The following is a 226524-nucleotide window of genomic DNA, read 5'->3' on the forward strand; positions in this document are numbered from 1 at the left end:
GGGTCGGCGCTGGCCGTGCAGAACCAGCTCAATTTCTCGCGCGCCATGGAAAGCGAAGCCGACCGCATGGGCTACAGCCTGATGGCGCCGGCCGGCTTTTCGCCCCAGGGCTTTGTGAGCATGTTCGGCAAGCTCGAGCAGGCCAGCCGCCTCAACGACAACGGCAGCTGGCCCTATCTGCGCAGCCACCCGCTGACCACCCAGCGGATTGCCGACATGGATTCCCGCATCCCGCCCGGCAGGCGCGCGGCAGGGCCGGCCCCCACGCTGGAGCACATGATGATGGCTGCGCGGGCGCGCGTGCTGTCCAACTATGGCGTGGAAGTGCTGCGCCAATGGGAGACGCTGCCGCGCTCGGGCAGTTTTGCCACGCTGCCGCTGGCCGACCAGGTGGGCCAGCTATACGCCGCCACGCTGAGCGCCATACAGCTGCAGGACTGGAAGATTGCGCGCGAGACCCTGCAACACCTGCTCAGTGCCACGGCCGGCAATGCCGAGGCCCGGCTGCAGGCCCAATGGCTGCACGCGGAGCTGGAATTCAAGGCCGGCAATGCCCAGGCTGCGCTGGCAGCGCTGCCCCAGGCCCAGGCGCCGGCTGCGCAGAAGCCGCCCAGAGCCACGGCTGGCGGCAATCTGGCCGGGCCGCGTGAGGCCGGGGCGCGCGAGGCCGGGCCCAGCCTGTCCACCGTCAACGTGGTCGAGCATGTGGCGCCGCGCCGGCCCGAGATGCTGTTGCGCAGCGAGATCCTGCTCAGGCTCAATCAGGCCGACTCCATGGCCGGCACGCTGCAGACCTGGGTGACCGACCATCCGCAGGACGCCACGAGCTGGCAGACGCTGGCACGCGTGTGGCGGGCACAGGGGCAGGAAGTGCGCGCCCTGCGCGCCGAGGCCGAAGCGCAGGTGGCGCACTACGACTATGCGGCCGCCGTGGACCGCTTCAAGGCGGCGCAGGACCTGACGCGGCGCAGCGGCGCCAAGGCCGACTACTTCGAGGCCTCCATCATCGACACGCGCCTGCGTGCCGTGCAGGAGCTGCTACGGGAACAGACGCGAGACAAGAGCATCAACAAATAGGCCCAGCACCGAATAGATCAGCGCGCCCAGCATGGCCGCGCCAAAGCCGGTGACGTGAAAGCCCCCCAGGATGCCCGAGGCCAGCCAGAACATCAGCCCGTTGACCACGAACAGAAACAGGCCCACCGTGATGATGGTCACCGGCAGGGTGAGCACCACCAGCACCGGCCGCAGCACCGCGTTGAGCAGCCCGATGACCAGGGCCGCGATCATGGCCGAGCCGAAGCTATGAACCTGCACGCCGCTATAGAGATAGGCCACCAGCAGCAGGGCGACGGCGCTGAGCAGCCATTTGATGATGATCTTCATGGGGCCAGCATAGCAGCGTCCGGCCTGCACGGCATGTCCCCGCGCAGCCTCGTCGGATGCAGCAACTGCCTGCATACGTAGGGCGGACTGCCGATTCCCAGGGGCGGCCCGGCAGCAATAAAAAGGCCTTGTGCGGCATGCCGCACAAGGCCCGAGACAAGGCGCCAGCGCGCAGGCTTCAGAACGAGAGCGAGTCGTCGATCACAAAGCCCATGAGCGCGCCCAGCGCGGCCAGCGTGCCGGGCAGGTTCCAGCGGCGGCCCATGGAAGCGCCCTGGGCGGCCGGCTTGGCGGGAGCAGCCTGCGGCGCTTCCTGCTTGGGCCGGCGTGCATCGATGATCTGCGCCGCGCCATGCTGCTGCTGCAGCTCGGCCACCAGTTCGGCCAGCGGGCCCTTGGCCAGCACGGGCGTGACCTTGGCACCGCATTCCTGCATCACGGGCAGCACGGAGGCGAACAGCTTGTCGGCCCACTTGCCGCGCCAGTTCTCGCGTGCACGGTGGCTCACCCACTTGCTCACCCGGTGCGTCATGCGCGGAGCGCAAGCCACCAGCAGCCAATGAGAAGAAGCCGCCTGGCTTGATCCCGCAAGGGCTTGAAGCATGGGCATGGCGTATGCGGCGTCATCCACGTAAACAATGATGGGGTTCAAAATCTGTCCTTGTTGGAGCCTGGTTGAAGGAGATGGTCCCCGGGGACCATCGCCCCTATTGTGAGGCGTGTGAAGCGGGTGCCCGGCCGGCACCCCTTCACATGTCTCAGGTTTTGCCGCGGATCAGCTCTGCTCGCTGGGCGCAGGCACGGCGCGGCGGTTGGCCACGAGCTTGCCGATGCCCAGCACCAGCAGCGCGCCGGCGATATGGGCAGCCCAGTACAGCGTGGTGGAGATTTCCGCTAGGCCCTGTGCGTCGGTCGTGCCCAGCTTGGGCACCCACAGCCACTTGTCGGTGTTCACGAAGACCGGGTCGGTCACCAGCATGCCGCCGGCAATCCAGCCCAGCAGCATGCCGCCGGCCACGATGATGACGGGGAAGCGCTCCATGAGCTTGATCACCAGCTGCGAGCCCCAGACGATGATGGGAATCGAGATAAGCAGGCCCAGCACCACCAGCAGCAGCTGGTGCTCGCCCGAGCTCTGGGCGGCACCGGCAATGGCGATCACGTTGTCCACCGACATCACCAGATCGGCCACGATGATGGTCTTGATCGCGGCCAGCAGCTTGTCGCTGCCCTGGATGTTGTCGTGTCCGTCCTCGTCGGGGGCAATCAGCTTGATGCCGATCCAGACCAGCAGCAGCGCACCCACCACCTTCAGCAGCGGCAGCTGCAGCAGCGTCATCGCAAAGACGATCAGGACCACGCGCAGCACGATGGCGCCGGCAGTGCCGTAGATGATGCCTTTTCTGCGCTGCTCCGCGGGCAGCTTGCGGCAGGCCAGCGCGATCACGACCGCGTTGTCGCCGCCGAGCAGGATGTCGATGATGATGATTTGTCCCAGCGCTATCCAGAACGGGGCATGGGTGAGAAAGTCCAGATCCATTGATGTTTCCTCGTTGTCGAATGCCGCCAAAAAGCAAGCACATCCTGGACAGTTGCCGGCATTTGCTTGTTCTTGGCACCAAAAGACCGATGCGACCAAGCCGAAGCGTCTGCCCGAGCGAGGAAAACCTGGCTGGAGGGAAGCCACCTTGATCGACCGTCATCGGGTCCATCAAAGGTCTTGCTCGATTGCAGCGCGACTGCAACCCGAATGGCCGGAAGCCGAGGCTTCGTATTGACGACCGATTCGCCGCCGGTGCCCGCACCGCTGTGCAGCGGCAGTGACCGGAAAAGAGCTACTCCCCTTCGAAGCTGCGGATTTCAACACAGCCCCCGCAGCATGACAAGCCGCAAAACCCGGCTTGCTCACAGGTTTTATATAGCGAAAAACGCATGCAACGACCGCTCACATTGCGTTAGGCGCTCCGCATTCAATAGCAACCTTGCCGGTTTCGGCACTGCTTTTCATGGTGGGGCAAGGCCCGGCACGAGGACTTATGATCCCAGTCCCGAATTGCCGTGCATCCATGACCGCCCTCCACATCACCGATATCGAAGCTGCCATCAATTACTGGCGTGACCGTGCACCATCGCCCGATGGCGTGCTGCTGTCCGCCGAGGTGCGGGCGCTGGCCGAGGTGTATGCGCTGATGATCCATGCCCGGGCCCAGGAAGTGAGCACCCAGGGCTTTCCCGCGCATGCCATGGCGGCCTGGCTGGCCTGGTACGACACCACGCCCGACACGCCCTGCATTGCCATCTGCTCCACCAGCCAGGGGGACGAGAAATGCAAGGGCTGTGGCCGCAGCTTCGATGAGGTCCAGCTGTGGACAGCCATGGAGCCGGCGGAAAAGCGTGCCGTTTGGCGCAGGATCACGGCAGAAGGAGACTCCTGGCGCTTTACCCGCTATGCCGAGCGGGCCATGGAAAAGCGCAGCGGCACCTAGCTCGCCATTTCGCACTGCGGCAGTGCGATGTTGTGTTGCGCCTAAGATGGCCCGGTTGTCCACTGCCTTCGGGCCATCGCCTGCCGCCTTCCATGCCCGCCTCCCTCTCGCAAGCCTGCCCTTTCTGGCCCGCCACGGCGGCCCGGCTGCGCGAGCGTGACGCCGCCAGGCTCAATATCGGCCCCCGCCAGGCAGCACGGCCCTGAGGCGTCGCCCTGAGCGGAACCGGGCGGCGCAGCATTCCAGGCAGACGCACAGCAGCCTTGCACAGGGCTCTCCACCGCTGACCGCCAGGCCTTACCGCATCCTCGCAGCCCGCCGCCGGCGGGCCGTCCCACGGAGCCGCCCCGGCTCATCAGGGCAGAGCCGCGCCTTGGCCGCTCTGCGACGGAGCACATGCATGACAACAATGGCCGTCCCGGGCGCGATGCCGGGCAGTCCCCTGAATGCGAGCTTGAGCACCGCCCTGGATTGGCTCAAATCCGGCTGGCGCAGCCGCATCGACAGTCGCCGGCCGCTGGCCGATCCCGTGACCGAGCTGCGCATCGACGTGATGCAGCCCCTGGTCGATGGCGAGCTGGAAGCCATCTACGACTGCATCTACCAGCCGGGCAGCAAGCTCCACGGCCTGCAGCGGCGGCCGCTGCACGATCCGCAGTTCTGCCTGCACTGGCGCGAAGCCGACGGCGAGTGGTATGCCTATGTGGAGGATCTGGACCGGCGCAGGCTGGCCGGCTACACCGTGTTCAACCGCCTCGTCGAGGTGGACAGGCGCACGGACCGGCATGTGCGCTCGCCCCACTCGCGCTTTGCGCCGCATTACCAGCGCCGCGGGCTGGCCAGCGCGGTCTACCGCAGCGTGCTGGATGCGGGCACCTGCCTGCTCAGCGGCGCGCGCCAGTCGCCCGGCGCACACGGGCTTTGGAACCATCTGGCGCGCGGCTACGAAAGCCACTATGTCGGCATTGCCGAAACCAAGCGCCTGCAATACCTGGGCCGTGAGGCGCCGCCGGCCTGCGTGCTCGACCGGCTGGCCACGCGCCGCCTGCTGCTGGGACGGGACCGGCCGCTGCAGGACTTTGCCAGCGGGGTGAAGATGGAACTTGCGCCAGGGCAGGCCTGAAGCTCACTTCCAGCGCACAGGCTCCACGAACACCGTGCCCAGCGGGCTGGACAGCGTGAGCTGGCCTTCCTGGATCGTGGCCTGCAGCTGCATGCTGCGCTCGGCCAGGCCACCCAGTTGCTGGGCAATCCCTGAATCGATGTAAAGCACTTCCAGCTTGTCCTGGCGGTTGACCTTGCCCTCGATGCCTTTCCACCAGACGTGGGCCGCATGGTTGAAGGGGTAGACCAGCACATGGTCGGACTTGTTGCAGGCCTTGGTGATGGGCTTTTCCTCGGGCTGGCCGACTTCGATCCACAGGCGCTTGGCACCGGTGAAGTCGGTGATGTGCACGTCCGGATCGTCGGGGTCGGACAGGCCCACGCCAAAGCCCAGCGTGCCGTCGCCGTTGCACAGGTCCTGCAACTGGTGGGCATTGAGCGCCAGGGCCACGAGCCGCACCATCATGCGCTCATCGGTCTCGCTGGGGTGGCGCGCCAGGGTCAGGTTGTGGTCGGCGTAGTAGTTGTGGTCGATGTCGGCGATCGACAGATTGGCTTTGAAGATGGTGGACTTGATGGCCATGGGGGTGCTGCCCGCAGGCAGTCCAGAAGAAGGATTCAAAAACAAGAGCTGCCAGCACCAATCAGCATTGGCTTTGGCAGCTCTTGAATACTGAAACGCTTGAATATCAAGCGCAAACAGCTATCGTTTTATACGCGCTTGGCCAATTGGGCGGCCTTGCCGATGTACGAAGCCGGCGTCATGGCCAGCAGGCGTTCCTTGTCGGCCTGGGGAATTTCCAGGCCGTCGATCAGGCGGTGCAGGTCTTCGGCCAGCACGGTCTTGCCGCGCGTGACTTCCTTGAGTTTTTCGTAGGCGCCCTGCACGCCATAGCGGCGCATCACGGTCTGGATGGGCTCGGCCAGCACTTCCCAGGCGTTGTCCAGGTCCTCGGCCAGGCGCTCTTCGTTGAGTTCCAGCTTGTTCAGGCCGGTCATCAGCGAGGAATAGGCCAGCACGGCATAGCCCATGGCCACGCCGATGTTGCGCAGCACGGTGGAGTCGGTCAGGTCGCGCTGCCAGCGGCTGATGGGCAGCTTCTCGGCCAGGTGCTTGAGCAGGGCGTTGGCCAGGCCCAGATTGCCTTCGGCGTTCTCGAAGTCGATGGGGTTGACCTTGTGCGGCATGGTGGAGGAGCCGATCTCGCCGGCCTTCAGGCGCTGCTTGAAGTAGCCCAGCGACACATAGCCCCAGATATCGCGCGACAGGTCGATCAGGATGGTGTTGGCGCGGGCGATGGCATCGAACAGCTCGGCCATGTAGTCGTGCGGCTCGATCTGGATGGAGTACGGCTGGAAGGTGATGCCCAGGCCCTTGGGCTCGGCGGACTCCACCACATTTTGGCTGAAGGCTTCCCAGTCGAATCCGGGCCAGGCCGACAGGTGGGCGTTGTAGTTGCCCACGGCGCCGTTCATCTTGCCCAGGATCTTCACGCCGGAGATGTTGGCGGCTGCCTTTTGCAGGCGCACCACCACGTTGGCGATTTCCTTGCCCACGGTGGTGGGCGAAGCCGTCTGGCCGTGCGTGCGGCTGAGCATGGGCACGTCGGCGTACTGGTGGGCCATCTCGCGCAGCTTGGCGATGATGCCCTGCACGGCCGGCAGCAGCACGGTGTCGCGGCCCGCGCGCAGTTGCAGGGCATGGCTGGTGTTGTTGATGTCCTCGCTCGTGCAGGCAAAGTGCACGAATTCGGCGGCCTTCTGCAGCTCGACGCGGCCGTCGAACTTGGACTTGATCCAGTACTCCACGGCCTTCACGTCGTGGTTGGTGGTCTTTTCGATGGCCTTGATGGCGTCGGCATCGGCTTCGGAGAAATTGGCCACCAAAGCGTGCAGATAGTCGCGCGATTCGGCGGACAAGGCAGGGAATTCGGCAAAGCCGGCATCCGACAGGGCGATGAACCAGGTCACCTCCACCTGGACACGGCGGTGCATGTAGCCGTATTCGCTCATGATGGGGCGCAGGGCAGACAACTTGGCGGCGTAGCGGCCGTCCAGCGGGGAGATGGCGGTGAGGGAGGACAGGTTCATGGTGGCGCAATTGTAGGTGCGCCGCATCAGCTGCGTGGGCCGCCGGGTTGCTTGCAGCCGTTGCAAGTCATTTACCTGACGTTCCTGCACAATCCCGGGGTACAGGCGCCAGCTGTACCAGCATTGATGACAAATGCCGCCGCGGGCGGTGCCGGCGAACCCCATGTCCAACGCATAGAATCGGTGCGCCGGCCCCTGCCGGTGACCTGTGTCACGGAACAGCATCTATGAAACTGATCGGCTCCACCTCCAGCGCCTATGTACGCAAAGTCCGCGTCGTGCTGGCAGAAAAGAAGCTGGACTATCAATTCATCGAGGAGAACCCCTGGGAGGCCGATCGCGCCCCCGGCACCGGCAATCCGCTGGGCAAGGTACCGCGCCTGATCATGGAAGGCACGGAAGCCATCTTTGATTCACGCGTCATCGTCGAATACCTGGACACGCTGTCGCCAGTCGGCAAGCTGATTCCCGGCACGGGCCGCGAGCGTGCCGAGGTCAAGACCTGGGAAGCGCTGGCCGACGGCCTGCTGGATGCCGGCGCCCTGGCTCGCCTGGAAGCCACCTGGCCCGGCCGCGAGGACGGGCAGCGCTCGCAGGCCTGGATAGACCGGCAGATGGGCAAGATCCGGGCCGCGCTCAAGGTGATGTCCCAAGGCCTGGGCGACAAGCCCTTCTGCTGCGGCGGCACCCATCTCACGCTGGCCGACATCAGCGTCTGCTGCGCCCTGGCCTGGCTGGATTTCCGCTTCCCCGAGCTGGACTGGCGTGCCGAGCACCCCAATCTGGCGGCCCTGCTGGCCAAGATCGGCGCACGCCCCAGCTTTACCGCCACCGAGCCCCGCTAGGCCACCGCAGGCCATTGCCCAAAGAAAAAGGCCACTGGCAGATCAGTGGCCTTTTTGCTGCGTAATAAAAAAGTTGCGAAGCATCCCGAAACGAATTAAGAGAGGGAGGGAGGAGAAGCGCTCCGGGCGGTTCATTGGGCAGACCCAAAGGCTTCGCAACATGAAATCGACTGAGGTGGCCTCCCTGATTCACACCTGATGTTTCGATAGATGCGTCACTTTTGCAGAAGTTCCATAGCCTGGGGGTATCGAATTTGTAACATTTTGAGGAAGCCCTGTTTCTGCCTGTAGGCCAAATCCGATCATTGCTGCCGGAGCCGCTTGCGGCGGTCCGGCAGGGCTCACTTTTTCATCGCCGGGCCGCCCAAGGATGGAAAGTGGGGCAGCCCGTACGCCACACACGGTGGAGAGTGCGGGCTGTCAGTTTTCCGCTGCAAACACGGCATTCCATAGCGCCAGCACCGCATCGCGCTGCGCCGCGGCCTGCTCGGGCGGCAACTGGCCCGAACGCTCGTCCAGCCGCGCCACATGCTGCAGGCGGCGCAGCTCGCGGTAGGCCCTGGCCGCCGCGTGGCCCACGCCCGCAGGCAGCAGGCCCGCATCCTCGGCGCGCTGCAGCAGCGCGATGTTGCCCACATTGGCGATCAGCTCGGCATGCGCGGCCGACTGCGACAGCACCAGGAACTGCACCGCGAACTCCACGTCCACCATGCCGCCCGGGCTGTGCTTGACGTCGAACAGGCCGCCGCGCACGGGGTGGGCGCTGCGCACGCGCTCGCGCATGGCCACGATCTCGGCACGCAGGGCGGCCGCATCGCGGGGCGCGGTGATCACGGCCTCGCGCACGGCATCGAAGCGCTCGCGCAGCTTCATGTCCGTGGGCAGCTGGCCCGGCGGCGGCGGGAAGTCGGGGCTGCCAAGCACGAAGCGGGCACGTGTCATGGCCTGGTGCTCCCACGTCCAGGCGGTATTGCTGCCGCGCCGCTGCTGGTAGTTCGCATAGGACTCGAAGCTGGTCACCAGCAGGCCGGAGTTGCCGTTGGGGCGCAGCGCGGTGTCGATCTCGAACAGGTCGCCCTCGCCGGTCTTCACGGTCAGCCAGTTGATGAGCTTGCGCACGAATGCCGCGTAGACCTCGGGCGCGCGCTCGTCCTCGTCGTCGAACACGAAGACGATGTCCAGGTCGCTGCCGTAGCCCAGCTCCTTGCCCCCGAGCTTGCCGTAGCCGATGATGCCGAACTGCGGCGAATCGCGGTGGCGGTTCTTGAGCCGGGCCCAGCACCACTGGGCCGTGACGCGCAGGATGCTGTCGGCCAGCGCGCTCAGGTCGTCGGCCACCTGCTCCACGGTGATGCGGCCTTCCACGTCCCGCGCCAGCGTGCGGAAGACTTCGGCATGGTGGGCGCGGCGCAGCAGGTTGAGCAGGGTCTCGTCGTCGTCCTCGCCCGTGGACTGCAGCGCCGCCAGGCGCAGCGCGAGCTCGTGCTCGAAGTCGGCAGCGACGAAGCGCTCCTTGAGGATGGCGTCGCTGGCCAGCTCGTCGATCACGCCCGGATGCTGCTGCAGATAGCGCGCGGGCCAGCGGGCCGCGCCCAGCAGGTGCAGCAGCCGCTCGTGCACGGCCGGGCGCTCCAGCAGCAGCGCCAGATAGCTTTCGCGGCGCAGCAGCGGCTCCAGCCACTGCAGAAAACGCTTGGCCGCTTCTTCGGACACCTGGCCGCCTTCCACCCATTGGGAGGTGCGCTCCACCAGGCGGAACAGGCGTGTGCGCGCCTCGTCGCGCAGCCCGGCAATGCGCGCATTGCCGCGCCAGTCGGCCACCTGGCCGGCCAGCGCGGGCGGCAGCAGCTCGATCAGGTCTTCGATCTCGCGCGGCGTGGGCGCGCTGCCGGCGGCCGTCCTGGCCGTGCCGCAACGGCCATTGCCACATTGCGGCGCATCGCCGCCGAGCAGGGTGTCGAATTCCTGGGCCACCAGTTCGCGGTGCTCGTCGAGCTGGTGCAGAAAGGCACAGGCATCGGCATAGCCCATGGTCTTCGCGATCCACAGCAGGTCGTCGTCGCGCGTGGGCAGCACATGGGTCTGCTGGTCGTCCAGGTACTGGATACGGTGCTCCACCCGGCGCAGGAAGGTGTAGGCCTCGCCCAGGGCCCGGGCGATGTCCTGGCTCATGAGGTCGGCGCGGGCCAGGCGCTGCAGGGCTTCCAGCGTGGGGCGGCAGCGCAGCTCGGGGAACTGGCCGCCGCGCACTACCTGCAGCAGTTGCACGATGAATTCGATCTCGCGTATGCCGCCGCGCGACAGCTTCACGTCGTTGGCGCGCTCCGGATGGCCGGCGCTGCGCTTGGCCGCATGCTCGCGGATCTGGCGGTGCAGCACGCGCAGCGCGTCGAACACCGCGTAATCGAGATAGCGGCGGAACACAAAGGGCAGCACCACGCCGCGCAAGGCCTGGACATTGGGCGACTGTATGCAGGCCAAGGGAGCCACGACGCGGCTCTTGAGCCAGGCAAAGCGCTCCCACTCGCGGCCGTGGATCTGCAGGTATTCCTCCAGCGAGGCCAGCGACACCGCGGCCGCGCCGGAATTGCCGTTGGGCCGCAAGGCCAGGTCCACGCGAAAGACGAAGCCGTGCTCCGTGGTGTCGCCGATCAGGCTGTAGATGCCCTTGACGACGCGCGCGAAGTACTCGTGGTTGGAGATGACGCCGCGGCCGTCGCTCTGGCCTGCCGTCTCGCCGTCATGCTCGTAAACATAGATCAGGTCGATGTCGCTGGAGACATTGAGCTCGCGCGCGCCGAGCTTGCCCATGCCGATCACCCACAGCTGCACGGGCTGGCCGTCCGGACCCCGGGGAGCCCCATGGCGGGCATCCAGGTCGGCGCGCGCCTGGGCGCAGGCCCGGTCCAGCGCCAGCTCGGCCAGCTCGGTCACGGCGCGGGTCACCACGTCCAGCGGCGCCTGCTGCTCGCAGTCGAGCACCATGGCGCGTTCCACCACCAGCTGGCGCAGCACGCGCAGGCTGGCCGACAGATCCATTCCGCGCTGCCGCAGGCCGGCCAGGGCCTGCTCCATCAGCGCCTTGTCAGGCGCGCCGGGCGGCAGCACATCGAACCAGCTGTCATACCGGCGATGCAGGCGCTGGTAAAAGCGTGAATACCGGGCCGAGGAAGAAACATTCACGGCGTTATCTGCCATTGCTTACTTTTGTGGATTGCATACCGACCGCAAAAACATGACCGCAGCTTGCATCGGCGGGGCGGCAACCGATGGTTACCACTTGTGCCTTCGGGGGGAAGGTCATAATTCCAGCCATTGCTTGAGCCACAGATGATCGAACCGAAACCGCACCCGACTCGCCTGATCCACAGGCTGGCCAGCTTGGCACGGTGGTCTTTGGGACTGGTCCTGGCCTTGTGGCTGGCCGCCGCCACCGTGTGGGCAGGGCTCCATCTCTGGATTGTGCCGCGAATCAGCGAATGGCGCCCCGAGCTGCAGTCCCTGGCCTCACGCGCTCTGGGTATACCTGTGACCATCGAAGCCCTGGCGGCCCGCCGCGACGGGCTGGTGCCCACCTTCGAGCTCACCGACGTGGTGCTGCACGACCCGGCCAACGGCGGCAAGGCCTTGCACCTGGCCAGGGTGGTGGTGGCCGTCTCGGCCCGCTCGCTGCTCACGCTGGGCGTGGAGCAGATCTATGTGGAAGCCCCCGAGCTGACCGTGCGGCGCGCGCCGGACGGTCAGATTTTCGTGGCAGGCATTGCGGTCACCGCCAGCGGTTCCGACAAGAACAACCATGCGGACTGGTTTCTGTCCCAGCCCGAGATTGCGCTGCGCCGCGGTTCGGTGCAATGGATCGACGAAAAGCTCCAGGCCCCGCCGCTTGCGCTGCACGATGTGGATCTGGTGCTGCGCAACAAGGGCTGGAGCCACTCGCTGCGCCTGGATGCCACGCCGCCCGAAGCCTGGGGCCACCGCTTCAGCCTGATGGGGCGCTTCAGGGAACCCCTGCTTTCCGTGCACGAGGGGCGGATCGAGCGCTGGAGCGGCCAGGCCTTCATGGACTTTGCGCAGGTAGACCTGTCCCAGCTCGGGCAGTACCTGGAGCCCCAGGACTGGAAGCTGCAGCAGGGCAAGGGCTCGGTGCGCGCCTGGGTGGAAGTCAGCCGCGGCCAGCCGGTGGGCACGGTGGCCGACCTGGCCATCGAGGCGCTGCAGCTGCAGTGGAAGGACAAGCCCCAGCCGCTGCAGCTGCAATCGCTGCATGGCCGCCTTAGCGCCAGAAGCCAGGACGGCTACCAGCTGGCCGTCCAGGGCCTGAGCTTCACCACGGGCGACGGCCTGCACTGGCCACGCGGCGACTTCAATCTCCGCTACCAGCCCACGGGGGCTTCCGAGCAAGGGCCGCAGGGCGAGCGCGGCGAATTGCGCGCCGACGGCCTGGACCTGGCCATTGCCTCCCAGGTGCTGCGCCGGCTGCCCGTTCCCCAGGCCCTGCAGACGCAGCTGCAGGCCCTGGCACCCTCGGGCCGGCTGCACCAGCTGCAGCTGTCCTGGCGCGGCCCCGTCGATACACCCACCCATTACAAGGCCTCGGGCCAATTCGAGCAGCTGGAGCTGCGCGGCCAGCCGTCGGACCAGGGCCCCGGGCACACCGGCGTTCCGGGCTTCCAGGGCGTTTCGGGCCAGTTCGCCTTCGACCAGGACAGCGGCCGTGCCCGGATCGGGCGGGCAAGCCAGGGTCCGCAGGCCGTGCTGAGCTTTCCCGGTGTCTTCGAAGATCCCGACATCCCCCTGGACGAGCTCGATGCCACCGTGCAGTGGCAGCTGCAGGGACAGGGCAAGGACCGGACGATCAAGGTACAGGTGCCGCAGCTGCGCTTTGCCAACGACGATACGGCGGGCCAGCTCCAGGCCCGATGGCAGACCGGCGCCGGCACCGCGGCCGAGCCCCGCTTCCCCGGCCTGCTGGAGCTGCAGGGCCAGCTCGGCCGGGCCAATGGCGCGCGCATCCATCGCTACCTGCCTCTGGAAGTGGGCGACGATGCGCGCCGCTATGTGCGCGAGGCCGTCACGGCCGGCCAGGCCAGTGCGGTGAACTTCAGGGTCAGAGGCGACCTCGAGCATTTCCCGTTCGACAAGGCACACCAGGGCAGCCCAAAAGGCAGCGCCAGAGGCGACTTCCATGTCGAGGCCCGGGTGCACGACGTGCACTACCAGTATGTGCCAGCCTATCTGCTGTCGCCGGGCGAAAAGCCCTGGCCTGCCCTGACCCAGCTCACAGGGGAGCTGGTCTTCGACAAGAATTCCATGCATGTGCGCAAGGCCAGGGGCATGCTGGGCGGCAGCGCCGTGGCGCTGGACGATGCGCAGGCCGCCGTGGACGACTGGAACCAGACCGAGGTCGAAGTCCAGGCCCGGGCCCACGGCCCGCTGGGCGACATGCTGGCCATCGTCCAGGCTTCCGCGCTGTCGGCCCTTACCGAACACGCACTCGATGAAAGCCGTGGCGACGGACCGGCGAAACTGGCGCTCAAGCTGCATCTGCCGACGGCGCACATGCAGCGCAGCAAGATCAGCGGCGCGGTGGAGCTGAACGGCAACTCCATCCAGCTCATGCCCGAGGTCCCCCTGCTGAGCCAGGCGCGCGGCACCGTGCAGTTTTCCGAGACGGGCTTCAATCTGACCGGCGTGCAGGCCAGGGCGCTGGGCGGCGCCGTGAGGATCGAAGGCGGCATGAAGCCCGCAGCCAACGCTGCCGCCGGCAGCTCCACACCCATTCAGATCCAGGTACAGGGCCTGGCTACGGCCAAGGGCCTTCAGGAAGCCAGGGAGCTGGGGCCCTTCGCCCGCATGGCGAAGCATCTGCAGGGCCAGGCCCGCTACAGCCTGCAGCTGAACATCCACAAGGCCACGGAATTCACGTTCCAGAGCGATCTGCAGGGCATGGGCCTGCAATTGCCGGCGCCGCTGGGCAAGCCGGTCCAGGAAACGCTGCCGGTGCGCATCAGCCGCCGCCTGCTGTCTGCCGAAGCGGACCAGCTCAGCGTGCAATGGGGCAACGCAGGTGCCGCAATGATCGACAGGAAACTGCAGGACGGCGGTGCCCAGGTGCAGCGCGGCAGCTATGTGCTCGCCCCGGGAGCCCAGGCCGACGCCGGCAAGCTGCCCCCGCAGGGCTTGGCGGCGCGCATGGAGCAACCCCGGCTGGACGTGGACGCCTGGACCGATCTGCTGCAGGACCTGGCCGGCGAAAGCCCCACCGCCGCCGACAGCGGCAAGCCCGGCAGCGCGATGGACGACATGCGCCAGTACCTGCCGCAGCAGCTGGAGCTCAAGGCCGGCGAACTCCGGCTGCACGGCCGCCAGCTGCACGATGTCGCCGTGCTGACCAGCCATGCCGGCAAGGCCTGGAGCAGCCAGATCACCGCGCGCGAACTGGCAGGTACCATCGAATACCGCGAGGGCTCGCCGCAGGAGCCCGCGGGCCAGCTCATCGCCAGGCTCTCGCGCCTGACCATTCCCGATGCGGAAAGCGGCCTCGACCTCGTCAACGAGCAGGATGCCGCGGTACGCGAGCTGCCGGCGCTGCAGATCTCCGTGGACGATTTCCGCCTGGGCGCCCGCTCGCTCGGTCACCTGGAAGTGCAGGCACGCAACCAGTTGCTGCCCGGTAGCACAGGCCAGAGCTCGGGGGTCCGCCAGTGGCAGCTGTCGCGCTTCGACATCAGCACGGCCGAGGCGAGCCTGACGGCCAACGGCCAATGGTCGATACGCTATGGCGACAAGGCCCATCCCGGCGATACCCAGCTGCACTTCCGGCTGGCGCTGCGCGACGTCGGGCAGCTGCTGAGGCGCTTCGACATGCCCGGCGTGGTCGCCAACGGCCAGGGCAGCCTGCAGGGCGACATCGCCTGGTCGGGCTCACCCATCACGCCCGACTTCAGGACCATGTCCGGCACCGTCCATGTGGATGTGCAGAAGGGCCAGTTCCTCAAGGCGGATCCCGGCCTGGCCAAGCTGCTGGGCGTGCTGAGCCTGCAGGCCCTGCCGCGGCGCCTCACGCTGGACTTCCGCGACGTCTTCCGCAACGGTTTTTCGTTCGACTTCATGCGCGGCGACGTGCAGATCCAGAAAGGCATGGCCCGCACCAACAACATGCAGATGAAGGGCGTCAATGCCGCCGTGCTGATGGAAGGCTCGGCCGACATCGACAAGGAAACCCAGGACCTGCATGTCGTGGTGGTGCCCGAAATCAATGCCATGACCGCCTCGCTGGTGGCAACCGCCATCAACCCCGTGGTGGGCCTGAGCAGCTTCCTGGCCCAGATGATCCTGCGCGGCCCGCTGATCGCGGCCAATACCAAGGAATTCCAGATCCGCGGCAGCTGGGACGACCCGCAGGTGGTGGAACTGCCGCGCCGTGCCTTGAAGAAGGGAGCGGCCAACGGTTCCCCTCTGGACGAATCGGGCAGCAATGCGAAGATGCCCGAGCCGGGACGGCCCGCCGCCGAAACCCCGGCCAGCCCCGCCGGTACCGAAGCCAAGGAGAACCCATGAAGATTGCAGCCCTACAAATGGTGTCCGGCCTGGATGTCCAGCGCAACCTGGCGCAGGCCAGGCTGTTGATACAGCAGGCGGCCGCGCTGGGGGCCGAACTCGTGGCCCTGCCCGAATATTTCTGTGCCATGGGGCGACGGGACACGGACAAGCTTGCCGTGCGCGAGAGCTTCGGCCAGGGCCCGATCCAGGATTTTCTGGCCCAGGCCGCACGCGAACTGCAGCTGTGGGTGCTGGGAGGCACCGTGCCGCTGGCTGCCGATGACGACGGCCATGCGCTCAACAGCAGCCTGCTGTTTTCGCCGCAGGGCGAGTGCGCGGCGCGCTACGACAAGATCCACCTGTTCCATTTCGAGAACGGCAAGGAGCGCTACGAGGAGGCTGCTACCGTGCAGGCCGGCAGCCGGCCCGTGGTCTGCGACGTACGGGCGCGCAGCGGCGAAGTCTGGCGCCTGGGGCTGAGCGTCTGCTACGACCTGCGCTTTCCGGAGCTCTACCGCGCGCTCAGCGCCCAGGGGGCCGATGTGCTGCTGGTGCCCAGCGCCTTCACCCACACCACGGGCCAGGCCCACTGGGAAACGCTGCTGCGCGCCCGCGCCGTGGAGAACCTCGCCTATGTGCTGGCGCCCGGACAGGGCGGCGTGCACGAGAACGGCCGGCGCACCTGGGGCCACAGCATGCTGGTCGACCCCTGGGGCGAGGTGCAGGCACTGCAGGCCTGCGGCCCCGGCATTGCCCTGGGCGAGCTGAGCCATGAACGCCTGCGGCAATTGCGGCAACAATTGCCGGCTTTGACCCATCGCGTGCTGTGAGCCTCTCCTCCCCTTTCTCCTCCGGACAGGAAACCGAGCCCTTCTCCCGCTGGCCGTGGCGCCGCTGGCGCCAGGCCTGGCGCCGCTGGTCGCTGTGGAGCCTGCTGGTGATGCTGGTCGCCAGCATGCTGGTGACCATGGTCTGGCTGGCCGGGCGCTACGAAGCCTCCCAGGTGCAGGACAAGCTCGAGCGCGACACCATCAATGCCACTGGCGACATCCGCGTGGCGCTCAACCGCAATCTGCAGGACCTGCAGGCGCTCAACGCGGCCGACGACGATATCGCGGCCTGGAAAATCCGCGCCGCCGAGATCCTGCAGGTGCGGCGCGAACTCATGCGCATCGAGTGGCGCAGCACCGATCTGCGCCTGCGCGCCCACGCGGAAACGCCTTACCGTTCCATCAACTGGGACGACCATGGCCACGGCGACGGCATGCTGCCCGAGTCCTCGCTGACCTGCACCCATGCGCGCCGGCTCAACGGCCCCTCTTATTCTCCCAGCCACTTCCAGCTGCTGGGCGAAGGCCTGGGCACCGAAACCATGGACGTCTGCCTGCCGCAGACGCAGAACGGCCATCTGGTGGGCTATGTGATCGGCACCTACAGCCTGCAGGGCATTCTGATGGCCCAGGTGGGCAAGACCCTGCCGCGCACGCAGGAGGTTTCCTTCACCGAGCCGGACGGCACGCGCCTGGCCCTGGTGGGCGCGGCCTGGCGCGGCTCGCGCATGTTCACGTCCCAGCAGCTGCTGGACCTGCCCGGCAACACGCTGGTGCTGCGCATGGACAGCTGGCACCGCGCGCCCAGCGTCTTCCCCAATGTGATGACGGCCCTGGTCACGCTGATGTCGATCGCGCTGGTCTCCGTGGTCGTGGTGCTGGTGCGCGACAACCGGCGGCGCCTGCGCGCCGAGCGCGACCTGGGCGATGCGCTGGCCTTTCGCAAGGCCATGGAGGACTCCCTGGTCACCGGCATGCGCGCACGCGACCTGCAGGGCTACATCACCTATGTCAACCCGGCCTTCTGCAACATGGTGGGCTTCACGGCCGAGGAGCTGCTGGGCCTGAACGTCGCGCCCTACTGGCCGCCGGAGCTGGCCGAGGAATATGCCCAGCGCCGCGACAACCGCCTCTCGGGCGCCTCGCCGCCGCCGCGCGAAGGCCATGAAAGCGTCTTCATGCGCAAGGACGGCTCGCGCTTCCCGGTGCTGATCTTCGAAGCTCCGCTGATCAATGCCCAGGGCATGCACACAGGCTGGATGAGCGCCTTCATCGACATCAGCGAGCAGCGCCGCATGGAAGAGCTCTCGCGCGCCTCGCAGGAACGCCTGCAGGCCACCGCGCGACTGGCCACGGTGGGCGAAATGGCTTCGCTGCTCAGCCATGAGCTCACCCAGCCGCTGGCCGCGATCTCCAGCTATGCCACGGGCTCGCTCAACATGCTCTCGCACACCCTGCCCGATCCTGCCCATGCGCTGCAGCAGCTGCAGGTCCAGCAGCAGGACCTGCGCATGGCCCTGGAGCAGATCGGCATCCAGGCCGAGCGCGCGGGCCGCGTGATCAAGAGCGTGCGCGACTTCGTGCGCCGGCGCGACCAGTCGCGCGAAGTCATCTCCGCGGCCGAGCTGTTCGAGGCCGTCCAGCCCCTGGTGAACCTGCAGGCCCACAAGCTCGGGGTGCAGGTGCGCACCGAGATCGAGCCGCGGCTGCCGCCCGTGCTGTGCGATCCCACCATGGTCGAGCAGGTATTGCTCAACCTGGCGCGCAACGGCATGCAGGCCATGGATTCGCTGCAGACTCCGGCCCGCGTGCTGACACTGCAGGCACGCGGCCTGGAGAGCTACGGCCAGCGTTGGGTAGAATTTTCCGTGGCGGACTGCGGCGTCGGCATCTCTCCCGAGGTGGCCAGCCAGCTGTTCACGCCCTTTTTCACCACGCGGGCGGAAGGCATGGGGCTGGGCCTGAGCCTGTGCCGCACTGTCGTGGAACAGCATGGCGGACGCCTGGTCCACCGCCCCAACCACCCGCAGGGCACGGAGTTCGTGTTCACGCTGCCGGCGCACTGCGAGTAGAAACGAGTTAGGACTCGCGCAGACGAGAACGCACAAGCGCCATGCCTTGAGCAGGCGCCTTGCCCCATCGAATTTGCGCCAGCCCGTGGAGTCTTCATGGAACCTGTACCCGACGCTACCGTCTATATCGTGGACGACGATGCCAGCGTGCGCGACGCGCTGGCCTGGCTGCTGCGCTCGCGCCGCCTGCTCAGCGAATGCTATGACAGCGCCGAAGCCTTCGAAGCCATGCTGCAGTCCCGGCCGCAGGTCACGCGCCCGAGCTGCCTGCTGCTGGACATGCGCATGGGCGGCATGAGCGGGCTGGCCCTGTTCAACCTCATGCTCGAGCGCGGCCAGACGGACACCATGCCGGTGATCTTCCTGACCGGCCATGCCGACGTGCCGACCGCGGTGGATACCGTCAAGCGCGGCGCCTTCGATTTCTGCGAGAAGCCGTTTTCCGACAATGCCCTGGTCGACCGCATCGAGCAGGCGCTGGCCGTCTCGGCCAGGCACCTGGAAGCGCGCCATGCGAGCGAAGCCGTGCGCAAGCGCCTGGGCGAACTCACCGAGCGCGAGCAGGACGTGATGCGCCTGGTCGTCGAAGGCGTGCCCAACAAGCTGATTGCCGACCAGCTCGACATCAGCGTGCGCACCGTGGAAGTGCATCGCGCGCGCGTCTTCGACAAGATGCAGGTCAAGTCGGCCGTGGAACTGGCCAACCTGCTGAGAAATGCCCACTGAGGTGCCGTACGTGCGCCGGCGCCTGGCGGGCGCTCCAGGACCTTGAGGGTCCGCAGAGCCGGGAAATAATGCAGAGGAAGGGCGGCGGGCGCGGCTGGATGCCTCACAACGCAACGAAAATACGCGCTGTCTACTGCAACTGAATATTCCCCGACCATGTCCATCGCCCACTGGCTTGTTTTCTGCGGCGTCTCGCTGCTGATGTGCTTCACTCCCGGCCCGGCCGTGCTGCTGGCCATCTCGAACTCGGTGGACGTGGGGGCAAGGCGGACCGCATTCAGCTCGCTGGGCAGTTCGGCGGGCATCTTCGTTGTTTCCGCGCTGGCGATGATCGGCATGGGGACCATACTGCGCATGTCGGCAAATGCGTTCCTGGCGATGAAAGTGGCCGGCGCGATGTACCTCATCTGGCTGGGCATCATACGCTGGCGCAGCAAGGAGGGCCTGCTCGGCAGCGCTGCGGGCCTGGCGCCTGCGCAGCGGCGCGAGCGCAGGAACCGGGAGTTGGTTTGGCAGGGTCTGGGCGTGTCGCTGACAAACCCCAAATCGATCCTGTTCTTCTCGGCCCTGTTCCCGCAGTTCATCGTGCCCGAAGCATCCCTGTTCACGCAGTACCTGCTGCTGACCACGACATTTGCGGTCTGCGCGTTGATCGCGCATGCTTTCTACGTGGTGCTTATTTCGCTGGTCAAGGACCATGTGGCCGCGCGTGCCAAGCTATTCAACCGCATCGTGGGCGGCACCTTCATTGCACTGGGCCTGAGCCTGCTGAAGACACGGCACAGGCTGGCGTGACCGGCAAGGCCCGCCGGGGCGGCTGAATACGACACGGCTGGAATCCCCCTGCAAAGCAAAAAAGCCCCGCCTGAAGCGGGGCTTGTCGTATCGGCACGCTTGGCGCTTACTGGGCACGTTCGCCCACGTAGATTTCCACGCGGCGGTTGCGGGCGCGGCCTTCGGCCGTGTTGTTGGAGGCGATTGGCTGGCGCGAGCCCATGCCCTGCACCTGGATGCGGGTGCCGCCGACGCCGCGCGAAGTCAGGTAGTTGCGCGTGCTCTCGGCGCGCTGCAGCGACAGGGGGTCGTTGATCGCATCGGAGCCGGTGCTGTCGGTGTGGCCGATGATGCGCACCTCGGCATTCGGATTGTTGCGCAGGCCGTCGGCGAAGCGGTCCAGGATGGGGGCGAAGTTGCTCTTGATGTCGGCACGGCCCGTGTCGAACGAGATGTCGCTGGGGATGTCCAGCTTGAGCTGGTTGTCCGCCGTCTGGGACACGCCCACGCCCGTGCCCTGGGTCGCGGCTTCCATTTCGCGCTTTTGCTTTTCGAGGTTCTGCGACCAGATGTAGGAGCCCAGGGCACCCACGCCCGCGCCGATCAGCGCGCCCTTGCCGGCATGGCCGCCCGCGATGGCGCCGATAGCCGCGCCGCCCAGCGCGCCCACGCCCGCGCCGGTGGCCGTGCGGCGCGTGGTGTCGGACATGCCGTCCATGTTCGCGCAGCCCGAGATGAACAATGCGGAGGCCAGAGCGGCCGTCAGAGCCAGTTGCTTGCGCATAGAAAACTCCTTTTTCGTAAACATTCCCGGAAACCGGGTTCGGGAAACGGCTTTCATTGTTGAAGTTCAGCCGCAGCAAGCGTATCAGCGGTCACAAGGCAAGTTCGTAGGACTGCACCCGCCGGCCCCGCCGCGGGTTGCAAAACATTGTCACTGCCGCCAGAGGCAAGCGGGCGGCCGGCCCTGGCCGTTCAGGGGCGCGGCCGGGGCGGCTGCCCGCCCTCCGGCTTCTGCTCGGCGGCATCGCGCGCAGCGGCCGGCAACTCCCCCTTGTGCCGACCGGAAAACATGGTCCACCACACAATAGCGACCAGAATCGCCAACGCCAGCAGCGCTTCAAGCAAAATCAGAACCATGAATTTCCATCTCCTGCGCCATGCCTTGATGGCGCTGATTGTAGGGACCCTGGTGGCCTGCACCACCACCAAGCAACAGCACGATCCTTCGCCGGTTCCCGAGCTGCAGCCGCACGGCGGCGGCGCGGCCGCCCGCCCGCCGCTGGCCACGAACACGCCCACCAAGAGCCGCTGGGTGGCCGTGGACTGGAGCGAGCTGCCGGGCGTGCAGCAGGACTCGTTCAGCGAGGCCTGGAATGCCTGGATCAAGAACTGCGAGCGGCCCAATACCGTGTTCGCCGGACTGTGCCGCGAGGTGCGCCAGCTCAGCATCGCCGACGAGGATGCGCAGCGCAGCTGGCTGATGGAAAAGCTGCAGCCCTACCGCCTCGAGGCCGTGGGCGGCGGCCCCGACGGCCTGCTGACCTCCTACTACGAGCCCATGTTCGATGCCCAGCGCATACCCGGCAACGGCTACAACGTGCCGCTGTACCAGACGCCGCTGGGCCTGGGCAAGCGCAAGCCCTGGTACACGCGCCAGCAGATCGAGACCCTGCCCGAGGCCCAGGCCGCGCTGGCCGGCCGCGCCATTGCCTGGCTGCGCGATCCCGTGGACGCGCTGATCCTGCACATCCAGGGCTCGGGCCGGCTCAACATCACCGAGCCGGACGGGCGCCAGCACCTGATCCGCGTGGCCTTTGCGGGCACCAACGACCAGCCCTACAAGAGCGTGGGCCGCTGGCTGCTGGACCAGGGCCTGGTGCGCGACGCGACCTGGCCCGGCATCAGCGCCTGGATCGCCGCCAATCCCGGGCGCGTGAACGAAATGCTGTGGAGCAATCCACGCTATGTATTTTTCCGCGAGGAGCCGCTGGAGGGCCTGGATGCGGCCTTCGGCCCCAAGGGCGCGCAGGGCGTGGCGCTGACGCCCGGCCGCTCGATCGCCGTGGACCGCAACAGCATTCCCTACGGCACGCCGGTGTGGCTGTCCTCGCCCGGCCCCACGGTGGCGCTGAATCGCCTGGTGTTCGCCCAGGACACGGGCAGCGCCATCCTGGGCGCCGTGCGCGCCGACTTCTTCATGGGCTGGGGCCAGGAAGCCGGCGACCTGGCAGGCCGCGTGAAGCAGAACCTGCGCCTGTGGGCGCTGTGGCCGCGCAGCCAGGTGGGGCAGGCTCCGCATCTGAAGTGAAGCCCTGGTGCGCTGCCGGCCGCAGCGCAGCAAAAAAGAGAGCTGCCATCGCTTCCTGCGTATTGCTTCCAGACAGCTATATGTCTGAAGTCTTTATGCAGACTGCGATGGCAGCTCTTTTTTTGAGAGTCCTTGGACCCCTGCCGCCTGCTACTGCGTATCCGCGAAATAGCGCTGCACCAGCGGCGGCTCCTTGCCCTGGTGGAAGGCCAGCTTGCGGTCGCGCAGCGCCACGTCGGCGGCCGTCACGCGGTCGAAGCGGCGCAGATGCTCGGTCCAGGATTCGTCGGTGATCTGCTCCACATAGCGCTCCGGATGGCTCATGCTGTGCAGCAGGTGCCAGGACAGCGCGCCCTGGCGCATGCGGCTGCGCCGGCTCTCCTGCATCAGCGCGCGGAATTCCGCGGCACGCGCGGGGTCTATGTGGTATTCGATGGTCACCACCACGCGGCCGGCCTCGGGCGGCACGTCGACCACGGGACGCTTGATGGCCTTGGACGGGCTCAGGTCCTCCTCGATCTGGCGGTCGCGGATCAGCCGCTGCACCGCCAGCATGGACAGCAGACCGCAGGCCGCCGCCAGCATCAGACTGGCCTGCACGCTCAGCAGGCTGGCCACCTGTCCCCAGAGCGCCGCCCCCGCGGCCGTGCCGCCCATGATGGACATCTGGTAGATGGACATGCCGCGCGCCCGCACCCAGTTGGGCAGCGCCATCTGGGCCGAGACGCCCAGCGTGTTGGCCGTGGAGATCAGCGCCATGCCGGCCAGCATCATGGCGGGCACGGCCACATAAACATTGGGCGCCAGCGCCACGATCAGCGTGGCCAGGCCCTGCACGGCCGCGCCCAGCAGCACCAGCCGCTCCTTGGCAAAGGCCTGGCGCAGCCGCGGCAGGAACAGCGCGCCGACGATGGCGCCCGCGCCCATGGAGGCCAGCAGCAGCGTGAAGGTGTTGGCGCCCCCGCCGTCGGCCGCCGGGCCGTGCAGGCGCTGGGCCGTCAGCGGCAGCAGGGCCATGACGGCCGTGGACTGCAGGAAGAAGGCCACGGTGCGCGCCAGCACCGCGTGCATGCGCGGCGACTCCTTGACGAACTGCAGGCCCACGCGCATGGCCGAGGGCAGGCGCTCGCGGCCCAGCGGGTTCTCGTGGTGCTTGCGCTTCCAGCGGATCAGCACGAAGCCCGAGACAATCGACAGCGCCGCGTTGAGCACGAACACCCAGGCACTGCCCAGGCTGGCGATGAGGGCGCCGGCCACCAGCGGGCCGATGATGCGCGAGGCGTTCATGGCCACGGCGTTGAGCGCCATGGCCGAGGGCAGGTGGTGCTTGGGCACCAGCTCGGGAATCAGCGCCGAGAACACCGGCCAGCGCATGGCCAGGCCGATGCCGTTGGCAAAGGTCAGCGCCAGCAGGATGTGGGCCGTCATGCGGCCCGAAAGCACGGCCAGGCACAGCACCAGCGCCACGGCGGCCACCCAGAACTGGGTGACGATGAAGTAGCGGCGCCGGTCCAGAATGTCGGCCAGCGCGCCGCTGGGCAGGCCCAGCAGGAACACCGGCAGCGTGGAGGCCGACTGCACCAGCGCCACCAGCACGGGCGAGGTGGTCAGCGAGGTCATCAGCCAGGCCGCCGCCACGTCGTTCATCCACATGCAGGTATTGGCCGCCATCCAGATCAGCCACAGCATGCGGAAAGTGGGCGTGGACAGCGGCGCCCAGACCGCGCTGGCCGCCTTCTGCGCCTGCTGGCTCTTGTGGCTTTCGGCCGCGGCCTGCGCGGCCCCGGCCACATCGCCCGGGGTCATGCCCGAAGGGTCTTCCAGCAGCGTGCCCGGCGCGCCGATGCCGGCCTCTTCGGCGGCGCCGGCACCGGGCGCGGCAGGCGGCGGGTGGCTGGGGCCGGCGGCATCGTCAGCCTGCGGCGCTAGGGGTGGGGAAAGATGATCGTCGGCCATTCAGCCACATTTTGCGGGCAAAAGTTCCGATGTGAACCAACGGGTGACCGCATTTGCAAAAACAGGCATGCAGCCCTCTTGCAACAAGCGCCTTTCGCTATTTTTTCAATAGCAAACCTCAGCCGCCCGGCTTGCCCCGCGGCCCCGCCGCGTCGGGCGCCTGCCCGGCCATGAGCCCCAGATGGGCCAGCGGCAGCGCCGCGCTGGACTTGATCTCGCCCAGCGAGAAGCTGGTCTGCATGTCCTTCACATTGGGCAGGTTCAGCAGGGTGTTGCGCGCGAACTGGGCAAAGCTGTCCAGGTCGCGGGCCACCACCTGCAGCTCGAAGGTGCCGGTGCCGCTGATGTAGTGGCAGGACACGACCTCGGGCAGCTTGCGGATGGCCTCCTCCATTTCCTGCGTCAGCGCCCCGGCGGTCTGCACGGCGTCCAGCCGCACGAAGGCCAGCACGCCCAGGCCGATCTTGTGGCGGTCGATGTCGGCGTGGTAGCCGCGGATGTAGCCGGCCTCCTCCAGCGCGCGCACGCGGCGCCAGCAGGGTGCGGCCGACAGGCCTACGCGCTGGGCCAGTTCGGCGTTGGTCAGGCGCGCATCGGCCTGCAGATGCGCGAGGATGGCGATGTCGAATTTATCCAGATCATTCACAAAATGGCACCTGAGAGAAAGAATCTTTCTCAGAATAGCCGAAATCAAGCAAAGAAAGAAAAGACCTATCCGGCAAGACTGAATACACTGGAAATCGGCGATTCATTACCAATGACAAACGAGTCTTGCGCGTATCGCGGCCGGGATCTCCGGCCCTGCGACGCACGGCCACACACCATGGAGACAAGCCATGAATGCCCCACTGCCCCACGAAGTGCGCAAAGCACTCGAATCCGTCACGCTCGACGACAAATACACGCTGGAACACGGCCGCGCCTTCATGAGCGGCGTGCAGGCGCTGGTCCGGCTGCCCATGCTGCAGCGCCACCGCGATGCGGCCGCGGGCCTGAACACCGCGGGCTTCATCAGCGGCTACCGCGGCTCGCCCCTGGGCAGCTATGACCAGGCCCTGTGGGCCGCCAGGAAGCACATGGAGGCGAACCACATCGTCTTCCAGCCCGGCGTGAACGAGGAGCTGGGCGCCACGGCCGTCTGGGGCTCGCAGCAGCTGGACCTCTACCCCGAGAGCAAGAAGTTCGACGGCGTCTTCGGCATCTGGTACGGCAAGGGCCCGGGCGTGGACCGCTGCTCCGACGTGTTCAAGCACGCCAACATGGCCGGCACCTCCAAGCATGGCGGCGTCATCGCCATCGCCGGCGACGACCACATCAGCAAGAGCAGCACGGCCGCGCACCAGAGCGACCACATCTTCAAGGCCTGCGGCACGCCGGTGTTCTTCCCCAGCAACGTGCAGGACATCCTGGACATGGGCCTGCACGCCTTCGCCATGAGCCGGTTCTCGGGCCTGTGGTCGGGCATGAAGACCATCCAGGAGGTGGTGGAGTCCTCGGCCAGCATCTCGGTCGACCCGGACCGCGTGAACATCGTGCTGCCCGAGGATTTCCAGATGCCGCCCGGCGGCCTGCACATCCGCTGGCCCGATCCGCCGCTGGAGCAGGAGCAGCGGCTGATGAACTACAAGTGGTATGCGGCCCTGGCGTATGTGCGCGCCAACAAGCTCAACCACAACGTGATCGCCACGCCGAATGACCGCTTCGGCATCATCGCCAGCGGCAAGGCCTACAACGACATGCGCCAGGCCCTGGCCGACCTGGGGCTGGACGACGATACCTGCCGCCAGCTCGGCATCCGCGTGCACAAGGTCAACGTGGTCTGGCCGCTGGAGGCCACGATCACGCGCGATTTCGCGCGCGGCCTGCAGGAGATCCTGGTGGTCGAGGAAAAGCGCCAGGTCATCGAATACCAGATCAAGGAAGAGCTCTACAACTGGCGCGACGACGTGCGCCCCAACGTGGTCGGCAAGTTCAGCGACGAGCACGGCGGCGAATGGTCGCTGCCCAACCCCAGCACCGACTGGCTGCTGCGCCCCAATGCCGACCTGACGCCGGCGCTGATCGCGCGTGCCATCGCCGCGCGGCTGCACAAGCTGGGCGTGCCCCAGCACATCGAGGCACGCATGCACGAGCGCATTGCCGTGCTCGACGCGCGCGAGGCCGCGCTCAAGGCGGCGCACGAGGTCGCCACGGGCGACCGCACGCCCTGGTTCTGCAGCGGCTGCCCGCACAACACCTCCACGCGCGTGCCCGAGGGCAGCCGCGCCGTGGCCGGCATCGGCTGCCACTACATGGCCACATGGATGCCCGACCGCAAGACCAGCACCTTCACGCAGATGGGCGGCGAAGGCGTGACCTGGAGCGGCCAGGCGCACTTCAGCAAGGAAGAACACATCTTCGCCAACCTGGGCGACGGCACCTATTTCCACAGCGGCCTGCTGGCGATACGCCAGAGCATTGCCTCGGGCGTGAACATCACCTACAAGGTGCTGTACAACGACGCCGTGGCCATGACCGGCGGCCAGCGCGTGGGCGAGCGGCCCGAGGGCCACTCGGTGCTGCAGATCATGAACAGCCTGGTCTCCGAAGGCGTGGCCAGGCTGGTCATCGTCACCGACGAGCCCGAAAAGTACGACGGCGTCAAGCTGGCCGAGGGCGTGACCGTGCACCACCGCGACGAGCTGGACCGCATCCAGCGCGAATTCCGCGAGATCAAGGGCACCTCGATCATCATCTACGACCAGACCTGCGCGACCGAGAAGCGCCGCCGCCGCAAGCGCGGCACGCTGGCCAATCCGGCCAAGACCGTGGTCATCAACGAGCTGGTCTGCGAAGGCTGCGGCGACTGCTCGGTGCAGTCCAACTGCCTGTCGGTGGAGCCCGTGGAGACGGAGTTCGGCCGCAAGCGCCGCATCAACCAGAGCAGCTGCAACAAGGACTTTTCCTGCGTCAAGGGCTTCTGCCCGAGCTTCGTCACCATCGAGGGCGGCACGCTCAAGAAGCCCAAGAAGGAGAAAAAGGGCGACCTGGGCCTGCTGCCGGCGATCCCCGAGCCCGCGCTGCCCGTGGCCGAGCAGGCCTGGGGCATCGTGGTGGCCGGCGTGGGCGGCACGGGCGTGATCACCATCGGCTCGCTGCTGGGCATGGCCGCCCACCTCGAGGGCAAGGGCGTGATCACCCAGGACGCCGCGGGCCTGGCGCAGAAAGGCGGCTCCACCTGGAGCCACATCCAGATCGCCAACCGCGCCGAGGCCATCTACACCACCAAGGTGGACATGGCCAAGGCCGACCTGGTGATCGGCTGCGACCCCATCGTCGCGGCCACGCCCGCCACGCTGTCCGTCATGCAGCCCGGCCGCACCTTCATCGCGCTCAACAGCCATGCGGCGCCCACGGCGGCCTTTGTCGGCAACCCCGACTGGCAGTCGCCCGAGGACCGCTGCGCCAGCCTGCTGGCCCAGACCGTGGGCCAGGACCATGTGGGCAGCTTCAACGCCGAGCAGGCCTCGGTGGCCCTGCTGGGCGACAGCATCTATGCCAACCCCATGATGCTGGGCTACGCCTGGCAGAAGGGCCGCGTGCCGCTGACGCATGCCTCCATCATGCGCGCCATGGAACTCAACGGCGTGCAGGTGGCCAACAACCAGGCGGCCTTCGAATGGGGGCGGCGCTGCGCGCATGACCTGGCCTCGGTGAGCGCGCTGTACCAGGCCACGCAGGTGATCCAGTTCGTCAAGAAGCCCTCGCTGGACGAAATGGTGGCCAGGCGCGTGGAGTTCCTGACCGGCTACCAGAACGCCGCCTATGCCCGCGAGTACCAGGACTTCGTGGCCCGCGTGCGCGCCCGGGAGGAAAGCCTGGGCCGGGGCACGCGCCTGTCGCAGGCCGTGGCCCGCTATCTGTTCAAGCTCATGGCGTACAAGGACGAGTACGAGGTGGCCCGCCTGCACACCGACGCGGCCTTCACGCAGAAGATCGGCGACATGTTCGAAGGCGACTACAAGGTCGTCCACCACCTGGCGCCGCCGGCCTCGGCACGCAAGGATGCGCAGGGCCATCTGGTCAAGAAGGCCTACGGCCCCTGGATGCACAAGGCCATGGGCGTGCTGGCCAGGATGAAGGGCCTGCGCGGCACGGCGCTGGATCCGTTCGGCAGGACCGCGGAGCGCCGCACCGAGCGCGCGCTGATCGCCGAATACCGCGCGTGCATCGAGACGCTGCTGGCCGGCCTCACCGCCGACAGGCTGGCGCTGGCCGTGGAGATCGCCTCCATTCCCGAGGACATCCGCGGCTACGGCCACGTGAAGGAAAACCACCTGGCCGCCGCGCGCACCAAGTGGCAGGCGCTGATGGCACGCTGGAATGCCCCTGCCCAAGTTGCGGCAGCGGTGAACTAATCCGGCGCAGCCGCATCACAACAGGGCCAGGGCAACCCGGCCTTTGCTTTCCCCAGGTCTTTGTCCTGGCTGTGCTGCCCGATGCCGGCCATGCCTGACAATGGCCGCGGAACATGTTTCCGTGCGTCGGACACTCTTGTTTTAATAGCTGCAAGCGCTTGATACTGCTCAATCTCAAAACACAACACACCCGAATCCGAGCAGATTCGCGCGCCAGCAGCTAGCGTTTCAGAAGCATCCCGACGGCAGACGGACTGTCCCCCGGCAAAGGCCCGGGCAGCGCCCTGCCCTGCCGGCTCGGGGAACAACGCAGCCGAATACAATGTTCCGTTACTCTGCGACACCGGCCCTGCCGGTTCGCGACGCCCTTGTTGTGATTGGAGTTTGATCCGTGTTTATTTCTTCCGCTTTCGCCCAGACCGCCCCCGCTGCTGCCGCCGAGGGCGGCTTCATGGGTTCCCTGACCGGCATGCTGCCGCTGGTGCTGATGTTCGTGGTGCTGTACTTCGTCATGATCCGCCCCCAGATGAAGCGCCAGAAGGAACACCGCGCCATGGTCGACGCGCTGGCCAAGGGCGACGAAGTGGCGACCGCCGGCGGCATCATCGGCAAGGTCACGCGCCTGGCCGAGCAGTTCATCTACATCGAAGTGGCCGCTGGCGTGGAAGTCCAGATCCAGCGCTCCGCCGTGGTGCAGGTGCTGCCCAAGGGCACGTCCAAGTAAGCCTGGCCTGTCTTTTGAAGAGAGGGTACGGCGCCGGCGGCGGTGCACGTACCCGTTGTGCGTTGCTGTAATTCAAAGAGCGCGATCATGAACCGATATCCGGTCTGGAAGTACGCGATCATCGTGATCGCGCTGCTGGTGGGGGTGCTCTACACCCTGCCCAATTTCTTCGGCGAAGCGCCTGCCGTGCAGGTGTCTTCGGGCAAAGCCACCGTCAAGGTGGACAACGCCGTGCTGCAAAAAGTGCAGGCGGCGCTGGATGCCGCGGGCGTCAAGCCCGATGCGCTGTCGCTGGAAGGCACTTCGGTGCGGGCCCGTTTCAACACGCCCGACGAGCAGCTCAAGGCCAAGGACGTGATCCAGAAGTCGCTGATCACCGATCCCGCCGATCCTGCCTACATCGTGGCGCTGAACCTGGTGTCGCGCTCGCCCGACTGGCTCACGGCCATCGGCGCCAAGCCCATGTACCTGGGCCTGGACCTGCGCGGCGGCGTGCACTTCATGCTGCAGGTGGACATGGCCGCGGCCCTGACCAAGAAGGCCGACAGCTACGCCGGCGACCTGCGCACCACCATGCGCGACAAGAACATCCGCCACGGCGGCATCAGCCGCGACGGCAACAACGTCAACATCCGCGTGCGCGACGAAGCCACGCTGACGGCCGCGCGCAACCTGATCTCCGACCAGTTCCCCGACCTGACGACCACGTCCGCGCCCGACGGCACGGGCTTCACGCTGCAGGCCACGATCAAGCCCGAGGCCCTGCGCAAGGTGCAGGAACAGGCGCTCAAGCAGAACATCATCACGCTGCACAACCGCATCAACGAACTCGGCGTGGCCGAGCCGGTGATCCAGCAGCAGGGCCTGGACCGCATCGTCGTGCAGCTGCCCGGCGTGCAGGACACGGCCAAGGCCAAGGACATCCTGGGCCGCACGGCCACGCTGGAGGTGCGCATGGTGGACGAGTCCGCCGAGGCGCGCGCCGCCGAGATGGGTACGGGCCCCGTGCCCTTCGGCTCCGAGAAGTACCTGGACCGCAACGGCCAGTCCATCATCGTGCAAAAGCAGGTGACGCTGACCGGCGAGAACCTGACCGACGCCCAGCCCGGCTTCGACAGCCAGACCCAGGAGCCCACCGTCAACCTGACGCTGGATGCCAAGGGCTCGCGCATCTTCAAGGACGTGACGCGCGAGAACGTGGGCAAGCGCATGGCCATCATCCTGTTCGAGAAGGGCAAGGGCGAGGTCGTCACGGCTCCCGTGATCCGCTCCGAAATCGGCGGCGGCCGCGTGCAGATCTCGGGCCGCATGACCACCATGGAAGCCAACGACACGGCCCTGCTGCTGCGCGCCGGCTCGCTGGCGGCGCCCATGGAGATCATCGAGGAATACACCATCGGCCCCAGCCTGGGCGCCGACAACATCAGCCGCGGCATCCACTCCGTGGTCTGGGGCATGGTGGCGATCGCCGTCTTCATGTGCGTGTACTATCTGCTGTTCGGCGTGATCTCCACGATCGCGCTGTCGGTCAACGTGCTGCTGCTGCTGGCCATCCTGTCCATGCTGCAGGCCACGCTGACCCTGCCCGGCATCGCCGCCATGGCGCTGGCGCTGGGCGTGGCCATCGACTCCAACGTGCTGATCAACGAGCGCATCCGCGAGGAGCTGCGCGGCGGGGCCTCGCCGCAGGCCGCCATCCACGCGGGCTACGAGCACGCCTGGCACACCATCCTGGACTCCAACGTGACCACGCTGATCGCGGGCCTGGCCCTGCTGGCCTTCGGCTCGGGCGTGGTGCGCGGCTTTGCCGTGGTGCACTGCATCGGCATCCTGACCAGCATGTTCTCGGCCGTGTTCTTCTCGCGCGGTCTGGTCAACCTCTGGTATGGCGGCCGCAAGAAGCTCAAGAGCGTGTCCATCGGCCAGGTCTGGAAGCCTGAAGGCTCCGACCTGCGTTCCGTGGCCAGCCGCCGCGTCGGCGACTAAGGAGAAAGACCATGGAATTTTTCCGCATCAAAAAAGACATTCCGTTCATGAAGTACGCGTTGGTCTTCAACGCGATCTCCTTCATCACCTTTGCGCTGGCCGTGTTCTTCCTGTTCTCGCGCGGCCTGCACCTGTCGGTGGAGTTCACGGGCGGCACGGTCATGGAAGTGGCCTACACCCAGCCGGCCGACATCGGCAAGGTGCGCGAGAGCATCTCCAAGCTCGGCTATGCCGACGTGATCGTGCAGAACTTCGGCACCTCGCGGGACGTCATGATCCGCCTGCCCGTGCAAAAGGGCGTGACCTCGGCCCAGCAGAGCGAGCAGGTGCTCACTGCGCTGAAGGCCGAGGATGCCGAGGTGACGCTGCGCCGCACCGAGTTCGTGGGTCCGCAGGTGGGCGACGAGCTCATGCACAACGGCCTCATGGCCCTGGGCTTCGTGGTGCTGGGCATCGTGATCTACCTGGCGTTCCGCTTCGAATGGAAGTTCGGCGTCGCGGCCATCATCGCCAACCTGCACGACGTGATCATCATCCTGGGCTTCTTCGCGTTCTTCCAGTGGGAGTTCTCGCTGTCCGTGCTGGCCGGCGTGCTGGCCGTGCTCGGCTACTCGGTCAACGAGTCGGTGGTGATCTTCGACCGTATCCGCGAGGCCTTCCGCAAGTTCCGCAAGCTCAACACGCACGAGGTGATCGACCACGCCATCACCTCCACCATGAGCCGCACCATCATCACCCACGCCTCCACCGAGGCCATGGTGCTGTCGATGTTCTTCTTCGGCGGCCCCAGCCTGCACTACTTCGCGCTGGCGCTGACCATCGGCATTCTGTTCGGCATCTATTCGTCGGTGTTCGTGGCGGCGGCCATCGCCATGTGGCTGGGCGTCAAGCGCGAAGATCTGGTCAAGTCCACCAAGGCTGCGCAGGACCCCAACGACCCCAATGCCGGAGCCGTGGTCTAGCGCCCAGCCGGCTTACACTTTGGGAATGACTCCCACGCAGTCTTCCTCCATCGCGCCTGCCGCCCGGCAACAGCTGGGCTGGCAGGCGCGCCTGCGTTGGGTACATGGCATCTGCAGGGGGCTGCCCGCCATCGTCCAGCAGCTGGACTTCTTCCTGGACCAGCAAAGCGGCAGCACCGGCACGCAAAAACAGCTGCAGGAGCAGCGCGATGCCTGGCTCGACTTCCAGGAGCACAAGGCCGCATGGGTGCAGGGCTGCAGCCAGGCCCTGCAGCAGGCCGCACGCCAGCTGCCCGCGGCCCCTGCCCCCACGGCCCGCAGCTCGGGGCCGCTGACGTTCGAGCTGCTCAGCGACGACGTGGTGGAAAACAAGATCCTGGCCTCGCGCATGGCCCTGACCATGGGCGAGGCCACGCAGCCGGGCTTCGATGCCATGCGCGCCCGCATGCAGGCCCTGGAAGGCCGCGAACTGGCCGCCCAGGACATCTTCCGCGTGGAAGCCGTCTGCCTGCACCTGGTCGAGCAGTGGACGGCCAGCGGCATGCGCCGCGAGCACTTGCAGCGCTGCGCGGAGCCGCTGCAGCATGCCCTGGCCAGCCTGCTGGCCGCCGAATACGGCATTCTCCATCAGTTGCTCGACGCCAAGGGCGTGACGCGCGGCCAGGATGGCGCAATGAAGGTCAAGCGCACCGAAGGCGCCCCGACCACCCGCGCCATGCACCTGGCGTCCGGCATGGCGCCGGCGGCTGCCGGCCCGGCCAGCGCGTTTGCCCCATCCTCCGGCATGCCGGCAGGCACCGCCTGGCAGACCGCCTCCATGGGCGGCCTGCCCGGGGAGCCCGCCGGCCCGAATGTGCTGGCGCGTGCCCGCCACCGCGCCCAGGATGCCGTGAACCAGCTGCGCCGGCTGCTGAGCCAGCCCGCCATCGGCATGCCGGGGCTGGTACCGGGCATTGCGGCCGCCGCTCCGGCGCCGGCTTCGGCCGCGCTGGCCCAGGCCTTGCGCGAGCAGCACATGGCGGCCCTCACGCAGTACCAGCACCTGGCCGGCCGCGGCCCGGATGCCGCCATGGCCATGGACTACAGCCCCGCGGCACTGGACCAGCTGGCCCATCTGGTGCGGGAGCGCTCGGCCGACTGGAAGAAGAAGGCCACGACGAACAGCGAAAAGGCCACCATCGAAGTCGTGGCCCTGATGTTCCAGAGCATTCTGTCGGAGGACCGCATTCCGCCGTCCATCCGCGTGTGGTTCGCGCGTTTGCAGGTGCCCGTGCTGCGCGTGGCCCTGGCCGAGCCCGAGTTCTTCAGCAATCTGGCCCATCCGGCGCGCAAGCTCATCGACCGCATGGGCTCCTGCGTGATGGGCTTCGATGCCAGCAGCATTTCGGGCAGCGCGCTGGAGGCCGAGATCCGCCGCGTGGTGCAGGTCATAGAGCAGTACCCGGAAACCGGCCAGAAGGTGTTTGCGCTGGTGCTGCGCGAGTTCGAGGAGTTCCTGTCCCGCCACCTGACGCAGCCCCGGGCCACGGCCCGCATCGCCAGCGTGGCTCAGCAGGTGGAGCAGAAGGAAACCCTGGCCATCCAGTACACCATAGAGCTGCGCAACCTGCTCGCCGACATGCCGGTGCGCGAGGAGGTGCGAGACTTTCTGTTCAAGTCCTGGGCCGACGTGCTGGCCATGGCCACCGTGCGCTACGGTGCCCGCGATGCACGCGCCATGCGCTTCAAGCAGGCGGCCAGCGAGCTGGTCTGGTCGGCCAGTGCCAAGCCCTCGCGCCAGGAGCGCGCGCGCGTCATCCAGGCGCTGCCAGCCCTGCTGCAGACACTGCGCGAAGGCCTGGCCCTGGTGAATGTGACGGGCAGCGAGCAGTCGGCCAGGATCAAGAAGCTCACCGACACGCTGGCCGAAGCCTTCGTCGCCAAAGCGGCCGCCATTCCCGCCGAGCGCATCGATGCCATGGCCCGGCGCCTGGCCGAACTGGAGCAGTTCATCGGCGAGGACGGCAAGATCGAGGACACGCCGCTGTCGCCCGAGAACATCGAAATGCTGCTGGGCCTGGACACGGCCAGCCTCCAGGTGATCGCCAATACCAATGCGCCGGTGGATGCCGCGATGCTGCAATGGGCGCGCTCGCTGGAAACCGGCCGCTGGTTCACGCTGGACCATAACGGCACGCGGGTCCATGTGCAGTACGCCTGGCGCAGCCGCCGCCGTCAGCTGCATCTGTTCGCGGCGCTGGACGGCAGGTGCTATCTGCTGCAGCTGCAGCGCATGGCCGCCTACCTGCAGGCCGGCCTGCTGGCGGCGCACGACGAGGAGGCTCTGACCGTGCGTGCCACGCGCGAGGCCGTGCAGAAGATCCAGGCCAACCCGGAACGGCTGGTTTGACCGCCGGGCGGCTGCGGCGCATCCCCGGCAGAGGCAGCGGCGCCGTCGCGAGGCCGCCCATGCGACAAGGCGGTGAGACCGGACAGGCGGCCTCTTGGGTCCAACCCGCGGGGATTCCAGGGCGGCAGCCCGGATGACAGGTTCAGCCGCGCACCAGCCGCTGGTACATGCCGCCCGGCAGGCGCGCCACGCAGCCGTCCAGTTCCAGCTCCATCAACTGGGCCTGCAGCTGGGCCGCATTCCAGCCGGTGCGGTCCACCAGCTCGTCCAGCGGCACGGGGTCATGGCCCATGGCGGCCAGCAGGGGATGCTCGGGAGCATCTTGGATCTCGCGGACCGCTACCGTTTTGGTAGCACCTGACGCCTCTCCAGCAACCGCCTCCAGCCCCTGCAGTTCTTCAAGAATATCCTCCACCGTTTCCACGAGCTTGGCGCCCTGGCGCAGCAATGCGTGGCAGCCCCTGGACTGGGGGGCGTGGATGGAGCCCGGGATGGCAAACACCTCGCGGCCCTGTTCGCTGGCCAGGCGCGCCGTGATCAGCGAACCCGATTTCAGCGCCGCCTCCACCACCAGCGTACCCTGGCTCAGGCCCGAGATGATGCGGTTGCGCTGCGGAAAGTGGGGCGCCAGCGGGCCGGTGCCCAGCGGATATTCGCTCACGACCAGTCCATGCTGCGCCACCTCCCGGGCCAGGCCGGCATGGCGGCGCGGGTAGACCTGGTCCAGCCCTGTGCCCACCACGGCAATCGTGACAGGCGCCGGCGCCTGCGCCGCAGCCTTCAGCGCACCCTCATGCGCGGCGGCGTCTATGCCCTGGGCCAGCCCCGAGACAATGCACAGGCCGCGGCTTGCAAGCGCTTCGGCCATCTGCCTGGCATTGACCAGCCCCTGGGCCGACGGGCTGCGGCTGCCCACCACGGCCAGTGCATGCGGGAAGGGAAACCAGGGCGCTTGCGCGGCCAGCAGCTGCGCCGGCCCCTGTACATAGAGCAGCAGGGGCGGGTCCTGGGTCTGCAGCAGCGCATCCGGATATTGCACATGGCCCAGCGGCACCATGGCATGCACAATGCCTTGCGCCGGCTGCGCCAGCCACTGCGCCGTGGCCTCGAGCTGCTGCTGCCAGCGATCGGGCAGGACCGCGAGGGCGCGAACCTGGGCCTCGGTCGCGCATTCGCGCCAGGCACCGGGCCCCAGCTCCCAGATGCCCTGCGCACTGCCCGCCCGGGCCAGCAGCTTGCGGGCCGTGGTGCGGCCCACGCCGGGCGTGAGCAGCAGGCGCAGCCAGGCGGCCGCTTCGTCGTCGAGCCGGCCGTCATGGCGGGGAAAGTCGGTGGTTTCCTGGGCCATGGCAGCTGCGGTTTTCGCTAATCGGCCTGCGGCGCCTGCAGGCGGTCGCCCACCTGCACGCCACGGCGTGCCGTGGTGATCAGCGCATAGGAGACGCGGTCGAAGACCTTGAACACCATGGCGTAGCCGTTGCGCTCGTCGGGCAGCTGGATGGCTTCGGGGCGTTCGCCGGTCTTGTCCACGATGCGCGCGCCCGCGCTGATCACGCGCAGCACCGTGCCGACCTCCATGCCGTCCCGCTGGCCCCTGTTGATGGCCACCACCTGGTTCTGCGTGGCATACAGCACCGATGCATCGCCGTAGATGGACACCACGGCGGCCTGCACCGGCCCCTGCGGCGCATGCGGCACATAGTTCAGGTATTGCTGGGCCGGCGCCGGCAGCAGGCGGTCGCCGGCGCGGATCTCGTTCTTGGCCTTGGTCAGGTCCACCGTCGCCGGGGTGGCCTGGCGGCGCTGCCCGCCGTTGCCGTCGGGCAGCTCCACCACGGTCTCGCCTTCGACCAGCGAGGCATTGCCCAGGTACTTGGCCTCGTAGCCCAGGATCTCCCCGGTCACCGGGTCCTTGAGCGGGATGGCGTCGCGGAAGATGCGAAAGCGCCGCGGCAGGTCGCCGCCGGCGAGCAGGGGTGCCTCGGCGCTGCCGCGCACATAGGCGCGGTCGCCGCTGGCCATGAGCACGCGGCGGTCGGTGGTCGCGACGATGCGCGGCGCGCGCTGCAGCGTATCGGCGTCCACGATCAGCGGTTCGGCCAGGAAGGGCTCGACCAGATGGGGCGGCAGCGTGGGCAGCGCCATCTCCGACAGCGACTTCTCGCGCGTCTGCGGCGACAGCCGCACCACGCCGGCCTCGCCGTCGGGCGCCGTGGTCGAGAGCCTCGCATAGCCGTTGCTGCGCACCAAATACAGCACCTGGCCCGGGTAGATCAGGTGCGGGTTGGCAATGCTGGACAGGTTCATGCCCCACAGCTCGGGCCAGCGCCAGGGCTGGCGCAGATACAGGCCCGAGATCCCCCACAGGGTGTCGCCGCGCTTGACGGTGTAGCGCTCGGGCGCAGCGGCGGCCAGCTCGCTTTCGGGAATGCCCTGCTGGGCGACCTGCTGTGCGGTGGAACGCTGGACCGCTGTCACGGGATAGGTCTGTGCGCAGGCCGCAGACAGGGCGGCAAGCAGTGCGGCTCCGGCACTCCAGGCCCGAGCGGTGGCAAATGCGGTCATGAAAATCCTTCTTGATGGGGAATTTGTCAGCAGCGTCCCTCCCAGGCGCTGCAATAGGGCCATCTTGGCACAAGCGGCCGCACAGGTCTTACAAAATATCGCAAATTCTCGATGCAAGGCCTTGATAGATCAACGCTTATTGGCGTGCAGCCATGCGTTGCAGGGCAAAAGTTGGGACAATAACGACACATTCATCTCGCTGCCATGGCCATTCTTTCGATTCTTCGCTATCCCGATCCCCGCCTGCACACCGTCGCCAAGCCGGTGGCGCAAGTGGATGAACGCATTCAGACATTGGTCAAGAACATGCTCGAGACCATGTATGACGCACAGGGCATCGGCCTGGCCGCCACGCAGATCGACGTGCACGAGCGCGTCATCGTGATCGACGTGTCCGAAGAGCGCAACGAGCCGCTGACGCTGATCAACCCGGAAATCGTCTGGGCCAGCGAGGAAAAGCAGCTCGGCGAGGAAGGCTGCCTGTCCGTGCCCGGCATCTACGACGGCGTGGAGCGCTCCACGGCGGTCAAGGTGCGTGCCCTCGACGAGAACGGCCAGAGCCGCGACATCGAGGCCGAAGGCCTGCTGGCCATCTGCATGCAGCACGAGATGGACCACCTGATGGGCAAGGTGTTCGTGGAATACCTGTCCCCGCTCAAGCGCAACCGCATCAAGACCAAGCTGCTCAAGCAACAGAAGCAGGCTGAAAAGGGCTGACGCCATGCTCACCACCCGCTTGACGACAACGCTTGCCGCCCTTGCGCTGGCGGCTGGACTGGCGGGATGCATGGTGCCCCAGTGGCAAAAGCCCGGCATGCCCCAGGCCGAGATCGAAAAAGGCATGGGCAAGCCCACGCTGGTCGTGCCCCTGCCGGACGGCGGCACGCGCCTGCTCTACAGCCAGCAGCCCGCAGGCCAGCAGGTCTACCACATGGACTTCGACGCCCAGCACCGGCTGGTGCGCGTGACGCAGGTGCTGGACACCACGCACTTCTTTGCCTTGCGCAACGGCGTGGACACGCGCGACGACGTCTACCGGGAATTCGGCCCGCCAGCCAAGGTCGAGAAGGTCTACAGCTTCAAAGGCGACATCTGGACCTACCGCTTCATGGACAATGGCAATCCCAGACGCGCCCATGTGCATATCGATCCGCAGGGCGTGGTGCAGAAGGTCATGTTCACCGACGAGAGCATGTACCTGCGAGAACCCAGGAGATGACTCCCCGGAAATGGCTCCCCCTGAGGCGCTGCGCGCCTTCCCCCAGGGGACGACGCCATCGCTGCGAGGCGGCTCTTGCTCGGCGTCCCTAGCTTGGACTGCGCCAGTTTTTTGCTTTGCGCCAAGTCATTGAGATAGAAAGCATGAAAGTCATTTTTGCCGGCACGCCCGAATTCGCGCGCGTGGCCCTTGAGCGCCTGCTGACAGCAGGCTTTGAAGTCCCGCTGGTGCTGACCCAGCCCGACCGCCCCGCAGGCCGCGGCATGAAGCTGCAGGCCACGCCCGTCAAGCAGTGCGCGCTGGAGCACGGCATTGCCGTCGCCCAGCCCATGAGCCTGCGCCTGGACGGCAAGTACCCCGAGGAGGCAGCGGCCGCCCGGGCCGCCATCGAGGCCGCCCGGGCCGATGTGATGGTGGTGGCCGCCTACGGCCTGATCCTGCCGCAATGGGTGCTGGATATGCCACGCCTGGGCTGCCTGAACATCCACGCCAGCCTGCTGCCGCGCTGGCGCGGCGCCGCACCCATCCACCGCGCCATCGAAGCCGGCGATGCCGAGACCGGCGTGACCATCATGCAGATGGATGCCGGCCTGGACACGGGCGACATGTGCGTGATGGAGCGCCTGCCCATTGCCGCCGACGACACCACGGCCAGCCTGCACGACAAGCTGGCCGCGCTGGGCGGACGCCTCATCGTGGAGGCGCTGGAGATGAGCGCCTGCGGCGGCCTGCCGCGCACGCCCCAGCCGGCCGAAGGCGTGACCTACGCCCACAAGATCGAAAAGGCCGAGAGCCAGATCGACTGGAATGAAAGCGCTGAAACCATCGCCCGGCGCCTGCGCGCCTTCAACCCTTTTCCGGGCGGCGCCACCGAACTGAACGGCGAAGCCATCAAGGTCTGGGAAGCCCAGGCACAGCAAGGCTCCGGAACCCCGGGCAGCGTGCTGTCGGCCGACGCCGGCGGCGTGCGCGTGGCCTGCGGCCAGGGCGTGCTCAACATGACGCTGCTGCAGCGCGCGGGGGGCAAGCGCCTGACGGCCGGCGACTTCCTGCGCGGCTTCGACCTGCCTGCGGGCAGCCTGCTGGGCGCGCAAGCCCCCCGGCAGGCTCCGCAGCCATGAGCGGCGCCCGTCCGGCGCCATCGGCGCTGCTGCAACGCGCGCGCACCATTGTGCGCGATCCGTTCTTCCGGACCGGCTCGCGCGAAATGATGGGCACGGGCCTGGGCATCGCGGCCTGGGGCCTGGTCACGGGCGTGGCCATGATCAAGAGCGGGCTGTCCCTGCCCCTGGCCCTGTTCATGGGCCTGACCGTCTACGCGGGCAGCGCCCAGCTGGCCGTGCTGCCGCTGATGACCGTGGGCGCGCCGCTGTGGGTGGTCTGGTTCACGGCGCTGTGCGTGAACCTGCGCTTCGTGATCCTGTCGAGCATGTGGCGCAGCTACTTCGCCCATCTGAGCCTGCGCCATCGCCTGGCGATCGGCTACTTCAGCGGCGACGTGATCTTCGTGAACTTCATGGGCCGCTATCCCGAGGCCCGGCCGCAGGCCGAGCAGCTGCCCTACTTCTGGGGCGCGGCGCTGACCAACTGGCTGGCCTGGCAGATCCCGTCCACGCTGGGCATCTTCCTGGCCGACCGGATTCCGCTGTCCTGGGGCCTGGGCTTTGCCGGCGTGCTGGCGCTCATGGGCGTGCTGCTGTCCATGCTCAACGACCGCGCCACCTGGGTGGCGTCCGTCGTGGCCTGCACGGCCGCCGTGGCCGCATTCGCGCTGCCGCTCAAGCTCAACATCCTGGTGGCGATCGCGGCCGCCGTCGCGGCGGGCCTGGTGGCCGAGCGGCTGCAGAAACAGGCTCGACAGCTTCCCGGCAAAGCCGGAAAGGAGGCCCGGCCATGAGCGGTTTCCTGGGCTTCGTCGCCTGCGTCGGGCTGATCGCCATCACCGTGCTCACGCGCGCCTTCTTCATGATCCCCAGGAAGGAGGTCCCGCTGCCGCAGTGGCTCAAGCGCGGCCTCAAGTACGCGCCGCTGGCCGCACTGGCCGCCGTGATCGCGCCCGAGATCGTGATGAGCAACGGCCACTTCATCCATACGCTGGCCGATGCGCGCCTGCCCGCGGCGGCCGTGGCCCTGGTGTACTTTTTTTACAAGCGCAATATCCTGGGCACGATTGCGCTGGGCATGCTGGTCTATCTGCCACTGCACATCGGCCTGGGCTGGTAGACCCCCGCGCCAGCCAGGACAGGAGCCGCCTGCTCCTGTTTTACATGCGCTAGCATTCGATACGCTTGAAACCTAGTTACAACGCGCATCGAATGCTCCTCTTTTTGAGTCGAGTAAGCGTCTGCAGCCGTGCTTTTTGCGAAAGCCGCGCCCTACAATGGCCGCGATTTTTCGCCTTTACGTCCTCCTTCACATCCTTTATTCCCGCAGCGCTTCCGGTCGCTGCCCGCTGTTATGAACATCATCCGCTTCTCCGATCTGTGCGCCCAGGGCAAGGCGCAAGGCCAGCGCGTCTTCATCCGCTCCGACCTCAACGTGCCGCTCAACGACGCGGGCGAGATCACCGAGGACACGCGCGTGCGCGCCTCCGTGCCGGCGATTGAAATGGCGCTCAAGGCCGGCGCCGCCGTGATGGTGACCAGCCACCTGGGCCGCCCCACGGAGGGCGAATTCAGGCCCGAGGATTCGCTGGCCCCCGTGGCCAGGCGCCTGTCGGAGCTGCTGGGCCGCGACGTGCCCCTGGTCGCCAACTGGGTGGACGGCGTCCAGGTCGAACCCGGCCAGGTCGTGCTGCTGGAAAACTGCCGAGTGAACGTGGGCGAAAAGAAGAACAAGGAAGAGCTGGCCCGCAAGCTGGCTGCCCTGTGCGACATCTATGTGAACGACGCCTTCGGCACGGCACACCGCGCCGAGGGCACGACCTACGGCATCGCCCAGTTCGCGCCCGTGGCCTGCGCCGGCCCGCTGCTGTCTGCCGAGATTGACGCCATCACCAAGGCCCTGGCGGCGCCCGCACGCCCGCTGGCCGCCATCGTGGCCGGCTCCAAGGTCTCGACCAAGCTGACCATTCTGCAATCGCTGTCCAGGAACGTGGACCAGCTCATCGTGGGCGGCGGCATTGCCAACACCTTCATGCTGGCCGCGGGCCTGAAGATCGGCAAGTCCCTGGCCGAACCCGACCTGGTCGGCGAAGCCAAGGCCGTGATCGAAGCCATGGCCGCGCGCGGCGCCGATGTGCCCGTGCCCACCGACGTGGTCACCGCCAAGGCCTTTGCCGCCGATGCCCCCGCCACCGTGAAGAAGGCCACCGAAATCGAGGACGACGACATGATCCTCGACATCGGCCCCGAGACCGCCGCCAGGCTGGCCGAGCAGCTCCGCAAGGCCGGCACCATCGTCTGGAACGGCCCCGTGGGCGTGTTCGAGTTCGACCAGTTCGCCAACGGCACCCGGGTGATCGCCCAGGCGATTGCCGAATCGCCCGCCTTCAGCATCGCCGGCGGCGGCGACACGCTGGCGGCCATCGCCAAATACGGCATCGAGGACAAGGTGGGCTATATCTCCACCGGCGGCGGCGCCTTCCTGGAAGTGCTGGAAGGCAAGACCCTGCCGGCTTTCGAGATCCTCGAGAAGCGCGCCAGCGCTTGATGGTTAAACGCTGACAGCTATCAAAACAAAAGCTCGCACGAAGCATCTTGCGGGCTTTTTGCTGGGTCGCGTTCAGAGCAAACGCATCTAAATCTCAAGAACAACAAGGCAGTGCCTGGGCATGCTTGTGTGTGCGCCACCAGCGGCAGAGGCCGGGTCTCGCCCCGGCAGGCGAGATCCTTTCTTGCTGCACGGCAAGAAAGGATCCAAAGAAACGTGCCCCGTTGCCTGCGTCCCTGCGCTTCGCTCCGGGCAAACCTGCGTCACCCGCTTCCGTCTGCGGTGCGCCCCAACTCACTGCGCGCTGCGCGCTTCGTTCAGACACACGGGCGCAAGTCAGTGGACGATGCAACGCTGTCCTGCGGCAGCGTTGCCCGCAGCCTGAAGCGGGTGCCGCAGGCGCAGACACAAGGGGGAATGCGGACGGCCGGCCAGCGTCGTGGCGAAAGGCGATCCGCGCAGCGGCAAAGCGCAGGCCAGGCCGAGCGCAGCGATGGCCCGCATGGCTGTTCCCCCTTGTGCCCGCGTCTGCGCCGCAATGCTTGCGGGGTGGCGGCTGCACCGCAGAGTGCAGCCGCTTCGTGATCTGACTCGCCGCCGTTTGCCCGAGTAGAGCGCGCAGCGCGGCGCGAGTTGGGCGGCGCACCCCGCAAGCGTTGTGGCGCAGCTTGCCCCGTAGCGCAGCGAAGGGGTCGCGGGCAGTTGGGGGCGTGTTCTTGGCCTACCTTATTGCACGAGCAAGAAGGTAGGTCGCCCGCCGGGGCGAGTCCCGGCCTCTGTCTCTAAAACCGGCAAAAAGGGCTGATTGAGATGCGACTGTCCTGGTCCTACGGGCTTTTTGCTACCTGCCCTTCGGCCACAACACCGAGGCAATGGCCCCCACCATCAGCACCACGGCCGTCCAGTCCTGCCAGTGCAGCACCTCGCCCAGCCACCAGGCGCCCACGAACACGCCCAGCACGGGAATCATCATCACGCTCAGCGTGGAGGCCACGGGCGGCAGGCTGCGCGCCAGGAAGAACCACACGGCCTGGGCAAAGCCCAGCACCAGCACGCCGTTGAAGGCGATGGCGGCCATGGCGCTGCGGTCGGGCGCATGCCACTGGTCGCGCTCGAACACCACGGCCAGCACGGTCAGCACCAGCGTGGTCAGCGCAATCATCCACAGCGACAGCGTCATCAGCGGCACGGGCGACTCGGCACGGCGCAGCAGCTGCGTGCCCCAGGCCCAGCCGGCCGCGGCGATCAGCATCAGCAGCACGCCCATCGGCTTGCTGCCCAGCGCGCCCACTTCGTGCCACAGCAGCAGCAGCACGCCCAGGAAGGCCGCGCCCACGCCCGCCCAGGCGCGCGCACCCAGCCTGTCATGGAAGAACAGGCTGCCGAAGACCGCCGAGAAGATGGGCATGGTGTAGCCCAGGATGGCCGCGCGGCCGCTGGACAGCGTGGGAATGGCCACGATGATCAGGCTGTGCCACAGCACCATGTTGAACAGCGTGAGCTTGAGCAGCTGGCCCCAGTAGGAGCGCGGAACGGTCAGCGGCAGGCGCCGGCTGGCCACGAACACCGCCAGGATGGGCAGGCCTATCCACATGGAGACCATGCGGAAGGTCAGCGGCGGAAAGTGCTGCACGCCCAGCTTCATCACGGGCCAGTTCAGGCCCCAGACCAGGGTGAGCAATACGAGGAGAACAAGCTGTTTGGGCGTAAATGAAGGCATGGCGCCACGATTCTGCCTGCGAGCCGGGAATGTTGCAGGGACTCCGCGCCGCGCCCGGCCGCTTTGGAGGCAGGCCAATTAAAATCGCGCCTCATGACTTTTCTCGACATGCTGCGCGACGCGTCCACGCGCAATGACTCCATGCTGTGCGTGGGTCTGGACCCCGAACCCAGCCGCTTTCCCGGCGCGATGAAGGGCGATGCGTCCAAAATCTACGATTTCTGCGCCGCCATCGTCGAGGCCACGGCCGATCTGGTGAACTCCTTCAAGCCCCAGATCGCCTATTTCGCGGCCCACCGCGCCGAGGACCAGCTCGAAAAGCTGATGGCCCACATGCGCGCCGTGGCCCCCCATGTGCCGGTGATCCTGGATGCCAAGCGCGGCGACATCGGCTCCACCGCCGAGCAGTACGCCAAGGAGGCCTTCGAGCGCTACGGCGCCGATGCGGTGACGCTGTCGCCCTTCATGGGCTTCGACTCCATCACCCCCTACCTCCGGTACGAGGGCAAAGGCGCCTTCCTGCTGTGCCGCACCTCCAACCCCGGCGGCGACGACCTGCAGGCACAGACGCTGGCCGACGTGCCGGGCAACCCGCACATGTTCGAGCATGTGGCCCGGCTGGCCCAGGGCCCGTGGAACACCAACGGCCAGCTGGGCCTGGTGGTGGGCGCCACCCGCCCGCAGGAGATCGAGCGCGTGCGCGCCGTGGCGCCTTCGCTGCCGCTGCTGATCCCCGGCGTGGGCGCCCAGGGCGGCGATGCCGTGGCCACCGTGAAGGCCGCACGCATCGGCGGCGGCCCCATCATCATCAATTCCTCGCGCGCCATTCTCTACGCCTCCCAGGGCGAGGACTTCGCCGAGGCAGCGCGCCATGCGGCCGTGGCCACGCGCGCCACGCTGCAGCAGGCTGCGGCCCAGGGCTGAGCGCGGCGCTGCAGCCGCGCAGGCGCATGCCGAAACCACGGTCATGAAGGCTCCGTCATGAAGGCCCAGTGGCTGGAGGACTTTCTGCTGCTGGCCCAGGAGCGCAGCTTCACGCGCGCGGCCGAGCTGCGCCACGTCACCCATCCGGCCTTCGGCCGCCGCATCCGCGCGCTGGAAGCCTGGGCCGGCACGCCGCTGGTCGAGCCCGGCGGCGGCCCGGTGCGCCTCACGCCGGCCGGCGAGGCCTTCCGCGACACGGCCGAGCAGCTCGTGCACACGCTGGCCCAGTCGCATGACGAGCTGCAGGCCGTGGCCGGGCGCCAGGCGCGCATCATCACGCTGGCCACGGGCCGCACGCTGGCGCGCACCATCGTGGCCGACTGGCTGGCCCGCCACAGCAGCGTGCTGCAAAGCGCCGAGATACGCGTGGTCACGCGCACGCTGGAAGAGACCGTGGTCATGCTGCAGCGCGGGGAAGTGAGCTTTGCGCTGCTCTACCACCATGCGGCCATTGCCGTGCGCCTGGACGGCCGCCAGTTCAGCCACCTGACCGTGATGCACGACCGGCTGGTGCCCGTCTCGCGCGCCGATGCCGACGGCAAGCCGCTGTTCGACCTGTCCCGCGCCCTGGACGCCGACGCCAGTCCCGTGCCCTATCTGGCCTTCTCGCACAGCATGGCCCTGGGCCGGCTCGTGGAGGACCATCTGGCCAGCCATCCGCTGCTGCCGCGCCTGCGCCGCTGCGTGGAGTGCGATTCGGCCGACGCCAATTACGAATACGTGCTCAAGGGCCTGGGCGTGGCCTGGATGCCGTGGTCCATGGTGCGCGGCGATTGCCGGGCCGGGCGCCTGGCCGTGGCGGGCGACAGCAGCCTGGAGGCGCATTTCGACGTGCGCCTGTACCGTCCCAAGCGCCACCTGGGCACGGCCGCCGAGCAGTTCTGGGCGGACATCACCCAGCCCTGAGACGCAGCCCCCTGCAGCCAGGGCCCATCCTGTGCAGAAACGGCACAAATACGTGCCATATAGGCACCAAATGTCATGCCGGCTGTTCGCACAATCGAGCCCATAAAGATTCGGAATACCCTTATGCAAAAGACAAAAATCCTCCGCCGCACCGCCGTGGCCGCCGGCCTGCTGATGGCTGCCGCAGCCAGCCTGCCGGCCATTGCCGCCGACAACTACCCCAGCCGCGCCATCACCATGGTGGTGGGCTACCCCGCGGGCGGCAGCACCGACCTGGTGGGCCGCCTGGTGGCCGACGGCCTGGCCTCGCGCCTGGGCCAGCCCGTGGTGGTGGAAAACCTGGGCGGCGCCGGCGGCGCCATCGGCGCGCAGAAGGTCGCCAAGGCACCGGCCGACGGCTACACCATCATGGTGGGCGCCAACAACGAGCTGGCCATCGCCAAGCTGATCAACAAGGCCGTGAAGTACAACATCGGCGACTTCACGCCCATCGGCATCGTCTGCACCCAGCCCATGGTGCTGGTGGCCTCGCCCAAGGCCGGCGTGAAGAACGCCGCCGAGTTCACCAGCCTGGTCGCCCAGAACCCCGGCAAGTTCAGCTACGGCAGCTCCGGCGTGGGCACGGCGCTGCACCTGGCCGGCGAGATGATCAAGGAGCAGGGCCACCTGCAGATGACCCACATCCCCTACAAGGGCGTGGCGCCGCTGACCACCGACCTGGTGGGCAACAACATCGAATTCGGCATGTTCGTGCTCTCCAGCGGCCTGCCCCAGATCAAGGCCGGCAAGGTCGTGGCCCTGGGCACGACCGAAGCCAAGCGCTCGTCCATCACGCCCGACATCCCGGCCCTGTCCGAGCTGCCCCAGTACAAGCACGTGGACATCAATTCCTGGTTTGCGATGATGGCGCCCAAGGGCCTGCCCGCGCCGATCGCCGCCAAGCTCAAGAAGGCGCTGGACGAGACCATGGCCTCGCCCGAGTTCCGCAAGAAGATGGAAGAGACCGGCAACGTGGTGGCCGATCCCAAGCTGGATGCCGGCAAGTACATCAACGCCGAGATCGCCAAGTACAGCAAGATCGTCCAGTTCGCCAAGATCGAGAACTGACGCCTGCAGGCCGGGCCATGCGGCTCGGCTACCAAAAACAAAGCGGCTTGCGCAGCATGCACGGGGATTTCAGATGGTTTTCCATCTGAAACCCACGCGAGGCTGGCGCAAGCCGCTCTTTTTTTGAGAATGCCCGGCCTCCGTCAGGAACGCCTCTGGCACCGCGCGGGCGACAGCGCCCCCGCATCGACCTGCTGCGCCGCCAGCGCCGCGTCCAGCGGCTCGCCCAGCAGCAGATTGCGCGCCAGCAGGCTGTAGCCGTAGGCGCTCTGGATGCCGTAGCCGCCCTGGGCCGCGGCCCAGAAGAAGCCCGGCACGGGCGTGGGCGAGGCGTCCCAGCCGATCACCATCTCGCCGTCGTCCACGAAGGAGCGCAGGCCCGCCCAGGTATGCGACGGGCGGCGGATGCGCAGCGTGGTGCACTCCTCGATGCGCCAGATGCCGGTGGCGATGTCCAGCTCCTCGGGCACCACGTCGTGCGGCGGCACGGGATCGGCATTGGCCGGCGAGCCCAGCAGCTGCCCCGCGTCGGGCTTGATGTACCAGCCCTCGTCGACGCTGATGATGGCCGGCCAGTGCGTGGCATCCATGCCCTCGGGCACGGCAAAGGTGAAGGCGCTGCGGCGCTTGGGCGTGATGCCGATGGGCGTGGCGCCGGCCAGGGCGGCCAGCGTGTCGGCCCAGGCGCCTGCGGCATTGACCACCGTGCGGGCACGGGCCTGCCGGCCGTCGGCCAGCGTCAGCCGCCATGCATCGCCCTCGCGCTGCAGGGCCGTGACCTCGGCCTGGCACCAGAGCTCGCCGCCGCGCTGGCGCAGGCCGCGCAGAAAGCCCTGGTGCAGGCCGTGCACGTCGATGTCGCGCGCGCCGTCGTCCAGGAAGCCGTCCACCAGCACTCCGGTGTCCAGGCAGGGCACCAGCGCCTTGAGCCGGGCGGCATCCAGGCGCACGGCCGCGGGCGAATGCACCAGCGCCTCGGCATGGGCCGCGTCCAGCAGGTCCTTCTGCCCGGCCGTGCCCACATAGAGCACGCCGCGCGGCGCAAGCAGGGGCGCTTCGGCAAAGCCCTGCGGCGGCTGCTCGTAGAACGCGCGGCTGGCGCGCGTCAGCGCCTGCACCTGGGCCGGGCCGTAATGCTCCTCGTACAACGCGGCCGAACGGCCCGTGGTGTGGTAGCCGGGCTGGGATTCGCGCTCCAGCACCAGCACGGCGGGCGGACCGCCGCTGCCATTCTTGCCACCCGACTGCGCCAGCTGCCAGGCCACCGAAGCGCCGGCCATGCCTGCGCCCACCACCGCGAAATCCCACACTCCAGAACCCATCGTCATCCCCTGTTTCCACAACCGGACCTGCCCGCGCAGGCCGCCAATGCTTGATCTATCTCAAGCCCGATTCTCGCCACGCCCTGCGGGCAGCAAACTTGACTTCAGGCAAGGCCGCCGTGACCGATGAGCCATGCAGACGCCCCCATTCCATCCATTGTCGGGAAAGGCTACCGCATGATTCGCTGGCTACAGGAGCTCAGGCTCGCGCACAAATTCCTCATTCTGGGCAGCATTGCCCTGGTCATGGCGGCCTTGCCGTCATACCTCTACCTGCACAGCGTGCTGCGCGACCTGCACCAGGCACGCCGGGCATCGCAAGCCATGCCGCCACTGATTGCCATCATGCAGACCGTGCAGGACCTGCAGGTGCACCGCGGCACCACGGCCAGCATGCTCGGCGGCGACAGTGCCATGCAGGCGCGCCGGCCTGCGGCGCGCGATGCCGTCCACAAGGCCTTTGCCCTGGCCGAAGAACGCCTGCGGGCGGCCCAGGCCCTGCCCCGGGACCTGCAGGTGCTGCAGCAGGCGCACCGGAGCTGGCAGACGCTGGAAGCCGGCATCGCGGCCGGAGAAGTCCATGCCGCCCAAAGCATGGTCCGGCACACGGAGCTGATCGCCACACTGCAGCAATTCAACGAGGAACTGCTCGGTGCCTATGGATTGAACACCCATCCGCATGCGGACAGCTAGGCCATGATCCAGGCCGCCCTGCTGCAGGCGCCGCTGCTGGGCGAGGCGCTGGGCCTGCTGCGCGGCCAGGGCGCGGGAGTCCTGGCACGCAAGAGCCTGGATCCCGAACACCGTGGCTCCCTGCGCGCGCTGCACCGGCGTGTGGCCGAGCTGCAAAGCGCGAGCCACCGCAGCATGGCGCGCGCCATGGCGCTCAACGCGCAGTACCGCGCCACCCTGGCCGAATTGCTGACCAGCCAGAACGCGCAGACCACGGCAGCCCTGCAACTGGCGGGCGAACAGCTGCTGGACGCCCGGGAACTGGCCTTGCCTGCGGCGCAGTACTTCGACACGCTGACAAAGGCCATCCAGGCCGTCAACACGCTGAGCCTGCAAGGCTTGCACCAGCTGGATCTGCAGCTGCAAACGCAAGCCGCAGCGCAAAACCGCAGCCTGCTTGCCGCCTGCGGCCTGCTGGCCCTGTGCCTGGCGGCAGCCGTGCTGCTGGCTTTGCTGTTCATGCGCTCCATCACCGGCCCCATACGCCAGGCAGTTCAGCTGGCGCAGGCCGTGGCCCAAGGCAACCTGGGAGGCCAGGACGTCGCGGCAGGCCGCAACGAAGTAGGCGAACTCATCGCCGCCCAGCAGCAGATGCGCGCCCACTTGCGCCCCATCGTGGAGCAGGTGCGCAGCGGCGCCCACAGCCTGGCGCTGGCCAGCGCCGAGATCGCCCAGGGCAACCAGGATCTTTCGGCCCGCACCGAAAGCCAGGCCTCGGCCCTGGAAGAGACTGCGGCCTCGATGGAAGAGCTGAGCGCCACCGTGCGCCACAACGCCGACAACGCCGCGCAGGCCAGCAGCCTGGCCGCATCGGCCAGCGAGGTGGCCAGGCAGGGCGGCATCGCCGTGGCCCAGGTGGTGAGCACCATGCAGACCATCCACGACAGCAGCCGCCGGATTGCCGACATCACCGGCGTGATCGACGGCATTGCCTTCCAGACCAATATCCTGGCCCTGAATGCCGCCGTGGAAGCCGCGCGCGCCGGCGAGCAGGGACGCGGCTTTGCCGTGGTGGCGGCCGAGGTGCGCACGCTGGCCCAGCGCAGCGCAGAAGCGGCCAAGGCCATCAAGGCCTTGATCGGAACCAGCGTGGCCCGCGTCGGCGAAGGCAATATCCAGGTCCGGCAGGCCGGCGACACCATGGGCGAAGTGGTGGCCGCCATCCAGAAGGTCAGCCACATCGTGGCGGCCATCAGCAGTGCCAGCCAGGAACAGGCGGCCGGCGTGGTCCAGGTGGGCGAAGCCGTCACCCAGATGGATCAGGCCACGCAGCAAAATGCCGCCCTGGTGGAGGAGATGGCCGCCGCGGCCACCCACCTGCATTCGCAAGGCCAGGAACTCGTGCGGGCGGTGTCGGTGTTCCATTGGGAAGAAGAGGACCGCGCCCGACGGCCTGCCCGGGCCTGAACCCGGAGCATCCGGCCGCAGGTGCAGCGGTTGCCGGTGCCAAAAAGGGGCGACCGCCCGGCGGCACGGCGGCGGCCCCTCCTCCTTATCGGGAAGTCGTTGCCGCAGGCTTGGGTGCCGTACCCGCCTCGCTCATCAGCATCAGCAGGCTGCGGTTGAAATCTTCCACCACCAGCAGCCGGCCCGCATGGTCCACGGCCATGCCCGTGGGGCGGCCGCGCGGGCGCAGGCCTTTTTTCTCGTCCCAGCCGCTGAGCCAGTTGACGGGCTGGCCCGAGGGCTGGCCCTTGGCGTCGCGCGCGAAGCCCACGATGCGCTGGCCGCCCGCGCCCGGCCCGTGCCAGGCCACCAGCAGCTGGCCGCCGAAGGCGCTGCCCGCCGGCGTGGCCAGCATGTGCAGCGGCGCGACATGGGCAGGCCAGAGCATGAAAGGCGCCTCGGTCCTTGCGCAGTCGAAGCGCTTTTCGTAGCCCTGGGCGCTCTGCCTGGCGCCCACGCAGTAGGGCCAGCCATAGTCGCGGCCCTCGCGCAGCAGGTTCAGTTCCTCGGGCGGATGCCGGGGCTCGCGGTAGTCGATGTTGTTTTCGCCCTGCCAGACCGTTCCGGCCGCGGGCCCGTCGGGCATGACGGCCAGCGCCATGGAATTGCGCAGCCCCGTGGCAAAGGGCTTGAAGTCCCTGACCGGCTGGGCGCCCGGCTGCAGCGTCATGCGCCAGACCGCGGCGCGCGGCATGGCGCCGGCGCGCTCGGGGCAGGGCACGGGCAGCTTCTGGTCGTCGCTGCGGCAGGCGTCGGTGAAGGAGCCCATGTTGACGTAGAGGCTGCCGTCGGGGGCGAACGTCAGTTCCTTGAGCAGATGGGCGCCGTCGGCGGGCAACTGGCCGGCCAGCTCTTCCTGCCGGGGCGGCTGGCTCAGGGCCGGGATCGCCGCGCGCCAGATGCGGTCGGCTTCGCCGACGTACACCTTGCCGTCCGGTCCGCGCACCATGCCCGAGGGGTAGTTGAGCTTGTCCAGCAGCACCTGCGACTGCACGGCCTTGTCCGTGGTCGCGGCATTGGCTGGCGTGGCGGCGTCGGGCGGCAGGCGCAGCTCGATCAGCTTGCCCTGGCGCGGCATCCAGCCGCCCATGTCCAGCACCCAGATGCGACCCGGCGCTATTTCCAGCACGCGGCGCGGAAAATGCAGGCCATGGGCCTCGTCGGCCACCAGCCCCACGCAGGTGCCTGCGGGCGTGGCGATGGCCAGGCGCGGATAGATGCCGCATTTGCCGGTCGACGCATAGCCGCGCGCCTGCGCGCTCTGGCTGGCGGCCAAGCCGACGAGCAGGAAGGCCGCCAGCAGGCCCAGGGTCTTCAGCGGTTGGGACATCATTCACGGCTCCGCGGCAAATGGCAAAGCGGCCATCTTGCCATGGCCCGGGCGCCTGTGGGGCTAGGCCTTCAGGTGCGGCGCGAGATAGCGCCCCGTCACGCTGTCCGGGTTGGCCGCCACCTGCTCGGGCGTGCCCGTGGCCACGACGCGGCCGCCGCCCGAGCCGCCCTCGGGGCCCATGTCGATGATCCAGTCGGCCGTCTTGATCACATCGAGGTTGTGCTCGATGACGACGATGGTGTTGCCCGCATCGCGCAGCTGGTGCAGCACCTTGAGCAGCAGGTCGATGTCGGCGAAGTGCAGGCCCGTGGTGGGCTCGTCGAGGATGTAGAGCGTGCGCCCCGTGTCGCGCTTGGACAGTTCCTGCGCGAGCTTGACGCGCTGGGCCTCGCCGCCCGACAGCGTGGTCGCGCTCTGGCCCAGGCGGATATAGGACAGGCCCACCTGCAGCAGGGTCTGCAGCTTGCGCGCGATCGTTGGCACGTCCTTGAAGAAGGCGTGGGCGTCCTCCACCGTCATCTCCAGGATCTGGGAGATGTTGCGCCCCTTCCACTGCACCTCCAGCGTCTCGCGGTTGTAGCGCTGGCCGTGGCAGACGTCGCAGGGCACGTAGACGTCGGGCAGGAAGTGCATCTCGACCTTGACCACGCCGTCGCCCTGGCAGGCCTCGCAGCGCCCGCCGGCCACGTTGAACGAGAAGCGCCCGGGACCGTAGCCGCGCTCCTTCGCGGTGGTGGTCTCGGCCATCAGCTCGCGGATGGGCGTGAACAGGCCGGTGTAGGTGGCCGGGTTGCTGCGCGGCGTGCGGCCGATCGGCGACTGGTCCACGTTGATGACCTTGTCGAAATACTCCATGCCCACGATCTCGTCGTGCGGCGCGGGCTCGGTGCCCGCACGGTGGATCTGGCGCGCGGCCTCGGCGTACAGCGTGTCGTTGACCAGGGTGCTCTTGCCCGAGCCCGAGACGCCGGTCACGCAGGTGAACAGGCCCACGGGGAAATCCACCGTCACGCTCTTGAGATTGTTGCCGCGCGCGCCCACCACGCGCAGCGCCTGCAGGTCTGCCGGCGCCGCGCTTCTGGCCGCGCGCTTGCGGCCTGCCGTCGTGGGGAAGTGCGAAGCGCTTTTTTCCGGCTCGGCCTCGTCGTTCTTCGACACCACCGGCAGCCAGGGCGTGCGCCGCGCAGGCACGGGGATGCTCTGTACGCCGCTCAGATAGCGGCCCGTGGGCGATTCGGGGTTGGCCTTGACCTCGTCGTAGGTGCCCTGGGCCATGATGCGCCCGCCGTGCACGCCGGCGCCCGGCCCCAGGTCGATGATCTGGTCGGCCGCGCGCATCATGTCTTCGTCGTGCTCGACCACGATCACGCTGTTGCCGATGTCGCGCAGATGCTCGAGCGTGGCGATGAGCTTGTCGTTGTCGCGCTGGTGCAGGCCGATGGAGGGCTCGTCGAGCACATACATCACGCCCGTGAGGCCGGAGCCGATCTGGCTGGCCAGCCGGATGCGCTGGGCCTCGCCGCCCGAGAGCGTGTCGGCGCTGCGGTCCAGGCTCAGATAGGACAGGCCCACGTCGTTGAGGAACAGCAGGCGTGAAGCGATCTCGCGCAGGATCTTGCTGGCGATCTCGGCCTTGGCGCCGGCCAGCGGCAGGTCCTTGCACCAGGCCAGCGCCTCGGCCAGCGTGGCATGGCCGACCTCGTAGATGGCGCGCGCACGATCGCCTTCGCCCACGCGCACGAAGCGCGCCTCGCGGCGCAGGCGCGTGCCGTGGCATTCGGGACACTGGCGCACGCTGCGCAGCCGGGCCAGGTCGTCGCGCACCACGGTGGATTCGGTCTCGCGCCAGCGGCGCTGGATGTTGGGGATGATGCCTTCGAACGGATGCTGCTTGACGAAGGCCTCGCCCTTGCGCTGGCCGCTCTCGAAAACATAGTTGAACGCGATGGCCTCCTCGCCCGAGCCCCAGAGAACCACCTGGCGCACGTTCTCCGGCAGTTCCTCGAACGGCGTGTCTATGCTCACGCCGTAATGCCGGGCCACGCTTTCGAGCATGGAGAAGTAGTAGCCGTTGCGCTTGTCCCAGCCCTTGACGGCGCCGCTGGCCAAGCTCAGCGAGGGAAAGGCCACCACGCGCTCGGCATCGAAGGCCTCGCTGCAGCCCAGGCCGTCGCAGGCCGGGCAGGCGCCCATGGGCGAGTTGAACGAGAACAGGCGCGGCTCCAGCTCGGGCAGCGAGTAGTCGCACAGGGGGCAGGCGAACCTGGCGCTGAACAGGTGTTCCTTGCCGCTGTCCATCTCCAGCGCGATCACGCGGCCGCCGGCATCGGCCCCGCCGGCGCGCAGCGCGGCCTCGAAGCTTTCGGCCAGGCGCTGCTTCACGTCCTCGCGCACCTTGAGGCGGTCGATCACCACGTCGATGTTGTGGCGCTCGTTCTTCTCCAGCGGCAGCAGCGACTGCGCATCGTAGATCTGCCCGTCGACGCGAAAGCGCACATAGCCCTGGGCCTGCAGCTGGGCGAACAGCTCGGCGAACTCGCCCTTCTTCTCGCGCGCCAGCGGGCCCAGCACCATGAGCTTGGTGTCTTCGGGCAGGGCCAGCACGCTGTCCACCATCTGGCTGATGGTCTGGGCCTGCAGCGGCAGGTCGTGGTCGGGGCAGAACGGCGTGCCCGCGCGGGCGTACAGCAGGCGCAGGTAGTCGTTGATCTCGGTCACCGTGCCCACGGTGGAGCGCGGGTTGTGGCTGGTGGCCTTCTGCTCGATGGAGATGGCGGGCGACAGGCCCTCGATCAGATCCACGTCGGGCTTGTCCAGGCGCCCCAGGAACTGGCGCGCATAGGCCGACAGGCTTTCCACGTAGCGGCGCTGGCCTTCGGCGTACAGCGTATCGAAGGCCAGGCTGGACTTGCCCGAGCCTGACAGCCCGGTGATCACCACCAGCTGGTTGCGCGGAATGTCCAGGTCGATGTTCTTGAGGTTGTGCGTGCGCGCGCCGCGGATGGCGATGCGTGTCTGCGCCAGCGAACGGCCCAGGTACAGGCCTTCGTCGGCGGAACCGATTGCAGCGGCTTGATCAACAGAGAGTGAACCAGGCTTTACGGACACTTGCACTCCAAACGGGGGAAACTCTCCATGATAGTCAGCCTGGCCCTGCCGTGATCAAGGATTGAGGGATCACGGACAATCCACGGCGTTATTCGTGTTGCTCCGCCCGGCTTGCGGGCGGCGGAGTTTTTTGATGATGCCCCTTGTCGGGCATTCACTCTTGGCAGAATCTGCGCGTGAAGAATATCCATACACCCCCGAATCCGGGCACGCTGGGTGGCGACAGGACCGCCACCACCATGACGCCGCAGGAGCGGCGCTCCAGCATCTCGCTGGCACTGATCTTTGCACTGCGCATGCTGGGCCTGTTTCTGGTGCTCCCCGTGTTTGCGCTCGAAGCGCGCAAATACCCGGGCGGCGACGATCCGGCCATGATCGGCCTGGCCATGGGCCTGTACGGCCTGACCCAGGCGGTCTTCCAGCTGCCGCTGGGCCTGGCGTCCGACCGCTTCGGGCGCAAGCGCGTCATCGTGGCCGGCCTGCTGGTGTTTGCGCTGGGCAGCCTGGTCGCGGCCATGGCGGGCTCGCTCACCACGCTGATGGCGGGCCGCGGCCTGCAGGGCGCGGGGGCGGTGTCCGCCGCCGTCACGGCCCTGCTGGCCGACCTGACGCGCGACGGCGTGCGCACCAAGGCCATGGCCCTGGTGGGCGGCAGCATCGGCCTGATGTTCGCGCTGGCCCTGGTGCTCAGCCCTCTGCTCAACGCATGGATCGGCCTGTCGGGCATCTTCGGCCTGACCTGCGCGCTGGCGCTGGCCGGCATTGCCGTGGTGCTGTGGGTGGTGCCGGCCGAGCCGGTGCAGCATGCCGATGCGCCCAGGGGACGGTTTGGCGACCTGCTGCGCCACGGCGACCTGCTGCGCCTGAACTTCGGCGTCTTCATCCTGCACACGGTGCAGATGTCCATGTGGGTGGCCGTGCCGGCCATGCTGGTGCAGGCCGGGCTGGCCAAGGAGCAGCATTGGCACATCTACCTGCCTGCCGTGGTGCTGTCCTTCCTGGCCATGGGCGGCCTGTTCGCCATGGAGCGCAAGGGCCGGCTGCGCGCCGCGCTGCTGGGCGCCATCGCCCTGGTCGTGGTCGTGCAGGCCGGCCTGGGCATGCTGGCGGCCAGCGGCACGATTCCCACCGTCTGGTGCATGGCCTTGCTGATGTTCCTGTTCTTCTGCGGCTTCAACGCGCTGGAGGCCACGCAGCCCAGCCTGGTCTCGCGCATGGCGCCGGCGCCCCTGCGCGGCGCGGCGCTCGGTGCCTACAACACGCTGCAGTCCCTGGGCCTGTTCGCGGGCGGCGCCATCGGCGGCGGCGTGGCCAAATGGGCCGGCGCCCCGGGCCTGTTTGCCGTGACGGCCGTGCTGGCCGCGCTGTGGCTGATCGTGACCTGGCCGCTGCGCCCCGTGGGCCGGCATGGATAACCGGGGAAATCTCACACCCTGCCTTGCCCGCTTGGGGCAAAATGCGCATTCCATTGGTCCGGGACCTTTCCATAGAACGTGAGCACGTTCTAATTTCCCGGCCCACTTTCAGTAAAGGCACATATTTATGGCATCCGTCAACAAAGTCATCATCGTCGGCAACCTGGGGCGCGACCCCGAAATGCGTACCTTTCCCAGCGGCGACCAGGTGGCCAACGTGACCATCGCCACGACCGACCGCTGGCGCGACAAGAACACCGGCGAAAACCGCGAAGCCACCGAGTGGCACCGCGTGGTGTTCAATGGCAAGCTGGCCGAGATCGTGGGCCAGTACCTGCGCAAGGGCAGCCAGGTCTACGTGGAAGGCAGCCTGCGCACCCGCAAGTGGACCGACCAGGCCACGGGCCAGGAGCGCTACGCCACCGAAATCCGCGCCGACACCATGCAGATGCTGGGCAGCCGCCAGGGCGGCGGCCAGCAGCAAGGCGGCTATGGCGACGAAGGCTACGGCGAAAGCAGCTACGAAGCGCCGCGCCGCGCCCCTGCGCCTGCAGCAGCACGCCCCGCCGCGCCTGCCGCCCGTCCGGCTCCGGCTCCCATGGCCCCGCCGCCCCAGCGCGCGGCTTCGGGCTTCGACGATATGGACGACGATATTCCGTTCTGATCCCCGGGGCTGCCAGCCATCGAAAAAAAGCGAAGCAGATGCTTCGCTTTTTCTTTTCTGCGGCGGCTTCGTCAGGAAACGCCCCGCTCCTGCGGGTCCACCTGCGCGATGATGCCGCCGCCCAGGCAGACATCGCCGTCGTAGAGCACGGCCGACTGGCCCGGCGTCACGGCCCACTGGGCTTCGGGGAAGTCCAGGCGAAACCCGTCGGCCGTCGCCCCGGAGATCAGCGCCGGCGAATCGGGCTGGCGATAGCGGGTCTTGGAACCATAGGTCTTGCCTTCGGCCGGCGCATGGCCGGCCACCCAGCTGATCTGGTCGGCCCGCAGCGCATGCGACAGCAGCCAGGGGTGGTCGTGGCCCTGCACCACGCGCAGCACGTTGCGGTCCAGCTCCTTGCGCGCCACGAACCAGGGTGCATGGTCGCCGGCGCCGCGTGCCGCGCCTTTTTCCTTTACCCCGCCTATGCCCAGGCCCGAGCGCTGGCCCAGGGTGTAGAAACTCAGGCCCACGTGGCGGCCCAGCTTGCGGTTGCGGTCGTCGAGGATGGGGCCGGGCTCCTTGCTGATGTAGCGGTTGAGGAACTCCCGGAAGGGCCGCTCGCCGATGAAGCAGATTCCGGTCGAATCCTTTTTCCTGGCGTTGGGCAGGCCGATTTCCTCGGCGATGCGGCGCACCTCGGTCTTGTGCAGCTCGCCCACGGGGAACATGGCCCTGGACAGCTGGGCCTGGTTCAGGCGGTGCAGGAAGTAACTCTGGTCCTTGGACGGGTCCAGGCCCTTGAGCAGCTCGAACAGCCGGGTTTCGGGGTTCTGGCGCACGCGCGCGTAATGGCCGGTGGCGATCTTCTCGGCGCCCAGGCGCATGGCGTGGTCCAGGAAGGCCTTGAACTTGATTTCGGCATTGCACAGCACGTCGGGGTTGGGCGTGCGGCCGGCCTGGTATTCGCGCAGGAATTCGGCAAACACCCGGTCCTTGTACTCGGCCGCGAAGTTGACGTGCTCGATCTCGATGCCGATCACGTCGGCCACGGCGGCCGCGTCCACGAAGTCGATGTTGGACGAGCAGTACTCGCTGTCGTCGTCATCCTCCCAGTTTTTCATGAAGATGCCGACCACTTCATGGCCTTGCTGCTTGAGAAGATAGGCGGTGACGGCGGAGTCCACACCGCCGGACAGGCCCACCACGACACGGTGCTTGTTCATAGGTGTGCGATTATCCCAGCGCCCGCAAACAGCTGCGGGCGTGAGGATTTCGCGAGGTTTTCAGATGGAACTGCGCCAGCTGCGCTACTTTGTACGGATTGTCGAACTGGGCTCCATGAGCCGTGCCGCGCTGGACCTGGACATGGTCCAGTCGGCGCTGAGCCAGCAGATCAGCCGCCTGGAATCCGAACTGTCCACACGCCTGCTGCAGCGCACGCCGCGCGGCGTCATCCCGACCGAAGCCGGGCAGGCCTTCTTCCACGAGGCCCAGCTCACGCTGCGCCATGCCGAGCAGGCCGTGCACGCGGCCCAGCAGGCGCGGCTGTCGGGCGCCGTGAGCATGGGGCTGTCGCCCACCATCGCCTCGGTGCTGGGCCTGCCGCTGATGCGGGCCATGCGCGAGCGCTACCCCGAGGTGCGGCTGCACATGGTGTCCGCGCTGTCCGGCCATCTGACGGGCCTGCTCAACGCCCGCCAGCTGGATCTGGCCATCCTGTTCGACAGCCACAACGCGCGCCGCTGGAGCGTGATGCCGCTGCTGGAGGAGCGGCTGTTCCTGATCCAGTCCCGCCAGCAGCCCGTGGCGCCGCAGATCCGCCATGCCCAACCCGCCGGCCTGGAGCAGCTGCAGCAGGTGCCGCTGATCCTGCCCTCGGGCAGCCACGGCCTGCGCAGCTCCATCATGGCCTCGTTCACCCATGCGGGCTTCCAGCCCCGGCTGGCCATGGAGATCGATTCCCTGCCGCTGCTGATGGAAGCCGTGGATGCGGGCCTGGGCGCCACGGTCCAGCCCTGGTCGGCCGTCGCCATGTACAAGGATGCGGCACAGCGCTTCCAATGGTCCGAGATCGCCGACGACCAGGTGCGGCGCAATGCCGCGCTGTGCAGCCTGTCGGACGACGAGCTGTCGCCCGCCGCGCTGGCCGCGCGCGTGGTGCTGCTCGATTGCACCCGGCGGCTGGTGCAGTCCGGCGCCTGGATGGGCGCCACGCTGACGGACTGACTCCGTTTCTCGATCAAAGGAGTACGCGCAGGCGAAGCGCAGGCAGTGCAGACGCACGACAAGCGAAGCCGACAAAGTAATCGTTTGATTAAGAAATGGAATGAGCCATCACTTGGCGTGATACCCCCATGCCCGGCAACCGCTGCACAGCGGCGGCGGCGCTTTCTACAGTTCAACGCCAATCCCCCACGTTGAACCGCCACGGTCCCCATGCCGCCGGCAACCCATCATGAAAACAGAAACCTACGACACCGATGTGCTGGTCATCGGTGGCGGCAATGCCGCGCTGTGCGCCGCGCTGATGGCGCGCGAGGCAGGCAGCAGCGTGCTGCTGCTGGAATCCGCGCCGCGCGCCTGGCGCGGCGGCAATTCGGCCCACACCCGCAACCTGCGCTGCATGCACGACGCGCCGCAGGACGTGCTGGTCGAGGCCTATCCCGAGGAGGAGTTCTGGCAGGACCTGCTCAAGGTGACCGGCGGCATCACCAACGAGCACCTGGCGCGCCTGGTGATCCGCGCCTCGTCCACCTGCCGCAACTGGATGCGCCGCCATGGCGTGCACTTCCAGCCGCCGCTGTCGGGCGCGCTGCACGTGGCGCGCACCAATGCCTTCTTCATGGGCGGCGGCAAGGCCCTGGTCAACGCCTACTACCGCAGCGCCGAGGCGCTGGGCGTGCAGGTGCGCTACGACTCGCCCGTTCAGCGCCTGGAGATCGAGAACGGCCGCTTCCAGGCCGCCTGGGTGGGCGAACAGCGCATCACCGCCAGAAGCTGCGTGCTGGCCGCGGGCGGCTTCGAATCCAACCGCGAATGGCTGCGCGAAGCCTGGGGACAGAACGAGCGCGGCGAATGGCCCTCGGACAACTTCCTGATCCGCGGCACGGCCTACAACCAGGGAACGTTGCTCCGCCACATGCTGCAGGAGCAGCAGGCCGACGGCATCGGCGACCCGACCCAGGCGCACATGGTGGCCATCGATGCGCGCGCGCCGCTGTACGACGGCGGAATCTGCACGCGCATCGACTGCGTCTCGCTGGGCGTGGTGGTCAACCGCGAAGCCGAGCGTTTCTACGACGAGGGCGAGGATTTCTGGCCCAAGCGCTACGCCATCTGGGGCCGCCTGGTGGCCCAGCAGCCGGGGCAGATCGCCTACTCCATCATCGACAGCAAGGCCATCGGCCGCTTCATGCCGCCGGTGTTTCCGGGCGTCAAGGCCGATTCGCTGCCCGAACTTGCGCAGAAGCTCGGCCTGGACGTGGATCGCTTCATGCAGACCCTCGATGCCTACAACGGCGGCTGCAGGGTCGGCCACTTCGACCATACGGCGCTGGACGACTGCCATACCGAGGGCGTGGCGCCCGCCAAGACGCATTGGGCGCGCCCCATCGACACCGCACCCTATTACGGCTATGCGCTGCGCCCCGGCGTGACCTTCACCTACCTGGGCCTGGAGACCGACGACACGGCCGCCGTGCGCTTTGCCGGCCGGCCTAGCGCCAACCTGTTCGTGGCCGGCGAAATGATGGCCGGCAACGTGCTGGGCAAGGGCTATACGGCCGGCGTGGGCATGTCGATCGGCACAGCCTTCGGCCGCATCGCCGGACGCAACGCGGCCCTGGCCGCCACCGGCAAGCCCGCCGCGCGCGGCGCCGTCAACGACGAGGTCTGATACCCATGAGCATCCCATCCCTGCAAGCCCTGGGCCAGGAGGCCCAGTCCCTGGCGACCGGCAAGATCATCCCCATCCTCCCCGCGGCCACCGAAACGGCAGCCGAGACCGAGGTGGCGCGCACCCTGCAGATCTGCAACGCCTGCCGCTACTGCGAAGGCTTTTGCGCCGTGTTCCCGGCCATGACGCGCCGGCTGGAATTCGGCAAGGCCGACGTGCACTACCTGGCCAACCTGTGCCACAACTGCGGCGCCTGCCTGCACGCCTGCCAGTACGCGCCGCCGCACGAATTCGGCATCAACATCCCCCAGGCCATGGCCACGGTGCGCGGCCAGACCTATGCCGACTACGCCTGGCCCCCGGCACTGGGCAGGCTCTACCAGAAGAACGGCCTGACGCTGTCGCTGGCCCTGGCGGCCGGCCTGTTCCTGTTCCTCGCGCTGGCCGTGGCCCTGCGCGGCGGCGAGGCACGCCTGTGGAGCGGCGAGCTGGGCAACAACTTCTACCACCTGTTCCCGCACAACCTGCTGGTGGGCATCTTCGCGCCGGTGTTCCTGTTCGTGGTGTTTGCGCTCTTCATGGGCGTGCGCCGCTTCTGGAAGGACGTGAAGCCCGCCACCAGCGGCGTGGACGTGAGCGCGCCCGCGGCGGCCGAGGCCACGCAGGACGTGCTGCGCCTGAAGTACCTGGACGGCGGCCACGGCGAGGGCTGCCACAACGAGGATGACGAATACACGCTCAAGCGCCGCCGTTTCCACCACCTGACCTTCTACGGCTTCCTGCTGTGCTTTGCCGCCACGGCGCTGGGTACGGTCTACCACTATGCGTTCGGCTGGGCCGCGCCCTACGAGCTGCCCAGCCTGCCCAAGGTCCTCGGCGCGCTGGGCGGCCTGGGCCTGATGGCGGGCACGGCCGGCCTGTGGCATCTGAACCGCAGCCGCCACCCGCTGCACGGCGACGCGCGGCAAAAGCCCATGGACCTGGGCTTCATCGCGCTGCTGTTCCTGGTCGCGGCCAGCGGCATGGCGCTGTGGCTGGGCCGCGCCACGCCCGCCCTGGCCCTGCTGCTGTGCCTGCACCTGGGCGCGGTGATCGCGCTGTTCGCCACCCTGCCCTACGGCAAGTTCGCCCACGGCGTGTTCCGCACCGCGGCGCTTTTGCGCCACAACACCGAAAAGCGCCAGCCCAGCCCCATCGGCCTGGGCGCGGATTGATTGCGCATCCAAAAAGAGAGCTGGCAGCGCTTGCACCACAAGGGCTCCAGCTCAATTTCTCTAACCAGGAGACTTGTCATGAAAAAACGCACCCTGCTCCAGGCCACCCTGCTGGCCGCCACTTCGCTGGCTCTTGCCGCTCCCGCGCAGGCCCAGGACTTTCCGCCCAACAAACCGGTGACCCTGGTGGTGGGCTTCGCGGCCGGCGGCGCCGCCGATGCGGCCGCGCGCCTGATCGCCAAGAAGCTGGGCGAGAACATCGGCCAGACCGTGGTGGTGGACAACCGCGGCGGTGCGGGCGGCAACATCGCCCACCAGTACGTGGCCAAGGCGCCGGCCGACGGCTCGGTGCTGCTGTTCGGCTCGGTCGGTCCGCTGACGATTGCGCCCCACATCATGAAGGTGGGCTACAACCCCTTCACCGATCTGGCGCCCATCTCGGGCGGCGTGAACTTTCCCAACGTGCTGGTGGTGCACAAGGGCGCGGGCGTGAAGACGCTGGCCGAATTCGTGGCCAAGGCCAAGAAGGCGCCCGGCAGCGTGGACTATGCCTCCACGGGCGCGGGCTCGGCCTCGCACCTGGCCGGCGAGCTGTTCAACCAGCGCGCCGGCGTGGAGATGGTGCACGTGCCCTACAAGGGCGGTGCGCCGGCGCTGCAGGACCTGCTGGGCGAGCGCGTGACCTCCTACTTCGCCGCCCCGCCTACGGCCCTGCCGCACATCGAGACCGGCAAGCTGATTCCGCTGGCCACCACGGGCCTGACCCGGCCCGCCTACATGCCCAATATTCCCACGGTGGCCGAGGCCGGCTATCCGGGCTTCGAGGCGCTGAACTGGTATGCCTTCGTCGCGCCCGGCAAGACGCCCGCGCCCATGCTGGATCGCTGGAACAAGGAGATCGTCAAGGTGCTCCAGGATCCCGCGGTGGCCGATGCGCTGAAGATCCACGGCCTCACGCCCCAGCCCACCACGCGCGCCGAGTTCGCAGCATTCATGAAGAAGGAATACGAGCAGTGGGGCAAGGTGGTGAAGGAACGCAAGATCACCCAGAACTGAGGCTCAAAGCCACTCGCGCCGATAGCGCAACGCAAGGATCTTCAGCGATCCAGGTCAGGGACGGCGAGCAAGGGCCTCGCCGGCCGCACCGCCCCGCAGCGAAGCCGTCGTCCCCCCGCCCGCGAAGCGAGAGAGGGCGCCGTGCCACGGGGGAAGCCGCGCAGCGGCTCAGGGGGTGATGGATTTTTTCTCCACCGGCGCGGCAAAGCCCACGCACAGGCGGTTCCAGACATTGATGCAGCCGATGGCGTAGCTCAGCTCCACGATCTCACGTTCGCTGAAGTGCGGGCGCAGCACGTCGAAGTCCTGCTGACCGGGATGGGCCTGACTCAGCCGCGTGCAGCGCTCGGCCCAGTTCAGCGCGGCGCGCTCGCGCATGTCGAAGAAGTCCACCTCGCGCCAGGTCACCACGCTGTTGATGCGCTGCAGGTCCTCGCCGCGCGACAGCAGCTCGCGCACGTGCATGTCCACGCAGAAGGCGCAGCCGTTGATCTGCGAGACGCGCAGGTAGACCAGCTCGAGCAGCTGCACGCCCAGGCTGGAGCGCGCCAGCAGCGCGTTGATGCCGCCCTGGGCCTTGTAGAGTTCGGGCGCCAGCGCGCGGAAGTCCAGGCGCGGTGCGGGAATGGCAATGGGGTTGGCGATATCGGACATGCGGATACTCCTGGGTTGATGCAGGCCCGCCCCGATGGCCGGCCCTTGCCTCTTAGACGCAGGAGGCCGCAGTTCTGTGACACACTCAAAAAAACATAGCTGCCTGCGCCGACTTCATGCGGCATTCATGGAGAAATACTCCCGAAATGACCGCCCGGCAAGCGGCAGAAGCTATCGTTACTGAAGACCGATGGGCTGGGCAGCCGGCACCGCCACGCCGGCCAGCTTGTCGGGGTTGCGCAGCGTGTAGACCCGCTGGACGAGCCCGTTCTCGACCAGCAGGGTCTGCACCGACTCCACCTGGCCGTCCACGCAGCGCAGCAGGCCCGGCAGGCCGTTGACGCGCACCAGGTGCAGGGTCTGGACCTGGCCGTCGCGGCGCAGGCGGCGGGCCGTGGCGAAGTACAGCAGCGCCAGGCGGCGCCCGGTCTCGAGCACGCGGCCAAAGGACGGGACCTTGCCGCCGCCGTCGCTGATCAGCGCGGCATCGGGGGCGAACAGCGCCTGGATCTGCGCCAGATCGCCGCCCTGCACGGCCTGGGCAAAGCGGCGCAGCAGCTCGGCATGCGCCTCGGCAGGCGCGTCGAAGCGCGGGCGCCCGGCCTTCACATGGGCCCGCGCGCGGTGCACGAGCTGGCGGCAGGCGGCCTCGCTGCGGCCCAGGGCCTGGGCCACTTCGGCGTAGTCGGCATCGAAGACCTCGCGCAGCAAAAAGGCCGCGCGCTCCTCGGGCGTGAGCTGCTCAAGCACGAACAGCAGCGCGGTGGAGACATCGTGGGCCCGCTCCAGCAATTCCTCGGACGACGGCGCCGCCTCGGTCCAGGGCTGGACCAGCGGCTCGGGCAGCCAGAAGCCCGCGTAATGCTCGCGCTCCACGCGCAGGCGCCGCAGCCGGTCGATGGCCAGCCGCGTGGCCGTGGTCACCAGCCAGGCCTCGGGCTGGACGATGGCGGCGCGCCCGCTGTCCTGCCAGCGCAGCCAGACGTCCTGCACCACGTCCTCGGCCTCGGCCCGCTGGCCCAGCATGCGATAGGCCAGCCCGAACAGGCGCGGGCGATGGCGCTGGAATTCCTGCAGTCCCGCATCGGCGGACGGCGCAGCGTGGGAAGTGGGGCTCACGTGATGTCTCCTGCAAATAGGCCAGGGGCCTGCCACCCAGTGTGACAGGCCTCAAGCCTTAGACGCAGAACGCGCAGCTTTTGTGACAACGCAGCCAAAACAGGCAGAGCCCAAGCCAGGGACGGCAAGCAAGGGCCTCGCCGGCCGCGCCGCCCCGCAGCGAGGCCGTCGTCCCCCTCTGGGGGAAGCCGCGCAGCGGCTCAGGGGGGATCAATACCCCACTGCGCAGCCGTCCTTGCGCGGATCGGAGCCCGCGATGTAATGGTCGCCGTCGCGCAGCACCAGCTGGGCGCCGCCAAAGGCGAACACGCCATGGCCGGCCTCGACGGTGACTTCGTGGCCGCGCGCGCGCAGCTGCTCGACCACGGCGGCATCGAAGGCCGGCTCCACGGCCACGCCCTTGCCGCCGGTCACGCGCCAGCGCGGCGCATCGGCCGCGGCCTGCGGGTTCTGGCCGTAGCGCAGCACGCGCAGGGCCATCTGCAGGTGGCCCTGGCTTTGCATGGGGCCGCCCATCACGCCGAAGGCCATTTGCGGCGTGCCGTCGGCGTTCATCGCAAAGGCCGGGATGATGGTGTGCGAGGGGCGCTTGCGCGGACCGACCTGGTTGGCATGGCCGGCCTCGACGGTGAAGCCGTGGCCGCGGTTCTGCAGGCTGATGCCCGTGCCCGGCACGACCACGCCCGAGCCGAAGCCCATGTAGTTGGACTGGATGAACGAGACCATCATGCCGCTGGCATCGGCCGCCGCCAGGTAGACCGTGCCGCCGGGCCGGGGCGCGCCGCAGCCGGGTGTGCCCGCCTTCTCGGGGTCTATGAGCCGGGCGCGCTCGCGTAGATAGCCGCGGTCCAGCAGCTGCGCCGGGACGACGCGCATGTGGTCGATGTCGGCGTTGTACTGGTGCAGGTCGGCAAAGGCCAGCTTCATGGCCTCGATCTGCAGGTGCACGCAGTCCACGCCATCGAGCGGCTGCGCGCCGACGTCCAGCTCGTCAAGCATGCCCAGCGCCATCAGCGCGGCAATGCCCTGGCCGTTGGGCGGGATCTCGTGGATCACCGAGTCGCCGAACTTCTGCGATACCGTGCCCACCCAGTCGGCCTGGTGCGCGGCCAGGTCTTCCTCGGTCATCACGCCGCCGCAGGCGCGCGAATGCGCGGCGATCTTCTGCGCCAGCGCGCCGCGGTAGAAGGACTCGCCCATGGTGGCGGCGATCTCTTCCAGCGTGCGCGCGTGGGCTTCGCTCCTGAACACTTCGCCGGCCCGGGGCGCGCGGCCGCCGGGCAGGAAGCACTCGGCAAAGCCGGGCTGGTCGCCGAGCTTCTTGCCGCCCAGCTCCCACAGCGTGGCGATGGTGGGCGAGACCGCGAAACCGTGGCGCGCATAGTCGATCGCAGGCTGGGCCACCTGCGCGAAGGGCAGCTTGCCGAAGCGCTGGGACAGCGCCACCCAGGCCGATACGGCGCCGGGCACGGTCACGGCGTTCCAGCCCTTCTCCGGGATGCCGCCCAGTTGGGCGAAGTATTCGGGCGTCCAGCCCGCGGGCGAGCGGCCCGAGGCGTTGAGGCCGTGCAGCTCCTGGCCGTCCCAGACGATGGCGAAGCCGTCGCTGCCGATGCCGCAGCCCGTGGGCTCGACCACGGTGAGCGTCATCGCCGCGGCCAGCGCCGCGTCCACGGCGTTGCCGCCGGCCTGCAGCATGGAGAGGCCGGCCTGCGCGGCCAGCGGCTGCGAGGTGCTGACCACGTTGCGGCCCAGCACCGGCGAGCGGTGCGAGGCATAGGGAAGCGTCCAGTCCTTGATGAGGTTTGTCATATCTAAGTCCGATCAGTGATTCATGAGCGCCGCGCTTAAAACTGGCGCGCCCCATCGACGCACGCCGAGCAAGGGCCTACGCCGGCCGCGCCGCCCCGCAGCGAGGGCGTGGTCCCCCTCCCGCGCAGCGAGAGAGGGGCGCCCGGCCAGGGGGAAGACGCGAAGCGGCTCAGGGGTGCTTTATTCCAATGTGATGTGGTTGTCCTTGATGACCTTGGCCCAGCGCGCGCTGTCGGCCTTCACCATCGCCGCGAATTCCTTCGGCGTCTGCGCCTTGGCCGGCTCCACGCCCTGCTTGGCCAGGCTGGCGATCACCTCCGGGTTCCGGACGGCCTGGTTGAAGGCCTGGTTGATCCGCTCCACCAGCTCGGGCTTCATGCCGGCCGGGCCGTAGACGCCGAACCAGGTGACCGAGGAATAGCCGGGCAGCCCCGACTCGGCCACCGTGGGCAGGTTGGGCGCGAGCGCGCTGCGCTTGTCGCCCGTGACGGCCAGGGCGCGCAGGCGGCCGCTGGCCACATGAGGCATGCCGGTGGGAATGGAGTCGAACAGCAGGTGCACCTGGCCCGCGGCCAGGTCGGTGATGGACTGGGCCGTGCCCTTGTAGGGCACATGGGTGAGCCGGATGCCCGCCTGCGCAGCAAAGGCGGCGGTGTTCAGGTGCACGATGGTGCCGTTGCCGCTGCTGGCGTAGTTGAGCTGGCCCGGGTGGGCCTTGGCGTAGGCGATCAGCTCGGCCACGCTCCGGACCGGCAGCGACGGCGTGACCAGCAGCACGCTGGCGGCGTCGGCCATGTGGGCGATGGGGGTGAAGTCCTTGTCGGCCTTGTAGCTCAGCCGGGGCATCAGGTGCGGCGAGATGGCGTGCGTGCTGCTGGTGGTGAACAGCAGCGTGTAGCCGTCGGGCGCGGCCTTGGCGGCCTCGGCCGCGCCGATGGTGCCGCCGGCGCCGGGCTTGTTGTCGATGACCAGCTGCTGGCCCAGCTCCTGCGACACGCGCTGCGCGATCACGCGCGCCACCAGGTCGGTCGCGCCGCTGGGCGGAAAGGGCACGACCACCCGCACCGGGCGGCTGGGCCAGGGGGCTTCGCCCTGGGCCTGGGCCGGTACCGACGCCTGGGCCAGCAGGCCACCGGCCAGGACCGCGGCGGCCTGAATCCACTGGCGACGCGAAGATGAAATAGCAGACCGTGCCGTCATGGCAACACTCCTGGTGAGATGGCGGGTTGGCGAATCGGATGGCCGCAGCCGGGCGGCACTGGAACAGGCCATCTTAGAAAACGGACGCGTTTGCCGCCATCGGCAAATTTGCAAGCCATCCTTGCCGCAACGGCAAACCGAGCACAATGGGAGCCTCTTCCATTCGCTGCCATGCCCGATCCGCGCCACCTGCTGCTGCAAGACACCGCATTGCGCTACTTCCATGAAGTCGCGCAATGCGGCTCGCTGACCGAAGCCTCGGCCCGGCTGCATGTGGCGGCCTCGGCCATCAGCCGCCAGATCGCGGCGCTGGAGGCGCGGCTGGGCACGCCGCTTTTCGAGCGCCATCCGCGCGGCATGGTGCTCAATGCCGCCGGAGAGATCCTGGCCGACCACGCGCGCCGCGCAGGCCTGGATGCCGAGCGTGCCCTGGGCGAAATCCAGGCCCTGCAGGGCCTGCGCAGCGGCAAGGTGCGCATTGCCAGCTCCGACGCCTTTGCCAGCGAATTCCTGCCGCGCCTGTGCGCGGCCTTCCAGCGCGAGCATGCGGGCATCGTTTTCGAGGTGACCGTGCTGCCCACGCCCGAGGTTTCCGATGCCGTGCGTGCCGGCACGGCCGACATCGGCCTGTGCTTCAGCCGGGTGCCAGAGCCCGGCATTGCCGTCGCCTGCCGCGTGGCGGCGCCCGTGCTGGCCCTGGTGGCGCCCGGCCATGCGCTGGCCCAGGAACGCAGCGTGGCGCTGGCCAGGCTGGTACGCCATCCCCTGGCCCTGCCGCCGCCGAGCACGGCGGTGCGCCAGTTGCTGGACGCAGCCTGCAGCCGCCAGGGGCTGATGCTGGTGCCGGCGCTGGAGAGCAATCACGGCAAGACGCTGCTGAACTTCGCGGCCCAGGGCGCAGCGGTGGCCGTGGCCAGCGAGATCGCCGCACGCGACATGGTGGCCACGGGTGCCCTCGCGGCCGTGCCGCTCAGCGACCGCGGCATGGACCTGCGCGACATCGAGGTGCAGACCCTGGCCGGCCGCACGCTGCCGCATGCGGCGCAGTCGTTTCTGGAACTGCTGCAGCGGCGCCTGCCCGCCGCGTGGTGAATGCGGTTCAATGCGCCTTGGGCCGCAGCACGATCCACAGCGACAGCGCAATCAGCCCGCCGCCGATGGCATGCGCGGCGCTCAGCGGCTCGTCCAGCAGCGCCCAGCCCCAGAGCACGGCAAACACCGGCACGATGAAGGTCACGGTCAGCGCCTTGTGCGGGCCTTCGTCGGCGATCAGGCGGAAATACAGCACATAGGCCAGCGCCGTGCTCAGCAGGCCCAGCAGCGCCACGTTGCCCCAGGCCAGCCAGGGTGCCTGCGCAACCTTCGCGGCCAGGCCGGGGTCCAGCAGCCAGGCCACCGCGAGGCCCGGAACCAGGACCATGAGCGCTCCCAGCTGGCTGATGAAGACGGCCGCGCGCATGTCCACGGCGGCCTTGGCGCCGGCCAGCCTCAAGGTCAGGAAGCTGGAGAACGCATAGCAGACCGTCGCGGCAAAGCATGCCGCCATGCCGCCCAGCACGGCCGGCGTCAGCTCCAGCGGTCCGGCCTGCGCCAGCACGGCGACGCCGCCCATGCCCAGCACCACGCCGGCTATCCGCGCCGCCGTGATGCCTTCCCCGAATACCAGCGCGCCCACGATGACGGCCATGAGCGGCGTGGTGGCGTTGAAGATGGCGCTATAGCCCGAAGGCAGCACCTGCGCCGCCAGCGCATACATGAGGAAGGGGATGCCCGAATTGATCACTCCCAGCAGCAGCAAAGGCCACAGGTAGCGTCCCCAGCGCGGCCGGTAGCCCATGCAGCCCAGCGCCACCGCCAGCCCCAGCGAGGAAAACAGCCCGCGTCCCACGGCCGCCGGAACGGCTCCCAGGTGCGGCACGGCCACACGCATGAACAAAAAGCTGCCGCCCCACAGGGCGGCCAGGGAGATCAGTCGGAGGAGGCTGGCAATGGACATTGCAGCGATTGTGCCCGGGCGTCGGCGCCGGCCGCAATCAAAACTGCAGCATCAGGCCGTCATGAGGCATGGGCCAGCACTTCGTCGAGCGTGGCCGGCGCGCCGGCGGGCACGGGCGCCGTAGGCGCTGGCGCGTGGTAGATGCTGGCATCGGCATGGATCAGGCCGAGGTCGAAGCGCTGGCCGGCCAGGTAGTCGCCCACGGACTGCAGCACGATGGGGCTGCGGTGCAGATGGGCACTGGCCTGGAGCTCCTCCAACGTCAGCCAGACGCTGCGCACCACGCCGTCGTCGAGCTTGCGGCCGGCCTCGTGCGCGCCCAGCTCGCCCGTGAAGGCAAAGCGCATATAGGTGATGTCCGAACCCGTGCGCGTGCGCACGAAGCGGTTCATGTAGATGCCCACCAGCGCCGTGGGCTTGAAGTGGTAGGCGGTTTCCTCCATCACCTCGCGCACGCAGGCCTCGATCGGCGTCTCGGCCGGGTCCAGGTGGCCTGCCGGCATGTTCAGGCGCAGCCCATCCGCCGTGTTCTCTTCCACCAACAAAAACCGGCCATCACGTTCGATGATGGCCGAGACGGTCACATTGGGTTTCCAGCGATTGGGCATGGCCGGCATTATCCCTATCTCGTTCGGACGCTCCGTCAGACTTGTCCTACCATGTAGACGGCATCGTCCCCATAAGAGGCCAGGTGTTGCTGCTGCGCAGCATCGGCCACGGCCGCCACCGCATAGCCCTGGCGCTCCCAGTAAGGTTGCGAGCCTTGCACCGAGACCAGTGCCGTATGGCGTATGCCGCGTTGCCGGGCCAGGGACCGGGCAGCCTGAAGCAAAGCACCGGCCACGCCCTGGCCCGCCACCGCCGGAGAAACCGCCATATCGTGCAAATAAAGCACGTTGGCATCTTCATAACTGGAAAAGCCACCATGAAGCGGAGTGATGACGCCGGGCAGTGACCAATAGGCGGCCAGGTAGGCGACCACGGCGTCCGCCTGCACGGCCGCCCAGGAACAATGGACCGGCGATTGCAGCCGCTGCACGAAGACCTGGCGCGGCTCGCCGAAATCCGCGCCATAGCACTGCGCCTGGATACGCAGCACGGCATCCACATCCCCGAGCCGCAAAGGCCGCAGTTGAAAACCCGAAATCGGCAGGCCTTGCGGCCGGCTTGGCAACATTGCTTTCTCCGCAATCAATTCAATAGCTGCTTGCGCTTGATGCACAAGCGCTCAAGGCCATTTTCTTCGGAAACGCATAAAACCTGCAGCCATGCCCTTTCCGGCTGCGGCGACTATTGCAATGGTAATGATTCTCAATTGGATGTTTCGACATCCTGTCCCTACCATGGAGTCATCGCATCAGGAGAACACCATGAGCCGAATGCTTCAGACATTGCGCAAGCACCAGACCACGCTGGCCAAGACCGGCAGCTACTACTGCATCCACATCACCGTTGCGGCCTGCGTGGCGTATGCGGTCACCGGCAATCTGTGGGCATCGCTGACCTTGAGCCTGCTGGAGCCCACCGTCCAGGCCGTGGCCTTCTTCTTCCACGAAAAGGCCTGGGAGCGCAGCCTGCGCAAGCGTGCGGGCCGCCAGGCCGCGGCGGTCGGCATGGCCTGAGCAGGAGAGCCCCATGCCCACGCCCGACAACATTCCGTCCACCCGGGACTTCGGCTCCTGGCTTGTGCAAACCCTGGCGGCGCTGGCTGCCCAGGGAACATGAAAGCATGTAGAAATTCTGTGGATAAGCCTGTTTGCTTCCTCTTCGCAAGCCTGGGCACAAGCCGTTGCAAACCTGGAAATCCTGCAGCGCCAAGAGATATTGCTGCAGGCATCTCCCAGCAAGCCAAGGCCCGAGATTGACAGTCTGCAGGCGCAGATCGCCCAAAAACAAGGCAGCCCTGCATTTCGCGCCCTCTTCCGTCCAAAGCGGCCGGCCGGCAAGCCATGGGTTTGCGGCTATTTCCCAAATGCAGGCCGGGGCCAACAATGCCTGTTCACGCCCCCTCGGGGACGATCTTTCCCGGATCTGCCAGGAGCTTTCATGCACATTGCCGATAACCGCGATATCCGCACCCAAGCCGTTGCCGCCGATCGCCAGCCGGACGCCCGGTGGCTGGACGCCCACTGGATGCCGTTCACCGGCAACCGCAATTTCAAGGCCAGGCCGCGCATGATCACCGGCGCCCAGGGCGCCTATTACACCGACGCGGACGGCCGCAGGATCTTCGACGGCCTCTCGGGCCTGTGGTGCACGGGCCTGGGCCACGGCCGGCGCGAAATCGCCGAGGCCATCGGCAAGGCAGCCCAGCAGCTGGACTATGCCCCGGCCTTCCAGTTCGGCCATCCGGCCTCGTTCGCGCTGGCCAACAGGATCAAAAGCCTGATGCCCGAAGGGCTGTCGCATGTGTTCTTCACGGGCTCGGGCTCGGAGGCGGCGGACACCTCGCTCAAGATGGCGCGCGCCTACTGGCGCACCAAGGGCCTGGGCACGAAGACGCGGCTGATCGGCCGCGAGAAAGGCTATCACGGCGTGAACTTCGGCGGCATCTCCGTGGGCGGCATGGGCGGCAACCGCAAGATGTTCGGCCAGGGCGTGGAGGCCGACCACCTGCCCCATACGCAGCCGCCCATGGGCTCGTTCTGCCGGGGCATGCCCCAGGCGGACGGCCGCGCGCTGGCCGACCGGCTGCTGGACATCATCGCCCTGCATGACGCGAGCAACATCGCCGCCGTCATCGTCGAACCCATGTCGGGCTCGGGCGGCGTGGTGATCCCGCCGGCAGGCTATCTGCAGCGCCTGCGCGAGATTTGCACCCAGCACGACATCCTGCTGATCTTCGACGAGGTCATCACGGGGTTCGGCCGCCTGGGCGCCATGACGGCTGCCGAGGCCTTCGGCGTGGCGCCCGACATCATGAACATCGCCAAGCAGGTGACCAACGGCGCCCAGCCGCTGGGCGCCTGCGTGGTGCGTGGCGAGATCTACGACAGCTTCATGGCGGCAGGCGGCCCCGAATACATGCTGGAGTTCGCCCACGGCTATACCTACTCGGCCCACCCCGTGGCCTGCGCTGCGGGCATTGCGGCGCTCGACCTGCTCGAGAAGGAAGACGGCCCGGGCCGCGTGCAGGCGCTGGCGCCGTTCTTCGAGCAGGCCGTGCACAGCCTCCGGGGCGCGCGCCATGTGCTGGACATCCGCAATATCGGCCTGGCCGCAGGCTTGACCATCGCATCCGTGCCGGGCGAGCCCGCCAGGCGTCCCTACGAGATCGCCATGAAATGCTGGGACATGGGCTTTTATGTGCGTTACGGCGGCGACACCATCCAGCTGGCACCACCGTTCATCAGCGAGAAGGCCGAGATCGAGCGCCTGGTCGGCGCACTGGGCGATGCGCTGCATGCCACGGATTGAGGCGGACTGGCACCTCGCCCGATGCATTGCACATCGTTTTCCATAGCTGCCGGCGCTGGCTGGGCGGACGCCAAAGCCGTTTTTGATGACGGCTTTCCCGCCGCGACCCGCAGCCTTGCGGCGGCCAACGCCAGGCTGCTCTCCGGGGCAGGTCATAAAATTGTAAAAAATTTGACACAAAACCCGGAATGCACTTTGGCCGACGCGCGCACCTTGGATATTTTCTGGTCTGGGTGCTGCTCTTTTCCCCGCCGTTTCTCATCCACCCCAGCCTGAAGGAGGCCGGCTATACGCTGCTGTCGGCCTTCGTGTTCTTCCCCCTGGCCATGAAGCGGACCTGGCTGGGTGCGGCCTGCGCCGTGCTCCTGCCCGTGGGCGCGGCCAACATGCTGCACGCCAGCTTTCTGCACAGCCTGATCGACGAGTTCACGCTGGCCACGCTGCTGCGCACGGAAGCGCAGGAGACGCAGGAGTTCTTCGAGAACCTGGATGCCGCCCAGATCCTGCAATGCCTGGCCTGGCTGGCGGCCGCGCTGGCCGCCGCCGCCTACCTCTGGCGCCATTGCCTGGGACTGCGCTGGACGATGACGCGCAAGGCGCAGGCCGCCTGGGCGCTTCCCGCCGTGCTGTGGCTGGGCCTGGGCTTGACCGGCATGGTCCAGCATTACAACGCCTATGCCTATGCCCACAAGCTGCGCCATTTCTATCCCATGCAGATGGGCGTGGCCGCGCTGCGCTTTGGCGAGCTGTCGCAGTCCGTCTTCTACACACCGAAGCTGCCTTCGCCGGCAACGGGCAAGCCCATGGCCCACACGCTGGTGGTGGTCATCGGCGAGAGCGCCAGCAGCCACCGCTGGTCCCTGCTCGGCTACACGAAGGAAGACACCAACAGCGCACTGCGCTCCGTACCCCATCTGGGCGTGCATGCGCTCCTGGCCAACGGACAGACCACGGCCAAGGCCCTGCCTTTCATCCTCACCGGCCAGTCCGCAGCCACCAGCCTGCAGACGCTGGCGCCCTCCTTCGTGGACCTGGCCCGGCATGCAGGCTTCAAGACTTTTGTCTTCTCCAATTCGCGCTTCTTCGAAAAGTCCGAAGACCTGTATACGCAGATGCTGCGCCGCTCGGCCGACGTGTACCAGAAGGTGGGCAACGGCGCCTATGACGAAGTGCTCACGGCCCCGCTCGCCCGGGCGCTGGCGGACCCCGCCGAGTACAAGCTCATCGTGCTGCACACCTATGGCAGCCATCCGGATGTGCACAAGCGCTACCCCAAGGCCCGCTACCGGGGCGAGGACCCGTACGACGCCTCGATACGCTATACATCGGATCTGCTGGCGCAGTGGATAGCCATGCTCGACGGCGCCTCGCGCCTGCCCGGCCTGCTGTTCTACGTGTCGGACCATGGGCTCAGCACGCCGCCCTGCGTGGAAGGTTTCCACCACAGCGTGACCCGCAGCACCTACGAGGTGCCCATGCTTTCCTGGGCCAACGCAGCTTTCCGCGCGCAGCATCCGGGCTGGCTCGAGCCCGGCTACCAGGGCCAGGTGCGCCACAGCACCACCTTGCTGCCCTTTCTGGTCGCACAGCTGCAAGGCTATGAGCCGTCCCGGGCCCTGCCGCAATGGCAGGACAGCCGGCTGCTGCAGGTCAACGGCCGGCCCTACGAGCAGCTGTTCCGCCAGGATGCATGCACACCCTGAGGCCATCTGCACGGCGCCCCGGCATCACTCTTGCCCCTGAGTCACAGCTGTTTGACCCGGCGCACGAGCTTGCCATGCCTCTTTTTTTGATAGCGCTCGGCCTACAATGGCCGATTCGATACCTATCATCCGCGCGCGCCTGAGGCGCTGGGGCCTGGTTGCTGCCATGCAAGACCCCGCTGCGGATGGCCTACTTTGCGAGCTGGAGACCGCTGATGTCCGACACCAAGGCAACCACTTTGACCGATAAACGCGAACTGCTACGCCAGTCGGCCCTCGAATACCACCAGTTCCCCAAGCCCGGCAAGGTCGCCATCGCGGCCACCAAGCCCATGGGCAACCAGCACGACCTGGCCCTGGCCTACTCCCCCGGCGTGGCCGCGCCCTGCGAGGAAATCGTCAAGGACCCCGCAGCGGCCTTCAAGTACACCAGCCGCGGCAACCTCGTGGCCGTGATCTCCAACGGCACGGCGGTGCTGGGCCTGGGCGACATCGGCGCGCTGGCCTCCAAGCCGGTGATGGAAGGCAAGGGCGTGCTGTTCAAGAAGTTCGCCGGCGTCGACGTGTTCGACATCGAGATCAACGAGAAGGACCCGCAGAAGCTGGTCGACGTGATTGCCGCGCTGGAGCCCACCTTCGGCGCCATCAACCTCGAGGACATCAAGGCTCCCGAGTGCTTCTTCGTGGAGCGCGAGCTGCGCAAGCGCATGAACATTCCCGTGTTCCACGACGACCAGCACGGCACGGCCATCACCGTGGCGGCCGCCATGGTCAATGCGCTGAAGGTCGCCGGCAAGAAGATCGAGGAGATCAAGCTGGTCGCCTCGGGCGCCGGCGCCGCGGCCCTGGCCTGCCTGAACCTGCTGCTGGAAATCGGCCTCAGGCGCGAGAACGTGTTCGTGACCGACATCGCCGGCGTGGTCTACGAAGGCCGCACCGAGCTGATGGACCCCGACAAGGCGCTGTTCGCCCAGAAGACCGAGCTGCGCACGCTGGGCCAGGTGATCGAGGACGCCGACGCCTTCCTGGGCCTGTCCGCCGGCAATGTGCTCAAGCAGGACATGGTCCGGAAGATGGCGGCCAAGCCCATCATCTTCGCCCTGGCCAACCCCAACCCCGAAATCACGCCCGAAGACGTGAAGGCCGTGCGCGACGATGCCATCATCGCCACGGGCCGCACGGACTACCCGAACCAGGTCAACAACGTCCTGTGCTTCCCCTACATCTTCCGCGGCGCGCTGGACTGCGGTGCCACCACCATCACCACCTCGATGGAAATCGCCTGCGTGCATGCCATCGCCGCGCTGGCCCAGGCCGAGCAGTCGGAAGAAGTGGCCGCCGCCTATGTGGGCCAGCAGCTGTCCTTCGGCCCCGAATACCTGATTCCCAAGCCCTTCGATCCGCGCCTGATGCTCATCGTGGCGCCCGCCGTGGCCCAGGCCGCCGCCGAGGCCGGCGTGGCCCAGCGCCCCATCCAGGACATGGATGCCTACCGCGAGCACCTGAAGACCTTCGTCTACGCCTCGGGCACGATGATGAAGCCCATCGTCATGGCGGCCAAGAAGGCCGCCAAGAAGCGCGTGGCCTATGCCGAGGGCGAGGAAGAGCGCATCCTGCGCGCCGTGCAGATCGTGGTGGACGAGCGCATCGCGCGCCCCACGCTGATCGGCCGCCCCGCCGTGATCGCTCAGCGCGTCGAGAAGTTCGGCCTGCGCCTGAAGGAAGGCGTGGACTACGACGTGGTCAACGTGGAGCATGACGAGCGCTACCGCGACTTCTGGCAGACCTACCACCGCATGACCGAGCGCAAGGGCATCACCGAGCCCATCGCCAAGATCGAGATGCGCCGCCGCCTGACGCTGATCGGCTCCATGCTGCTGCACAAGGGCGAGGTGGATGGCCTGATCACCGGTACCTGGGGCCATACGGCCCACCACCTGCAGTACATCGACCAGGTGATCGGCAAGCGCGCCGGCGTGGCCACCTATGCGTGCATGAACGGGCTGCTGTTGCCCGATCGCCAGGTCTTCCTCGTGGACACGCATGTGAACTACGACCCCACGGCCGAGCAGCTGGCCGAGATCACCATCATGGCCGCCGAGGAAATGATGCGCTTCGGCATCAAGCCCAAGGCCGCGCTGCTGTCGCACAGCAACTTCGGCTCCAGCAACCAGCCCAGCGCCGTCAAGATGCGCCAGACGTTGGAGCTGCTGCGCACGCAGGCGCCGTGGCTGGAAGTGGACGGCGAAATGCACGGCGACGTAGCCCTGGACGGCAAGTCCCGCGCCAAGCTGATGCCCAACAGCACGCTGCTGGGCGACGCCAACCTGCTGGTGCTGCCCAATATCGATGCCGCCAACATCAGCTACAACCTGCTCAAGCAGGCCGCCGGCGGCGGCATTGCCATCGGCCCCGTGCTGCTGGGCGCCGCCAAGCCCGTACATGTGCTGACCCCCAGCACCACGGTGCGCCGCATCGTCAACATGACGGCACTGACCGTGGCCGACGCCAACGTGAGCCGCTGACCGGCCGCCAGGCCCTGCCCCCAAAGGCCCGCCAGCGCCCGGCGCTGCGGGCCTTTTTCGCATCCTGCGCCCCGTCAGCGGCGCTTGCGGGCCACCGGCGGACGATTCCAACTGTCAAGAATCCTGTGCAAACTGCACAAAATTTAAGCATACCTTGCAATTTCAGGGCCTATCCGTCAAACTTACGGGTCGAAATTTCAGGCCTTACCTGAGATTCTGAAAGGTGTAGTGAATGCTCAAGGCCGCCGCCGCCAAGGCGTACCAGACAGGTTTGGCGCTCTTTCTGGGCGCAGCTTTCGTGTTGGCAGCGCCTGCCGTGCAGGCGCGCGGCACGCCCGAGCCGACGGCGTTCTCCTCGGGTCTGGAAACCATTGCCCTGTCCGATCTGCCGCGCGAGGGGCGCACCACCTATGCACGCATCCTGCAGGGCGGCCCGTTCAGCAGCGACAAGGACGGTACCGCCTTCGGCAACCGCGAGCGCATACTGCCGCGCCAGCCGCGCGGCTATTACCGCGAATATACGGTGCGCACGCCCGGCTCCCGCAACCGCGGCGCGCGGCGCATCGTCTGCGGCGGCCAGCAGCCGCAGCAACCCGACGCCTGCTACTACACCAGCGACCACTACAGCAGCTTCAAGCAGATCGTCGAATGAGCCGCAGCGCCGCCATTGAAGCCTTGCTCGAAAAAACGCCCCCAGCGCCGTATATGTATGCAGATGCGATTTGCGCCGGCTGCCTACACGTCCATCAGCGCTGCCCGAGCCCGATTTTTTGATGTTTTTAGAAAGAATCACGGAGATGGACACGCCACTTCGTAAGAACTCCGACACTCCTTTGCGCAATGTTCGCCCGAACATCGTGCAGTCCATCCGCGCCTATCGCATTCCCGATCTGCAAGCCGCCGCCGAGACCCTGGGTGCGCACTTCCTGTATGCCAACCTGGCCCATGCCCAGACCAAGGCCGACATTCTCGAGCTGCTGGCCACGCAGTTCCACCTTCCCGCCCATTTCGGCAAGAACTGGGATGCGCTCTACGACTGCCTGACCGATCCCATCCACAAGGCCGGCCAGCAGCCGGGCTTCGTCGTGGTGCTGGACCAGATTCCCACCACGCCCAAGTTCGACAAGGAAGTGCGCGAGCAGCTGCTGGATGCCTTCCGCGATGCGGCCGACTACTGGGCCGAGCGCAAGGTGCCCTTCCGCTGCTTCTATTCCTTTCTCTGAACTATCGCTTCAATAGCAATGCCCGCCTGACAGGCGGGCATTTTTCTATTCAACAATATTGAAATGCTTGCCCGGCAAGCGCCAGCAGCTCCTAGTTTTGCGATAGCTGCGCGGCCAGGGCCTCGTATTCGGCCACCGGCACTTCCTCGGCCCGGCGCTGCAGGTCGAATTCGCCGGCAAAGCCTTTTTCGTCCAGCCATTTGCCCAGCGTGTTGCGCAGGATCTTGCGGCGCTGGCTGAAAGCCACCTGCACCATGGCCTCGAGCAACCCCGCATCGAGCTGCACCGGCTGCGCGCGCGGCACCATGCGTACCACGGCGCTGTCCACCTTGGGCGGGGGATTGAAGCTCTCCGGCGGCACGAACAGCACGTTCTCCATCGCATAGCGCCACTGCAGCATCACCGACAGGCGGCCGTAGGCGGATGTGCCGGCATCGGCCACCATGCGGTCGATCACCTCTTTCTGCAGCATGAAATGCTGGTCCTGCACCACGTCGACCTGCTCCAGCAGGTGGAACAGGATGGGGCTGGAGATGTTGTAGGGCAGGTTGCCCACCACACGCAGCTTGGGCACGCCCAGGCGTGCCGCGAGGGCGCGGAAGTCCACCTTGAGCACGTCGGACTCCACCACGTCGAGGTCGGGCCGCAGGCGCAGGCGCAGGGCCAGGTCGCGGTCCAGCTCGATCACGGTCAGCCTGCCCAGGCGCTCGACCAGCGGCTGGGACAAGGCCATGAGGCCGGGCCCGATCTCCACCATGGGCTGGCCGGGCTGCGGCGCAATGGCCTGAACGATGTTGTCGATGATGGCACCGTCGGTCAGGAAGTTCTGGCCGAAGCGCTTGCGGGGAATATGTTTCATGGTTTCTGCTGTAGGCCGTCCCTGAATAAAGCGGGCTCCCTTGATGGGCCAGGGTTTTGCCGCCGGGCCGCTCCCAAGGCAAAACGCGGTCCCCTCGGGGGGCAGGGAGCCACACGCAGTGGGCGACCGTGGGGGCAATATCTTTATTGCGGAGGCTCGCGGTATTCGACGTAGGCACGGCCGCGCAGCTCCTTGAGCCAGGCGTTGTAGTCGGTTTCCGTCTTGCGTTCACGCACGACGTTGCGGACCATCTCGCGCTGCTCGCGCGGTGTCAGCCGGGCCTCGCGCCGCTCCTCCAGCTTGATCAGGTGCACGCCAAAGCGCGACACCACGGGCTCGCTGATCTCGCCGGGCTGCAGGGCATTGAGCACGCGCTCGAATTCGGGCACGAACTGGCCCGGCGAGGACCAGCCCAGATCGCCTCCGTCGCGCGCGCTGCCGTCCTGGGAGTACTCGCGTGCCAGCGATTCGAAGGTGGCCTGGCCGCTGAGCACGCGGCGGCGGTAGTCTTCCAGCCGCTTGGCGGCCTGGGCCTCGGACATGCCGTCACCGATGCGCAGCAGGATGTGGCGCGCATGGTTCTGCGTGATGAAGGCCGGCATGCCGGACTGGGACTTTTCCAGCACCTTGAGCACGTGAAAGCCCGCCCCCGAGCGCAGCGGCCCGAGAATGGCGCCCGTGGAGGCCGAGGCCGCCGCCTTGGCAAACAGCTCGGGATAATCGCCCAGCGGCCGCATGCCCATGGCGCCGCCGCCCTGGCCGTTGGGTACGTCGGAATATTCCCTGACCACGGCCGTGAAGTCCGCATGGGTGCGCGCGGCCTCGGCAGCCTGCTTGGCGCGCGCCTCGCGCTCGGCCACCTGGGCCGGGCCGGCATTCTCCGGCACGGCGATCAGGATGTGGCCCAGATTCATGGCCATGGACGAGGCCGTATCGCCGGGACGCTTCTGCTCCTTGAGATAACGGTCGATATCGGCATCGGTGACCTTGACGCGATTGTCCACGTCGCGCTCGCGCACGCGCTGCATGATCATCTGGTTGCGGATCTCGTCGCGCAGCTGTTTCTCGGAAACGCCTTCCTTCTGCAGGCGGACGAGAAACGCGCTCTTGTCCAGGCTGTTTTGCAGGGCCAGATTGTTCACGGCCTGGTCCACGGCAAAGTCATCGACCTTGATGCCCGAATCCCGGGCTTCCTGCAGCTGCACTTTCTCGACAATCAGGCGCTCCAGCACCTGGCTGGCGAGCAGCTCCCGGGGCGGCAGCTGTCCGCCCTGCTCGCCGATGTTCTGCAGCACGCGCGCCATGCGGGCCCGCACTTCGTTGTTGGTGATGGGTTCGGAGTCCACCACCGCCACGATGAAGTCGGCCTGGCGTATGCCGGCCGGCGCCGTTTCCCGGCCCGTGGGACGCGCGGTGGCATCCAGCGCCCGCGATACGGAAGCGTCCCCTTTTTTGGCCTGGCCGGGCGCCTTCAGGCTTTGTGCATGGGCACCCGCGGCCAGCAGGGCCAGGGCAACCGCTGCCGCACACGATGTCTTGGAGAAAAAACGCATGGAAAACCTTGCTTAGAGCGTTTAGAACGTATTTACGATCTCTACGATGCCGCGTTGGGACGCAATCGGGTTGAGTTCGAAGCGATGGCTCGCAGCTTGCACCGGGGCGCAAGCAAGAGACAGCGCAAAGAAATCGCCCGATTTCGTCCCAACCCCTTGGGGCCAGTGCCTTTGCGGGCGGTCTGCGGCGTTGCACATCCTCGCCGGGCCACCAGCCCGGCTGCGGTGTTGCGCCTTGCATTCCATCCCGCACTGGCGCGGCGTCGAGGAGATCGTAAACACGTTCTTAGTCGTAATTGGTGAAGCGGCTGGGCGGAGTGACGGCTTCACGCAGATATTGGTAGCGGGGCACATTCTGCTTGAGGCTGCGCTCCGGATCGGCGCCGAAGCTCAGGCGCGAGAAGCCCACGAACTCCAGCTGGAACAGCAGCCGCAGGTTGGACTGGGTGATGGAGCTTTGCAGGCGCTCCAGCACCACGCGGCCGATCCAGCAGCAGCCGTCGTATTCGAAGCCGACCACCGTGTCCACCAGCTGCTTGTCCTTGATGCTGTAGTTCAGGCGCCCCACCGCATACCAGCGCCCGCCGCCCTGCCCGCGGCCGGGCCCCAGGTCCTTGCCCTTGTCGCCCCACAGATCGTTGATAGGCCATTGCCAGCCCACATCGACCAGCTTGCTGGCATCGGTCTGGGCCGTGGTGTCGTACTGCGTACGGTAGCCGATGTTGAAGGTGCGGTAGTTGCTGGGGCTGTAGCGCGCCGTGGCCGTGGTGCGCACGGTGCGCTTCAAATCCTGGTTGTATTGGGTTGTGCCCTCGAACGACCATTTGTCGGTCCAGTTCACGGCCGCGCCCAGCAGGATGTCGGAGAAACGGCTGGTGGCCGGCACTTCGCCGGGCAGCAGCACGCGCTGGTCCGAAAAGCGCACGCGCTGGGCAATGGCCAGCTTGAATTTTTCTGCTCCAGTATCAGGATCAAAGAAGCGCGAAGTCGCACCCAGTGTCAGCAGGTGATTGTCCGCAATGCGGTCCTGGCCAACATAATCATTTTCGGAAAAGATGCTGGCAAAGTTGAAATCACTGCGTCCCGTGTCGTACAGCGGCAGCATGCTCTGGTCGCGATACGGCGTATAGGTATAGAAAGCGCGCGGCTCGAAGGTCTGCGTGAGCTTCTTGCCGAACAGCGAGGTATCACGCTCGAAGATCAGGCCGCTGTCGAGGCTGAAGGTCGGCAGGGTCCGCTGGGCGCTCTTGCTGCCGTTGCTCATGAACTGGTCGGTCTGGTACATGGCCGAATGCAGCATCAGCTTGGGCGTGATGAAGGCGCCCGGCGACAGAAAAGGCCGGCTCAGTTGCGCCTGGACATAGCTGCGCTGGCCGTTGTTGCCGATCTGGCCGGCCAGCGGGCGGATCAGTTCGAAGCGTGTGGTGTCGGCCACCATTGTGAAATCCAGGCCATGGGGCAACTCCAATGGCGTATAGCGGTACTGCAGCTGGGGCACCATGCTGTAGGGCGGCGCAATCGGCGATGCCGGATCCTGCAGCGTCTGGTAGCGCACCACATTCAGGCTCAGCACGCCATCTCCCTTGGCCCAGCTCAAGTTGGCTGTGCTAGGCAGCAGGCGCTGGCGCAGCGCTATCGGCGCCCAGCGAAAATCGCGCCAGTAGTTGTCGTCGCTGACACGGTTCAAGTTCAGATTCAGCCCCAGGCCGCCGATGGGCGAGTCGATGGTTCCGCGATGCTGCCATGAGTAGCCCCAGCGATCCCTGTCGCGCAGGCTGTCGCCGGGCATGTAGTTGGCATAGGCCTCGCCCGAATAGCTGGGCTCCAGATAGCGGAACTGAGCCCCCAGGTTCACGCCGCGCCGGGTCATGACCGAGGGAAAAAGGGTCAGGTCACGGTTGGGTGCAATATTCCAGTAATAGGGCTGTGTATATTCAAAGCCCCCTTGGCTGTCCATGCCCTGAGTGGGAGGCAGAAAGCCGCTCTTGCGCTTGTCCGACAGCGGAAAGCTCATCCTGGGTACAGGCAGTATGGTCACACCCTTGAACTTGAGCTTGGCGTTCTCGGCCACGCCCACTTCCTCGGCCATGTCCACGTGGATGGTTTCGGCCTGGAGCTGCCATGCCGGCTGCCAGCTGGCCTCGTCGTCGCGCTGGCAGGTGGTGTAGGTAGCGTGATGGACCACGGCATGGTCGCGGTCCAGGAAATCCACGCGCGAGGATTCGCCATGGGCGCTGTTGACCAGGAAACGGTAGCTCGCGTCCTCGAAGCTGCCCTTGAAGGCATCGACTTCCAGATCCAGCTTGCTGCCGTCGAAGACATTGCCGGCCTTGTTGATATGCACCGAACCCACGGCATTGACCTTGTCGTCGGGCACCGCGTAATCGAGCTTGTCGGCGCGGATCATGGTGTCGCCGCGGCGCAGCTCGGCCTCGCCATGCACGGAGGCCTTGATATCGGGCTGGCCGCTGAGCGAATCGCCCTTGATATAGATGGGCTGCTGGCTGCGGACTTCGGGCGTATAGGTCTCCTGCAGCAGCGTGCTGGGTTTGAGCTGCAGGTCCTGTGCCTGGTCACCGGGCGCCGGGGCAGTCACCTCGGGCACGGTCCCCGCAGCTTCGGCCAATTGCGCATGGGCCTGCATGCCTGCGCCAGCCCAGGCCAGCGCCACTGCCAGGGCCAGCGGCCGGGCAACAGGCTGGACGGCGGAACGCGCCGGTCCCGCCCGGCGCAAGCGGAGGACGGAGGCTGGCGGAATATCTCGCGTAAAGGGTTGAGCAGGCACGTGATTCAGAGGCGCAGATGCGCGGCACAAGACAGAAACAATGGGAAAACGCTAAAGCCTAGCACCATCCCTTCCGGGGACGACCGCATCGGTTTGTAAAATCCGATTATCCATGACCGCTCCAATCCCCCCCACCGCCGACGTCGTCTGGTCCGATGCCGGCCGCCACGCTGCTTTCGACGCCTGGCTCGCCCCGCTGGCTACCAAGCTGCAGCTGCGCCCCGAAACCCTGCGCCCAGCCTCGGCCGACGCGAGCTTTCGCCGCTATCTGCGCCTGGACGGCGCGGGCGGCAGCAGCTTCATCATCATGGACGCCCCCCCCGACAAGGAGAACTGCGCCCCCTTCGTTCAGGTGCAGACGCTGATGGCCCGGGCCGGGCTGTGCGTGCCAGCCATCCTGGACTGGGATGCAGCACATGGCTTCATGCTGCTGTCCGACCTGGGCAGCGCCACGGTCATCGAAGCACTGAATCCCGAAAAGCCCCGGGACGCTGAAGCCTGGTACCGCTCCGCAGTGGAAGTGCTGCTGGACTGGCAGCTGGCTTCGCGCGAAGGCAACATCGGTGGGCTGCCGGCCTATGACGAGGCGTTGCTGCGCCGCGAGCTGCAGTTGTTTCCCGACTGGTACATTGCCAAGCACCGCAACCTGGTGCTGGACGACAAGCAGCAGGCCGTGCTGGCCAAGGCCTTCGACCTGATCGTGGCCCACAACCTGCAGTCGCCCAGCGTCTACGTGCACCGCGACTTCATGATGCGCAACCTGATGCAGCCGGTATCCGTGGGCGCACCATTGGGCGTGCTGGACTTCCAGGATGCCGTCTACGGCCCCATCACCTACGACATCGCCAGCCTGCTGCGCGATGCCTTCATCAGCTGGGAAGAGGACTTCGTCATCGACATCACCGTGCGCTACTGGGAAAAGGCCCGCAAGGCGGGCCTGCTGGGCGCCAACAGCGCCAGCGGCTGGGGCGACGACTTCGGCGAGTTCTATCGCGGCGTGGAATGGATGGGCCTGCAGCGCCACCTCAAGGTGGCCGGCATCTTCGCGCGCCTGACGCTGCGCGACGGCAAGCCCAGGTATCTGGCCGACACGCCGCGCTTCATCCACTACATCCGCTCCACCTGCAGCCGCTACCGCGAGCTGGCACCCATGCTGCGCCTGGTGGACCAGATCGAAGGCATCACGCCCCAGGTCGGGTACGCCTACGGAAGAATGTAGCCCCTGAGCCGCTTTGCGGCTTCCCCGGAGGGGGACGACGCCTTCGCTGCGAGGCGGCTCTTGCTCGGCGTCCCTGGCTTGGACCAGCGCCAGTTTCACCAGACATTTCACTATGCCGCGCTACCACTGTCCCATTCCGCTGCACATCGGTGCCGAGCTGGACCTGCCCGCAGGCGCTGCCCGCCATGTGCAGGTGCTGCGCCACCAGCCGGGCGACACCATCACCCTGTTCGAAGGCCAGGCGGGCAACGGCTTTGCCGGCGGCGAATTCCAAGCCACCATCACGCGCATGGGCCGCAGCGATGTGGGCGTGCGCATAGCCAGCCACAGCGCCGTGGAGCGCGAAGCGGCCCGTGCCGTGCATCTGGTCGTGGGCATGCCCGCCAACGAGCGCATGGACTGGCTGGTGGAAAAGGCCACCGAGTTGGGCGTGGCCAGCATCCAGCCCGTGATGGCGGCGCGCAGCGTGCTCAAGCTCAAGGGCGAGCGCGCGGACAAGAAGATCGAGCGCTGGCAGTCGATTGCCATCTCCGCCTGCGAGCAATGCGGGCGCAACAGGGTGCCCGTCATCCATGCGCCGCAGTCGCTGGCCGACTGGCTGCGCGGCAAGGACACGCCTGCCGCCGAAGCACGCCGTCTGGTGCTCTCGCTGCGCGAGGGCAATCTGCCGCTGCGCGCAGCCGCCGGCGATGCCCCGGCAGTCTGGGTGCTCCACGGCCCCGAAGGTGGCCTCACGGCCCAGGAAGAAGACTGGGCCCTGGAGCAGGGCTGGCAGCCCGCCAGCCTCGGCAGCCGCGTGCTGCGGGCCGAGACGGCCTCGGTCGCGGCGCTTTCCCTGCTGGCCCTGGAGTAACCCATGAGCAGTTGTCACCTCTCCCTGGCCAAGGCCGAGTTCTATCCGCAAAACTTTCGCGTGCAAGCGCCGGAGCCTCTGCCCGAGCCGCTGATCACCCCGCGCAAGCGGGGTTGCATCATCGTCAATGCGGCCGCCGAATCCTCTGCGCCGTTGCTGGACCGCGAACCGGCTCCTGGCGAAGTAGGCGCAGCCCCTGCGGCGGAACGCCTGCTGGTGCCCGCCCAGTTCGGCCTGGTGCCGCACTGGGTCAAATCGGCATCGGACGGCCGCCTGCGCGCGCTCAAGCTGGTCAATGCCAAGATCGACAACCTGACCACGGGCACGGCGTTCCGCGATGCCTGGCTCAATGGCCAGCGCTGCATCATCCCCATGCAATCGTTTCAGGTGGACGATCTGCGCCCCGGCAAGCCCCTGCCCACGCGCATCACCCGCGTGGACAACCAGCCCATGGGTGCGGCCGGCATCTGGGCGCGCTGGGCCGGTGCGGATGGCGACATCATCGTCAGCTACGCCCTCATCACCATCAACGCCAATGCGCATGCGCTGATGAACCGCTATGGGCAGCCCGGCAACGACAAGGCCATGCCGGCCATCCTCAATGAAGGTGCTTACGATGCCTGGCTCAACGCCAAAGTTGCCAAGGCCAAGGAGTTTCTACGCCCCTATCCGGCCGAGAAACTGCGCGCCAATCCTGTGGAAAAAGGCCGCAAGCCGCCGCCACCATTGTTCTGATGCATTTTGACGGGCTGGCCGCTCAAGCCGCCGGCACCCGAACATCGAGCCATTGGCCCAGCCGCTCGAACACCGGCGCGGCCAGCGCTTCGGTTTCGTTGAAGATCTCGTGGTAGGCCGCATCAAAGCACTGTGCCTGCAGCACCGCGGGCGGCGCATGCTCGGCCAGCATGCGGCTGCCCGAAGGATCGACCAGCTTGTCCTGCCCTGCCCAGAGCAGCAGCGTGGGCACGCACCAGGACCGCGCCTTGCCCAGCACGCGCAGCCCTGCCTGGGCCATGTACCGGGCCAGGCGGGCGCTGATGCGATCATGCCGCAGCGCATCCGCGTCATAGGCCCGGGCCACGGCCGGATCGTGCGACAGATAGCGCGATTGCACGCCGCTGGGTACCTGCAGATTGGGCAGCAGCCGCGGCAGCGTGGCCAGCAGCAAGTGCTGGCCGGCGCGCAGCGGCAGTGCCAGCGCCGGCGAGGACAGTACCAGCGCATCGACATGGCGCAGGCCGCTGGCCACGAAATCGGCGGCCACCAGCCCCCCCATGCTGTGGCCCAGCAGCACCAGGCGCTGGCCGCGCGGCATGCTGCTGCGCAACGCATCGACCATGAAGGCCAGATCGTCGAGCAGGCGCAGCTCGCTGCTCAGGCCGCCGCGCGGGCCTCCGGAAAGGCCATGCCCGTATTGGTCATAGCCGCGCACTGCAAAGCCCCAGGCGTTGAGCTGCCGGGCCAGCATGTCGTAGCGGCCGCAATGCTCGCCCAGGCCGTGCACCAGGAGCACGGCGGCACGCGCCTGCCGGTCTTGCGCCAACGGCCAGTCGCGCACACCCAGCGCCGTGCCGTCGGGCGCCGTCAGCTGGCTGATGAACGCTTCGTTGGCTGTCGTTGGTTCCAGAGTCACGTTCCGCTCCTCCTTGAGCTCAAGCTCTCGACCACGCCTGCGGCGGTACCGCGGAAAAACCTGGCTGCTCAGCCGGCCACGGCTTCAGACTGCGCGCGCGCCATGGCGGCGATCACCTCGGCCACGCTGGCCGTGAGCTTCTTGGCATAGGGCACGTGCAGGAATTCATTGGGGCCGTGGGCATTGCTCTTGGGGCCCAGCACGCCGCAGACCATCATCTGCGCCTTGGGAAAGCCCTTGCTGAGCATGTTCATCAGCGGAATCGTGCCGCCCTGGCCGATATAACCGCAGGACGCGCCGAAGTGGGCGCGGCTCGCGGCATTGAGCGCCTTCTCGAACCAGCCGTCCATGCCGGGCGCATTCCAGCCGCTGGCCGCGCCCTCGCCTTCCCAGGTCACGCGGGCCTGGTAGGGGGCATTGTCTTCGAGCAGTGCCTTCATCTCCTGCACGCAGGCTGCGGCATCCACCAGGGGCGGCAGGCGCAGGCTGAGCTTGAAGGCCGTGTAGGGGCGCAGCACATTGCCGGCGTTCTGCAGCGAAGGCAGGCCTTCGGCGCCCGTCACCGACAGCGTGGGCTCCCAGGTGCGGCGGATCAGCGCCTGCACGGGGTCGGTGGTGGTGGGCAGCGCGACGCGGGCCGACCCGCCGCAGTCGTAGTGCGCCCAGGGAAAGCGTGCATAGGCGTCCTCGCCCAGGATGGCGGCCGTGGCGCGGATCTGCTCCAGGCGCTCGGGCGGCACTTCGCAATGGAAGCTTTCGGGCAGCACGCGGCCGCTCTTGCTGTCCTCCAGCCGGTCCAGCACCTGGCGCAGGATGCGGAAGGACGAAGGCACGACCCCCGAGGCATCGCCCGAGTGCACGCCTTCGCTCAGGATCTGCACCTTGAGCGTGCCGCTGGCCATGCCGCGCAGGCTGGTGGTCAGCCACAGCTGGTCGTAGTTGCCGGCGCCGCTGTCCAGGCAGATCACCAGGCCCACCTCCCCCAGGCGCGGGCGCAGCATCTCCACATAGGGCAGCAGATCGCCCGAGCCGCTCTCCTCGCAGGTCTCGATGATGCCCACGATGCGCGGATGCGGCACGTTCTGGCGCTTGAGTTCCTGGATGGCGGCAATGCTGGCATAGACCGCATAGCCGTCGTCGGCGCCGCCGCGGCCATAGAGCTTGCCGTCCTCGTACTTGGGCGTCCAGGGACCCAGGTCGCTGCGCCAGCCTTCGAATTCGGGCTGTTTGTCCAGATGGCCGTACATCAGCACCGTAGGGCTGGTGGCGGCCCTGTCGGCCGTGCCGTCCACCTCGAAAAACAGCACCGGCGTGCGGCCCGGCTGGCGCACGATCTCGAAACGCAGGCCCGGCACCTTCTGGGCCGCCACCCAGTCCGCGGCATTGCGCAGCACGGTGTCGATGAATCCCAGCGCCTCCCAGTCGGGCGCGAACATGGGCGACTTGGCGGGAATGCGGATGTAGTCGGTGAGCTGGTGCAGGATGTCTTCATCCCACGCACGGCCCACACATTCGAGAGCAAGTGCGGAATCAAGCGCTGTGGCAGGCAGACGGGCGGTCATGGCAAGGCCTCGTGAGGTGGAAATCGATTAAGAGATGCAGCCAAGGATACGCCAGCGCCCAAAGCTCTGGCACAGCCATGGTCGGAAGCGGTTCAGGTACGGGAGCGGCGCGGCAGGTCCGCGCATACGACGCGGTTGCGCCCGGCGGCCTTGGCCCGGTACAGCGCCTGGTCGGCCGCCTGGATCAGCCGGTCCCAGTCCTGGATGCTCTCCATCTGCGTACCGCATACGCCTATGCTCACCGTGACAGCGATGGAGCGTCCCTCATGCAGGCAAGGCGACTGCTCCATGACTTCGCGCAGCGTTTCGGCCAGTGCCGCCGCCCCGTCCAGCGTGGTGTTGGGCAGCAGCAGCATGAACTCCTCGCCGCCATAACGCCCTATCAGATCCTGGGCGCGCAGCCGTGCGCGCAGCACGGTCGCCACATGGCACAGCACCCGGTCGCCTGCGCGGTGGCCATGGGTGTCATTGACCGCCTTGAAATGGTCGATATCCAGCATCAGCAGCGCATAGGGCTCGCCGGAGCGCAGGGCGCGTGCCAGGTCGCGGTCCAGCGCCTGGATGAGCGCGCGGCGGTTGGCGGCACCGGTCAGCTCGTCATGCACGGCGAAATAGCGGTTTTCCGCGTCGGCGCGGTCCTTGGCCATGAGGATGAAGCCCAGCGACGCCAGGATGACGACGACAAAGGCCGCCATGAACACAAAGGATTGCATGGGGCTGCTGCGCATCAGCCCGTCCAGCGGAATGGCATGCATGGCGGCCAACAGGCCCCGCAGCGCGAGCAGCACGAACTGCAGGCTCAGCCCCACGGTGAACAACCAAGCTCCGCGCAACTGTGCCAATGGCTGCGGTCGCCAAAGCACCCATAGCACCATGCTGATCTGTACAGGTGCCAGAATGCCCGCCACCACGATGCGCGCACGGTAGTCGTCGAGAAACACCATGTACAGCGCCGTCATTGCCACCACCGGTGCCAGCATGCGCCCCCAGGGCAAAGCCCGGCCCCTGAACCGGCACACAGCGCCCAGCGCCATGGCAAAGGTGCCGGCCAGCAGCAGGTTGGACAGCACGATGCTGGCCCAGTCGGGCACCCGCCCGCGCATCGCATACAGCACATAGGTCGCAGCGTGCATCACCAGGCCCAATGCCCACAATCCCGTGCCCTCGCTGCGCTGGGGCCGTGCCGCGGCCAGCGATGCGGCCATGGCAAGCGATGCGGCTGCAATCATCAGCAGCATGGTTGGCACGTCTAGAACAAGCGGCATGGAGCGAAAGCGGGTGGAGAAGCGCCCTGTGCCGGCGCCCGATGCAGCGCAGTATGCCAGAGCGGCATTTCAGCACGCGTGCACCATTGGCGGGCCCCCTGCCCTGCCAGCGCCCAGACAATTTCCCCCTAGAATCCTTGGAGGATATGCGCCATCAGCTATTTTTTCGATAGCAATCAGGCATGTTCGAAATGGAACACCGCCGTCGTCGCCAGCAGATTGGGCAGCGTGCGCACCACCTTGCCGTCCTGCAGGCCGAAGGAGTCGAGGATACGCAGGCGGTTCTTGGTCGCCAGCACTTCGAAGTCCTTGTAGGTGCCCACGCGGATGTTGGGCGTGTCATACCACTGGTAGGGCAGGCGGCGCGTGACCGGCATGCGCCCGCGCAGCACCGACAGGCGGTTGTTCCAGTGCGCGAAGTTGGGGAAGGCGACTATGCCGGCGCGGCCTATGCGCGCCGTCTCCTGCAGCATCACCTCGGCATTGCGCAGATGCTGCAGCGTGTCGATCTGCAGCACCACGTCGAAGCTGTTGTCGCCGAAGATGGCCAGCCCGTCCTCCAGGTTCAGCTGCAGCACGTTCACGCCGCGGCGCGTACAGGCCAGCACATTGGCGTCGTCCAGTTCCACGCCATAGCCCGTGCAGCCGCGTTCGCGGATCAGGTGGGACAGCAGGGCTCCGTCGCCGCAGCCCAGGTCCAGCACGCGCGAGCCTTCGGGCACCAGCTTGGCGATTGCTTGCATGGTGGTCAGTTCGCTCATGCGGCCTCCTTGGCGGTGTTCAGTTCCTTGGCAATGCCTTCGAAATAGGAGCGCATCACGTTCATGTAGCGGGGGTCGTCCAGCAAGAAGGCGTCGTGTCCGTGCGGCGCGTCGATCTCCGCGTAGCTCACGTCGCGGTTGTTCTCCAGCAGCGACTTGACGATTTCGCGGCTGCGCGCCGGCGCAAAGCGCCAGTCCGTGGTGAAGCTCACCAGCAGGTATTTGGCCCTGGAGACGGCCAGTGCCTGCGTCAGGTCGCCGCCATGGGCTCGCGCCGGATCGAAGTAGTCGAGCGCGCGCGTGATCAGCAGATAGGTGTTGGCATCGAAATAGCTGCTGAACTTCTCTCCCTGGTAGCGCAGATAGCTCTCGATCTGGAACTCCACCTCCTGCGTGCTGTACTTGAGGCTTATGCCTTCCCGCAGCTGGCGGCCGAACTTCTGGTTCATCACGTCGTCCGACAGATACGTGATGTGGCCGATCATGCGCGCAATGCGCAGGCCTCGCGCCGGCACCACGCCATGCTCGTAGAAATGGCCACCGTGGAAGTCCGGGTCGGTGACGATGGCGCGGCGCGCCACCTCGTTGAAGGCGATGTTTTCGGCATTGAGGTTGGGCGCGCTGGCCACCACCACCGCATGGCGCATGCGGTCCGGGTGGCGCAGCGACCACGACAGCGCCTGCATGCCGCCCAGGCTGCCGCCCAGCACGGCCGCCAGCTGGGTGATGCCCAGCCGGTCCAGCAGCCGTGCCTGGGCATCCACCCAGTCCTCCACCGTCACCACGGGGAAATCGGCGCCATACGGCTTACCCGTAGCCGGGTTGGTGTGCATGGGTCCGGTCGAGCCGAAACACGAGCCCAGGTTGTTGATGCCGATGACGAAAAACTTGTTGGTGTCCACGGGCTTGCCCGGGCCGATCATGTTGTCCCACCAGCCCTCGCTCCGGGGCTGGCCTTCGTAGCTGCCGGCCACATGGTGCGAGGCGTTGAGCGCATGGCAGACCAGGATGGCATTGCTGCGGTCGGCATTGAGCTGGCCGTAGGTCTCGTAGGCCAGGTCGTAATGGGCGATGGAGCCACCGCCCTGCAGGGGCAGCGCCTCATCGAAATGCATGGACTGGGGTGTGGCGATGAAGGACATGAAAAAACCCGGCATCGCTAAAAACGAGGCCGGGTTCGCTGGTTTCGTCTTTAGCAGGATTTATAAAGCGCCCGCAAGCAGAAGCAAATCGGCGCATTGAGGAATACAGTGTACTTCATCCACCGCGCCCGGCTTGCAGCCGCTGCGGCGAATCAGTCATGCCCGGAAAGCAAAGGCCCGGGCCCTGTGCGGCCGGGCCATTGCCTTTCAGACCTTGGTCAGCAGCGCCGCGATGCCCAGCACCAGGAAGACAAGCGCGCAAACGCGGTGGATGGTCTTGATCGGCAGCTTCTGCGTGATCTTCTCGCCAAACCATACCACCGGCGCATTGGCCAGCATCATGCCCAGCGTGGTGCCTGCCACCACCCAGTAATATGACAGCGGGAACTTCGCCGCCAGGCCCACGGTGGCCAGCTGGGTCTTGTCGCCCATCTCGGCCAGGAAAAACAGCACCAGCGTGGTGCCGAACACGCCCCAGCGGCCGCTGCTCCTGCCGGCTTCTTCCTCGTCGAGTTTGTCGGGAATCAGCATCCAGCCCGCCATCAGAATGAAGGAAATGCCCAGTATCCAGCGCAGCACGTCGGGCCCGAGCACCGTGGTGATCCAGTTGCCCACGGCACCGGCCAGCGCATGGTTGACCAGCGTGGCTGCAAAAATGCCGGCCACGATGGGCCAGGGCTTGCGGAACTTGGCCGCAAGAACAAGCGACAGCAGCTGGGTCTTGTCCCCCATCTCGGCCAGCGCGACGATGGAGGTGGAAATGAGAAAGGCTTCCATGATGTGGGGCAGACGGCCGGAGATGCCAGAACGCATTGACCACGCACCGACTCCGGCCTATCTGCATAGGTTGTCTCGGTACGCGATCAATGGTCTCGGCCAGTCGCGCCGCGGCTTTGCACCACGGGCCGCATGCGCCATAGGCCACTGAAGACCCAAGTCTGTTGACGCATGCATCCGGCAGATGGCTGCCGGACGGCCTACTCCCCAAAGACAGTAGACCGCGATTCTAGCATCCGGTTTTTGCAAGCGAAAACGAAATTTCCTTATTCCATATTCGGCATTTGAGGGTATCCCCGCATGGAATCGGTGTTGGCATAAACACAAATTTCCATGTTTTCGCAATATTCCTACAAAACTTCTGTCCCATAATGTTCGAGTCTTTGTTTGGAGGCCATGTTTCCGGGCAAAGGCGAGTGCGTTTGCGTCTCTAACGTTGTCATCGCTTGTTGACTCCCTAGGGCTCCATCGCGTTTCCAAGTTTTTTCAGGAGTCCTTCATGGGCAACAAGCTTTACGTCGGCAATCTGCCGTACTCTTTCCGCGACAACGATCTGCAGCAGCAGTTCAGCGAATTCGGCACTGTGAGCAGCGCCAAGGTGATGATGGAGCGCGACACCGGCCGCTCCAAGGGTTTCGGCTTTGTGGAAATGGGCAGCGATGCCGAAGCCCAGGCCGCCATCCAGGGCCTGCACGGCCAGAACCGCGGCGGCCGTGACCTCGTGGTCAACGAAGCCCGTCCCATGGAACCCCGTCCTCCCCGCTCCGGCGGCTTCGGCGGTGGCTTCGGCGGCGGCCGCGAAGGCGGTTTCGGTGGTGGCCGCGGCGACGGCGGTGGCTATGGCCGCCGCAACAGCTACTAAGCATCCCATGCTCACAAAAAAAGGAACCTGCGGGTTCCTTTTTTGTTTCTGGAACTTCTCTGGACAACAAAAAGCGCCTCTGGACTGCTACCGCAGGCGGCGAACCGGGGCGGCCCCTGTTTTTTGTTGCCAAACGTTATCAATCTTGGTTTTGGAGCATTTATTTTTTGGTTTTTTGTGCTTCATAATCTTCATTCGGGCATTCCCGCCCGAGTGCGAATAGGGGTTTAGGGTTCTTGCATGGTCTTCCGCTGGGGATTTTCGCTGACATCCTGAAGTCGATCGCCAAACTGAAAGTATTGAGGAGCTGAGGAGTTATTAATGGGCAATAAGCTTTATGTAGGCAACCTTCCCTATGGTGTCCGCGACAACGACCTGGAGCAAGTCTTCACCCCATTCGGCGCAGTGACCAGCGCACGCGTCATGATGGAGCGCGACACCGGCCGCTCCAAGGGCTTTGGCTTCGTGGAAATGGGCAGCGAAGCAGAAGCGCAGGCAGCCATTCAGGGCATGAACGGCCAACCCCTGGGCGGCCGCAGCCTGGTCGTGAATGAAGCGCGCCCCATGGAGCCCCGTTCGCCCCGTTCGGGCGGTTTCGGTGGCGGCTACCGCAATGAAGGCAGCGGTGGCTATGGGGGCGGCGGCTACGGTGGTGGCCGCGAAGGCGGTGGGGGCGGCGGCGGCGGTTACGGCGGCCGCGGCGACAACCGTGGCGACGGTGGCTATGGCCGTGGCGATGGCGGCTTCCGCAGCCCCTATGGCTCCGGCCCGCGCCGTGGCGGCGGCGGTTACGGCAACAACCGCGGCGAATGAATCGCGATATTCGACCTTGCAGTCACCGCACTGCAAGGTCCTTCGGATAAAGGCACCGCGGGTGCCTTTATTCATTTCGCTTGCGTCCCGGGCGAATACGGACTCAGGCGCCGCGGGTATTGCGGTGGCGCGGCTTGCGTCCCCGCCCTACTAGCAGCCAGTCCCATATATGACTAGGCAATATATTCATCACCCGTCCCACTATGGCCATCTGCCACGGAATAATGGCGTAGCGCTTGTTCTTTTCCATGGCCTTCCATGCTTTATCGGCAAACTGCTCCGGGCTTAATAGAAACGGCATGGAATAGGGATTTTGGCGAGTCAGCGGCGTATCGACATACCCTGGCAACAAAGTAATGACCCGCACACCCGAATCGCGCAATTCGCCACGCAGGCTTTCACAGTAGGCAATGGCTGCGGCCTTGCTCGCGCAATAGGCCGCATGGCCGGGCAAACCGCGGATGCCGGCCACGCTGGCAATGCCGACGAGGCGGCCGCTGCCGCGTGCCGCCATGGGTGCGATGAAGGCCTGGAAGCTCGCGGCCATTCCCATGACATTGGTATCCAGCACCTGCCGCATGGCATCCAGGTCTTCGCGCTGCGAGGTGTCCACGCCCCAGCTGATACCGGCATTGGCAATCACGAGATCGGGCAGGCCCTGGCGCTCCAGGCAGGCGCGAGCAGCAGCACAGGCACTGTCTATGCGCGCCACGTCGGCTTCGTAAATGGCGTAGCGCGCGACATCGAGCTGCATCTGCTCGGCCCACTGCGCAATGGCCTGGGTGCGCCTGGCCACCAGCGCCAGCGACCAGCCGGCCTGGTAGTAGCGCAGCGCAAGCGCCTGCCCGATGCCGCTGGAGGCGCCGGTGATGTAGGCCAGAGGTCCCGAGCCTGTCATGTGCATACGCTGCCTGTGCCGGCCGCCGCAGCGGCCTGGATGGAATGGAAGAAGGATTCGCCCGCGAGCGCCGGACCGGGCTCTACTTGGGCTGCGCCGGCTGGATGACGCCCTTGACGCGGCCGTTCAGCTGCATGACCTGGTCCAGATTGTCGTATTTCATGCCATCGCCGGTGAAGCGATCGCCGCCGCGCGTCAGCACCACCGGCTTGTTGGTGCTGATGCGCTCCTCGTTGGGCCATATCTGCAGAAAGTCGCTTTCCACCTTCATGGCCGGCGATGCCTTCTTGCCGGCCGTGGCCGCCACCGCCTCGCGCGTGATCACGGCGTTGCCGAACAGCTGCACTTCGGAGCCATCGGCATTGCTCAGCGCCCGCTTGGCCGTGCCCACGGTCGTACGGCCGTCGGGGGAAACGCTGAACATCTGCGCATCATCGACTTCCAGCGTGTCGGTATCGGGGTAGTGGCGGCCCACGGTGCCCACCAGCCGGCTCTTGAGCCGGCCCGTGGCATCGAAGCTCTTGATGGAGAAATCCTTCATGAAATAGTCGGGCTCATGCACCTGCGCCTTCTGCTGGCCCGAGCCCACGGGCGCCGGCGCATTGCGCACCAGCCACCAGGTTCCCAGCGCCAGCAGTGCCATCAGCAGCACGGGCAGATAGAGCGTTGCCTTGTCGCCGGTCCGGCGCCACTGGATGTTCATGATGTGTATTCCGCCAGAAGGCCCGCATAGGCGCCGTGCGCGGCCAGCAGCAGATCGCACAGCTGGCGCACGGCGCCTTCGCCGCCGGCGCGCGGCGTGACCCAGTCGGCCATGGCCAGGGCCTCGTCATGCGCGTTGGCCGGTGCACAGGCAAAGGCGCTGCGCCGCAGCACCGGCAGGTCGGGCCAGTCGTCGCCCATGGCTGCGGCCTGGCTCCAGGCCAGCCCCAGCTCGGCGAGGATGGATTCGGCGGCCGGAACCTTGTCCTCGGTGCCGAAGCGCGCATGCACCACGCCGAGATTGCGCAGGCGCAGGCGCAGGGCCGGCGAATCGCGCCCCGTGACCACGGCCGGCGTGATGCCGGCTTTTTGCAGCATCTTGAGGCCATGGCCGTCGAGGGTGTGAAAGCGCTTGAGCACCTCGCCCTCGCCCGAAAAATACAGGCCGCCGTCCGTGAGCACGCCGTCCACGTCGAAGAACACGACGCGCACGTCCTGGGCCTTGAGCAGCAGCCCGGCATCCCACCGCTGGCTGGGAATATGGCGGGGCCGCTCCATCAGATCACCTTGGCGCGCATCAGATCGCGGATATGCACCACGCCCTGCAGATGCTGCTGCGCATCCACGACCAGCACGCTGGTGATGCCGTATTCCTCCATCAGGCGCGCCGCCGCCACTGCCAGCATGTCGGCGGCAATGGTGCGCGGGCGCGGATGCATGACATCGGCCGCGCTGCGCGCGCGCAGGTCCACGCCCGCCTCCACGCAGCGGCGCAGGTCGCCGTCGGTGAAGATGCCCTGCAGCGTGCCTGCAGCATCCACGATGGCGGAACAGCCCAGGCCCTTGGCGCTCATCTCGCGCATCAGGTCCACGCAGCTGGCTTCGGGCTGCACCCGGGGCAGGTCCTTGCCCGAGCGCATCACGTCGCGCACATGGGTCAGCAGCCTGCGGCCCAGCGCACCGCCGGGGTGGGAGCGTGCAAAATCCTCGGCGCCAAAGCCGCGGGCGTCGAGCAGGGCCACGGCCAGTGCATCGCCCATGGCCAGCTGCGCCGTCGTGCTGGCCGTAGGCGCCAGGTTGAGCGGGCAGGCTTCGCGCTCCACGCGGGTGTCGAGCACCCAGTCCGCATGCTTGGCCAGCGTCGACTGCAGGCCGCCGGTCATGGCCACCAGCGGTATGCCCTGGCGCTTGATGGCCGGCAGAACGCCCGTGAGTTCGTCGGTCTCGCCGCTGTTGGACAGCGCCAGCACCAGATCGCCTGCGGTCACCATGCCCAGGTCGCCATGGCTGGCCTCCGCGGGGTGCACGAAGAAGGCCGGCGTCCCGGTCGAGGCCAGCGTGGCCGCCACCTTGCGGCCCACATGGCCGCTTTTGCCCATGCCCATGACCACCACGCGGCCCGACAGTTGCAGAATGCGCTGCACGACTGCGGAGAATGCGCCATCGAGCCGCTGCGACATCGCCCTCAGGGCATCGGCCTCGATGTCCAGGGTTTCACACGCCAGGCGCAGGGCGCGCGACCCGTCCAGCACGTCCGGCGGACACGAAATAGCGGCATCAGAATTCATTCCCGGATTTTAGCCAGCCGCCCGGCCCGACCCTGCTGCGGACACCGCATTGACCCCAGCCCGGGGCCTGCTCGCATAACCCTCGCGGCCCATGTGCGCTACGCCAGGCCCTGGCCGCGAACCACTACACTGGCCTTCCTCCCCACCGACCGAACCCGACGCACCATGCATACCTCCATCAGCGTGAACGAATACCTGCGCGACCATATCCGCACCGTGCCCGACTGGCCCGCGCCCGGCGTGCAGTTCCGCGACATCACCCCGCTGCTGCAGGATCCCAAGGTCTTTCGCGTGATGAGCGATGCCTTTGTCCACCGTTACATGGAGCCGCGCCTGCGCCCCGACGTGGTGGCCGGCCTGGACGCGCGCGGCTTCATCCTGGGCGCCGTGGTGGCGCACGAGCTCAACGTGGGCTTCGTCCCCATCCGCAAGAAGGGCAAGCTGCCGTTCACCACGGTCGAGGAGACCTACGAGCTCGAATACGGCAGCGCCACCGTGGAGCTGCACACCGATGCCGTCAAGCCCGGCGACCGCGTGCTGCTGATCGACGACCTGATCGCCACCGGCGGCACCATGATGGCCGGCAAGAAACTATTGGAAAAACTGGGCGCCACCGTGGTGGAGGGCGCGGCCATCGTGGATCTGCCGGAACTCGGCGGCTCCCGGCTGCTGCGCGAAAGCGGCCTGCCCCTGTTCACGCTGGTGGACTTCGCCGGCCACTAGCAGCCCGTGCGCGGACCTGCGCTGGCCGCAGGCGGCCGTTTCAGCGCAGCTCGCCGTACTGGGTCACGCCCAGCAGGCCCAGATCCGAGCTGGCAAAGTCGGTGTTCTCGTCGGCACCCGGCCCGAGCAGGGGCCGCGTCCGTGCGGCCTGGGCGGCAGCAGGGGACGGGGCCGGCGTTTCGCGGCGATCCTGGGCCGCCGCTGCAATGGCCTGCCGGAAGGCATCCATTTCCTGGGCGTCGATGGGCTCGAACGGCCGCGCGCCCGCGGGATGTGCCTGAGAAGAAATCCTTTGCGGTTCGCGCTGCTGCAGCGGCGCCATGCGAGAGCTGGCCGGCTCGGCCTGGCCCGCGGGACGCAGCTGGTCGCCCACGCGCCAGTAGACGGCGGAAACGGCCACCTGCAGCCGTGCCCTGGCGAGCTCGGCGATCAGGCCTTCGATGTCCTTGAGGCGGGTGCTCTCGACCGCATAGGCCGGCGCCAGATCCACCATGATGACGAAGCGCTGGCCCGCCGCATCCAGCGCCAGCACCTTGAACTTGTAGCCCGCCGACAGAATGCCCACGCGCACCATGGCATCGCGCACCACGCCGTAGAGCTGCTCGCGGCGCATGGAGCGCTCGCTGCGCCGCTGCGGTGGCGCCTCGGCCTGGAGTTCCGCTTCGCTGCGCGGCTTGCGGGCGGCCGCATGGGTCTCCGGCCCGCGTTCCCGACGGGGCTTGCGAGAAAACCATTGGAGCAAGGACATAAACGCGCTCTTCCTACGAAGAATTTTTACAAGCGCACACATTCTGCCCTGAATTCGGCGCCTGGCCGGCGAGTGCGGGGCCTTCACGGCGCGCCGCACTGCCGCGCAGCTCAGGTGCTTGCCACGCGGCGGCGGCTGTCGGCGGCGCGGCGGGCCAGCACCTGGCCGGCCATGGTGACCAGGGCCAGCGCCACGGCGGGCTGGCGGTTGGAGAGTTCGGAAAAGCGCAGCGCCGTCAGGCACCACAGGCGGCTCGGCGCCGCGGCCTGCACCGTGGAGCGGCGCGGGCGGTGGGCGAAGAACGCGCCCTCGCCGACCAGCGAGCCCGGCCCCACCAGCGCCAGCCGGATGCGCTCCTTGGCGTCCTGGTAGTGCACGCTCAGCGAGCCGGATTCGACCAGGTAGAGGTTGCGGTCCAGCGCGCCTTCGGCAAACAGCACCTCGCTGGCGGCCAGATGGACCGGAACCAGATACGGCGCCAGCAACTCCCACTGGGCCGCGCTGGGCAGGTTCTGCGCGCCGTCGGGCGCCACCGTCGAAGTCATTGCCTGCACCAGTGCCGACAAATCAGCTGGGGTTGAAGTGGACATGGGAATCTGGTTCTCGAAACAAACGGATCCGCCAATTGCAACGCATTGGCGCCATAGCAGGCGCATGCTAAGCGAGAGCGGCGCCCGCGCCAATCCCGCGGGCCGCATTTGTGCGCCCCGGCTTGCATCCGGCGGCCGTTGCGCTCAGAGTCGGGCCACGGGCACGGTGCCAGACAGGGCCGCCCGCCGTCCGTCCTGCCGCCTGCCTCGACTGCCCGCCAGGGCCTTGCCATGCGCCTTTCCATGAGCCTTTTGCTGCTGTTTGCCACTGTTGTGCTGGCGCTCTGGGGCACCGGCTTGATCTGGTTCCAGGGACCGGGGCGCGCCGGACGGCGCACGGCGCTGGCGGCCCTGTGGCTGGCATGGCTGGGCGGCTGCGTGCTGTGGGGCTGGAGCCCGCAGCGCATGGCCACGGCCTGGGGCCTGTGGCTGGCCAGCCTGGCGGCCATGCTGTGCTGGTGGTCCGGCCTGCGGCCCAGCAATGCGCGCGACTGGGCCGACGATGTGGCGCGGCCGCTGCACATGCAGCCGCTGGGCCCGTGGAGCCGCGGCCGCCAGCGCCTGGCGCTGGAGCGGGTGCGCAACTTCCGCTGGCGCAGCGAGGCGGACTACGACCCGCGCTGGGAGCGGCGCAGCTACGACCTGGCGCGCCTGGCCAGCGTGGACGTGGCCGCCTCGTACTGGATGGGCCCGGCCATCGCGCACACGCTGGTGAGCTTCGGCTTCGACGACGGCGAGCAGCTGGTGTTCTCCATCGAGATCCGCAAGCGGCGCGGCGAACAGTTCAATGCGCTGGCCGGGTTCTTCCGCCGCTACGAGCTGGCGCTGGTCGCGGCCGACGAGCGCGACATCCTGGCCGTGCGCACCAATGTGCGCGGCGAGCAGGTGCATCTGTACCGCGTGGCCACGCCCCGGGAGGTGATGCGCGAGCTGTTCGTGGCCTATGCGCGCGAGGCCGAGGCGCTGCGCGGGCAGCCGCGCTTTTACAACACGCTCACCGCCAACTGCACCACCATCGTCTGGCAGCTGGCGCGGCGCGTGGGTGCCCGGCTGCCGCTGGACTGGCGCCTGCTGGCCTCGGGCTACCTGCCCGAATACCTGCGCGACCTGGGCGTGCTCACGCCGGGCCATACGCTGGAGCAGCTGCGCGCCGCCGGCGACATCACGGCCCGGGCCAGGGCCTGGGTGGCGCCGCCGCAGGCCGACGACCGGGCGGCAGGCATTGCCTTCTCGCGCGCCATCCGCGCGGGCATGCCGCCACTGCCTGCGCAGGCGACGGAGAATACTCCCGAATAAGGAGCTGCCAGCGCAGGCCGATCCTGCATTTCAGACAGAAAGCCACCTGAAATCCTGGTATGGCAGGCGCCAGAAGCTCCTGCAACCAGAGCAACTACTTGCCGATGCAGAACGAGCTGAAGATCACACCCAGCAAATCGTCCGAGCTGAATTCGCCGGTGATGGAGTTGAGCGCCACCTGGGCCAGGCGCAGCTCCTCGGCCAGCAGGTCCAGGTGCGCGGCATGGGCGGCCAGCTGCTCGTCGGCCATTTCCAGATGGGCGGCCACGGCCTGCAGCGCCTCCACGTGGCGGGCGCGGGCCAGGTACAGGCCTTCGGGCGCGGATTGCCAGCCGGCCACTTCCAGCAGGCTGCGGCGCAACGCGTCCAGGCCTTCGCCCGTGCGGGCCGACAGCGCCAGCTGCCGCGCATCGCCCTCCTGGGCCGACATGCAGCGCCGCAGCAGGCCGTCTGCCGCCATGTCGGTCTTGTTCCAGACCGTGATCACCGGCACCTGGGGCGGCAGCTTGCGCTTCAGGGTCCGGGCGATCTCGGCATCGGCGGCCAGGTAGTCGGCCTGGTCCATGCGCGTGAGATCGTGCAGGAACAGCACGGCATCGGCGCCGGCGATCTCGTCCCAGGCGCGCGCGATGCCGATGCGCTCGACCTCGTCGTCGCTGTCGCGCAGGCCCGCGGTGTCGATCACATGCAGGGGCACGCCCTCGATCTGTATGGTCTGCTGCACCTTGTCGCGCGTGGTCCCGGCGATCGGCGTGACGATGGCCAGCTCGGCCCCGGCCAGCGCGTTGAGCAGCGAGCTCTTGCCCGCATTGGGCTGGCCCGCGATCACCACCTTGATGCCCTCGCGCAGCAGCGCGCCCTGGTGGGCGCGGGCCAGCACGGCCGACACCTGGGCGCGCAGCCGCTCGAGCTGGCCGAAGGCATCGGCCTTCTGCAGAAAGTCGATTTCCTCCTCGGGAAAGTCCAGCGTGGCTTCCACCAGCATGCGCAAATGCACCAGCGCCTCGCGCAGCACGCCGATTTCCTGCGAGAAAGCGCCCGACAGCGAGCGGCTGGCGCTGCGCGCCGCGGCCTCGGTGCTGGCGTCGATCAGGTCGGCAATGGCCTCGGCCTGGGCCAGGTCGATCTTGTCGTTGAGGAAGGCGCGCTCGGTGAACTCGCCGGGCTGGGCCAGGCGCAGGCCGGGCAGGATGGCATGGCCTGCGGCTTCCGGAGACTCATCCGGCGCCTGCGCGGCCTCCAGGCAGCGCGCCAGCAGCAGCTGCAGCACCACGGGGCCGCCATGCGCCTGCAGCTCCAGCACGTCCTCGCCCGTATAGCTGTGCGGACCGGGAAAGTAGAGGGCCAGGCCATGGTCGATGGGCGTGCCCCGGGCATCCCGGAACGGCAGGTACGTCGCCTCGCGCGGCTTCAGGTCCTTGCCGCACAGCGCGCGCACCAGCGGCGCAATGCCCTTGCCCGAGACCCGCACGATGCCCACGGCGCCGCGCCCGGGCGCGGTGGCGATGGCGGCGATCGGATCGTTGTGGCGGGGCAGCATGGCGGGGCGTTCTTTCGGGGCTGGCAGGCCGCCCCAGGAGGTGCGGCCGCGGATCGGGAGTGCAGGTGCGGTATTGGCCGCGATGATAGCCCGCATGCCGGCGCCGGGCGCCTGTAGGGCATATCGGCGCCGGCCTGGCGCTATGCAAACCAAAGCTGACTGCGCACGCCATCATTGGCTTTCCGGCCAAAAATCCCATGAAACAAAGGGCTGTCCCGCGCCGGCTGCTCTCTTTTTTCAAGGTACCCATGAAAAAAGCCGCCACCTTCGCAGGTGGCGGCTTCGCGTTTCGGGCGGCAGGTTTACTTGCCTTCGGCAGCCTTGCCGAACTTGGGCAGGTTGAACTGCGGCGGCACGCCCATGCGCTTGTTGATGATCCACTGCTGGGCGATGGACAGGATGTTGTTCGTCAGCCAGTACAGCACCAGGCCGGCCGGGAAGAAGAAGAACATCACGCTGAACATCAACGGCATGATCCACATCATCTTGGCCTGCATCGGATCCGGCGGAGCGGGGTTCAGGGCCGTCTGCAGCAGCGAGGACAGCGTCATCAGCAGCGGCAGGATGAAGAAGGGATCGGGCGAGGACAGGTCGTGGATCCAGCCGATCCACGGCGCATTGCGGATTTCCACGCTGGACTGCAGCACCCAGTACAGGGCCATGAAGACCGGGATCTGGATCACTATGGGCAGGCAGCCGCCCATGGGGTTGACCTTCTCCTCGCGGTAGATGCGCATCATCTCCTGCTGCATCTGCTGGGGCTTGTCCTTCAGGCGCTCGCGCATTTCCTGGATGCGCGGGTTGATGGCCTTCATCTTGGCCATGGACGCGTAGGCCTTGGCGTTGAGCCAGTAGAAGGCGATCTTGAGCAGCAGCACCAGGGCCACGATGGACCAGCCCCAGTTGCCGATGAACTTGTGCAGCTCCGACAGCAGCCAGTACAGCGGCTTGGCCAGGATGGTCAGCCAGCCATAGTCCTTGACCAGCTCCAGGCCGGGCGACAGCGACTCCAGCATGGGCTCGATCTGCGGGCCGCTGAACAGGCGCGCGCCGATGGTCTTGGTCTGGCCGGGCGCCAGCGTGCCCACGGGCGTGATCATGCCCACGGCGTAGAGGTTGTCGCCCACCTTGCGCACGAAGTTGTCGCGCTGCGTGCCGTCGGCCAGCAGCCAGGCGCTGGCGAAGTAGTGCTGCACCATGGCCACATAGCCGTTGGTGGAGGACTTGTCGACCTCGGCCTTGCCGCTGGCGATGTCCTTGAACTCCACCTTGTGGTATTTCTTGGCTTCGGTGTAAACGGCCGGGCCCGTGAAGGTCGAGTAGAAGCTGGACTCATGCTCGGGCTTGTTGCCGTCGCGCACCAGCTGCAGGTACAGCTGAGGGCTCACGGGCGCAGTGCCGGTGTTGACCACGTCGTGCTGCACGTCGATGACGTAGGAGCCGCGCTTCAGGGTATAGGTCTTGACCAGCTTCACGCCGCCCAGGTCGGCGGACTCGAAGCGCACCTGCACCGAATCCTGGCCGTCCTTGAGCTCGCGCTCGCCGGGCACCACGGTCATGGGTGTCTTGTGCGTGGGGAAGTTGCCGCCGATCAGGCCGGTCTGGCCCACGTAGACGCGCCTGGCGTTCTCCTCGAACAGCTCCATGCGCTTGCTCTTGTCGGTGGTGTCGTCGTACTTGAGCAGTTCGGAAGCCTTCAGCGTGCCGCCTTCGCTGTCGAAGGTCAGGCGCATCACGTCGCTGGCAACGGTCACATCCTGGCGGGGCGTGGCGGGAGCTGCGGCAGGGGCCGCCGCGGCGGGCGCGCTGCCCGGCACGTCGCCGGCCGACGCCACAGCCGCCTGGGGCACGCTGGCATCCGCGGGCTTGGCGGCATTGCCGGCCGCGGGCGCGCTGGCCGTCTGGGGCGCGGGGAAGAAGGTGGGCTTGTTGCCATTATGGATTTGCCACTTGTCCCAGAGCAAAACCATGGAAAAGCCAAATATCACCCACAGTATGGTGCGGCGAATATCGTTCATGAAGACTTCTTAGGTGAGGAAGATGGGGTGGTGGCGCCAGAGTCCAGGCCTGCATCCAGGAAGGAGAACAGCCTGGGCTTTTGCTGGGGCACAGGGTCATGCCCTCCGTCGCACCACGGATGGCAGCGCGCCAGCCGGCGCACCGTCAGATAAGAGCCTACCGCAGCGCCGTGTTGCTCCAGCGCTTGAAGGGAATAGGCCGAGCAGGTCGGCTCGAACCGGCAAGCCGAGCCCAGCCAGGGACTGAGCAGCAGGCGGTAGCCGCGCACCAGGGCCATGAGCAGACGCTGCATCATGGCGCTGCGCCCTCCCCAGGCGCTACCAGTTTGCAAGCATCTTGTGCTTTCTGCTCAAGGCTTGGGGCCGGTTCTTGAATATTTTCTGGCGCGCCTGCAAGGGCGTCGGCGGCTTGCGCGCTTTCAGCATTCGCGCGCGCGATGCGGCGCACGGCGGCGGAGAACAGCTGCTGCAGCTCGCTGCGCACGGCCGCCTTGAGCGCGTCCGAAGTGGCGCTGACAAATTGCTTGCGATCGAAGCCCGCGCGCAGCCGCACCACATGCGCGGCGCATTGCAGCGCGGCCTCGTGCTCGCTGGCCACGGCCTGGATCTGGCGCTTGATCGTGTGGCGCGTGACCGAGCGGCGTGCCCAGCGCTTGGGCACCATGGCGCCCAGCCAGGCCTGCCGGCGCACCGCGCCAATGCCAAACAGGGCCTGCGGATCCTGAGATCCGGGCCCTGTCATGGGGTGGGCGGCCATGTCGCCGGCATCGGGCAGCAGCACCATGCGGTGCAGCGCGAAATGCGGCGTGCGGGCAATCGTGCCCGCCGACAGGGTCGCCTGGAATTGCGGACGCGTTTTCAGCCGTTGCATACCGATACCCCTGTGCAGGGGCCGTCAACACAGCGAAGGAGCAGACCGCCGAGCAAATCCGGCCTTAGACGGCCAGGCGCTTGCGACCCTTGGCGCGGCGAGCGTTGATCACGGCGCGGCCACCCTTGGTCTTCATGCGCACCAGGAAACCGTGGGTACGGGCGCGGCGGGTCTTGGAGGGCTGGTAAGTACGTTTCATGTTGGTTCCTTGAGAAGGTTCAGTATTTGCACGGCCTGCGACGACACTGTCGATGCCCTTGGCCGCCATACCCCGAAGGTACGGCCGGCGCAAAAGCATCCGGTTGGCGCAGGCCCTGTCTATTTCGGCCCGGCGCGTCCAGGGCACGATTTGCACGTGCCCAAACAGGCGCCCGACCCATATCACCCTGAACACATTCAGGGAAACCCGCGATTATCACAGTGTTGGGCCTTTGATGCAATGACCCCAGAACTTGCTAAGAACGGCTGCGCGCCCGCGTCAAGCCCTGTGCATGTGTCGCGGTTTCTTTACAAACAGGCCGCCTCCGATCCATTAGGATGTGCAGCCTATCCCGCACCGCACCGGGGGACAGCATCCTGATATTTTGTGGATAACTTCCGCAAAAGCTACAATGGCAGCCCCGTAACTGTTCCTCCTATCCACAACTAGACTTTTGACAATGACAGAGGAACCTACCAACGACGCAGGCCAGGCCCTGTGGCAAGTCTGCGTTGAGCAACTGGGTCAGGAGCTGCCGGAGCAGCAATTCAACACCTGGATCAAGCCGCTGACGGCACAAGTGGCCGAAGACTTCTCCAAGGTCACGGTGTATGTGGCCAACCGCTTCAAACTCGACTGGATCCGCGCGCAATATGCGGGCCGCATCTCGGCCATGCTGGAGTCCCTGTACGGCCAGCCCGTGACGCTGGAGTTGGCGCTCGCTCACCGAGAAAGCGTTGTCCGCACCTATGTGCGCCCACCCTCGGGCGAGCGCCACGCGCCGCCCGAGACCGTGGCCGTCGCCGTGCCCACGGTCAGCCCCGAGGAAACGGCCGCGCCGGTCTTCCGCACCCGCCTGAACCCCGCCCTCACCTTCGAGACGCTGGTCGAGGGTACGGCCAACCGCATGGCGCGCTCGGCCGCCATGCACGTGGCGGGCTCGCCCGGCCACCTGTACAACCCGCTGTTCATCTACGGCGGCGTGGGCCTGGGCAAGACCCACCTGGTGCATGCCGTGGGCAACAAGCTGCTGGCCGACAAGCCGGACGCCAAGGTTCTCTACATCCATGCCGAGCAGTTCGTCTCGGATGTGGTCAAGGCCTACCAGCGCCGCACCTTCGACGAATTCAAGGAGCGCTACCACTCGCTTGACCTGCTGCTGATCGACGACGTGCAGTTCTTCGCCAACAAGGACCGCACGCAGGAAGAGTTCTTCAACGCCTTCGAGGCCCTGCTGGCCAAGAAGAGCCATATCGTGATGACCTCGGACACCTACCCCAAGGGCCTGGCAAACATTCACGAACGTCTGGTATCCCGCTTCGATTCGGGCCTGACAGTCGCCATCGAGCCGCCAGAACTCGAGATGCGCGTGGCCATCCTGATCAACAAGGCGCGTGCGGAAAACGCGGAGATGCCCGAAGAAGTGGCCTTTTTCGTGGCGAAGAACGTGCGTTCCAACGTGCGCGAGCTCGAAGGCGCGCTGCGCAAGATCCTGGCCTACTCGCGCTTCAACCAGAAGGAAGTTTCCATCCAGCTGGCCCGCGAGGCGCTGCGCGATCTGCTCAGTATCCAGAATCGCCAGATTTCTGTGGAAAACATCCAGAAGACGGTGGCCGACTACTACAAGATCAAGGTCGCCGACATGTACAGCAAGAAGCGCCCGGCCAGCATTGCCCGGCCGCGCCAGATTGCCATGTACCTGGCCAAGGAGCTGACGCAAAAGAGCCTGCCCGAGATCGGCGAGCTGTTCGGCGGACGCGACCACACCACGGTGCTGCACGCGGTGCGCAAGATCGCGGGCGAGCGCCAGCAGCTGACCGAGCTGAACCAGCAGCTGCACGTGCTGGAGCAGACGCTCAAGGGATGATGGAAATGGGTCCCGGGCTGCCCAGGAAAGCGCTTTTCCCCTTGGTGCAGCCCGGTGACGAAAACTCCTCCATGAATACCGCCCGCGCACGGCAAAATGGAGGATTCACGCGGCATGAGGGAGCGTCCGCCCCATCCGGCGGATGCCGCCGCGGCAAAGCAAATGCGCACTTAAATAACTGAGGTTGACATGATCGTCCTGAAAGCCACACAAGACAAAGTTCTAGCGGTCCTGCAATCGGTGTCCGGCATTGTCGAGCGCCGCCACACCCTGCCCATTCTGGCGAACGTGCTGATCAAGAAGACCGGCAACGCCATGCAGCTGACGACCAGCGACCTGGAAATCCAGATCCGCACCACGGCCGAACTCGGCGGCGACACCGGCGACTTCACCACCACCGTGGGCGCGCGCAAGCTGATCGACATCCTCAAGACCATGCCCGGCGACCAGACCGTGAGCCTGGAGACCCAGCAGTCCAAGATGGTCCTGAAGGGCGGCAAGAGCCGCTTCACGCTGCAGACCCTGCCGGCCGAGGACTTCCCGCTGGTGCAGGAATCGGCCGCCTTCGGCCCCGCGTTCAGCGTGCCCCAGAAGGTGCTCAAGGACCTGCTGGGCCAGGTCTCGTTCGCCATGGCCGTGCAGGACATCCGCTACTACCTCAACGGCATCCTGTTCGTGGCCGAGGGCAAGCAGCTGTCGCTGGTGGCCACCGACGGCCACCGCCTGGCCTGGGCCAGCGCAACGCTGGACGTGGAAGTGCCCAAGCAGGAAGTGATCCTGCCGCGCAAGACCGTGCTGGAGTTGCAGCGCCTGCTGTCGGATGCCAGCGGCGACAACCAGCCCGTGATCGAGATGCAGTTCGCGAACAACCAGGCCAAGTTCACCTTCGGCGGCATGGAGTTCGTGACCAAGCTGGTCGAGGGCAAGTTCCCCGACTACAACCGCGTCATCCCGCGCAACCACACCAACAGCGTGACCCTGGGTCGCGCCCCGCTGCTGGCCAGCCTGCAGCGCACGGCCATCATGACCAGCGACAAATTCAAGGGCGTGCGCCTGACGGTGGAGCCCGGCACGCTGCGTGTGGCGTCCAACAATGCCGAGCAGGAAGAGGCCATGGACGAGCTCGACATCGACTACGGCGGCGACACCATCGAGATCGGCTTCAACGTGACCTACCTGATCGACGTGCTCTCCAACATGAGCCAGGACATGGTGAAGATCGACCTGCAGGACGGCAACAGCTCGGCGCTGATCACCATCCCCGAGAACGACAGCTTCAAGTACGTCGTCATGCCCATGCGCATCTGACCGCATCGCACCGCACGGGCAACCGCACGACGGACTTCTACTGCCTGAAAAACATGAGCTGCTTGCGCTCGCCCAGTAATGTTTTCAGGCAGGTTTTCATTTGAAAGTTATGCATGGCAGGCGCCACCAGCTCCTGTTATTGCAGCACCAAGGCATATTCATGACGGCAGAAAACCAGCCAGATACCCAGATCACCGCTCCCGCAGGGGATGAGCACGGCTATGGCGAAGGCTCGATCCAGATCCTCGAGGGGCTGGAGGCCGTGCGCAAGCGCCCCGGCATGTACATCGGCGACACCTCCGACGGCACCGGTCTGCACCACCTGGTCTTCGAAGTCGTGGACAACTCGATCGACGAGGCCCTGGCCGGCTATTGCGACGACATCCTGGTCACCATCCACGCCGACGGCTCGCTGTCCGTCATCGACAACGGCCGCGGCATTCCCACCGGCGTGAAGATGGACGACAAGCACGAGCCCAAGCGCTCGGCCGCCGAAATCGCGCTGACCGAACTGCACGCGGGCGGCAAGTTCAACCAGAACAGCTACAAGGTTTCGGGCGGCCTGCACGGCGTGGGCGTGTCCTGCGTGAACGCGCTGTCCGTCTGGCTCAAGCTCACCGTCAGCCGCGACGGCCTGCGCCACGAGATCGACTTCTCGCGCGGCCATGTGCAAAACCGCCTGATCGAGGTGGTGGACGGCGTCGAGGTCTCGCCCATGCGCGTGGTCGGCGAAAGCGACAAGCGCGGCACCAAGGTGCACTTCCTGCCCGACCAGGACATCTTCAAGGAAAACTTCGAGTTCCGCTACGAAGTGCTGGCCAAGCGCCTGCGCGAACTGTCCTTCCTGAACAACGGCGTGCGCATCCGGCTCAAGGACGAGCGCGACGGCAAGGAAGACGACTTCTCGGGCGCCGGCGGCGTCAAGGGCTTCGTGCAGTTCATCAACGGCACCAAGAAGGTGCTGCACCCCACGACCTTCCACGCCATCGGCTCGCGCCCCGCGGAAACCTACGGCGGCATTCCCGGCACCGAGATCGGCGTCGAAGTGGCCATGCAGTGGAACGACAGCTATGCCGAGCAGGTGCTGTGCTTCACCAACAACATCCCCCAGCGTGACGGCGGCACCCACCTGACCGGCCTGCGCGCCGCCATGACGCGCGTGATCGGCAAGTACATCGAGCAGAACGAACTGGCCAAGAAGGCCAAGGTCGAAGTCTCGGGCGACGACATGCGCGAAGGCCTGTGCGCCGTGCTATCCGTCAAGGTGCCCGAGCCCAAGTTCTCCAGCCAGACCAAGGACAAGCTGGTCAGCTCCGAAGTGCGCGCCCCCGTGGAAGACATCGTGGCCAAGAGCCTGACCGACTTCCTCGAAGAGAACCCCAACGACGCCAAGACCCTGTGCGGCAAGATCATCGAGGCCGCGCGCGCCCGCGAAGCCGCGCGCAAGGCCCGCGAAATGACGCGCCGCAAGGGCGTGCTCGACGGCATGGGCCTGCCCGGCAAGCTGGCCGACTGCCAGGAAAAAGACCCGGCGCTGTGCGAAATCTACATCGTCGAGGGCGACTCCGCCGGCGGCTCCGCCAAGCAGGGCCGCGACCGCAAGTTCCAGGCCATCCTGCCGCTGCGCGGCAAGATCCTGAACGTGGAAAAGGCCCGCTACGAGAAGCTGCTGTCCAGCCAGGAAATCATCACCCTGATCACCGCCCTGGGCACCGGCATCGGCAAGGCCAGCGAGGAATCGGGCAAGAGCAGCAGCGACGACTACAACCCCGACAAGCTGCGCTACCACCGCATCATCATCATGACCGACGCGGACGTGGACGGCGCCCACATCCGCACCCTGCTGCTGACCTTCTTCTACCGCCAGATGCCCGACCTGGTCGAGCGCGGCCACATCTACATCGCCCAGCCGCCGCTGTACAAGGTCAAGAACGGCAAGGAAGAGCTGTACCTCAAGGATGGCCCGGCCCTCAACCACTACCTGCTCAAGATCGCGCTGAACAACGCCAGCGTGAGCACCGGCGGCGCCAACCCGCGCACCATCGAGGGCGAGGAACTGGCCAGGCTGGCCGACATGCACCTGGCCGCCGAAATGGTCATCGAGCGCCTGTCCAACTTCATGGACGCCGAAGCCTTGCGCGCCATCGCCGACGGCGTGCAGATCAGGCTCGACACCATCGAGGAAGCCCAGGAATGCGCCCCCATCCTGGAGGCCAAGCTGCGCGAACTCACCACCACCGGCGTGCCCGCCGACGTGACGGCCGAGATCGACCCGCACAGCGAGCACCCCATCCTGCGCATCAGCCGCCACCACCACGGCAACATCAAGAGCTCCATCCTCACGCAGGAGTTCGTGCGCAGCCATGACTACGCGGCCCTGTCCGCGGAGGCGCAGCACTTCAACGGCCTGCTCTCCGAAGGCGCCAGGGCCACGCGCGGCGAAGGCGAAAAGGCCAAGTCCGAGAAGGTGGGCGACTTCCGCCAGGCCATGGCCTGGCTGATCTCCGAAGCCGAACGCACCACGGCGCGCCAGCGCTACAAGGGCCTGGGCGAAATGAACCCCGAGCAGCTGTGGGAAACCACCATGGACCCCAATGTCCGCAGCCTGCTGCAGGTCAAGATCAACGACGCCATCGAGGCCGACCGCGTGTTCACCATGCTCATGGGCGACGAGGTCGAGCCGCGCCGCGACTTCATCGAGACCAATGCGCTGCGGGCGGGGAATATCGACGTTTGAGTCTCTGAACAAACGGACATCTGCAAAACCCCACACGGCCACCCACAGGTGGCCGTTTTTTTTTATTTCTTGGCCTACACCGTACTCCATGCTTGCCATGGCCCCTGCTATCTCTGACTTCCTGCACAGCCAGCAAGCACTGGCCGACGCCCCACTGGCAGCGGAAGACGAGGCATCCGTTCAGTGGACATGCCGAGGCCGCAAGCAGATGCATGGGGATGGCAATGGGTGGTGGTTGGCGATGGGGAGCGCGCCCCTGCCGTTCCAGGGCATCGGCCATGCGCGCCGCGAGGGCAATGCCTACGCCCGGGTGCCGACAAAGTTCGGCCCGCTGCAACGCTGAGCGGACTCCGGGCGAACGATTCGCCGGGCAATCAGCCCAGCTTCCGCACCGAAGCCCTGGCTTTCACCCGCTCGAAGTGGGCCGCCACGCGCGGAAACTCGGCGATGTCCACGCCGTCACCCTGGAGCCAGCCGGCGACGGTGTACAGATAGCCGTCGGCCACGGTGAACTGCTCGCCCATCACCCAGGTCTTGTCGCCCAGGTAGTGCTGCTCGATCACGGCAAAGCAGTCGCGCATGTTCTGCGGTACCTTGGCGCGCATGCCGGCCTGGGCGGCCTCGTCGTCGGCCCAGCGCGAGGCGCGCGGGCGGTGGGCATGGGCGATGTGCACGGTGGATGCCAGATACGCATTGAACTCCTGCAGCTGCGCCAACGCGAAGGGATCGTGAAGCGGCGCCAGATTGGCCTGGGGATGGGTCTGCGCCACGTACAGCAGCAGCGCGGGAACCTCGGTCAGCACGCCGCGCTCTGTGACCAGCGCGGGCACGCGGCCCTTGGGGTTGATGGCCAGGTATTCGGGGCTGCGCTGCTGGTTGTCGGCAAAGCTCAGCGTCTTGAGCGTGAATTGCGCGCCGGCTTCATGCAGCGCGATGAGCACGGCCTGCGCGCAGGTGCCGGCAGCGTAGTACAGCGTGAGTGGGGTAGCCAAGATCCGTCCCCTGTGTTGATCAGCCGCCCAGTGTAGGGCGTGCACCGCTGCGGTGCCCGGCTCCGAATTCCCTGGCCGCGGCCTGCACATGGCGGCCGCGGCGGGCAGGGGTGGCCGTCTCGTGGCAGCATCGCTTTCTTGTTGATGCGCCGACCCGAAACCCCGAATGAAATCCTCCATCCGCATCGTCGATGTAGACCGGCTCGAGACCTGGAGCAAATACCGAAGCGGCCTGTGCGACAGCTGCGCGGCCAACTGCTGCACCATGCCGCTGGAAGTGCGGCTGTCGGACCTTGTGCGCCTGGAGCTGGTCGACCCCTTCGAGGTGGAGAACGTGGACCCCAAGCTGATCGCCCGGCGGCTGCTCAAGGCCCGGCTGATCGACCACTACAACCCCAAGCACAACATCTTCACCATGGCGCGGCGCGCCAGCGGCGACTGCAATTTCCTGGACGAGAAGACGCGGCGCTGCACGGTGTACGACAAGCGCCCCGAGACCTGCCGCCTGCACCCGCAGAAAAAGAGCCCCAAGCCGGGTTTCTGCGCCTACGGCGCCAATGCGCTGCAGCGCCGCTGAACCCAACACGCGCCGCATCCCATGCACGCCCCGCGCAAGGCCCTGCCCGAAGTCGATACCCAGCGCTGCACCGGCTGCGGCTGGTGCGTGGGCGTCTGCCCACCCCATGTGCTGTCGCTGCAGGTGCAGGGCACGGACCGCTTCGGCCCCAAGCGCTCAGTGCTGCACGATGCGCCCGGCTGCACGGGCTGCGCGCTGTGCGCGGTGCGCTGCCCCTTCGATGCCATCCGCATGGTGCGCAGGGATGCGCTGAAAGCGGATTGATCCAGGCGGGTCAATCCGCCAGCGCCGGCAGCCAGATGCGGGCCATGAGCCCGGGATGCAGGTTGTGAAAGCTGAGCCTGCCGCCATGCAGCTGCACGATGGCCAGCACGCTGGCCAGGCCCAGCCCGTAGCCCTGCCGGTCCGAGTCCGCGCGGTAAAAGCGCGTGGTCATGTGCTCCATGGTCTGCGGGTCCACGCCCTGCCCCTTGTCCTGCACGGTGATCTCCACGCCCCAGGCACCGCCTTCGGCGCCGTGCTCGTGCGCCATGCCGGCATGCAGCAGCACGTCGCAGCCATGCTCGCTGTGGGGGACGGCGCCGTACTTGATGGCGTTGTCCACCAGGTTCGCCACGGCGCTGGCGATCAGATCGCCATCGCCCAGGGCCACGGGCTCGCCCTGGGTGTCCAGCTGCATGATGCCGCCGCTGTCTTCCACCAGGGGCTGGTAGAACTCCAGCACGTCGATCAGCAGGGCCTTGAGGTCCACCGGCGCGAAGTTCTTGCGGCTGGCGCCGCTTTCCACCTCGGCGATCTGCAGCAGCTTGTCGAACACCACGCCGAGTTCGGCCACCTCCTGCGCCACGGCGGCCAGCGTGGCCGACTGCTCGGCCACCGGCGCCTGCTGGGCGTTGCGCAGCCGCAGCAGGATGCGCGTGAGCGGCGTGCGCAGGTTGTGCGCAATGGTGTTGGAGACGTGGCGTATGCCTTCCATCAGCTGCTCGAGGCGGTCGAGCATGGTGTTGATGTCCTTGTTGAGCAGCGTGAACTCGTCCTCGCGCCCGCTGGTGGGAATGCGCTGGCGCAGGTCGCCGGCGGCCACGCGGGCCATGGTGCTGCGGATGTCGACGGCGCGCTCGTCCACCACGCGGCGGAACACCAGCGCCCCCACCACGGCCATGGCCAGGGCCGCCAGCGCGGCCAGCAGGCTGGCCTGGCCGAACAGGTCTTCCATGTCGCGCTGCAGCTGCATGTCGCTGCCCACGGCCAGCAGGTCGCCGTTGGGCAGCTCGGCCACGCCCACGCGGCCGGTCACCACCTTGCCGTTGCGCATGACCTTGAGCTCGCGCACGCCCATGGTGGTCAGGCGCCGGGTGCGCAGCAGGTCGGCATTGCCGACGATGGGCGTGCCGTCGGAGTGCATCAGGATGATGATTTCCGTATCGGTGTCCACGCCGTCGCGCAGCGTCTGGTTGATCTCGTTTTCCAGCGCGGCCGGGCCGTATTTGATCGAGTGCTCCATGAGGCGGCGCAGGTGGATTTCCGCCTGCTTGTCCAGCCGCGCGCGCACCACGCCCACGGTCTGCACGTAGAACACCGACAGCACGATGCACATGGTCAGCACCATGAGGCCGCCGTAGCTCAGCGCCAGCCGGAATGCCAGCGAGCTCCAGGGTTTGGCCAGCGCCATCACGCCACCTCGGGCAAGTCCTGCGGTCTGTCGGAGAGGCTGTAGCCCACGCCGCGCACCGTGTGGATCAGCGCCGGCTCGAAGCCCTTGTCCACCTTGCTGCGCAAGCGGCTGATGTGCACGTCGATCACGTTGGTCTGCGGATCGAACCGGTAGTCCCAGACCGATTCCAGCAGCATGGTGCGCGTGACGATCTGGTGCGCATGCTGCATGAGAAAGGCCAGCAGGCGGAATTCGCGCGGCTGCAGGGTCAGCGCCACGCCGGCGCGCTCGGCGCTGCGCGTGATCAGGTTGACGCGCAGGTCGGCCACGCGCATCTCGCGCGCCGGCGCCGGGATCTGCGCGCGCCGCACCAGGGCTTCGAGGCGGGCCGAGAGTTCGGAGAACGCAAAAGGTTTGGTCAGGTAGTCGTCGCAGCCGGCCTTGAGGCCGCGCACGCGCTCGTCGGTGGCCGACAGCGCGCTGAGCACCAGCACCGGCGTCTGCTTGCCCATGGAGCGCAGCGTCTGCAGGATCTGCAGCCCGTCGAAGCCGCCGGGCAGCATGCGGTCCAGGATGATCACGTCCCAGTTCTCGCCCACGGCCTGCGCAATGCCCTGCACGCCATCGGAGCAGACGCTGACATGCGCGCCTTGCTGACGCAGCCCTTCAGCGATGTAGCGCGCATTGAGCGCGTCGTCTTCGATGATGAGATAGCGGTACATGCGGTGTCTGTCTTTGCCCTGGGAAAGGCAGACACTATACGGCGCACCGGATTGCACTTGCTCTGCAGCCGGTGTTGCGGGAGATGGCGTGGGAACGGCCTCCATCTCCATGCTCCGCATCAGGGCCGGATCTGCGGCAGGTCGCCGCTGGCCAGGCGCACTTCCCATTCGGCGTCCAGCATGTCCTTGACCAGCTCCAGGTGCTCGAGGCGGTGCTCGGTGATGGAGCCCAGGGCATCGATCAACTCCAGGATGCTGCCCTTGCCCAGCTGGTAGGCGTCCTGCGCCATCTGGTGCAGCGGCGCGATCTGCGCCAGCCCTTCCTTTTCGTAGTCCTGCACGGCATTGCGGCGCAGGGCCAGCTGCTGCATGGCGCGCTGCAGCTCGCCCTGGGCGGCCAGCACGGCGGCATCGCGGCGCAGCTCGGCCTGGTCGGCCTCCACCTTGGCGCGGTCGATATGACCCTGGCGGCGGTCGAACAGCGGGATCTCCACGTTCACGCCGATCTGGTTGTAGCTGCCGTCGAAGCTGTTGCGGATGCGGGCAATGCCCACCGTGGGCGTGGGCAGGGCCTCGCGCTGCTCCAGCGCGATCCTGTGCCGCGCCTGGTCCAGTTCGGCCTGGGCCGCGCGCACGCTGGGCAGGCGCTGCTGCGCCATGTCCCACAGGCGGTCGTAGCGCGGCTGCATGGTTTCGGCCGTGGCCTGCAGGCTGCCCGCCGCACGTGCCGGCCACTGCGGCAGCGCGGCAATGGCCGAGACCTTGGCCATGGCGTCGACCAGCTCGGCCTGGGCCTTGCTGACCTGCATGGACATCTGGGCCTGCTGCAGGTTCAGGCGCGCGCCATCGTAGCGGCTGCGCGTGCCGGCCTCGATCTGGCCCTTGACGATGCGGCCGGCCTTGTTGAGTTCATCCTGAGCGCCCTGCCAGACCTTGAGGCGCTGCTGGGCGATCAGCAGCTCGTTGAACGCATGGGCGGCATCGCTCAGCGTGGTGGCCGTGGCCACGTCCGCATTGGCGGCCGCGGCGATCTCTCCCCTGCGTGCGTTTTCGATGCGCATGCCGCGCTGGCCGAAGATGGGCAGCGGCTGCTCTATGCCCCATTCCTTCTCGTCGCGCTTGTGGCTGTAGTGCACCGAGGGATTCGGAAAAGCCGCGGCCGTGCGGCTGTCGGCCTTGGCCAGGCCGATCTGCAGGCGCTCCGCCGCCAGGTTGGGCTGGTTCTGCACCACCAGGCGCAGGTATTCCTCCAGCGTCACCGGCTGCACGGGCGCCGCCACGGGCTTGGTAGGCGCAGGCTGCACGGCAGGGGTGGCGGGCGCTGCAGTCTGGGCCTGGGCCCAGGCCTGTCCGCAACCCAGCGCGGCGGCCAGCGCGGCGGCCAGCACCGGCGCAGCGGCCGGCCGCTTATTCATCTTGCGCGCGTTCATCACGTTCTTCCTGCGTCAACATATTCTTGGGGCCCATCAGGGCATACAGCACGGGCAGCAGCACCAGGGCCACCAGCGGCAGCACCACCATGCCGCCCACGATCACCGAGGCAAAGGGCTTTTGCGTCTCGCTGCCCACGCCCGTGGACAGCGCCATGGGCAGCAGGCCCAGCAGCGCCAGCAGCGCCACCAGCAGGATGGAGCGCATGCGCTCGGCCGTGCCCGCAATCAGGGCCTCCATGAGCGGCATGCCCTGGCGGCGCAGTTCCTCCACCGCCGAGATCACCAGCAGGCCTGCCAGCGCCACCTGGCCCAGCAGCGCGATGAAGCCGATGGCGGCGCTGATGGACAGCTCGATCTGCGCCAGGTGCAGGGCCGCGATGCCGCCCACCATGGCGAACGGCGCGCATAGCAGGATGATGCCGGCGCTGCGCGCCTGCCCCAGCGCGCCGAACAGCAGCGCATAGACGATGAGCAGCGACAGCGGCACCACCACCTTCAGGCGCGCGGCGGCGCGCTGCTGGTTCTCCCACTCTCCGCCCCAGACGGCCTGGTAGCCCTCGGGCAGCTGCACATTGGCCTTGAAGGTGGCCAGCGTGTCCTTGACCACGGAGCCGATGTCGCGCCCTTCCACGTTGAACTTGAGCGCCATGTAGCGCGCATTGCCCTCGCGGAAGATGGAGGAGTTGCCGATCTTGATGCTGACCGTGCCCACGGAATGCAGGGGGACGGAGCCGCCGTCGGGCAATGGAATGGCGATGTTGCGAATGCGCTCCTCGTCCATGCGGTCCACATAGGGCAGCCGCACGCGCACGGGCACGGGGAATTCGCCCTCCCACAGCGTGGTGGCCACGTTGCCGGCCAGGGCGACGCCCAGGCTCTTCTGCGCGGTTTCCATGGCGATGCCCTGGCGCGCCAGGGCCTGGCGGTCGAACTCCACATGCACCTGGGGTGCGGGCGCATCGCGGTACAGGCCGAGGTCGACCACGCCGTCGATCTTGCCGACCAGGCTCACGGTTTGCTCAAGGATGGCGCGCAGCTTGGGTATCTCGGGGCCGAACACCTTGAGCACCACCTGGCCGCGCGCGCCGGAAGTGGATTCCTCCACGCTGTCGCGGATGGGCTGGGCGAAGTTGAAGGCCACGCCGGGAATCTCGCTCAGGGTGGCGCGCATCTGCTCGATCAGCGCGGGCTTGTCCAGGCCCTTGCGCCATTCGCCATGGGGCTTGAGGCGCACCAGCACCTTGGCCAGGTTCAGGGTCTCGTTGTCCGTGCCGGATTCGGGGCGGCCCTGCTCGGTGGTGACCGAGATCACCTCGGGGAAGACCTTGAGGCGCAAGCGCACGTCGCGCAGCACTTCCTGGCCCTTTTCCAGCGAGATGGAAGCCGGCATCTGCACCAGCACATAGGCATCACCCTCGTCGAGCTCGGGCAGGAATTCCGTGCCCAGCCACTTGGCGGAAACGCCCGCGACCAGCAGCACGGCGGTGAAGGCCGCGATCACCGCGAAGCGCTTCCGGCCCGCGCCCAACACGCCGGCGATCCAGTGCTGGTAGCCATGCTCGGCGCGTTCGAAGACCTTGGGCTCCTCCACCATCACATGCTTAGGTTTGAGGAACAGCGCACACAGCGCCGGCACCAGGCCCATGGCAAAGACCAGCGCGCCCAGCAGCGCAAAGCTGTAGGTCATGGCCAGCGGACGGAAGATGCGGCCCTCGATGCTCTGCAGCGAGAACACCGGGATCAGCGCCGCGATCACGATGGCCATGGCGAACAACGTGGGCTTGGCCACGGCCACGGCCGAGTCCACGATGATGTGGCGCATGTCGTTGGCCGTCTGTGGCCGGCGATGGCGCGCGTTGCGGATGATGTTCTCGGCCAGCACCACGGCGCCGTCCACCATGATGCCGAAGTCGATGGCGCCCATGGAGATCAGGTTGGCCGGCATGCCCAGCCAGTGCAGGCCGATGAAGGCCACCAGCAGCGACAGCGGGATCACCGTGGCCACGATCAGCGAGCCGCGCAGGCTGCGCAGGAACAGCCACAGCAGGCCCACGATCAGGGTGGCGCCGAACAGCAGGTTGTGCTGCACGGTCTTGAGCGTATGGCCCACGAGGTCGGAGCGGTCATAGTTGGTGACCATCTTCATGCCGTCGGGCAGGCCGCCGCTGTTGAGCTGCTCGACCTTGGCATGGATGTTGTCCAGCACCACGGAGGGGTTCTCGCCGCGCTTGAGCAGCACGATGCCCTGCACCACGTCGTCATGCTCGTCCATGCCCACCGAGCCCTGGCGCGGCGTGTGCGACTGCACCACGCGCGCCACGTCGCCGATGGTCACGGGCGCCTTGCCGCGCATGGCCACCACCACTTCCTGCATCTCCTGCGGAGTGCGCAGCAGGCCGATGCCGCGGATGATGAGCGACTGCTCGCCGCGGCGCATCAGGCCACCGCCCACGTTGCGGTTGGACTTGGCCAGCGCCTCGCTCACATCGTCCAGCGACAGGCCCAGGCGGTAGAGTTTTTCAGGGTCGACCTCGACATGGAATTCCTTGACGAAGCCGCCGATGCTCACCACGTCGGCCACGCCCTGCACCTGCTTGAGCACGCGCACCACGCGCCATTCCTGCTCGGTGCGCAGCTGCGCCAGCGTGTGCTTGTCGCTTTGCAGGCGGTAGTAGAAGATCTTGCCTAGCGGCGTGTAGTCGGGCGCCATCTCGGGCGTAACGCCATCGGGCAGGTCGGCCTGCGGCAGGCGCTGGGCGACCAATGCGCGCGCCGTGAAGCTCTGGGCCTCGTCGTTGAAGACGAGGTTGATCATGGACAGGCCGAAATAGCTTTCCGAACGCAGCGAGACCAGCCCCGGCGTGCCGTTGAGCTCGCGCTCCAGCGGCTGGGTGATCTGGCGCTCCACCTCCTCGGGCGCCAGGCCCGGCGCCTGGGCAATCACACCCACCTGCACGTTGGTCACGTCAGGATAGGCTTCGATGGCGGTTTGCAGGTACGAATAGATGCCGTACAGCGCAATGGCCAGGGTGGCGCAAAGAGCCACCAGGCGCCTGTGCACGACAAACGCAATGAATGAACGCAGCATGGCTATGGACTCCCGCTGCGCTTAAAGCAGCTGGCTGGCAGCACCGTCCAGCAGCAGGCCGCCACGCACCACGATCTTCTCGCCTACCTTGAGGCCCGAGATCACCGGCACCATGCCGCGCGCCGGGCGGCCCAGGGTCACGGTGCGCGCCTCGAACTGGTTGTTCTCGCGCTGCACGAAGACCACGCTGCGGCTTTCGTCCTTGATCAGCACGGCCGTGACGGGAATCAGCATCTCCTGCTGGTTGGACAGCTGCACGCCCACGCGCGCCTGCATGCCGGGGCGCAGAGCCGGATTCTGCTCGGCCAGCTCCACGATCACCGCGGCACGGCGCGACTCCTTGTCCAGCGTGGCGCCCAGATGGCGCACCGTGCCCTTGAGCGGGCGCGGTAGCTGGGGAATCTCCACCTGCACGGGACTGCCCAGGCGGATGCCGGGCAGGTCGCTTTCGAACACTTCGGCCACGATGTTCATGGCCTGCGGATCGCCCACCATGAACAGCGCGGTGCTGGGTTCCACCGCATCCCCCACGACGGCCTTGCGCTCGGCGACGATGCCGGCGCGCGGCGCGCGCAGCACGATGCGGTCGCCCTCGCCCGGGCCCAGCAGCGCCGCCGTGCCCTGGGCGCGCGAGAGCTCCTGCGAAGTCTCGCGCAGCTTGGCCTGGGCGGCCCGCAGATCCACCTCGACGCCCACGCCCTTGTCCACCATGTTCTGGTGGCGCTGAGCCTCCACCGCGGCCACGTCATGGGCCGTGCGGGCCGCTGCCACCTCGTAGCGGGCACGCAGGGCATCGGGGCTGACCAGGGTGGCCAGCACATCGCCGGCCTTGACCATGTCGCCCACATGCGCGCTCACATTGACCACGCGCGCCGACACCGGCACCGATACGGAAGCCACACGGTCCTCCACGAAGGCCACATGCGCAGGCGCCCAGGCCATCTGCACGCCCTGCGGGTCGGCCACGGGCGCGATCTCCAGCATCTTCAGGGACTCGGGCTTGAGCTGCACCATCCCCTTGGGCAGCTGGGCCACCGGCTTGCCCGGCTCGCCGGCATCCTTGGCGGCCTTGGAGTCATTGCAGCCGGCCAGCAGAACGGAAACGGCCAGGGCCACGCTGCCCAACCACACAGGTATATGCGCAGTCTTGGACAGCACCGCGATTCTTTGCTTCATCTTTCACCCTCACACACACGGCTTGCGCAACCCAGGCTCAAGCAAGACGCTCGCGCTTCGGAACGCCCCTGGGCACATTCCCTGTTTGCGCAAGCCCCAAAACATCCAGGCGGGAGCGAAAAACGGCCTCGCCGTCGACTCCTGCGACGGGGCCATGCTAGGAAAGAGCCCTGGCTGCAGGGGTGACGCATTGATTACCGTTTGGTAAGGATTGCCGGCCAAGCATGTACCGCGGCCGCGCATCCCTTTCGCTCTGGCGCACGAACGGCAAACATCAACTGTATGAAATGACAGTTGCCTGCCTTCAGCTTCCACTCAATCGTAATTTTTCATACAAAACCGTTCCAGACCCGCTTCCTGACCACTTTTGGGACGGTTTGAGCGAGCCTTGCGCTTCATCCAAAAAATTCAATAAAAATCGCATTTTTTCTATTCATAGCAACAGAAGTTAGCTATAAATAAGATAGCAATCAAAAATTGAAAATATGGCAGCTAGCACATTTCCAGGCATGAATTGGGCTTGTCCCAGGATCAGGGGCACCCATGTCCCGCCTTCATGCCATATGAGCGCATGCAGAAAAGTGCATATCGGAAAAATGCAAGAAATGACAACCCTGTGGATAAATCTGCGGCTTCTTGCTTCATGATCCATCCAACCAACTAAAGACACTTATTCACAGGCTTGGGCATCATCTTCACCCAACAAAAAAAATCGGCAACACCAAAATCCAAAGATTCACAAATAAATAACAACCACCTGAAGAATCCATCAACAAACATGTGCACAGACTTGCGCACAACATCCAAACACATCAAGGCAGAGCGGATCATGTGGATAAGCACCACAGCATGCTGCCCTGGCCATCCACAATTACAATGAACAACTCCTTGGGATCTGGTGGATAACATACAGGCAGCCGAACGCTTGCAGACAAGATAGGACGGTACTTTGTAGCTTGTAAAAAATGTGAACGACCAGTTTTGTAAGCTGTATTTCATAAGAAAAGCAGCTTATTTGATACATATCCCTGTACGAATATTTATAAAACGCAGTCGCTCAGCGTCCTTGCGTGCCGAAAAACGCTGAAATGCATGAAAAAAAGTGGGCTCAGGATGCCCTGAATTCCTTTGATGCGGTGGTCGGAGCCATGCCGGGGTTCCGCAATCGCGAAGGACAGCGAAAAATGGCGGCCCGGGTCGCCCAGACCCTGAGCCAGGCCCAGCTCGGAAAAGTGGATGAAGGCGATCCCGAACCCCGGCGTTCCATTGCCGTCGTGCAGGCCGGCACCGGCGTGGGCAAATCGCTGGCGTACAGCATTCCGGCCATCAGCATGGCCTTGTCGCGTGGTACCCGGGTGCTGATTTCCACGGCCACCGTGGCCCTGCAGGAGCAGCTGGTCAACAAGGATCTGCCCGCCCTGGCCCAGCAGCTCGACCAGCCCTTCAAGTTCGCCTTGGCCAAGGGCCGGGGCCGCTTCGTCTGCAAGCTCAAGCTGGAGCGCCTGGCCAGCACCGGCGAAGCCCAGGACGAGATGGACGACCTGTTCGGCGAGGAAGAGGCACAGGCCCGCATGGCCCGCCCCCGCCACGAACTGGAGGCCCGCATCCAGTTCTACAGATCCATGGCCGATGCCCTCGCCACCCAGGCCTGGAACGGCGACCGCGACATGCTGGAAACGCCGCCCGAAGCCGAGGCCTGGAGTCCCGTGGCCGCGGAATCGGCCTCGTGCACGGGCAAGCACTGCCCGGCATTCAGCCAATGCGTCTACTACGAGCGCCGCAAGGACCTTGTGGCCGCCCAGGTCATCGTGGCCAACCACGATCTGCTGCTGTCGTCCCTGGGCTCCAAGCTGCTGCCGGAGCTGGACAACTGCCTTCTGGTGCTCGATGAAGCCCATCACCTGCCCTCCACGGCCCTGGACCAGTTCGCGGGCGAAATGGACCTGAGCCGCCTCACCTGGATCGACAAGCTGGCCAGCCGCGCCCTGCGCGTGAACACGGTAGCCGAGGTGGAGGAACTGGCCGACGTGCCCCAACATGCCGGCCAGCTGCGCCAGCAGCTGCAGGAACTGGCCCGCCTGGTGATGGCGCACTATGGGGACGCCCTGAAGTCCCAGAAGGACAGTTACGGCCCGGCCCGCGTGCGCGTTCCGCGCGGCGTGCTGCCCGAGGACCTGCTGGAGCCCCTGGGCCTGATCGCCCACCATGCGGACCGCTTCCTGGACGCTCTGCGCGCGGTGTCCAAGGCGCTGAGAGCCGAAATCAAGGACAAGCCCGAAGAATCCCGCAGGCTTTCCACCATCTATGCACAGGTTGGCGCACTGGCGCCCCGGCTGGAATCCATCTTCGACACCACGCAGTTGCTGCTGCAGCAAGCTCCTGAAGATGACGACAGAAAAACCATCCCCAACGCAAAATGGTTCACGTTGGAGACAGATGGCGAGTACATAGTGGTCAAGGCCCATGCCAGCCCGATACAGCCCGGAGCCACCCTGCGCCAGCATCTGTGGTCGCAGGTGCGCGGTGCGGTGCTGACATCGGCCACACTGACCAGCTGTGGACAATTCGACTTCTTCCTGCGCGAGTCCGGCCTGGCCAGCGATGCCTCGGTGACCACGCTGGAGGTCCCCAGCCCCTTCGACTATGCCCGCCAAGGCACTCTGGTGGCCCGCGAGACGGCCGCAGACCCGCGAGAAGCCGCCCGCTTCACCGAAGAGATGGTCGAGGCTCTATTGACCGATCTGAGCCGCGTACAGGCGGGTGCGCTGGTCTTGTTTACCTCCAGGGAGCAGATGCGCCAGGCGGTGGATGCCTTGTCCACCGCCATGCGCTCGCAGGTGCTGGTGCAGACCGCCCTGCCCCGCCCCACGCTGCTGGCCCGCCACCGCGACGCCGTCGCGCTCGGGGAGCCTTCCATCATCTTTGGCATGCAGTCCTTTGGCGAAGGCCTGGACCTGCCCGGGGCGCTGTGCGAATCCCTGTTCATCACCAAGCTGCCGTTCGCCCCGCCCGACGATCCCGTGGGCGAAGCACGGGCCGAGTGGCTGCGCAGCAGCGGCCGCAACCCCTTCAACGAGCTGGTGGTGCCCGCCACTGCCATACGGCTGGCCCAGTGGGTGGGACGCGCCATACGCACGGAGGAAGACCGTGCCCATGTCTACTGCTATGACCGACGCCTGGTGGCCACCAGCTACGGCCAGCAGCTGATCAAGGGCCTGCCGCCCTTCACCCTTCAGCGCCAGGCCGTGCGCTAAACCCCGCCGAACCGGACACAGTGCCACAGTTGGCCACTTCCGGCAGGCCGGGTTGTGGAAAACATTGCCCAACCGGGTCGGCCGGACCGATGGGCTTTTGTTGCACCGTTTTCGCCTCCGCTGCATGCCCGTGCTCTGCTGAACCGGTTCTGTTTCGGACGGTTCGTTGCCAGAAGACAGTCCGCCGTACTGCTGCCCGTCCTTGCCGCGGCAGGCGAACATCCGTCCGGCCTGCTTGAGGCCGCTCTCCGTGAATAAAAAAACCAGCAAAAACAGCGGTTTGCTGGATCGATTTCCTTGCTGCCTCCTCATGCAGAGCCCGGCAGCCGCCCTCGCTTGCCAGGCGTTGAAAATCCATTGAAATTTTTTGAATGATTTTTCCCGGAACTGCGGGATGCAGAGGCAGCCGACTGGCCTCCAGGAACAGTCCTGCTTACACACAGGTGTGCAGAACATTCTGTGGATAAATTCCCTTTCAAACGCTTTTCCAGCTGCATTTATCCCCAGCTCTGGAAGAGCGAGCCGCGCATCTTACGCCACTTTTCCCTGCAGCGGCGCGTGTATTCCGCTGGAGCCGGATTTTTTCCGCAGTTCATGTCGACAAACGCAGCAGAACACCCTCGTGCCGATCCGGAAAAACAAGGAAGACCGAACTTGGCCCCGGTTGTTCTTTGGAAGTTTTATAAAAAAATAGTCGTAGTAGTAAAGGTCGCTCCAGGCTGTTGATAACTTGAAAAAATATATAAAAATCAAGGAAATTCCTCGAGGATAACGATGTGCATGGACATGCTTTGCCGCTGTCCTGCTGGAATGAACAAGTCTGGCTGAATGGTTCTTTCTGTGCACAAGTAAAAATTTCTTGCGCACTTGTCCACAGTTTTCCACGACAAGGAATTTTTATAGGTATCTCCATGAATCCATTGAAAAACAAAAGTTTTTAGCTCACTTTTTTATAGTGAACAAGGATTGAAAAGGTTCTTCTACACCTGCATGGCGCTGTCTGTGTCCATGCATGCGGGCGTTTTCCAGTGATCTGAAGAACGCTTTTTTTATTCAACGCAGCGGAATGGCTGTGAAAAATGCGTCCTTGGTTGTTATTCCTAGACTTAGTTTTTTAATTAGTAGTAATAGTAAGTGATCCACTTAAGTGTTGATAAGTGTTAAAACATATTAAAAATCAATAACTTGTGTTGACGTTAAACATGTGTCTGAAGGCCTGTTGCCGCTGTCCTCGTTTTGGGTACAACTTGGGGCGGCGGCCACGGCTTGTGGAAAACGTCAAAGATCCATGTTTTTTATCACCATGTTTTTCCACAGGTGCATGCGGGCAAAAAAAAGCCACCCTGTCGCGGGTGGCTGGTATGGAAGTGGCCTGCCTGCCTAGGCCGGCCCGGCGGCCGAAGTCGGCGGCCTAGAAATGGCGCACATAGCGCAGCTGCAGAAAGTTCTCTCCCGGATTGGGTTCCTTGATGCCTGCGTTGGAAAGATGCTCGAGGCGCAGGCTGACCTCGTTCCTCAGTTGCTCGCCGAACAGATAGCCCACACCGATATGGGTGGCAAAGTTGAAGCGCGTGGAGAATTCCTTGTGGTCGGTGATGTAGCGGCGGTTGGTGGCGTAGCTCACGCCTATGCCGGCCTCCGCAAACCAGGGGGACTGGCCCTGGTCGGGGCGCCAGCGCAGCGTGGGCTTGGCGCCGAGGACCCAGGTCGAGCGGTTGCTGCCTTCGTATCTGGCGGACCAGTGGCTGCCCCAGATGTCCCAGTAGCCGGTGACCAGGCCGCCGCCCAGGCGGTAGCTCCACTGGCTCCAGGGAATGGTGGCGCCCAGGGTCCAGCTGTCCGTGCCATGCTCCGCCGCGCCGTACTGCAGGTACATGCCGGGATTGTTTTGTGAACTACCCGGTATGTTCTGTGCAAAACTGTCTGTGCTGACCAGCATTGCCAGCACGGCAATCGCATATCCCCCGTGAAATTTTCGTTTTTGCATGGTAACTGCCCCTTAAGTGACGTGAACTTCGCAGTCTGCCCGATGGGTTGGGATGGCGCTGCGGCAACGCCGGTTTCTGGCAAGCTGTGTATATCACTGTAGTAATAAATCCTGCTGGAGATGTCGGCAGGGGCAGGGGACCGCAGTCAGCAAAAGCTGAATCCTGGAAGCCCCGGGGAAGAGGCGGGGGCAAGCTGCAGCAGCAAAAAAGCCCCCGGCCTGTGCAGGCCGGGGGCTTTGGCGTTCAGCGCAGCTGTGCTTATTGGGCGGCAGGAGCCGATGCCGGTGCAGCCGGGCGTTCGTGCCCGGGCTTGCCGCCATGCGGTCCATGGTGCGGGCGGGGGCCATGGTGCATGCGCAGGGTTTCGGCATCGAAGGTCTTTTGCTGCTCGGCCGTCAGCTGGGCATAGAAGGCCTTGGTGGCTTGCGCGCGGCGATCCATCTCGGCATTGCGGTGTTCGCGCATTTCACGCATCTTGTCGATGCGCTGGGGAGTCGTGAGCTTGGCAAAGGCTTCGCGGTCCATGCGGGCAGGGCGTTCGCCGGGCTTCATGGCGGCGGCGTAGGTGTTCCAGGCGGATTCCTGGGCCGGGGTCAGCTTCAGGTCGGCCTTGAGCTTGGCGATGCGCTGCTGCATGTGCTCCATGCGTTCGGCGCGCCTGTCTTCCATATTGCCCTGGCCATGCTTGTGCTGGGGCGCTGCCTGGGCGGTTGCCGCGGCGGGGGCTGCGGGCGCCGTAGTCTGGGCGAAACTGGGCAGGCTCAGCGAGGCGAGCAGGGCGGAGGCGATGGCTGCGCTGGTGAGCGTCTTGTGAAAGCGGGTCATGCCGGGTTCCTTTCTTGCGAAGTGGATGAAGGGCCGCTCGGTGTTGCTCCAGTGTGGGCATCCGGCAGCGGATGACTGAAGTGTGGGGTGCCCATGTTTCTGCGGCGTGTGGTTTTGCAGCCGGTCTGTAAAGTATTACGAACGGGTTCTTTAGTTGCTGCGCACAATGGCCGCTGTGGACGTTGGGCGCATGCCCGTGTTTTGTGTCCGGTCCGGGGCGCCGAGAGGGCGACCGGCCGATGAGTCGAAAAGGTTTTTGATGTTCAAAAACATGATTGTTTATCGCATTGCCGAAGGATGGCAAAGCGATCTGCAGGTGCTGGAGGAGGCGTTGAGCAAGACGCCGTTTGCCGAGTGCGGCGCAACCCAGGAGCGCAGCGCCGGCTGGGTGCCGCCGCGCGGCGAGCAGCACGGGCCGCTGGCCGAGAGCGTGGCGGGCCAGTGGGTGCTGCGCTTCATGACCGAGGCCAAGATGCTGCCGGCCAGCGTGCTCAACCGCAAGGTCAACGAGAAGGCCGAGCACATCGAGAAAACCGAAGGCCGCAAGCCCGGCAAGAAGGAAAAGAAGGAACTCAAGGACGAGGCCAAGCTGGACCTGCTGCCCATGGCCTTCACCAAGCAGGGCAGCATGTGGGTGTGGATCGATCCGCAGGCCCGCACGCTGGTGCTGGACACCGGCAGCCAGGCGCGTGCCGACGAGGTGGTGAGCCTGCTGGTGGAAGGCCTGCCGGGCTTCGCGCTGGCCCTGGTCGATACCCAGACCAGCCCGCAGGCGGCCATGGCGCACTGGCTGATGACGCAGGAACCGCCGGCCGGCTTCAGCGTGGACCGCGAGTGCGAACTCAAGGCCGCGGACGAATCCAAGGCCGTGGTGCGCTATGCGCGCCATCCGCTCGACATCGACGAGGTGCGCCAGCACATCGAGCACGGCAAGCTGCCGACCAAGCTGGCCATGACCTGGGACGACCGCGTGAGCTTTGTGCTCACCGAGGGCCTGCAGATCAAGAAGATCGCGCTGCTCGACGCGGTGATGGACGGGCAGTCCCGGGACGATGGCGGTTTCGATACCGATGTGGCCATTGCCACGGGCGAGCTGTCGCGCCTGATTCCGGATCTGATCGAGGCGCTGGGCGGGGAAGGGCGCACGGGCTTGGGCGCTGGTCTGCCTGCCGCCTTGCAGGACCGCGCGCAGGCATCTGAAACGCTGCCTGTGCGCCTGGCGCAGGCCGGCAAGGGGACAGGCAGGGTGGCCCTGACCGGGCCCGCTGCAGCGCCTGTGGACACGGCGCCCGAGGAAGCGCCGTTCTGAGCGGTATTGCGCTATGTAAATCGAAGCTATTGACGCTTGCCGGCAAACGATCTGGTGCTTTATGAATACTGAGATTGTTTGCTAACAGGCGCCAGCCGCTATCAAAAACAAAGGCCTGTCCGGCATGAGCCGGCAGGCCTTTGCTGATGGAGCGTTCAACCGATCGATCAGACGCGCTCGAAGATGGCGGCAATGCCCTGGCCGCCGCCGATGCACATGGTCACCAGCGCATAGCGGCCGCCCGTGCGCTGCAGCTCGGCAATGGCCTTGGTGGTGATGATGGCGCCTGTGGCGCCCACAGGATGGCCCAGCGAGATGCCCGAGCCGTTGGGATTGACCTTGGCCGGATCCAGGCCCAGTTGCTGGATGACGGCGCAGGCCTGGGCGGCAAAGGCTTCGTTGGCTTCGATGACGTCCATGTCGTCGATCTTCAGGCCGGTGCGCTGCAGCACCTTCTGCGTGGCCGGAACCGGGCCTATGCCCATGTAGGCCGGCTCCACGCCGGCGTGGGCATAGCCGACCAGGCGCGCCAGCGGCTTGAGGCCCAGCGCGCCCACGCGGTCGCCGGCGGCCAGCAGCACGGCCGCTGCGCCGTCGTTGATGCCCGAGGCATTGCCGGCCGTCACCGTGCCGCCTTCCTTCCTGAACGCAGGCTTCATGCCGGCCAGGGTTTCGAGCGTGGTGTTGCCGCGCACATGCTCGTCGGTGTCGAACAGCACCGTGCCCTTGCGCGTGGCGATCTCCACGGGGACGATCTGTTCCTTGAAGCGGCCGGCCTCGATGGCCGCGGCGGCGCGCTGCTGGCTGATCACGGCCAGCTCATCCTGCATGTCGCGGCTGATCTTGTAGCGTTCGGCCACATTCTCGGCCGTGATGCCCATGTGCATCTTCTGCCAGGGGTCGTGCAGTATGCCCAGCATGTAGTCGATGCTCTTGGCGTCGCCCATGCGCGCGCCCCAGCGCGAGGCCTGGTCGAAGTAGGGGCCGCGGCTCATGGATTCGGAGCCGGCACCGATGGCCACGTCGCAATCGCCCAGGGCGATGGCCTGGGCCGCCGAGACGATGGCCTGCAGGCCCGAGCCGCACAGGCGGTTGACGTTGAAGGCCGGTGTCTCGATAGGGCAGCCCGCATCGATGGCTGCCACGCGCGAGAGGTAGGCGTCGCGCGTGTCGGTGGGGATCACATTGCCCATGACCACATGGCCGACGGCGTCGGCGGCGATGCCGGCACGCGCGATGGCGGCCTTGACCACGGTGGTGGCCAGCTGGGTATTGGGAACGTCCTTGAGGCTGCCGCCGAAGGTGCCGATGGCCGTGCGGGCGGTGCTGACGACGAAGATGTCTCGGGTGCTCATGCGCTGTGTCTCCTGAAGAAGGGCCGTGCGAGGCGGAAAAGTGCGGCCCGGTGCTTTGCCGGGCGTCGTTCCGGGTCCATTGTGCAGCACAGCAATCGTGAGCGGCTGTCACGGCCGAGCCAGTCCGCCGGCGGGAGCCGGGTTTCACGTGAAACCGCCGTGGTCTGCCCGGATGTCAGGCGCGCGCGGCGGCGCGCTTGCCGCGTCCGCGCGGGGCGGGGGCAGGGGGCGCCGCAGCGGGGGCATCCAGCGGCGTATCGGCGCTGGCCAGGTCGTCGAGGATGGGGCATTCCGGCCGGTCGTCGCCATGGCAGCAGTGGGCCAGGGTCTGCAGCGTGCGCTGCATGGACTGCATGGCGGCAATGCGCTCGGCCAGGGCCGCGATATGGCGCTGGGCGATGGCCTTGACCTGGCTGCTGGCGCGGCCCTGGTCCTGCCACAGGCCCAGCAGCGTGCCGATTTCTTCCATGGAAAAACCCAGGTCCCGGCCGCGGCGGATGAAGCGCAGCGCATGCACGTCGGCCTCGGTGTACTGGCGGTAGCCGCTGTCGGTGCGGTGCACGGGCGGCAGCAGCCCCAGCGATTCGTAATGGCGCACCATGCGCGCCGACACGCCCGCGCGCCGCGCGGCTTCGCCGATGGGGACGGGCCAATGTGAAGAGGTAAGCATGGTGGTTTTCCCCGTGTGAATCGTGATGCCGGGCCCAAGCCAGAGACGCCGAGCAAGAGCCGCCCCGCGGTGGGGGCGCCTAGCCGAAGGCGTCGTCCTCTTTGGGCGAAGCCGCGTCGGCGGCTCAGGGCGTAACCTCGTACCCCTCTTCGGCGATGGCCGTGCTCAGCGCTTCGCGCGGGGCATCGCTTTGCACCTCGACGCGGTGGGCGGACCGGTCGATCTTCACCTGGGCTGCGGCGTCCACGCCCTGCACCGCCTGGGTCACGGCGCGTTCGCAATGGCCGCAGGTCATGCCCTGGACTTCGAAAACATGTTGCATCTGATCACTCCTTGTGGATGGGGCAGGCCGCGGGATGCGGCTCCATGGCTTGGATGATCAACCCTAACACCATGGCAAGGTCAAGCGCCGGGCAAGCCAATTCCCGGGACGGGGTTGATGCAGGACAAACAGCCGGGATTTGGCGTTTTCTGCGGCCGGGAGTGTTGGAGATAAGCATTTCCCGTCATGGAAAAGTCGCGGTTTTTTGACAAACTGAAACAATTTGTGTTTTCTGATGTAAAACGCGCGGTTGGATTCAAAGGATCAGAGGTAGACAGATGAACATGTTGGGAATGATGCGGCGCTTCTCCATACGCACGCGCATGCTGGGCGCGATTGGCGTGGTGATGGTGCTGCTGGGCTTGTTGGGCAGTGCGGGCATGCTGGGCATGTTCCGCATCCAGAGCATGAGCCAGGAGTTTTTGGACAACTCGTACGTCAAGATGGGCTACATGGCCGAACTGCGCACGCAGCTGGGCGCGATACGCGCGCACGAGAAGGACATGATCATCCAGTACGAGCGCGCCGAGGAAGTGCGCAAGGCCTACAACCAGTGGGCCGAGTCCATGGAGAAGGCCAAGGCGGTGCTGGGCCACTTCACGAGCGACGACAACGCGCAGGACGATGCGGTGGCCAAGGGCATCATCACGCGCATCGACAACTACCGCAAATCCTTCGAGCATGTGGCGCGCCAGCTGGAGGCCGGCGGCTACGACTCGGCCACCACGGCCAACCGCATGAGCGGCAAGGCCCTGGCCGAAGTGGCGGAAGCCGAGAAGCTGATGCAGCAGCTGAACCAGCTGTTGCGCGAGCAGTCCGATGCGCTGGCCGCCGCCGAGCGCGATGTGGCCGAGCAGACGCGCTGGATGTTCATCGGTGCCGTGGTGCTGACGCTGGTGGTGGTGGTGCCGCTGACGCTGCTGAACATGCGCTCGATCTGCACGCCGCTCGTTGAGGCACGCCAGATGGCGCTGACCATCGCCAGCGGCGACCTGTCGCAACAGGTGCAAGTCTCGGGCCGCGACGAGCTGGCCGAGCTGCAGCACGCGCTGGAGCAGATGCAACAGGGGCTGAGTGCCATGGTCACGCAGGTGCGCGACGCCAGCGGCAATATCGCCACGGCCAGCCAGGAGATCGCGACCGGCAACCAGGACCTGTCGGCGCGCACCGAGCAGACGGCCAGCAATGTGCAGGAGACGGTGGCTTCGCTGTCCCAGCTCACGGCCACGGTGCAGCAGACGGCATCGTCGTCCCAGCTGGCCAACCAGCTGGCTTCCTCGGCCTCGGGCACGGCCAAGCAGGGCGGCCAGATCGTGAACCAGGCAGTGGTCAGCATGCAGGAGATCTCGGCGTCGAGCCGCAAGATCGGCGACATCATCGGCCTGATCGACTCCATCGCCTTCCAGACCAACATCCTGGCCCTGAATGCGGCCGTGGAGGCAGCCCGCGCAGGCGAGCAGGGCCGCGGCTTCGCCGTGGTGGCGGGCGAGGTGCGCAGCCTGGCCCAGCGGTCGGCCCAGGCCGCCAGCGAGATCAAGGGCCTGATCAACACCAGCGTGCAAGCCGTGGATGTGGGCGTGCGCCAGGTGGAGGACGCGGGCAAGACCATGCAGGCCATTGTGGACAGCGTGCAGCGCGTGGGCGACATCATCGGCGAGATCACGGCCGCCTCCAGCGAACAGTCGCTGGGCATTGGCCAGGTCAACCAGGCCGTGGGCGACATCGACCGCATGACGCAGCAGAATGCCGCGCTGGTGGAGGAGTCGGCTGCCGCGGCCGAGTCCCTGCGCGAGCAGGCGTCGCGGCTGGCGCAGGTGGTCAGCCAGTTTCGCGTGGCAGGCGGCATGCAGGCGCTGCAGCCCGCGCGCCATCCGGGCCTGGCGCCGGCCCGCAGCGCCGTGCGCACTGCGATTGCCGCGCCTGCAAGCCAAGAGCCGCAACTGCTGGAAAACGCCTGACCGGCCACCGGCCAGCAAAAAGCCCGGCAGCGACGATGCTGCCGGGCTTTTTTATCTTGCAGCTACTGAAAACATAGCTGCTGGCGCTTGCCCCTTCAAGGCTGCAGGCGCCATATGCCTTGTTTCACGTGAATCATCCGGCCATGGGGTAGTCGGTATAGCCCCTGGCGCCGCCGCCATAGAACAGCTTGGAGTCCCAGGCGTTCAGCGGCAGATCGTTGCGCAGGCGCCTGACCAGGTCGGGGTTGGAAATGAAGGCCTTGCCGAAGGCCACCACGTCGGCGTATCCGCTTTCCACGGCCTGCATGGCCATGGTCCGGTCGTAGCCGTTGTTGACCATCCAGGCGCCCTGGCCGCCGGCCTTGCGATAGGCGTTCTTGAGCGCGGCGTAATCGAACGGCCGGTCCTCGAGTTCGCGCGGTCCGCCGGTCGAGCCTTCGATGATGTGGATATAGGCCAGGCCCAGCGAAGCCATCTGCCGCACCAGATACTCGAACAGCGGCTGGGGGTCTGCATCCACGATGTCGTTGGCCGGCGTCACGGGCGAGAGCCGGATGCCGACCTTGCCGCCGCCCACGGCATCGGCCACGGCGCGCACGCATTCCAGCACCAGCCGGCAGCGGTTCTCGATGCTGCCGCCGTAGTCGTCGGTACGCTCGTTGGCACCGGTCTTGAGGAACTGGTCCAGCAGATAGCCGTTGGCGCCGTGCAGCTCCACGCCGTCGAAGCCGGCATCCTCCACGGCAGCCCGCGCGGCAGCGGCAAACCCGTGCACGATGCCGGGCAGCTCTTCCTGGCGCAGGGCACGCGGCGCGGAAACCGGCACGAAATGGCCCTGGCCGCTGCCCTCGTCGATCACATAGGTCTTGGACCGGGCTGTGATGGCGGAGGGGCCTACCGGTGCCAGGTTGTCGGGCTGCAGCAGGGTATGGGAGATCCGGCCCACATGCCACAGCTGGGTGACGATGCGTCCTCCCTGGCCGTGGACGGCGGCCGTCACCTTCTTCCAGGCCTGGAGCTGCTCTTCGCTGTACAGGCCCGGCACGTCGGCATAGCCCTGGCCCTGGTGGCTGATGGCCGTGCCTTCGCTGATCAGCAGGCCGGCGCTGGCGCGCTGGCTGTAGTAGGTGGCCATGAGGTCGGTGGGCACTGCATGCGGCGCGCGGTTGCGCGTGAGCGGCGCCATGGCGATGCGGTTGGGCAGCTCCAGCGCGCCGGCGCGGACGGGGTTGAACAAAGAGGTCATCACGGGCTCCTGAAAAAACAAAAGCCCGGAACGCGGGATCGTTCCGGGCCGATATGCCTGTAGGGCGTTGCGCCGGAAACGGCTTACTTGAGCAGGCCTTCGGCCTTCATGGCGGCCTGGACGGCGGGGCGTGCCAGCACGCGCTCGCGGTAGGCGAGGATGTTGGACAGGCCGGAGATGTCCACACCCACGAACTGCGCCCAGCCCGTGACGGTGAACAGATAGGCATCGGCCACGGTGAACTGGTCGCCCATCAGATAGGTCTTGTTGGCCAGCTCGCCGTCCACCCATTGCAGGCGGCCGAGCACGCGCTCGCGCACGGCGGGTTTGTAGTCTTCGGGCGTGGCCGGGTTGAACAGGGGACCGAAGCCCTTGTGCAGCTCGGTGCTGATGAAGTTCAGCCACTCCTGCAGGTGGTAGCGGGCCATGGTGCCGTTGGCAGGCGCCAGGTTCTTCTCTGGCACCTGGTCCGCGAGGTACTGGACGATGGCCGGACCTTCATGCAGGGTGTCGCCGTTGTCCAGCACCAGAAAGGGCACGTAGCCCAGCGGGTTGATGGTGTAGTAGTCCGTCCCGTCCTGCAGCTTGTGGCTCTTGGTGCTGGCCAGGATGGCCTCGTACGGCAGGCCCGCTTCATGCAGCACGATATGCGGGGACAGGGAGCAGGCGCCCGGGCTGTAATAAAGCTTCATAGCGAGTGGCTTCCATTCAGGTAAAAAGACAAGCAGGCATGCTAAACCGTATGCATGCCATCTGCATGCAGGGGCTACTGCAGGCCTGTGTCGGCCTATGCCGGCATCTGCACATGGGTATGCGCCGGCATGGCCGGACGGTGGGCTGGTTGCGGCCGGGCTTCAGGCCAGGCGCCCGGCGGCCCACAGGATCTGCTCCACCAGGGCCTGCATGCCCTGCCGGTTCTGCAGGCGCTGCAGGTTGCCCGCTGCATCGAAGGCTTCCGAGGCCAGGCTGACCGCATGGCTGCGCGGCGCCACCCAGCACTCCAGGTTGAGCAGCAAGGGGGCCAGATGGGACTGCGCGCGCAGTCCGCCCATGCTGCCGGGCGAGGCGCTGGCCATGCCCACCACCTTGCCGCGGAAGGGCAGCACGCCGTCCGACCATTGCGGATCGGCCTTGACCGGGCTCGACGCCCAGTCCAGCGCGTTCTTGAGCAGGGCAGGATAGCTGCCGTTGTACTCGGGGGTGCAGATCAGCCAGGCCGGATGCGCATGCAGCTGCTGCTTGAAGCGGATCACGTCGGCTGGCGTACCCTCGGCCTCCAGGTCGGCGTTGTACAGCGGAATGTCGTAATCCGACAGCTCCAGCACGGTGGGCGTGGCACCCAACTCGCGCGCGATGCCGGCGGCCGCATGGGCCAGCTTGCGGTTGTAGGAATCCCGGCGGGTGCTGCCCGCAAAAATGAGTATCTTCATGCCCGCATTGCAGCACAGCCGGGGCGCAGCTTTCCTGCTTTGGAGAGGGGCGGGGCGTTGTTTCACGTGAAACGCGCATGCGGCCGGCGGCGATGCGCACCGGGGCAACCCCATGCAAGGCATTGTTCGCGCAATGGTGGGAAAATTACGGGTTCCCCCGCAGGGCTCCCCGTTCAAGACACAGGAGGCGGCCCGCCATGAGAGCAGGAGCATGGGTGCTCCGTGCCGGGGGCCAAGGGCCGGGCATGGCCCGGAGAGTCAAGAACATGTTGTACCCACAGGAATTTGATGTGATCGTGGTCGGTGGCGGCCACGCCGGCACCGAGGCCGCGCTGGCTGCTGCGCGCATGGGCTGCAAAACCTTGCTGCTGAGCCACAACATCGAGACCCTGGGCCAGATGAGCTGCAATCCTTCCATCGGCGGCATCGGCAAGGGCCATCTGGTCAAGGAAGTGGATGCGCTGGGGGGCGCCATGGCGCTGGCCACCGACAAGGGCGGCATCCAGTTCCGCATCCTCAACAGCTCCAAGGGCCCGGCCGTGCGCGCCACGCGCGCCCAGGCCGACCGCATTCTCTACAAGGCCGCGATCCGCGACATGCTGGAGAACCAGCCCAATCTGTGGCTGTTCCAGCAGGCGGTGGACGACCTGATGGTGGAGGGCGATCGCGTGGTCGGCGCCGTCACCCAGGTCGGCATCCGCTTCCGGTCGCGCACCGTGGTGCTGACGGCGGGAACCTTCCTCGACGGCAAGATCCATGTGGGCCTGAACAACTATGCGGCCGGACGCGCCGGCGACCCGCCGGCCGTGAGCCTGTCCGGACGCCTCAAGGAACTGAAGCTGCCGCAGGGGCGCCTGAAGACCGGCACGCCCCCGCGCATCGACGGCCGCAGCATCGACTTCAGCCAGTGCGAGGAGCAGCCGGGCGACGGCATGCCGGGGGGCGTGAACGAAGGCCATGTACCCGTGTTCAGCTTCATGGGCAGCACGGCCATGCATCCGCGCCAGGTGCCGTGCTGGATCACGCATACCAATGCGCGCACGCACGAGATCATCCGCAGCGGTTTCGACCGCAGCCCCATGTTCACGGGCAAGATCGAAGGCGTGGGCCCGCGCTACTGCCCCAGCGTGGAAGACAAGATCAACCGCTTTGCCGACAAGGAAAGCCACCAGATCTTCCTCGAGCCCGAAGGCCTGACCACCAACGAGTTCTACCCCAACGGCATCTCGACCAGCCTGCCCTTCGACATCCAGTACGAACTGGTGCGCTCCATGAAGGGGCTGGAGAACGCGCACATCCTGCGCCCCGGCTACGCCATCGAGTACGACTACTTCGATCCGCGCTCGCTCAAGAGCAGCTTCGAGACCAGGCAGATCCAGGGCCTGTTCTTTGCCGGCCAGATCAACGGCACGACAGGCTACGAGGAAGCCGCAGCCCAGGGCCTGTTCGCGGGCCTGAATGCCGCGCTGCAATGCCGCGGCGAAGCTCCCTGGACACCGCGCCGCGACGAGGCCTATCTGGGCGTGCTGGTGGACGACCTGATCACCAAGGGCGTGACCGAGCCCTACCGCATGTTCACCAGCCGCGCCGAGTTCCGCCTGCAGCTGCGCGAGGACAATGCAGACATGCGCCTGACCGAAGTGGGCCGCAGGATGGGCCTGATCGACGATGCGCGCTGGGACGCCTTCAGCCGCAAGCGCGATGCTGTTTCACGTGAAACAGAGCGCCTCAAGTCCACCTGGGTGAATCCGCGCATCGTTTCGGCCGAGGAGTCCGAGCGCGTGCTCGGCAAGGCCATGGAGCGCGAGTACAACCTGTTCGATCTGCTGCGCCGCCCCGGCGTGTCCTACGGAACCCTCATGGGCATGAACGAAGGCCGGTACGCTTCGGCGGACGTGAGCCCCTATGCCCTGGGCGACCTGAGCGAACCGGTGATCGAGCAGGTGGAGATTGCGGCCAAGTACTCGGGCTATATCGACCGCCAGAAGGACGAGGTCCAGCGCGCCGCGCATTTCGAGACGCTGCGCCTTCCGGCCGAACTCGACTACATGCAGGTCACGGCCCTGTCGTTCGAGGTGCGCCAGAAACTGCAGAAGCATCGGCCCGAGACACTGGGCCAGGCTTCGCGCATCTCGGGCGTGACGCCGGCGGCGATTTCGCTGCTCATGGTGCATTTGAAGAAGGGTGGCTTCAAGGGCTTCGCTTCCTCTGCCGAAGAGGCTGCGGCATGAGCCGCCCGGCCGCTCCGAAGGCTCATGGCACCGCAGTCCGTCAGGGCGAAGGTACTCCCGTGAGCGAAGCATTGCGTCCGCAGCTGGAGGCCGGCGTTGCCGCGCTGCAGCTGGAGCTGGTGCCGGCGCAGATCGATGCGCTGATGGCTTTTATCGATCTGCTGCAGAAGTGGAACAAGGTCTACAACCTGACCTCGGTGCGCGATCCGCAGGAGATGCTGACCCACCATCTGCTCGACAGCCTGGCGGCCGTGCCGGCCCTGCTGCGCCATGTGCAGACCTTGCCGGTGGAAGAGGGTGCACGCCTGCCACTGCTGGACGTGGGTTCGGGCGGCGGCCTGCCCGGCGTGGTGTTTGCCATCTGCTGCCCGCAGATCGACGTGAACTGCGTGGACACCGTAGGCAAGAAGGCGGCCTTCATCCAGCAGGTCGCGGCATCGCTGCGCCTGCCCAATCTGCACGGCATCCACAACCGCGTGGAAAACCTGAATACCATGTTCCCGGTCATCAGCTGCCGCGCCTTTGCCTCGCTCGTGGATTTCACGACCTGGTCGCGCAAGGCCTTGGCTGAAGGCGGCATATGGTTTGCGATGAAGGGCAAGCACCCTGAGGAGGAAATGGCCGCGCTGCCTGCCGATGTGCAGGTGTTTCACGTGGAACCCTTGCAGGTGCCGGGCCTGGATGCCGAGCGCTGCGTCGTGTGGATGCGGGCCGCCTGACATTCACTTCATGCCAATGAAAAGGCGCCCGCGTGGCGCTTTTTCATTGCTGCCGGGCCGCCCGAAGGCAACAAGCCGTTTTCTCTGGAGCAGCGGCTGCACGTCAGTGAACAAGCATGTGAGCGGTTTTAATACACCGTGATACGCGGCATCTGCTCCGGATTCATGCACTGGCGACAACCCTCGCATAAACTCCACGTTTTCATCGTGCAGGGTTTGAATGTTCGGCATATCCGATTACGGTGCGTTTGTTGTCGCCATCATCGTCTTTCTGATGATTCCGGGGCCCGGCAATCTTGCACTGATCACGTCTACCGGCAAGGGTGGCATGCGCGCCGGCATGGCGGCCTGCCTGGGCGTGATCGCGGCGGATCAGGTGCTGATGTGGGTGGCGGTGGCCGGCGTTGCCGCGGTGCTGGCGGCCTATCCTGCCGCCTTCCATGCCGTGCAGTGGCTGGGCGCCGTCTACCTGGGCTGGCTGGGCTACAGGCTCTGGACCAGCAAGCCGGGCAGCAGACCTGCCGTCGACATCCTGCCGCGCCACTATTTCCGCCAGGGTGCGCTGATCACCCTGATGAACCCCAAGGCCATCGTGTTCTACATGGCGTTTTTCCCCATGTTCGTGGACCCGGCGCACCACCAGGGCCTGCTCACGTTCGGCGTGATGGCGGCCACCGTGGCCGCGCTCACCTTTCTCTACAGCCTCGTGGTCGTGCTGCTGACCTCGCACCTGGCGGCGCGCCTGCGCGCCAATCCGCGTGTGGTGAGCGCAATGGAGAAAACCGCTGGCGTGTTCCTGATCGGGTTTGGCCTCAAGCTGGCCACGACCTCCTAAACCAAAAATCTCATGGCCAAAATCTTCTGTGTAGCCAATCAAAAAGGTGGCGTGGGCAAGACCACCACCACCGTCAATCTTGCCGCTGGCCTGGCCAAGGTCGGCCAGCGGGTGCTGCTGATCGACCTCGATCCCCAGGGCAATGCGACCATGGGCTCGGGCGTGGACAAGCGGGCGCTGGAGCTGTCGGTCTACGACGTGCTGCTGGAGAACAACAGCATCCAGGAAGCGGCGGTGAATTCCGAGCAGGTGGGCTACCACGTGCTGGGAGCCAACCGCGAGCTGTCGGGCGCGGAGATCGAGCTGGTGACGCTGGAGCACCGCAACGAGCGGCTCAAGAATGCGCTCAAGGCGGTGGATGCCGACTACGATTTCGTGCTCATCGACTGCCCGCCGTCGCTGTCCATGCTCACGCTCAACGGCCTGTGCGCGGCGCACGGCGTCATCGTGCCCATGCAGTGCGAGTACTTCGCGCTCGAAGGCCTGACCGACCTGGTCAACACCATCAAGCAGGTGCATGCCAACATGAATCCGGACCTGCAGATCATCGGCTTGCTGCGCGTGATGTTCGATCCGCGCACCACGCTGCAGCAGCAGGTCAGCGACCAGCTCAAGGAGCATTTCGGCGACAAGGTGTTCGATACCGTGATCCCGCGCAATGTGCGCCTGGCCGAGGCCCCCAGCTATGGCGTGCCCGGCGTGGTGTTCGATGCGTCGGCCAAGGGCAGCAAGGCCTTTGTCGAATTCGCCAAAGAGATGGTGCGCCGCATCAAGAAGATGTGACGTTTCACGTGAAACACCCCGATCAGGCAAAGGCAGAAGGCGTGGGCAGCTATGGAATCCGAAGCATTGCAGGCTGAAGACGTCTGGCTGTTGCCCGGCTGGCAGAACTCGGACGCCGATCATTGGCAAAGCCGTTGGCAGGCCCTGTACGGCTACCGGCGGCTGGAGCAGCACGACTGGCTGCGTCCGCTGCGCGGGGACTGGAGCATACGCCTGCAGGAAACCGTGCTGGATGCGCCGCGGCCCGTGGTCCTGGCGGCGCACAGCCTGGGCTGCGTGCTGGTGGCGTGGTGGGCCGCCCATGCAGCGGCGGGCAACGAGAAGCTCGCCCGCAAGGTGGCCGGTGCGCTGCTGGTGGCTCCGGCCGATACCGAGCAGGACAGCCTGCGTGCCGTGCTGCCGGGCTGGGCGCCGGTAATGATGCAGAAGCTGCCGTTTCCCTCCATCGTGGTGGGCAGCGAGAGCGATCCCTATTGCACGCTGGCGCGCGCCCAGGCCATGGCTCATGCCTGGGGCAGCCGTTTCGTGAACGCGGGTGCCGCCGGTCATATCAACACGGCCAGCGGCCTGGGCAACTGGGGCAGCGGCCATGCGCTGCTGCAAACCTTTCAACCTAGAAATGGCAGTTGACCGCTTGCCTTTTTCACGAGAGCCGCATGAACACTGATTTTCACTGCTTCGTTCGCATTCACCCATGTGGTGAACAGCGCTACACGCCCGCCAGCACCGCGCCCGGAGCGCCATGCGGCGTTGCAAATCCTCGCCATGGCAAAGCCATTGCTGCGGTTTGCGCCTTGCCTGGCATACCGGTCACGGCACTGGCGGACGTGTTCAACTACCGTTTCTAGGTTCAAGGAAAGAACAAGCCATGGTGACAAAGAAACCCAAGGGGCTGGGACGCGGCCTGGAAGCACTGCTGGGCCCCAAGGTCAGCGAAAAGGCCGAGGCCGGGCAGGGCGCCGCGCCTGCCGGCGTGCCGACCAGCCTGGCGCTGGAAGTGATGGTGCCCGGCCAGTACCAGCCGCGCACGCGCATGGACGAGGGCGCGCTGTACGAGCTGGCCGAAAGCATCAAGGCCCAGGGCATCATGCAGCCCATTCTGGTGCGCAGGCTCAGCAAGGGAGAGCACAGCGGCAAGTACGAAATCATTGCCGGCGAACGGCGCTTCCGCGCTTCGCGCCTGGCCGGCCTGACCGAGGTGCCGGTGCTGGTGCGCGAGGTGCCAGACGAGGCCGCGGCCGCCATGGCGCTGATCGAGAACATCCAGCGCGAGGACCTCAATCCGCTGGAAGAGGCCCAGGGCCTGTCGCGCCTGGTCAAGGAGTTCGGCCTGACGCACGAACAGGCCGCCCAGGCCGTGGGCCGCTCGCGCAGCGCCGCGACCAATCTGCTGCGCCTGCTGAACCTGGCCGAGCCCGTGCAGACCATGCTCATGGCCGGCGATATCGACATGGGCCATGCGCGGGCGCTCCTCACGCTGGATCGCGCCACGCAGATCACGGCGGGCAACCAGATCGCGGCCAAGAAGCTGTCGGTGCGCGAGGCCGAGTCCCTGGTCAAGAAGATCGGCGCGGAATTCAGCCTCACGCGCCAGAAGGCCAAGAAGGACGTCAAGTCGCGCGACGTCAAGCGCATCGAGGAAGAGCTGTCGGACCTGCTGATGGCCGACGTGGAGGTGCGCGTCAAGAAGACCGTGCGCCGCGGCGGCAAGGTGCAGGACGTGGGCGAGGTGGCGATCCAGTTCGGCTCGCTCGAAGCGCTCAACGGCATCATCGAGCGCCTGCGCGCCGAAGGCTGAAGCGCGCGCCCTGCCAAACAAAAAGGCCTCCGCAAGGAGGCCTTTTGCATGGGACGGAGCCCCGGAGCGATTACTGGCCGACCTTGAGCTGGCCGCCGCGGCCCAGGCCGCCCTTGACTTCCTGCGCCTTGTAGTTGCGCAGCGAGACCACCATGTTGTTGTAGGCGTCCATGAAGGCGGCCACGGTGGCCTTGCCTTCGGGCGAGCGCGAGAAGCCGCCCAGGCCGGCTGCAGCGCCGCCGCCGAAGGCACCCATGGCCGCGCCGAAATTGGTGGCCGTGGCATTGCCTTCGGAGATCGAGATCTGCACGCCCGAGCGGATGTCGAACATGCTCAGCGTCACGACCGAGGCCTTGCTCTGCATGGCGCCGCCGATCAGCGTGCCCACGTTGCCGAACAGGCCGCCCACGCCGGCAGCCAGCTGGCCCGTGGCGTCGTTGTCGATGATGATGGACGGCTCCATGTAGTAGTCGGCCGCCACGCGCTGGCCCTTCTGCTGGCGCGAGCCGGCGCGGAACTCGCCCGAGTTGCGCTGCTTGTCGGTGATGGCGCTGAGCTTGCTTTCGGTGCGGTTGTTGCCGATGGAGGTGATCACGAAGCAGTTGGACTGCTGCACGGCCAGGCGGATCAGCGGCTCGATGGTCGTGATCTTGGTGGCGGCGCCGAAGCTGGCATACCACTCCTTGCCGCGGCCGTCGTCCACGGCCAGCGTGCCCAGGGGTGCGCTGCAGCGCTCCAGCGTGGGGTTGGCATTCACGCTGCTGGCGCCCCCGGCTGCGCCGGTAGCCGCCGTGGGGGCCGTGCCGGTGCTGATCGTGCCGCCGCCGGGGGTCACGCAGCCGGCCAGGGCCAGGGAGGCAGCCAGGGCTGCAAGGCGCAGAGTTGTCTTCTTGGACATGAATATGCTTTCAGTTGTGTAAAGGATTTTGAAAAAAGGCGCTGAAGCGGCGCCGCCGGCTTTCAGCGCAGATACCAGCCCGTTGTGCCCCAGATCCAGCTATAGGGCGTATTGGCGTACCAGGCATTGAGCGATTTGCGGTCCTCTTCGCGCACCCGGTAGTTTTCCTGGGCTTCGCGCTTGGCTGCCTGGGCCTGGGGCAGCAGGCGCTTGGCCTCCTTGTTGCCCTTGGCCGCGGCACGCGAGAGCCAGGTTTCGGCTTCCGCGGGGTCGGAACCCATTTCCTCGAAGCCCAGCAGGTAGAGCCGGCCCAGGGCAAACTGGGCGGGACCGTAGCCGCGGTCACCGGCCTTGCGCATCCATTCGATGGCCTGGTAGGTGTTGCGCTCCACGCCGTCGCCGCGCAGCAGGCGCAGGCCGAGGTCGTATGCCGCCTTGGGGTCGCGCTCGGCCAGGGCGGCCAGCGCGGCCATGCGGCGTTCTGCTTCGGGATTGACGGGCTCGCCCTGGAAGGTGGCGATATGGCGCGGCTGGTTCACGCACTGGTCGCCATTGCAAAGGCGCACCGTGGGTGCCAGCGGTGTGAGTTGCTCTTCCGGTGTCTGCGTCGCACAACCCGTCAGCATCAAGGCAGCCAGTGACAGGCTGGTGAAAACAAGGCGCATGGATATTCCTCGGAGATTCTGATTCACAGAGTAAGAAAAAGTATACCTATACGTATTGCGTAAATTCTGTGCAGATCGTATGGAGAGGTGCCCGATTTTCCACGCAGTTCGCCACGGCGCAAATACCGGATGGGCTTAAATGGGCGATTTGAATATCAATGAGATTCGGGGAATTAATAGTTTCAACGGGTTTTGTTTCAGAACATTACATTTTGTTTTTAGGGCACCATCGCCCACCATGCTCCGTTTATCCGCCATGACCTTCTGGCCCTTGCCGGCCTTGCTGACCTGGGCTGCCGCTTGGACGGCGTATGCGCTGTGCAGCAAATTCCTGCCCTGGTGGCTGGCTTTTCTGCTGGCCGGGAGCCTGGGCTGCCTGGCCAGCCTCCGGGGCTCTACCTGGTGGCGCCGGCTGATGATCGCGGGCGGTTTTCCGCTGTCCTTTGTCGCGCTGTCGGCCAGCATGCTGCCGGGCTGGGCCTGGCTGCTGCCGCTGGCATTGCTGCTGCTGGTCTATCCGCTCAACGCATGGCGCGATGCACCGCTCTTTCCCACCCCGCTGGATGCGCTGGACGGCCTGGCCGAGAAGATCGCGCTGCCGCCGGGTTCGGCGGTGCTCGACGCGGGCTGCGGCCTGGGTGACGGGCTCAAGGCCTTGCGCAGGGCCTTGCCGCAGGCCCGGCTCCACGGCCTGGAATGGAGCTGGCCGCTGCGCTGGCTGTGCGCGCTGCGCTGCCCCTGGGCACGCGTGCGACGCGCGGATATCTGGCTGGCGGACTGGAGCGGCTACCAGCTCGTGTATCTGTTCCAGCGGCCCGAAAGCATGGGCCGCGCGGCGGTCAAGGCCGCCACCGAAATGCAGCCCGGCAGCTGGCTGGTAAGCCTTGACTTTCCCCTGCCCGGCGTGGAGCCCAGTTTCGAGCTGCCCGGCGCGGGGCGCCACCGTGCCTGGGTGTATGCGATGCCGCTGGGCGGTCCGGAGGAGGCCCTGCAGGAACCCGGGCCGGGCCGCCCCAGGGACGGCCGTTTCTGACGCGGTCGGGGGCGGTTCTAGGCGTCCGGTGGCGTCCCGCTGTGCAGGCCGAAAAAGCGGGCGGGCGGCATGCCCACGGTGCGGCGCACCATGGCACTGAAGGCACTGGGGCTGTAGTCGAGCTCGGCGGCAATGCGCTGTATGGGCCAGTTGCGCGCGGCCAGGCTGGTGGCATGGGCCAGCACCACCTGCTGGCGCCAGTGGGTGAAGGTGCATTCGAGTTCCTGGCGGAACAGGCGGGCGACCGTGCGCGGACTGGCACCTGTGTCGCGTGCCCAGTCCTGGAGCGTCAGATGGCGGGTCGGATCGGCCAGCACGGCCTCGCACAGCAGACGCAGGCGCTTGTCCTGGGGCAGGTTCACGCCCAGCGGCACGGCGCTGGCGCGGCGCAGCTCGTCCAGCAGCAGGGCGCTCAGATGGCTTTCGCGTGCAAGGTCCGCGCTGCACAGCGGCGCACCGTCGTCGGGCTCGGTGGACAGTTCCCGCGCCACGGCGCGCAGCAGGTCCGAGGCATTGAGCACGCGGCACTGGCGCCAGGCGGCCTCGTGCGCGCGCGGCACGTCGGGACCGCAGCGCCCTTCGGGCTGGTGGAAATACAGGGTGCGCAAGTCGGCGCTCTCCACCATGGTCACTGCATGCTCCACGCCCGGCGGCACCCATAGCGCACGTGACGGCGGCACGATGAAAGTGCCCTGCGCCACCGTCAGGCGTATGGTTCCGGTGGTGGAGATGGCCAGCTGTGCCCAGGGATGGCGGTGGGGAACGACCTGGGTGTCCACTTCCAGCCAGCGGCATTTGGCCCGTACGGGGCGCCGGGCCGTAGGCACGAAGAGATGGGGCGTGAGCGACTCCACGTAGCTGGAGGCCTTGCCTGCGCGCAGCGGTTCGATGGGCATGGTGCTTGGCATGTTTGCAACAGCAATTGGCAGACTATCGCATACAAGACGTGGAAGCACTGCCTAAGATGCGATCCATGAACCGCCCCGCTTCCACCACTTCGTCTCCTGCTGCTCCCGATACGTTGCGCAGCGATGCGCGCACCATCGGGCTGATCGGCCTGGCCCATGGCTCCTCGCACTTTTTCCACCTGCTGCTGCCGCCGCTGTTTCCCTGGCTGATCAAGGACTTCGGCTACAGCTATGCCGAGCTCAGCGTGCTGGTGTCGCTGTTCTTCGTGGTCTCGGGCACGGGGCAGGCGCTGGCCGGCTTTGCGGTGGACCGCTTCGGCGCGCGGCCCATCCTGTTCTCGGCGCTCGGCAGCTTTGTCGTGGCCGGCCTCATCGCCAGCACGGCGCAGGGCTACGCCATGCTGCTGGCCGCGGCCTTTTTTGCAGGCCTGGGCAATGCGCCGTTCCACCCCGTGGACTTCACCATCCTCAACAAGCGGGTCTCGCAGCAGCGCATAGGCCATGCTTTCTCGGTGCATGGCCTGTCGGGCAATATCGGCTGGGCGCTCGCGCCGGTGTTCATGGCCGGCATCACCTCGGCCACGGGCTCGTGGCGCACGGCCTGCTTCTGCGGCGCGCTCTGGGCGGCCGTGGTGCTGGCCATCATGGTGCTCAACCGCGATGCGCTGGACGATCGCGCCCAGACCGCCGGCGCGCCCGCGGCCAGGCCCGACAGTCATGCCGCGGCGGTGCCCAGGGAGCATCCGATGGCCTTCATGAAGCTGCCTTCGGTGTGGCTGTGCTTCTCGTTCTTTTTCTGGAGCACCTGCGCGCTCAGCGCCATCCAGAGCTTTGCCAGCCCCGCCATGCAGGCCATGTACGGGCTGCCGCTGAGCGTGACGGCGCTCATCGTCACGGGCTACATGCTGTGCGGGGCCGCGGGCATGCTGGTCGGCGGCTTCCTGGTGGGACGCGTGCAGCGGCTGGAGAAGGTGATTTCCATCTGCATGATGGGCTCGGGCATTTTGCTGTTCATCGTCGGCACGGGCTGGCTGCCGGGCATGGCGGCCGTGGCCGTGGCGTCCATCGCCGGCCTCGGCACGGGTCTGGCCGGACCTTCGCGCGACATGCTGATCAAGCGCGCCGCGCCGCCCGGCGCCACGGGCCGCGTCTACGGCACGGTCTACTCGGGTCTGGATCTGGGCTTTTGCCTGGCAGCGCCGGTGTTCGGCTGGATGCTCGACCATCAGATGCACAACAGCGTGTTCTACGGCTCCGCCATCGCTCTGGTGCTCAGCGTGGTATCCGCCGTCATCGTGGGCGACGGCGTGAGCAAGAAAAGCCGCGCTGCGCTGGCTGCGGGTTAAGGCGCGGCAGCTGCCGGCCGCAATGCCTCCGGAAGGGATTCCGGGGGCTTTTTTTCGGCTGCCGGCGGCGCTCCGGCCATGGCGTGTGCGTGTTTTCCCCTGTCTCGTTCTGGCGCCGGCATGGGCGGTGCGCTGCTAAGCTGGCCCGTTTTCGGGGCTTTGCCGCTCCATGCCCACCGGCATGTGCGCGGCCGCCCGCAATCCAGAGGAGACACGCCATGGTTGGCACCCCCCGCCGCGCGGCCCATGCAGCCGCCGCCCTGTTTCGCATTTCCCCGCTGGCCCTGGCCCTGCTGCTGGGCACGGCCCAGGCCGCACCGCAGGCGCCCGTGCTGGAGCTGGCGCAGAAGGAGCAGCAGCCGCTGCTCGACACCTTGCGCGACCTGGTGCACATCGAGTCCGGCAGCAAGGACGTGGAGGGCGTGAAGAAGATTGCCGACTACGTGGCCGGCAAGCTGCGCGCGCAGGGCGGCAAGGTGGAGGTGATACAGCCCACCGACGTATACCGCCTGGATGACACGCCCGAACAGGTCGGCCCCATGGTGCATGCCGAATTCAAGGGCAAGGGCACGAGCCGCATCATGCTGATCGCCCACATGGACACGGTCTACCTGCCCGGCATGCTCAAGGACCAGCCGTTTCGCATCGACGGTGACAAGGCCTACGGCCTGGGCATTGCCGACGACAAGCAGGGTGTGGCCCTGATCCTGCACACGGTGGAGCTGCTGAAGAAGCGCGGTTTCGACGACTACGGCACACTCACGGTGCTGATCAACGGCGACGAGGAAATCAGCTCGCCCGGCGCGCGCAGCACCATCACGCGCCTGGGCGCCGAGCAGGACGCCGTGTTCTCGTTCGAGGGCGGCGGCACCGACGGCAGCCTGCGCCTGGCCACCAGCGGCATCGGCGCGGCCTACCTCCAGGTCAAGGGCAAGGCCTCGCATGCGGGCGCCAAGCCCGAGGACGGCGTGAATGCGCTCTACGAGCTGTCGCACCAGCTGCTGCAGCTCAAGGACCTGTCCCGGCCCGAGCAGGGACTCAAGCTCAACTGGACCGTGGCCAAGGCCGGCACCAACCGCAACGTGATCCCCGCCGAGGCCACGGCCCAGGCCGATGCGCGCGCGCTGCGCGTGGCCGACTTCACGGCGCTGGAGAAAGCCATGCACGACAAGGTGGGCCACAAGCTGCTCGAAGCCAGCAAGGTGGAGCTCAAGTTCGAGGTGCGCCGCCCGCCGCTGGAGGCCAGCGAGGCCGCGCGCAAGCTGGCCCGGCATGCGCAAGGCATTTACGGCGACGAACTGAAGCTGCCCATGAAGGTCATGGACAAGGCCACGGGCGGGGGCACCGATGCGGCCTTTGCGGCCCTCAAGGCCAAGGGCGCGGTGATCGAAGGCTTCGGCCTCAGCGGCTATGGCGCCCACTCCAACGATGCCGAATACGTGCAGGTCAACACCATCGCGCCGCGCCTGTACCTGGCCGTGCGCATGATCGAGGACCTGTCGCGCGGGCAGGTGAAGTAAGGCTGCCCGAGCGGCTCCGGCAAAAAAGGCTTGCCCTGGGGCAAGCCTTTTTTGCTGCTGCGGGGGCGCGCGGCCTACTGGGCGCTGATGCCCTTGTCGTTGGCGATCTTGCTCCAGCGCGCGAAGTCGCCGGCCAGGCGTGCCTTCATCGCGGCGCTGTCCTGGTAGCGGGCAATGGCGCCGGCGGCCAGCATCTTCTGTTGCAGCGCCGGATCGGCCAGCACCACCTTCAGTTCCTTGTTCAGGCGGTCCACCACGGCCTGCGGCGTACCCAGCGGAGCCACGAGGCCGCCCCAGGTGTCGGCGTCAAAGCCCGGGAAGCCCTGCTCGGCCACCGATTTCACGCCGGGCAGCAACTGCTTGGCCTGGTTGGAGCTCACCGCGATCGCGCGCAGCTTGCCGGCCTGGATATGCGGCAGCGCGGCCACCACGTCGGCAAACATCACGGGAATCTGGCCGCCGATCAGGTCGGTCACCGCGGGCGCGCTGCCGCGGTAGGCCACGTGCTGCATGTCGAAGCCGCCCAGGTCCTTGAGCTGCTCCATCGACAGGTGGCCGAAGCTGCCGGTGCCCGAGCTGGTGTAGTTCAGCGAGGGCTGGGCCTTCTTGGCATGGGCGATCAGGCCGGGCAGGTCCTTCACGTCGGGCAGCACGCGCGGATTGACGATGATGGCCATCGGCAGGTCGTACACCGTGGCCACGGGCAGGAAGTCCTTGCGCACGTCGTACAGATTGTTCTTGAACAGCACGGGCGCGAGCAGCGCCGGCATGCCGAACATGGACAGCGTGTAGCCGTCGGGGGCCGACTTGATGAAGCTGGCCGTGCCGATCGATCCCGAAGCGCCCGCGCGGTTCTCGATGATCACGTTCTGCCCCAGGCGCTCGGACAGGCTTTGGGCCACCAGGCGGGCCGCGGTATCGGTGGGGCCGCCGGGCGGGAAGGCCACGACCATCTTGACCAGCTTGTCCGGCCACGGGCCGGCCGCCTGGGCCGGGGGCAGGAGGCCGGCGGCGAGGCTGGCGCAGCAGGCCGCCAGCGCGGTGCGGCGGGACATGCGGGAGGTGCGGGGGAAATTGCTTTGCATGGTTGTCTCCTGAAAGCTGATGATGAAAACGGTGCGGTCAGACCACCTGCCGGGCGCGCAGCGCGGCCACGGCCCCGGGCGCCAGGCCCAGCAGCTCGCCCAGCACCTCGTCGGTGTGCTGGCCCAGATGCGGAGGCGGGCGGCGCACGGGCAGGCGCTGGCCGTCCATGGCGTAGGGCGGCGCGAGCACGGACAGGGGGCCGGCTTCGCTGTCGTCGAAGTGGTGCAGCAGGCCGGCTTCGCGCGTGCGCTCGGAGGTCAGCGCCTCCAGCAGTCCGAACACTTCGCCGCAGGGAATCTGCGCGGCGCGCAGCTTCTCCAGCAGCTCGGCGCGCGTGCGCCGGCGCAGTTCGGCCTCGATCAGCGGCATCAGTTCGGCGCGGTGGGCCGAGCGCGCCACATTGGTCGCAAAGCGTTCGTCCGCCGCCCATTCGGGCCTGGCTATCACCTCGGAGCAAAAGCGCGCGAACTGGCCGTTGTTGCCCACGGTGATGACCAGCGGTCCGTCGGCCGCCTCGAACACGCCGTAGGGCACGATGGACGGATGGGCGTTGCCGAACTTGGGCGGATCGCCGTCCTTGAGCAGCGCCTCCATGCCGTAGTAGCTGGTGATCATCAGGCCGCAGTCGTACAGCGCCATCTGCACATGGCGGCCCCTGCCGGTGCGCTCGCGCTCCAGCAGCGCCGCCAGGATGGCCTGGGCCGAATACATGCCGGTGAACATGTCCACGGCCGCGACGCCGAACTTCAGCGGGCCCTGGCCGGCCTCGCCGTTCATGGCCATGATGCCGGACTCGCCCTGCACCACGAGGTCGTAGCCGGGGCGCTGCGCCTCGCTGCCGCCGCGGCCGTAGCCCGAGATGGAGCAGTACACCAGGCGCGGGTTCAGGGCCGAGAGCTGCTCGTAGCCCAGGCCCAGCTTCTCGGCGCCGCCCACCTTGAAGTTCTGCACCACCACGTCGCATTGCGCGGCCAGCTCGCGGGCCAGTTGCAGGCCGGCCTCGGACTGCAGGTCCAGCGTGATGGAGCGCTTGTTGCGGTTGGCGCTGTTGAAGTAGGAGGTGTTGCGCGAGCCCACGCGCACGCCCCAGTCGCGCGTGTCGTCGCCGCGCGCCGGATGCTCGACCTTGATCACGTCGGCGCCGAAGTCGGCCAGCGCCATGGCGCACATGGGGCCGGCCAGCACGCGGGACAGGTCCAGCACGCGGATGCCGGACAGCGGTTGGAGGGGAGAGGAGTTGTTCATGCCTGCCTGTCTTGCCGCCTGGGGAACGGCGGCAGCAATATCCAGGCGCTGATTGTCGATATGTTTAATTAATTTGACAATTGTGCTGATAATTGAAATGTATGTTGACAGAGATTTGACAATGGATGTGAATGCATTGGGCCTGCTGGTGGAGATCATCGATGCCGGCAACCTGAGCCGGGCCGCGGCCCGCCTGGGCATGAGCCGCGCCAACGTGAGCCACCGCCTGAGCCAGTTCGAGCGCGAGCTGGGCCAGCAGCTGCTGCGGCGCACCACGCGCCAGATCGAACCCACGGAGCTGGGCCGGCGCCTGTACGAGCACGGCCGCAGCATCCGCCACGAGCTGCAGGCCGCCGACGAATCGGTGGCCGCGCTGGGCCAGGCGCTGCAGGGCCGCGTGCGCCTGAGCGTGCCCAACGGCTACGGCCAGCTGGCCATGGCCGGCTGGCTGACCGACTTCATGCGGCGCTATCCCGGCATTGCGCTGGAGGTGATCTTCGACAACACCGTCGAGGACCTGATGGAAGGCCGCGTGGACTGCGCTGTGCGCGTGATGAACGACCCGCCCGAGCACTTGGTCGCGCGGCACCTGGGGCCGGTGCAGTACGTGGCCTGCGCCACGCCCGCCTGCGTTGCGCAGTGGGGCCGGCCGCAGACGCTGCAGGAGCTGCTGCGCCGGCCGTTGATCGCCTCGGGCCTGACCGAGCAGAAGCTGCGCATGGCCGGCCTGCAGCCGCTGGCCAAGGGCGATGCGGCGCTGCCCATGCGCCTGGTCTCGCCCAATTTCCACTTCCTGCGCGAGGCGCTGCTGCAGGGGCTGGGCATGGGCATCGTGCCCGACTACATGGTCAGCGAATCCATTGCCTCGGGTGCGCTGCAGGAGCTGGTGCTGCCGGCCGGCAGCCTGGACTTCCTGGCCACGCACAAGTATCTGCTGTACATGCCCACGCGTTTCCAGACCCGCGCCATCCGGACGTTGATCGACTTCGTGCACACGCGGGCGCTGGAGGATGCCGCCTGACATGGCACTCCGAAAACAGGAGCTTGTGGCGCTTTCCTGTCGGACATCTCACGTTGGAAAGAGCCTGCAATCGTCCATGGTCGGGCGCTGGCAGCTCACTTTTCAGGTAGAGCGCTGTCATCTGCCGAACAGTCCCGATGCGCGCGGCTGGCTACAGTGCCAGCATTACGGCAAACACCACAGGAGACACCCATGAGCCAACCCCTGCCGGCCTCGGCCGACCTTCCCAGCGTGCAGCATCTGGTCAGCCCCGAGGAGTGGCAGCTGCGCGTCGATCTGGCCGCCTGCTACCGGCTGGTGGCCCAGTATGGCTGGAGCGACCTGGTCTTCACCCACATCAGCGCGCGCCTGCCCGGGCCCGAGCATCACTTCCTCATCAACCCCTACGGGCTGATGTTCGACGAGATCACGGCCTCGTCGCTGGTCAAGGTGGACATGCAGTGCAACAAGCTCATGGACTCGCCGTTTCCGGTCAATCCCGCGGGCTTCGTCATCCACAGCGCCGTGCACGAGGCGCGCGAGGACGTGCAGTGCGTGCTGCACACGCATACGCGCGCCGGCGTGGCCGTGAGCGCGCAGAAGAACGGGGTGCTGCCCATCAGCCAGCAGAGCACCTTCGTGCTGGCCTCGCTGGCCTATCACGACTATGAAGGGGTGGCCTTCCGCCCCGACGAGAAGCCGCGCCTGCAGGCCGATCTGGGGGCTGCCAACTTTCTCATGCTGCGCAACCACGGGTTGCTGACCTGCGGACCCACGATCGCCGATGCCTTCCTGGCCATGTACACCTTCGAGGCGGCCTGCAAGATCCAGATCGATGCGCAGGCCGGTGGCGAGCTCACCGAGGTCGATCCGCGCATCGTGCAGGGCGTGGCCGAGGCCATGAAGGTGCAGACCGGCGGCCTGGGCGGCCAGTTCGTCTGGCCGGCGCTGCTCAGAAGGCTGGACCGCACCGATCCCGGCTACCGCCGCTGACCACGCACGCAGAAAAAAAGGGCCTGGATTCCAGGCCCTTTTTGCTTGGCGGATGGACCACGCAGCGTTTACTGCAGCGCGAAGATCTTGCCGGGATTGAGGATGTTGCGCGGGTCCAGCGCCTGCTTGATGGCGCGCATCATCTGCACGGCGCCGTCGCCGGCCTCCTCGCGCAGAAAACCCTGCTTGTGGATGCCCACGCCATGCTCGCCCGTGCAGGTGCCCCCCAGCGCGATGGCGCGCTGCACGAGCTGGCTGTTGAGCTGCTCGGCGCGCGTGCGCTCGTCCTCGCTGTCGGGGTCGATCAGGTAGCCGAAGTGGAAGTTGCCGTCGCCCACGTGGCCGACGAGGAAGTAGGGGATGCCGCTGGCATCGGCCTCGGTCACGCAGTCCAGCAGCGCATCGGCCAGGCGGCTGATGGGCACGCAGGCATCGGTGGTGATGCAGCGGCAACCGGGGCGGCTGGCGACGGCCGCGAAATAGGCGTTGTGGCGGGCCGTGAACAGGCGCGTGCGGTCCTCGGGGCGTTCGGCCCATTCGAAGGCATTGCCGCCGAATTCGCCCGCGATCTCCTGCACCATCTCGGCCTGTTCCTTCACGCCCGTGGGCGAGCCGTGGAACTCCATGAGCAGCATGGGCTCCTCGCGCAGCTCGAGCTTGCTGTAGGCATTGACCATGCGCACCGAGTTCACGTCGATCAGTTCCACGCGCGCGATCGGCACGCCGACCTGGATGGTCTGGATCACCGTGCGCACGGCGGCCTCGATGCTCGGGAACGAGCAGACCGCGGCCGACACGGCCTCGGGCAGCGGATACAGGCGCACCGTGATCTCCGTGAAGATGCCCAGCGTGCCCTCGCTGCCCACCATCAGGCGCGTGAGGTCGTAGCCGGCCGCGCTTTTCTTGGCGCGGTTGCCGGTGCGGATCACCTCGCCGCTGGCCGTCACCACTTCCAGCGACAGCACGTTCTCGCGCATGGTGCCGTAGCGCACGGCATTGGTGCCGCTGGCGCGCGTGGAGGCCATGCCGCCTATCGAGGCATCGGCGCCCGGATCGATGGGGAAGAAGAAGCCCGTGTCCTTGATCGCGTCGTTGAGCTGCTTGCGCGTGATGCCGGGCTGCACGGTCACCGTGAGGTCCTCGGTGTTCACCGAGAGGATGCGGTTCATGCGGCTCACGTCGATGCTGATGCCGCCTTCCACGGCCAGCAGATGGCCTTCGAGCGAGGAGCCTGCGCCATACGGGATCACCGGCACGCCATGTCGGGCGCACAGCCGCACGGCATCCTGCACGTCCTGCGTGCTTTCGGCAAACACCACGGCAGCCGGCGGCGGCGCGGCGATCGCGCCCTCGTCGCGGCCATGCTGCTCGCGCACGGCCAGGGCCGTGGAGCACTGGCTGCCAAAGCGCGCCGCCAGCGCTTGCACAAAGGCTTCGGGAACGGGACGCTGCACGAATTCGGGATGCAGCAGGGAGGTGGCAACAGGGGCGTTCATCGGGTCTCTCCAGGGAACTTCAAAGAATACCACCGGCACCTGCGGCAGCGGCCCTGCGGGCAGTGCCCATCGGCGATGCGCGCGCTCGCCTGCGCCGCGCACGCAAGGCCCACCCGATCGGGTGCAAAGCCGCGCCAGCCATAGATTTCTTCGCAGATAGCAAATGAAAAATAACCGTTTAGTTTTTGCCTGCCTTGCTTTTACATTGCGCTGAAACGGCCGCCGGCATGCAGGGAGCATGCCGCCGCGCCGGCTCATGCAGAAAGAAGAAAGGGAACTGGGAATGGCCGACATCAGCCGCAGGGCGCTGCTACGCATGGGGGGCGGCGTGGCCGCCATGCCGCTGCTGGGAGCCACCGGCCCGTGCGCGCTGGCCGCGGCACCGGCGGCCTGGCCGGCTAGGCCCATACGGCTGGTGGTGACCTTTCCTCCGGGCGGCTCCAGCGACATCGTGGCGCGCCTGATCGCGCCGCTGCTCAGCGAGCAGCTGGGCCAGTCCGTGGTCATCGACAACAAGCCCGGTGCGGGCTCGTCCATCGGTGCGCAGCTGGTGGCGCAAAGTCCCAATGACGGCTACACGCTGCTGGTCTCGAATTCCGCCGCGCTGTCGATCGCGCCGTCGCTGCTCGAAAAGCGCAGCTACGACCCGCTGGCCAGCTTCGAGCATCTGGCCTATGTCGGCGCGGTGCCCACGGTATTCGCGCTGCACCCTTCGGTGCCGGCCGGCAACATCCGCGAACTGGCCGCCTGGATACGCGCCAGCGACAGTCCCGTGCCCTTCGGCAGCGGTGGAGCCGCATCGGTGGGGCATCTGGTGGGCGAGCAGTTCGCGCAGGAACTGGGCCTGCGCATGGAGCATGTGCCGTATCGCGGCGCGGGCCCGATGCGGGCCGATCTGCTGGGCGGCCAGATCAAGATCGCCATCGATGCGCTGCCCCAGAACATCGCGCTGCAAAAGCAGGGGCGGGTCAAGCTGCTGGCCGTGACGTCGGCGCGCCGCGTGCCCCAGTCCCCGCAGACACCCAGCGTGGCCGAACTCGGGTTCGGGCAGCTGGTTTCCGAGAACTATGTAGGCATCTCGGCACCGGCGGGCATTGCCCGCGAGCATGCGCAAAGGATTACCGAGGCCGTGCGCCAGGTCTGCCGCCGGCCCGAGGTCGCCCAGGCCCTGGAGGCCCAGGGCTTTGTGACGCAGGACATGGATGCCGCGGGCTTCACGCGCTTGGTCGCTGCACAGGCCAGCACCTGGGCCGCCGTGGCCAGGCGCACCGGCGCGACCCTGTAAGCGTGTGGAAACGCTTGCGGAAATGAACAAGACAACCGTTGAGAAGTACTCGAGTCAAGCAATGAGCAACCATCGCATTTCGCCCCGGCAGGCACGCTATGCCGTCGTGCTGTTCGGCCCCGAAGGACAGGGCAGCTTCAACGAATCCGGCCTGCTGGGCGCCCGCCGCGCGCAGGCCGCCGGCCATGCCGTGGACGTGCACTGGGTGGCCGCGCAGTCGGCCCGGGACCGCGCCGATGAAATGCAGCCCCTTTGCACGGGCGCCTACGACCTGGTCGTGGCGCACGGCGGCCAGGGCGACGGACCCGTGGACATTCTCGCTGCGCGGCATCCGCAGCAGGTCTTTGCGATCACGCAGGGCAGCCTGGTGGCGGCCAATATCGCGCGCTACGAGGTGCTGCAGGAGCAATCGGCCTTTCTGGCCGGCGTGCTGGCCGCCAGCGTCAGCCGCAGCGGCGTGGCCGGGCATTTTTCGGGCGAGAAGGTGCCTCCGGGCCTGCGCGGGCGCGCGGCCTTCGCCCATGGTTTGTCGGCGGCCGGCTTTGGCGGGGATTTCGTGACCCAGTTCTGCGGCCACCAGCACCGCCCGCAATGGGCCCGGGCCTGCGTGGAGGACATGGCCCGACAGACCGGCGTGGATGTGCTGTTCGCGATGATCGACGGCGGCCGTCCCGGCGTGACGGAGGCCTGCCGGCGCCATGGCGTGGCGCAGATCGGCAATGTGCTGCCCTGGGTGCAGCGCGATCCCGGGGTCTTCATTGCCTCGGCCATCTGCGATTCCGGCGAGGCCGTCTTGCGTGCCATCGGCGACCATGCGCGGGGCGATCTGCCGCTGGGCGGATATCGCAGCTTCGGTCTGGAGGAGCCGTCCCTGGTCCGTCTGGACCTGGGCCCGCGCATCGATGCGCAAGCCCGTGTGGCGGTCGATGAATGGGCGCAGCGCCTGCTGCGCGGGGAGGTGGATATACGTTCCGTCTATACGGGGCCGGAATTTCCCCTGCCGGCCGGCGAAGCGGCCCTGGCTGCCTGAGGCGGTTTCAGTCGGTACGCAAGGGCCCGTGGAACCTGGCTTTGCGCCAAGGGGGTGCGGGCCGGCCGCATGCTCCCTGCACGGCGCACGGCGCACGGCGCATGGCGCCTCAGGGCGCCTTCTGTACGCCCTTGTTGAACTCGGCCAGCGAAAGCTGGCCGTTCCCGTCGGCATCCATCTCCTCGAAGCGTTGCGAGACCGCCGGCAGCTGCCGCGCCTCTTCGGCGCTGAGCTGGCCGTCGCGGTTGGCATCGGCGCGCTGGAAGGCGGTCAGGGCGCTGTTGCCGGCGGCGCCTGGCGCCGGCGCATGCTGCACGCCCGTGGCGGCGCCGGACGCCACCAGCTGTGCGCGCTCATGGCTCTGATGGGCGGCATTCTGGGCCAGCACGGCTCCGGTCGATCCAAAGGTGAGGGCAGAGAACAGCACCACGCTGAGCACCTCGAACGACGAGATATTGCAGTTGAGCATGGTCTTTTTCATCGCCGGGCCGTCCCAAGATGAAAAGCACCCCTCCCGGAGGGGCAGCGACCACACGGCAGTGGGGAGCGGGGGGTGTCATTTTTCATGCCGGTTCATTCCTTCGCTAGTCAAACACAGGCCCGTATTGCAGCGCAGGCGCCCTGTGCGGGCCAGCTTTTTTGCCGGCTGTTGCCCTGGACTACATTTGCCTGCGAGTTGTAACCGCTGCCTGCGCAAGGCGTTCGTGTCCGATCACAATCGGGTGCAGAGCAATACGCAAGGAATACACCATGGGCAACCGCCTCACGCAAATCGCGACCCGCACCGGCGACGACGGAACGACCGGCCTGGGCGACAACACCCGCGTTTCCAAGAACAGCGGCCGCCCGCATGCCATGGGCGATGTGGACGAGCTCAACTCCCACATCGGCCTGCTGCTGTGCGAGCCGCTGCCCCAGGATGTGCGCGAGCTGCTGGTCGATGTGCAGCATCAGCTCTTCAACCTGGGCGGCGAGCTGTCCATGCCCGGCTACGAGCTGCTCAAGGACGATGCGCTGCTGCAGCTGGACCAGGCCCTGGCGCGCTACAACGCCGGCCTGCCGCGGCTGCTGGAATTCATCCTGCCTGCGGGCACGCGCGCCGCGGCCCAGGCCCATGTCTGTCGTACCGTGGCGCGCCGCGCCGAGCGCAGCGTGGTGGCCCTGCAGCAGGGCGAGGCCATGCGCAGTGCGCCGCGCCAGTACCTGAACCGCCTGTCGGACCTGCTGTTCGTGCTGGCGCGCGTGCTCAACCGCATGGATGGCGGCGACGACGTGTACTGGAAGAGCGAGAGGCTGATGAAAGGCACACCCTGAGCGGCTGCGCCGCTTCCCCCTCTCTCGCTTCGCGGGAGGGGGACGAGACCCTCGCTGCGGGGCGGCCCTTGCTCGGTGTTTCCGGCTTGTGGCATGCCTGTTCATGCGCAGCGCCATGGACGGACTGACAAGGAAAAATGCATGCGCTTGCGGCATATCGAGGTCTTCAACGCGGTCATGCAGACCGGCAGCGTCAGCGCGGCCGCGCGGCTCATCAACATCACGCAGCCGGCCGTCAGCCGCACGTTGCAGCATGCGGAGCTGCAGCTGGGCTTTGCGCTGTTCCAGCGCACGCGCGGACGGCTGACGCCGACCAACGAGGCCCAGGCGCTGTTCCCGCATATCGAGAAGCTGTTCGAGCAGCTCGACGAGGTGCAGCGCCTGGCGGCCAATCTGCGCCACGGCCAGGCGGCCGACCGCATCACGGTGCTCACCGTGTTCGCGCTCAGCCGCGAAGTGCTGCCGCGCGCCGTGGCCGGCTTTCGGCGCCGCCATCCGCAGGTCCAGGTGCATGTGCAGGCCTTGCACACGCCCCAGGTGGTCTCCGGCCTGCTGTTGCAGGAGGCCGATGTGGGCTTTGTCATCAGCTCCGTGGGCCAGCCCGTGCTGGAGCATGAGCTGCTGGCCGAGGTGGACATGTTCTGCGTGCTGCCCAAGGGGCTGCTGCCGCCTTCGCGCGTGCGACAGGCCGGCATGGCGCTGCAGGACCTGGCCGCGCTGCCGCTGGTCGCGCTCGATGCGCGCGACCCCCTGGGCATGCGCATAGGCCAGGCCTGCCGCGAGCACGGCGTGGGCCTGTCGCCCGTGGTGACGGTGCAGACCTATCACGCCGCGCTGTCCATGGCCGAATACGGGCTGGGTGCGGCCATCGTGGACGGCTGCACGGCCCTGGCCGCCGATAGGCGCAAGGTCCATGTCGTGCCGCTGCTGCCGCAGATCGCGGTGGGCGTGAATGCGCTGCGCCTGGGCCAGCGCCCGAACTCGGTGCTCGCGCGCGCCATGACGCAGGAGATGCGCAAGGCGTTGAAAGAGTTGTTGGTATCCCCCTGAGGCGCTGCGCGCCTTCCCCCTGGAAGGGGGACGACACCCTCGCTGCGGGGCGGCCCTTGCTCGGTGTCTCTGGGTTGGGCCGTGTCCGTTTGAGCGCTGCGAGTGACGAGAAGCCTGGCAAAGAGGCTGTTTACGCCTCTTTCCTGTTGGAGGCGCTGTCAGGCTTGCCGCATTTGCGCCGCGAGCCGCTGCGCCGAGCCGAAGGCCAGCGTCAGGCCGAGCGCGCCGTGGCCGGTCTGCAGCCACAGGTTGCGTGGGCCGCCGCGCTGGCGGCCCGTGATGGGCAGGCCCGTGGGCGTGGCGGGGCGCATGCCGCTCCAGGGACGGAGCGCGCCGTCCAGCGGCAGTTGGGCGAACACCTCGCGGGTGGAGCGGCGCAGGCTGTCGATGCGGCGCGCATCGATGCGCGTGTCGGGTCCCACGATTTCCACCATGCCCGCCACGCGCAGGCGCTCGCCCAGGCGCGCAAAGACCACCTTGCGCGCCGTGTCGGTCACGCTCACGCGTGGCGCCGCATGCGGCAAGTGGGCCGGAATGTCGGCCGTGATGCTGTAGCCCTTGAGCGGGTAGACGGGAATGCGCAGGCCGAGCTCGCGCGCATGGAGCGCGCTTTCCCAGCCGCTGGCCAGAACGTAATGGTCGGCGTGCAGTGGCCCCGCTGCCGTTCGCAGGCCGGTGATGGCATCGCCCTGTCGCTCGAAGCCCCGCAATGCGGTACCGAAGCGCAGGTCGGCACCGCGCGCGGCCAGCCGCGCCGCGAGCTGCTCGCAGAGCTGGTGGCAGTCGGCCGCGCTCTCGCTTGGCGTGTAGACCGCGCCGGCGATGCGCGGCGCATATCCGGCCAGGGCCGGCTCTATGCGCGCCACTTCGGCCGCATCGACGATGCGCTGCCGCGCGCCGCCCAGCTGTGCCTGCAGCGCCACCTGGCGGGCAGCGGCATCCAGTCCCTGTTGCGTGGGATAGAGCACCAGCTTGCCCGGCGTGTGCAGGTCGCAGGCCAGCGCTTCCTGCACCTGCATCTCTTCGAAGGCCTGGCGGCTTTCTGCGGCCAGCGCCAGCAGCGCGCGCGTGCCGGCCGCGGAGGCCTGCGCATTGCAGGCTGCGAGAAAGCGCAGCCCCCAGGCCCATTGCCGGGGATCGGCGCGCAGCCTGAAGGCCAGCGGCGAATCCTTTGCCAGCAGCAGCTTGGGCAGCATCTTCCAGATGCCGGGATCGGCCAGCGGCTGCACATAGGAGTAGCTCAGCTGTGCGCCGTTGCCGCCGCTGGCGCCGGCTGCCGCATCCGGCGCGCGCTCAATCAGCGTGATGCGGTGGCCGGCGCGCTGCAGCACATAGGCCGTGGCCAGGCCGGCGATGCCGGCGCCCACGACACAGACATGCATTGATCGTTGTTCCATAGCTGTCGCACTGTAGGCCCGCGCCGGCCCGGCCAGCCATGGTTTTTGCTGCATGGGGTATGCGCTCAGGTTATGGATTTTCTGCCTGCACGGAACGGCGGATGGAATACATCGCGAGGGAAATCCGGCCGAGATCCTTCCCCGTTGAATGCCTCGCCATCCATAAATACAAGGCATGGACCAGCCCGATATTGTCATCACCGCTTCGCGCCGGCTGTTCCTACACTAGCCCCCACATCCACCAACGATGAGGAGACAAGGCATGAAACTTCACATCCGGCTGCTGTGCGCGGCCATGGGCCTGGGCAGCTTGGCAGTCGCCCAGGCCGATACCCTGGCCAAGGTGCGCGACAGCGGACGCATCACGCTGGCCTACCGCGAGTCCTCCGTACCCTTCAGCTACCTGGAAAACGGCAAGCCCATCGGCATGACGGTGGAGATCTCGCAGGCCGTGGCCGAGGCCGTGAAGAAAGCGCTGAACAAGCCCGACCTCAAGGTCATGTGGCAGGCCGTGACCTCGCAGAACCGCATACCGCTGCTGGCCAACGGCACCATCGACCTGGAGTGCGGATCGACGACCAACAACACGGTGCGCGCCAAGGAAGTGGGCTTTGCCATCAACCATTTCTACACCGGCACGCGGCTGCTGGTGAAGAAGAGTTCGGGCATCCGGGACTATGCCGACCTCAAGGGCAAGACCGTGGCCATCACCACGGGCACGACCAATCTGCAGGTGCTGCGCAAGGCCAATGCCGAGCAGAACTGGGGCCTGAACATCGTCATGGCCAAGGACCATGCCGACGGTTTCCTGCTCGTCGAGAACGACCGCGCCGCGGCTTTCGGCATGGACGACATCCTGCTCTACGGCCTGATCGCCAACGCCAAGAATCCGCAGGACTTCCAGGTCGTGGCCCAGCCGCTGCAGGTGGAGCCCTATGCCTGCATGCTGCGCAAGGACGATCCGCAGTTCAAGCAGCTGGTCGACGGCGTGATCGGCGACATGATGAAGTCGGGCGCTTTCGCCAGGCTCTACGACAGGTGGTTCATGCAGCCGATCCCGCCCAAGGGCGCGGCGCTGGGCCTGGCCATGAGCGAGCAGCTGCAGCGCAACCTGCAGGAGCTCAGCGACAAGCCGGCTTTTTGAAATACCCCCTGTGGCGCTTCGCGCCTTCCCCCTGAAGGGGGACGACACCCTCGGTGCGGGGCGGCGCGGCCGGCTTAGGCCCTTCCTCGGTGTCCCTCGCTTGGGGCGCGCCGGTTTCATGCGCGGTGCTTGGAATGACAGAGATAGCGAAATGACGGAAGTGAAACGGCAGCCCCCGCACGCCGTGGGCATTCTTGGCGGCATGGGGCCTGCGGCGGGCGCCGATTTCGTGCGGCTGTTCGTGCAGGCCTGCACCCGGCAGCTGCATGAGCAGGGGCGGCCCGTGCACGACCAGGCCTATCCCGAGCACTGGCTGGTGCAGCTGCCCATGCCCGACCGCACGCAGGCGCTGCGCGGCGACCCGCAGTCGCCCCTGGGGCCGGCACCGCACCTGTTGCAGGGCATGGGCCGCCTTGCCGCCCTGGGCGTGCGCAGCGTGGCGCTGGCCTGCAACACCGCGCATGCCTGGCATGGGCAGCTGCAGGCGCTGTTTCCGCAGCTGCATGTGCTGCACATCGCGCGGCAGACCGCGGCCCATCTGCAGGCCGCCGGCGCGCGCCAGGCCATCGTGCTGGCTACGCAGGGAACCTACGACAGCGGGCTCTACGACGCCGCGCTGGCCCGCCATGGCATCGCACCCCTGCTGCCCGATGCGGCAGGCCGTACGCAGCTCATGCGGGGCATCTACGAAGGCGTCAAGCAGGGTGACATGGCGCTGGCCACGCAATGCTTCGGCGCCGTATTGGTTCCGCTGCTGCAGCGCCACGGCAACGTGCCCGTGATCATGGGCTGCACCGAGATCCCGCTGGCGCTGCCGCAGGCACCGCAGGCGCTGGGCACGCAGCTGATCGATCCGGCCTGGCTGCTGGCGATGGCTCTGGCACGCGACGCCTATGGACTGCAAGCCCAGGAATCCGAGCACGCCGCATAGCCACGGCAGCGCGGCGGCAGGCTCTGGCGGGGGCACAATCGCTGCATGCCCCGCTCTGCCAACTCCCCCAAGTCCGGCCCCAGAACCACGGCCCGCGCTGCCGCCGCACAGGATGGCGCGACCGAACCGGTGGATTCGTCTTTCCTGCGCACCCTGGTCGGCTACAACGCCCGCCGGGCGGCGCTGTCCATCATCGAAGTCTTCATGCAGCGCATGAGCGCCTACGACCTCAAGGTGGTGGAGTTCTCCATGCTGTCCCTGGTGGGGCACAACCCCGGCATCACCTCGCGCCAGCTGTGCGCCACGCTGGGCGTGCTGCCGCCCAACCTCGTGGGCCTGATCGCCGCGCTGGAGCGCCGGGGCCTGATCAAGCGCTTGCCCCATCCCAGCGACGGCCGGGCCATGGGCATACACCTGACGGCCGCCGGCACCGAGCTGATGCAGGAGGCCGAACAGACCGTCGCGCAGCTGGAGGTGGAGGCCACCTCGCGCCTGACGGACGCCGAGCGCAAGACACTGATCCGGCTGCTGCAGAAGATCTACTGAGGCCGGGTCCCGAAGCCCAGCAGCCGCACCGCGTTGCCCTTGAGGATGCCGGGCATGACCTCGGGCTTGAAGCCCGCCTCCTGGAAGTCCTTCATCCAGCGTTCGGGCGTGATCAGCGGGTAGTCGCTGCCGAACAGCACGCGGTCCTTCAGCAGGGTGTTGGCGTACTGGACCAGCTGCTTGGGGAAATACTTGGGGCTCCAGCCCGACAGGTCGATCCAGACATTGGGCTTGTGCGTGGCCACGCTCAGGGCCTCGTCCTGCCACGGAAAGCTCGGATGGGCCATGACGATCTGCATGTCGGGAAAGTCGATGGCCACATCGTCCAGGTGCATGGGGTTGCTGTATTCCAGCCGCAGGCCGCCGCCGCAGCGCATGCCGCTGCCGATGCCGCTGTGCCCGGTGTGGAAGATGGCCGGCAGCTTGTGCTCGGCAATCACTTCGTAGATGGGCCAGGCCATGCGGTCGTAGGGGTGGTAGCCTTGCACCGTGGGGTGGAACTTGAAGCCCTTGATGCCTTCCTGCTCGATCAGGCGGCGCGCCTCGCGCGCGCCCATCTTTCCCTTGTGCGGGTCGATGCTGGCGAAGGCCACCATCATGTCGCTGTTGGCGCGCGCGGCCTCGGCGATCTCCTCGTTGGGAATGCGGCGGCGGCCCAGCTGGGACTCGCTGTCCACCGTGAACATGACCAGGCCGATCTTCTGCTCGCGGTAATAGGCCACGGTCTCGGCGATGGTGGGGCGGCGGCCGTTCTTGAAGTACTTGTCGGCCGCGCGGTCGTATTCCTCGCCATAGTTGTCGAACGGGTTCCAGCAACTGACTTCGGCATGGGTGTGGATGTCGATGGCAATCAGGTTCTCGTGGTCCATGCAGCGCTCCTTGGTTCGGGTAAGTCCCGGTGAAATTGGTTATAAATAATAATCAAAATTCGCTCATCGAGAAAGCCTGTATGAACTACCAAGACATCCATTTCGAACTGCGCGGCGACCACTCCGAAGTCGCCGTGGTCCGCCTGGCGCGCACCGCCAAGCGCAATGCCCTGAGCGACGGCCTGATCCTGGCGCTGCGCGATCTCTTCGAGCAGATGCCCGCCAGCGTGCGCGCGGCCGTCATCGACGGCGAGGGCCCGCATTTCTGCGCCGGCCTGGACCTGTCCGAATTGCAGGAGCGCGACGCGGGCCAGGGCCTGCACCACTCGCGCATGTGGCATGCGGCGCTGGACCGCGTGCAATACGGCCCCGTGCCCGTGATCGCCGCGCTGCACGGCGCCGTGGTGGGCGGCGGGCTGGAGCTGGCCAGCGCCTGCCATATCCGCGTGGCCGATGCCTCCACCTTCTACGCGCTGCCCGAAGGCTCGCGCGGCATCTTCGTGGGCGGCGGCGGCGCGGTGCGCATTCCCAAGCTCATCGGCGTGGCGCGCATGACGGACATGATGCTCACCGGCCGCGTCTACGACGCGCAGGAAGGCGAGCGCGTGGGCCTGGCCCAGTACCTCGTGCCCGAGGGCCAGGCCTTCGACAAGGCGCTGGAGCTGGCACTGCGCGTGGCGCAGAACGCACCTCTGACCAACTACGCGCTGATGCACGCGCTGCCGCGCATTGCCGAGCAGCCGGCCGACCAGGGCCTGTTCACCGAAGCCATGATGGCCGCCATCGCCCAGAGCGCGCCCGAGGCCAAGCAGCGCCTTGCCGATTTCCTCGAAGGCCGCGCAGCCAAAGTCCGCAAGAACTGAAACTACCAAAAACATAGCTGCCAGCGCCTTGCCCACAAGCGACTGCGGCAGATTGGAGACAAAACCCATGAGCGACACCACCACGGATGCGTCCCGCTACCGTCCCATGCCTTTCGGCGTCACCCGCGTCAGCCTGCGCGATGGGGCGCCGGGCGTGCGCTACCTGTCGGCCGATTTGCCCCTGGGCGCGTATGCGCGCCGCGTGACGGACTATCTGCTGCACTGGGCCGAGGCGGCGCCCGAACGCAGCTTTCTGGCCCGCCGCGAGGCGCTGGCCGACGGCCGCACCGGGGACTGGCAGCACGTGAGCTACGGCCAGGCGCTGGAGGCCGCGCGCAGCATCGGCCAGGCCCTGCTCGACCGCGGCCTGACGGCCGAGCGGCCCGTGCTGGTGCTCAGCGAGAATTCGCTCGAGCATGCGCTGCTGGCGCTGGGCTGCATCTATGCGGGCGTGCCGTACTGCCCGGTGTCGCCGGCCTATGCCACGGTGAGCCAGGATTTCGACAAGCTGCGCCATGCGCTGGATACGCTCACGCCGGGCCTGGTGTTCGCCGCCGACGGCGCGCGCTATGGACGGGCCATCGAAGCCACGGTGGCGCCGGATGTGGAGGTGGTGCTGGCGCAGGGCGCGATCGCGGGCCGCGCCACCACGCCGTTCATCAGCCTGCGCGCCACGCCGGCCACCGCCGCGGTCGATGCGGCCATGCATGCCACGGGCCCGGGCACCATCGTCAAGTTCCTGTTCACCAGCGGCTCCACCAAGCTGCCCAAGCCCGTGATCAACACGCAGCGCATGTGGTGCGCCAACCTGCAGCAGATCACGCTGTCGCTGCCGGTGCTGGCCCAGGAGCCCCCGGTGCTGGTGGACTGGCTGCCCTGGAACCACACCTTCGGCAGCAACCACAACTTCGGCCTCGTGCTCATGCACGGCGGCACGCTGTACATCGACGACGGCAAGCCCACGGCGGCGCTGATCGGCGAGACGCTGCGCAATCTGCGCGAGATCGCGCCCACGGTCTACTTCAACGTGCCTGCGGGCTTCGAGATGATCGCCGAGGCCATGAAGACCGATGCACAGCTGCGCGACACGCTGCTGTCGCGCCTGCAGATGTTCTTCTACTCGGGCGCCGGCCTGTCCCAGCCCGTGTGGGACAGCCTGCATGCCACGCAGGAATCTGCCATCGGCCAGCGCATCGTCATGGCCACGGGCCTGGGCATGACGGAATCGGCGCCGTCGGCGCTGTTCGTCAACAGCGCCGAGGTGCGCGCCGGCCATGTCGGCGTGCCCGTGCCGGGCATGACGCTCAAGCTCGTCGATGTGGACGGCAAGACCGAGGTGCGCTACCGCGGCCCCAATGTGACGCCCGGCTACTGGCGCTCCGATGCCGCCACGCGCGACGCCTTCGACGAGGAGGGCTATCTGATCACCGGCGATGCGGTGAAGTGGATCGACGACAGCGACATCCACCGCGGCCTGGCCTTCGACGGCCGCATCGCCGAGGACTTCAAGCTCGCCACGGGCACTTTCGTGAGCGTGGGGCCGCTGCGCGCACGCATCGTCGCGGCCGGCGCGCCCTACATCCAGGACGTGGTGCTCACGGGCCTGAACCAGAAGGAGATCGGGGCGCTGGTGTTTCCCGCAGCCGCCGCGTGCCGCGAGGCCAGCCGCCTGCCGGCCGATGCGCCCTGGACCGAGGTGCTGGCCAGCGCCGGCGTGCGCCAGCGCATCCAGGCCGTGCTGAACCAGCTCGCCCGCGATGCCACGGGCAGCGCCAGCCGCGTGGCGCGGGCGCTGCTGATGGCCGAGCCGCCCTCGCTGGACAAGGGCGAAATCACCGACAAGGGCTCCCTCAACCAGCGCGCCGTGCTCAGGCACCGCGAGGCGCTGGTGGCGGCGCTGCACGAGGGCACGGCGCCCGGCATTTTGCTGGCCCAGGCCTGAACCATATTCCAAGGAGACAGATATGCAGATTCAAGGACAGAGCGCACTGGTCACGGGCGGCGCATCGGGCCTGGGCGAGGCCACGGCGCGCGCACTGGCACGCCTGGGCGCCCGTGTGGCGGTGCTGGACCGCAATGCCGAACAGGCCGCCAGGGTGGCCGCGGACATCGGCGGCGTGGCCTGCGCCTGCGACATCACCGATGCCGCCAGCGTGGCCGCCGCGCTGGAGCAGGCCGCGGTCGCCCACGGCCCGGCACGCATTCTGATGAACGTGGCGGGCATAGGCAGCGCCAAGCGCATCGTGCAGCGCGACGGCAGCGCTGCGCCGCTCGAGGACTTCGCGCGCGTCGTGAACATCAACCTCATCGGCACATACAACGTGAGCCGCCTGTTCGCTGCGGCATGCAGCCGGCTGGAGGCTCTCGACAACGGGGAGCGCGGCGTGATGCTGTTCACGGCCTCGGTGGCGGCCTTCGACGGCCAGGTGGGCCAGCAGGCCTACAGCGCCTCCAAGGCGGGCCTGGCCGGCATGACGCTGCCCATGGCGCGCGACCTGGCCCAGCATGCGATACGCGTATGCACCATCGCGCCCGGCCTGTTCGCCACGCCACTGATGCAGGAGCTGCCCGAGGCCGTGCAGCAGTCGCTGGCCGCGAGCATCCCCTTCCCGCCGCGCCTGGGCCGGCCCGAGGAGTTTGCCGAGCTCGCCTGCCACATCGTGACCAACGGCCACCTGAACGGCGAGGTGATCCGCCTGGACGGCGCGTTGCGCATGGCTCCGCGCTGAGTTGCCAATCCGAACGAACGGAGACCCGCATGCCTGCTCTTTCCAAGCTCACGCTCGTCGCCTGCGCCGCCTGGGCGGCCTGCACCCTGGTGCCACCTGCTGCTGCGCAGACGGCCGCATCCGGGCGCCTGGCCCCGCTGGTGGACGAGATATACCCCCGGCTTGAAGCGCTCTACCAGGACCTCCATGCGCACCCCGAGCTGGGCTTCCAGGAAACGCGCACCGCCGCCGCGCTGGCCGCGCAGATGCGGGCGCTGGGCTTCGAGGTGACCGAAGGCGTGGGCCGCACCGGCGTGGTGGCGCTCTACCGCAATGGCAGCGGCCCGACGGTGCTGGTGCGCACCGAACTCGATGCGCTGCCGATGGAGGAGAAGACCGGCCTGCCCTATGCCAGCCGGGCCAGGGCGCAATGGAACGGCAGCGAGACCTTCGTGGCCCACAGCTGCGGCCATGACATACACATGGCCAGCTGGGTCGGCACGGCGCAAGCGCTGCTCGCGCTCAAGGACCAGTGGCATGGCACGCTGATGTTCATCGGCCAGCCGGCGGAGGAGTCGGTGGGCGGAGCCAAGGCCATGGTGGACGACGGCCTCTTCAAGCGCTTTCCCAAGCCGGACTTCGCCTTCGCGCTGCACACAGATCCCATGGCCTACGGCTACGTGGGCTATCGCGCGGGGCCGATGACCTCGGCCGCCGACGGCCTGGAAATCACATTCAAGGGCCGCGGAGGCCATGGCTCGGCACCGCATGCGACGATCGACCCGATTGCCATCGGCGCGCATTTCGTGACCGATGTGCAGACCGTGGTCAGTCGCGAGAAGAACCCGTTCGAATTCGGTGTGGTCACCATCGGTGCGTTCCAGGCCGGCACTGTCGGCAACATCATTCCCGCCGAAGCCAGGCTCAGCGGCACCATCCGAAGCTACGATCCCGCGGTGCGCCGGAAGCTGATCGACGGCGTACGCCGGACGGCGCTGGCATCGGCCGCCAGTGCCGGCGCACCGGAACCCGAGCTGCATGTGGGCGAGGGCGGTGTCGGCGCCGTGGTCAACGATGCCGCGCTGGTGCAGCGCACGGTGGCCGCGCTGCAGGCGCAGCTGGGCGCCGACCATGTGGTGCAGGTGCCGCCCATTACCGCGAGCGAGGACTTCTCCGTGTTGGGCGAGAACGGCATTCCCTCGATGTTCTTTGTCGTCGGCGTGAGCGATCCCAAGGACGTGGCCGCGTCGAAGCAGCCCGGCGGCAAGCCGCTGCCCTTCAACCACTCGCCGTTCTTCGCGCCCGTGCCCGAACCCTCGATCAAGGTCGGCGTGCGGGCCATGACGACGGCGGTGCTGTCGGCCATGGGAGCGAAGCACTGAGAAGGCCGAGCCAGGCGCCCGCCATCGCCCTCCCGAGGTGCACGCATGCAGCCTGAAAGTCCTTTCCCGCCACCAGGAGACATCCATGCCAGTGCAACGCCGCCACTTCATCCAGACCCTGGGTAGCACCATCTGCGGCACGGCAGCCCTGGGCGCGTTCGCGCCCCTCGAGGCCGGGGCCCAGCAGGCGCTGGAGCAGGTCAAGATCATGTACGGCTTTCCGGCCGGCAGCGCGGGCGACAGCGTGGCGCGCCGCGTGGCCGAGAAGCTGGGCGGCACGGCCTACAGCAGGAATGCCGGCTATGTGGAAAACCGGCCGGGAGCCGGCGGCCGCATCGCGGTGGAGACGCTGAAGCACTCGGCCGCCGACGGCTCGGTGCTGGCGCTGGCGCCCGTGTCGGCCTTCTCGGTCTATCCGCACATCTATCCGCGGCTCGGCTACAAGGCCGAGGATGCGGCGCCGGTGTCCATGGGCGCCGTCATGCTGCACGGCCTGGCCGTGGGGCCGGCCGTGCCGGCCGAGGTCAGGACGCTCAAGGACTTTCTCGCCTGGGCCAGGGCCAACCCGGAAAAGGCCAGCTACGGCACGCCGGGATCCGGCTCCATGCCGCATCTGCTGGGTGCCCTGCTGGGCCTGCGCGCGGGCGTGCCGCTCAACCATGTGCCCTACCGCGGCACCGTGCCCAGCATCACCGATCTCGTGGGCGGCCAGGTTGCCGCGGCCGTGAACCCCAGCGGCGACTATCTGCAATACCTGAAGGCGGGCCGCGTGCGCGTGCTGGCCCTGTCGGGCAGGAAGCGCTCTCCCTACCTGCCCGATGTGCCCACGTTTGCCGAGCTTGGCTATCCCGACGTGACGTCGGAGGAGTGGTTCGGCTTCTATGCCCCGGCCCGGGTGCCGTCGGCCGTGCTGGCCCATGCCAACGCGGCCATCACGGCCGCGCTCAAGGACAGGTCGGTCATCGATTCGCTGGCGCTGGTGGGGCTGGTGGCGCGCGGCAGCACGCCGCAGGAGATGGCGGCCGACCAGAAGGCCGAGTTCGAGCGCTGGGGGCCGCTGGTCAGGCAGATCGGCTTCACGGCCGAGTCCTGAGCCGCGCCTGCACCGGTGGCCAGCCGGTCAGTCCATGGCGGCCACGGCCGCCTTGTAGATGCTCTGGCGGGGCTGGGCCATGAGGCGGCGCAGCATGGGCTCGAACTCCGAGATCGGCAGCGTCTCGCCCCTGGGGTCGAAGGCCGGGTTGTCGTAGAGTTCGCAGAACTCGGCCGTGCGCTCGTAGTGCGGGTGGTCCCTGAACTGCGCGCGCATGTCGCGGTCCAGCCCGATGTGGTGAAAGAAGTAGTGGCCCTGGAAGATGCCGTGGTGCTTGACCATCCAGTGGTTGGCCTCGCTCACGAAGGGCTGGACAATGGCCGCCGCGATGTCGGGATGGTTGAACGAGCCCAGCGTGTCGCCGATGTCGTGCAGCAGTGCGCAGACCACGTATTCCTCGTCGCGCCCGTCGCGCAGCGCGCGCGTGGCGGTCTGCAGAGAGTGCGTGTAGCGGTCCACCGGAAAGCCGCCGTAGTCGCCTTCCAGCAGCTTCAGATGCGCCATGACGCGGTCCGGCAGCCCTTGCGCGAACTGCGCGAATTCGCCGCCTATCAATCGCCAGTCGTCGCGCGTGCTGTCCTGCATGCGGATGAAGTTCGCCCGTGCATTCATGCCTGTCTTTCGTGGGTGGATGTAGGGCTACTGTAGGGCGGCATGGAGGGCCGCGCTGTCAATGGCATGACATGCGCGCGAAAGGGCCGGGGGCGGCATCCCCGGTCCGCTGAATCAATAGGTCTCCAGGTGCAGGCGTCCCTCGCGCTTGAGGCGCTGGCCCAGGGCTTCCCATTCGAGGCCGGCCTGCTGCGCCACATCGCGCAGGGCCAGCAGCACGCCTTCCTCCATGCTCTTGAGGCCGCAGACGTAGATGTAGGTGTTGTCGTCGCCCAGCAGCCGGGCCAGGTCCACCGCACGTTCGCGGATGGCATCCTGCACGTAGCGGCGCGGCTGGCCGGGCACGCGCGAGAAGGCCAGGTTGTTGTCCATGAAGTCCTTGGGCAGGCTTTGCAGTGGGCCGAAGTAGGGCAGCTCCTGGGGCGTGCGCGCGCCGAAGAACAGCATGAGCTTGCCGCCGTCGAACTTGCCGCTCCTGCGCAGGCGCCGGCGCCATTCGGTCATGGCGCGCATGGGCGCGCTGCCGGTGCCGGTGCAGATCATGACGATGTGCGAGCGCGGATGGTTGGGCATGAGGAAGGAAGTGCCGAACGGGCCGATGACCTGCACCTTGTCGCCCACCTGCAGGTCGCACAGATAGTTGCTGGCCACGCCGCGCACGGGCCGGCCTTCGTGGTCCTGGGTGACGCGCTTGACGGTCAGCGCCACGTTGTTGTAGCCGGGGCGTTCGCCGTTGCGCGCGCTGGCCACCGAATACTGGCGCGCGACATGGGGCTTGCCGCTGGCATCCAGGCCCGGCGGGATCACGGCAATCGACTGGCCTTCGAGCACGGGAAACGGCATGGCGCCGAAGTCCAGCACGATGTGGTGGGTCTCGCTGGCGAAGCCTGCCTCCGTGCAGTTGAGATTGCCGGTCACGGTGGCCGTGACCGGATTCCTGGGGCCGTAGAGGTTGGAATAGGCATGGGCTGCGGACCAGGGCGGCACGGTGGCCCCGTAGGCGGCCGCCCTGAAGGCCGGTTCGGCGGCTGCGTTGCTGGCGCTGGCGCTGCTCGCCAAGGCGGCCGCCGCAATCACGGCCTGGGCCTGGGTCAGGTCCGCGGGTTCCTGCTGCGCGGCGGCCAGTCGCTCGGCCGGCAACTCCTCGGGCAGGCTTTCCCAGCCGTACTGCTGCGCCAGCGTGTAGGCCTGCAGGGCCGGCACCTTGCGCCAGTTGTCGATGGCGCCGGTGGGGCAGGGGGAGATGCAGTCCATGCAGCCATTGCATTTGTCGGCCATGACCACGTAGTTGGTGTCGTCATGCGTGATGGCATCGACCGGGCAGGTGGCTTCGCAGGTGTTGCAGCGAATGCAGATTTCCGGATCGATCAGATGCTGGTTGAGGATGCCGTTTTCAATCAACGTGGTGGTGGTCATGTTCTTCTCCCAACAAATATCGCCATGCCTTGGTGCGCGACCCTTGGAATCGGCGCAGCCGCCCAGGGGATTAATTGAAGCGGACGTACTCGAAATCGACAGGCTGGCGATTGATGCCCATGACCGGCGGGGCAATCCAGCCCGCGAACTTGCCAGGCTCCAGGCACCGGCCCATGAGCGAGGCCACGAAGGTGCGGTCCTCGTCGGTGGGCAGCCATTCCTTCTTGCGCAGCTCCCATTCCTGCTCGCTCACGGGGCGGCCGTCGGGGCTGATGCGCACGCCGGCCAGCGCGCCGATCTGGCGGTTGAAGGCCTTGTGCGGCACCGTGAGGCGGAAATCGATGCCGGCCTTTTCCATCACCTTGTTCCAGCGGCCCACGCCGGCATTGCTGTCCTTGATGTAGTCGTCGCGCAGCACCTCGTTCAGGGCGTTGAGCATGGGCACGTCCTTTTCCTGCAGCCTGCCGTCCACCACTTCCAGCACCTTGTACTGCTGGTCATGCAGCGCATGGTCGTCGCTGCGCTTGCCTTCCTCGTAGCGGCCCTTGAGGCCCGAGCTGTAGAAGGTGGCGGCATTGCTGGACTGGTCGGCGCCGAACAGGTCGATGGTCACGCTGTAGTGGAAGTTCAGGTAGCGCTGGATGGTGGGCAGGTCGATCACGCCGGCCGCGCGCAGCCGGCTCACATCGTCGGTGCCGAGCTCGTTCATGACCTGGCAGGTGCGGGCCAGCACGCGCGAGACGCCGGATTCGCCCACGAACATGTGGTGGGCCTCCTCGGTCAGCATGAACTTGGTGGTGCGCGCCAAGGGGTCGAAGGCGCTTTCGGCCAGGGCGGCCAGCTGGAACTTGCCGTCGCGGTCGGTGAAGTAGGTGAACATGAAGAAGCTCAGCCAGTCGGGCGTCTTCTCGTTGAAGGCGCCCAGGATGCGCGGATTGTTCTCGTCGCCCGACTGGCGCTCGAGCAGTGCCTCCGCCTCCTCGCGGCCGTCGCGGCCGAAGTGCTTGTGCAGCAGGTAGACCATGGCCCACAGGTGGCGGCCTTCCTCCACATTGACCTGGAACAGGTTGCGCAGGTCGTACAGCGAAGGCGCGGTCAGGCCCAGGTGGCGCTGCTGCTCCACTGACGCGGGCTCGGTGTCGCCCTGGGTGACGATGATGCGGCGCAGGTTGGCGCGGTGCTCGCCGGGCACGTCCTGCCAGGCCTTCTCGCCCCTGTGGTCGCCGAAGTGGATGGTGCGGTTTTCCTCCGCGGGGTTGAGGAAGATACCCCAGCGGTAGTCGCGCATCTTCACGTAGCCGAACTGGGCCCAGCCCTGGGGGTCGACGCTGACCGCGGTGCGCAGGTAGACGTCGTGGTGGGTGGAGCCCTCGGGGCCCACGTCGTCCCACCACCTGATGAAGTTGGGCTGCCAGCTCTCCAGCGCGCGCTGCAGGGTGCGGTCGCTGCTCAGGTCCACGTTGTTGGGAATCTTCTGGCTGTAGTCGATGCTGCTCATGGGATATCTCCTGGATGCGGTGGGGTCAAACGCGATTGAAATCAAAGCCGGCTTTTTGTCCGGTGCCGTAAAGCTTTAAGGCGCCTTTTTCGCCCACGGCATTGGGGCGGTTGAAGATCCAGTTCTGCCAGGCCGACAGGCGTCCGAAGATGCGCGTGACCATGTTTTCCTTGCCGGCAAAGCGCAGGTTGGCCTCGAGGCCCGTGAGCGCATCGGGCGACATGGCGGCGCGCTCCTCGATGGCGATGCGGATCTCGTCCTCCCAGTCGATATCGTCGAGCGCCGCGGTGACCAGGCCCAGCTGCTGGGCCGCATCGCCGTCCAGCGCCCGGCCCACGGCGGCGCGCGCGGCTTCCAGCGGCGCGGCTTCTTCGTAGAAGCGGCGCTGCAGGCGGCTCTGGTCGTTGACCAGGGGCAGCAGGCCGAAATTGAATTCGTCCAGCACCAGGGTGGGCTGGCGCCCGGGCTCGTCGGGCAGCACCAGCATGTAGGCGCGGTCGGCGCAGAAGGCCAGCTCGGCCAGCACGCCGGCAAAGCAGGAGCCGGGCTCGATCAGCGCGAACAGCGAGCGCGAGGACACGTCCAGGCGCGCCAGCGTGCGGCGCAGCAGGCCTATGGTCTCGCGCACCAGCCAGTGGTCCCGGTGGGCCAGCAGGACCTGGTCGGCGGCCAGCACGGCGGCCGCATCGCCCTCGGTCCTGAGGATCCAGGTGCCTATGTCCGGCTCGTTGGTGCGCAGGTGCAGGATGGCGTCGTCCAGTTCGCGGCCCATGGCCAGCGGCCACCAGGCGGCGCCGGCCTGCGCGATGGCGTCGATGTCCCCGGGCTGCGGGCCCTGCGGCGCCCTGACCGTGACGGTGGCGCTGCGCTTGGCGCGGTCGATCTCCACGGCCACATGCCGATAGCCCAGGCTGGCGTCGCCGAGTTCGCGCTCGATGCGGGTCAGCGCAATGCCCTTGGCCGAGGCGGGGCGCTGGCTGGTTGCGGCCAGCTTCTGCGCGTGCTGCTCCACGGTCGCGGCAAATTGCGCGGGCTTGGCCACCGCATCGACCAGGCGCCAGTCCACGGCGCGCTGGCCGCGCACGCCTTCCACGCTGGTGCAGAAGATGTCGGCCAGGTCGTGGCGCACATGGCGCTTGTCGGTCACGCGCGTCAGCCCGCCCGTGCCGGGCAGCACGCCCAGCAGCGGCACCTCGGGCAGGGAGACGGAGGAGGAGCGGTCGTCGATCAGCACGATCTCGTCGCAGGCCAGGGCCAGCTCATAGCCGCCGCCCGCGCAGGCGCCGTTGACTGCGGCGACGAACTTGAGGCCGTCGTGCCTGGAGCTGTCCTCGATGCCGTTGCGGGTCTCGTTCGTGAACTTGCAGAAGTTCACCTTCCAGGCATGCGAGGAAACGCCGAGCATGAAGATGTTGGCGCCCGAGCAGAAGATGCGCTCCTTGCCGCTGGTGACGATGACGCTTTTGACCTCGGGATGCTCGAAGCGGATGCGGTTGAGCGCATCGTGCAGCTCGATGTCCACGCCCAGGTCGTAGCTGTTGAGCTTGAGCTTGTAGCCGGGGCGTATGCCGCCGTCCTCGGCGATGTCCAGCTTCATGCGTGCAACCGGCCCGTCCACTTCAAACGACCAATGGCGGTACTGGCTGGGTTCGGTGCGGTAGTCGACGAGGGATTGCTGCTGCATGGCGGGCCTCTTGAAGATGAAAAATAGTGCAGTTGCTATCGGGTGTAGGCACAATTATGCAGAGTTGCCCAAAAAATGCACGCGGATTTAGGCATTATTTTGCATGTTTCATCGATTCCAAGGGTAAATGCCTATGCGCGGACGTCGCCGTGCCGGAGTGTGAAGGCGAGGCGCCGGACGCAGGCAGGCGCAAGCTGCCGCCATGGTTTCATGGCGGCGAACAAGCGGAATGCGGAAGGCGGGCGTCCCGGCCGGCAGGAAGCCGGCTTCAGGCTGCTCCAGAAAATGGAGCGCGTGGCGCTTTCCAGGCATGGGCTGGAGGCCAGAATGGCTTGAGCCGGGGAGGCCGTGCCCGGATTGCCGGCGCCGGCTGCTGCCGGTGGGCCGCTGCGTGCAGTCAGGCGGCGGCTTCGGGATGGCGCTGCAGCCACTGCGCGAGCTGCTGGCGGTACTGCCGCATTTCCTCGGCATAGCAGTCGTACACGCAGGGGTCGCAGCCGCTTTCGCAGCATTCGTTGGGCTGCGGCGCTTCGGGCGGAACGGGGCGCGGATCGTCGGCCATGCCGGGCTGGAGGGTGTTCATGGTCATGCCGCCGTGATCCGGCGCAGCTCCTCGAAGCTTTGCTGCAGCGTCTTGCCGCTGGTGTCGAGCCGGTGGTCGGCCTTGGAATAGAAGGCGGCGCGGCCGTCGAGGATGCGCCGCAGGTCGTCCATGGCTTCGGGGTTGGCGGCCATGGGGCGCGTGTCGCCCTGGGCGATGACGCGGCCCATGTGTTCCTCGGGATCGGCCTGCAGCCAGACCGTGGTGCAGTGGGTCAGCAGCTCGTTGAAGGTGGCGGGGTCGGAAACGATGCCGCCCGGCGTGGCGATCACCACGTCGCTGTAGATCTGCACGGCTTCCTCGAGCGCGCGGCGCTCGTAGCGGCGGTAGGCGCCGGCGCCGTAGAGGTCGTAGATCTCGCGCACGCTGCAGCCGGCCACGCGTTCGATCTCCTGGTTGAGTTCCAGGAACGGCACCTGCAGCTGCTCGGCCAGCATGCGGCCCAGCGTGGACTTGCCGGCGCCGCGCAGGCCGATCAGCGCGATGCGCGAATGGCGGTGGGCATCGCCGCCGGGCGCCGTGCCCAGGATTTCCCCGGCCGCCATGCGCACGCGCTTGAGGTCTTCCTCGCTGCGGTTTTCCAGCAGCTCGCGCAGCAGCAGCCATTCGGCGCTGGAGGTGGTCACATCGCCGAGCAGTTCGGCCATGGAGCACTGCAGGGCCTGTGCGATCTGGTGCAGCACGAGGATGGAGACATTGCCCGTCCCGTATTCCAGATTGGCCAGGTGGCGCTCGGAAACCTGTGCCGTGACGGCCAGATTGCGGCGGGTCAGCCCCCGGCGCGCGCGCAGCTCGCGCACGCGCTCTCCCAGCGCCTGCAGCACCAGGCTTTTGCCGGCTTCGGCCGGGGTGGCCGCCCCCTCGCTGCCGGCCTCCGATGCAATCTCAAACTGATCCATAAAGCTCCCCAAGACGGCGTGAATCATAAACAGTCGGGGTTAACACCAGTCATGCAATATATTGCTTGACACTGCATTGTGACCTATCTATCTTTCGATTGCACGCACAATATTGCATGTTGTGCGCCCGATATCAATCGCCGCAGGCTATCGCCCTGCGTCCCAGGAGACTGAGATGGACGCGTGCTCCCTCCGTATTTCCCAGCAGGTTTTCCACGATCTGGTGGCCGAAGTGGCCCGCGGCATGGCGGGCCGGCCGCTGGACGCGGACCTGCAGGACTGGCTGAACACGCACTATGGTGCACAGACCCCGCATTACGCCGCATTGCGCCAGGCCTGCGCCACGGGGGTAGATCAAGGCTGGCTGTGTTCGCGTGAAAACGGCGGCATTCGCTGGGGGCGCGTGCACGAGGCCAGCGAGGCGCTGGGCGGCTTTTCGGTGGATGTGGTGGAAATGGACGGGGCGGCCGACCGCGGCATTGCGGGCCCCCACCATAGCCATCCGCTGGGCGAGGTGGACCTGATCCTGCCGCTGGACGAGGGCGCGCTGTTCGACGGCCACGGCGCTGGCTGGTGTGTCTACGGCCCGGGCAGCGCCCACAGCCCCACGGTGAGCGAAGGCGCGGCCCGCGTGCTGTACCTGCTGCCCCAGGGGCAGATCCAGTTCACGCGCCGCGCCGCCTGAGCGGCGGCCTCAGATTCCCTCCATTCCCCTCATCGCCATGACGGAACTCCTTGCCAACCATGTCTGCGGCCGCTGGCAGGCCGGCACCGGCCCGGGCAGCGTGCTGCGCGACCCCGTGCGGGGCAGCGCACTGGTGCGCGTGGACGCCACCGGGCTGGATCTGCCGGCCGCCTTTGACTATGCCCGCGAGACCGGCGGCGCGGCCCTGCGCGCACTGAGCTATGCCCAGCGCGCCAAACTGCTGGCCGATGCGGCCGGCGTGCTGCAGGCGGGCCGCGATGCCTATTACGCAATTTCCACGGCCAACTCGGGCACCGTGAAGAGCGACACGGCCGTCGACGTGGACGGCGCCATCTACACGCTGGGCCAGTACGCCAGATGGGGCGCGGCGCTGGGCGATGCCCGCCATCTGGCCGACGGCGAGGCGGTGGCGCTGGCCCGCGACGGCGTGTTCCAGTCCCGGCACATCCAGGTGCCGGCGCGCGGCGTGGCGCTGTTCATCAACGCCTTCAACTTCCCAGCCTGGGGGCTGTGGGAAAAGGCCGCGCCCGCGCTGCTGTCGGGCGTGCCGGTCATCGTCAAGCCCGCCACGGCCACGGCCTGGCTCACGCAGCGCATGGTCCGCGACGTGGTGGAGGCCGGCATTGTGCCGCCCGGCGCGCTGTCGGTGATCTGCGGCAGCGCGGCCGGACTCATGGACCAGCTGCAGCCCTGGGACATGGTCTCCTTCACGGGCTCGGCCGAGACCGCTGCCGCGATCCGCGGCCATGCAGCCGTGGCGCGCCACGCGGTGCGCAGCAATATCGAGGCCGACAGCATCAACAGCGCGCTGCTGCTGCCCGGCCACGGGCCCGACAGCGAGGCCGTGCGCCTGCTGGCGCGCGAAGTGGCGCGCGAGATGACGGTCAAGTCCGGCCAGAAGTGCACGGCCATACGCCGCGTCTTCGTGCCCGGGGCGCTGTACGACGCCGTGGCCCAGGCGATTGGCGCACAGCTGGCCGAGGTCGCCGTGGGCGATCCGCGCAGCGAGGGCGTGCGCATGGGCTCTCTGGTCAGCCGCGAGCAGTACGACAGCGTGCAGAAGGGCCTGGCCGGGCTGATGGCGCACACGGATGTGCTGCACGACGGCCGCAGGCGCGCCCTGGTGGATGCGGATCCGGCCGTGGCCGCCTGTGCCCGGCCCGTGCTGCTGGGCACGCGCAGCCCCGATGCGGCGTCCCTGGTGCACGACATGGAAGTCTTCGGGCCGGTGGCCACGCTCATGCCCTACCGCGACCTCGCGCACGGGCTGGCGCTGGCCCGCCGCGGCCAGGGTTCGCTGGTGGCCTCGCTGTACGGCGAAGACCCGGCAGCGCTGGCGGCCGCGGCCGCCGACCTGGCCGCCAGCCACGGCCGCGTGCATGTGGTCACGCCCGAGGTGGGCAGGACCCATACGGGCCACGGCAATGTGATGCCGCAGTCCCAGCACGGCGGGCCCGGGCGCGCCGGCGGCGGCAGCGAGCTGGGCGGCCTGCGCGCGCTGGACTTCTACCACCGCAAGGCGGCCGTGCAGGCCAGCCCTGCCGTGCTGCAGGCCCTCGTCCCGGCCTGAAAACCGGGCATGGACCCGGCCGCAGAGCCGGGCCGCAACCACACGTGCGCGGCAGCGGTGCGGCGCAAGGAGACACATGATGATCGACCTGGACCAGTCCTTCAACTTTGCGCAGCATCTGTTCGAGACCAACCGCGGGCGGGCCGGCAAGACGGCCTATACCGACGACCACGGCACGCTCAGCTACGGCGAGCTGGAAGACCGGGCGCGGCGCCTGGCCCAGGGGCTGCTGGCAGCGGGCATCCACCGCGAGGAGCGCGTGCTGCTGGTCATGCACGACATGCGCGAATGGGCCGTGTGCTTTCTGGGCGCCATGTATGCGGGCGTGGTGCCGGTGGCGGTCAACACGCTGCTGACGGCCGGCGACTATGCCTACATGCTCGAGCATAGCCGGGCCCAGGCCGTGCTGACCAACGGAGCCATGCTGCCCGTGCTGCGGCAGGCGCTGGACGGCGCCCGGCACGAGGCGGCCCGCATCTGGGTCGCGCATCCCGAGGAAGCCGGGACGCAGCTGCCCGCCGGCTGCGAGCCGCTGCAGCCCTGGCTGGATAGCCAGCAGCCGCTGGCGCAGCCGGCCGCCACGCGCGGGGACGACCCGGGCTTCTGGCTGTACTCGTCGGGCTCCACGGGCAAGCCCAAGGGCGCGGTGCACACGCATGCCAATCCCTACTGGACCGCCGAGCTGTACGGCAAGCCCGTGCTGGGCCTGACGGAAAGCGATGTCTGCTTCTCGGCTGCCAAGCTCTACTTCGCCTACGGCCTGGGCAATGCGCTGACCTTTCCGCTCAGCGTGGGCGCCAGCGTGGTGCTGATGGCCGAGCGGCCCACGCCCGATGCCATCTTCGAGCGCTGGATGCGGCACCGGCCCACGGTGTTCTTCGGTGCGCCCACGGGGTTTGCGGGCATGCTGGCCTCGCCGCGCCTGCCGGCGCGCGAACAGGTCAGCCTGCGCATGTGCTCGTCGGCTGGCGAGGCGCTGCCGGCCGACATCGCCCGGCGCTTCAAGGCGCATTTCGGCGCCGACATCGTGGACGGCATAGGTTCGACCGAGATGCTGCACATCTTCATCTCCAACCGGCCGGGTGACATACGCTACGGCACCACGGGCCGGCCCGTGCCCGGCTACGAAGTGCAGCTGCGCGGCGAGGATGGCAGTCCGGTGGCCGATGGCGAGATCGGCGACCTCTACATCAGGGGCCCGAGCACGGCGCTGATGTACTGGCGCAACCGCGAAAAGACGCGCGACACCTTCCAGGGCGGCTGGCTCAAGAGCGGCGACAAATACGTGCGCGACGCCGACGGCTACTACACCTATGCGGGCCGCAGCGACGACATGCTCAAGGTCAGCGGCATCTATGTCTCGCCGTTCGAGGTGGAGGCCACGCTGCAGCAGCATCCGGCCGTGCTCGAGGCCGCGGTCATCGGCAAGACCGATGCCGACGGCCTGGTCAAGACCAAGTCCTTCGTGGTGCTCAAGAGCGGCTGCAGCGCGACCGAGCAGGAGCTCAAGGCCTTCGTCAAGGAGCGCCTGGCGCCCTACAAATATCCGCGTTTCATCGAGTTCGTGGACGAGCTGCCCAAGACGGCCACCGGCAAGATCCAGCGCTTTCGCCTGCGCGAACAGGAAGCCCGCCATGACGCAAAAACCGAGGCAAAAGCGGTTTGATCCCAGCAGGGACGGGCGCTGACTGCTATGGATTCAAGACCATGATGCCGCAAGCTGCAATCACCGGCGCTGCCGAGCGCGTGCGCATTCCCTGGCGCGGCCGCCAGGTGGAGATCGAATACCAGTGGCTGGAGGCGGACCGCCCCGACGCGCCGGTGATGATCTTTCTGCACGAGGGCCTGGGATCGCTGGCCATGTGGAAGGACTTTCCCGCCCGGGTCTGCCGTGCTGCGGGACTGCGCGGCCTGGTCTATTCGCGCCCCGGCTACGGCAACTCCACGCCGCGCCCGCCCGAAGAGGCCTGGGCGGCCGACTTCATGCACCGCCAGGCCTACGAGGTGCTGCCCGCGCTGCGCGAAGCCCTGGGCCTGGCACGGCCGGCCTGGCTGCTGGGCCATAGCGACGGCGGCTCGATCGCGCTGCTGCATGCGGCGCGCTTTCCGGAGCTGACGGCCGGCACGGTGCTGATGGCGCCGCATGTGATGGTCGAGGACATTTCCGTGGCCAGCATTGCCAGGGCCGCCGAGGCCTACCGCCAAGGCGGCCTGCGCGAGCGGCTGGCGCGCTACCACGCCGATGTGGATTCGGCCTTCGGCGCCTGGGCCGGCATCTGGCTGGACCCCGCCTTCCGCCGCTGGAACATCGAGGCCGAGGCCGCCGGCCTGCGCAGCCCCACGCTGGCAATCCAGGGCCTGGACGACGAATACGGCACGCTGGAGCAAGTAAGGGCAATTGCTCGTATTGCTTTAAGTGTCAAGTTGTTAGAGTTGCCGGCGTGTGGCCATTCGCCCCACCGCGACCAGCCGCTACAGGTGACAGAGAGCATTCGGCAATTCATCCAAACCTCGAGGAGACAAGCATGATCAAGCAATGGACAGCGATGGGCGCGGTGGCACTGGCCGCCGCGACGGCCGGTGGCGGCGCAATGGCGCAGGACAAGATCAAGGTCGGCTTCATGCTGCCCTTCAGCGGCACCTATGCGGCGCTGGGCAATGCCATCGAGAACGGTTTCCGCATGCACGTGGCCGAGCAGGGCGGCAAGCTGGGCGGACGAGAGATCGAGTTCTTCAAGGTCGACGACGAATCGGACCCGGCCAAGGCCACGGACAACGTCAACCGCCTGATCAAGCGCGACAAGGTGGACGTGATCGTGGGTACCGTGCACTCGGGCGTGGCCATGGCCATGGCGCGCGCGGCCAAGGAAAGCGGCACCGTGCTCATCGTGCCCAATGCCGGCGCCGACGCCGTGACCGGGCCCATGTGCGCGCCCAACATCTTCCGCTCCTCGTTCAGCAACTGGCAGTCGGCCTATCCCATGGGCGTGGTCGCGGCCAAGCAGGAGGGCAAGAAGACCGCCATGACCATCACCTGGAAGTACGCGGCCGGCGACGAGATCACGGGCGGCTTCAAGGAAGGCTTCGAAAAGAGCGGCGGCAAGGTCGTCAAGCAGCTGACCTTGCCTTTCCCCAACGTGGAGTTCCAGGCGCTGTTGACCGAGATCGCCGCGGCCAAGCCCGATGCCGTGTTCGCCTTCTTCGCCGGCGCGGGTGCCGTCAAGTTCGTCAAGGACTACCATGCGGCCGGTCTGTCCAAGACCATTCCGCTGTACGGCGCGGGCTTCCTCACCGACGGCACGCTGGATGCACAGGGCGAAGCGGCCCAGGGCATGCTGACTACGCTGCACTATGCGGACGAGCTGGGCACCGAGCGCGACAAGACCTTCCGTACCAATTACGCCAAGAGCTACAAGCTCATGCCCGATGTCTATGCGGTGCAGGGCTACGACGCGGCGCAGATGCTGGCCGTGGGCCTGAAGGCTGCGGGCGGCGACATCGGCAAGAAGGACGTGTTCCGCACCGCGATCGAGAAAGCCACCATCCCCAGCCCGCGCGGCGACTTCACGCTGAGCAAGGCCCACAATCCGGTGCAAGACATGTACCTGCGCAAGGTCGAAGGCAAGGAGAACAGGAAGATCAGCGTGGCCATGAAGGCCCTGGCCGACCCTGCGCGCGGCTGCCGCATGCAGTAAGGCCCTCCGCATTTCATCGCAAGGACTGCCGTGGATTTCGCCACCTTTCTGGTGCAGTGCCTGAACGCTGTTCAGTACGGGCTGCTGCTGTTTCTGCTGGCCTCGGGCCTGACGTTGATCTTCGGCATCATGGGGGTGATCAATCTCGCCCACGGCAGTTTCTACATGATCGGCGCCTATATGGCGTTCGCGCTGGCCCCCGTCCTGGGCCAGCATTTCGTCACCATGCTGCTGGTCGGCACGGTGCTGGCAGTGGCCATAGGCTATGTGCTCGAGTGGGCCTTCTTCAGCTTTCTCTATGAGCGCGAGCACCTGCAGCAGGTGCTGATGACCTTCGGCCTGATCCTGGTGTTCGAGGAGCTGCGCGCCCTGCTGTTCGGCAACGACGTGCACGGCGTGCAGCTGCCCGGATGGCTGGCCGGCAGCTTCTCGCTGGCCGGCCTCATGAGCTACCCCTGGTACCGCATCTTCGCCTCGGCGGCCTGCCTGGTGGTGGCGCTGGCGCTGTACTGGGTGGTCAACCGCACGCGCCTGGGCATGATGGTGCGCGCGGGTGCCAGCAACCGCGACATGGTGCGCGGCCTGGGCATCGACATCCAGCGCCTGTACCGCATCGTGTTCGCCATGGGCGTGGCGCTGGCCGCGCTGGCGGGCATGATCGCCGCGCCCATGAGCTCGGTCTACCCCAACATGGGCTCCAGCGTGCTCATCATCTGCTTCGTGGTGGTCGTCATCGGCGGCATAGGCTCGATCACGGGCGCGCTGCTGGCATCGCTGCTCGTGGGCTTTGTCGATACCTTCGGCAAGGTGTTCTTCCAGGAGCTCAGCGGCATGAGCATCTACCTGCTCATGGCCATTGTCCTGGTATGGCGGCCCGAGGGCCTGATGGGCAAGCGATGAAAAAACACCCCCTGTGTCGCTTCGCGCCTTCCCCGTTGCACATCGCCCTCTCTCGCCACGCGGGAGGGGGACAACCCCTTCGCTGGGGCAGCCCCTGCTGCGGGGCGGCGCGGCCGGCTCAGGCCCTTGCCCGGTGTTCCTTGCTTGGTTCACGCCAGTTTTACATGCAGTGCAAGGAGCCACTGATATGAGCAACACATCCTCCACGCCGCTGCCCCAGTCCAACCAGGCCTATGCCGAAGCCCCTTCGGTGAGCGGCAGGAGCCGGCCTGCGCGCTCGCACAGCCTGCTGGCCGGCGTGCTGCTGCCGCTGCTGGCGGCCGTGGCCCTGGGGCTTGCCCAGCCGTTCTGGTCATCCTATCTGTCGGATCTGGTGGTCAAGATCATGATCCTGGCCATCTTCGCGCTCAGCCTGCACATCCTCGTGGGCGGAGCCGGCCTCGTGAGCCTGGGCCATGCGGCCTTCTTCGGCATAGGCGCCTACGCGGCCGTGCTGGCCGCCACGCCCGACAGCAGCAATTTCGCGCTCATGCTGGGGGCTGCGGTCGCGGCCTCGGCACTGTATGCGCTGGTGGTGGGAGCGCTGAGCCTGCGCACCCGCGGCGTGTACTTCATCATGGTGACGCTGGCCTTCGCGCAAATGGCGTTCTTCGTGTTCCACGACACCAATATCGGCGGCGGCAGCGACGGCATCTACCTCATGGTGCGGCCGTCGCTGGGCGCGCTGGACATGGAGAGCGCCGGCACCCGCTACTACGTGGTGCTGGCCGCGCTGGTGCTGGTCTATGCCTTCATCGGCATGCTGCGCCACTCGCGCTTCGGCGCCGCGCTGGCCGGCATCCGCGTCAACGAGCAGCGCATGCGCGCGGCAGGCTTTGCGACCTACTGGTACAAGCTGGCGGGCTTCGTGATCGCCGGTGCGCTGGCCGGCGTCGCGGGCTTTCTGCTGGCGGCGCGCGACGGCGTGGTCAACCCCGAGCTGCTGGCCTGGCACCATTCGGGCGAAGTGCTGCTGATGCTCATCCTCGGCGGCATAGGCTCGCTGCGCGGTGCCGTCATCGGCACGGTGGCCTTCGTGGTGCTCAAGGAGCTGCTGAGCACCCAGGCCGTGGTGGGCAACCTGGCCGACCACTGGCAACTGACGCTGGGCCTGGCCATCATCGCCCTCGTGGCCCTGCTGCCCAAGGGCCTCATGGGCCTGGGCGAGCAATGGCGCCAGTGGCGCGACCGCTCACGCAGCAAAGGAGCACACCATGGCTGAAGCCCGACTGGCCGTGCGCGGCCTCACGCGCCGCTTCGGCGGCCTGACCGCGGTAAGCGGCGTGGACCTGGACCTGCACGATGGCGAAGTCCACGCCGTCATCGGCACCAACGGCGCAGGCAAATCCACCTTGATCAACATGCTCTCGGGCGAGATAGCGGCCAGCGAAGGCACGATCCGGCTCGAAGGCCGGGACGTCACGCGCATGCCCCAGCCGCGCCGCGCCAAGGCGGGCTTGGGCCGCAGCTACCAGCGCACCACCATCTTTCCTGAATTCACCGTGCTCGAGAACTGCCGGCTTACCGCCCAGGCGCAGATGCGCCCGCGCCCCTGGCGCATCTGGGAGCCTGCACAGCGCTGCCAGGCCAGCCTCGAGCGCGCGCAGGAGGCCCTGGTCCGCGCGGGACTGGCCGAGCAGGCGCAGCGCAGCGCGGGCAGCCTGAGCCACGGCGCCAAGCGCCAGCTCGAGGTGGCCATGTGCCTGGCCACCGGGCCGCGCGTGCTGCTGCTGGACGAGCCGCTGGCCGGCATGGGCGCTGAGGAGACCGAGCGCATGCTGGGTCTGCTGCAGGAACTGAAGACAGGCCACGCCGTGCTGCTCGTGGAACACGACATGGATGCGGTGTTCCGCATCGCCGACCGCATCACCGTCATGGTCAACGGCAGCGTGGTGGCCAGCGGCACGCCGGCGCAGATCCGCGTCGATCCCGTGGTGCGCATCGCCTATCTGGGAGAGGAAGAACATGCTTGAGGCCGCACCCCATGCCGGCGCCCTGTTCGGCGTGCGGGACCTGCACACCTATTACGGCGACAGCCACATCCTGCACGGCGTCTCGCTGGACCTGCCCGAGGGCAGGGCCGTGGGCCTGCTGGGCCGCAACGGCATGGGCAAGACCACGCTGATCCGCACGCTCATGGGCTATGTGCGCGCGCGCTCGGGGCAGGTGCTGGCGCAGGGACGCGATGTCACGGGCGCGCCGCCCGAGAAGATGGCGCGCTCGGGCATTGGCTACGTGCCCGAGGGGCGCGGCGTGTTTCCCAACCTGTCGGTCCGGGAGAATCTTGTGATGAGCGCGCGCGCGGGCCTGGACGGCCGCAGGCCGTGGACGCTGGAGCGCGTGCTCGAGACCTTTCCGCGCCTGAAGGAGCGCCTGTCCAACGGCGGCCACCAGCTCTCGGGCGGCGAGCAGCAGATGGTCTCCATAGGCCGCGCGCTCATGACCAATCCGCGCCTCATGATCCTGGACGAGGCCACCGAGGGCCTGGCCCCGCTGGTGGTGGCCGAAATCTGGCGCGTGATCGCCGAGATCCGCCGCACCGGCATTTCCACCCTCATCGTGGACCGCGACTACAAGAAGGTGCTGGCCCATACGGACCACGCCGTGGTCATGGAAAAGGGGCGGCTGGCGCTGCAATCGGATTCGGCCGCCCTGCTGGCCAGGCCGGAGCAGCTCTCGGCGCTGCTGGGGGTTTGAAGGTATCCGCTGGCCCCCCTTTTGTCCGCGCCTGTGGCACGTCATCCAGGCTGTGGGCAACGCTGCCGTAGGACGGCGTTGCTTCGTGCTCTGACTTGCCGCCGTTTGTTCGAGCGGAGCGGCTATGCCGCGCAGCGAGTTGGGCGGCACCACAGACTGGATGGCGTGACGCAGGTTTACCCCGGAGCGTAGCGCAGGGGCCGCAGGCAATGGGGCGTGTTCTTTTGCCTCCTTTGCTTGCACGAGCAAGAAAAGGAGGTCACCCGCCGGGGCGAGACCCGGCCTCTGTCGCAAGCAGTACTCAAGCGCCGCAGGTGCAGCCCAAAGGGCAGGGGAGAGGAAGTCGCACGAGCCTTCGCTACGCTCGACCTGAGAGTGCAGCAACCACCGCTATCAATTCTGAGGCGCCAGAATCGCCATGGTCAGACTGCAGTTGCAGGTGAGCTTGCCCTGCTCGTCATGCAGCTCGATGGCCCAGACGTGGGTGGTGCGGCCCAGGTGCACGGGGCGGGCCGTGCCGGTCACCCAGCCCTGGCGTGCGGCGCGCACGTGGTTGGCCGAGACGTTCAGGCCCACGCAGCGATGGCCTTCGGGAATGGAGCAGGCTGCGGCCACCGAGCCCAGGGTCTCGGCCAGCACCACGTTCACGCCGCCGTGCAGGATGCCGTAGGGCTGGCAGGTGCGCTCGTCCACGTGGATGCGGCCGCGGATGAAGTCGTCGCCGATCTCGGTGAGTTCGATGCCCAGGTGCGAGACCGCGGTGTTGGCGCCGGCGGCGTTCAGCGCTTCGAGATTCATTGCACGTGTCCAGATAGCCATATCGATCCTGTGTTTCGTCAATTAATGCGAGAGTTCTGTGTCGAGGCCTGCGCCATCGCTTCTTCATGCCGGGGCAAGCCATCCTCGGGCAAGGGCCACCAGGAGGCGCGCGAGGCCACATGCTGGTGACTGGCCAGCGAGGCCCTGCTTGGCTCGTCGAGCAGGCCGGCGCGTATGCGCAGCACACCGGCCGGACTGCTGCGCAGGCTGTAGACCGGCGAGCCGCATCGGGGGCAGAAAGCACGCAGCTTGCCAGGCGAGGATTCGAAGTGGCGCAACTGATCGCGCCCCGCAATCCAGCGGATTTGCTCCTGCCTTGCCGGGATATTGGTGGCCAGGGGGCCGCCCTGGGCTTTGCGGCACTGGCTGCAATGGCAGATTTGAATGCCGGCCAGTTCGCCATGGATCTCAAACCTCACCTGCCCGCATAGACAGGAGCCTGTGGTGACGGCCGTGGAGTCTTCCGGAATCTGGTGAATACGCATGGCGCGAAACGGGTTGCATGAAAAATGACCCCCATGCTCCCCACTGTGCGTGGTTCGCAGCCCTTGCGGGCGGGGTTTTCCATCTTGGGTCGGCCCCACGATGAAAAAAGGACGGCCTGAGACAGACCGTCCTTGATGCTACTGGATAAACGTATTTCGCCCAGCCGACGCTGCCTCGTCAGAGACACCGGGCAAGGTCCTGTCGCCCCGCCGCGAGGGCGTCGTCCCTCGGAGATCCCGGCCAGGAAGCCGCGCAGCGGCACAGGGCGTGAATGATTAAACGCGCATGTCCCCGGTTTCCATGAAGCGCTCGTGCCACGACAGCGCTTCGCCCAGGATATGCGGCGTGTGCTGCGCGCCCTTCAGGCGGGCGCGGTCGAAATAGTCCTGCAGCCGGTCGCGGTAGTCGGGGTGGGCGCATCGGTCGATGATGACCTGGGCGCGCTGCTTGGGCGAGAGGCCGCGCAGGTCGGCCAAGCCCTGTTCGGTGACGATGATCTGCGTGTCGTGCTCGGTGTGGTCCACGTGCGAGCACATGGGCACGATGCAGCTGATCTTGCCGTCCTTGGCCACCGAGGGCGTGACGAAGAAGGACAGGTAGCCGTTGCGTGCGAAGTCGCCCGAGCCGCCGATGCCGTTCATCATGCCCGTGCCCATCACATGGGTGGAGTTGATGTTGCCGTAGATATCGGCCTCGATCATCGAGTTCATCGCGATGATGCCCAGGCGGCGCACCAGCTCGGGGTGGTTGGAGATCTCCTGCGGGCGCAGGATGATGCGATCGCGGTAGAAGTCGATGTGGTCCTCGAAGTCCTTGTACGCGGCGCCCGACAGCGAGATGGCCGTGGCCGAGGCGCGCGTCATCTTGCCTGCGCGCAGCAGGTCCAGCATGCCGTCCTGCAGCACTTCGGTGAAGCCCAGCAGGTTCTCGAAGGGGCCGGTCAGCAGGCCCGCGAGCACGGCATTGGCCACATTGCCCACGCCCGACTGGATGGGCAGCATTTCCCTGGGCAGGCGGCCCATCTTCATCTCGTGCACGAGGAAGTCGATGATGTAGGAGGCGATCTTGTTGGAATTTTCGTCCGGCGTGGCAAAGACGTTGTCGCGGTCGCCCTTGTGGGTTTCGACGACGGCGACGACCTTGGCCGGATCCACGCGCAGATAGGGCTCGCCGATGCGGTTGTCGGCATGGGTCAGGCTGATGGGCACGCGGCGCGGCGGAATGGCCGTGCCGTAGTAGATGTCGTGCATGCCTTCCATCTTTGCGGGCGGCTTGGTGTTGACCTCGAGGATCACCTTGTCGGCGATCTCCAGCCAGGTCTTGTTGTTGCCCACGGCCGTGGAGGGGATCAGGCGGCCGTCCTCGGTCACGCCCAGCACCTCGACCACGGCGACATGCATAGGGCCCAGAAAGCCGAACCATGCATGCTGGGCCACGTGCGACAGGTGCATGTCGATGAAGTCGATCTCGCCCGCATTCACGGCCTTGCGGGCCGTGGGATCGGTGTTGAACGGCAGGCGCTGGCCTATGGCCTGGGCCTCGGCCATCACGCCATCGCATTCGGCCGCAGTGGAGGCGCCGGTCCAGACATTGATCCTGTAGGGCTTGCCGGCCGCATGCTCGGCCCGGGCGCGTGCGGCGATGGCCTGGGGCAGGGCCTTGGGGTAGCCGGCGCCGGTGAAGCCGCTCATGCCGACATTGGTGCCGTGGGGGATCAGTTCGGCGGCCTGTTCGGCCGTCATGATGCGCGAAAGAAAATCCGGATAGCGAACGCGATCTGCGATGGACATGGAAGTCTCCAACTACAGAGGCTCCGGTCGGGCACGCGGGCCTGCCATCGCGGGCGGTGGCTTTCTGGGTCCATGCACTGCGCCTAGCCGGCACCTCAAAAAAAACCGCCCGGTCAGGGGCGGTGTATCTCCAGCGGGAAATGGTAACAGCGCGGAACGCGACGTCGGGGTTTCCCCGCAAAGGCCCCGCGCTGCTGTCAAGGGAATGTTTCCCCGGTTACATGGCGGCGCTCAATGGGCCTTGCCCTGAGTTTCATCGGCGTGCCGGCCCATGTTGAGCAGCGCATAAAGGATGATGGCGCCAAAGGTGGCCGTGCCGATGCCGCCGAGCTTGAATTCGCCGAAGGTCAGCGTGAAGTCGCCCGTGCCCAGGATCAGCGTGATGGCGGCCACGATGAGGTTCTTGTTCTGCGAGAAGTCCACGCGGTTGTCCACCCAGATCTTGGCGCCGGCCACGGCGATCAAGCCGAAGACCACGATGGACACGCCGCCCATCACGGGCAGCGGGATCGCCTGGATCAGCGCGCCGAACTTGGGCGAGAAGCCCAGCAGCACGGCCAGCACGGCGGCGCTGAAGAACACGGCCGTGGAATAGATGCGCGTGGCGGCCATGACGCCTATGTTCTCGGAATAGGTGGTCACGCCCGTGCCGCCCACCGAGCCGCTGACCATGGTGGCCAGGCCGTCGCCGATGAAGGCGCGGCCCATGTACTGGTCCAGGTCCTTGCCGGTCATGGCCGTGACGGCCTTGATGTGGCCCAGGTTCTCGGCCACCAGGATGATGACCACGGGCACGATGAGCACCATGGCATGGGCGTTGAATTCGGGGGCATGGAAGTGGGGCATGCCGAACCAGGCCGCATTGGCCACGCCCGCCAGGTCCACGGGCGTGCCCCAGCCCAGCACGTTGGTGAACAGGCCGTAGATCAGCGTGGCCACGATCAGGCCCACGAGGATCAGCAGGCGCTGCACCATGCCGCGCGTGAACACGGCCACCAGGCCCACGCTCACGAAGGTCATGGCCTGCATCCAGGATTCGAAGTTGTTGGCCGCCATGTTCTTGACCGGGATGGCCGCCAGGTTCAGGCCGATCACGGCCACCACGGCGCCCGTGACCACGGGCGGCATGAAGCGCTCGATCCAGCGCGTGCCGATGGCTTGCACGGCAAAGCCCACCAGCATGTAGACCGCGCCGCAGGCGATGATGCCGCCCAGGGCCAGCCCGATGTTGGGGTTGGCGCCCTTGCCCGCATAGCCCGTCACCGCGATCACCACGCTGATGAAGGCGAACGAGGAGCCGAGGTAGCTGGGCACCCTGCCGCCCGTGATGAGGAAGAAGATCAGCGTGCCGATGCCGCTCATGAAGACGGCCAGGTTGGGGTCGAACCCCATCAGAATGGGCGCCAGCACGGTGGAGCCGAACATGGCGATCACATGCTGCACGCCCATGAGGCCGGTCTGCGGCCAGGGCAGGCGCTCGTCGGGACCGATCACGCCGCCCGACTGCAGGACGTCGGCGGACCGTTGTGTCCAGTGGAAAAGGCCCATGGGAAATTGCTCCTTGTAAACAAATGCTGCGATGGTATGTGTTTTTCCCGGGCGGCAATGCCGGGGCCGCCCCTGGCCCGCGGCCAGGCGGCGCATCTTTCCTACGTGCCGTGCCGCGGGGAGTCATTAGAGTGGGATGCTCCCAACCCAAGCAAAGGAACAGACCATGCGCGTGGACATCTACCGCCGGGCCGAAGCCCAGGGCCGGTATTCGCATCTGGTCGTGCCCGAGGGGCGCGCCATTCCCGAGGAAGCCACCAATACCGACTGGGAGAACGAGCAGCGGGGCCAGGAGCTGGACGAAACCGCTGCGCAGTGGCCGCAGCTGGGCATCGAGGAGCCGGGCCGCCAGCTGCGCGACAAGGGCTACGCGATCACCAGCCTGGACCGCCAGACCGACGACTGAAACGGCGGGCCGCACTGTCAAGCAAGGGACGCCAGCGGCCGGCGCGGCGCGCTAAGCTGGCTGCATGCACAGCCGCACCGCCCAACCCCCCTTCGTTCCCCAGATCCGCCTCTACCAGGACTGGCTGCGCGAGACGCGCGGCCTGCAGTTCGACAGCTACGACGCGCTGTGGCGCTGGTCGGTCAGCGATCTCGATGCGTTCTGGCAAAGCATCTGGGACTATTTCGACGTGCAGTCCCCCACTCCCCATACGGCGGTGCTGGCGCGCAACGTCATGCCCGGGGCGCAGTGGTTTCCGGGCGCCCAGGTCAATTACGCGCGCCAGGTGCTGCGCCATGTCGATGCCGCGCATGCGTCCGGCATGCCCGCGGTGGTCAGCCGCAACGAGAAGGGCCTGCACCGCGAGCTGTCCTGGCCCGAGCTGCGCCGCCAGGTCGCGGCCCTGGCCCTGCACCTGAAGGCCCAGGGCGTGAGCAAGGGCGACCGCGTGGCCGCCTACCTGCCCAATATTCCCGAAGCCATGGTGGCCTTTCTCGCCACCGTGAGCCTGGGCGCGGTGTGGAGCATCTGCGCGCCCGACATGGGCACGAATGCGGTGCTGGACCGCTTCCAGCAGATCCAGCCCAAGGCGCTGATCGCCGTGGACGGCGTGCACTACGCGGGGCGCGACCTGGACCGCACGGCCGTGCTCGACGAACTGCGGCACGGCCTGCCCAGCGTCTCCCATGTGGTGCTGGTCGCCAATCTGGATGCTGGAAAAAAGATAGCGGATACCGCAGACTACGCAACCGTTACGGCCAGAAATGATGCGGAAACGGCAGCCTTCGAGCCCGAATGGGTGCCGTTCGACCACCCGCTGTGGATCGTCTACTCCAGCGGCACCACGGGCCTGCCCAAGCCCATCGTCCACGGCCATGGCGGCATGGTGCTGGTGGCCCTGCAGCTCAAGGGCCAGCACAACGACATAGGCTGCAGCTACGACCCCAACAGCTGGGGCGAGCGCTACCACTGGTACAGCTCCACGGGCTGGGTGATGTGGAATGCCCAGGTTTCGGGCCTGCTGGGCGGCACCACCTGCGTGATCTTCGACGGCAGCCCGGGCGGCAGCAAGGAAAAGCCCGACTGGACCGTGCTGTGGCGCTTCGCGGCCGAGACCGGCGTGACCAGCTTCGGCTCGGGCGCGGCCTTCTATGCCAACTGCATGAAGGCCGGCGTGGATCTGTCCGCCTGCGGCGACCTTTCGCGCATCCGGGGCCTGGGCAGCACGGGCTCGCCGCTGTCGGCCGAGGTGCAGCAGTGGGGAACCGAGCAGTTCCGCAAGATCCGACAAATGAGCGGCGCCGGGCCGTCCCAAGCCGCGAAGGCCTCCCCGGGGGGCAGCGACCCACACGCAGTGGGGGAGCGTGGGGGCGACATCTGGTGGAACAACCTGTCCGGCGGCACCGACTTCGCCGGCGCCTTCATCGGCGGCAACCGCGAGCTGCCGCTCACGCCGGGCATCATGCAATGCCGCCAGCTTGGCGCGGCCGTCGAGGCCTGGAACGAGCTGGGCCAGCCCGTCATCGACGAAGTCGGCGAGCTGGTCTGCACCCAGCCCATTCCGTCCATGCCGCTGTACCTGTGGGGCGATACGGACGGCAGGCGTTACCTGTCCAGCTACTTCGACATGTACCCGGCCGGCCACGGCCGCCGGCCCGGCGGCGGCGACGGCCCGGCCGAGATGGGGCCGGTCTGGCGCCACGGCGACTGGATACGCGTGCTGCCCGATGGCGGCTGCATCATCTACGGCCGCAGCGACGCCACCATCAACCGCCACGGCCTGCGCATGGGCACCAGCGAGATCTACAGCGCCGTCGAAGGCCTGCCCGAGGTGCTGGACAGCATGGTGGTGGACCTCGAATACCTGGGCCGCGACAGCTACATGCCGCTGTTCGTGGTGCTGCGCCCCGGCATGGCGCTGGATGCGGCCCTGCGCGAGCGCATCAACGCGGCCATCCGCGCGGCCCTGTCGCCGCGCTTCGTGCCCGACGCCATCTTCCAGGTGGCCGAGATTCCGCGCACGCTCTCGGGCAAGAAGCAGGAGCTGCCCATCAAGAAGCTGCTGCTGGGCCAGCCGCTGGCCAAGGTGGTCAACAAGGAAGCCATGGCCAACCCCGGCTGCCTGGACTGGTACGAGCAGTTCGCGCGCGCGCACCTTGCGCGCACGGCCCCGGCGGCCTAGGGCGGCCAAGAGGCCCGGCCTAGGCGCATCCGGGCCGCCGTGTGGCGATAATCGGCCATGCTGTTACTGGATGTCGGTTCTTGGACGCGCTGAGCAGTCGCATGGTGCGCGGTTTGCGCGCGGTGCGGCTCGGCCTGCTATGGGCCGCAGGGGGCTGCATGGCATGGGGCTGCGCGCTGGCATGCGAGGGCCCGCAGCATGTCCACCTGCTCCATCCCGTGGCGCTGAGCGCCGCGGAGCAGGCCGAATTCCGCGCCATGGCGCCGCTGCGCGTGCTGGCGGTCGACGCTCCGCCCATGGCGCGCTACGACCGGGAACGCAACCGCTACGCCGGCATCGGTGTCGACGTATGGTGCTTCATCGCCGCAGAACTGGGGCTGCGCTACGAGATCCTCCCGGACCGGGACATGACCGTCGCCGACAAGATCCGGCAGGTGCAGCAAGGGCGCGCCGACGTGTTCCTGCCGCTGAGCCAGCAGCCCGACCGGGCGCGCCTGGGCCTTTTCACGCTGCCCTACTATGCGAGCTACTACGCCATCATTGCGCGCACCGGGCGGCGCCTGCAGGTGCACGGGCTGGACGACCTGGCGCCCTACCGTGTCGGCGTGGTCAAGGGTGTAGCGCTGGAGCCGCGCCTGCAGGCGGCCCTGCCGGCCTCCCGGCTCACCAGCTTCGACCAGGCGAACAGCAACGGCATGTTCCAGGCCCTGCTCGACGGCGCGCTGGACGTGGCCGTGTTCAACAAGAGCATCTTCGACGAGAAGCGCTACGCCTACGACTACTTCGACCTGGAGGTCATCCATACCCTGCGCGACGATCCGCGCGAGTACAGCTTCTATTTCAGTCCCACGCCCGAGCATCGGCGCCTGGTGGAGGTGTTCAACCGCTATCTGGGCGCCATCGACGCGTCGGAATCGGTGGCACAGCACGAAAAGGGCGATCGCCAGCTCATCGAGCGCTATGTGGCGCAGCGCAGCCAGCGCACGCTGCTGCAGGTCGCCAGCGTGGCCGCGGTCCTGATGATGCTGGTGTTCGGCCTGGCCTTTCTGCGCTACCGGCGCCTGGCCCGTCTGCTGGCCCAGAGCAACCGGCAGATCCTGGAGCAGCAGCAGGCCCTGCGGGAGGCCAATGAGCAGCTGGCACGCCTGAGCCTGTGCGACGAGCTGACCGGCCTGGCCAACCGCCGCGCCTTCGGCCAGGCGCTGCAGCGCGAGCATGCGCGCCGCCAGCGCACGGGCGCGCCCCTGAGCATGCTGGTCATCGACGTGGACCACTTCAAGTGCGTGAACGACCACTACGGCCATGCGACGGGCGACGACTATCTGCGTTCCGTCGCGCAGGTGCTGTCCCAGGCGGCGGGCCGGGCCGCCGACCTGGCCGCGCGCCATGGCGGCGAGGAGTTTGCCTGCCTGCTGCCCGACACGCCGGCAGCCGATGCGCTGGCGCTGGCCGAGCGCATCCGCATGGCCGCGGCCGGGCTGGCCCTGCCCAATGCGCTGGCGGCCGCCGGCCGGCTCACGGTCAGCATAGGCGTCGCGACCCTGGAAGCCGGCCCGGCCACGGCGCAGGACCTGCTGGCCGAGGCCGACGCACAGCTGTATGCGGCCAAGCGCGCGGGCCGCGACTGCGTGCGCGCCGCCGTGGTGCGGGCCTAGCGCCGCGCGCCAGTGGCGTTCACCGGCCCAGGAACCGGGGCTCGCGCTTCTCGCGCCAGGCCGCGCCGCCTTCCTGCAGGTCCGCCGAGGCAATCGTGGCCTGCACGGCGGCATCGATGGCCGCGGCATCGGCGCGGCCCCGCGCAATCGCGTTCAGGTGCTGCTTCATGCCCAGCAGGGCCAGCGGCGCCATGCCCGTGAGCCGGGCCTGCAGCCGCTGCACCTCGCCGGCGATGTCGGCATCCGCTGCCAGATGGGTCAGGAAGCCGCAGTCCTTCATGGCCCGGGCGTCCAGATGCTCGCCGGCGAGGAACAGGCGTTTGGCCGTATCCAGGCCCAGGCGCGTCACATAGCGCTCCAGGCCCGAGCGGTAAAAGTGCAGGCCCAGCCTGGCCGCGGGCATGAACATCTGGCTGCGTGCGCCGCCCACGCGGAAGTCGCAGGCCAGCGCCATGTCGGTAGCGCCGCCGAACACGCCGCCCTGGATGGCCGCAAGGGTCACGGCGCGGCATTGCTCTATGGCGTCCACCATCTCGCCGAACGCGCTGCCCTCGTTCTGGCTGTTGGCGATCTCGGCGATGTCGTAGCCGCTGCAAAAGTGTTTTCCCTCCGATTGCAGGGTCAGTACCAGCACCTCGGGCGCGGCGTTGACCTCGGCAATGTGGGCGCGCAGCCGGCCCAAGTCTTCGGGCAGCAGCTTGTTGGCCGTTTCGGGGCGGCGCAGGGTGATGCGGGCCGTGCTGCCCTGGATCTGGAGCTGTGGGGACATGGCTGCATTCTGGGCCATGCGGCGCCTGCACGACCGGGGCGCAGGCGCGTGAGCGGGTGTAACTGTTGTGGGCTCCTGGCACCAGCGGCGGCTGCGGATCGCGACTTCGGGCGGCGCGCAGGTACACTTTGGCGTCTTTGTTGTGCGCTTCGCAGTGCAATCTCCCTCCATGGCTGTTGAACCGACCGGCGCAGTGCGCCCCAGTTTTGACCTCAAGAGCGCGCAATTGCCCGTGCTGTCCGTCGTATTGCGGGACACCGATGTGCGCGTGCTGGTCGATGACCTGGCCGCGCGCCTGGCCGACGATCCGGACTTCTTCGACAACGATCCCGTCCTCATCGACCTCAGCCATGTGCGCGAGGCCGACAGCGAGATCGACTTCGCGGTGCTGGTCGACGCGCTGCGCTCCCACCGCACCGTGCCCGTGGCCGTGTGCGGCGGCAGCGACAGGCAGATGGCCGATGCGCGGGCCCTGGGCCTGGTGGCGGCGCCCGATGCGGCACCCGCGCGCCGGCCGGCGCCCGGGATCCAGGAAGTGGTGCGCGAAGTGGAGGTGGTGCACGAGGTCGAGGTGCCCGCGCCGCTGGCCGATGCCGTGATCGTTGACAAACCTTTGCGATCGGGCCAGCGCGTCTATGCCAAGGGCACTGATATCGTTGTGCTGTCCATGGTCAGCTATGGCGCCGAGGTGATCGCCGACGGCAACGTCCACGTCTATGCGCCGCTGCGCGGCCGGGCCGTGGCCGGGGCGCGCGGCAATACCGAGGCACGCATCTTCAGCACCTGCATGGAGGCGCAGCTGCTGTCCATTGCCGGCATCTACCGCACAATTGAAACCGATCTGCCCGCCGACGTGGCAGGAAAGCCCGCAAAGGTCCGTCTGGAAGGCGAAAAAATTATCATCGAGCCGGTGTAACCGCCCCACCGGAAGTCCCATCAACCAGCTTCATCGTCTTTAAGGAATCGTGCAAACATGGCCAAAATCGTCGTCGTGACCTCTGGCAAGGGTGGAGTGGGCAAGACCACCACCAGCGCCAGCTTCGCCTCAGGCCTCGCATTGCGCGGTCACAAGACCGCGGTGATCGATTTCGACGTGGGCCTGCGCAACCTGGACCTCATCATGGGTTGCGAGCGCCGCGTGGTCTACGACCTGATCAATGTCATCCAGGGCGAAGCCAACCTCCACCAGGCCCTGATCAAGGACAAGCAGAGCGAGAACCTGTTCGTGCTGGCTGCCTCGCAGACGCGCGACAAGGACGCGCTGACGCAGGACGGCGTGAAGAAGGTGCTGGACGACCTGGCCGCGATGGACTTCGAGTACATCGTCTGCGACTCGCCGGCCGGCATCGAGAGCGGCGCGCTGTTCGCCATGCACTATGCGGACGAGGCGCTGGTCGTGACCAACCCCGAAGTCTCGTCGGTGCGCGACTCCGACCGCATCCTGGGCATGCTCAGCTCCAAGACGGCGCGCGCCGTCGCGGGCGGCGAGCCGATCAAGGAGCATCTGCTCATCACCCGCTACAACCCCAACCGCGTGCAGGACGGCCAGATGCTGTCGCTGGAGGACATCCAGGACATTCTGCGCATCGAGCTGATCGGCGTGATCCCCGAGTCGGAGACCGTGCTGCAGGCCTCGAACCAGGGCATTCCTGCCGTGCACATGCAGGGCAGCGACGTGGCCGAGGCCTACCAGGACGTGGTGGCCCGTTTTCTTGGCGAGGAAAAGCCCATGCGCTTCACCGAAGCGGTCAAGCCCGGCTTCTTCAAGCGCATCTTCGGAGGGAGGTAAGCCCCATGTCCATGTTGTCGTTTTTGCTCGGGGAGAAGAAGAAGACCGCATCCGTCGCCAAGGAACGCCTGCAGATCATCCTGGCGCGCGAGCGCGTGGGCGGCGACTCCTCCAACCGGCCCGATTACCTGCCTGCGCTGCAGAAGGAGCTGATGGCCGTGATTTCCAAGTACGTGGACATCAATCCCAATGACATCAAGGTCCAGCTGGAGCGCCAGGAGAACCTGGAAGTGCTGGAAGTCAAGATCGAACTGCCCGACGCCGCGCAGCGCGCCTGACCGCGCGGCCCTGCCGGGAAACGCAAAGGAGCCCTCGAGGCTCCTTTTTCCTGGGCACCCTTTGGCGCTTCAGGGCGCCACGGGTTCGCGCATGGTCACGAACTCCTCGGCCACCGTGGGATGGATGCCCAGCGTGGCATCGAACTGCGCCTTGGTGGCGCCGCACTGCAGAGCCACGGCAAAGCCCTGGATCAGCTCGCCGGCCTCCTCGCCCACCATGTGCACGCCGACCACGCGCCGGTCGGCGCCCGCGACCACGAGCTTGAGGAACACGGGCCGGGGTTCCTCGGCCATCCGGTTGCTCAGCGGGCGGAACGAGGACTTGAAGACCTGCACGTCGCCATGGCATTCGCGCGCCCGGGCTTCGGACAGGCCCACGGTGCCCACGTTGGGGTGGGAGAACACGGCGGTAGGCACCAGCGCATAGTCGGGCGCGGCCTTGTCGCCGTTGCCGAACAGCCGGTGCGCGAGCACCGTGCCTTCGGCCAGTGCCACGGGCGTCAGCGCCATGCGGCCCACCACGTCGCCCACGGCGTGGATGGAGGGCACGCTGGTGGTGAAGCCTTCATCCACCACGACGGCGCCCTGGCCGTCGAGCCGCACGCCGGCGGCTTCGAGGCCCAGGCCCTCGGTGTTGGGCACGCGGCCCGTGGCGAACAGCACGCAGTCGGCCGTCAGGGCCTGGCCGTTGTCCAGCTGAAGGTGCAGGCCGTCGTCGCGCTTGGCAATGGATTCGATCTGCCGCTCCAGCTGCAGCTGCATGCCCTGGCGGCCCATCTGCTCGGCCAGCACCATGCCGAGGTCTGCATCGAAATGGCGCAGCAGGCGCGCGCTGCGGTGCAGCAGCGTGGTCTCGGCACCCAGGCCGTGGAAGATGGAGGCGAATTCCACGGCGATATAGCCGCCGCCGACCACGACCACGCGCCGCGGCAGCGCGGGCAGCGAGAAGGCCTCGTCCGAGCTGATGGCCCATTCGGCGCCTGCAATCGCGGGCTTCTGCGGGCGTCCGCCCGTGGCCACGAGGATGTGGCGCGCGCTCAGCGTCCGGTCGCCCACGGCCACGCTGTGCGCGCCGGTGATGCGCGCGCGGCCCGCGATCAGCTGCACGCCGGCGTTGGTCAGCAGCTGGTCGTAGACGCCGTTGAGGCGGTGGATCTCGCGGTCCTTGTGGGCGATCAGCGTGGCCCAGTCAAAGCGCGCCTGCGGCAGCTGCCAGCCAAAGCCCGCGGCTTCGCCGAAGGCCTGGCTGAAATGCGCGGCATGGCTGAGCAGCTTCTTGGGAATGCAGCCCACGTTGACGCAGGTGCCGCCCAGCCTGCCGGACTCCACCACGGCCACGCGGGCGCCCAGCGAGGCCGCGACGCGGCTGGCGCGCACGCCGCCCGATCCGGCTCCGATGACCAGAAGGTCGTAGTCAAACTGGCTGATTGTCGTCATGCATGGCTCCTGCGGTGCAGCCGCCGGTATCGCGGCCGCTTCACTGCCGATCTTGCCAGAGCCGGGCCAAGCGTTCCCAGGAACCTGTCCTGGGGATCAGAGAAGGCCGCGCGTATGCATGTGGCCCGCGTGGTAGAGCAGGGGCGCGCGCTCGCGGTGGTGCTCGCAGCGCTCCACCTCGCCGATGAAGATGACGTGGTCGCCTTCCTCGTGGCGGCTGCGGTTGCGGCATTCGAACACGGCGGCGCAGCCTTCGAGCAGCGGCACGCCCCGGGGGGAATCGTGGTGCGGCGTGTGGCCGAAGCGGTCGGCGCCCTTGCGCGCGAACAGCTCGGCCAGCGGCTTTTGCGCGGCACCGAGCACGTGGATGGCGTAGTGCGTGCAGCGCTGGAACACGGGCAGCGAACTGGCCGTGAGGCCCAGGCTCCACAGCACCAGCGGCGGGTTCAGCGACAGGGCGTTGAACGAGCTGACGGTGGCGCCCACGGGGTGGCCTTCGGGGCTGCGGGCCGTGATGATGGTCACGCCGGTTGCGAACTGCCCCAGGGCATCGCGGAATTCGCGTTGCGTAAACGGTGCGCTGGTGTGCAGGGCAGAGGAAGGCAGGGCGGAGTTCACAAGGCTGGGAGGCAAAGCCGCGGCCATCGCAGTGCCGCGCAGGAAGGTGAAAGGGCATGCAGCCCGGGCAACAGTGTCCGATTATCGGGGCTGCCCGGGGCGAATGCCGGCGATAGGGGTATGCGGGCCGCGCATGCGTTGTGCCGGTCAGCGCAGGGTGCTTTTGATTTCATAGCTGCTGGCGCAGGATGAATGCGCAATAGAGGGCTATTCAATGGCCATATGCAGATGAGGCTGGCGCCAAATGCTATGGATAGGGGAGCTGCATCTGCCCGGCTTCCTGGACCTGGGCCGCATGCTGGCGCAGCCAGCCATCCAGCCGCGTCTTGCTGCAGCGCTGCAGCTGGGCCAGCAGCGCATGGCCGGGCCGGGGCAGGCCGTAGCGCAGGCTCAGGTCCTGCTGCATGCGGGCCAGCAGGGCGGCGGCCATTTCGGCGTCGGCCAGCGCGCGGTGGGCGCGGCCGGTATCGGGCAGCCGCAGGTGGCGGGCCAGCCTGCCCAGGCTGTGGCCCGGGGCATCGGGGTAGATGCGGCGCGCCAGCAGCACCGTGCAGGCAAAGGGCTGGGGCGCGGGCAGTCCGGCCAGGGCCAGCTCGGCCTGCCAGAACTTGCTGTCGAACGAGGCGTTGTGCGCCACCATGGGCGCCTGGCCCACGAAGCGTGAGGCCTCGCGCATGACCTCGGCCGCGGGCGGGGCCTCGCGCACCATGGCATTGGTGATGCCCGTGAGTTCGGTGATGAAGGGCGAGACCCAGGCGCCGGCATTCATCAGGCTCTGGAAACGGTCCACCACGCGGCCCTGCTCCAGCAGTGCGATGCCGATCTCGGTGGCCCGCGCGCCCTGGGCCGGGCTCATGCCCGTGGTTTCGAAGTCGATGACGGCAATGGTGCTGTGCATGCCGCCATTGTGAGGGCGGCGCCATGGGCCGCGCCGGCGCCGTGGGATTCAGTCCGCGTCGATGGCGTCCGGCGCGCCCAGGCGCTGCACCACCTGCTCCAGCACCAGGTACAGCTGCTGGATCTCGGCATTGCCCACGATGCGCTCGATCTCGGCATAGATCTCCTCGGAGTCGGGGCCGATCTCGGTCACGATGGCGCGGGCCGCCTCGGTCAGGCCGAACTCCGCGCCGCGCAGATCGCCCACGTGGCGGCCGCGCTTGATCAGCTCGCGGCCTTCCAGCGTCTTGAGCAGGCGCGAAAGGCTGGGCATGCTGATGAAGGTCATCTGCGACAGCTCCATGGGCCGCAGGCGATGGTCGGAGGCCGACAGGGCCCGCAGCACCCGCCACTGCTGCTCCGTCAGGCCGTGGGCACGTAGCAGGGGGCGAAAGCGCACCATGACGGATTCGCGGGCCTTGAGCAGTGCCATGGGCAGGGAGCGCGCGAAGGAGCGCAGGGGTTCGGTCGCGGCGGTGGTTCTGGGCTCGGTCATAGCGGGGATGGAAAAGAACGCCAGATTGTATGCACGCGGCCCGAAGCACTGTGCAAGCCCAGGTCATGGGTGTTTTTGCTCCCTGCCAGCATCGGTGCGCGCCGGCTGCGGACCCGTCAGTAGGTGCTGCCCGGAGCCACGGGCTGCACGTCCTTGAAGCGGGCAGCCAGCGCGCTCGTGGCCTGCACCAGCAGGCTGGTATCGAGGCCCACGGCCACGAAGCTGCAGCCCAGCTGCAGGTACTTGCGCGCCAGCTCCTCGTTGGGCGTGAGAATGCCCGCGGCCTTGCCCGCGCGGCGGATGCGCGTGATCGCCTCGGCAATCGCTGCCTGCACTTCGGGGTGGCCGGGGTTGCCCACATGGCCCATGGAGGCCGAGAGATCGGCCGGGCCGATGAACACGCCGTCCACGCCCTCGGTGGCGGCAATCGCATCGAGCTGCTCCAGGCCCTCGCGCGTTTCCACCTGCACCAGCACGCAGACCTGGGCGTTGGCTGCCTGGTAGTAGTCGGCGCGGCGGCCCCAGGCGGAGGCGCGCGCGCCGGCCATGCCGCGCATGCCGCCCTTGCCGTCGTCTTGCGGATAGCGTGCGGCGCGCACGATGCGCGCGGCCTGCGCGGCCGTGTCGACCATGGGCACGAGCAGCGTCTGAGCGCCCAGGTCCAGGTACTGCTTGATCAGCATCTCGCCGACCTCGCCATGTCCCATGGGGATGCGCGCAATCGCATGGCTGGCCGGATAGGCGGCAACCGCCTGCAGCTGGGCCAGCAGCGTCAGCGTGTCGTTGGGGCCGTGTTCGCCGTCGATCAGCAGCCAGTCGAAGCCCGCGCCCGCGCAGATCTCCGCGCTATAGGGGCTGCCCAGGCCCAGCCACAGGCCGATCTGCGGGCGGCCGGCCGCGATCGCGGCCTTGAAGGGATTGGTGGGTGTTTGCATTGTCATGTCGGTTGTCCATAAAGTTTCGCGCCACCCGCTGCCCATGCAACTGACGCTCGCCAGACCAGGGTAGCCGCGCAAGGGCCGCCCCGCTGCGCTGGCTGAATCCCCCTCCCGTAGCGCGCGGCGCGTAGAGAGAGGGGGAAGGCGCGGGGCCGCCTAGGCGAAGCGACTCAGGGGGTGTTTCATCTCAATATCCCATGCACAGGTACTTGGTGCTCAGGTATTCCTCGATGCCCGCGGCGCCGCCCTCGCGGCCCAGGCCCGACTGCTTGACGCCGCCGAACGGCGCCACGGCCGTGCTGATGATGCCGCTGTTGATGCCCACCATGCCGTATTCGAGCGCTGCGCCCACGCGCCAGACGCGGCCCACGTCGCGGGCGTAGAAATAGGCGGCCAGGCCGTATTCGGTGTCGTTGGCCATGCGGATGGCCTCCTCCTCGGTGCGGAAGCGGAACACGGGCGCCACGGGGCCGAAGACCTCTTCCCTGGCGATGCGCATGCGGTCCGTGGCGCCGCCCAGGATGGTGGGTTCGTAGAAGGTGCCGCCCAGGGCCGAAGGCTTGCCGCCCGTGACCACCTCGGCACCCTGGGCCACGGCATCGGCCACCAGCTCCTCGACCTTGTCAATGGCGGCCTTGTCGATCAGCGGGCCCTGGGTGATGCCGGCATCGGCGCCGTTGCCCACCTTGAGCGCCTGCACCGCGGCCTTGAGCTTGGCCATGAAGGCGTCGTACACCCCGTCCTGCACCAGCAGGCGGTTGGCGCACACGCAGGTCTGGCCGGTGTTGCGGTACTTGGAGGCCATGGCGCCTTCCACGGCGGCATCCAGGTCCGCATCGTCGAAGACGATGAAGGGGGCATTGCCGCCCAGCTCCAGCGACATCTTCTTGAGCGTGGGCGCGCATTGCGCGGCCAGCACGCGGCCGACTTCGGTGGAGCCCGTGAAGGTGAGCTTGCGCACCGCCATGCTGGCCGTGAGCACGCCGCCGATGGCGCGCGCCGGACCGGTGAGGACGCTGAACACGCCGGCCGGCACGCCGGCGCGCTGGGCCAGCTCGCCCAGCGCCAGCGCCGACAGCGGCGTCTGCTGCGCGGGCTTGACGATGATGGTGCAGCCCGCGGCCAGGGCCGGCGCCACCTTGCGCGTGATCATGGCTGCCGGGAAGTTCCAGGGCGTGATCGCCGCGCACACGCCCACGGGCTCCTTGGTCACGACGATCTTCTTGTCGCTCCAGGGCGAGGGCATGGTGGAGCCGTAGACGCGGCGCGCCTCCTCGGCAAACCACTGCACATAGGAGGCCGCATAGGCGATTTCGCCGCGCGATTCGGCCAGGGGCTTGCCCTGTTCGGCCGTCATGATCTGCGCCAGGTCCTCCTGGTGCTGCATCAGCAGTTCGAACCACTTGTGCAGGATGGCGGCGCGCTGGTCGGCGGTGAGGGCCTTCCATTCACCGAAGGCGCGCTCGGCCGCCGCAATGGCGGCCTGGGTCTCGGCCTCGCCGAGTTCGGGCACGCTGGCCACCAGCTCGCCCGTGGCAGGGTTGTTCACGGCGATGGTGGCGCCGTCGCCGGCGGCCAGCCAGCGGCCGTCGATCAGGCATTGGGTCTTGAGCAGGCTGGGATCGCGTAATTGCAGAGCCATGGTAAATCTCCGTAATTCAGGTAAAGCGGAATTGCAGCGAGCCCAGCGGGCCGTAATCGGCCTCGAACACATCGCCGGGCTGGGCCGCCACGGGGCGGGTGAAAGAGCCCGCCAGCACGATCTGGCCGGGCTGCAGCGATTCGCCCCAGGGCGCGAGCTTGTTGGCCAGCCAGGCCACGCCGATGGCCGGGTGGCCCTGCACGCCCGCGGCAAGGCCGGTTTCCTCGACGATGCCGTTCTGGCGCAGTATGGCGCCGCACCAGGGCAGGTCAAGCGCCGTCGGCGCAGCGCGGCCGGCGCCGACGACGATGCCGGCATTGGCCGCGTTGTCGCTGATGGTGTCGAACACCTTGCGCATGGCCCTGGTATGGCGGTCGAACTGCTCGATGCGCGCGTCGATGATCTCGATGGCCGGCGTCACGTACTCGGTGGCGGCCAGCACATCGTCCAGTGTCACCTCCTTGCCGCCGGGCAGGCCCGGGCCGATGAGCGGCGCCTTGAGCACGAAGGCCAGTTCCACCTCCACGCGCGGCGCGATGAAGTTCGTGGCCGCAATGTCCAGCACCTGGCCGGGCGTGGCGGTATGGAGCATGGAGTCCAGCAGCGTGCCGTAGTCGGGCTCGTCGATCTGGCTGGAGATCTGCATGGCGCGCGAGGTCAGGCCGATCTTGTGGCCTATGACCCTGCGGCCTGCCGCGATCTGCATGCGCACCCATTCGCGCGCGACGCGGTAGCCGTCCTCGACCGTCATGCCGGGAAAGCGCTTGGAGAAATGCTCGATCTGCTGGCGCGACTTCTCGCTGCGGTCGAGCTCGTGCGCGAGCTGGGTCAGAAGTTCTGCGGAAAACATGGCTTACTTTCTGGCAAACAGGGGGTGCAGGGTGCTGTGCTTGGCGTCATAGACCTGGCCCGGGGCCTCGTCGACCTGCACGGTCAGGCCCAGGTGCCTGCAGGGATGGTCGAACAGCGGCGCCAGATGCGCCCGGGCGCAGGCCAGCAGGGCATCGCCCGCGGCCTTCTGGACTGCCGGGGAGCGGCCCGCTCCCATGCGCAGGTTGATATAGACGAAGCCGTAGTCGCCGTCGCCGCCCGCGGCACGGCCCGCGGCGCCGCCGTCGGAGACCGCGTAATGCGGTGCCGGATAGGCATAGACGCGCGTGCCGCCCGTGGGAAAGACCTGGCTGCCGTCCTCGGTGCGGATGGTGAGCATGGTGTCGGCAATGCTGCGGCACAGGGCGCCCATGTCGGTCTGGGCTTCGAGGTTGCCGGTGTAGAGGATCACGACGTGGGGCATGCGGTGTCCTTCAGAGCCGGCCGGCCGGTGCAGCGGCACCGGCGCTGGCCTGGGGCGCGGGGATGGCGCGGCCGTCCTGCGGCGTGACGGGAAAGACCGCATTGATCTGCCCCGTGCCAGAGGCCGCGAAATACGGCGTGAGGATTTCGGCGCGGCCGTCGTATTCCGACCAGCCCAGGGCGCCCAGCAGCATGGCCGTGTCGTGCATGAAGCCTTCGCCGTGGCCCTTGGCCGCGTACTCGGGCAGCATGCCGCAGAAGGCCTGCCATTCGCCGGCCTGCCACATGCGCACCACCTCGCGGTCGAGCTGCTCGAGGAACGGGCTCCAGATCCTGAAGGCGAAATCCGGCGCCTGTCCGTTCTGCGCAAAACGGTGCGAGAGCGAGCCGCTGGCCAGGATGGCCACGGTGCCGTCGTACTCGTCCTCGATGGCGCGGCGCATCGCCCAGCCCAGGCGGGCGCTGTCGCCGAGGTAGTGGGCCATGCACAGCGCGGAGACCGAGACCACCTTGAAGTGCCGGTCCGCATTCATGTAGCGCATGGGCACCAGCGTGCCGTATTCGGGGGCCAGCGTGGTGGCGTCGTGGGCCAGCGTTTCCACGCCCAGGCCGTTGGCTGCCTTGGCCAGCAGCTTGCCCAGCTGCGGGTTGCCGGGGAAGCCGTAGCCCATGTTGCTGATGAAGTGCGGCAGTTCGTTGCTGGTGTACAGGCCTTCGAAATGCGGGGCGCAATTGATGTGGTAGCTGGCGTTGACCAGCCAGTGCGTGTCGCAGACCACGATGGTGTCCACGCCCAGGTCGCGGCAGCGCCGGCCGATTTCCTGCAGGCCGGCGATGGCGTCCTGGCGCGTGCCCTTGCGCGGCCCGTCCAGCTCGCTCAGGTAGATGGACGGAACATGCGTGACCTTGGCCACAAGTGCTAGCTTTCCCATGAGTTTTCCTTTCCAAATCTGCCGATCAGCGGTTCCGCGCGCGGCCCGCAAAATAAGCACGGCTCAAGCCTGGGACACCGAGCAAGGACCGAGGCCGGCCGCGCCGCCCCGCAGCGCAGGTGTCGTCCCCTTGTTCCCCTGTTTCCGGGGAAGGCGCGTAGCGACTCAGGGGAATCATTGCTAACCCATGGTGATGTTGGCGCGGCGGATGATCTCGCCGTACTTGGCGATCTCGCTATGCACGAAGCCCGAGAACTGCGCGACCGAGCCGGCTTGCGAGACCACGCCGCTCTTGGCGAAGACCTCGACCACATGGGGCGAGGCCAGGGCCTTGTTGACCTCGGCGTTGACGCGCTGCACGACGGCCTCGGGCGTGCCCGCCGGGGCCAGCAGGCCCTGCCAGGAATTGGATTCCAGCGCCACGCCCTGCTCGGCCAGCGTGGGCGCGTCGGGCGCGAAGCGCGAACGCTGGCGCGTGGCCATGCCCAGGGCGACGAGCTTGCCGCTCTCGATATGGGCGCGGAACTCCGACCAGTTGCCGAACATCACGCTCACCTGGCCGCCCAGCAGGTCGGTGAGCGCCGGGCCCTGGCCTTTGTAGGGCACGTGGACCATGTCCACACCCATCATCTGGCACAGCAGTGCCCCCGACAGGTGGGCCGAGGTGCCGTTGCCGAACGAGGCATAGGTCAGCGTGCCGGGCCTGGCCAGCGCGGCCTTCCTGAGGTCGGCCAGGCTCTTGAGCCCGCTGGACGGGTGGGTGGCCAGCACATGCTCGGACAGGCCCATGAGGGCCACGGGCTGCAGGTCCCTGGTGGTGTCATAGGGCAGGTTTTTGACCAGCGTCTTGTTGGCCGTGAAGCTGTTGGCCACGCAGACAAAGGTATGGCCGTCGGCCGGCTGCTTGGCCACGTAGTCCACGCCGATCACCGTGCCCGCCCCGGGCTTGTTCTCCACGATCACGGCCTGGCCCAGCTGCTTGCCCAGCTCGGTGCCGATCAGGCGGGCCACCATGTCGGTGGTGCCGCCGGGCGTGAACGGCACGATGATGCGTACGGGCTTGGCGGGCCAGCTGCCGGGCTGGGCCAGAGCCAGCCGGCCGGTGGCTGCCAGGGCGGCGGCCGGGCAGGCCTGCAGGAAGTGGCGGCGTTGCATGCTTGTCTCCTTTTATCGTGTTTTCAGGCGGCAGTGCTTGTGCAGAAAGCGCTGGCAGCTATCAAAATCGCAGGCGCTCATGCGCCCCAGTGCGGGATGTGGTGCGAGCCCATGGACACTGCCACGTTCTTGGGCTCGCAGAACACCTCGTAGCTCCAGGTGCCGCCTTCGCGGCCCGTGCCCGAGGCCTTGGTGCCGCCGAACGGCTGGCGCAGGTCGCGCACGTTCTGGCTGTTGACGAAGCACATGCCGGCCTCGATGGCCGCGGCCACCCGGTGAGCCTTGCCGATGTTCTCAGTCCATACATAGCTGGAAAGCCCGTACTGGATGTCGTTGGCCAGGCGGATGGCCTCTGCCTCGTCGCTGAACGGGATGATGCAGGCCACGGGGCCGAAGATCTCGTCCTGGGCGATCTGCATGCGGTTGTCCACGTCGGCGAACACCGTGGGCAGCACATAGTTGCCCTTTTTCACGCGCTCGGGCACCACGGGCGCGTCCAGGCCGCCGCACAGCATGCTCGCGCCTTCCTTGCGGCCCAGCTCGATGTAGTGGCGCACCTTGGCCAGGTGGCCCTGGCTGATCATGGGGCCGACGATGGTTTTCTCGTCGAGCGGATCGCCCACGGCGATCTTTTTCGCGCGCTCCACGAAGCGGTCCACGAACTTCGCATAGATGCCCTTTTGCACCAGGATGCGGCTGCCGGCCGTGCAGCGCTCGCCGTTGTTGGAGAAGATCATGAACACGGCCGCATCCAGGGCGCGCTCGAAGTCGGCGTCGTCGAAGATCACGAACGGGCTCTTGCCGCCCAGCTCCATGCTGAACTTCTTGAGGCCCGCGGCCTGCACGATGCGGTTGCCCGTGGCCGTCGATCCCGTGAACGAAACGGCGCGCACGTCGCGGTGCGCCACCAGCGGCTCGCCGGCGTCCTTGCCGTAGCCATGCACGATGTTGAGCACGCCGGCCGGAATGCCGGCCTCCAGCGCCAGCTCGCCCAGGCGCGCGGCCGTCATGGGCGACAGCTCGCTCATCTTGAGCACGGCCGTGTTGCCGAACGCCAGGCAGGGCGCGACCTTCCAGGTGGCCGTCATGAAAGGCACGTTCCACGGCGAAATCAGCGCGCACACGCCCACGGGGTGGAACAGCGTGTAGTTCAGGTGCGTGGGCGTGGGGTAGGTGTGGCCGTCCACGCGCGTGCACATCTCGGCGAAGTAGTAGAAGTTGTCGGCCGCGCGCGGCACCAGCTGCTTGCCGGTCTGTGCGATCACCTGGCCGCAGTCGTTGGTCTCGGTCTCGGCGATCTCGGGCACATGCCGGGCGATCAGGTCGCCCAGCCTGCGCACCAGCCTGGCGCGCTCGGTGGCAGGGGTATGGGCCCATTTCGGGAAAGCTTGCTTGGCCGCGGCCACGGCGGCGTCCGCCTCGGCCGCACCGCCCGATGCCACCTCGGCCAGCACTTCCTGCGTGGCGGGGTTGACGGTTTCGAAGTAGTCCTTGCCGGCAACGGCCTTGCCGTTGATCAGGTGGTCGATTCTCATCTCGTTTCTTTCTTCAGAACGTGTTCACGATCTCGGTTATCCATGGCGCAGCGCACCACCCAAGCCGCATCAAACTGGCGCGTTCCAGGCGAGGGCAGCCGAACAAGGGCCGCCCGCAGCGAGGGCTGCGCCGGTAGCCCGTACGCCCCCTCCCATAGCGCGCAGCGCGTAGAGAGAGGGGCGCCCGGCTAGGGGGAAGCGGCGAAGCCGCTCAGGAGGAGCTTCATCTCAGTCCAGGCTGATGTTGCGGCTCTTGATGAGCGCATGCCATTTCTGCCGCTCGGCGTTGACGTAGGCCATCATGTCCGGTGCGTTGGTGGGCCGGGCTTCCCAGCCCGCGTCGTAGAGCTTCTGGCGCACGCCGGGGTCGCGCATGGTCTTCTGCAGCTCGGTGCTCAGGCGCTCCTGCACTTCGCGCGGCGTGCCGGCGGGCACGGCCAGACCCTGCCAGGTATAGGCCTCCACGTTGGTGAAGCCCAGCTCCCTGGCCGTGGGCACGTTGGGCAGCTGGGGAATGCGCTCGGCCGACATGGCCAGCAGCGGCACGACCTTGCCGGCCTTGACGGCGCTGACGCCGCTGGGCAGGTCCAGCATCATCAGCGGGATCTGGCCGCCCATCAGGTCCTGCAGCGCGGGGGCGCCGCCCTTGTAGGGCACATGCAGCAGCGAGACCTTGGCTTCGCGCTGGAATAGCTCCAGCGCCAGGTGGTGGGGACTGCCCACGCCCGCCGTGGCAATGCTGTACTTGCCCGGCTCGCGCTGCAGCGCGGCGATCAGCGCCCTGGCATCGGTGAACGGGGTGTTGGGCGCGGCGGTGATGACCAGCGGCGAGCGGCCCATCATGCCCAGCAGCGCGAAGTCCTTCTGCGGCTCGTAATTGAGCTTTTTGTACAGCGCGCTGTTGTAGACCAGCACGCCGTTGTCGGCCGACAGCACGGTGTAGCCGTCGCCCGGCGCACGGGCCACGTATTCCGATGCGATGATGGCGCCCGCGCCGGGGCGGTTGTCCACCACCACGGGCTGGCCCAGCTGCTGCGACAGCTGCGCACCCGTGGTGCGCGCGAGGAAGTCGGTGCCACCTCCCGCCGGGTAGCCCACCACCCAGCGCAGCGGCTTGGCGGGGTAGGTCTGGGCAGAGGTTCCGAAACTGGCACATGAGGCAGCCAGCGCGAGCAGCGCGGTGGCGAGGCGGAAATGGCGGCGCATGAGGGTTGTCTCCCGTTGTCGTGGTGGAAAGCTGGGGCTGCGGATGCCTTTTTTGTGGCCTCAGGCGGCGGCCAGGGTGTTGACCAGCGTGCCGATGCCGTCGATCTCGGTCTCGACCACGTCGCCGGCCTGCACGTTGACCACGCCGTCGGGCGTGCCCGTGAGGATGACGTCGCCGGCCTGCAGCGTCATGAAGGCGCTCAGGTACTCGATGAGTTCGGGGATGCGGTGGATCATGTCGCCCGTGTGGCCGCTTTGCGTGAGCCGGCCGTTGACGCGCGTGCGCAGGCCCAGCGCATGCGGATCGGGCACGTCGGCGGCATCCACCAGCCAGGGGCCGATCGCGGTGCAGGCATCGCGGTTCTTCACGCGCAGGTTGGGGCGATAGAAGTTCTCCAGGTAGTCGCGCACCGCATAGTCGTTGCACACCGTGTAGCCGGCCACGCAGGCCAGGGCATCGGCGGCCTTGACCTTTTTCGCCGTGCGGCCGATCACCACGGCCAGCTCGCATTCGTAATGCATGAAGGCGGCGCCTGCCGGGCGCGGCGTGAAGCCGCGGTGGCCGACCAGGGCGTTCGGCCCCTTGAGGAACACCAGGGGTGCATCCTTGGCCGTGACCGTGAGTTCGCGCGACAGCTCCCTGACGTGGTCGGCGTAGTTCAGGCCCAGCGCGATGATGGTGCCGAACGCCACGGGTGGCAGCCATTGCACATCGGCTTCGGCCACGCTGCGGCCGTCGGGCAGCAGCACCTGGCCGTTCCCGCCTTCGGTGACCGCGAGCGTGCGGCCTTCGTGGATGACGCGTCCGTGCTTCATGCCAGCTCCTCCACCACGCTGTGGCGCAACACGCCCAGGCCGGGCACCTCGATGGCCACGGCATCGCCCGGCCGCGCCGTCGGCGCGCCTTCGCCGGGGCCGAGGAGCAGCACGTCGCCGGCGGCCAGCGTCATGAATTCGCTCACGTCGGCGATCAGCCGCGCGGCAGGGCGCACCAGATCGGCAAAGCGGCGCGCGTAGACCGGCCGGCCGTTGATGGCGACGCGCAGGGTGGCGGCATCGATGTCGAAGCCATTGCCGGCCGGCACGAAGGCGCTCATGGGGCAGAAGCCGTCGCGGCAGCGCTGCACGATGGCCGGGCGGTAGTAGTTCTCGTGCGGCAGCGTCACGTCGCTGGCGATCACGTAGCCGGCCACATGGGCCATGGCCTGCTGCGCCGCCACGCGCGTGGCGGCCTGGCCGATCACCAGGCCGATCGTGGCGTCGATGCGCACCTCGCCGGGGTCGGCCGGCACGGCCACGGCCGCGCCGTCGCGGGCAAAGGTGTTGCGCGGCTTGATGTAGAGCACGGGCGCTTGGGGCGCGGCCTTGTACGGCGCGCTGCCGAACTGGGGCTCCAGGCGGGTGATGGTGGCGCGGTCGTTGAGCAGCGCACCGTAGACGGTGCCCGGCGGCAGGCCGTGGTCCAGGGCAAGAGGCGGAATCTGCATGGTCGATATTTAATTAACATGGTAATTATTAAGGCGGCAACTACCGCCGTCAACCAAGGCAGATACGGTGTTTTCCCGCGGTCTCGCCATGCATCGCGTGCCCCGGCGCGGTGCCCAAATGCCAAGGGCCGCGGCATGAACCGCGGCCCTTGGCGCAAAGAAGTGGCGCTATGCCCGGGCCGTCATGGCCGGCTGCGGCTGCAGGCCGCGCGTGCGCGGCAAGCCCACGAAGCCGAAGTCCAGCGCGGGCTGCTCGCCGCTGATCAGCGCGGCCAGGGCCTTGCCCGAGCCTGCGCCGTGCGTCCAGCCCAGCGTGCCGTGGCCCGCGTTGACCCAGATGCCTGCGGCTCCGGTGGCGCCTATGCAGGGAATGTTGGTGGGCGTGGCGGGGCGCAGGCCACACCAGAACTGCGGGTTGCCACCTTCCTCGGGCAGGCGGGTGTCGCAGACGCCGGGCATCAGCTCCTCGATGCGCCGCACCAGCATGCGGCAGCGTGCGCGCGCCGTGTCACTGGACAGAGAGAGATCGAAGCCGCCGAGTTCGATGGTGCCGGCCACGCGCAGCGTGTCGCCCAGGCGGCTCATGGCGATCTTGCGGCTGTCGTCGATGGCGGAGACAAACGGCGCCTTGTCGGGCTGCAGTATCGGCAGCGTGGCGCTGTAGCCCTTGCCGGGATAGATGGGCAGCTGCACGCCCAGGGGCTTGAGCAGCCGCGGCGTATACGAGCCGCAGGCCACGACGACGGCATCGGCGCCCAGCCAGCGGGCAGGGCCGCCCTGATTGCCGCGCACCTGCACATGGGCCGGCTTGCCGCTGCGCGCAGGCTGCAGCCCCAGGATCTGGTGGTCGTAGAGAAAGTCCACGCCCAGCGTTGCGCAGCGGCGTGCCAGCTGTTCGGTGAACAGGCGCGCATCGCCGCTTTCGTCGGTTTCGGTGAAGGTGCCGCCCGCAATGTGCTCGGCATAGGGCGTGAAGGCCGGCTCGATGCGCAGCAGCTCCTCGCGGCTGACCAGGCGGCGCTGCACGCCGTGGCGGCGCATCAGCTCCACGCCTTCGGCCGCCGCGTCGAAGGCCTGGCGGCTGCTGTAGAAATGGGCGATGCCGCGCTCCAGGCGGTGAAAGGCGATGCCCGTGCCGGCCACCACGTCCTTGAGCGCCACATGGCTGTAGGCGCCCAGGGCCACGATCTGCTGCACGTTGCGCGCGAAGGCCGCGTCGTTGCACTGGGCCAGGAACTGCAGGCACCAGCGCCACTGGGCCGGATCCAGCTGCGGGCGCAGCAGCAGCGGAGCCTCCTTGTCGAACATCCATTGGAGGGCCTTCCAGGGAGCCTGCCGGTTGGCCCAGGGCTCGCAGTAGCTGACCGAGATCTGCCCTGCGTTGGCAAAGCTGGTCTCCAGCGCCGGGCCGCTCTGGCGGTCCACGACGGTGACCTCGTGGCCGCGCTCGCGCAGGTGCCAGGCGGTGCTGATGCCGATGATGCCGGCTCCCAGGACGATGATGTTCATGGAGACCAGTGTCCGCACTCTTGTGGCTGTACAAAAGCACCATTAAATTTTCAGCAGATTCATCAGTTTGGCTAATGGAGTGCGTATGACATCCTGGGATCCCGCCGCGCTGGAATGCCTGGCCGCCATCGTCGAGGAGGGGGGCTTCGAGCGCGCGGCCGTCCGGCTGCACATCACGCAGTCGGCCGTGTCGCAGCGCCTGCGCACGCTGGAGGCGCAGATCGGCTCGGTGCTGGTAGAGCGCACGCGGCCCGTCAAGCCCACGAGCGCGGGCCGGCTGCTGCTCAAGCATGCCAAGCAGCTGCGCCTGTTGCGCGCCGACCTGGCGCGCGAGCTGCAGGAGCTGGCGCCCCAGACCGGGCAGAGCCTGGCCGGCGAGACGGTCTCCATCGCCATCAATGCCGACAGCATTGCCACCTGGGCCATGGAGGCGCTGGACGGGCTGGTGCGCGACGGGCTGCCGCTGGAGGTGGTGGTGGACGACCAGGATTTCACGCAGGAACTGCTGCGCTCCGGCCAGGTCATGGGCTGCGTGACCACGCTGAGCCAGGCCCTGCGCGGCTGCGCGGTGCAGCCGCTGGGGGCCATGCGCTATGTGGCCGTTGCTTCGGCCGGTTTCGCGCGCGAGCGCCTGCCCCAGGGGCTCACGCGCAGCAACTGCAACCGGCTGCCGTATCTGTCGTTCAACCGCAAGGATGATATGCAGGCCGAGTTCGTGGCACGCTGCCTGGGCTTGCGCTCGGTATCGCTGCGCCAGCAGATTCTGTTGCCCAGCTGCGAGGCACAGCTGCGCGCCGTGCGCGCGGGCTGGGGCGTGGGCGTGCTGCCCGAGCTGCAGGTGAGGCCGGCGCTGGAAGCCGGCGATCTGGTGGATGTGGCCCCCGGCCATGCACTGGCCATAGACCTGTACTGGCACTGCTGGAACCTGGACTCGCGCGTGCTGGAGCGTGTGAGCAGGGCGCTGCTGCGCACGGCCAGGGTTCTGCTGGCGCAGCCAGGACGGATCGAGGGAGAGTGAATTCCGATAGCTGGTTGCGCTTGCTCTATCTGGATTTCAGATGGCTTTGCCCTGGAAATCGAGATATGGAAAGCGCAGTCAGCTATCGTAAAAATAGCGCAGCGTTCAGCGCACCAGCAGCACGGGGATGGTGCAGCCGGCCAGCACCTGCGAGCTCACCGAGCCCATGACCAGGCGGCCCAGGGCGCCGTGGCCGTGCGTGCCCATCATGATGAGGTCGAACTTGCCGTTCTGCGCCTCCTGGATGATGGAATCCGCAATCGGCCCCACCTTGCTCACGCACTGCACCTGCACGCCGCGCGCCGTGAGGAAGTCGCGCACCGGATCCAGGATCTTGGCGATCTCCTCGTCGTAGTACTGCTCCACCACTTCCTTGCCCACGGCCGCGCGGGCGCGGGCCGGCAGCAGCGGCTGCACGGTGATGGCCGTGTACTCGTGGTGGGTGCCCAGCAGTTCCTGGTGCGAAGTCAGATAGGCCAGCATCTTCTGGGTGTAGGGGCTGCCGTCGACGGAAAGCAGAATCTTCATGCCAAGTCCTCCAGGTTGATGGAACCAGTCTACGAGCTTCGCTGCACAGAGTCTTTGTCTTGCCTCAAGTCAATTGTGGATGCGGGCCGGAATCCCTGCTGCTCGCCCTTGCGCGCATAGCCCAGCGGATTGGCCACCACGCGGCACTGCCAGGCCGAGCCGTCGGGCCGCAGGCCCTGGGCCAGATAGTCGCTGGGGCAGTGCAGGTGGCCGTGCAGCCACAGGTCGGCATAGGGCAGATAGTCGTCCATCACATTGCAAAAGCCCGCCGTGCCCGGCACCAGGCCGTAGCGCGGATCGGCGCTGCGCAGGCTGGGCGCGAAATGCGTGACGGCCACCGTGGGGCCGTCGAAGGGGCGGGCCAGCGCCGCGCGCAGCCAGTCCTGGCAGAGCAGGCATTCCTCGCGCATGGGCTCGGCCAGGAAAGGTTCGCCATGGCGCGTGCCCCCGGTCTTGGACAGATAGAAGTTGGCCGCGCGAAAGGCCTTCTCCCGCAGCCTGTGCAGGCGGGTGGGGTCGCTCACGCCTTCGTGCATGGCCATGGCGTCGAAGTCGCTCCACAGCGTGGTGCCCACGAAGCGCACGCCGTCCAGCACCGCGGTTTCGCGGTCCAGCCAGATCAGGCCCAGGCGCTCGCAGATGCGCTGCAGGCGCTCGCGTGCCGCATCGAAGTCCTGCATGTCGTACTCGTGGTTGCCCGGCACGAAGAGCACGGGCGCGGGCCAGCCTGCGTACTGGGGCAGCGGCGAAAAGCGCTCCAGCCCGAAGTTCTCGCCCTCCACCTGGCAGCCGCTCTGGTAGGCGCCGATATCGCCGGCCAGCACCAGCACATCGGCGCCCGGAGCGGGTTCGGCCACGAACCGGGGATGGACTTCGAGGTGCAGGTCGGACAGCAGCTGGATCTTCATGGAAAAGGAGTTTAGGGCCTTGGCCGGCCGCTCAGGGTGCGTGGACTGCGGCGGCGCGCGTCAGCGTTCTGAGCAGCCAGTCATAGGCCTGCGGGTGCGGGCCGCGGCGGCGCCACAGCGCATCCACATGCACGGGTGTCACGTCGAAGGGCAGGTCGCGCAGCACCAGCTGCTCCTGCATGCCGGTCACCGGCACGAAGTGGCGCGGCAGAATGGTCAGCAGGTCCGAGTCGATGACCACGCGGGCCGCGGTGAAGAACTGGTTGACCGTCAGCACCACCTTGCGCGAGCGGCCCAGCGAGGCCAGGGCCTCGTCGATGAAGCCGAAGGAGCGGCCCGAAAAGCTCACCAGCATGTGGTGGGCCGCGCAGTAGTTGTCCAGCGTGAGCTGTACCTGCTCGAGCGGATGGCCCTTGCGCATCACGCACAGGTATTCGCCTTCATACAGGCGCCGGCTGTCGAAGGCCACCAGCGCGCCGGTCTGGGCGCGGGCCGTGAGGTCGGCCAGCACGGCGGGAAAGTAGCCCACGGCCATGTCGGCCTCGCCGTCGTCGAGCAGCGGGCGCGGATCGCGCGTGGTCAGCGGCAGCACGCGCACGCTGATGCCCGGCGCCTCCTTCTCGAGGATCCGGTACAGCGGCGGGATCAGCGTGGCGGCCGTGGCATCGGCCATGGCGATCACAAAGGTGGTGTCGGCCGTGGCAGGGTCGAAGTCGTCGGGCACCAGCACGCCTTCGAGCTGCTGCATGGCTTCGCGCACCACGGGCCACAGCGCCTGCGCGCGTGGCGTGGGCTCCACGCCCTGGCCCTGGCGCACCAGCAGCTCGTCGCCCAGCACTTCGCGCAGCCGGCGCATGGCATTGCTCACCGCCGGCTGGGTGATCGACAGCTTGTGCGCGGCTCGCGTGAGGCTGCGTTCGGACATGACCTCGTCGAAGACGCGCAGCAGGTTCAGGTCCAGCGAGCGGAAGTTGATGGGTGGCGGCATGGCGATTGATACATCACTGATGTGAATGCTACAGATTCAAAATATAAATTTGAATGGATATGGGGTAAACCCTATAGTTACGTCATTCCCGCGGCATTCCGCCATAAGCGTTGGACCACAGGGTTATCTGCCATGAGCAACTTTATTTACAACTCCTACAGTGTCGAGCACCCCGGTGTGGTGCGTTTCTATCCCACCGACGAGCAGCGTCTGGCCGCGCAGCAGGCGCCTCGCCGCCACCGCTACGAGCCCGCGCCCCAGCCGCTGCTGACCTACCTGATCGCCGGCGCCGCCGTGCTGGTGGTGGTCTTTGCTGCCCTGTTCGAATCCGCCGAATCCTGGGGCAACGGCTTCCTGCTGAGCGCCTGGATGGTGCTGTGGGCCATCGCCTTCGCCGGCGTGGCACTGCTGTCCGGCCCGCTGCGCCGCACCTTCAAGCTGCTGGGCAACGGCTATCGTGCCTGGGTGCAGAGCCGCCAGCAAGCTGCCGCCGACGAGCGCATCTGGAACGCCGCGCTGCAGGACGCCCGCCTGATGGCCGACTTGGCCCGCGCCATGGACCGCCAGCGCCGCTAAGCACCGCGCTGCCCGTCTCGGAAAAAGCCGCTGCCCACCAGGCCGCGGCTTTTTCATGCCGGCACGGTTTGCCGGCTGCAACGAAAAAGGCCCTGTGGCGCAATGCACACAGGGCTTTTTTGTGTTCCCGTTTCCGCGAAGGGCCGCTCCCGGCCGGGAACGGCCGCGCCGGGGATCAGGCCGCCAGGCGCTCTTGCAGCTTGGCCTTGGTATCGAGCAGGGCCTTGGGCAGGTTGTAGGCCAGCTTGTCGAAATGCTCGCCGTGCAGCTTCATCTCCTCGGCCCAGGCCGCCGGATCGATGCTGGTCACGGTGGCGAACTGGGCGGGCGAGAACTCCAGGCCCGTCCAGTTGATCTCCGCATACTGCGGCGCGATGCCGAAAGCGGTTTCCTGGCCGGCGGCCTGGCCTTCGATGCGGTCGATCATCCACTTGAGCACGCGCATGTTCTCGCCATAGCCGGGCCAGACGAACTTGCCCTGCTCGTTCTTGCGGAACCAGTTGGTCGTGAAGATGCGCGGCAGCGTGGCACCCTGGCCGGCGATCTTGGCGCCCAGGTTCAGCCAGTGCTGGAAATAGTCGCTCATGTTGTAGCCGGCAAACGGCAGCATCGCGAAGGGATCGCGGCGCACCACGCCCTGGGCGCCGAACGCGGCGGCCGTGGTCTCGGAGCCCATGGTGGCGGCCATGTACACGCCTTCCACCCAGTCGCGCGCCTCGGTCACCAGCGGCACGGTGGTGGAGCGGCGGCCGCCGAAGATCATGGCGTCGATCTTCACGCCCTTGGGATCGTCCCAGGCCTCGTCCAGGGCCGGGTTGTTGGTGGCGGCCACGGTGAAGCGGGCATTGGGATGGGCAGCCTTGGCGCCGGTTTCCCTGGCGATCTGCGGCGTCCAGTCCTTGCCCTGCCAGTCGATCAGGTGCTCGGGCAGCTTGCCGGTATCGGCTTCCATGCCTTCCCACCACACGTCGCCGTCGTCGGTCAGCGCGACGTTCGTGAAGATCACGTTGCTGTCGAGGCTGGCCATGCAGTTGGGATTGGTGTGGTAGTTGGTGCCGGGCGCCACGCCGAAATAGCCGGCCTCGGGGTTGATCGCGCGCAGGCTGCCGTCGGCCTGGGGCTTGATCCAGGCGATGTCGTCGCCGATGGTCGTGACCTTCCAGCCTTCGAAGCCCTTGGGCGGCACCAGCATGGAGAAATTGGTCTTGCCGCAGGCGCTGGGGAAGGCCGCAGCCACGTGGTACTTCTTGCCGTCGGGCTTGGTCACGCCCAGGATCAGCATGTGCTCGGCCAGCCAGCCCTGGTCGCGGCCCATGGTGGAGGCAATGCGCAGCGCAAAGCATTTCTTGCCCAGCAGCGCATTGCCGCCGTAGCCCGAGCCGTAGCTCCAGATCTCGCGCGTTTCGGGGTAGTGGACGATGTACTTGGTCTTGTTGCAGGGCCAGGTCGTCGTGTCCTTCTCGCCGGCGGCCAGCGGCGCGCCGATGGTATGCACGCAGGGCACGAACTCGCCGTCTTCGCCGATCACGTCGTAGACGGCGCGGCCCATGCGCGTCATGAGCTTCATGTTGACGGCCACATAGGCGCTGTCGGACAGCTCCACGCCCACATGGGCGATCGGGCTGCCCAGCGGGCCCATGGAGAACGGAACCACGTACATGGTGCGTCCGGCCATGCAGCCGTCGAACAGCGGCTGCAGCGTGGCGCGCATCTCGGCAGGGGCCATCCAGTTGTTGGTCGGGCCGGCGTCTTCCTTCTTCTCGGAGCAGATGTAGGTGCGGTCCTCGACGCGGGCCACGTCCGAGGGATCGGTCCAGGCCAGGTAGCTGCCGGGACGCTTGGCGGGATTGAGCTTCTTGAAGGTGCCGGCATCGACGAGCTGCTGGCACAGCGCGTCATATTCCTGCTGGCTGCCGTCGCACCAGTGGATCCTGGCGGGCTTGCACAGCGCGGCCATTTCGGCCACCCAGGCGACCAGCTGGGGATTCCTGACGTAGGCAGGCGCCTGGATATCCAGGACTTGGGTTGCGGTTGCATTCATCGCGGAGCTTTCTTCAATTGAAAAACCAGTTTTCAAAGAAGCAGCGTCCGCGCTGCGCCTTTGGAAAATGGCTTGAAGACCGCCGCGAACCCATGTCCGCGTAGCCTGAAATCGGGTCTTCACTAGCCCTCAAAAGCGCAAAGCAGCCATGCATTCAACAGCGATGGTCCGACCATTCTAGGGAGTGGGAAATTTCAGGACCAGCGCAAAAGCCACGATAAACAATGCATTTTTTGCATCAAAGTATGCATTGAAGAGTATGGGGCGCTTTGTGTGCGGGCATGAAAAAACCCGCCGGCGGCGGGTTTGTGCAGGGGCCTGGAGGTCTCAGGCCATATGCACGGCGATGAAGGCCAGCAGGAACATCATGGCCGCCCCGACGGCGGGAATGACCACGGGAATGATGGGCACCACGGCATCGACGGCATCCTGGTGTTCCGGATCGTGGTTCATGGCGGGCTCATGTGACATGCGTGCAATGCTCCTGACGGCAGGTAGGGGATGGCGGGGTGGATTGCGGTCATTCTAGGCATGGCCTGCCCCCGGCCGCTAGGGGAAAGCCATGACGGGCGGTATCGCCGCGCGGGGCTCAGGCCGCGCTGACCTGCATGCCCGTGGCCTGCAGCGCCGCGATCACCTCGTCGATGTGCGCCTTGTTGCGGGTCTGCAGCACGAAGTCGATTTCCACGTTCTGCGCGGCCAGCATGGTGAAGGCGCGCTGGTGGTGCACTTCCTCGATGTTGGCGCCGGCGCCGGCCACGGTGGCGGTGATCCGGGCCAGCACGCCGGGCACGTCGCGCGCGCTGACGCGGATGCGCGCCAGCCGTCCCGAGCGCACCATGCCGCGCTCGATGATGGCGGCCAGCAGCATGGGATCGATATTGCCGCCCGAGAGGATGAGGCCGACCTTCTTGTCCCTGAAACGCTCGGGATGGCGCAGCAGCGCGGCCAGGCCCACGGCGCCTGCACCTTCGACCAGGGTTTTTTCGATCTCGAGCAGCATGAGCACGGCCTGCTCGATATCGCCTTCGTCGACCAGCAGCAGGTCGTCCACGCAGCGCTGCACGATGGCCTGGGTCACCGTGCCGGGTTGGGTCACGGCAATGCCTTCGGCGATGGTGGATGTGCCCATGGGCAGCTCGGCCTGGCGCAGGGCATTGAACATGGACGGAAAGCGCTGGGTCTGCACGCCGACGACCTCGATGCCGGGGCGGACGGCCTTGGCCGCCGTGGCCACGCCGGCGATCAGGCCGCCGCCGCCGATGGCCACGACCAGCATGTCCAGGTCGGGCTGTGCCTCCAGCATTTCCAGGGCCAGGGTGCCCTGGCCGGCCGCAATGGCTTCGTCGTCATAGGGGTGGACAAAGGTCAGTTGCTGCTCCTGCGCGAGCTGGTAGGCATGGGCGCGGGCCTCGGCCAGCGAGTCGCCGTGCAGCACGACCTCGGCACCGAAGCCGCGCGTGCGCTCCACCTTCACGCCGGGCGTGAAGCGCGGCATGACGATGACGGCGCGCAGGCCCAGGCGCTGCGCATGGTAGGCCACGCCCTGGGCATGGTTGCCCGCGCTCATGGCGATCACGCCGCGCGCGCGCTCGGCGTCGGACAGCAGCAACAGCTTGTTGAGCGCACCGCGCTCCTTGAAGGAGGCGGTGAACTGCAGGTTCTCGAACTTGAGATAGACCTGGGCGCCCGTGATCTGCGAGAGCGTGCGCGATTCGACGCAGGGAGTCTGGAGCACGGCGCCTTGAAGGCGCCGGGCGGCGGCTTGGATGTCGGCGTGGGTCAGCATGGTGCTTGAAGGATCAGGCCTGGACGGTATGGAAGGAATAGATTGTCGGGCCTGGCACGGTTGTGGAGAGCTGCTTTGAAATCAGGAGCTGCCAGCGCTTGATTTTGAAAGGTTTCAGATCTCTTTGCATATGAAACTAATGGATATGGAGCGAAAAATGCTATCGAAAGAGGAATTGCCACCTGCTAGCGCCGGCGCGATTGCTCGTACAGCGGCATGACGCGCGGCACATTGCCCTCGAGCTGGCGTATGCGGTCCGGCCCCGTGGGGTGGGTGGACAGGAAGCCGGTGCCGCCGCTGCCCGTGGCCTCGCCCATCTTGCGCCACAGCGAAACGGCCGCCTGCGGGTTGTAGCCGGCGCGCGCGGCCAGTTCCAGGCCCACGAGGTCGGCCTCGCTCTCGTCGTTGCGGCTGAACTTGAGCGTCAGCAGCTGCGTGCCCAGGCGCGCCGCGGCATTGCCCAGGTCGCCCAGGCCCAGCAGCTGCGCGCCCAGGGACAGGCCCATGCCCGTGGCCTGGCTCTTGGCCAGCTGTTCGCGCGAATGCTCGCGCAGCGCATGCGCCATTTCGTGGCCCATGACCATGGCGGCTTCGTCGTCGCTGAGTCGCAGCTGGTCGAGGATGCCGGTGAAGAAGGCGATCTTGCCGCCGGGCATGCAAAAGGCATTGATCTGCCTGCTGCGGATCAGGTTGACTTCCCAGCGCCACTGGCGCGCGCGCTCGTTCCACTGCCCTGCGTAGGGAATCAGCCGCTGGGCAATGGCGCGCAGGCGCCGCAACTGGGCATCGTCGCCGCTGGCCAGCGCGCCCTGGGAGCGCGCCTTGGCCAGAAGCTCCTGGTATTGCTCGGTGGCGGCGGTCTCCAGCGCTTGCGCGGGCACCAGGTTGCGCAGCAAGGAGGCGCGCCCCACATCGACCTGGGCCAGGGCCGGCGCTGCCATAGTTGCCAGGGCGGTACCGGCGAGCAGACCCGTCAGCAACTGGCGGCGTTGCCGGCAGGTGCAGCCGGCGGGATGGGATGCGGTGGGGTGCTTGGGCATGGGCGCAGTTTAGGGCGTGCGCCCATGCCCAAGCGTAGGTCTCAATCCGGAGCGCCAGCTTCGCGCATTTCCGCGCGCACCACCAGCCACAGCCCGCAGATGACGGCAGCCAGGCCCAGCACGGCCCACCAGGCCGGGCGCTCGCCCACCACGGCCAGCGACAGCGCAAAGGCCGTGATCGGCTCGGCCTTGCTCAGGGCCACGCCCGTGGCCACGGACATGCCGCGCAGGCCCATGGAAAACAGCAGATAGGCACAGCCCGTGGCCACCACGCCCAGATAGGCCACCACGGCCCAGCCTTCGGGCGTGGTGTGCAGGGGGCCGCCCAGCAGCGCCGCACACGGCAGCGACAGCAGGGCGGCGCAGCCGAACACCCGGGCATTGGCGCGCGCCACCGGGCCTGCGCGCACCAGGGCCTGGTTGGCCAGCGCATAGGCCGCATAAGACATGCCGGCCAGCAGGCACAGGGCCATGCCGTGCCAGGGCAGCCCGCCTGCCGCGCCGGTCGATGCCAGGGCCATGACGATGCCACCGCTCACCCCTATGCAGGTGCCCAGCCACCACAGGGCTGCGGGCCAGCGCTTTTGCACGGCCGCCTGCATGAAGCCGGCCCAGATGGGGCCGCTGCCTATGGCCAGGGCCGTGCCCAGCGCCACGCCGCAGGCGCGCACGCCGGCAAAGAAGCTCAGGTTGTAGACGGCCATGCACAGGCCGCAAAAAAGGATGCGGGGTCCCATCCGCGAGGTGGGCTGCCGCGGCTGCGCTATGCCGGCCTGCGGCCGTGCGCAAAGCGCCAGTACCCCGAAGAACAGTGCGGCCATCAGCATGCGCAGGCTGCCCACCCAGTAGGCGGACAGGTCGCCTGGCGCAAAGTGCTGGGCCGTGCCTGTGGTGCCCCAGAGCATGGCGGCCAGCAGCACCAGGCCTACCGGCCCCAGGCCGGTGGCAAGGGAGGTAGCGGACGGTGCAGGATGCGTAGAGGTGCGGGTGGACATGGTGCCCCGATGTTGCGGCCACGCGTCGCGGGCAAATGTCGAGAGACTCTGGAACTGCGCGCTGTGGCGCGGGCTTTTTCCAGCTTCGCGATCATGCGCCGCGCGCTGCCTCGCGCAGCTGGCGTGAGGTCATGCCGCGCTCGCGCCGCAGCGCATAGGCCAGTGCGCTGGCCGAGGCATAGCCGCAGCGCAGGGCCGTGGCTTCCAGTGCCGCGCCGCGGGCGAGCTGGCGGCTGGCCGCATCCAGGCGCAGCGTGCGCACCCAGGCCTGCGGAGTCTGGCCGGCCAGCTCCACGAAGCGGGCGTGGAACTGTGCCACGCTCAGGTGCGCGCATTGCGCCAGCCGGGCCGTGGGCCAGCTTTCGTGCAGCGCCATCTGCACCTGCTGCTGCAGCTGCTGCAGGTCGATGCCGCGGCGCGCCAGCAGCGAAGGCGCCTGCAGCACCAGGGCCATCTGCGCGGCGGCCGACAGGTGGGAGACGGGAAAGCGCAGCGGCGGCGGCACGGCGAAGCGGCGCAGCCGGTCCAGCCCCGCGGCTTCGGGGGCGTCGATCACGAAGACCCGGGTCTGGGGCGCCGCCAGATAGCCGTGGCCGGTGCCGGCGGGAATCACCATGCCGCAGGCTGCATCGACAAAGCCGGGGCGGCCGTCGATTTCCAGCTCCATGCGCCCTTGCAGCGCGAACAGGATCTGCGCGTGGTCGTGGGCATGGGCCTCGTGCTCGCCGCTGTACCGGCGCACGGAGACCTGGGCCTCGCGCAGCGCGGGGCGGGAGGGTGCGGAGTCGGAGCGGTCGGATGTCATGGGCGGCGTGTGCCATGGTAGCGGCAACCGATAATGGCCGCTGCCGCAAGCTTCACGACCATGACCGAGCCGTCTTCCCCATCTTCCTCCTCCGCATCCTCCGAAACGCAAGACCGCGGCAACCGGCGCAGCTGGGCGCAGGCCCTGAAGATCTATGCCGAGCCCACCAGCCTGCGCATGCTGGCGCTGGGCTTTTCGGCGGGCCTGCCGCCGCTCCTGGTGCTGGGCACGCTGGGCTTCTGGCTGCGCGAGGCCGGCATCGAGCGCAGCACCATCGGCTATCTGAGCTGGGTGGGCCTGGCCTACGGCTTCAAGTGGGTGTGGTCGCCGCTGGTGGACCGGCTGCCGATTCCGCTGCTCACGCGTCTGCTGGGGCGGCGGCGCAGCTGGCTGCTGCTGGCCCAGGGGCTGATCATGGCCGGCCTGCTGGGCATGGCCTTCAACGATCCCCGCGCCGCGCTGCATCCGCTGGTCTGGTGCGCGCTGGCCGTGGCTTTCGGCTCGGCCACGCAGGACATCGCCCTTGATGCCTACCGCATCGAGTCGGCCACGGTGGAGGACCAGGCCGCGCTGGCGGCCACCTACCAGACCGGCTACCGCCTGGCCATGATCTGGGCCGGCGCCGGCGTGCTGTGGGTGGCGGCCCAGGTGCAGGGCGATGCCAAGGGCTATGTGGTGGGCGCCTGGAGCGTGGCCTATATGGCCATGGCCGCCAGCATGCTGGTGGGCGCGCTCACGGTGCTGCTGTCGCCCGAACCCCGCCCCCGGCCGTTGCCGGCAGCGCGCAATCTGCGCGAGTGGCTGCAGGGCGCGCTGGTTGCGCCGTTTGCCGACTTCGTCAGCCGCTACCGTTGGCAGGCGCTGCTGCTGCTGGCGCTGATCGGCCTGTACCGGGTCAGCGACGTGGTCATGGGCATCATGGCCAATCCCTTCTATGTGGACATGGGCTACAAGAAGGAAGAGGTGGCCGCCGTCACCAAGGTGTTCGGCGTGGTGATGACGCTGCTGGGCGGCTTTGTCGGCGGCTCCATGGCCGTGCGCTGGGGCGTGATGCGCGTGCTCATGCTGGGCGCCATCCTGTCGGCCGCCACGAACATGCTGTTCGCCTGGCTGGCCACGCGCGGCCACGACCTGACGGCGCTGGTCTGGGTGGTCAGCGCCGACAACCTGGCCGGCGGCATCGCTTCGGCGGCCTTCATCGCCTATCTTTCGGGGCTGACCAATGTGCAGTACTCGGCCACTCAGTACGCGCTGTTCAGTTCCATGATGCTGCTGGCGCCCAAATGGCTGGCGGGGTTTTCGGGCACGTTCGTCGATGCCTACGGCTATGAGGCCTTCTTCCATGCCACGGCGGCCATGGGCATTCCCGTGCTGCTTCTCATCTATCTGGCTTCCAGAGTCAAAACGGCCGAAAGCGATTGATGGGCCTGCGTATCCAGCTATCGTTTTGAGGTTTACCGAACTTTACCTGGGCGACAAGCGGGGCTGACGCAGCCGTGGGAGCATGGAAGGGAGGAGTCCCAACCGAGGCGCGAGCATGACTACACTGCCCCCTATGAGCACGCATCAACTGCTGATGATTGAAGACGACACCCGCCTGGCGCAAATGGTGGGTGATTACCTGGGCAACAACGGGCTGGAAGTCGCCCACATGGCCGACGGCAAAAGCGGGCTGGAGCGCCTGCAGCCCGCCGATGGGGGCTCGGCGCAGCTGCCCGACCTGGTGATCCTGGACCTGATGCTGCCCGACATGGACGGCCTGGAAGTCTGCCGCCGCATCCGTGCCATGTCCGGTGCCGCGGCCCAGGTGCCGGTGCTGATGCTGACGGCCAAGGGCGATCCCATGGACCGCATCATCGGCCTGGAGATCGGCGCCGACGACTATCTGCCCAAGCCCTTCGAGCCGCGCGAACTGCTGGCGCGCATCCGCGCCATCCTGCGCCGCAAGGGCAGCGACGGACCGGCGCCCGCATCGGCGGCCATGCGCTTCGGCAGCCTGGAGATCGACCGGGACGCGCGCACCGTGACCGTGGCCGGCCAGAGCTGCGACCTGACCTCCTACCAGTTCGACCTGCTGGTGGCGCTGGCCGAACGCGCGGGCCGCGTGCTCACGCGCGACCAGATCATGGAGGCCGTGCGCGGCCGCGAGCTGGAGGCGTTCGACCGCTCCATCGACGTGCACATGGGCCGCATCCGCGCCGCCATAGAGGCCGATCCCAAGAACCCCAAGCGCATCCTCACCGTGCGCGGCGTGGGCTATGTTTTTGCAAAGCAGCAGGATTAGCGCCCGCTGGGCCGCTGCGCGGGACTTGCTGGCAGCCCGTGCCTGGTGCAGGCGGTTCCAAGCCGTGCCCCGGGACAGCGATGGAGTTGAGTGAATGAAGCTGCTGCATGTTTTTTCCCAGCGCCTGTATCTGCGCATCTGGCTGGCCGTGGTGGGCGGCGTGGCCGTGCTGACGCTGACCGTGGCCTGGGCCTGGAAGATCGCCGACGAGCAGCGCGTGCAGAACAATGCCGCGCCGCCGGCGCGCGAGATCGTGCTGCGCAACGCGCTCGGCGAGGTGGTCACCGAAGGCCGGGCCTCGCGCATTCCAGGGCCACCCGGCGAGGGCCTGCGTTTCGAGATCGCGGGCTCCGACGGCCAGACCTACGAGCTGCGCATGGCGCCGCGCGAGCGCCGCGAGGGGGGCGGGCCTTCCTCGCGCGACG

General features: G+C 67.2%; 202 protein-coding genes and 1 riboswitch (2 of these 203 cut by a window edge). Of the genes, 99 read left to right on the top strand and 103 right to left on the bottom strand.

Annotated elements, in window-relative coordinates:
* Window positions 1-1077 carry the 3' portion of a M48 family metalloprotease gene (locus Cte04_RS06585; RefSeq protein ID WP_066474204.1) on the top strand. 588 nt of this gene lie to the left of the window's left edge, so the window shows 1077 of its 1665 coding nt (coding positions 589-1665); its start codon lies beyond the left edge, outside the window; the stop codon is at window positions 1075-1077.
* On the opposite strand, the gene Cte04_RS06590 is transcribed toward Cte04_RS06585, so the two are convergent.
* The 3 genes from Cte04_RS06590 to Cte04_RS06600 all read right to left on the bottom strand — a co-directional run bounded on the left by Cte04_RS06590 (window position 1039) and on the right by Cte04_RS06600 (window position 2926).
* A complete protein-coding gene (locus tag Cte04_RS06590; RefSeq protein ID WP_066474213.1) occupies window positions 1039-1386 on the bottom strand; it encodes a phage holin family protein in 348 nt (115 codons plus the stop codon). The genes Cte04_RS06585 and Cte04_RS06590 overlap by 39 nt on opposite strands.
* A 178-nt stretch (window positions 1387-1564) precedes the next feature.
* A complete protein-coding gene (locus Cte04_RS06595) occupies window positions 1565-2038 on the bottom strand; it encodes a universal stress protein (protein ID WP_066474217.1) in 474 nt (157 codons plus the stop codon).
* Window positions 2039-2161: 123 nt separating this feature from the next.
* A complete protein-coding gene (locus tag Cte04_RS06600; protein ID WP_066474220.1) occupies window positions 2162-2926 on the bottom strand; it encodes a TerC family protein in 765 nt (254 codons plus the stop codon).
* A 526-nt stretch (window positions 2927-3452) separates the two neighbouring features.
* Here Cte04_RS06600 and Cte04_RS06605 point away from each other — a divergent pair.
* Both Cte04_RS06605 and Cte04_RS06610 read left to right on the top strand, forming a co-directional pair.
* Window positions 3453-3872: a DUF3717 domain-containing protein gene (locus tag Cte04_RS06605; RefSeq protein ID WP_066474223.1), complete on the top strand. Its 420-nt coding sequence runs from the start codon at window positions 3453-3455 to the stop codon at window positions 3870-3872.
* Between the two features lie 400 nt (window positions 3873-4272).
* Complete coding sequence (locus Cte04_RS06610) at window positions 4273-4995, top strand: hypothetical protein (RefSeq protein ID WP_066474226.1); 723 nt, start codon at window positions 4273-4275, stop codon at window positions 4993-4995.
* Between the two features lie 3 nt (window positions 4996-4998).
* Here the strand turns inward: Cte04_RS06610 and Cte04_RS06615 are convergent, their stop codons facing one another.
* Window positions 4999-5559: a YaeQ family protein gene (locus Cte04_RS06615; RefSeq protein WP_066474230.1), complete on the bottom strand. Its 561-nt coding sequence runs from the start codon at window positions 5557-5559 to the stop codon at window positions 4999-5001.
* A gap of 128 nt (window positions 5560-5687) precedes the next feature.
* On the bottom strand, window positions 5688-7067 hold the full coding sequence (gene purB, locus Cte04_RS06620) for an adenylosuccinate lyase (RefSeq protein ID WP_066475345.1): 1380 nt from the start codon (window positions 7065-7067) through the stop codon (window positions 5688-5690).
* A gap of 227 nt (window positions 7068-7294) precedes the next feature.
* Between purB and Cte04_RS06625 the strand changes: the two genes are divergently transcribed.
* Complete coding sequence (locus Cte04_RS06625; protein WP_066474233.1) at window positions 7295-7912, top strand: glutathione S-transferase family protein; 618 nt, start codon at window positions 7295-7297, stop codon at window positions 7910-7912.
* 420 nt (window positions 7913-8332) lie between these two features.
* Here Cte04_RS06625 and glnE read toward each other — a convergent pair whose 3' ends face one another.
* Window positions 8333-11110, bottom strand: coding sequence for a bifunctional [glutamate--ammonia ligase]-adenylyl-L-tyrosine phosphorylase/[glutamate--ammonia-ligase] adenylyltransferase (glnE, locus tag Cte04_RS06630; protein ID WP_066474236.1), 2778 nt, complete (start codon window positions 11108-11110; stop codon window positions 8333-8335).
* Window positions 11111-11242: 132 nt separating this feature from the next.
* Between glnE and Cte04_RS06635 the strand changes: the two genes are divergently transcribed.
* From Cte04_RS06635 to Cte04_RS06655, 5 genes are all read left to right on the top strand, one after another.
* On the top strand, window positions 11243-15472 hold the full coding sequence (locus Cte04_RS06635; protein ID WP_066474240.1) for a YhdP family protein: 4230 nt from the start codon (window positions 11243-11245) through the stop codon (window positions 15470-15472).
* Entirely contained in the window at window positions 15469-16284 is an 816-nt protein-coding gene (locus tag Cte04_RS06640; protein WP_066474242.1) for a carbon-nitrogen hydrolase family protein, read from the top strand. The genes Cte04_RS06635 and Cte04_RS06640 overlap by 4 nt, the downstream gene beginning before the upstream one ends.
* Before the next feature lie 110 nt (window positions 16285-16394).
* Window positions 16395-18356, top strand: a complete 1962-nt coding sequence (locus tag Cte04_RS06645) for a two-component system sensor histidine kinase NtrB (RefSeq protein WP_083526568.1) — start codon at window positions 16395-16397, stop codon at window positions 18354-18356.
* Between the two features lie 96 nt (window positions 18357-18452).
* Window positions 18453-19082: a response regulator transcription factor gene (locus Cte04_RS06650; RefSeq protein WP_066474252.1), complete on the top strand. Its 630-nt coding sequence runs from the start codon at window positions 18453-18455 to the stop codon at window positions 19080-19082.
* Window positions 19083-19238: 156 nt separating this feature from the next.
* Window positions 19239-19877 (top strand): LysE family translocator, encoded by a 639-nt coding sequence (locus Cte04_RS06655; protein WP_066474256.1) that lies wholly within the window; start codon window positions 19239-19241, stop codon window positions 19875-19877.
* 106 nt (window positions 19878-19983) lie between these two features.
* On the opposite strand, the gene Cte04_RS06660 is transcribed toward Cte04_RS06655, so the two are convergent.
* Window positions 19984-20640, bottom strand: a complete 657-nt coding sequence (locus tag Cte04_RS06660) for a YiaD family glycine zipper/OmpA-like lipoprotein (RefSeq protein WP_066474257.1) — start codon at window positions 20638-20640, stop codon at window positions 19984-19986.
* A 191-nt stretch (window positions 20641-20831) separates the two neighbouring features.
* A complete protein-coding gene (locus tag Cte04_RS21740) occupies window positions 20832-20996 on the bottom strand; it encodes a hypothetical protein (protein ID WP_169798041.1) in 165 nt (54 codons plus the stop codon).
* On the opposite strand from Cte04_RS21740, the gene mltA reads away from it, so the two are divergent.
* Window positions 20995-22167: a murein transglycosylase A gene (mltA, locus tag Cte04_RS06665; protein WP_066474265.1), complete on the top strand. Its 1173-nt coding sequence runs from the start codon at window positions 20995-20997 to the stop codon at window positions 22165-22167. The genes Cte04_RS21740 and mltA overlap by 2 nt on opposite strands.
* Before the next feature lie 150 nt (window positions 22168-22317).
* Here the strand turns inward: mltA and Cte04_RS06670 are convergent, their stop codons facing one another.
* Both Cte04_RS06670 and Cte04_RS06675 read right to left on the bottom strand, forming a co-directional pair.
* Window positions 22318-24123, bottom strand: a complete 1806-nt coding sequence (locus tag Cte04_RS06670; RefSeq protein WP_083526542.1) for an MFS transporter — start codon at window positions 24121-24123, stop codon at window positions 22318-22320.
* A gap of 118 nt (window positions 24124-24241) precedes the next feature.
* The gene (locus Cte04_RS06675; RefSeq protein ID WP_066474269.1) at window positions 24242-24769 is read right to left on the bottom strand and encodes an Lrp/AsnC family transcriptional regulator; all 528 of its coding nucleotides are present in this window, start codon (window positions 24767-24769) and stop codon (window positions 24242-24244) included.
* Window positions 24770-24959: 190 nt separating this feature from the next.
* On the opposite strand from Cte04_RS06675, the gene Cte04_RS06680 reads away from it, so the two are divergent.
* The 5 genes from Cte04_RS06680 to Cte04_RS06700 all read left to right on the top strand — a co-directional run bounded on the left by Cte04_RS06680 (window position 24960) and on the right by Cte04_RS06700 (window position 34581).
* Window positions 24960-28520 carry an indolepyruvate ferredoxin oxidoreductase family protein gene (locus tag Cte04_RS06680; protein ID WP_066474278.1) on the top strand — a complete coding sequence of 1187 codons (3561 nt, stop codon included), beginning with the start codon at window positions 24960-24962 and terminating at the stop codon, window positions 28518-28520.
* Between the two features lie 391 nt (window positions 28521-28911).
* On the top strand, window positions 28912-29244 hold the full coding sequence (yajC, locus tag Cte04_RS06685) for a preprotein translocase subunit YajC (protein WP_066474281.1): 333 nt from the start codon (window positions 28912-28914) through the stop codon (window positions 29242-29244).
* 87 nt (window positions 29245-29331) lie between these two features.
* A complete protein-coding gene (gene secD / locus Cte04_RS06690; protein ID WP_066474284.1) occupies window positions 29332-31230 on the top strand; it encodes a protein translocase subunit SecD in 1899 nt (632 codons plus the stop codon).
* An 11-nt stretch (window positions 31231-31241) separates the two neighbouring features.
* A complete protein-coding gene (gene secF / locus Cte04_RS06695; protein WP_066474288.1) occupies window positions 31242-32192 on the top strand; it encodes a protein translocase subunit SecF in 951 nt (316 codons plus the stop codon).
* A 25-nt stretch (window positions 32193-32217) separates the two neighbouring features.
* Entirely contained in the window at window positions 32218-34581 is a 2364-nt protein-coding gene (locus tag Cte04_RS06700; RefSeq protein ID WP_066474292.1) for a DUF1631 domain-containing protein, read from the top strand.
* A gap of 142 nt (window positions 34582-34723) precedes the next feature.
* Here the strand turns inward: Cte04_RS06700 and dprA are convergent, their stop codons facing one another.
* Together dprA and Cte04_RS06710 are read right to left on the bottom strand one after the other, a co-directional pair.
* The gene (dprA, locus tag Cte04_RS06705; protein ID WP_066474295.1) at window positions 34724-35929 is read right to left on the bottom strand and encodes a DNA-processing protein DprA; all 1206 of its coding nucleotides are present in this window, start codon (window positions 35927-35929) and stop codon (window positions 34724-34726) included.
* A 17-nt stretch (window positions 35930-35946) separates the two neighbouring features.
* Window positions 35947-37146 (bottom strand): LysM peptidoglycan-binding domain-containing protein, encoded by a 1200-nt coding sequence (locus Cte04_RS06710; RefSeq protein WP_066474303.1) that lies wholly within the window; start codon window positions 37144-37146, stop codon window positions 35947-35949.
* Between the two features lie 204 nt (window positions 37147-37350).
* On the opposite strand from Cte04_RS06710, the gene def reads away from it, so the two are divergent.
* From def to Cte04_RS06745, 6 genes are all read left to right on the top strand, one after another.
* Window positions 37351-37863, top strand: coding sequence for a peptide deformylase (gene def / locus Cte04_RS06715; protein ID WP_066474306.1), 513 nt, complete (start codon window positions 37351-37353; stop codon window positions 37861-37863).
* A gap of 4 nt (window positions 37864-37867) precedes the next feature.
* The gene (locus Cte04_RS06720) at window positions 37868-38365 is read left to right on the top strand and encodes a hypothetical protein (RefSeq protein WP_066474308.1); all 498 of its coding nucleotides are present in this window, start codon (window positions 37868-37870) and stop codon (window positions 38363-38365) included.
* A gap of 143 nt (window positions 38366-38508) precedes the next feature.
* Window positions 38509-39486, top strand: coding sequence for a methionyl-tRNA formyltransferase (gene fmt / locus Cte04_RS06725; RefSeq protein WP_066474311.1), 978 nt, complete (start codon window positions 38509-38511; stop codon window positions 39484-39486).
* Window positions 39483-40262: an AzlC family ABC transporter permease gene (locus Cte04_RS06730; RefSeq protein ID WP_066474315.1), complete on the top strand. Its 780-nt coding sequence runs from the start codon at window positions 39483-39485 to the stop codon at window positions 40260-40262. Before fmt ends, Cte04_RS06730 begins: the two co-directional genes overlap by 4 nt.
* Window positions 40259-40588 (top strand): branched-chain amino acid transport AzlD family protein, encoded by a 330-nt coding sequence (locus Cte04_RS06735; RefSeq protein WP_066474318.1) that lies wholly within the window; start codon window positions 40259-40261, stop codon window positions 40586-40588. The genes Cte04_RS06730 and Cte04_RS06735 overlap by 4 nt, the downstream gene beginning before the upstream one ends.
* Before the next feature lie 234 nt (window positions 40589-40822).
* Window positions 40823-42016, top strand: coding sequence for a phosphoglycerate kinase (locus Cte04_RS06745; protein ID WP_066474319.1), 1194 nt, complete (start codon window positions 40823-40825; stop codon window positions 42014-42016).
* Between the two features lie 841 nt (window positions 42017-42857).
* On the opposite strand, the gene Cte04_RS06750 is transcribed toward Cte04_RS06745, so the two are convergent.
* A complete protein-coding gene (locus tag Cte04_RS06750) occupies window positions 42858-43736 on the bottom strand; it encodes a DMT family transporter (RefSeq protein WP_066474322.1) in 879 nt (292 codons plus the stop codon).
* 93 nt (window positions 43737-43829) lie between these two features.
* Here Cte04_RS06750 and pyrF point away from each other — a divergent pair, with 93 nt between their 5' ends.
* The 3 genes from pyrF to Cte04_RS06765 all read left to right on the top strand — a co-directional run bounded on the left by pyrF (window position 43830) and on the right by Cte04_RS06765 (window position 46733).
* Complete coding sequence (gene pyrF / locus Cte04_RS06755) at window positions 43830-44660, top strand: orotidine-5'-phosphate decarboxylase (protein ID WP_066474324.1); 831 nt, start codon at window positions 43830-43832, stop codon at window positions 44658-44660.
* Window positions 44661-44717: 57 nt separating this feature from the next.
* Window positions 44718-45626, top strand: coding sequence for a LysR family transcriptional regulator (locus tag Cte04_RS06760; RefSeq protein WP_066474328.1), 909 nt, complete (start codon window positions 44718-44720; stop codon window positions 45624-45626).
* 123 nt (window positions 45627-45749) lie between these two features.
* Entirely contained in the window at window positions 45750-46733 is a 984-nt protein-coding gene (locus tag Cte04_RS06765; RefSeq protein ID WP_066474331.1) for a Bug family tripartite tricarboxylate transporter substrate binding protein, read from the top strand.
* A 143-nt stretch (window positions 46734-46876) separates the two neighbouring features.
* On the opposite strand, the gene Cte04_RS06770 is transcribed toward Cte04_RS06765, so the two are convergent.
* On the bottom strand, window positions 46877-48055 hold the full coding sequence (locus tag Cte04_RS06770; protein ID WP_066474342.1) for an NAD(P)/FAD-dependent oxidoreductase: 1179 nt from the start codon (window positions 48053-48055) through the stop codon (window positions 46877-46879).
* A 177-nt stretch (window positions 48056-48232) separates the two neighbouring features.
* On the opposite strand from Cte04_RS06770, the gene Cte04_RS21870 reads away from it, so the two are divergent.
* Together Cte04_RS21870 and Cte04_RS22125 are read left to right on the top strand one after the other, a co-directional pair.
* Entirely contained in the window at window positions 48233-48748 is a 516-nt protein-coding gene (locus Cte04_RS21870; protein ID WP_217997571.1) for a nitrate- and nitrite sensing domain-containing protein, read from the top strand.
* A 3-nt stretch (window positions 48749-48751) separates the two neighbouring features.
* Window positions 48752-50194: a methyl-accepting chemotaxis protein gene (locus tag Cte04_RS22125; protein ID WP_217997572.1), complete on the top strand. Its 1443-nt coding sequence runs from the start codon at window positions 48752-48754 to the stop codon at window positions 50192-50194.
* An 85-nt stretch (window positions 50195-50279) separates the two neighbouring features.
* Here the strand turns inward: Cte04_RS22125 and Cte04_RS06780 are convergent, their stop codons facing one another.
* Window positions 50280-51566 (bottom strand): PQQ-dependent sugar dehydrogenase, encoded by a 1287-nt coding sequence (locus Cte04_RS06780; RefSeq protein ID WP_066474345.1) that lies wholly within the window; start codon window positions 51564-51566, stop codon window positions 50280-50282.
* 60 nt (window positions 51567-51626) lie between these two features.
* Window positions 51627-54674: an excinuclease ABC subunit UvrA gene (gene uvrA, locus Cte04_RS06785; RefSeq protein ID WP_066474347.1), complete on the bottom strand. Its 3048-nt coding sequence runs from the start codon at window positions 54672-54674 to the stop codon at window positions 51627-51629.
* A 239-nt stretch (window positions 54675-54913) separates the two neighbouring features.
* On the opposite strand from uvrA, the gene Cte04_RS06790 reads away from it, so the two are divergent.
* Window positions 54914-56089, top strand: a complete 1176-nt coding sequence (locus tag Cte04_RS06790) for an MFS transporter (RefSeq protein WP_066475349.1) — start codon at window positions 54914-54916, stop codon at window positions 56087-56089.
* Window positions 56090-56216: 127 nt separating this feature from the next.
* Window positions 56217-56753, top strand: coding sequence for a single-stranded DNA-binding protein (ssb, locus tag Cte04_RS06795; protein WP_066474349.1), 537 nt, complete (start codon window positions 56217-56219; stop codon window positions 56751-56753).
* A 71-nt stretch (window positions 56754-56824) separates the two neighbouring features.
* On the opposite strand, the gene mnmA is transcribed toward ssb, so the two are convergent.
* Window positions 56825-57958, bottom strand: coding sequence for a tRNA 2-thiouridine(34) synthase MnmA (gene mnmA, locus Cte04_RS06800; RefSeq protein WP_066474351.1), 1134 nt, complete (start codon window positions 57956-57958; stop codon window positions 56825-56827).
* 64 nt (window positions 57959-58022) lie between these two features.
* On the opposite strand from mnmA, the gene Cte04_RS06805 reads away from it, so the two are divergent.
* The 4 genes from Cte04_RS06805 to Cte04_RS06820 all read left to right on the top strand — a co-directional run bounded on the left by Cte04_RS06805 (window position 58023) and on the right by Cte04_RS06820 (window position 62900).
* Window positions 58023-58961 (top strand): LysR family transcriptional regulator, encoded by a 939-nt coding sequence (locus tag Cte04_RS06805; RefSeq protein WP_066474354.1) that lies wholly within the window; start codon window positions 58023-58025, stop codon window positions 58959-58961.
* 229 nt (window positions 58962-59190) lie between these two features.
* Window positions 59191-60630, top strand: coding sequence for an FAD-dependent tricarballylate dehydrogenase TcuA (gene tcuA / locus Cte04_RS06810; RefSeq protein WP_066474356.1), 1440 nt, complete (start codon window positions 59191-59193; stop codon window positions 60628-60630).
* Window positions 60631-60635: 5 nt separating this feature from the next.
* Window positions 60636-61844 carry a tricarballylate utilization 4Fe-4S protein TcuB gene (gene tcuB / locus Cte04_RS06815; RefSeq protein ID WP_174522898.1) on the top strand — a complete coding sequence of 403 codons (1209 nt, stop codon included), beginning with the start codon at window positions 60636-60638 and terminating at the stop codon, window positions 61842-61844.
* Window positions 61845-61922: 78 nt separating this feature from the next.
* Window positions 61923-62900 carry a Bug family tripartite tricarboxylate transporter substrate binding protein gene (locus Cte04_RS06820; RefSeq protein ID WP_066474359.1) on the top strand — a complete coding sequence of 326 codons (978 nt, stop codon included), beginning with the start codon at window positions 61923-61925 and terminating at the stop codon, window positions 62898-62900.
* 168 nt (window positions 62901-63068) lie between these two features.
* Here Cte04_RS06820 and Cte04_RS06825 read toward each other — a convergent pair whose 3' ends face one another.
* From Cte04_RS06825 to Cte04_RS06840, 4 genes are all read right to left on the bottom strand, one after another.
* Window positions 63069-63554, bottom strand: a complete 486-nt coding sequence (locus Cte04_RS06825) for a carboxymuconolactone decarboxylase family protein (protein ID WP_066474364.1) — start codon at window positions 63552-63554, stop codon at window positions 63069-63071.
* Between the two features lie 177 nt (window positions 63555-63731).
* The gene (sigJ, locus tag Cte04_RS06830; protein WP_066474366.1) at window positions 63732-64673 is read right to left on the bottom strand and encodes an RNA polymerase sigma factor SigJ; all 942 of its coding nucleotides are present in this window, start codon (window positions 64671-64673) and stop codon (window positions 63732-63734) included.
* Between the two features lie 210 nt (window positions 64674-64883).
* The gene (locus Cte04_RS06835; protein ID WP_066474368.1) at window positions 64884-66485 is read right to left on the bottom strand and encodes a gamma-glutamyltransferase family protein; all 1602 of its coding nucleotides are present in this window, start codon (window positions 66483-66485) and stop codon (window positions 64884-64886) included.
* A gap of 180 nt (window positions 66486-66665) precedes the next feature.
* Entirely contained in the window at window positions 66666-67685 is a 1020-nt protein-coding gene (locus Cte04_RS06840; protein ID WP_066474369.1) for a Bug family tripartite tricarboxylate transporter substrate binding protein, read from the bottom strand.
* Between the two features lie 171 nt (window positions 67686-67856).
* On the opposite strand from Cte04_RS06840, the gene Cte04_RS06845 reads away from it, so the two are divergent.
* Complete coding sequence (locus tag Cte04_RS06845; RefSeq protein WP_066474370.1) at window positions 67857-68777, top strand: LysR family transcriptional regulator; 921 nt, start codon at window positions 67857-67859, stop codon at window positions 68775-68777.
* 7 nt (window positions 68778-68784) lie between these two features.
* On the opposite strand, the gene Cte04_RS06850 is transcribed toward Cte04_RS06845, so the two are convergent.
* Genes Cte04_RS06850 through Cte04_RS06860 form a run of 3 tightly spaced genes read right to left on the bottom strand, consistent with a single transcriptional unit; the run spans window position 68785 to window position 70858 of the window.
* Window positions 68785-69681 carry a DMT family transporter gene (locus Cte04_RS06850; RefSeq protein ID WP_066474371.1) on the bottom strand — a complete coding sequence of 299 codons (897 nt, stop codon included), beginning with the start codon at window positions 69679-69681 and terminating at the stop codon, window positions 68785-68787.
* A 59-nt stretch (window positions 69682-69740) separates the two neighbouring features.
* Entirely contained in the window at window positions 69741-70298 is a 558-nt protein-coding gene (locus Cte04_RS06855; RefSeq protein ID WP_066474373.1) for an NUDIX hydrolase, read from the bottom strand.
* A 26-nt stretch (window positions 70299-70324) separates the two neighbouring features.
* Window positions 70325-70858 (bottom strand): GNAT family N-acetyltransferase, encoded by a 534-nt coding sequence (locus Cte04_RS06860; RefSeq protein WP_066474376.1) that lies wholly within the window; start codon window positions 70856-70858, stop codon window positions 70325-70327.
* Between the two features lie 193 nt (window positions 70859-71051).
* Between Cte04_RS06860 and Cte04_RS06865 the strand changes: the two genes are divergently transcribed.
* The 6 genes from Cte04_RS06865 to Cte04_RS06890 all read left to right on the top strand — a co-directional run bounded on the left by Cte04_RS06865 (window position 71052) and on the right by Cte04_RS06890 (window position 78549).
* Entirely contained in the window at window positions 71052-71303 is a 252-nt protein-coding gene (locus Cte04_RS06865) for a DUF2061 domain-containing protein (RefSeq protein ID WP_066475356.1), read from the top strand.
* A 424-nt stretch (window positions 71304-71727) separates the two neighbouring features.
* Window positions 71728-73098, top strand: coding sequence for an omega-aminotransferase AptA (gene aptA / locus Cte04_RS06870; protein WP_066474377.1), 1371 nt, complete (start codon window positions 71728-71730; stop codon window positions 73096-73098).
* 188 nt (window positions 73099-73286) lie between these two features.
* Window positions 73287-74801, top strand: coding sequence for a sulfatase-like hydrolase/transferase (locus Cte04_RS06875; protein ID WP_083526543.1), 1515 nt, complete (start codon window positions 73287-73289; stop codon window positions 74799-74801).
* A 215-nt stretch (window positions 74802-75016) separates the two neighbouring features.
* The gene (locus tag Cte04_RS06880) at window positions 75017-77326 is read left to right on the top strand and encodes an NADP-dependent malic enzyme (RefSeq protein ID WP_066474382.1); all 2310 of its coding nucleotides are present in this window, start codon (window positions 75017-75019) and stop codon (window positions 77324-77326) included.
* 232 nt (window positions 77327-77558) lie between these two features.
* Window positions 77559-77978, top strand: a complete 420-nt coding sequence (locus Cte04_RS06885) for a guanyl-specific ribonuclease (RefSeq protein WP_066474387.1) — start codon at window positions 77559-77561, stop codon at window positions 77976-77978.
* A gap of 145 nt (window positions 77979-78123) precedes the next feature.
* Complete coding sequence (locus Cte04_RS06890; protein WP_066474388.1) at window positions 78124-78549, top strand: barstar family protein; 426 nt, start codon at window positions 78124-78126, stop codon at window positions 78547-78549.
* A gap of 91 nt (window positions 78550-78640) precedes the next feature.
* On the opposite strand, the gene rsmA is transcribed toward Cte04_RS06890, so the two are convergent.
* From rsmA to Cte04_RS06905, 3 genes are all read right to left on the bottom strand, one after another.
* Window positions 78641-79408 (bottom strand): 16S rRNA (adenine(1518)-N(6)/adenine(1519)-N(6))-dimethyltransferase RsmA, encoded by a 768-nt coding sequence (gene rsmA / locus Cte04_RS06895; protein WP_066474390.1) that lies wholly within the window; start codon window positions 79406-79408, stop codon window positions 78641-78643.
* Between the two features lie 143 nt (window positions 79409-79551).
* Window positions 79552-80961 (bottom strand): peptidylprolyl isomerase, encoded by a 1410-nt coding sequence (locus Cte04_RS06900; RefSeq protein ID WP_066474392.1) that lies wholly within the window; start codon window positions 80959-80961, stop codon window positions 79552-79554.
* 286 nt (window positions 80962-81247) lie between these two features.
* Window positions 81248-83605, bottom strand: coding sequence for an LPS-assembly protein LptD (locus Cte04_RS06905; protein WP_245633327.1), 2358 nt, complete (start codon window positions 83603-83605; stop codon window positions 81248-81250).
* Between the two features lie 253 nt (window positions 83606-83858).
* On the opposite strand from Cte04_RS06905, the gene Cte04_RS06910 reads away from it, so the two are divergent.
* From Cte04_RS06910 to Cte04_RS06920, 3 genes are all read left to right on the top strand, one after another.
* Window positions 83859-84965 carry an aminoglycoside phosphotransferase family protein gene (locus Cte04_RS06910; RefSeq protein WP_066474395.1) on the top strand — a complete coding sequence of 369 codons (1107 nt, stop codon included), beginning with the start codon at window positions 83859-83861 and terminating at the stop codon, window positions 84963-84965.
* Between the two features lie 112 nt (window positions 84966-85077).
* Window positions 85078-85818 carry a 16S rRNA (uracil(1498)-N(3))-methyltransferase gene (locus Cte04_RS06915; RefSeq protein WP_066474399.1) on the top strand — a complete coding sequence of 247 codons (741 nt, stop codon included), beginning with the start codon at window positions 85078-85080 and terminating at the stop codon, window positions 85816-85818.
* A gap of 3 nt (window positions 85819-85821) precedes the next feature.
* On the top strand, window positions 85822-86553 hold the full coding sequence (locus Cte04_RS06920) for an SOS response-associated peptidase (RefSeq protein ID WP_066474402.1): 732 nt from the start codon (window positions 85822-85824) through the stop codon (window positions 86551-86553).
* 22 nt (window positions 86554-86575) lie between these two features.
* Here the strand turns inward: Cte04_RS06920 and Cte04_RS06925 are convergent, their stop codons facing one another.
* The 6 genes from Cte04_RS06925 to Cte04_RS06950 form a co-directional block, all read right to left on the bottom strand.
* On the bottom strand, window positions 86576-87445 hold the full coding sequence (locus Cte04_RS06925) for an alpha/beta hydrolase (protein WP_370671021.1): 870 nt from the start codon (window positions 87443-87445) through the stop codon (window positions 86576-86578).
* Between the two features lie 74 nt (window positions 87446-87519).
* Entirely contained in the window at window positions 87520-89013 is a 1494-nt protein-coding gene (locus tag Cte04_RS06930; protein ID WP_066474415.1) for a M20 family metallopeptidase, read from the bottom strand.
* A gap of 92 nt (window positions 89014-89105) precedes the next feature.
* Window positions 89106-90278, bottom strand: coding sequence for a GGDEF domain-containing protein (locus Cte04_RS06935; RefSeq protein WP_066474417.1), 1173 nt, complete (start codon window positions 90276-90278; stop codon window positions 89106-89108).
* 176 nt (window positions 90279-90454) lie between these two features.
* The gene (gene metW, locus Cte04_RS06940; protein ID WP_066474419.1) at window positions 90455-91039 is read right to left on the bottom strand and encodes a methionine biosynthesis protein MetW; all 585 of its coding nucleotides are present in this window, start codon (window positions 91037-91039) and stop codon (window positions 90455-90457) included.
* Window positions 91036-92181 (bottom strand): homoserine O-succinyltransferase MetX, encoded by a 1146-nt coding sequence (gene metX, locus Cte04_RS06945; protein ID WP_066475363.1) that lies wholly within the window; start codon window positions 92179-92181, stop codon window positions 91036-91038. Before metX ends, metW begins: the two co-directional genes overlap by 4 nt.
* A 207-nt stretch (window positions 92182-92388) precedes the next feature.
* Complete coding sequence (locus Cte04_RS06950; RefSeq protein WP_066475367.1) at window positions 92389-92958, bottom strand: TMEM165/GDT1 family protein; 570 nt, start codon at window positions 92956-92958, stop codon at window positions 92389-92391.
* Between the two features lie 97 nt (window positions 92959-93055).
* Window positions 93056-93179, bottom strand: a riboswitch (yybP-ykoY riboswitch).
* Between the two features lie 278 nt (window positions 93180-93457).
* On the opposite strand from Cte04_RS06950, the gene rbp (Cte04_RS06955) reads away from it, so the two are divergent.
* Together rbp (Cte04_RS06955) and rbp (Cte04_RS06960) are read left to right on the top strand one after the other, a co-directional pair.
* The gene (rbp, locus tag Cte04_RS06955) at window positions 93458-93820 is read left to right on the top strand and encodes an RNA-binding regulator (protein WP_066474422.1); all 363 of its coding nucleotides are present in this window, start codon (window positions 93458-93460) and stop codon (window positions 93818-93820) included.
* A gap of 321 nt (window positions 93821-94141) precedes the next feature.
* The gene (gene rbp / locus Cte04_RS06960) at window positions 94142-94633 is read left to right on the top strand and encodes an RNA-binding regulator (RefSeq protein ID WP_066474425.1); all 492 of its coding nucleotides are present in this window, start codon (window positions 94142-94144) and stop codon (window positions 94631-94633) included.
* A gap of 103 nt (window positions 94634-94736) precedes the next feature.
* On the opposite strand, the gene Cte04_RS06965 is transcribed toward rbp (Cte04_RS06960), so the two are convergent.
* From Cte04_RS06965 to Cte04_RS06980, 4 genes are all read right to left on the bottom strand, one after another.
* Window positions 94737-95531: an SDR family oxidoreductase gene (locus Cte04_RS06965; protein ID WP_066475369.1), complete on the bottom strand. Its 795-nt coding sequence runs from the start codon at window positions 95529-95531 to the stop codon at window positions 94737-94739.
* 82 nt (window positions 95532-95613) lie between these two features.
* Window positions 95614-96234: an LPS export ABC transporter periplasmic protein LptC gene (lptC, locus tag Cte04_RS06970; protein ID WP_066474429.1), complete on the bottom strand. Its 621-nt coding sequence runs from the start codon at window positions 96232-96234 to the stop codon at window positions 95614-95616.
* Window positions 96231-96791, bottom strand: a complete 561-nt coding sequence (locus Cte04_RS06975) for a KdsC family phosphatase (protein WP_066474433.1) — start codon at window positions 96789-96791, stop codon at window positions 96231-96233. The genes lptC and Cte04_RS06975 overlap by 4 nt, the downstream gene beginning before the upstream one ends.
* Window positions 96791-97801: a KpsF/GutQ family sugar-phosphate isomerase gene (locus tag Cte04_RS06980; RefSeq protein WP_066474436.1), complete on the bottom strand. Its 1011-nt coding sequence runs from the start codon at window positions 97799-97801 to the stop codon at window positions 96791-96793. Before Cte04_RS06980 ends, Cte04_RS06975 begins: the two co-directional genes overlap by 1 nt.
* Window positions 97802-97966: 165 nt before the next feature.
* Between Cte04_RS06980 and Cte04_RS06985 the strand changes: the two genes are divergently transcribed.
* A complete protein-coding gene (locus Cte04_RS06985; protein WP_066474438.1) occupies window positions 97967-98524 on the top strand; it encodes an adenine phosphoribosyltransferase in 558 nt (185 codons plus the stop codon).
* Window positions 98525-98564: 40 nt separating this feature from the next.
* Here Cte04_RS06985 and Cte04_RS06990 read toward each other — a convergent pair whose 3' ends face one another.
* Together Cte04_RS06990 and Cte04_RS06995 are read right to left on the bottom strand one after the other, a co-directional pair.
* The gene (locus Cte04_RS06990; protein ID WP_066474439.1) at window positions 98565-99272 is read right to left on the bottom strand and encodes a hypothetical protein; all 708 of its coding nucleotides are present in this window, start codon (window positions 99270-99272) and stop codon (window positions 98565-98567) included.
* Window positions 99273-99382: 110 nt separating this feature from the next.
* The gene (locus tag Cte04_RS06995; protein ID WP_066474441.1) at window positions 99383-99862 is read right to left on the bottom strand and encodes a Crp/Fnr family transcriptional regulator; all 480 of its coding nucleotides are present in this window, start codon (window positions 99860-99862) and stop codon (window positions 99383-99385) included.
* A gap of 243 nt (window positions 99863-100105) precedes the next feature.
* Between Cte04_RS06995 and Cte04_RS07000 the strand changes: the two genes are divergently transcribed.
* Window positions 100106-101158: an Lnb N-terminal periplasmic domain-containing protein gene (locus Cte04_RS07000; protein WP_157081872.1), complete on the top strand. Its 1053-nt coding sequence runs from the start codon at window positions 100106-100108 to the stop codon at window positions 101156-101158.
* A gap of 94 nt (window positions 101159-101252) precedes the next feature.
* Here the strand turns inward: Cte04_RS07000 and mnmE are convergent, their stop codons facing one another.
* The 5 genes from mnmE to rpmH form a co-directional block, all read right to left on the bottom strand.
* Window positions 101253-102698 (bottom strand): tRNA uridine-5-carboxymethylaminomethyl(34) synthesis GTPase MnmE, encoded by a 1446-nt coding sequence (gene mnmE / locus Cte04_RS07005; protein WP_066474444.1) that lies wholly within the window; start codon window positions 102696-102698, stop codon window positions 101253-101255.
* Window positions 102699-103000: 302 nt separating this feature from the next.
* Window positions 103001-104716 (bottom strand): membrane protein insertase YidC, encoded by a 1716-nt coding sequence (yidC, locus tag Cte04_RS07010; protein WP_066474447.1) that lies wholly within the window; start codon window positions 104714-104716, stop codon window positions 103001-103003.
* Window positions 104713-105012: a membrane protein insertion efficiency factor YidD gene (gene yidD / locus Cte04_RS07015; protein ID WP_083526545.1), complete on the bottom strand. Its 300-nt coding sequence runs from the start codon at window positions 105010-105012 to the stop codon at window positions 104713-104715. The genes yidC and yidD overlap by 4 nt, the downstream gene beginning before the upstream one ends.
* Window positions 105009-105587, bottom strand: a complete 579-nt coding sequence (locus Cte04_RS07020) for a ribonuclease P protein component (protein WP_066474450.1) — start codon at window positions 105585-105587, stop codon at window positions 105009-105011. Before Cte04_RS07020 ends, yidD begins: the two co-directional genes overlap by 4 nt.
* A gap of 64 nt (window positions 105588-105651) precedes the next feature.
* Window positions 105652-105786: a 50S ribosomal protein L34 gene (gene rpmH, locus Cte04_RS07025; RefSeq protein ID WP_012207856.1), complete on the bottom strand. Its 135-nt coding sequence runs from the start codon at window positions 105784-105786 to the stop codon at window positions 105652-105654.
* Between the two features lie 460 nt (window positions 105787-106246).
* On the opposite strand from rpmH, the gene dnaA reads away from it, so the two are divergent.
* The 4 genes from dnaA to Cte04_RS07045 all read left to right on the top strand — a co-directional run bounded on the left by dnaA (window position 106247) and on the right by Cte04_RS07045 (window position 112041).
* The gene (gene dnaA / locus Cte04_RS07030) at window positions 106247-107653 is read left to right on the top strand and encodes a chromosomal replication initiator protein DnaA (protein ID WP_066474453.1); all 1407 of its coding nucleotides are present in this window, start codon (window positions 106247-106249) and stop codon (window positions 107651-107653) included.
* 189 nt (window positions 107654-107842) lie between these two features.
* Entirely contained in the window at window positions 107843-108961 is a 1119-nt protein-coding gene (gene dnaN, locus Cte04_RS07035; protein WP_066474457.1) for a DNA polymerase III subunit beta, read from the top strand.
* A 160-nt stretch (window positions 108962-109121) separates the two neighbouring features.
* Window positions 109122-111698, top strand: a complete 2577-nt coding sequence (gene gyrB, locus Cte04_RS07040; protein ID WP_066475377.1) for a DNA topoisomerase (ATP-hydrolyzing) subunit B — start codon at window positions 109122-109124, stop codon at window positions 111696-111698.
* Window positions 111699-111786: 88 nt separating this feature from the next.
* Window positions 111787-112041, top strand: a complete 255-nt coding sequence (locus Cte04_RS07045) for a hypothetical protein (protein WP_066474459.1) — start codon at window positions 111787-111789, stop codon at window positions 112039-112041.
* 31 nt (window positions 112042-112072) lie between these two features.
* Here the strand turns inward: Cte04_RS07045 and Cte04_RS07050 are convergent, their stop codons facing one another.
* Window positions 112073-112690 (bottom strand): glutathione S-transferase family protein, encoded by a 618-nt coding sequence (locus tag Cte04_RS07050; RefSeq protein ID WP_066474462.1) that lies wholly within the window; start codon window positions 112688-112690, stop codon window positions 112073-112075.
* Between the two features lie 166 nt (window positions 112691-112856).
* Between Cte04_RS07050 and Cte04_RS07055 the strand changes: the two genes are divergently transcribed.
* Window positions 112857-113267: a YkgJ family cysteine cluster protein gene (locus Cte04_RS07055; RefSeq protein ID WP_066474465.1), complete on the top strand. Its 411-nt coding sequence runs from the start codon at window positions 112857-112859 to the stop codon at window positions 113265-113267.
* A 21-nt stretch (window positions 113268-113288) separates the two neighbouring features.
* A complete protein-coding gene (locus Cte04_RS07060; protein WP_066474469.1) occupies window positions 113289-113531 on the top strand; it encodes an ATP-binding protein in 243 nt (80 codons plus the stop codon).
* A 10-nt stretch (window positions 113532-113541) separates the two neighbouring features.
* Here the strand turns inward: Cte04_RS07060 and Cte04_RS07065 are convergent, their stop codons facing one another.
* The 5 genes from Cte04_RS07065 to Cte04_RS07085 form a co-directional block, all read right to left on the bottom strand.
* Window positions 113542-114939, bottom strand: coding sequence for a sensor histidine kinase (locus Cte04_RS07065; protein WP_066474472.1), 1398 nt, complete (start codon window positions 114937-114939; stop codon window positions 113542-113544).
* The gene (locus tag Cte04_RS07070) at window positions 114939-115643 is read right to left on the bottom strand and encodes a response regulator transcription factor (protein WP_066474474.1); all 705 of its coding nucleotides are present in this window, start codon (window positions 115641-115643) and stop codon (window positions 114939-114941) included. Before Cte04_RS07070 ends, Cte04_RS07065 begins: the two co-directional genes overlap by 1 nt.
* 119 nt (window positions 115644-115762) lie before the next feature.
* Window positions 115763-117073, bottom strand: a complete 1311-nt coding sequence (locus Cte04_RS07075) for a TolC family protein (protein WP_066474477.1) — start codon at window positions 117071-117073, stop codon at window positions 115763-115765.
* A complete protein-coding gene (locus Cte04_RS07080) occupies window positions 117051-120164 on the bottom strand; it encodes an efflux RND transporter permease subunit (RefSeq protein ID WP_066474480.1) in 3114 nt (1037 codons plus the stop codon). The genes Cte04_RS07075 and Cte04_RS07080 overlap by 23 nt, the downstream gene beginning before the upstream one ends.
* A 21-nt stretch (window positions 120165-120185) precedes the next feature.
* Complete coding sequence (locus Cte04_RS07085) at window positions 120186-121340, bottom strand: efflux RND transporter periplasmic adaptor subunit (RefSeq protein ID WP_083526546.1); 1155 nt, start codon at window positions 121338-121340, stop codon at window positions 120186-120188.
* A 1088-nt stretch (window positions 121341-122428) separates the two neighbouring features.
* On the opposite strand from Cte04_RS07085, the gene dinG reads away from it, so the two are divergent.
* A complete protein-coding gene (gene dinG, locus Cte04_RS07090; RefSeq protein WP_083526547.1) occupies window positions 122429-124594 on the top strand; it encodes an ATP-dependent DNA helicase DinG in 2166 nt (721 codons plus the stop codon).
* 1411 nt (window positions 124595-126005) lie between these two features.
* Here the strand turns inward: dinG and Cte04_RS07095 are convergent.
* Together Cte04_RS07095 and Cte04_RS07100 are read right to left on the bottom strand one after the other, a co-directional pair.
* A complete protein-coding gene (locus tag Cte04_RS07095) occupies window positions 126006-126470 on the bottom strand; it encodes an acyloxyacyl hydrolase (protein ID WP_245633313.1) in 465 nt (154 codons plus the stop codon).
* Between the two features lie 370 nt (window positions 126471-126840).
* Complete coding sequence (locus Cte04_RS07100; RefSeq protein WP_066474486.1) at window positions 126841-127407, bottom strand: Spy/CpxP family protein refolding chaperone; 567 nt, start codon at window positions 127405-127407, stop codon at window positions 126841-126843.
* A gap of 259 nt (window positions 127408-127666) precedes the next feature.
* On the opposite strand from Cte04_RS07100, the gene Cte04_RS07105 reads away from it, so the two are divergent.
* On the top strand, window positions 127667-128716 hold the full coding sequence (locus Cte04_RS07105; protein ID WP_066474491.1) for a recombination-associated protein RdgC: 1050 nt from the start codon (window positions 127667-127669) through the stop codon (window positions 128714-128716).
* A 167-nt stretch (window positions 128717-128883) separates the two neighbouring features.
* Here Cte04_RS07105 and Cte04_RS07110 read toward each other — a convergent pair whose 3' ends face one another.
* The 3 genes from Cte04_RS07110 to Cte04_RS07120 all read right to left on the bottom strand — a co-directional run bounded on the left by Cte04_RS07110 (window position 128884) and on the right by Cte04_RS07120 (window position 131063).
* Window positions 128884-130071 (bottom strand): acetyl-CoA C-acyltransferase family protein, encoded by a 1188-nt coding sequence (locus Cte04_RS07110; RefSeq protein ID WP_066474493.1) that lies wholly within the window; start codon window positions 130069-130071, stop codon window positions 128884-128886.
* 175 nt (window positions 130072-130246) lie between these two features.
* Entirely contained in the window at window positions 130247-130741 is a 495-nt protein-coding gene (gene cueR, locus Cte04_RS07115; RefSeq protein ID WP_066474496.1) for a Cu(I)-responsive transcriptional regulator, read from the bottom strand.
* A gap of 124 nt (window positions 130742-130865) precedes the next feature.
* Complete coding sequence (locus tag Cte04_RS07120) at window positions 130866-131063, bottom strand: heavy-metal-associated domain-containing protein (protein ID WP_066474499.1); 198 nt, start codon at window positions 131061-131063, stop codon at window positions 130866-130868.
* Window positions 131064-131341: 278 nt separating this feature from the next.
* Here Cte04_RS07120 and Cte04_RS07125 point away from each other — a divergent pair, with 278 nt between their 5' ends.
* Entirely contained in the window at window positions 131342-133021 is a 1680-nt protein-coding gene (locus Cte04_RS07125) for a methyl-accepting chemotaxis protein (RefSeq protein ID WP_066474501.1), read from the top strand.
* A gap of 133 nt (window positions 133022-133154) precedes the next feature.
* Here the strand turns inward: Cte04_RS07125 and Cte04_RS07130 are convergent, their stop codons facing one another.
* The 3 genes from Cte04_RS07130 to Cte04_RS07140 all read right to left on the bottom strand — a co-directional run bounded on the left by Cte04_RS07130 (window position 133155) and on the right by Cte04_RS07140 (window position 135697).
* Window positions 133155-134267, bottom strand: a complete 1113-nt coding sequence (locus Cte04_RS07130) for an alkene reductase (protein WP_066474505.1) — start codon at window positions 134265-134267, stop codon at window positions 133155-133157.
* A gap of 83 nt (window positions 134268-134350) precedes the next feature.
* Complete coding sequence (gstA, locus tag Cte04_RS07135; RefSeq protein WP_066474507.1) at window positions 134351-134959, bottom strand: glutathione transferase GstA; 609 nt, start codon at window positions 134957-134959, stop codon at window positions 134351-134353.
* Window positions 134960-135121: 162 nt separating this feature from the next.
* Window positions 135122-135697: an NADPH-dependent FMN reductase gene (locus tag Cte04_RS07140; RefSeq protein ID WP_066474509.1), complete on the bottom strand. Its 576-nt coding sequence runs from the start codon at window positions 135695-135697 to the stop codon at window positions 135122-135124.
* A 266-nt stretch (window positions 135698-135963) separates the two neighbouring features.
* Here Cte04_RS07140 and mnmG point away from each other — a divergent pair, with 266 nt between their 5' ends.
* Together mnmG and rsmG are read left to right on the top strand one after the other, a co-directional pair.
* Window positions 135964-137928, top strand: a complete 1965-nt coding sequence (gene mnmG, locus Cte04_RS07145) for a tRNA uridine-5-carboxymethylaminomethyl(34) synthesis enzyme MnmG (RefSeq protein WP_066474511.1) — start codon at window positions 135964-135966, stop codon at window positions 137926-137928.
* A gap of 59 nt (window positions 137929-137987) precedes the next feature.
* A complete protein-coding gene (gene rsmG, locus Cte04_RS07150) occupies window positions 137988-138647 on the top strand; it encodes a 16S rRNA (guanine(527)-N(7))-methyltransferase RsmG (RefSeq protein WP_066474513.1) in 660 nt (219 codons plus the stop codon).
* Between the two features lie 3 nt (window positions 138648-138650).
* On the opposite strand, the gene Cte04_RS07155 is transcribed toward rsmG, so the two are convergent.
* Window positions 138651-138878 carry a hypothetical protein gene (locus Cte04_RS07155; RefSeq protein ID WP_157081874.1) on the bottom strand — a complete coding sequence of 76 codons (228 nt, stop codon included), beginning with the start codon at window positions 138876-138878 and terminating at the stop codon, window positions 138651-138653.
* Between Cte04_RS07155 and Cte04_RS07160 the strand changes: the two genes are divergently transcribed.
* The 5 genes from Cte04_RS07160 to Cte04_RS07180 are packed head-to-tail and all read left to right on the top strand — an operon-like array spanning window position 138868 to window position 142063.
* On the top strand, window positions 138868-139482 hold the full coding sequence (locus Cte04_RS07160) for a LysE family translocator (protein ID WP_066474516.1): 615 nt from the start codon (window positions 138868-138870) through the stop codon (window positions 139480-139482). The genes Cte04_RS07155 and Cte04_RS07160 overlap by 11 nt on opposite strands.
* A gap of 12 nt (window positions 139483-139494) precedes the next feature.
* Window positions 139495-140265 (top strand): ParA family protein, encoded by a 771-nt coding sequence (locus tag Cte04_RS07165; RefSeq protein WP_066474525.1) that lies wholly within the window; start codon window positions 139495-139497, stop codon window positions 140263-140265.
* 51 nt (window positions 140266-140316) lie between these two features.
* Entirely contained in the window at window positions 140317-140895 is a 579-nt protein-coding gene (locus tag Cte04_RS07170) for an RBBP9/YdeN family alpha/beta hydrolase (RefSeq protein WP_066474527.1), read from the top strand.
* A 26-nt stretch (window positions 140896-140921) separates the two neighbouring features.
* Window positions 140922-141113 (top strand): hypothetical protein, encoded by a 192-nt coding sequence (locus Cte04_RS07175; RefSeq protein ID WP_157081876.1) that lies wholly within the window; start codon window positions 140922-140924, stop codon window positions 141111-141113.
* Window positions 141114-141133: 20 nt separating this feature from the next.
* Window positions 141134-142063 carry a ParB/RepB/Spo0J family partition protein gene (locus Cte04_RS07180; protein ID WP_066474529.1) on the top strand — a complete coding sequence of 310 codons (930 nt, stop codon included), beginning with the start codon at window positions 141134-141136 and terminating at the stop codon, window positions 142061-142063.
* Between the two features lie 70 nt (window positions 142064-142133).
* Here the strand turns inward: Cte04_RS07180 and Cte04_RS07185 are convergent, their stop codons facing one another.
* Both Cte04_RS07185 and Cte04_RS07190 read right to left on the bottom strand, forming a co-directional pair.
* On the bottom strand, window positions 142134-142961 hold the full coding sequence (locus tag Cte04_RS07185) for a hypothetical protein (protein ID WP_066474532.1): 828 nt from the start codon (window positions 142959-142961) through the stop codon (window positions 142134-142136).
* 62 nt (window positions 142962-143023) lie between these two features.
* Window positions 143024-143626, bottom strand: coding sequence for a tetratricopeptide repeat protein (locus Cte04_RS07190; RefSeq protein ID WP_066474535.1), 603 nt, complete (start codon window positions 143624-143626; stop codon window positions 143024-143026).
* A 238-nt stretch (window positions 143627-143864) separates the two neighbouring features.
* Here Cte04_RS07190 and Cte04_RS07195 point away from each other — a divergent pair, with 238 nt between their 5' ends.
* Complete coding sequence (locus Cte04_RS07195) at window positions 143865-144659, top strand: methyltransferase domain-containing protein (RefSeq protein WP_066474537.1); 795 nt, start codon at window positions 143865-143867, stop codon at window positions 144657-144659.
* Window positions 144660-144676: 17 nt separating this feature from the next.
* On the opposite strand, the gene Cte04_RS07200 is transcribed toward Cte04_RS07195, so the two are convergent.
* The gene (locus Cte04_RS07200) at window positions 144677-145555 is read right to left on the bottom strand and encodes an AraC family transcriptional regulator (RefSeq protein WP_245633314.1); all 879 of its coding nucleotides are present in this window, start codon (window positions 145553-145555) and stop codon (window positions 144677-144679) included.
* A 77-nt stretch (window positions 145556-145632) separates the two neighbouring features.
* Between Cte04_RS07200 and Cte04_RS07205 the strand changes: the two genes are divergently transcribed.
* Both Cte04_RS07205 and Cte04_RS07210 read left to right on the top strand, forming a co-directional pair.
* Entirely contained in the window at window positions 145633-146913 is a 1281-nt protein-coding gene (locus Cte04_RS07205) for an MFS transporter (RefSeq protein ID WP_066474540.1), read from the top strand.
* Window positions 146914-147131: 218 nt separating this feature from the next.
* The gene (locus Cte04_RS07210) at window positions 147132-148433 is read left to right on the top strand and encodes a M20/M25/M40 family metallo-hydrolase (protein ID WP_066474552.1); all 1302 of its coding nucleotides are present in this window, start codon (window positions 147132-147134) and stop codon (window positions 148431-148433) included.
* 74 nt (window positions 148434-148507) lie between these two features.
* Here Cte04_RS07210 and Cte04_RS07215 read toward each other — a convergent pair whose 3' ends face one another.
* Together Cte04_RS07215 and Cte04_RS07220 are read right to left on the bottom strand one after the other, a co-directional pair.
* Window positions 148508-149518, bottom strand: coding sequence for a Bug family tripartite tricarboxylate transporter substrate binding protein (locus tag Cte04_RS07215; RefSeq protein ID WP_066474553.1), 1011 nt, complete (start codon window positions 149516-149518; stop codon window positions 148508-148510).
* Window positions 149519-149555: 37 nt separating this feature from the next.
* Entirely contained in the window at window positions 149556-150764 is a 1209-nt protein-coding gene (locus tag Cte04_RS07220) for a CaiB/BaiF CoA transferase family protein (RefSeq protein WP_066474554.1), read from the bottom strand.
* A 121-nt stretch (window positions 150765-150885) separates the two neighbouring features.
* Here Cte04_RS07220 and Cte04_RS07225 point away from each other — a divergent pair, with 121 nt between their 5' ends.
* Window positions 150886-151785: a LysR family transcriptional regulator gene (locus Cte04_RS07225; protein WP_066474555.1), complete on the top strand. Its 900-nt coding sequence runs from the start codon at window positions 150886-150888 to the stop codon at window positions 151783-151785.
* Window positions 151786-151977: 192 nt separating this feature from the next.
* Window positions 151978-152757 carry a class II aldolase/adducin family protein gene (locus Cte04_RS07230; RefSeq protein WP_066474556.1) on the top strand — a complete coding sequence of 260 codons (780 nt, stop codon included), beginning with the start codon at window positions 151978-151980 and terminating at the stop codon, window positions 152755-152757.
* 68 nt (window positions 152758-152825) lie between these two features.
* On the opposite strand, the gene Cte04_RS07235 is transcribed toward Cte04_RS07230, so the two are convergent.
* Entirely contained in the window at window positions 152826-154253 is a 1428-nt protein-coding gene (locus Cte04_RS07235; protein WP_066474567.1) for an FAD-binding oxidoreductase, read from the bottom strand.
* Window positions 154254-154536: 283 nt separating this feature from the next.
* On the opposite strand from Cte04_RS07235, the gene Cte04_RS07240 reads away from it, so the two are divergent.
* Together Cte04_RS07240 and Cte04_RS07245 are read left to right on the top strand one after the other, a co-directional pair.
* Entirely contained in the window at window positions 154537-155538 is a 1002-nt protein-coding gene (locus Cte04_RS07240) for a Bug family tripartite tricarboxylate transporter substrate binding protein (RefSeq protein WP_066475380.1), read from the top strand.
* Window positions 155539-155599: 61 nt separating this feature from the next.
* The gene (locus Cte04_RS07245; RefSeq protein WP_066474569.1) at window positions 155600-156568 is read left to right on the top strand and encodes a BMP family lipoprotein; all 969 of its coding nucleotides are present in this window, start codon (window positions 155600-155602) and stop codon (window positions 156566-156568) included.
* 109 nt (window positions 156569-156677) lie between these two features.
* On the opposite strand, the gene Cte04_RS07250 is transcribed toward Cte04_RS07245, so the two are convergent.
* Window positions 156678-157037 (bottom strand): EF-hand domain-containing protein, encoded by a 360-nt coding sequence (locus Cte04_RS07250; protein ID WP_245633315.1) that lies wholly within the window; start codon window positions 157035-157037, stop codon window positions 156678-156680.
* 281 nt (window positions 157038-157318) lie between these two features.
* Here Cte04_RS07250 and Cte04_RS07255 point away from each other — a divergent pair, with 281 nt between their 5' ends.
* Window positions 157319-157882, top strand: coding sequence for a cob(I)yrinic acid a,c-diamide adenosyltransferase (locus tag Cte04_RS07255; protein WP_066474573.1), 564 nt, complete (start codon window positions 157319-157321; stop codon window positions 157880-157882).
* Between the two features lie 141 nt (window positions 157883-158023).
* Window positions 158024-158932, top strand: a complete 909-nt coding sequence (locus Cte04_RS07260) for a LysR substrate-binding domain-containing protein (protein WP_066474575.1) — start codon at window positions 158024-158026, stop codon at window positions 158930-158932.
* Window positions 158933-159090: 158 nt separating this feature from the next.
* On the opposite strand, the gene Cte04_RS07265 is transcribed toward Cte04_RS07260, so the two are convergent.
* Window positions 159091-160314, bottom strand: a complete 1224-nt coding sequence (locus Cte04_RS07265; RefSeq protein ID WP_066474577.1) for a D-amino acid dehydrogenase — start codon at window positions 160312-160314, stop codon at window positions 159091-159093.
* Window positions 160315-160591: 277 nt separating this feature from the next.
* Between Cte04_RS07265 and Cte04_RS07270 the strand changes: the two genes are divergently transcribed.
* From Cte04_RS07270 to Cte04_RS07280, 3 genes are all read left to right on the top strand, one after another.
* A complete protein-coding gene (locus tag Cte04_RS07270; RefSeq protein WP_066474579.1) occupies window positions 160592-161473 on the top strand; it encodes an amino acid ABC transporter substrate-binding protein in 882 nt (293 codons plus the stop codon).
* Window positions 161474-161624: 151 nt separating this feature from the next.
* Window positions 161625-162404, top strand: coding sequence for an aspartate/glutamate racemase family protein (locus tag Cte04_RS07275; RefSeq protein WP_066474581.1), 780 nt, complete (start codon window positions 161625-161627; stop codon window positions 162402-162404).
* A 45-nt stretch (window positions 162405-162449) separates the two neighbouring features.
* Window positions 162450-162950 (top strand): MarR family winged helix-turn-helix transcriptional regulator, encoded by a 501-nt coding sequence (locus Cte04_RS07280; RefSeq protein WP_066474584.1) that lies wholly within the window; start codon window positions 162450-162452, stop codon window positions 162948-162950.
* On the opposite strand, the gene Cte04_RS07285 is transcribed toward Cte04_RS07280, so the two are convergent.
* Window positions 162944-163819, bottom strand: a complete 876-nt coding sequence (locus Cte04_RS07285; protein ID WP_066474587.1) for an amidohydrolase family protein — start codon at window positions 163817-163819, stop codon at window positions 162944-162946. The two genes, Cte04_RS07280 and Cte04_RS07285, sit on opposite strands and share 7 nt — an antisense overlap.
* Window positions 163820-163899: 80 nt before the next feature.
* On the opposite strand from Cte04_RS07285, the gene Cte04_RS07290 reads away from it, so the two are divergent.
* The 5 genes from Cte04_RS07290 to Cte04_RS07310 all read left to right on the top strand — a co-directional run bounded on the left by Cte04_RS07290 (window position 163900) and on the right by Cte04_RS07310 (window position 169865).
* The gene (locus Cte04_RS07290) at window positions 163900-164682 is read left to right on the top strand and encodes a crotonase/enoyl-CoA hydratase family protein (protein WP_066474590.1); all 783 of its coding nucleotides are present in this window, start codon (window positions 163900-163902) and stop codon (window positions 164680-164682) included.
* A gap of 67 nt (window positions 164683-164749) precedes the next feature.
* Window positions 164750-166624: a feruloyl-CoA synthase gene (locus Cte04_RS07295; protein WP_066474593.1), complete on the top strand. Its 1875-nt coding sequence runs from the start codon at window positions 164750-164752 to the stop codon at window positions 166622-166624.
* Window positions 166625-166646: 22 nt separating this feature from the next.
* On the top strand, window positions 166647-167411 hold the full coding sequence (locus tag Cte04_RS07300; RefSeq protein WP_066474599.1) for an SDR family NAD(P)-dependent oxidoreductase: 765 nt from the start codon (window positions 166647-166649) through the stop codon (window positions 167409-167411).
* A gap of 29 nt (window positions 167412-167440) precedes the next feature.
* The gene (locus tag Cte04_RS07305; protein WP_066474601.1) at window positions 167441-168772 is read left to right on the top strand and encodes an amidohydrolase; all 1332 of its coding nucleotides are present in this window, start codon (window positions 167441-167443) and stop codon (window positions 168770-168772) included.
* Window positions 168773-168857: 85 nt separating this feature from the next.
* On the top strand, window positions 168858-169865 hold the full coding sequence (locus Cte04_RS07310; RefSeq protein ID WP_066474611.1) for a tripartite tricarboxylate transporter substrate-binding protein: 1008 nt from the start codon (window positions 168858-168860) through the stop codon (window positions 169863-169865).
* 27 nt (window positions 169866-169892) lie between these two features.
* Here the strand turns inward: Cte04_RS07310 and Cte04_RS07315 are convergent, their stop codons facing one another.
* The 6 genes from Cte04_RS07315 to Cte04_RS07340 form a co-directional block, all read right to left on the bottom strand.
* Window positions 169893-170477 carry an HD domain-containing protein gene (locus Cte04_RS07315; RefSeq protein ID WP_066474614.1) on the bottom strand — a complete coding sequence of 195 codons (585 nt, stop codon included), beginning with the start codon at window positions 170475-170477 and terminating at the stop codon, window positions 169893-169895.
* 114 nt (window positions 170478-170591) lie between these two features.
* Window positions 170592-171893: a benzoyl-CoA 2,3-epoxidase subunit BoxA gene (gene boxA, locus Cte04_RS07320; RefSeq protein WP_066474623.1), complete on the bottom strand. Its 1302-nt coding sequence runs from the start codon at window positions 171891-171893 to the stop codon at window positions 170592-170594.
* A 70-nt stretch (window positions 171894-171963) separates the two neighbouring features.
* Window positions 171964-173391: a benzoyl-CoA 2,3-epoxidase subunit BoxB gene (gene boxB, locus Cte04_RS07325; protein ID WP_066474626.1), complete on the bottom strand. Its 1428-nt coding sequence runs from the start codon at window positions 173389-173391 to the stop codon at window positions 171964-171966.
* Window positions 173392-173416: 25 nt separating this feature from the next.
* The gene (boxC, locus tag Cte04_RS07330) at window positions 173417-175075 is read right to left on the bottom strand and encodes a 2,3-epoxybenzoyl-CoA dihydrolase (RefSeq protein WP_066474629.1); all 1659 of its coding nucleotides are present in this window, start codon (window positions 175073-175075) and stop codon (window positions 173417-173419) included.
* A gap of 397 nt (window positions 175076-175472) precedes the next feature.
* Window positions 175473-175658 carry an oxidoreductase-like domain-containing protein gene (locus tag Cte04_RS07335; RefSeq protein ID WP_157081893.1) on the bottom strand — a complete coding sequence of 62 codons (186 nt, stop codon included), beginning with the start codon at window positions 175656-175658 and terminating at the stop codon, window positions 175473-175475.
* Between the two features lie 2 nt (window positions 175659-175660).
* Complete coding sequence (locus tag Cte04_RS07340; protein WP_066474644.1) at window positions 175661-176575, bottom strand: helix-turn-helix transcriptional regulator; 915 nt, start codon at window positions 176573-176575, stop codon at window positions 175661-175663.
* Window positions 176576-176750: 175 nt separating this feature from the next.
* Here Cte04_RS07340 and Cte04_RS07345 point away from each other — a divergent pair, with 175 nt between their 5' ends.
* The 9 genes from Cte04_RS07345 (at window position 176751) to Cte04_RS07385 (ending at window position 186182) form a co-directional block, all read left to right on the top strand.
* Window positions 176751-177260: a 4-hydroxylaminobenzoate lyase gene (locus Cte04_RS07345; protein ID WP_066474655.1), complete on the top strand. Its 510-nt coding sequence runs from the start codon at window positions 176751-176753 to the stop codon at window positions 177258-177260.
* Between the two features lie 37 nt (window positions 177261-177297).
* Window positions 177298-178851, top strand: coding sequence for a 3,4-dehydroadipyl-CoA semialdehyde dehydrogenase (locus tag Cte04_RS07350; RefSeq protein ID WP_066474658.1), 1554 nt, complete (start codon window positions 177298-177300; stop codon window positions 178849-178851).
* Window positions 178852-178930: 79 nt separating this feature from the next.
* Complete coding sequence (locus tag Cte04_RS07355; RefSeq protein ID WP_066475381.1) at window positions 178931-180517, top strand: benzoate-CoA ligase family protein; 1587 nt, start codon at window positions 178931-178933, stop codon at window positions 180515-180517.
* 44 nt (window positions 180518-180561) lie between these two features.
* Window positions 180562-181380, top strand: a complete 819-nt coding sequence (locus Cte04_RS07360; protein ID WP_066475383.1) for an alpha/beta fold hydrolase — start codon at window positions 180562-180564, stop codon at window positions 181378-181380.
* Window positions 181377-182546 (top strand): ABC transporter substrate-binding protein, encoded by a 1170-nt coding sequence (locus tag Cte04_RS07365; protein WP_066474662.1) that lies wholly within the window; start codon window positions 181377-181379, stop codon window positions 182544-182546. The genes Cte04_RS07360 and Cte04_RS07365 overlap by 4 nt, the downstream gene beginning before the upstream one ends.
* 30 nt (window positions 182547-182576) lie before the next feature.
* Complete coding sequence (locus Cte04_RS07370) at window positions 182577-183446, top strand: branched-chain amino acid ABC transporter permease (RefSeq protein WP_066474665.1); 870 nt, start codon at window positions 182577-182579, stop codon at window positions 183444-183446.
* A 187-nt stretch (window positions 183447-183633) separates the two neighbouring features.
* Complete coding sequence (locus Cte04_RS07375; RefSeq protein ID WP_066474667.1) at window positions 183634-184707, top strand: branched-chain amino acid ABC transporter permease; 1074 nt, start codon at window positions 183634-183636, stop codon at window positions 184705-184707.
* Entirely contained in the window at window positions 184700-185458 is a 759-nt protein-coding gene (locus Cte04_RS07380) for an ABC transporter ATP-binding protein (RefSeq protein WP_066474672.1), read from the top strand. Before Cte04_RS07375 ends, Cte04_RS07380 begins: the two co-directional genes overlap by 8 nt.
* Window positions 185451-186182, top strand: a complete 732-nt coding sequence (locus Cte04_RS07385) for an ABC transporter ATP-binding protein (RefSeq protein WP_066474676.1) — start codon at window positions 185451-185453, stop codon at window positions 186180-186182. The genes Cte04_RS07380 and Cte04_RS07385 overlap by 8 nt, the downstream gene beginning before the upstream one ends.
* Window positions 186183-186575: 393 nt before the next feature.
* On the opposite strand, the gene Cte04_RS07390 is transcribed toward Cte04_RS07385, so the two are convergent.
* The 4 genes from Cte04_RS07390 to Cte04_RS07405 all read right to left on the bottom strand — a co-directional run bounded on the left by Cte04_RS07390 (window position 186576) and on the right by Cte04_RS07405 (window position 190825).
* Window positions 186576-187001 carry a hotdog fold thioesterase gene (locus Cte04_RS07390; protein WP_066474688.1) on the bottom strand — a complete coding sequence of 142 codons (426 nt, stop codon included), beginning with the start codon at window positions 186999-187001 and terminating at the stop codon, window positions 186576-186578.
* Between the two features lie 17 nt (window positions 187002-187018).
* The gene (locus tag Cte04_RS07395; RefSeq protein WP_066474691.1) at window positions 187019-187486 is read right to left on the bottom strand and encodes a GFA family protein; all 468 of its coding nucleotides are present in this window, start codon (window positions 187484-187486) and stop codon (window positions 187019-187021) included.
* A gap of 276 nt (window positions 187487-187762) precedes the next feature.
* Entirely contained in the window at window positions 187763-189277 is a 1515-nt protein-coding gene (scpC, locus tag Cte04_RS07400; RefSeq protein ID WP_066474694.1) for a succinyl-CoA:acetate CoA-transferase ScpC, read from the bottom strand.
* Between the two features lie 231 nt (window positions 189278-189508).
* Window positions 189509-190825 carry a solute carrier family 23 protein gene (locus Cte04_RS07405; protein WP_066474697.1) on the bottom strand — a complete coding sequence of 439 codons (1317 nt, stop codon included), beginning with the start codon at window positions 190823-190825 and terminating at the stop codon, window positions 189509-189511.
* Between the two features lie 166 nt (window positions 190826-190991).
* Here Cte04_RS07405 and Cte04_RS07410 point away from each other — a divergent pair, with 166 nt between their 5' ends.
* The 3 genes from Cte04_RS07410 to Cte04_RS07420 all read left to right on the top strand — a co-directional run bounded on the left by Cte04_RS07410 (window position 190992) and on the right by Cte04_RS07420 (window position 195107).
* Window positions 190992-191231 carry a DUF6139 family protein gene (locus Cte04_RS07410; RefSeq protein WP_066474701.1) on the top strand — a complete coding sequence of 80 codons (240 nt, stop codon included), beginning with the start codon at window positions 190992-190994 and terminating at the stop codon, window positions 191229-191231.
* A 64-nt stretch (window positions 191232-191295) separates the two neighbouring features.
* Entirely contained in the window at window positions 191296-193452 is a 2157-nt protein-coding gene (locus Cte04_RS07415; RefSeq protein WP_066474704.1) for an acetoacetate--CoA ligase, read from the top strand.
* Window positions 193453-193532: 80 nt separating this feature from the next.
* Window positions 193533-195107, top strand: a complete 1575-nt coding sequence (locus Cte04_RS07420; RefSeq protein ID WP_245633316.1) for a transporter substrate-binding domain-containing diguanylate cyclase — start codon at window positions 193533-193535, stop codon at window positions 195105-195107.
* A 19-nt stretch (window positions 195108-195126) separates the two neighbouring features.
* Here the strand turns inward: Cte04_RS07420 and Cte04_RS07425 are convergent, their stop codons facing one another.
* Window positions 195127-195876: an enoyl-CoA hydratase/isomerase family protein gene (locus tag Cte04_RS07425; protein ID WP_066475385.1), complete on the bottom strand. Its 750-nt coding sequence runs from the start codon at window positions 195874-195876 to the stop codon at window positions 195127-195129.
* Window positions 195877-196045: 169 nt separating this feature from the next.
* On the opposite strand from Cte04_RS07425, the gene minC reads away from it, so the two are divergent.
* Genes minC through minE form a run of 3 tightly spaced genes read left to right on the top strand, consistent with a single transcriptional unit; the run spans window position 196046 to window position 197943 of the window.
* Window positions 196046-196792 (top strand): septum site-determining protein MinC, encoded by a 747-nt coding sequence (gene minC / locus Cte04_RS07430; protein WP_066474710.1) that lies wholly within the window; start codon window positions 196046-196048, stop codon window positions 196790-196792.
* Between the two features lie 57 nt (window positions 196793-196849).
* Window positions 196850-197665, top strand: a complete 816-nt coding sequence (minD, locus tag Cte04_RS07435; RefSeq protein ID WP_066474721.1) for a septum site-determining protein MinD — start codon at window positions 196850-196852, stop codon at window positions 197663-197665.
* Window positions 197666-197670: 5 nt separating this feature from the next.
* Window positions 197671-197943, top strand: coding sequence for a cell division topological specificity factor MinE (minE, locus tag Cte04_RS07440; RefSeq protein ID WP_066474724.1), 273 nt, complete (start codon window positions 197671-197673; stop codon window positions 197941-197943).
* A gap of 69 nt (window positions 197944-198012) precedes the next feature.
* Here the strand turns inward: minE and gorA are convergent, their stop codons facing one another.
* The 15 genes from gorA to Cte04_RS07515 all read right to left on the bottom strand — a co-directional run bounded on the left by gorA (window position 198013) and on the right by Cte04_RS07515 (window position 213127).
* The gene (gene gorA / locus Cte04_RS07445; RefSeq protein WP_066474735.1) at window positions 198013-199380 is read right to left on the bottom strand and encodes a glutathione-disulfide reductase; all 1368 of its coding nucleotides are present in this window, start codon (window positions 199378-199380) and stop codon (window positions 198013-198015) included.
* Window positions 199381-199476: 96 nt separating this feature from the next.
* The gene (locus tag Cte04_RS07450; protein WP_174522900.1) at window positions 199477-200025 is read right to left on the bottom strand and encodes a flavin reductase family protein; all 549 of its coding nucleotides are present in this window, start codon (window positions 200023-200025) and stop codon (window positions 199477-199479) included.
* A 220-nt stretch (window positions 200026-200245) separates the two neighbouring features.
* Window positions 200246-200896, bottom strand: a complete 651-nt coding sequence (locus Cte04_RS07455; protein WP_066474737.1) for a 3'-5' exonuclease — start codon at window positions 200894-200896, stop codon at window positions 200246-200248.
* Between the two features lie 48 nt (window positions 200897-200944).
* Entirely contained in the window at window positions 200945-201430 is a 486-nt protein-coding gene (gene hpaR, locus Cte04_RS07460; RefSeq protein WP_066474738.1) for a homoprotocatechuate degradation operon regulator HpaR, read from the bottom strand.
* 116 nt (window positions 201431-201546) lie between these two features.
* A complete protein-coding gene (locus tag Cte04_RS07465) occupies window positions 201547-202365 on the bottom strand; it encodes an aldolase/citrate lyase family protein (protein WP_066474740.1) in 819 nt (272 codons plus the stop codon).
* Window positions 202366-202555: 190 nt separating this feature from the next.
* Complete coding sequence (locus Cte04_RS07470; RefSeq protein WP_066474742.1) at window positions 202556-204010, bottom strand: NAD-dependent succinate-semialdehyde dehydrogenase; 1455 nt, start codon at window positions 204008-204010, stop codon at window positions 202556-202558.
* A 16-nt stretch (window positions 204011-204026) separates the two neighbouring features.
* Window positions 204027-204860, bottom strand: a complete 834-nt coding sequence (hpaH, locus tag Cte04_RS07475) for a 2-oxo-hept-4-ene-1,7-dioate hydratase (RefSeq protein WP_066474751.1) — start codon at window positions 204858-204860, stop codon at window positions 204027-204029.
* Window positions 204861-204863: 3 nt separating this feature from the next.
* On the bottom strand, window positions 204864-205304 hold the full coding sequence (locus Cte04_RS07480) for a 5-carboxymethyl-2-hydroxymuconate Delta-isomerase (protein WP_066475388.1): 441 nt from the start codon (window positions 205302-205304) through the stop codon (window positions 204864-204866).
* Between the two features lie 10 nt (window positions 205305-205314).
* Window positions 205315-206235: a 3,4-dihydroxyphenylacetate 2,3-dioxygenase gene (gene hpaD / locus Cte04_RS07485; RefSeq protein ID WP_066474758.1), complete on the bottom strand. Its 921-nt coding sequence runs from the start codon at window positions 206233-206235 to the stop codon at window positions 205315-205317.
* Window positions 206236-206415: 180 nt separating this feature from the next.
* Entirely contained in the window at window positions 206416-207390 is a 975-nt protein-coding gene (locus Cte04_RS07490; protein ID WP_066474760.1) for a tripartite tricarboxylate transporter substrate binding protein, read from the bottom strand.
* A gap of 77 nt (window positions 207391-207467) precedes the next feature.
* A complete protein-coding gene (gene hpaE / locus Cte04_RS07495) occupies window positions 207468-208925 on the bottom strand; it encodes a 5-carboxymethyl-2-hydroxymuconate semialdehyde dehydrogenase (protein WP_066474768.1) in 1458 nt (485 codons plus the stop codon).
* Window positions 208926-209153: 228 nt separating this feature from the next.
* The gene (locus Cte04_RS07500) at window positions 209154-210131 is read right to left on the bottom strand and encodes a Bug family tripartite tricarboxylate transporter substrate binding protein (RefSeq protein ID WP_066474772.1); all 978 of its coding nucleotides are present in this window, start codon (window positions 210129-210131) and stop codon (window positions 209154-209156) included.
* Window positions 210132-210191: 60 nt separating this feature from the next.
* Window positions 210192-210947, bottom strand: coding sequence for a fumarylacetoacetate hydrolase family protein (locus tag Cte04_RS07505; protein ID WP_066474775.1), 756 nt, complete (start codon window positions 210945-210947; stop codon window positions 210192-210194).
* Window positions 210944-211618, bottom strand: a complete 675-nt coding sequence (locus Cte04_RS07510; protein ID WP_066474778.1) for a fumarylacetoacetate hydrolase family protein — start codon at window positions 211616-211618, stop codon at window positions 210944-210946. Before Cte04_RS07510 ends, Cte04_RS07505 begins: the two co-directional genes overlap by 4 nt.
* 168 nt (window positions 211619-211786) lie before the next feature.
* A complete protein-coding gene (locus tag Cte04_RS07515; protein ID WP_066474780.1) occupies window positions 211787-213127 on the bottom strand; it encodes a D-amino acid dehydrogenase in 1341 nt (446 codons plus the stop codon).
* 85 nt (window positions 213128-213212) lie between these two features.
* On the opposite strand from Cte04_RS07515, the gene Cte04_RS07520 reads away from it, so the two are divergent.
* A complete protein-coding gene (locus Cte04_RS07520) occupies window positions 213213-214145 on the top strand; it encodes a LysR family transcriptional regulator ArgP (RefSeq protein WP_066474783.1) in 933 nt (310 codons plus the stop codon).
* 105 nt (window positions 214146-214250) lie between these two features.
* Here Cte04_RS07520 and Cte04_RS07525 read toward each other — a convergent pair whose 3' ends face one another.
* The 3 genes from Cte04_RS07525 to Cte04_RS07535 are packed head-to-tail and all read right to left on the bottom strand — an operon-like array spanning window position 214251 to window position 216569.
* The gene (locus Cte04_RS07525) at window positions 214251-214673 is read right to left on the bottom strand and encodes a universal stress protein (RefSeq protein ID WP_066474786.1); all 423 of its coding nucleotides are present in this window, start codon (window positions 214671-214673) and stop codon (window positions 214251-214253) included.
* A 29-nt stretch (window positions 214674-214702) separates the two neighbouring features.
* Complete coding sequence (locus Cte04_RS07530) at window positions 214703-215581, bottom strand: metallophosphoesterase (RefSeq protein WP_066474790.1); 879 nt, start codon at window positions 215579-215581, stop codon at window positions 214703-214705.
* Between the two features lie 31 nt (window positions 215582-215612).
* Entirely contained in the window at window positions 215613-216569 is a 957-nt protein-coding gene (locus tag Cte04_RS07535; protein WP_066474793.1) for a LysR family transcriptional regulator, read from the bottom strand.
* Window positions 216570-216701: 132 nt separating this feature from the next.
* Between Cte04_RS07535 and Cte04_RS07540 the strand changes: the two genes are divergently transcribed.
* Entirely contained in the window at window positions 216702-217145 is a 444-nt protein-coding gene (locus Cte04_RS07540) for a hypothetical protein (RefSeq protein WP_066474803.1), read from the top strand.
* A gap of 175 nt (window positions 217146-217320) precedes the next feature.
* Here Cte04_RS07540 and Cte04_RS07545 read toward each other — a convergent pair whose 3' ends face one another.
* The 6 genes from Cte04_RS07545 to Cte04_RS07565 all read right to left on the bottom strand — a co-directional run bounded on the left by Cte04_RS07545 (window position 217321) and on the right by Cte04_RS07565 (window position 223815).
* Window positions 217321-219186: a phosphoenolpyruvate carboxykinase (GTP) gene (locus Cte04_RS07545; protein WP_066474806.1), complete on the bottom strand. Its 1866-nt coding sequence runs from the start codon at window positions 219184-219186 to the stop codon at window positions 217321-217323.
* 327 nt (window positions 219187-219513) lie between these two features.
* The gene (locus Cte04_RS22130) at window positions 219514-219639 is read right to left on the bottom strand and encodes a hypothetical protein (RefSeq protein WP_281178764.1); all 126 of its coding nucleotides are present in this window, start codon (window positions 219637-219639) and stop codon (window positions 219514-219516) included.
* A gap of 136 nt (window positions 219640-219775) precedes the next feature.
* On the bottom strand, window positions 219776-220975 hold the full coding sequence (locus tag Cte04_RS07550) for a threonine ammonia-lyase (RefSeq protein WP_066474809.1): 1200 nt from the start codon (window positions 220973-220975) through the stop codon (window positions 219776-219778).
* A 185-nt stretch (window positions 220976-221160) separates the two neighbouring features.
* The gene (locus tag Cte04_RS07555) at window positions 221161-221916 is read right to left on the bottom strand and encodes a M48 family metallopeptidase (RefSeq protein WP_083526549.1); all 756 of its coding nucleotides are present in this window, start codon (window positions 221914-221916) and stop codon (window positions 221161-221163) included.
* A 140-nt stretch (window positions 221917-222056) separates the two neighbouring features.
* Complete coding sequence (locus Cte04_RS07560) at window positions 222057-223010, bottom strand: DMT family transporter (RefSeq protein ID WP_083526550.1); 954 nt, start codon at window positions 223008-223010, stop codon at window positions 222057-222059.
* A 91-nt stretch (window positions 223011-223101) separates the two neighbouring features.
* Window positions 223102-223815 carry a helix-turn-helix domain-containing protein gene (locus Cte04_RS07565; RefSeq protein WP_066474820.1) on the bottom strand — a complete coding sequence of 238 codons (714 nt, stop codon included), beginning with the start codon at window positions 223813-223815 and terminating at the stop codon, window positions 223102-223104.
* A 60-nt stretch (window positions 223816-223875) separates the two neighbouring features.
* On the opposite strand from Cte04_RS07565, the gene Cte04_RS07570 reads away from it, so the two are divergent.
* From Cte04_RS07570 to Cte04_RS07580, 3 genes are all read left to right on the top strand, one after another.
* The gene (locus Cte04_RS07570) at window positions 223876-225237 is read left to right on the top strand and encodes an AmpG family muropeptide MFS transporter (protein WP_245633317.1); all 1362 of its coding nucleotides are present in this window, start codon (window positions 223876-223878) and stop codon (window positions 225235-225237) included.
* A 115-nt stretch (window positions 225238-225352) separates the two neighbouring features.
* Window positions 225353-226099: a response regulator gene (locus Cte04_RS07575; RefSeq protein ID WP_066474826.1), complete on the top strand. Its 747-nt coding sequence runs from the start codon at window positions 225353-225355 to the stop codon at window positions 226097-226099.
* 94 nt (window positions 226100-226193) lie between these two features.
* A protein-coding gene (locus tag Cte04_RS07580; RefSeq protein ID WP_066474829.1) for an ATP-binding protein crosses the window boundary here: on the top strand, window positions 226194-226524 show its beginning. It continues 893 nt past the right edge of the window; only the first 331 of its 1224 coding nucleotides appear in the window; its start codon is at window positions 226194-226196; the stop codon falls past the right edge of the window.

The organism is Comamonas terrae, from assembly GCF_001544075.1.
In the GTDB taxonomy this organism is placed as follows: Bacteria; Pseudomonadota; Gammaproteobacteria; order Burkholderiales; family Burkholderiaceae_C; genus Comamonas; species Comamonas terrae.

Bases quoted from the DNA above. Each gene is read 5' to 3' on its own strand.
- Cte04_RS06590 (WP_066474213.1), bottom strand. From the start codon at position 1,386: ATGAAGATCATCATCAAATGGCTGCTCAGCGCCGTCGCCCTGCTGCTG.
- Cte04_RS06600 (WP_066474220.1), bottom strand. From the start codon at position 2,926: ATGGATCTGGACTTTCTCACCCATGCCCCGTTCTGGATAGCGCTGGGA.
- Cte04_RS06605 (WP_066474223.1), top strand. From the start codon at position 3,453: ATGACCGCCCTCCACATCACCGATATCGAAGCTGCCATCAATTACTGG.
- Cte04_RS06610 (WP_066474226.1), top strand. From the start codon at position 4,273: ATGACAACAATGGCCGTCCCGGGCGCGATGCCGGGCAGTCCCCTGAAT.
- Cte04_RS06615 (WP_066474230.1), bottom strand. From the start codon at position 5,559: ATGGCCATCAAGTCCACCATCTTCAAAGCCAATCTGTCGATCGCCGAC.
- purB (WP_066475345.1), bottom strand. From the start codon at position 7,067: ATGAACCTGTCCTCCCTCACCGCCATCTCCCCGCTGGACGGCCGCTAC.
- Cte04_RS06625 (WP_066474233.1), top strand. From the start codon at position 7,295: ATGAAACTGATCGGCTCCACCTCCAGCGCCTATGTACGCAAAGTCCGC.
- glnE (WP_066474236.1), bottom strand. From the start codon at position 11,110: ATGGCAGATAACGCCGTGAATGTTTCTTCCTCGGCCCGGTATTCACGC.
- Cte04_RS06635 (WP_066474240.1), top strand. From the start codon at position 11,243: ATGATCGAACCGAAACCGCACCCGACTCGCCTGATCCACAGGCTGGCC.
- Cte04_RS06640 (WP_066474242.1), top strand. From the start codon at position 15,469: ATGAAGATTGCAGCCCTACAAATGGTGTCCGGCCTGGATGTCCAGCGC.
- Cte04_RS06645 (WP_083526568.1), top strand. From the start codon at position 16,395: ATGCTGGTCGCCAGCATGCTGGTGACCATGGTCTGGCTGGCCGGGCGC.
- Cte04_RS06650 (WP_066474252.1), top strand. From the start codon at position 18,453: ATGGAACCTGTACCCGACGCTACCGTCTATATCGTGGACGACGATGCC.
- Cte04_RS06655 (WP_066474256.1), top strand. From the start codon at position 19,239: ATGTCCATCGCCCACTGGCTTGTTTTCTGCGGCGTCTCGCTGCTGATG.
- Cte04_RS06660 (WP_066474257.1), bottom strand. From the start codon at position 20,640: ATGCGCAAGCAACTGGCTCTGACGGCCGCTCTGGCCTCCGCATTGTTC.
- mltA (WP_066474265.1), top strand. From the start codon at position 20,995: ATGAATTTCCATCTCCTGCGCCATGCCTTGATGGCGCTGATTGTAGGG.
- Cte04_RS21740 (WP_169798041.1), bottom strand. From the start codon at position 20,996: ATGGTTCTGATTTTGCTTGAAGCGCTGCTGGCGTTGGCGATTCTGGTC.
- Cte04_RS06670 (WP_083526542.1), bottom strand. From the start codon at position 24,123: ATGGCCGACGATCATCTTTCCCCACCCCTAGCGCCGCAGGCTGACGAT.
- Cte04_RS06680 (WP_066474278.1), top strand. From the start codon at position 24,960: ATGAATGCCCCACTGCCCCACGAAGTGCGCAAAGCACTCGAATCCGTC.
- secD (WP_066474284.1), top strand. From the start codon at position 29,332: ATGAACCGATATCCGGTCTGGAAGTACGCGATCATCGTGATCGCGCTG.
- secF (WP_066474288.1), top strand. From the start codon at position 31,242: ATGGAATTTTTCCGCATCAAAAAAGACATTCCGTTCATGAAGTACGCG.
- Cte04_RS06700 (WP_066474292.1), top strand. From the start codon at position 32,218: ATGACTCCCACGCAGTCTTCCTCCATCGCGCCTGCCGCCCGGCAACAG.
- dprA (WP_066474295.1), bottom strand. From the start codon at position 35,929: ATGGCCCAGGAAACCACCGACTTTCCCCGCCATGACGGCCGGCTCGAC.
- Cte04_RS06710 (WP_066474303.1), bottom strand. From the start codon at position 37,146: ATGACCGCATTTGCCACCGCTCGGGCCTGGAGTGCCGGAGCCGCACTG.
- def (WP_066474306.1), top strand. From the start codon at position 37,351: ATGGCCATTCTTTCGATTCTTCGCTATCCCGATCCCCGCCTGCACACC.
- Cte04_RS06720 (WP_066474308.1), top strand. From the start codon at position 37,868: ATGCTCACCACCCGCTTGACGACAACGCTTGCCGCCCTTGCGCTGGCG.
- fmt (WP_066474311.1), top strand. From the start codon at position 38,509: ATGAAAGTCATTTTTGCCGGCACGCCCGAATTCGCGCGCGTGGCCCTT.
- Cte04_RS06730 (WP_066474315.1), top strand. From the start codon at position 39,483: ATGAGCGGCGCCCGTCCGGCGCCATCGGCGCTGCTGCAACGCGCGCGC.
- Cte04_RS06735 (WP_066474318.1), top strand. From the start codon at position 40,259: ATGAGCGGTTTCCTGGGCTTCGTCGCCTGCGTCGGGCTGATCGCCATC.
- Cte04_RS06745 (WP_066474319.1), top strand. From the start codon at position 40,823: ATGAACATCATCCGCTTCTCCGATCTGTGCGCCCAGGGCAAGGCGCAA.
- Cte04_RS06750 (WP_066474322.1), bottom strand. From the start codon at position 43,736: ATGCCTTCATTTACGCCCAAACAGCTTGTTCTCCTCGTATTGCTCACC.
- pyrF (WP_066474324.1), top strand. From the start codon at position 43,830: ATGACTTTTCTCGACATGCTGCGCGACGCGTCCACGCGCAATGACTCC.
- Cte04_RS06760 (WP_066474328.1), top strand. From the start codon at position 44,718: ATGAAGGCCCAGTGGCTGGAGGACTTTCTGCTGCTGGCCCAGGAGCGC.
- Cte04_RS06765 (WP_066474331.1), top strand. From the start codon at position 45,750: ATGCAAAAGACAAAAATCCTCCGCCGCACCGCCGTGGCCGCCGGCCTG.
- Cte04_RS06770 (WP_066474342.1), bottom strand. From the start codon at position 48,055: ATGGGTTCTGGAGTGTGGGATTTCGCGGTGGTGGGCGCAGGCATGGCC.
- Cte04_RS21870 (WP_217997571.1), top strand. From the start codon at position 48,233: ATGATTCGCTGGCTACAGGAGCTCAGGCTCGCGCACAAATTCCTCATT.
- Cte04_RS22125 (WP_217997572.1), top strand. From the start codon at position 48,752: ATGATCCAGGCCGCCCTGCTGCAGGCGCCGCTGCTGGGCGAGGCGCTG.
- Cte04_RS06780 (WP_066474345.1), bottom strand. From the start codon at position 51,566: ATGATGTCCCAACCGCTGAAGACCCTGGGCCTGCTGGCGGCCTTCCTG.
- Cte04_RS06790 (WP_066475349.1), top strand. From the start codon at position 54,914: ATGACGCCGCAGGAGCGGCGCTCCAGCATCTCGCTGGCACTGATCTTT.
- ssb (WP_066474349.1), top strand. From the start codon at position 56,217: ATGGCATCCGTCAACAAAGTCATCATCGTCGGCAACCTGGGGCGCGAC.
- mnmA (WP_066474351.1), bottom strand. From the start codon at position 57,958: ATGAACAAGCACCGTGTCGTGGTGGGCCTGTCCGGCGGTGTGGACTCC.
- Cte04_RS06805 (WP_066474354.1), top strand. From the start codon at position 58,023: ATGGAACTGCGCCAGCTGCGCTACTTTGTACGGATTGTCGAACTGGGC.
- tcuA (WP_066474356.1), top strand. From the start codon at position 59,191: ATGAAAACAGAAACCTACGACACCGATGTGCTGGTCATCGGTGGCGGC.
- tcuB (WP_174522898.1), top strand. From the start codon at position 60,636: ATGAGCATCCCATCCCTGCAAGCCCTGGGCCAGGAGGCCCAGTCCCTG.
- Cte04_RS06820 (WP_066474359.1), top strand. From the start codon at position 61,923: ATGAAAAAACGCACCCTGCTCCAGGCCACCCTGCTGGCCGCCACTTCG.
- Cte04_RS06825 (WP_066474364.1), bottom strand. From the start codon at position 63,554: ATGTCCGATATCGCCAACCCCATTGCCATTCCCGCACCGCGCCTGGAC.
- Cte04_RS06835 (WP_066474368.1), bottom strand. From the start codon at position 66,485: ATGACAAACCTCATCAAGGACTGGACGCTTCCCTATGCCTCGCACCGC.
- Cte04_RS06840 (WP_066474369.1), bottom strand. From the start codon at position 67,685: ATGACGGCACGGTCTGCTATTTCATCTTCGCGTCGCCAGTGGATTCAG.
- Cte04_RS06845 (WP_066474370.1), top strand. From the start codon at position 67,857: ATGCCCGATCCGCGCCACCTGCTGCTGCAAGACACCGCATTGCGCTAC.
- Cte04_RS06850 (WP_066474371.1), bottom strand. From the start codon at position 69,681: ATGTCCATTGCCAGCCTCCTCCGACTGATCTCCCTGGCCGCCCTGTGG.
- Cte04_RS06855 (WP_066474373.1), bottom strand. From the start codon at position 70,298: ATGCCGGCCATGCCCAATCGCTGGAAACCCAATGTGACCGTCTCGGCC.
- Cte04_RS06860 (WP_066474376.1), bottom strand. From the start codon at position 70,858: ATGTTGCCAAGCCGGCCGCAAGGCCTGCCGATTTCGGGTTTTCAACTG.
- Cte04_RS06865 (WP_066475356.1), top strand. From the start codon at position 71,052: ATGAGCCGAATGCTTCAGACATTGCGCAAGCACCAGACCACGCTGGCC.
- aptA (WP_066474377.1), top strand. From the start codon at position 71,728: ATGCACATTGCCGATAACCGCGATATCCGCACCCAAGCCGTTGCCGCC.
- Cte04_RS06875 (WP_083526543.1), top strand. From the start codon at position 73,287: ATGCACTTTGGCCGACGCGCGCACCTTGGATATTTTCTGGTCTGGGTG.
- Cte04_RS06880 (WP_066474382.1), top strand. From the start codon at position 75,017: ATGTCCGACACCAAGGCAACCACTTTGACCGATAAACGCGAACTGCTA.
- Cte04_RS06885 (WP_066474387.1), top strand. From the start codon at position 77,559: ATGCTCAAGGCCGCCGCCGCCAAGGCGTACCAGACAGGTTTGGCGCTC.
- Cte04_RS06890 (WP_066474388.1), top strand. From the start codon at position 78,124: ATGGACACGCCACTTCGTAAGAACTCCGACACTCCTTTGCGCAATGTT.
- rsmA (WP_066474390.1), bottom strand. From the start codon at position 79,408: ATGAAACATATTCCCCGCAAGCGCTTCGGCCAGAACTTCCTGACCGAC.
- Cte04_RS06900 (WP_066474392.1), bottom strand. From the start codon at position 80,961: ATGCGTTTTTTCTCCAAGACATCGTGTGCGGCAGCGGTTGCCCTGGCC.
- Cte04_RS06905 (WP_245633327.1), bottom strand. From the start codon at position 83,605: ATGCAGGCCCATGCGCAATTGGCCGAAGCTGCGGGGACCGTGCCCGAG.
- Cte04_RS06910 (WP_066474395.1), top strand. From the start codon at position 83,859: ATGACCGCTCCAATCCCCCCCACCGCCGACGTCGTCTGGTCCGATGCC.
- Cte04_RS06915 (WP_066474399.1), top strand. From the start codon at position 85,078: ATGCCGCGCTACCACTGTCCCATTCCGCTGCACATCGGTGCCGAGCTG.
- Cte04_RS06920 (WP_066474402.1), top strand. From the start codon at position 85,822: ATGAGCAGTTGTCACCTCTCCCTGGCCAAGGCCGAGTTCTATCCGCAA.
- Cte04_RS06930 (WP_066474415.1), bottom strand. From the start codon at position 89,013: ATGACCGCCCGTCTGCCTGCCACAGCGCTTGATTCCGCACTTGCTCTC.
- Cte04_RS06935 (WP_066474417.1), bottom strand. From the start codon at position 90,278: ATGCCGCTTGTTCTAGACGTGCCAACCATGCTGCTGATGATTGCAGCC.
- metW (WP_066474419.1), bottom strand. From the start codon at position 91,039: ATGAGCGAACTGACCACCATGCAAGCAATCGCCAAGCTGGTGCCCGAA.
- metX (WP_066475363.1), bottom strand. From the start codon at position 92,181: ATGTCCTTCATCGCCACACCCCAGTCCATGCATTTCGATGAGGCGCTG.
- Cte04_RS06950 (WP_066475367.1), bottom strand. From the start codon at position 92,958: ATGGAAGCCTTTCTCATTTCCACCTCCATCGTCGCGCTGGCCGAGATG.
- rbp (WP_066474422.1), top strand. From the start codon at position 93,458: ATGGGCAACAAGCTTTACGTCGGCAATCTGCCGTACTCTTTCCGCGAC.
- rbp (WP_066474425.1), top strand. From the start codon at position 94,142: ATGGGCAATAAGCTTTATGTAGGCAACCTTCCCTATGGTGTCCGCGAC.
- Cte04_RS06965 (WP_066475369.1), bottom strand. From the start codon at position 95,531: ATGACAGGCTCGGGACCTCTGGCCTACATCACCGGCGCCTCCAGCGGC.
- lptC (WP_066474429.1), bottom strand. From the start codon at position 96,234: ATGAACATCCAGTGGCGCCGGACCGGCGACAAGGCAACGCTCTATCTG.
- Cte04_RS06975 (WP_066474433.1), bottom strand. From the start codon at position 96,791: ATGGAGCGGCCCCGCCATATTCCCAGCCAGCGGTGGGATGCCGGGCTG.
- Cte04_RS06980 (WP_066474436.1), bottom strand. From the start codon at position 97,801: ATGAATTCTGATGCCGCTATTTCGTGTCCGCCGGACGTGCTGGACGGG.
- Cte04_RS06985 (WP_066474438.1), top strand. From the start codon at position 97,967: ATGCATACCTCCATCAGCGTGAACGAATACCTGCGCGACCATATCCGC.
- Cte04_RS06990 (WP_066474439.1), bottom strand. From the start codon at position 99,272: ATGTCCTTGCTCCAATGGTTTTCTCGCAAGCCCCGTCGGGAACGCGGG.
- Cte04_RS06995 (WP_066474441.1), bottom strand. From the start codon at position 99,862: ATGTCCACTTCAACCCCAGCTGATTTGTCGGCACTGGTGCAGGCAATG.
- Cte04_RS07000 (WP_157081872.1), top strand. From the start codon at position 100,106: ATGAGCCTTTTGCTGCTGTTTGCCACTGTTGTGCTGGCGCTCTGGGGC.
- mnmE (WP_066474444.1), bottom strand. From the start codon at position 102,698: ATGCTGCCCCGCCACAACGATCCGATCGCCGCCATCGCCACCGCGCCC.
- yidC (WP_066474447.1), bottom strand. From the start codon at position 104,716: ATGAACGATATTCGCCGCACCATACTGTGGGTGATATTTGGCTTTTCC.
- yidD (WP_083526545.1), bottom strand. From the start codon at position 105,012: ATGATGCAGCGTCTGCTCATGGCCCTGGTGCGCGGCTACCGCCTGCTG.
- Cte04_RS07020 (WP_066474450.1), bottom strand. From the start codon at position 105,587: ATGCAACGGCTGAAAACGCGTCCGCAATTCCAGGCGACCCTGTCGGCG.
- rpmH (WP_012207856.1), bottom strand. From the start codon at position 105,786: ATGAAACGTACTTACCAGCCCTCCAAGACCCGCCGCGCCCGTACCCAC.
- dnaA (WP_066474453.1), top strand. From the start codon at position 106,247: ATGACAGAGGAACCTACCAACGACGCAGGCCAGGCCCTGTGGCAAGTC.
- dnaN (WP_066474457.1), top strand. From the start codon at position 107,843: ATGATCGTCCTGAAAGCCACACAAGACAAAGTTCTAGCGGTCCTGCAA.
- gyrB (WP_066475377.1), top strand. From the start codon at position 109,122: ATGACGGCAGAAAACCAGCCAGATACCCAGATCACCGCTCCCGCAGGG.
- Cte04_RS07045 (WP_066474459.1), top strand. From the start codon at position 111,787: ATGCTTGCCATGGCCCCTGCTATCTCTGACTTCCTGCACAGCCAGCAA.
- Cte04_RS07055 (WP_066474465.1), top strand. From the start codon at position 112,857: ATGAAATCCTCCATCCGCATCGTCGATGTAGACCGGCTCGAGACCTGG.
- Cte04_RS07060 (WP_066474469.1), top strand. From the start codon at position 113,289: ATGCACGCCCCGCGCAAGGCCCTGCCCGAAGTCGATACCCAGCGCTGC.
- Cte04_RS07065 (WP_066474472.1), bottom strand. From the start codon at position 114,939: ATGGCGCTGGCCAAACCCTGGAGCTCGCTGGCATTCCGGCTGGCGCTG.
- Cte04_RS07070 (WP_066474474.1), bottom strand. From the start codon at position 115,643: ATGTACCGCTATCTCATCATCGAAGACGACGCGCTCAATGCGCGCTAC.
- Cte04_RS07075 (WP_066474477.1), bottom strand. From the start codon at position 117,073: ATGAACGCGCGCAAGATGAATAAGCGGCCGGCCGCTGCGCCGGTGCTG.
- Cte04_RS07080 (WP_066474480.1), bottom strand. From the start codon at position 120,164: ATGCTGCGTTCATTCATTGCGTTTGTCGTGCACAGGCGCCTGGTGGCT.
- Cte04_RS07085 (WP_083526546.1), bottom strand. From the start codon at position 121,340: ATGAAGCAAAGAATCGCGGTGCTGTCCAAGACTGCGCATATACCTGTG.
- dinG (WP_083526547.1), top strand. From the start codon at position 122,429: ATGCATGAAAAAAAGTGGGCTCAGGATGCCCTGAATTCCTTTGATGCG.
- Cte04_RS07095 (WP_245633313.1), bottom strand. From the start codon at position 126,470: ATGTACCTGCAGTACGGCGCGGCGGAGCATGGCACGGACAGCTGGACC.
- Cte04_RS07100 (WP_066474486.1), bottom strand. From the start codon at position 127,407: ATGACCCGCTTTCACAAGACGCTCACCAGCGCAGCCATCGCCTCCGCC.
- Cte04_RS07105 (WP_066474491.1), top strand. From the start codon at position 127,667: ATGTTCAAAAACATGATTGTTTATCGCATTGCCGAAGGATGGCAAAGC.
- Cte04_RS07110 (WP_066474493.1), bottom strand. From the start codon at position 130,071: ATGAGCACCCGAGACATCTTCGTCGTCAGCACCGCCCGCACGGCCATC.
- cueR (WP_066474496.1), bottom strand. From the start codon at position 130,741: ATGCTTACCTCTTCACATTGGCCCGTCCCCATCGGCGAAGCCGCGCGG.
- Cte04_RS07120 (WP_066474499.1), bottom strand. From the start codon at position 131,063: ATGCAACATGTTTTCGAAGTCCAGGGCATGACCTGCGGCCATTGCGAA.
- Cte04_RS07125 (WP_066474501.1), top strand. From the start codon at position 131,342: ATGAACATGTTGGGAATGATGCGGCGCTTCTCCATACGCACGCGCATG.
- Cte04_RS07130 (WP_066474505.1), bottom strand. From the start codon at position 134,267: ATGACCTCTTTGTTCAACCCCGTCCGCGCCGGCGCGCTGGAGCTGCCC.
- gstA (WP_066474507.1), bottom strand. From the start codon at position 134,959: ATGAAGCTTTATTACAGCCCGGGCGCCTGCTCCCTGTCCCCGCATATC.
- Cte04_RS07140 (WP_066474509.1), bottom strand. From the start codon at position 135,697: ATGAAGATACTCATTTTTGCGGGCAGCACCCGCCGGGATTCCTACAAC.
- mnmG (WP_066474511.1), top strand. From the start codon at position 135,964: ATGTTGTACCCACAGGAATTTGATGTGATCGTGGTCGGTGGCGGCCAC.
- Cte04_RS07160 (WP_066474516.1), top strand. From the start codon at position 138,868: ATGTTCGGCATATCCGATTACGGTGCGTTTGTTGTCGCCATCATCGTC.
- Cte04_RS07155 (WP_157081874.1), bottom strand. From the start codon at position 138,878: ATGCCGAACATTCAAACCCTGCACGATGAAAACGTGGAGTTTATGCGA.
- Cte04_RS07165 (WP_066474525.1), top strand. From the start codon at position 139,495: ATGGCCAAAATCTTCTGTGTAGCCAATCAAAAAGGTGGCGTGGGCAAG.
- Cte04_RS07170 (WP_066474527.1), top strand. From the start codon at position 140,317: ATGGAATCCGAAGCATTGCAGGCTGAAGACGTCTGGCTGTTGCCCGGC.
- Cte04_RS07175 (WP_157081876.1), top strand. From the start codon at position 140,922: ATGAACACTGATTTTCACTGCTTCGTTCGCATTCACCCATGTGGTGAA.
- Cte04_RS07180 (WP_066474529.1), top strand. From the start codon at position 141,134: ATGGTGACAAAGAAACCCAAGGGGCTGGGACGCGGCCTGGAAGCACTG.
- Cte04_RS07185 (WP_066474532.1), bottom strand. From the start codon at position 142,961: ATGTCCAAGAAGACAACTCTGCGCCTTGCAGCCCTGGCTGCCTCCCTG.
- Cte04_RS07190 (WP_066474535.1), bottom strand. From the start codon at position 143,626: ATGCGCCTTGTTTTCACCAGCCTGTCACTGGCTGCCTTGATGCTGACG.
- Cte04_RS07195 (WP_066474537.1), top strand. From the start codon at position 143,865: ATGCTCCGTTTATCCGCCATGACCTTCTGGCCCTTGCCGGCCTTGCTG.
- Cte04_RS07200 (WP_245633314.1), bottom strand. From the start codon at position 145,555: ATGCCCATCGAACCGCTGCGCGCAGGCAAGGCCTCCAGCTACGTGGAG.
- Cte04_RS07205 (WP_066474540.1), top strand. From the start codon at position 145,633: ATGAACCGCCCCGCTTCCACCACTTCGTCTCCTGCTGCTCCCGATACG.
- Cte04_RS07210 (WP_066474552.1), top strand. From the start codon at position 147,132: ATGGTTGGCACCCCCCGCCGCGCGGCCCATGCAGCCGCCGCCCTGTTT.
- Cte04_RS07215 (WP_066474553.1), bottom strand. From the start codon at position 149,518: ATGCAAAGCAATTTCCCCCGCACCTCCCGCATGTCCCGCCGCACCGCG.
- Cte04_RS07220 (WP_066474554.1), bottom strand. From the start codon at position 150,764: ATGAACAACTCCTCTCCCCTCCAACCGCTGTCCGGCATCCGCGTGCTG.
- Cte04_RS07225 (WP_066474555.1), top strand. From the start codon at position 150,886: ATGGATGTGAATGCATTGGGCCTGCTGGTGGAGATCATCGATGCCGGC.
- Cte04_RS07230 (WP_066474556.1), top strand. From the start codon at position 151,978: ATGAGCCAACCCCTGCCGGCCTCGGCCGACCTTCCCAGCGTGCAGCAT.
- Cte04_RS07235 (WP_066474567.1), bottom strand. From the start codon at position 154,253: ATGAACGCCCCTGTTGCCACCTCCCTGCTGCATCCCGAATTCGTGCAG.
- Cte04_RS07240 (WP_066475380.1), top strand. From the start codon at position 154,537: ATGGCCGACATCAGCCGCAGGGCGCTGCTACGCATGGGGGGCGGCGTG.
- Cte04_RS07245 (WP_066474569.1), top strand. From the start codon at position 155,600: ATGAGCAACCATCGCATTTCGCCCCGGCAGGCACGCTATGCCGTCGTG.
- Cte04_RS07250 (WP_245633315.1), bottom strand. From the start codon at position 157,037: ATGCTCAACTGCAATATCTCGTCGTTCGAGGTGCTCAGCGTGGTGCTG.
- Cte04_RS07255 (WP_066474573.1), top strand. From the start codon at position 157,319: ATGGGCAACCGCCTCACGCAAATCGCGACCCGCACCGGCGACGACGGA.
- Cte04_RS07260 (WP_066474575.1), top strand. From the start codon at position 158,024: ATGCGCTTGCGGCATATCGAGGTCTTCAACGCGGTCATGCAGACCGGC.
- Cte04_RS07265 (WP_066474577.1), bottom strand. From the start codon at position 160,314: ATGCATGTCTGTGTCGTGGGCGCCGGCATCGCCGGCCTGGCCACGGCC.
- Cte04_RS07270 (WP_066474579.1), top strand. From the start codon at position 160,592: ATGAAACTTCACATCCGGCTGCTGTGCGCGGCCATGGGCCTGGGCAGC.
- Cte04_RS07275 (WP_066474581.1), top strand. From the start codon at position 161,625: ATGACGGAAGTGAAACGGCAGCCCCCGCACGCCGTGGGCATTCTTGGC.
- Cte04_RS07280 (WP_066474584.1), top strand. From the start codon at position 162,450: ATGCCCCGCTCTGCCAACTCCCCCAAGTCCGGCCCCAGAACCACGGCC.
- Cte04_RS07285 (WP_066474587.1), bottom strand. From the start codon at position 163,819: ATGGACCACGAGAACCTGATTGCCATCGACATCCACACCCATGCCGAA.
- Cte04_RS07290 (WP_066474590.1), top strand. From the start codon at position 163,900: ATGAACTACCAAGACATCCATTTCGAACTGCGCGGCGACCACTCCGAA.
- Cte04_RS07295 (WP_066474593.1), top strand. From the start codon at position 164,750: ATGAGCGACACCACCACGGATGCGTCCCGCTACCGTCCCATGCCTTTC.
- Cte04_RS07300 (WP_066474599.1), top strand. From the start codon at position 166,647: ATGCAGATTCAAGGACAGAGCGCACTGGTCACGGGCGGCGCATCGGGC.
- Cte04_RS07305 (WP_066474601.1), top strand. From the start codon at position 167,441: ATGCCTGCTCTTTCCAAGCTCACGCTCGTCGCCTGCGCCGCCTGGGCG.
- Cte04_RS07310 (WP_066474611.1), top strand. From the start codon at position 168,858: ATGCCAGTGCAACGCCGCCACTTCATCCAGACCCTGGGTAGCACCATC.
- Cte04_RS07315 (WP_066474614.1), bottom strand. From the start codon at position 170,477: ATGAATGCACGGGCGAACTTCATCCGCATGCAGGACAGCACGCGCGAC.
- boxA (WP_066474623.1), bottom strand. From the start codon at position 171,893: ATGACCACCACCACGTTGATTGAAAACGGCATCCTCAACCAGCATCTG.
- boxB (WP_066474626.1), bottom strand. From the start codon at position 173,391: ATGAGCAGCATCGACTACAGCCAGAAGATTCCCAACAACGTGGACCTG.
- boxC (WP_066474629.1), bottom strand. From the start codon at position 175,075: ATGCAGCAGCAATCCCTCGTCGACTACCGCACCGAACCCAGCCAGTAC.
- Cte04_RS07335 (WP_157081893.1), bottom strand. From the start codon at position 175,658: ATGAACACCCTCCAGCCCGGCATGGCCGACGATCCGCGCCCCGTTCCG.
- Cte04_RS07340 (WP_066474644.1), bottom strand. From the start codon at position 176,575: ATGGATCAGTTTGAGATTGCATCGGAGGCCGGCAGCGAGGGGGCGGCC.
- Cte04_RS07345 (WP_066474655.1), top strand. From the start codon at position 176,751: ATGGACGCGTGCTCCCTCCGTATTTCCCAGCAGGTTTTCCACGATCTG.
- Cte04_RS07350 (WP_066474658.1), top strand. From the start codon at position 177,298: ATGACGGAACTCCTTGCCAACCATGTCTGCGGCCGCTGGCAGGCCGGC.
- Cte04_RS07355 (WP_066475381.1), top strand. From the start codon at position 178,931: ATGATCGACCTGGACCAGTCCTTCAACTTTGCGCAGCATCTGTTCGAG.
- Cte04_RS07360 (WP_066475383.1), top strand. From the start codon at position 180,562: ATGCCGCAAGCTGCAATCACCGGCGCTGCCGAGCGCGTGCGCATTCCC.
- Cte04_RS07365 (WP_066474662.1), top strand. From the start codon at position 181,377: ATGATCAAGCAATGGACAGCGATGGGCGCGGTGGCACTGGCCGCCGCG.
- Cte04_RS07375 (WP_066474667.1), top strand. From the start codon at position 183,634: ATGAGCAACACATCCTCCACGCCGCTGCCCCAGTCCAACCAGGCCTAT.
- Cte04_RS07380 (WP_066474672.1), top strand. From the start codon at position 184,700: ATGGCTGAAGCCCGACTGGCCGTGCGCGGCCTCACGCGCCGCTTCGGC.
- Cte04_RS07385 (WP_066474676.1), top strand. From the start codon at position 185,451: ATGCTTGAGGCCGCACCCCATGCCGGCGCCCTGTTCGGCGTGCGGGAC.
- Cte04_RS07390 (WP_066474688.1), bottom strand. From the start codon at position 187,001: ATGGCTATCTGGACACGTGCAATGAATCTCGAAGCGCTGAACGCCGCC.
- Cte04_RS07395 (WP_066474691.1), bottom strand. From the start codon at position 187,486: ATGCGTATTCACCAGATTCCGGAAGACTCCACGGCCGTCACCACAGGC.
- scpC (WP_066474694.1), bottom strand. From the start codon at position 189,277: ATGTCCATCGCAGATCGCGTTCGCTATCCGGATTTTCTTTCGCGCATC.
- Cte04_RS07405 (WP_066474697.1), bottom strand. From the start codon at position 190,825: ATGGGCCTTTTCCACTGGACACAACGGTCCGCCGACGTCCTGCAGTCG.
- Cte04_RS07410 (WP_066474701.1), top strand. From the start codon at position 190,992: ATGCGCGTGGACATCTACCGCCGGGCCGAAGCCCAGGGCCGGTATTCG.
- Cte04_RS07415 (WP_066474704.1), top strand. From the start codon at position 191,296: ATGCACAGCCGCACCGCCCAACCCCCCTTCGTTCCCCAGATCCGCCTC.
- Cte04_RS07425 (WP_066475385.1), bottom strand. From the start codon at position 195,876: ATGTCCCCACAGCTCCAGATCCAGGGCAGCACGGCCCGCATCACCCTG.
- minC (WP_066474710.1), top strand. From the start codon at position 196,046: ATGGCTGTTGAACCGACCGGCGCAGTGCGCCCCAGTTTTGACCTCAAG.
- minD (WP_066474721.1), top strand. From the start codon at position 196,850: ATGGCCAAAATCGTCGTCGTGACCTCTGGCAAGGGTGGAGTGGGCAAG.
- minE (WP_066474724.1), top strand. From the start codon at position 197,671: ATGTCCATGTTGTCGTTTTTGCTCGGGGAGAAGAAGAAGACCGCATCC.
- gorA (WP_066474735.1), bottom strand. From the start codon at position 199,380: ATGACGACAATCAGCCAGTTTGACTACGACCTTCTGGTCATCGGAGCC.
- Cte04_RS07450 (WP_174522900.1), bottom strand. From the start codon at position 200,025: ATGGCCGCGGCTTTGCCTCCCAGCCTTGTGAACTCCGCCCTGCCTTCC.
- Cte04_RS07455 (WP_066474737.1), bottom strand. From the start codon at position 200,896: ATGCACAGCACCATTGCCGTCATCGACTTCGAAACCACGGGCATGAGC.
- hpaR (WP_066474738.1), bottom strand. From the start codon at position 201,430: ATGACCGAGCCCAGAACCACCGCCGCGACCGAACCCCTGCGCTCCTTC.
- Cte04_RS07465 (WP_066474740.1), bottom strand. From the start codon at position 202,365: ATGCAAACACCCACCAATCCCTTCAAGGCCGCGATCGCGGCCGGCCGC.
- Cte04_RS07470 (WP_066474742.1), bottom strand. From the start codon at position 204,010: ATGGCTCTGCAATTACGCGATCCCAGCCTGCTCAAGACCCAATGCCTG.
- hpaH (WP_066474751.1), bottom strand. From the start codon at position 204,860: ATGTTTTCCGCAGAACTTCTGACCCAGCTCGCGCACGAGCTCGACCGC.
- Cte04_RS07480 (WP_066475388.1), bottom strand. From the start codon at position 205,304: ATGCCCCACGTCGTGATCCTCTACACCGGCAACCTCGAAGCCCAGACC.
- hpaD (WP_066474758.1), bottom strand. From the start codon at position 206,235: ATGGGAAAGCTAGCACTTGTGGCCAAGGTCACGCATGTTCCGTCCATC.
- Cte04_RS07490 (WP_066474760.1), bottom strand. From the start codon at position 207,390: ATGCAACGCCGCCACTTCCTGCAGGCCTGCCCGGCCGCCGCCCTGGCA.
- hpaE (WP_066474768.1), bottom strand. From the start codon at position 208,925: ATGAGAATCGACCACCTGATCAACGGCAAGGCCGTTGCCGGCAAGGAC.
- Cte04_RS07500 (WP_066474772.1), bottom strand. From the start codon at position 210,131: ATGCGCCGCCATTTCCGCCTCGCCACCGCGCTGCTCGCGCTGGCTGCC.
- Cte04_RS07505 (WP_066474775.1), bottom strand. From the start codon at position 210,947: ATGAAGCACGGACGCGTCATCCACGAAGGCCGCACGCTCGCGGTCACC.
- Cte04_RS07510 (WP_066474778.1), bottom strand. From the start codon at position 211,618: ATGCAGATTCCGCCTCTTGCCCTGGACCACGGCCTGCCGCCGGGCACC.
- Cte04_RS07515 (WP_066474780.1), bottom strand. From the start codon at position 213,127: ATGAACATCATCGTCCTGGGAGCCGGCATCATCGGCATCAGCACCGCC.
- Cte04_RS07520 (WP_066474783.1), top strand. From the start codon at position 213,213: ATGACATCCTGGGATCCCGCCGCGCTGGAATGCCTGGCCGCCATCGTC.
- Cte04_RS07525 (WP_066474786.1), bottom strand. From the start codon at position 214,673: ATGAAGATTCTGCTTTCCGTCGACGGCAGCCCCTACACCCAGAAGATG.
- Cte04_RS07530 (WP_066474790.1), bottom strand. From the start codon at position 215,581: ATGAAGATCCAGCTGCTGTCCGACCTGCACCTCGAAGTCCATCCCCGG.
- Cte04_RS07535 (WP_066474793.1), bottom strand. From the start codon at position 216,569: ATGCCGCCACCCATCAACTTCCGCTCGCTGGACCTGAACCTGCTGCGC.
- Cte04_RS07540 (WP_066474803.1), top strand. From the start codon at position 216,702: ATGAGCAACTTTATTTACAACTCCTACAGTGTCGAGCACCCCGGTGTG.
- Cte04_RS07545 (WP_066474806.1), bottom strand. From the start codon at position 219,186: ATGAATGCAACCGCAACCCAAGTCCTGGATATCCAGGCGCCTGCCTAC.
- Cte04_RS22130 (WP_281178764.1), bottom strand. From the start codon at position 219,639: ATGAACCACGATCCGGAACACCAGGATGCCGTCGATGCCGTGGTGCCC.
- Cte04_RS07550 (WP_066474809.1), bottom strand. From the start codon at position 220,975: ATGCTGACCCACGCCGACATCCAAGCCGCCGCCCGGCGCCTTCAAGGC.
- Cte04_RS07555 (WP_083526549.1), bottom strand. From the start codon at position 221,916: ATGGCAGCGCCGGCCCTGGCCCAGGTCGATGTGGGGCGCGCCTCCTTG.
- Cte04_RS07560 (WP_083526550.1), bottom strand. From the start codon at position 223,010: ATGTCCACCCGCACCTCTACGCATCCTGCACCGTCCGCTACCTCCCTT.
- Cte04_RS07565 (WP_066474820.1), bottom strand. From the start codon at position 223,815: ATGACATCCGACCGCTCCGACTCCGCACCCTCCCGCCCCGCGCTGCGC.
- Cte04_RS07570 (WP_245633317.1), top strand. From the start codon at position 223,876: ATGACCGAGCCGTCTTCCCCATCTTCCTCCTCCGCATCCTCCGAAACG.
- Cte04_RS07575 (WP_066474826.1), top strand. From the start codon at position 225,353: ATGACTACACTGCCCCCTATGAGCACGCATCAACTGCTGATGATTGAA.